Genomic DNA, 199,556 nt, shown 5'->3' with positions numbered 1-199,556 from the left:
ACCTTCGCCCACAGGTGGTTCACCATCCCCGCACGCTGCACCATCGCCCCCTTGGGACGACCCGTCGACCCCGACGTGAACATCACGTACGCCAGATCCAGACCCCCGCCGACGCAGGGGAGTTCGCCGGTGTGGGTGGTGTCGGCGGGGTCGGCGAGCGGCAGAGCGGTCAGGCCAGTGTGACCGGGGGAGTCGTACGCGCCGCCGGTGAGCAGGTGGCGGGCACCGCTGTCGGCGAGCAAGGACGCGTTGCGGGCCGCCGGGGCCGCCGGGTCCAACGGAAGATACGCCCCGCCGGCGGCGAGTACGCCGAGCACACCGGCCACGAACGACACCCCGGGATCGGCGAGCATCGCCGCCACCGAGCCGGGACGGAACCCGGCGGCGGTCAGCCGGGCGGCGACACCGGCGGCGCGGGTCAGCAGCTCCCGGTAGGTGACGCTGCCCGTGCCGTCGGTGGCGGCGACCGCGTCCGGGGTCCGGGCGGCCACCGCGCGCACCCGCTCGACCAGGCCCTCGTACCCGGCGCGCTCGGCCTCCGGGTCCCAGGTGCCCAGCAGGCCGACCGGCTCGCCGGGCGCGCGCAGGCCGATGCGGGCGAGGGGCTGGTCGGCGGGGAGCGCGGCGAGGTCGGCCAGGAACGCCTCGAACCGGGCCAGGTGGGCGGCGAGTTCGGTGTCGGTGTACAGCTCCGGGTTGCCGTCGAGGTGGATCTCCATCGTGCCGTCGACGGTGTTGAGGACGGTCACGATGAGGTCGTTGACGATGCCGGTGGACAGGTTGACGACGGTGCCCGGGCAGTCACCGAAGGCCAGTGCCGGGTCCTGGTTGAGGACGTTGATGAAGGGGCCGAAGACGCGCCGGTCGTCGGTGCGCAGGCCGATGTCGCGGCGGATGCGGTCCCCGCGGTACCGCTGGTGCTTCAGGGCGCCGGAGACCTCGGTCCAGGCCCGCCGCAGCAGCTGCGGGGCGGTCAGCTCGGGGCGGACGCGCACCGCGAGCGGCAGGTAGTTGGCGAGCATGCCGGGGATCTCGCGGGCGACCGCCCCGGTGCGGCCGGTGACCGGGAGGGTGAGCAGCGGCTCGGCGACTCCGGTGACCCGCTGGGTGTAGGCGGCCATGGCGCCGACCATGAGGACGGGCAGGGTGACCTTGCCGGTCCGGGCGAGGTCCCGCAGCGCCTCGGTGGCCCCGGGGCTGAGCGTGGTGGTGTGGCGCAGGGCGCTGCGGCCGGGGGCCGGGTCGCGGTCGGAGAGCGAGACCAGTTCGGGTGCCGGGCCGTCACCGGAGGCGGTGAGGCGGCCGGTCCAGTAGGCGCGGTCGCGGTCGACCTGCTTGGACTCCAGGTAGTGGCGTTCGCCGTCCAGCAGCTGGTGGAAGGCGGGGATGGCGTCGGCGTCCAGGGCCGCGTCGTCCTCGCCGGCGGCCAGCCGCGTGTAGAGGGCGGCGAGCTTCGGGTAGAGCAGGGCGCGGCTGAAGCCGTCGGCCAGGATGTGGTGCATGCACAGGTAGAGCAGGTGGTGCTCGGGGCCGAGGGTGAGCAGCGCGCCCCGGAACAGCGGGAAGTCGGTGATCCGGAGCGGGTCGGCGTGGTCGGCGCGCATCCATCGCCCGGCGGCGCCGAGCGGATCGGGGTCGTCGCTGAAGTCGAGGTGCCGCAGCGGGAGCTGGGCGAGCGGCCGGATGATCTGGCCCGGGGCGCCCGCCTCCTCCACGAACTGCACGCGCAGTCCCTCGGCCTCGTGCCCCAGGCGGTGCAGCGCCCGCTCCAGCAGCCCGGTGTCGAGCGGCCCGCGCAGGTCGATGTAGTCGGCCATGTTGTAGCCGAGCGGTCCGGTGGCGAACTGCTCGTCGAACCAGATCTCGGCCTGCGCCGCGGTGAGCGGGAGGACGGCGCCTCGGTTTGTCGTCATCGCTTTGCTCTCCGTCATTCTCGAAGTCAGCCCCGCCCGGCCCGTTCAGTCCGCGGAGGCGGCCGCGGCGGCCGGCGTCAGCTCGCCCGTGCCGTCCCGGCCGGCCCGGTCCACCGCCGGCCCGGTCAGCGGGTCGGGGCCGAAGGCGCCGCGCACCCACTCGTCGTGGTAGACGGTCTCCATGTAGCGGTCGCCCAGGTCGGGCGAGATGGTGACCGCGGTGATCTGCTCGCGGACCCCGCCCGCCCCGTCGCCGTAGTGCTCCTCCAGCCAGCGCAGGGCGCCGGTCACCGCGGTTCCGGTGGAGCCGCCGACCGGGAAGCCGTGCCGCATCAGCGTCCGGCAGGTCCGCACGGTGGCCGCCTCGGGCACGTGCACCACGGCGTCGACCAGGCTCTCGTCGAGCAGCGCCGGCCGCACGCTGGTGCCGAGGCCGGGGATGTGCCGGGTGCCGGCCGGTCCGCCGAAGGTGACGGAGCCGACGCTGTCGACGGCCACCACCCGCACCGAGGGCCGCCGTTCCCGGAACCAGCGGGCGCAGCCCATCAGCGTGCCGGTGGTGCCGGCGCCGACGAACAGCACGTTCAGGTCGGGGAACTGGCGGGCGATGGCGGGGGCCGTGGTGCGGTAGTGGGCCATCCAGTTGCCGGGGCTGAGGTACTGGTTCAGCCACACCCGGGAGTCGTCGGCGGCGAGCAGTGCCTTGACGTGGCGGATCCGCGCGCCGAGGAAACCCTCGCTCCCGTGCGGCTCGGTGACGACGTGGACCTCGGCGCCGAGGGACTCCATGGTGCGCCGGGTCACCGCGTTGCAGCGGGTGTCGGTCACGCACAGGAAGCGGTAGCCGCGGCTCGCCGCGAGCAGGGCGAGCGCGACGCCCATGTTGCCGGACGAGGACTCCACGAGGGTGGAACCCGGGCGGAGCCGGCCCGCGGCCTCCGCCTGGGCGACCATCTCGCGGGCGGCCTTGAGTTTGATGGATCCGGCGAAGTTGAATCCCTCGATCTTCAGGAACAGGCGGCGCCCGAACAGCGGCTGAAGATTCACGAAAAGGTCGCTGACATCGAATTCATGCGACGCGGTGATGACCGGCACTGGCACTCCTGGCCTTCGGCAGCGAATGGGCCTCGCCGGCAAGCCTGTCGACGTGCGCTGACCGTGGACTGACGGTTTGCTGACGGCTTCCGGCCATGTCGGCGCGATCGCGAGGTGTCAGCTGGCGGTCAGTTGTTCGTCAGCGTGGTCGTGAAATCGTCGTCCGGTTGGAATCGTGCGGGCCGGAAATGTTCCCGCGCCCACCCCGCTCTTCCGTGAGGAGCACGGCTTTGAACCGGCAATCCGCCATCAGTGAAGTCCTCCCGCTGTCGCCGCTGCAACAGGGGCTGCTGTTCCTCTCCGCGTACGACCGGGACACCACGGACGTGTACGCGCTGCAACTGGTGCTCGACCTCGCGGACGTGACCGACGCGGACGTGGAGGCGCTGCGGGGCGCGGCGGGCGCGCTGCTCGACCGGTACCCGAATCTGGCGGCGTGCTTCCGGCACCGCAGGAGCGGCGAGGCCGTGCAGGTGCTGCCCCGCTCGGTGGAGCTGCCGTGGTCGCAGCGGCGGCTGCCCGCCGCCGGGTTCGACCGGGAGACCGGCGAGGAGCGGCTGCGCCGCTTCGACCTGGCCCGGCCGCCGCTGCACCGCTTCCTGCTGCTGCGGGCGGACGACGGACGGGCCCGGCTGCTGTGGACGGTCCACCACATCCTGGTGGACGGCTGGTCGATGGCCACGCTCACCCGCGAACTCGCCGAGACCTTCGTACGGTTCCGGGACGGCGGCACGCTGCCGGAGCGGCCGGCGGCCCCGCCGTACCAGGCGTACCTCGCCTGGCTGGGCACGCAGGACAAGGAGGCGGCCCGGGAGGCGTGGCGCCGGGCCCTGGGCGGGGTGACGGAGCCGACGCGGCTGGTGCCGGGGGGCGGGGACACCGGGGGCGCCATGACCGCGGGGGCCGGCGGGAGTACCGGGCTGCCGCGGCGGGTCACCGTCGACGTGCCGCCCGGGGTCTCCTCCGCGCTGGCCGGCTTCGCCCGGTCCCGGGGGCTGACCGTCGGCGCGGTGGTGCAGGGCTGCTGGGCGCTGCTGCTGTCCCGGCTGACCGGGCAGGACACGGTGGTGTTCGGGACCGTCGCCTCCGGCAGGCCCGCGCAGTTGCCGGACGTCGAGCGGATGGTGGGCCTGTTCGCCAACACGCTGCCGGTCCGCGCCGACGTGACCGCCGGGCTGACCCCGGCGGAGCTGTTCGCGCGGGTGCAGCGGGCGCGGACGGAGCTGCTGGCGCACGAGCACCTGCCGCTGGCGGAGATCCAGCAGGGGACGGCGGTGCGCGGTGAGCTGTTCGACACGGTGCTGCTGTTCCAGAACTATCCGATGGGCGGGCCCGAGCCGGGGCCGGCCCCGGCGGGACCCCGGGTGACCGGAGTGGACATCCGCTCCGCCACCCACTACCCGCTGACCGTGACGGTGTTCCCCGGGGAGCCGTTCGAGCTGGCCGTCGACCATCTGCCGGCGCTCGTCCCGGAGGCCGGGGCGCGCCGCCTCGGGCGGTGTCTCGTCCGGCTGCTGGAGGAGACGGTGCGCCGGCCGGACGAGCCGTGCGGCCGGCTGGACCTGCTGGACGCCGGCGAGGCGGCCCGCGTCCTGACGGACCGCAACCGCACGGAGGAGCCGGTGCCGGGGCCGTGGCTGGCACCGCTGCTGGAGCGGTGGGCCGCGCGCACGCCCGACGCGCCGGCGCTGCGCTGCGGCACCGAGCGGCTGACGTACCGGGAGCTGCACGAGCGGGCGGACCGGCTGGCGGCGGCGCTGCGGGCGGCGGGCGCGGGTCCGGAGCGGCTCGTCGGGCTCGCCCTGGACCGGTCGGCCGACCTGGTGGTGGCGGCGCTGGCCGTGCTGAAGGCGGGCGCGGCCTACCTGCCGCTCGACCCGGACCACCCGGCGGAGCGCCTGCGCCTCATGCTGGCGGACGCCACGCCGGTGGTCACCCTCACCCACCACCGGATCCGCCCCTTGCTGGACACGATGGGGACGCCGCTCACGGGCCCGTTGTGGGTACTGGACGAGGGCCCGCTGCCGTACGCCCCGGAACCGTCGACAGCGCACCCGCCGACCACCGAGGCACCGCCCGCTGCCCCGCCGACCACCGAGGCACCGCCCGCTCCCCTGCCGAGCACCGCGCTGCCGCCGTCGGCCGCCACGGCACCGGCGACACCCCCTGCCTCCACCGAGGCACCGGCATCACCCCCTGCCTCCACCGAGGCACCGACGCCCCCTTCGTCGTCCACCGCACCGGCCGCGCCCCTTGCCTCCTCGGGCACTGCCGCCGCCCCCGCCGACCCCGTAGGCCCCGGCCCCGTCGACCCCGTCGGCCCCCTCAGCCCCGTCGAGCCCGCCGCCGTCCACCCCGTCGACCCCGCAGCCGACCACCCGGCCTACGTCATCCACACCTCCGGTTCGACCGGGCGGCCGAAGGGTGTCGTCGTTCCGCACGGCGCTCTCGTGAACCTCGTCGCGGACATGGGGCGGCGCTGTGCCGTGACCTCGGCGGACCGGTTCCTCGCGGTGACGACGTTCGGGTTCGACATCGCCAATCTGGAGCTGTTCGTGCCGCTCGCGGCGGGCGCCGAACTGGTCGTCGCCGACCGGGAGACGGTCCGCGACCCGGCCGCCCTGGCCACGCTGATCGGGGACTGCGGCGCCACGCTGCTCCAGGCCACGCCGAGCCTGTGGCAGGCCCTCGCGGGCTCTCACGCCCGGGCCCTCGCCGGCCTGCGGGCCCTCGTCGGCGGTGAGGCGCTGCCCGGACCCCTGGCCCGGTCGCTGGCCGCGCACTGCGCGTCCGTCACCAATGTGTACGGCCCGACGGAGACGACGATCTGGTCGACGGCGGCGCCCCTGCCCCCGGTGCCGTCCGGGCCGCCGCCCATCGGCCGCCCCATCGCCAACACCCGGGCCTACGTCCTGGACGCGGCACTGCGCCCGGTGCCCGACGGCTGCTTCGGCGAGCTGTACCTCGCCGGCGCCGGTCTCGCCCGTGGCTACCTGGGCCGGCCGGGCCTGACCGCCGAGCGGTTCACGGCCGATCCGTTCGGGCCGCCCGGCTCCCGCATGTACCGCACCGGTGACGTGGTGCGCTGGTCGCCGGACGGTACGGCCCTGGAGTACGGGGGCCGCACCGACCACCAGGTGAAGATCCGCGGGCACCGCATCGAACTCGGCGAGATCGAATCCGTGCTGGGCGCGCAGCCCGGCGTCGAGCGGGCGGTCGTCACCGCCCGCACCGACCAGAGCGGGGACACCCGTCTGGTCGCCCATGTCGTACCGGCAGGGACCGACCGCGACCGGCTGCGGGAGCGCGCGTCCGCGGTGTTGCCCACGCACATGGTCCCTGCCGTGTACGTCTTCCTGGACGAGCTGCCGCTGACGCCCAACGGCAAGGTCGACCGCAAGGCACTGCCCGCCCCGGCCGTGCGGCGGGCGGGCACGGGCCGGCCTCCGTCCGGAGCCCGCGAGGAACTGCTGTGCGCGGTCTTCGCCGAAGTGCTGGGTCTGGAGCGGGTGGGGGCCGACGACGACTTCTTCGCGCTCGGCGGCCACTCGCTGTCCGCGATCCGGGTCGCCAACCGGCTGCGGGCCGAACTGGGCACGGAGGTCCCGCTGCGCACGCTGTTCGACGCCCGCTCGGCCGAGGCGCTGGCGCGTGCCCTGGCCGGGGAGGCGGACGGAACTCCGCGGCCGGCCCGGCCCGCACTGCGCGCGGCGACGCTCCCGGAGGCGCCGCCCGTGCTGTCGTACGCGCAGGAGCGCCTGTGGTTCCTGGACCGGATGGGCGCGGGGGCCGGCTACAACATCCCGCTGGCGGTACGGCTGTCCGGTCCGCTCGACGCCGGGGCGCTGGGCGCGGCGGTGGCGGATGTGGTCGCCCGGCACGAGACGCTGCGCACGCTGTTCGTGGCGGCCGACACCGGGGCGGCGCCGCTGGTGCTCGCCCCGGAGGAGGCGGACGCCCGCCTTGAGGTCGTACCGGTCCCGGACGAGGACGCCCTGGCCTCCGCGCTGGCCGCCGAGGCGGCCGAGCCGTTCGACCTGGCCGCGCGGATCCCGGTGCGGGCACGCCTGTTCGCGCTCGGCGACGACACGCACGTCCTGACGCTGACGCTGCATCACATAGCGGCCGACGGCTGGTCGTTCGCCCCCCTCGCCCGTGATCTGACCACCGCCTACGCGGCCCGCCGGGCCGGCCGCGCCCCGGACTGGCGGCCGCTGCCCGTGCGGTACTCCGACCACGCCCGCTGGCAGCGCGCGCTGCTCGGCGCCAAGGACGACCCGGACAGCCTGCTCTGCGCCGAACTGGCCCACTGGACCCAGGCGTTGGCGGGCATGCCGCAGGAGCTGGAGCTGCCGGCCGACTTCCCCCGGCCGGCCCGGTCCTCACAGCGCGGCGCCGCCGTCACCCGTACGCTGCCCGCCGCCGCGCACGCCCGGCTCGCCGAGCTGGCCCAGGACGCCGGCGCCAGCCTGTTCATGGCGGTCCAGGCGGGTCTCGCGGCCCTCCTGACCCGGCTCGGCGCGGGCACCGACATCCCGCTGGGCAGCCCGGTCGCCGGGCGGACCGACGAGGCGGTGCGCGATCTGGTCGGCTGCTTCGTCAACACGCTGGTGCTGCGCACCGACACCTCCGGCGACCCGTCGTTCGCGGCGCTGCTGGAGCGGGTGCGGGAGACGGACCTGACCGCGTACGCGCACGCCGAGCTGCCGTTCGAGCACCTCGTCGACGAGCTGAAGCCGCAGCGGTCGCTGGCCCGGCTCCCGCTGGTGCAGGTGGTCCTCTCCGTCACCCCGGGCGACGACCCGCTGCCCGTGCTGCCGGAACTGACGGCCACCGTGGAGCCGGTGCCCTCCCGCACGGCCAAGTTCGACCTGGCCTTCGAGGTGACGGAGCGCCGTGACGCCGACGGCACTCCCGCCGGGCTCGACATCCGCCTGGAGTACAGCACGGACCTGTTCACCGGGGCCACGGCGGACCGCCTCGCCGGTGCCCTGGCCGTGCTCCTCGCCGACGCGGCCCGCACCCCGGGCGCGCCGATCGGCGCCCTCGCCCTGCTCACCCCGGAGGAGCGCCGCTCCCTGCTGACCGCGGGTCACGGGCCGTCCCGGCCCCGTCCGGAGGCGACGCTCCCGGCGCTGTTCGAGGAGCACGCGGCGGCGGCGCCGGACCGTGCGGCGCTGGCGGTGCCCGGCGGGGCGGAGGTGCCGTACGGGCGGCTGAACGCGGACGCCAACCGGCTCGCCCGGCTGCTGCTCGGCCGCGGGGCCGGCCCGGGTGCCGTGGTCGCGCTGGTCCTGCCCCGCTCCCCGCTCACCGTGACGGCGCTGCTGGCGGTGCTGAAGACCGGCGCGGCCTATCTGCCGGTCGACCCGGACTACCCGGCCGAGCGCATCGCGTACATGCTCGGTGACGCGGCCCCCACCGCCGTCCTCACCGTCCGGGAGTCCGCGGGCCGGGTGCCGGACGGCACGTCCCCGGTGGTGCTGGACGACCCGGCCACCGCGGACCTCGTCGCCGGTCTGTCCGGCGCCGACGTCACCGACGCCGAGCGGACGCGCCCGCTGTCGGCGCGGGACACCGCGTACGTCATCTACACCTCCGGGTCGACCGGCCGGCCCAAGGGGGTGGCGGTGCCGCACGCGGGCGCGGCCCACCTGGTCGCCCACCACCGGGAGGAGCTGGGGACCGGGCCGGACACCCGGGTGCTCCAGTTCGCCTCGTTCAGTTTCGACGCCACCGTGTGGGAGCTGGCCGCCTCGCTGTTCTCCGGCGGCACCCTGGTGCCGGCCACCACCGAGAGCCGGCTGTCCGCTCCGCTGCTCGCCGGCCTGCTCACCGAGCAGCGGATCACCCACGCGCTGCTGCCGCCGACCGTCGTCGGCCGTTTCCCGGAACCGGCCGCCCTGCCCGCGGACCTGTGCCTGATGGTCGGCGGGGAGGCCTGCCCGCCCGCCGTCGTGGAGCGCACCGCGGCCCGGGTGACCCTGCGCAACGCCTACGGCCCGACCGAGATCACGGTGGCCGCCACCCTCAGCGCCCCGCTCGCCCCGGGCGGCGGCCGGCCGCCGATCGGCCGGCCGCTGCCCAACGTGCGGGTGTACGTCCTGGACACGGCCCTCGCGCCGGTGCCGGACGGGATCACCGGCGAGCTGTACGTCGCGGGCGCGGGTCTGGCCCACGGCTACCTGGGCCGTGCGGGCACCACCGCGGAACGGTTCGTCGCCGACCCCTACGGGGCGCCCGGCACCCGCATGTACCGCACCGGGGACCTGGTGCGCCGGCGGGCGGACGGCGAGCTGGACTACGTCGGCCGCGCCGACCAGCAGATCAAGCTGCGCGGCTTCCGGATCGAGCCGGGCGAGATCGAGTCCGCGCTCACCCGGCACCCGGTGATCGCGCAGGCCGCCGTGGTGCTGACCCCGGGGGACGGCGGCGGACGGCTGACCGGGTACGTGGTGCCGGTACCGGGCGTGGCCGCCGTGGACGTGCCCGTGCTGACCGCGTACCTCGCCGAGTCGCTGCCCGCGCACATGGTGCCGACCGCGCTGGTGTCGCTGCCCGCGCTGCCGCTGACGCCGAACGGCAAGCTCGACGTCGGGGCCCTGCCCGCGCCCGGCGCCCCGGTGCCCGCCGTCACCGGGCGGGCCCCGCGCACCCCGGCCGAGCGGGCGCTCGCGGAGGTGTTCTGCGAGGTGCTGGGGCTGGACGAGGTCGACGCGGAGGGGGACTTCTTCGCGCTGGGCGGGGACAGTCTGCGGTCGGTGGAGGTGGTCGGCCGGGCGGCCAAGGCCGGGCTGACGCTCGCCCTGTCCGATGTCTTCGCGCACCGCACGGTGGCGGCCCTGGCGGCGGCCGCGACCCCGGCCGGGGCCCGGGAGGCGGCCGCCGTGCCGCTGCTGGAGATCCGGCCGCACGGCACGGCCGCGCCGCTGTTCTGTGTGCACGGCGGGGTCGGCTTCGGGCTGCCGTTCGTGGAGCTGGCCGCGCGTCTCGACCCGGACCGGCCGGTGTACGCGCTCCAGTCCGACGGTGTCGCGGCACCGCCGGGTGCCTGGGACCGGCCGGCGGATGTGCGGGCGCTGGCGGCGACGTATGTGGAACGGGTGCGGCGGGTACGGCCGCACGGGCCCTACCACCTGCTGGGCTGGTCGTTCGGCGGGCTCGTCGCGCACGAGATGGCCGTGCTGCTCCAGGCGGCGGGCGAGCGGGTGGCGTTCCTCGCGGCCCTCGACGCCTTCCCGGTGGCGCCGGGCGATCCGAACCCCACCGACGAGGAGATCCGGTCGGCCTTCCTCGCCCACCACGCGCGCGGCACGACGATCGCGGACCGGGACCTGGACCGGCTCATGACGGTGATGCGCCACCACACCGACATCGCGCGGGAGTTCACCCCGGGACGGTTCACCGGCCCGCTGACGCTGTTCGTGGCGACGCACGGGCAGCCCGCTCCGACCGGCGAACTGGCGGCGCGCTGGCGGCCGTACCTGGACGGCCCGCTCACCGTGCACGAGATCGACTGCGGGCACGAGGAGATGCTGGGCGGTACGGCGGTACGGCGGATCGGCGCGCTCACCGACAGCGCGTTGCGCGAGGTCTGAGCGCGGGCACGGGAAAGCGCCGGCGGCCCGGGGGCCGCCGGCGCTCCGTGCGTCCGTTCAGCCGGTCACAGCAGCGAGGGGTCCTGCATCAGGATCGCCTGGTACAGGGTGTGCAGCCGCTGGCTCGGCTTGAGGCCCAGTTCCTCGTCGAGCCACTTGCGGGTGCGGTGGAAGATGTCGACGGCCTCGGACTGGCGTCCGCACCGGTAGAGCGCGATCATCAACTGCTCGCTGAACCGCTCGCGTTCGGGATACTGCGCCAGGAGCTGCTTCAGCTCGGCAACGACGACCCCCGCCTCGCCGGCCTGCAGTTGCGCCTGGATCAGATCCTCCCGCGCGGTCTTGCGCTGTTCGTCCAGCCGCAGGGCCACGGCCCGGCAGCGCGGTCCGTCGCTCACGTCGAGCAGGGCGGGCCCGCGCCACATGGCGAGGGATTCCCGCAGCAGCCGGATGGACTCGTGCGGCTCCCGGGCGACCAGGGTGGCGCCCTGTTCGGCCAGCCGCAGGAAGCGGTAGGCGTCGAGGGCCTCCTCGGGCACGTCGAGCATGTAGCCGTTGTCGACGGTGCGGATCAGTCCCTCCTCCCCTTCCGGAAGGCCGAGCTCGGCCAACGACTTCCGCATGCGCCGCACATTCGCCTGCAAGGCGTTCCGTGTGTTCTTCAGCGGGGCCTCGCCCCAGAGTTCGTCGATCAGTTCATCGAAACCGACGACTTGACCAGGATTCAGCGCGAGCATGGTCAGCATCACGCGAATCTTCTTCGCCCGCACACCGATGGTTCTTTGACCATCCCCGATCAGCAGCGGACCCAATATGGAGATGTGTACCAAATTCCCGTCCCTACTCATAAAAACCGGTCACAAGCCCCCACCTCGCGACCCACGGGGCGGTCACGTAACCGTGGGTGGGCGCAATCAACGGCGCCCGACACAGGGAAAACGTCCGAGAGTCAGAACTGATCAATTATCAGTCATACCTGGCCGGTTTGGCACTGTACCTTCGTACATGAGCTGATGAGCCTGGGCTACGAGACCCACCTGAAGACGGGATTCCACTTTCAGCTTCGCCAGGATGCTCGCCACATGGGCCTTCACCGTGCGTTCCGTCACACGCAACCTGACCGCGATCGCGCGATTCGATAACCCTGCTCCGAGCAACGAGAAGACCTGCCTCTCGCGCTCCGAGAGCGACTCCACCTGGGCGAGCTGATACTGCCAACGAGTCGACGGCAGGCCGTCGTCACCGTGCATAAGGGCCACTCCCCGTGATCGCCCCGCTTCCCCCGTCAGCGTGCGCCGGAAACAGTCGGTCGGCTTGTTTCCGTCGAACGCGGGACCGAGTGTAGCGCCCTACCAACCGAAGTCGCAGACAAAGGACTTCACCGCCGGAATTCACCGGCGGGCCCGGCCCGGACCACGCGAAACGGCCGGGGAGACGGAGTCACCCGTCTCCCCGGCCGCCCCGGGCCGTGGCACTCACCGCCGAGCGCCCGGCCTCACGACACCGTGGCCCGCCCCGCCACCGTGGCCGGAACACGCACCGGCCGCGTCTCGTCCTGGTGGGCCAGCCGCGAGGGCCACCAGGTCTTCCAGCCGAGCAGCGTCACCACCGACGGCAGGACGACGATCCGGATGAGCGTGGCGTCCAGCAGCACCGCGCAGGCCATGCCCACGCCCATCTGCTTCATCTCGATGAAGTTCAGCGAGGCCAGCAGGGCGAACACGCAGACCATCACCACGGCCGCGCTCGTCACCACGCCGGCCGTGCGGGTGATGCCCTGCTCCACCGCCTCCCGGATGCCGAGCCCGCCGCGCGCCGCCTCCCTGATCCGGCTGATCACGAACACGTGGTAGTCCATCGACAGACCCAGCAGGATCACGAACAGCAGCAACGGCAGCCAGGCCACCACCCGTCCGGTCGACTCGAAGCCCAGCAGCCCCTCCGCCCAGGTCCGCTGGAAGATCAGCGCGAGCACCCCGAAGGAGGCCACGGCGGACAGCACGTTCAGCACCACGGTGATCGCGGCGAGCACCAGCGAGCGGAACGCCGCCGCCATCACCAGGAAGGTGAACACCAGCGCCACCAGCAGCACCCAGGGCATCTTGTCGACGACGTTCGCCCGGTAGTCCACGTCGTAGGCGACGTCGCTGCCGCCCACCGCGTACCGGGCGCCCTCGATCCGGCCGACCGTGGCCGGGGCGATGTCGTCGCGCAGCCGGAACAGGGACTCCTGCGCCTGCCGCGAACTGCTGTCGAAGCGCGTGCCGACGGCGATCGTCGCCACCCGCCCGTCCCGCGAGGTCCGCACCTCGGGGGCCGGGGTGTGCACGAACAGACCGTCGTGCCCGACGCGCTCGACCAGCGCGTCGATCCCCTCGGCCAGCTCCGCGCGGTGGCCCGCGGGCACCCGGACGGCGACCGTGTGCGTGTCCGCCTGGCTCGGGAAGGACCGCGTCAGCCGCTCGTTGGCCTGCATCGCGGGGATCGACCGGGGCAGGTCGTCGATGCCGGTAGCCTTCAGCCGCAGGTCCAGGGCGGGCACGGAGAGGGCGAGCAGCGCGCCGACGGAGAGGACCAGCGCCAGCGCCGGGTGGCGCAGGGCCGGCTTCAGCATCGCCGACCACAGCCGCGGCTTGACGCCGCCCTTCTGGGTGAGCCGCCACACCAGCGGCACCCGCGGCTTGTCCAGGTAGCGGCCGAACTTGGAGAGCATGGCCGGCAGCACGGTCAGCGAGGCGAGCATCGCGATGGCCACCACCAGGACCGCGCCCGTGGCCATCGACTCGAAGGCGATGTGCCCGGCGAGGTAGAGCGCGCCCATGGACGCCATCACCACCAGACCCGAGATCATCACCGAGTGCCCGGAGGTGGCGGCGGCGATCTCGATGGCGTCGACGTTGTCCGCCCCCAGCGCCCGCTCCTCGCGCTGCCGTTTGAGGTAGAAGAGCGAGTAGTCGACGCCGATGGCCATGCCCATCAGGACGATGATGTGGGTCACCGGACCGGGGTCGGGCACCAGCTGCGAGGCCACGCCCCACAGGCCGAGCCCGGCGAGCACCGAGGAGATGCCGAGCAGCACCGGGACGCTCGCGGCGACGATCGCCCCGAACACGAAGACCATCACGACCAGCGTCACCGGCAGGCTCAGCACGGTGGCCTTGCCCAGGTCCCGGTCGAGCATGTCGTTCAGGCCCGCCTTGATGGAGCCGGCGCCGACGAGTTCGACGCGTACGTCGGTGTGCGCGTCGCGGACCTTCGCCACCTTCTCCAGCAGCGGCCCGACCCGGTCGGCCGCGGTCTCCGGGTCGCCGGCCAGGGTCACGGGCACGAGCAGCGCCGACCCGTCCGGGGCGAGGACGGGCCGGCCGACGGCGGCGACGCCCTCGACGCCCTTCAGGGCGCTGACGGCCTCGCCCGAGGCGCGCTCGGCAGCGGCCCGGTCCAGGGTGCCCCGGTAGGGCGTGACCAGGATGTTCTCCACCGCGCGGCTCTCCAGACCGCCGCTGCGGGCCAGGGCCGCGGCCCGCCCGGACTGCCCGATGGCCAGATCCGAGTCGGTGGCGGACCGGGTGCCCGTCATCCCGCCGACCGCGAGGGCACCGAGCACGAACACCACCCAGAGCGTCATCGCCCACCACGGGTGGACGGCGCTCCACCGGGCGGTCCTGGTGATCAGGTTCCTGCCTGCCACGTCTGCTCTCCCCTCCTGGAAAGAAATACCCGGATCACGGGAAACGGGCCGGGGTTTCGGCACCGGCCGGTACATGGGCGCGCTCCTCGCGAACAGAAAACTAGTGAGGGCCCGGAGCGCGATCACGGGTACAAGTACTCCGATGTGGGGGGAGTTTCTTCTACTTGACACCCAACGTGTTCCACACGGAGCCGGATTGTTCCGGCGGGACGTGATACCACATCCGCAGGGACACGTAAAAGGGGCCGTCGCCGAGCAGGGCGACGGCCCCCGCGTACGCGCCGGTAAGCGGTACGTCCTGCACGCGCCAGGTCCCGGGAAGACCTCCCGTGGGATCGCGGACGGCGGCCTGCCCGGAGAACCGTCCCACGGGCAGCGCCATTCCCTGGGCGAGCCGTCCGCCGGCCGCTTTGACACACGCCTCTTTCCTCGTCCACAACCGGGTGAATGCGCTCCGGCCGTCGCGCGCCACCCAGGCGCTCTCCTCGGCCGGGAAGAACCGCTCGGCCAGCCGCGCCGGGTCCAGTCCGGCTCGCGGCCGTTCCACGTCGACGCCCACCGGCCGCGGGGCGAGGGCGAGCAGGGCCAGTTCACCGGAGTGGGACAGGCTGAAGTGCGGTCCGCCGCCCTGCGCGAGCCGCGGTTTCCCCCAGCGGCCCCGGGTGAGCCGCACCGATTCCGGGGCCCGGCCGAGCCGTTCCCCGAGGATGATCCGCGAGGCGGCGTGAGCGATGACGAAGCGCCGCCGCATTCCCGGTTCCGTGCCCCGCAGCGCGCGTTCCTTCTCGGCGTCGTCCAGGATGTCGTCGAGTTCCGGCGGATATCCTTCCGGATCCCGCCAGGAGTCCAGCGGAATACACCAGATCTCGACCTCGTCGGCATCGGACACGGTTGCCGGTGCCGGTGTGCCCCCGGCCGGTTCCGGGTTCGTCAGTTCCGGCATGGTCAGTTCCGGCCCACCTTTCCGGTGTGGAGCCCCTGGAACAGGTTGAGTTTCTGGATGTTCCGGGTGCCTTCCATGAACTCCACGCCCCGGGCGTCCCGGGCCCATTTGTCGAGCAGCGGATGGTCGATACGGGCACCGGGGCCGAAGAAGCCCAGGGCGCGCAGCGTCACCTCCTCGGCGACCTCGCAGGCCCTGGCCTTCGCCGCCGACGCCAGATGCCCGGCGGAGGGCCTGCGGTCCACCGCGAGGGCCGCCCGGTAGGTCAGCGACCGCGCCGCGTCGATCCGCCGGCCCAGCTCCTCGTACGCCTCCCGCTCCGGGCCGCGCAACGACAGCCGGTGCTCGCCGACGTAGTCGTGGGCGGCCCGCGCGATGCCCAGGGCGATGGCGGCGACGCTCGGCCGGAGCCGGTTGAAGACGTGCACGATGCTCCACATGCCGCGCCGGGTCGGCGGCAGATGCGTGCCCAGCACCCGCTCGGCCGGCACCCGTACCCCGTCGAGCCGGATCCGGGTGAGCTGGGCGCCGCGCAGCCCGACCGTGGGCAGCGGCTCGGCGTGGAAACCGGGGTCGGAGGTGTCGACCAGCACCGCCAGCACGCCCAGCCGCTCGGTGCCCGCGACCCGGGCGAAGACGGCGCCCAGGTCGGCGCGGGCGGCGTTGCCGACGTAGCGCTTCTCGCCGTCCAGGACGTACGAGCCGTCGCCCACCGGGGTGAGGGTGCTCGTCATCTCGCCGATGGCCGAGCCGCGTTCGGGCTCGGTCAGCGCGAAGCAGGTCCAGCGGGTCCGCTCGGCGAGCAGGCCGTGGACCCACGCGCGCTGCTCGGGGGAACCCAGCACACCGAGCAGCACCCCGCACATCGACGCACCCGGCGACGCCAGCATCATCCCGGCGTCGCCGCGGGCGAGTTCCTCGCTCACCAGCACCCGCTCCAGGGTGGCCAGTCCGTGCGCGGGCCCGCTCCCGGGGGCCGCGCTCTCCCGGTCCCAGTCGGCGGGCACCTGATGGCCGGCGAGGAACCGTACGGCGGGCAGGTCCAGGTGGCGGTGGATGGCGTCCGGGTCCCGGTCCAGCTCCAGGGCGCCCTGCCGGAGGTCGTCGGCCCAGCGGCTCACCTCCCGGTGTGCCGTGGCCAGCGAGGCGGGCAGGCTGATCACGCGTCCTCCCGTGCGGTGCCGGGTCCGGCCGTGCCGTAGGCGTCGGCGAGCAGTTCGGAGGCGTGGGCGGCCGCGCCCGGGCCCTCCGTGGTGAAGCCGTGGGCGCCCAGCAGCCGCAGCAGCGCGCGGTCGACACGGGTGATCTGCTCCTGGAGACCGGCGAGGTGCCGCTCGTCACCGGCGGGCCGCAGCGGGCCGAGGGGCCCGGTCCGGCCGGTGCTGAGGTCGTCGAGGACGCCCTCGATCTCCAGGTGTTCCAGCAGGACGTCGGCGAGCGTGCCCTTCACCATCTGCTGCATCAGCAGCGAGGTGCCCTCGCTCTGCCGGGCCGCCAGGTGGGCCAGGCAGGCGTCCCGCAGCCGCTCGGACATGCCGAGCCGCAGCCAGGCCAGGGCCCATCCCCACGCGGGCGGGGCGGGTTCGGAAGTCTCCCCGGGCGCCGGGCGCAGCACGGCGAGCCCCGGGAGCGGGCCGGCGTCCTCCACGCCCTCCGTGCCAGGGGCACCGGGTGCCTCCCGCGTGGCCGCCTCCTCCGCCGCGAACTCCTCCAGGAGTTCCTTCGGCAGCACCGCGTGGCCGCGCGGGCCCCGGGGCGGCGCCTTCGGGGACAGGGCGCGGACCAGCAGGGTCAGCGCGGGGACCAGGCCGTCCGTGCGAGCGCTCGTCCGGGCCTGCTCGCCGTGCTCCCGCACCTCGGGCGGAACCGTCATCGTCGTCTCACTCCCCCGTCGTCGTCCGCCCCGGCATCCCGAGGTCGAGCGTGCAGTGCGCCAGCACCGCGCGTTGCGGATCGTGCTCGGCCACGACCACCCGGGCCGGTCCGCCACCCGCGAGGCCGGCCAGCGCCGACCACACCGCCGTGGCCGGCTGCCCGGTACCGGCCCAGGTCGCCCAGGGCCACACCCCGGACACGGCGGTGCGCACCCCGGCGCCCGCCACCAGCGGCAGCTCCACGTCCCACGGCACCGCGGCCCCGGGCGCCGGCCAGGGCCGCTGCCCCGTGCCGTGCACCGGGTCCGCGCCGCCGCCCCACTCGAACAGCAGCGCCACCGCCACGTCCGCGCGGACGGCCGCGGGATGCTCCGCCGGCAGGGCGAACGGCTGGCTGCTCTGGTCGACGGCCAGCACCAGCAACCGCCGCGAGCCGAGGCGCCGGGCGTACTCCAGCGCCACCCGCAGCGCGCTGAAGGGTGCCAGCATGCCCTGGTCGGACACGCCGAACGTCAGCGGCTCGCCGGGCAGCAAGCCCTGCACACAGGACCCGACCAGCTCGGCGTGCTCGAAGTCGGGGGCGGCCGAGGCCACCACGGCCACCTCGGGTGCCTCCTCGGCGGGCAGCGGGCCCAGTGCGGTGAGCGCGCCCCGGGCCAGCTCCACGGAGGTGCGGCGGGGCGCGGCGGCGAACCCGGCGCGGTCGAACGGCACCCCGTGCGGGGCGCCGAGCTGCCGGAAGAACTCCTCCCGGTCGGCGGCCGGTACGTACGGCGTGCCGGGCCCGGCCGGCGCGTACCGGCCGGCCCGCAGCAGCCGGGGCACACCGCCCGCGGCGCCGGCCGCCGGGGCCGCGGGCCGTACCGGCGCGGTCGCGCGGAACATGCTCAGGCGCCCGCTTCCGCCGCCACGAAGTCGGCGAGCGAACCGACCGTCTCGAAGTGCGTCATCTCCAGTTCCTCGGCGTCGAACTGCGTGTCGAGGATCTCCTCGATGGTGATGAGCAGTTCGAGCGCGCTGCTGGAGTCCAGGCCCAGCTCGTCGAAGAGCCGGACGCCCTCCTCTGCGCCGGTGACGTCCTTGTTCAGCACCTCGGTCAGGCCCTGCCGGACGGCGTCCAGGTAGCGGCCGCGCTCGGTGAGGGTGTTCTCGGTCATGCCGTTCTCCTTCTGGTGGTGAGTTCAGTGGGCGCCGGGACCGGCGTCGTACAGCCGCTGGCGGGCGAGCATCGCCTCGCTGTCGTCGCGTTCCCGGATCAGATGGGCGGTCCCGTCCAGGACGAGGACCTCGGCCGGGTAGCCGTGGCTGAGGAAGTGCACCGGCGAGGCGGTCGGGCCGTAGGCGCCGGAGCGCTGCACGCCGACCAGGTCGCCGGCGCGCAGCGGCGGCATGGGCACCTTCTTGCCGATGACGTCGTTCGGGGTGCACAGCGGCCCGGTGATGTTCCACGGTTCGGTGGGCTGCTCGTCGAGGCGTTCCAGCGCGGCCATCGGGAAGTTGCGCTTGACGTACGAGCCGATGCCGACCGCCGCCATGTGGTGGTTGGTGCCGCCGTCGGTGACCGCGAAGTTCTCGCCCATCGAGGTCTTCGTGTAGCGGACCCGGGTGACGTAGGTGCCGGACGCGGCGACCAGGAACCGGCCCAGCTCCATGATCATGCGGGTGTCGGGGTGCCGGGTGCGGAAGGCCTCCACGACCGGGTTGAGCCGGGTGGTCAGCTCGGCGACGTCCAGGTCCTTCTCGTTGTCGAAGTAGGCGATGCCGAGGCCACCGCCGACGTCGACGGTCTGAAGAGGGAAGCCGATCCGCTCCGCGAGCCGCTCGGCGAGGTCGAGGATGCGCCGGGTGTTGTCGACGACGATGTCCTCGTTGAGGATGCGCGTGCCCAGGTACGCCTGGACGCCCATGAGGCGTACGGCGTCGTACCGGGCGGCGAGGCCGGGGCCGGCGGCGAGCAGCTGCTCCTCGTCCATGCCGAACTGGCGGGGTTTGCCGCCCATCGTCAGGCCCGAACCCTTCACGGAGAAGGCCGGGTTGACGCGCAGCATCACCCGCGCGGTGACGCCCCGCTCGCGGGCCGCCCGGTCGACGATCGCGAGTTCGTCCAGGTTCTCGCAGACGATGGCGTGGATGTCCGCGTCCAGGCAGGCGGCCAGCTCGGCGGCGCTCTTGCCGGGGCCGAGGAAGATGATGTCGTGCGGGTCCACCCCGGCGCGCCGGGCGGTGACCAGCTCGGTCAGCGAGGACACCTCGGCGCGGGCGCCGCTGCGGTGCAGCAGGGCGCACACGGAGATGTTGGGGTTGGCCTTCAGGGAGTAGAAGACCTCCAGGGCGGGGTGCAGGCGCGTCCGCAGGTCCCGGAAGCGGCCGGTGATCTCCTCACCGTCGTACACGTACAGCGGGGTGCCGAACTCCTCGGCGAGCCGGCTGACGCTCAGGCCCTGCACCTCGAAGGCGTCGCTCATGGTCAGCTCCGTTCCGTCAGGGCCGCGAGGCGGCGGGTGATGTCCGTGTCGAGGGCCTGGATCTCCGTGTCGGAGGAGGCGAGGAGCACGCCGTACAGCCGTCCCTCGAAGCCGTTCCCGCCGGCGTCGGCGGCCGCGGCGTTGACGGTGGCGTAGTTGTTGACGAACAGGCCGTGCGGGTGTGCGCCGGGCTCGGTGAGCAGCGTCGGTCCGAGCAGCTCGCGCAGCTCTTCGAAGGGCAGCGGGCGGTGCGGGCGCACGGTGAAGTGGCGGGCGACGGCGACGTCGCCGGGTCCGGCCAGGACCTCGTGCACCACGGCCTGGTAGGTGGACATGTTGTTCCGGGCGTTGATCTCCACCACGGGGTAGAGGCCCTCGTCCGGGTCGACCATCGCGTCGACGCCGACGACCCCGAAGTAGCCGTCCGCGGCGAGGCGTTCGCCCAGCCGGTGCGCGGTCTCGCGGATCTGCGCCACCTGCGGCCCGGTGAGCCGCGCGGGCATGCGGTGGCCCTTGTGGACCCCGCCCTCGGTGAGCAGTTCCTTGACGAAGTCGAAGCGCACACCGCCGTCGCGGTCCACGGTGAACTGGTAGTTGAGATCGGCCCGCTTGGCCACCCACTCCTCGATGACCAGCGCGGTGCGTACGGCGGTGCCGGCGGCCCGTGCGGTGCGCTCGGCCTGGGCGGCGGCCATGCGGTGCAGCCGGGCCAGCGTCCGCTCGTTGTCCACCACGACGATGCCCTTGCCGGACACCCCGAACGCGTCCTTGACCACGACCCGGTGCCCGGCGGCGAGCAGTTCGCCGGCCGCGGCGACCGCCGCCGCCAGCTCCTCCGGGGTCTCGCAGGCCCAGCCGCGCGCCTGCCGGATGCCCAGCTCGTCGGCGAGCCGGCGGCTGTAGACCTTGCTGTTGACGTGCTTGCAGCGGTCGGCGGGCGGGGCCGCGAGCCGCAACCCGGTCCGCTCGGCCAGCTCCTCCTCCACCGTGGAGATGCCGTGGGCGGTCAGCCGGGCGCCGTCGGCGGCGAGCGCGGTGAGGGTGCGCAGCAGGTCCGGGTCGGCGAGGGCGTCCTCGCTGACCGTGCGCCGGGGTTCCTGCCCGGCGACCACGTGCACGGTGGGCAGGGCGAGGCCGAGTCCCTCCAGGTAGGCGCGGTAACCGTCGTCCACGGCGGTCTTCAGCACCACGTGGTCGTCCTTGCCGCCGAGCAGCAGCGCGAACTCGTCCATGCGGTTGACGACGGCGCTGCCCGCGTGCGCGGCGACCCGGGGCAGGGCGGGCTCACCGAGGGCCCACTGGTTCTCCACCTCGAAGTTGCCGAAGAACACCAGCGGGGTGCCCGCGTCACCGGTGACGGCGCGCTTGAGCCGGCCGGTGAAACCGGGGGGCGGTGATTGCATGTCGACCTCTTGAATCTCTCGGGTGCGCGGCGGCCGGCGGGGCCGCGGGCGCACCGGGTTCGGCGCGGGCTCGCGGGCTCAGTGCTCGAAGACCATGGCGGCGAAGGTCGCGCCCAGGCCGACACTGGTCATCAGATAGCGGTCGCCGGGGCGCAGCCGGCCGACCTCGGTGGCTCTCTGCAGGTTGATGAAGGGATCGGCGCAGAAGCAGTGCCCGGTGTGCGGCACCAGGTCGAGGAAGACCCGCTCCAGGGGCAGCCCGAGGGTGCGGCACACGCCGATCCAGGACAGCCGGTTGACGTTGTGCGGCAGGACGAGGGCCAGCTCGTCGAGGGTGCAGCCGGCCTCCTCCAGGGCCGCCGCGATGACCTCGCACAGGCCGGGCCCGTACCGGTCCTGGAAGTCGGCGGCGGCCTCGGCGCCCATGATGAACTCGGTGCCGAACCGGCTGTGGGTGCGGGCGGCGTAGCCGAGCATCCGGTTGCGCCCGGTGCGGTCGGCGCTGACCAGCAGCGCGGCGGTGCCCTCGCCCATGACGGTGACGTCGGGGATGGACTGGTTGTGGCCGGTGCCGGCCTTCTCCCCGGTCAGGACGAGGGCGAGGGCGTCCGGGTCGGGGTCGGCGGCGAGCAGGGTGCCGGCCAGGTCGACGGCGAGCAGGCCGGAGGCGCAGGCGTGCTGGGAGACGACGAACGCGGTGGCGTGGCGCAGCCCCAGTTCGTCCTGGACCGGGCCGAGCGAGGTCAGCGGGTACGGCAGCGGGGCGGGCATGGTGCGGGCCTGGAGCACGTACCTGACCCGCTCCTCCTGCCCGCGCAGCTCCGCGAGCTTGGCCACGGCGCGCAGCAGCAGCCGCGTCTCGTCGGCCTCCGGGTCGCGGCACACGTCCGACAGCCCGTAGAAGCGCTGGTAGCGCCGCAACTGGACGTCCGTCAGCCCGAGTTCGCGGTGGAACCGGGCGATCGGGATGGTGTCGGGGAGGGCGCTGGAGACTGCCACGATCGACGTCATGCCCACCACCCTCGCGTCCACCGCTGACGATGGACTGAAACATTGCTGACCGTTGTCGCGGGCGGCCGGCCGGGGGCGCTTGCGGACGGGTGAGGTCCGGATACGGCCGAGTCCCGCCCGTCGGGGACGGGCGGGACTCGGCGGGGTCAGCGGGTGCGGCTCAGTGGAAGAAGTGGCGCGTCCCGGTGAAGTACATCGTGACGCCCGCCTTCTTGGCGGCCTCGACGACCTGCTCGTCGCGGATCGAACCGCCCGGCTGGACGATCGCCCGGACACCGGCGTCGATGAGGATCTGCGGGCCGTCCGGGAAGGGGAAGAAGGCGTCGGAGGCCGCGTAGGCACCCCGGGCCCGCTCCTCGCCGGCCCGCTCGACGGCCAGCTTGCAGGAGTCGACGCGGTTGACCTGGCCCATGCCGACGCCGACCGAGGCGCCGTCCTTGGCCAGCAGGATCGCGTTGGACTTCACCGCGCGGCACGCCTTCCACGCGAAGGCGAGCTGGGCCAGCTCGTCCGCGTCCAGGGCCTCACCCGAGGCCAGCGTCCAGTGGGCCGGGTCGTCGCCCTCGGCCTGGAGCCGGTCGGCGACCTGGAGCAGCGCGCCGCCGTCGATCGGCTTGACCTCGACCGGGTGGGCCGGGCCGTCGGGGCAGCGCAGCACGCGGATGTTCTTCTTCTTGGTGAGGGCTTCCAGCGCGCCCTCCTCGTAGTCCGGCGCCACGATGACCTCGGTGAAGATCTCCGCGACCTGCTCGGCCATCTCCTTGCTGACCGGCCGGTTCACGGCGATCACACCGCCGAACGCGGACAGCGGGTCACAGGCGTGCGCCTTGCGGTGCGCCTCGGCGACGTCCGCGCCGACGGCGATGCCGCACGGGTTGGCGTGCTTGATGATCGCGACACAGGGCTCGGCGTGGTCGTACGCGGCACGGCGGGCGGCGTCCGTGTCCGTGTAGTTGTTGTACGACATCTCCTTGCCGTGCAGCTGCTCGGCCGCCGCGAGCCCGCCCTCGCCGGAGGTGTAGAGGGCGGCGGGCTGGTGCGGGTTCTCGCCGTAGCGCAGGGTGTGCGCGCGCTCCAGGCTGGAGGCGATGAAGTCCGGGAACTGCGAGTCGTCCGCCGGGGCGTAGGAGGAGGCGAACCAGGAGGACACGGCGATGTCGTACTCGGCCGTGTGCCGGAAGGCCTCGGCGGCCAGCCGCTTGCGGGCGGCGAGGTCGAAGCCGCCGTCCTTCACCGCGGCGAGGACGTCGGCGTACCGCTCCGGGCTGGTGACCACGGCCACCGACGGGTGGTTCTTGGCGGCGGCGCGGACCATGGACGGGCCGCCGATGTCGATCTGCTCCACGCACTCGTCGTCCGAGGCGCCGGAGGCGACCGTCTCGCGGAACGGGTAGAGGTTCACGACGACCAGGTCGAACGGCTCCACGCCCAGCTCGGCGAGCTGCTCGCGGTGGCTGTCCAGCCGCAGGTCGGCGAGGATGCCGGCGTGCACCTTCGGGTGCAGGGTCTTCACCCGGCCGTCCAGGCACTCGGGGAAGCCGGTCAGCTCTTCGACCTTGGTCACGGGGACGCCGGCGGCGGCGATCCGCCCGGCCGTCGACCCGGTGGAGACCAGCTCCACACCGGCCTCGTGCAGCCCGCGGGCCAGCTCCTCCAGGCCGGTCTTGTCATAGACGCTGACGAGCGCGCGACGGATGGCCCGCTTGTTGCTCTCGGCGGTCACTGGATAACTACCTTTCGTCCCTCGATGCGATAGCCGTTGCGGGCGAGCCGCCCCACGACCTCGACGAGCAGCCTTCGCTCGACTTCCTTGATGCGCTCGTGCAGCGCGCTCTCGTCGTCCTCGTCCCGCACCTCGACCACGCCCTGGGCGATGATCGGGCCGGTGTCGACGCCGTCGTCGACGAAGTGGACGGTGCAGCCGGTGACCTTGGCGCCGTACGCGAGCGCGTCACGGACTCCGTGGGCCCCCGGAAAACTGGGCAGCAGGGCCGGGTGCGTGTTCACGAACCGGCCGCCGAACCGCGCGAGGAACTCCTTGCCGACGATCTTCATGAAGCCGGCGGAGACCACGAGGTCGGGCCGGTGGGCGGCCACCGCCTCGGCGAGGGCGGCGTCCCACTCGTCCCGGGAGCCGTGGTCCTTGACCCTGCACACGAAGGTGGGGATGCCGGCGCGCTCGGCGCGGGCCAGCCCCTCGACGCCGGTGCGGTCCGCGCCGACGGCCACGACCCGGGCGCCGTACGCCTCGGCGCCGACGGCGGCGATCTCGTCCAGCAGCGCCTGCAGATTGGTGCCGGAGCCGGAGACCAGCACGACGAGGCGCTTGACTGCCGGGCCGGCGGAGGTGGCGGCCACGATGGGGCCCTTTCTCGGGTTGCGATCCGTGTCGGCCGGTTTCGTACGGCCGGTTTGTACAGTCGTACGAATGCTTCGCGCCCCCGGATACGGGGAAGTCTACGAAGCGGCCGACCGTCAGCAACGATACCGGCACTCGGGAAGGGGCCCTCGGGACGGGTGGGCGGCCGGACGGTAGCGTTCGCACGGAGTCACGAAGGAGCAGCCTCGGGAACCGGGTCGTCGTGCGGTGCGTTCACGGGGTGGAAGCTCATCCGGACAGCCGTAGTCACCTAGGGGAAGACGCTCTTTTGATGCCCGATCGCAGCCTGCGACTCCTCACGTTCCCGCCGCGCCCTGCCCAGGGAGGCGAGCGTGGCGCCGCACTGCTGCGGGAGCGTCCGACCTCGCCGCCCGCGGAGTCGCCACGGGGTGGTTCCGGCCAAGGCGGCGCCGGGCAGGGAGGTTCCGGGCACGGTGGTCCCGGGTGGGGCGGCTCCGGACAGGACGGTTCCGGGCACGGTGGTCCTGGATGGGGCAGCTCGGGGCAGGGTGGTTCCGGGCACGGTGGCTCGGGGCCGGATGGTGGGCGGCAGGACGACAACCCGTTCGCGCCACCGCCGGAGGGTGCTCCGGACCAGCCGTGGCGGCCTCGTCATCACGGGAGTCCGTCCGGCACGGGGCACGGACATGGTCACGGCCAGGGCCCGGGCGGTCCGGGGTCCGGGCAGGGCGGTCATGGGCCGGGGCACGGGCCCGGTCCGGGGTACGGCCACGGACCGGGGCAGGGTCAGGGGCCCGGCGGGCAGCCCGGTGGCGGGCAGGGACCCGGTGGCCACTCTCCCTGGGGCAGTCAGTGGAGCGATCGGCAGCCCGGCCGCTCCCCCGACGGCTTCGGCCAACGCCCGGGCGGCGGCCCGCAGGGCCCCGGCGGACCGGGCGGCCCCGGCATGCGCTGGGACCCGACGGACCCGGCCCAGCGCCGCGCGCGGTACGCCCTGCTCTCCGGCATGTGGGCGGTCTTCTTCGCCCTGTTCAGCTGGCCCTACGTAGCCCTGCTGCTGGGCGCGCTCGCCCTGTACTGGGGCATCAGCGCCCTGCGCGCCAAGCCGCGCCGACCGTCCCCGGACGCCCCGGCGGCCCCTGGCGGCCCTGCTGCCCCGGCCGGCCGGCCGCAGACCACGGCGGCCGTCAGCGGCCTGGTCACAGCGGGCCTGGCGCTGGTCCTGGTGGCCTCCACCTTCACCGTCCAGCTCGTCTACCGGGACTACTACACCTGCGTCAACGACGCCCTCACCCACGAGGCCAAGCAGTCCTGCGACACCCTGCTGCCGCGTGAGCTGCGGGGCGTGCTGGGCACGTCGAACAGCTGAGGCCTCTCACTCGGACCAGCCCGCTCGGGGGCCGGGGCCCGGGCCGAGGTCGGGGTCGGTGTCGGTGTCGGGGCGGGACTCAGGGCGCCGGTCGGCGTCGTGCTCCGGCTGAGGCTCCGCCTGCGCCCCGGGGCGCGTCCCGGTGTGCTCCTTGGATGGCCGGGGTGCGGTGTCGGGGGCGGCGCCCTCGGGGCCGTTCCCGCCGGAGGTCTCCCGGGCGTTCTCCTGGGTTCCCGCCGCCTGCTTCAAGGCCGCCCAGCGGGAGGCGCGGGCGACGTCGTCGTGCCAGCCGGCGGTGAACGGCTCGGCGACCGGATCCGGAACCGGCGCGGGGACCGGAGCCGGGTACGAGGTCGGGAACGCGTCGTCGGCGGGGAGGACCTCGTACAGGTCCCCCTCCTCCGCCCCGGTCACACCGGCCACCGCGCCCGCCCGAGCGGCCGTACCCGCCCTGCCGTCCTTGCTCCGGGCCCACACCCTGAGCCTGCCCGCCGTGTCCCCGCTCCCGGTATCGCCGTCGGCCATGGCCGGCGCGCCCTCGCCGCGCCCCGCTTCACCGGCCGCCCCGCCCGGGTCCCGGCCCGTGGTCCCCGCCACCCCCGCGTCTTCCCCGGCCCCCGCCTCGACTCCCTCTCCCGTCCGCCTCGCCTTCCCCGCGACCGCCGGCGTCACCACCCCGGCACCGCCCTTCCCCGCGACCGCCGCCCCCCCGGCCGACGGCGTCGCCGCCCCCTTGCCGGCCTGTGCCGCCTTCAGCGCCGTGGCCCCCGGCCCCGAGCCCTCGGCCAGGGTGCCGTCGTGGCGCCGCAGCCAGGTGCGCAGCCGCCAGGCGCGGGCGATCAGGGCCACCGGCAGCGCGAACACCAGCGTCCAGACCCCGGCCGCGACCCCGGTCCGCCACCACGGCGGGCCGAAGCGGGACAGCGCGGCGACCCCCAGGGGGCCGCCCGCCAGCGCGGCGAGCAGGGCGAGGGCCACCGCGCAGACCAGTGCCGTCAGCAGCACCACCCCGGCGGTACGGCCGGCCGACCAGCGGGCCCGCGCCGGCCCCCCGGCCTCCGGCCGGCGCACGGCCGCCCGCGCCACGAACCACCCCGCCGTCATCCCGGCCACGGCCGGCACCACCCCCGCCACCCAGTTCTCCGGGGTACCGGCGCCCGGCTCCGGCACCGCGGCCAGCAGCGGGAACGGCGGCAGCAGCGGGGCCGGGTCGGAGGCGAGCGGGTGGACCAGGTGCCCGGCGCCGAGGAGGAAGCCGGGGCCGAGCGCGTACGAGGCGGCCCAGACGGCCGCGTTGGGGACCAGCGCGATCCCGAGCAGGAGTACGGCGAAACGTCCCGTCCAGCCCTGCGTCAACTGGAGGAAGGAGGCCCGCGCGGGCTCCCCGTGCCACACCAGTGACACCGCGACCAGCAGGGCGCCACCCCCGAACAGCACCGTCGTCGCGGCACCGGCGGCGCGTACGGCCGCGCTCAGCCGCGCCCACTCGTCCGTGCCGAACACCAGCCGCCGCACCGGTCCCGGCACCACCACCAGCGCGCTCAGCACCGGCTCGCGCGGACGGCCGTACGCCGACCACACCCCGGCACCGGCCGCGCCCGCCGCGACGAGCGGCAGACACACCGTCACCCCGATCCACTCCGTGCGCAGTTCACCCCGGGAGCAGTACAGCGCCGCGGCGACGCCGACACCCAGATAGCCCAGGACCACGCCCGTCCACGCCGTACGCGCCCGCACGGGTGGCGGGCCGTCCGGTTCGGCGGGCGCGTCGGTGGCGTCCCGCGCCGCCCGGTACAGCAGCCACAGCGGCAGTGCGAGCAGCAGCAGCGGGGTGACGCCGACGGGCATGGGCGCGCCGGAGAGCGTGTCGGTGCGGGTCAGTTCCACACCGTGCGCCAGCAGCCACAGGGCGGCGGCGATGTGCAGCGCGCCGTCCGGTCCGCTGTCCGGATAGGGCGAGCTGACCCACAGCATCATCACGAGCACGGCGAACGAGGCGAGGCCCAGTCCGGCCGCGACGGCACCGCCCAGCAGGCTCGCGCCGAGTCCGGGTGAGCGGTCGCGCATCCGGTTGGCCACGGGCGACATCGAGGAGCGGCGAACGGTCATCTGGATCACGCTCGCCATGCTCCCAACGACACGCGCTTTCCCGTCGTAACAGGCGAACCTCCGAAGTGTCGCTCAATATACGTTTATGTTCTTTTTCGTACAGAAGGGTGCATCGTGACGACACAGAGTCCCGAGCCGACGGCCCCTCAGAACCGTTCGCCCGAGGCGTGCCTGACGCCCGAACAGACACCCTCGCTGACTCCCGCTCAGGCCTTCGACGCGCTGTACGCCTTCTGCGCCCCCGCCCTCGTGCGCCAGACCTATCTGCTCACCGGGCGCCGGGAGCTGGCCCGCGAATCCGTGGAGCGGGCCTTCCAGACGGCCTGGCAGCGCTGGCCCGAGGTGGCCCGGGACCGCGACCCGGCCGGCTGGGTACGGGCGGTCGCGTACGACTGCGCGCTCTCCCCCTGGCACCGCTTCCGCCCCCGCTACCGCTCCCCGGAACCCCCGCCCGCCGACCCGGCCGACCAGGCCCTGCTGAACGCCCTGCTCAGGCTGCCGGCGTCGTACCGGCGCACGCTCGTGCTGTACGACGGTGTGGGCCTGGACCTGCCGGAGACGGCGGCGGAGACGGAGGCGAGCACACCGGCCGCCGCGAGCCGGCTGCTCCACGCCCGGGAGGCGGTGGCCGCGCTGCTGCCGGAACTGGCCGATCCGGAAACGCTGCACCGCCGCATGCTCGAACTGTCCTCCAGGGAGCGGCTGCGCGCGGAGAAGTCGACGACGGTACGGACCGGCAGCGAACGCCGCAACGTCTTCTGGACCCGGGCGGCCATCGCCTTCACCGTGACGATCATCGGCGCGACCACGCTCACGCTCCGCACCGCACCGACGCGCTACGAGGCCCCGGTCGCACCCGCGCAGGCGGTGCAGGGCGTTCCCCCGCCGGCCGGCCTGGGCCCGCTCTCCCGGCACGAGCAGGAACTGCGGACGAAGCTCCACCGGTCGGAGGCGAGCGGGCCGGAGAGGCTGGCTCCGGAGCCGAAGTGAGCGGTGACGCTCCAGGAAACGGCGGTAGGCCCGCCCCGGCGAGGGAACGGGCCTACCGACTGCGGAGAGGGGAGGTCAGGCGCTCAGGATCTCCCGGGCCAGCTTCGCCGTCTCGGTCGGGGTCTTGCCGACCTTGACGCCCGCGGCCTCCAGGGCCTCCTTCTTCGCCTGGGCGGTACCGGACGAGCCGGAGACGATGGCGCCGGCGTGGCCCATGGTCTTGCCCTCGGGCGCGGTGAAGCCCGCGACGTAACCGACGACCGGCTTGGTCACGTTCTCCTTGATGAACGCGGCCGCGCGCTCCTCGGCGTCGCCACCGATCTCACCGATCATCACGATCAGGTCGGTGTCGGGGTCGTCCTGGAACGCGGCCAGGGCGTCGATGTGCGTGGTGCCGATGATCGGGTCGCCACCGATGCCGACAGCGGTGGAGAAGCCGATGTCGCGCAGCTCGTACATCATCTGGTACGTCAGCGTGCCGGACTTCGACACCAGGCCGATGCGGCCCGGCTTGGTGATGTCGCCCGGGATGATGCCGACGTTCGACTGGCCCGGGGTGATGATGCCGGGGCAGTTCGGGCCGATGATCCGGGTCTTGTTGCCCTTCTTGCCGGCGTACGCCCAGAAGGCGGCCGTGTCGTGCACGGCGATGCCCTCGGTGATCACGACGGCCAGCGGGATCTCGGCGTCGATGGCCTCGACGACCGCGTCCTTGGTGAACTTCTCCGGCACGAAGATGACGGAGACGTTGGCGCCGGTCTTCTCGATGGCCTCCTTGACGGTGCCGAAGACGGGTACCTCGGTGCCGTCGAAGTCCACGGTCTGACCCGCCTTGCGCGGGTTCACGCCGCCCACGACGTTCGTGCCGTCCCCGAGCATGAGCTTGGTGTGCTTCATGCCGGTGGCGCCGGTCATGCCCTGGACGATGACCTTGCTGTCCTTGTTGAGCCAGATAGCCATGGTGGTTTGAGTCCTCGTCCTCGTGCTTACTTGGCGGCGGCCAGCTCGGCGGCCTTGTCGGCCGCGCCGTCCATGGTGTCGACGCGCTGCACCAGCGGGTGGTTGGCGTCCGTGAGGATCTTCCGGCCCAGCTCGGCGTTGTTGCCGTCGAGGCGGACGACGAGCGGCTTCTCGACCTTCTCCCCGCGGTCCTCCAGGAGCTTCAGGGCCTGCACGATGCCGTTGGCGACCTCGTCGCAGGCGGTGATGCCACCGAAGACGTTCACGAAGACGGACTTGACGTCCGGGTCGCCCAGGATGATCTCCAGGCCGTTCGCCATCACCTGGGCGGAGGCGCCGCCGCCGATGTCCAGGAAGTTGGCGGGCTTGACGCCACCGTGCTTCTCACCGGCGTACGCGACGACGTCCAGGGTGCTCATGACGAGACCGGCGCCGTTGCCGATGATGCCAACCTCGCCGTCGAGCTTGACGTAGTTGAGGTTCTTCTCCTTGGCGGCGGCCTCCAGCGGGTTGGCCGCGGCCTTGTCGTGGAGCGCCTCGTACTCGGGGTGACGGAACTCGGCGTTGTCGTCGAGCGACACCTTGCCGTCCAGCGCGATGACCTCACCGGAGGCGACCTTCGCGAGCGGGTTGACCTCGACGAGGAGGGCGTCCGACTTGATGAAGGTGTCCCACAGCTTGACGAGGACGTTCGCGACCTTGTCCGCGACCTCGGCCGGGAACTGGGCGGCCTCCACGATCTCGCGGGCCTTGGCCTCGTCCACACCGTCGATCGGGTCGATCGGGGTCTTGGCGACGGCCTCCGGGCGGGTGGCCGCCACCTCCTCGATCTCCATGCCGCCCTCGACGGAGGCGATGGAGAGGAAGGTGCGGTTCGCACGGTCGAGGAGGAAGGAGACGTAGTACTCCTCGACGATCTCCGGAGCGGTCTCGGCGATCATGACCTTGTGGACCGTGTGGCCCTTGATGTCCATGCCGAGAATGTCCGTCGCGCGGGCGACGGCCTCGTCCGGGGAGGCGGCCAGCTTGACGCCACCGGCCTTGCCGCGACCACCGACCTTCACCTGCGCCTTGACGACGGACTTGCCGCCCAGACGCTCGGTGATCTCGCGCGCCGCCTCAGGCGTGTCGATGACTTCACCGGCCAGCACCGGTACATCGTGCTTGGCGAAGAGGTCCCTCGCCTGGTACTCGAACAGGTCCACGCGCTTCCGTCCCTATCAGTGATCTCGCGGTTCGTTGGATGCGTGGGCGTGCCGCGAAGGGCAACGTGACGTCCGCTGTCACTAGGGAAGCGCACACGGTGTCCGAGCGCGCGGCATGTCCGTCTCGCAGGTTATCGCTGCTTGCGGGGGCCCTCTAAATCGCGGGTCACACCTGAGCGGTGATACCTGTCACATGATGCCGGTTTCCCTGGCACGGCGTGCCGCCTCCGCGTGCGGTACGGGCGTTGTGCGAGGCCTCACCGGGCTGGGGTTGACCCGGTGAGACCCCCCTGGCGGCCCCGGGTCGCCCCGGGGCCGGGGCGCTTGATCCCCACCCCAATGGGGACCACGCACCCCGTCCGCGGGGTTCCGCCCGGACGAGCCGACGGCTTTCGGCCACCCGGGCCGGCCACCCCGCGGAAGCTGTGCGCGGCACTGTGTGTGCTGTGCGCGCCACCCACTCCGGATACCGGGTGCCCCTTCCGGGCCGGTGTCACGCCGTCCGGTGTCACGCCGTCCGGTGTCACGCCGTCTCCGGTATCGGCAGGGGCCGTTTCTCCAGCGCGGCGGCCATCACCTCGGGGAACAGGTCGGGAGTGCAGGCGAAGGCCGGTGCGCCGAGCGCGGCCAGCGCCGCCGCGTGATCGCGGTCGTACGCGGGCGCCCCCTCGTCCGACAGCGCGAGCAGCGCCACGAACTGCGTCCCCGACGCCTTCATCGCCGCGACCCGCTTGAGCATCTCCTGGCGGATACCGCCCTCGAAGAGATCGCTGACCAGCACGACGACGGTCTCGGCCGGCCGGGTGATCTGCGCCTGGCAGTAGGCGAGCGCCCGGTTGATGTCCGTACCGCCGCCGAGCTGGGTGCCGAAGAGCACGTCGACCGGGTCATCGAGCTGGTCGGTCAGATCGACGACCGCCGTGTCGAAGACGACCAGCCGGGTGCTGAGGGACCGCATGGAGGCGAGGACCGCGCCGAACACCGACGCGTACACCACGGACGACGCCATCGACCCGGACTGGTCGATGCAGAGCACGACCTCCTTCTTCACCGACCGCGCGGCCCGCCCGTAGCCGATGAGCCGCTCCGGTACGACGGTGCGGTGCTCGGGCAGATAGTGCTTGAGGTTGGCCGCGACGGTGCGGTTCCAGTCGATGTCGTGGTGGCGCGGGCGGGTGACGCGGGCACTGCGGTCCAGGGCGCCGGTGAGGGTGGCCCGGGTGCGGGTGGCGAGCCGCTTCTCCAGGTCCTCCACCACCTTGCGCACGACCGCGCGGGCCGTCTCCCGGGTCGTCTCCGGCATCGCCTTGTGCAGCGAGAGCAACGTGCCGACCAGGTGCACGTCGGCCTCCACCGCCTCCAGCATCTCCGGCTCCAGCAGGAGGGACGCGAGGCCGAGGCGGTCGATGGCGTCGCGCTGCATGACCTGGACGACGGAGGACGGGAAGTAGCGGCGGATGTCCCCGAGCCAGCGCGCCACGGACGGCGCCGAGGCACCGAGCCCCGCCGACCGGTCCCGGCCCGACTGCGGCTTGTCACCCCTGCCGTAGAGCGCTGCCAGCGTGCCGTCCATCGCCGCGTCCCGCCCGGACAGCGCGTACCCGGTGCCGTCGGCCTGGTCCCCACCGAGCACAAGCCGCCACCGCCGCAGCCGCTCCCGCGCAGGGTCGACGCCCGCGGCCGACGCCGTCGACTCGCCCGTGCCGGCAGTCACGGCGGCCGTGACCGAGCTGTCCGCCGTGGCAGTGGCCGGGGCGGTGGCAGGGGCCGTGGCGGTTTCAGGAGCCTTGGCGGTGGCGGCCGAGCTGTCCGTCTTGGCCGTCCTGCATGTCCTGTTCGTCATGTGCCCACCCCCGTGAGGCAGTCGTCGTACGTGGAATCGGGTGGCGTCTCGTGTATCGCTTCGCGCGTCGCGCCCGGTGGAGGGGTGTGCGTGGCGCCGTGCGACGGGGTGTCCGTCGCCTCACGTGCCGCGCTCGCGCCATGCGGAGAGCTGTGCGCCGGGGCGGGCACCGCCGTGTCGAGGCGCGCGTCCAGGCCGAGCAGCAGCCGCAGTACCGGGAGGACGGCGTCGGCACGCCCGGTGTCCGGTTCGGCGGCGAAGCCGGGGATCGTGGCTCCCTGGACGGTGTCCCCGCCGGGCCGGCCTGCGGGGCCGCGCCGGACCAGTTCACCGAGGGTTCTGCGCACCCCCGGCTCGTACGCCGCGAAGGTGCGCCGCAGCAGCGGCAGTACGTCCGTGAAGGCGTCCGCCGGAACCCCGGTCAGCCAGGTGTCCAGCAGGGCGAGCAGCCGCTCGTCGTGCACGAGCAGCAGGCCACCCCCGCCACCGGCGAAGCCCTCCACCCAGGCGGCGGCAGCGGCGGGCGGCGTGCCCGGCGACAGCGCGAGCCCCATCAGCCGGGCCGCCTCCTCGGGTGCCAGTGCCCCGTCGTCCAGCAACAGCCGCACGGCCCGGCCCCGGATGACACCGGGCGCGGTGTCCCGCAGGGACAGCACCCGCAACACGGCCCGCCAACGCTCCCGCAGCCCTCCACCGCCGGCAACCGCACCGGCACCACGGCCGGCCGCCCCCGCAGCCGCACCGGCGCCGCCCCCGCCCACACCGGCGGACGCACCGGCGCCCCCGCCGGCCGCGCCCGCACCTCCCGCAGGGCCAGGGGCGCCATCACCATCCGTCCCCGCAGCCGCACCGGCGCCTCCTCCGCCACTCCCCGCACGGCCAGGGGCGCCATCACCATCCGTCCCCGCAGCCGCACCAGCGCCGCTCCCACTCCTACCGGCGGACACACCGGCGCCCTCACCTGCCGCCCCCGCGGCCACACCGGGCAGGCTCTCCGTCAGTAGTCCCACTGCCGTGTGCACGGCGTCCACATGGCCGCGCATTTCCTCGGCCGCGTCGGTGTCGAGTGCGACGCAGGCCGGGGGCAGGCCGACGAAGACGCGTTCGGCGAGGCCCGCAGCGACCTCGGCCAGCGCGCCGGTGTCGGTGCCGCGCACGTCGCCGTAGCGCAGCGAGCGGACCAGGGCGGGCAGGGCCTGGGCGAGGTGGCCGACGTCGGTGTCCAGGGCCGCCCGGTCGGCGAGCACCCGCATGACCACGGGCAGCGCGTCCGGCAGCCCGGCCAGCAGGCACTGTTCGGCCAGCGCGGTGACGTCGGCGAGTGCTTCCGCCCCCGTGGCGTCCGCCTCCGCCTTGGCCCGTGCCGCCGCGTGGACGGTCGTCCCCCACACGCCGGCCTCGGCGACCCGCACCGACAGCTCGGGCTCCCAGCGCAGCCGCCAGGTCTCCCGGAACGTGCCCGTGCTCCCCCGGGACCGGGCCGGCTCGCCCCAGCAGACGCCGAGCAGCCGCAGCCGGTGCAGCAGCCTGCTGCGGTCGGCGTCGGTGTCCCCGCGCAGGTCCAGCTCCAGCTCACGCTCCAGCGCCTCGGGTTTCAGCCGCAGCGACCGCTGCTGCCGGGCCAGGTCGCGCTGCAACGGCACCGCGGGCGCCGACTCCGGGACCTCGCCCAGGGCGTCCCCGACCACCAGCCGGTCGTGCACCAGCGCCAGCGGCACGTCCGAGCCGTCGCACAGCACCGCCCGCACCGCGTCGGTGGTCTCCCCCAGGCCGGGCAGCGGGCGGCCCCGCAGCGCGGCCAGGGTCTCCGCGAGCCGTACGGCCTCGATGACGTGCGCGGAGGACACGATCCGGTCCTCCTCGCGCAGCAGCCGGGCCACCTTGGTCAACCACCGCTCGACCGGCCGGTCGGGCGCGTGGAACAGATGCCCGTACCAGCCGGGCGAGTCGATGCCGGCGCCGTAGCCGCCGGACCGGGCCAGCCTGCGGTGCGTCCACGGCACCCAGGTCAGGTCGGTCCTGGTCCTGGGCAGCCCCTTGAGCAGCGCCCGGTCGGCGGTGACGGTGGTCCGCTCGCGCAGCGCGGGCACGTGCCAGGCCCCGCAGACCACAGCCACGGCGTCGCCGAACTCCTTGCGCGCGTCCCGGAGCCTGAGCCGCATGTGTGCCTCGCGGACGAGGTCCCGGGGTCGCCCGCCGGCGCCGTACCGCTCGCGCAGCGCTCCCATGGCCTCCGCCACCGCCGCGAACGGCGCGAAGGGGTCACGGGCGCCCGGCCCCCGGTGCTCGACGACGTCCTCCCACCAGCGCTCGGGATCGTCGTACCCGGCCGCCTCCGCGAGCACGGCGAGGGGGTCGACACGGATCTGGTCATCGTGACCGGAGCCGGGATCGGGTGCGGGCCCGGGCTCTCCTGTGTCGTCGCCGTCGTCGCCGTCGTCGCCGTTGTTGCCGTTGTTGCCGCCGTCGTGACCCGACTCGCCCGCTTCCTTCTGCCACGCCAGCGTGTGCGTGGCCGGCAGGTCGATGAAGCGGGCCGGTACGCCCTGTTCCAGGGCCCACCGGATGGCCACCCACTCGGGACTGAACTCCGCGAACGGCCAGAAGGCCGAGCGGCCGGGCTCGTCCACGGCGTGGGCGAGCAGGGCGACCGGAGGCCGCAGGCCCGGGTCGGCGGCCAGCGGGATCAACGCGTCGGCCTCGGGCGGTCCCTCGATCAGGACGACGGCCGGCCGGGCGGCGTTCAGCGCGGCCCGCACCGCGCGCGCGGAACCGGGCCCGTGGTGCCGGACTCCGAGCAGCAGCGGCCCGGAGGCGTACGCCGTGCTCCCGCCGGTCCCGGTCATGCGCTCACCTCCCGGCAGGCGCGGTAGAAGTCGGTCCAGCCCTCGCGCTCACGGACGACCGTCTCCAGGTACTCCTGCCAGACGACCCGGTCGGCCGCCGGGTCCCGGACGACGGCGCCCAGGATGCCGGCGGCGATGTCCCCGGGGCGCAGCACACCGTCGCCGAAGTGGGTGGCGAGCGCGAGGCCGTTCGTGACGACGGAGATCGCCTCCGCCGTGGACAGCGTGCCGCTGGGCGACTTCAGCTTGGTGCGGCCGTCGGCGGTGATGCCGTCGCGCAGCTCGCGGAAGACGGTGACGACCCGGCGGATCTCCTCGATGCCGTCGGGCGCGGCCGGCAGGTCGAGGGAGCGGCCGAGTTGCTCGACCCGGCGGGTGACGATGTCGACCTCGGCGTCGGCGCTCTCCGGCAGCGGCAGCACCACGGTGTTGAAGCGGCGGCGCAGGGCGCTGGAGAGGTCGTTGACCCCGCGGTCGCGGTCGTTGGCGGTGGCGATGAGGTTGAAGCCGCGGACCGCCTGGACCTCTTGGCCGAGCTCGGGGATGGGCAGGGTCTTCTCGGACAGGATCGTGATGAGCGTGTCCTGCACATCGGCCGGGATGCGGGTCAGCTCCTCCACCCGGGCCGTCATGCCCTCGGCCATGGCGCGCATGACGGGGCTGGGCACGAGCGCGTCGCGGCTCGGGCCGTGCGCGAGGAGCTGCGCGTAGTTCCAGCCGTACCGGATCGCCTCCTCCGGCGTGCCGGCCGTGCCCTGCACCAGCAGGGTCGAGTCACCGCTCACGGCGGCGGCCAGGTGTTCCGACACCCAGGTCTTGGCGGTGCCGGGCACACCGAGCAGGAGCAGGGCGCGGTCGGTGGCGAGCGTGGTGACAGCGACCTCGACGATGCGGCGCGGGCCCACGTACTTCGGTGTGATCACCGTGCCGTCCGGCAGGGTGCCGCCGAGCAGGTACGTCGCCACCGCCCACGGCGACAGCTTCCAGCGGGCCGGGCGCGGGCGGTCGTCCTGGGCGGCGAGCGCGGCGAGTTCGGCCGCGAAGGCGTGCTCGGCGTGCGGTCGCAGCGCCTGCGCGGTCTCGTCGCGGTCGGGTGCGGCGGTCGTCGGTTCCACGGACACAGACATGGCTGAGGCCCCCTCCAGCTCGGCCGGTTCGGATCTGGCATCCACCGTGCACCACGCCACTGACAATCGCTCTGACCAGCACAAACGTGCTCGCCGGACCGATTGTCAGTGGCGGGACCTACCGTCGGAGACATGACTGAGCAGGGGGTGCGCTGGACCGCGGACCAGGTGCTGGCACTGGCGCCTGACGCCGCGTCACGCAAGGCGGGCAGCAAACTCGCCGTGGCCGGGCCGTGGTCCGGGACGGGCAGCGGAGAGGGGACGGTGTGGGGGCTGTGCAAGGGCAGCGGCAGCAGGCCGTACCAGACGGTGGTGGACCTGGCCGACGCGGCCGGGCCGGCGTACAGGTGCAGTTGTCCGAGCCGTAAGTTCCCGTGCAAGCACGCGCTCGGGCTGCTTCTGCTGTGGGCGGGTGACGACGGCGCGGTGCCGGCCGCCGCGCAGCCGCCGGAGTGGGCCGGGCAGTGGCTCGCGGGCCGGCGCGGACGTGCCGAGACCCAGCGCAAGCAAGCCGAGGGGGGTCCGGCCGCCGGGCCCGCCGATCCGGAGGCGGCCCGGCGGCGGGCCGAACGCCGGGCCGAGCGGGTCACGGCGGGCGCGAGCGAACTGGAGCAGCGCCTGGCCGACCTGCTGCGCGGCGGTCTGGCCGCGGTCGAACACGCGGGGTACGGCCTGTGGGACGAGACGGCGGCCCGCATGGTCGACGCCCAGGCGCCAGGACTGGCCGCACGCGTCCGGGAACTGGGGGCGGTCCCGGCGTCCGGCGCGGGCTGGCCGGCGCGGCTGCTGGAGGAGTGCGCGCTGCTGCACCTGCTCGACCAGGGCTGGCTGCACCGCGACCGGCTGCCGGACGGCCTCGCGGCCACGGTCCGCTCCCGGCTCGGCCTGCCCGCCACGCCGGACGGCCCGCCGGTGCGCGACCGCTGGCTGGTCCTCGCCCAGTACGACAAGGTGGACCCGAAACTGACGACGCGCCGGATATGGCTGCACGGCGCCGAGTCCGGCGGTACCCGGCTGCTGCTGTCCTACGGAGCGGCGGGCCGGGCACCTGAGCTGTCCCTGCCGGTGGGCCTCGCCCTGGAGGCGGAGCTGACGGCGTATCCGGGCTCCGGCCGGTCCCGGGCCGCCCTGGGCGTGCGGTTCGCCCCGCCGGCCCCGGCCGCGTTCCGCCCACCCGGCGTGACGACGGCCGAGGCGGCGGCCCGGTACGGCGAGGCCCTGCGTGACGACCCGTGGCTGGACGCGGTCCCCGTGACCCTGGACCGGGTGACGCCCGTCCCGGACGGTGAGGGCTGGCAACTGGCCGACGCGGACACGGACACGGCCCTGCCGGTGACCCGGGCCGCCCGCTCCCGGCCCGGCCTGTGGCGACTGGTCGCCCTGTCCGGCGGCGCCCCCGTCACGGTCTTCGGCGAGTGCGGCCACCGCGGCTTCACCCCGCTCACGGCCTGGGCGGGGGGAGAGGGCGAGGCGGTGCCGCTGTGCTGAACCCTGCGGGCGAACGCGGAAGGGAAGAAGGCGGAAGGACAGCAGGAGGGGAAGGGAACGTGATGAACGGGGCACCGCCCAGCGACGGGACACGGGGTGACGGGGACGCGGCCGATCCGGGGCACTCCTGGGAGAAGCCGGCGAGCACCGCGGACGACTCAATCGACTCCTCCGCAGACCGCCCACAGGCCCCGGCGCCCTCCCAGCCGGCCCCGGCACCCTCCTGGGAGGACCTGGTCACCACCGCGCTCCTCGGTACCGACCGGCGTGCCCCGGCGCATGTCGTGCCGGGTCGCCCGGCCCCGGTGGCGCTGCTCGACGCGGCGGCCGTCGCGACCGTACGGCGGCGGGCCGGGTTGCGGCCCGCTCGGGCGGCGCGGCGGCCCGCTCCGGCACCCGTCGATCCACGCCCCTCCCTGCCCGCACCGGCGGCCCGCCGACTCACCACCCTGCTGGCCGACCGGTCCGGCGGCGCGGCCGGCGGCCGGCGGGGCAGCTCCCCGGACCTCATGGAGCTGCTCCCCCAGTGGCTCGCGGCGGCCAACGCGCACGGGTACGCGGCACCCCCGCAGCTGCTGCCCGCACTGCTGGACGCGGCCAGGGGCCGCACGGACCTGCGTCCGGCGGCGCTGGCCTTCGCCGGCCCGCGCGCGCTGTGGCTGGCCCGACTGAACCCGGACTGGCGGTTCGCCCTGCGCGCGGCCCCGGGGGGCGGCGCGGCGCTGCCCGATCCGGAGGACGCCGAGGCGGTGCACCGGTTGTGGGAGGAGGGGCTGTTCGCCGAGCGGGCGGCGCTGCTGGGGGCCCTGCGCGCCCGCACGCCCGCGCTGGGCCGTGAGTTGCTGGCGTCGACGTGGGCGACGGAGCGGGCGGAGGACCGGCTGATGTTCCTCGACTCCCTGCGCACGGGCCTGTCGGACGCGGACGAACCCTTCCTTGAGCGGGCGTTGGGCGACCGCAGCCGCAATGTCCGGGCGACTGCGGCGGAACTGCTGTCGGCGCTGCCGGACTCGGCGCTCGCCGCACGGATGGCCGTACGGGCCTCGGCGTGTGTGGCCCTGGACCGTACGGGGAGCGGGCCGGCGATCGCGGTGGAGGCGCCGCTCGAATGCGACGCGGCCATGGAGCGGGACGGGGTCGTGGCCGCACCGCCCGCGGGCCGGGGGGAACGGTCGTGGTGGCTGGGCCAGTTGGTGGAGGCCGCCCCGCTCGGCGCCTGGTCGCAGCGGCTCGGCGGGCGCACGCCCCAGGAGATCGTGGCGCTGCCGGTGGCGGACGGCTGGCAGGGTGAGCTGCACGCGGCCTGGTGCCGGGCGGCGGTACGGCAGCGGGACGCCGCCTGGTCGCGGGCGCTGCTCGGGTCGCCGTCGGCACCGGAGGCCGGCGGGCCGGGCGCGGTGTCCCTGGCGGAGCGGGCGAAGCTGCTGGCCGCGCTGGATCCGGCGGAACGGGCGGCGTGGGTCGCCGGGTTCATCGCCACGCACGGCCTGTCGGAGGCGTTCCAGTTGCTCGGGGTGTGTGCCGTCCCCTGGGCTCCCCCGCTGGGCCGGGCGGTCGTGGACGCCCTGAACATCGCTCGGGACGCGGGCAGTTACCCGTGGTCCTTCAGCGGGGTGATGGGGCTGGCGGAGCGCTGCCTGGACCCGGCGGAGGCCGTCCGGCTGGAGGCGCTGCTGGCGGTGCCCGACGAGCGGGAGGACGCCGCGCCCGGGGCCGGCGGGTACTGGGCGGAGGCGTTCCAGCGGCTGGTCACGACCCTGCGGCTGCGGGCGACGATGACCCGGGAACTGACCCAGCCCGCCCCGGCCACACCACCGCCGAGCCCACCCGCGCAACCGCCGGAACCTCCGGCACGGCCACGGGAGGCAGCCGCGTAACCCGCAAAGGAGCCACCCGGCCGCCGGGGGCAGGCGCGGAACGGCCGGGGGCACCACGTAACGTCCGAGGCCGGCCGCCGCCTACCGAGCATGAGCAGCCGCGGAACCGCCGGCAGCAATCGCGGAACGGCACCGCCGGCAGCAGTCGCGGAACCGCTCGACGAGGGGCAGTCGCGTAATGGCTCGGCGAGAGGCAGTCGCGTAACGGACCGATCGAGGGACGGTCGCGCAACGGCCCAGGTCAGCCACCTGCCGGGCGGAAACGGACCCCCACCGCCGGGGACAGACCAGCAGCCGTGGAAGCAGCCCCAAATCCCCCGGAAGCCGCCCCGCAACCCCCGGAAGCAACCCCGCACCCACACCCCCGGAAGCCGCCGCGCAACCGCCGGAGGCACTCGCTCAGCCCCCCGACGCCGCCGGCTGGCGGACGTTCTCGCGGACCCACTCCACGATCGACGCGGTGGTCGCCCCGGGGGTGAAGATCTCCGCCACGCCCTTCTGCTTCAGCGGCGGGATGTCCTCGTCCGGGATGATGCCGCCGCCGAAGACGAGGATGTCCTCGGCCTCCCGCTCCCGGAGCAGCTCGATGACCGCGGCGAACAGCGTGTTGTGGGCGCCGGAGAGGATGGACAGGCCGATCGCGTCGGCGTCCTCCTGGATGGCGGTGTCGACGATCTGTTCCGGCGTCTGGTGGAGCCCGGTGTAGATGACCTCCATACCGGCGTCGCGCAGGGCCCGCGCGATGACCTTGGCCCCACGATCGTGGCCGTCGAGCCCCGGCTTGGCGACCACCACGCGGATCGGACCGGCTGCCACACCCATCACTGCCTCCATCAAGCGACCACGGAAGCGATCGCTTCCGTCCGTATCGACAAGTACCGCACTTTTGGCGCGTTCCGCCACCGTCGCGAAGTGAACGAACGTTATCTCCAGCATCCCGCAAGCGGCAGTTTTACGGTGCGCTCCGAGGGGGAAATCACATGGTGGGACATGAGGGCACACGGGGGTCGAGCCGTCCCCCGGTGTGCCGACAGGAGGTGCCCATGAAGGTCACCGGGGTTTTGCCGCTCTCCTTCCTCCCGCTCTGCCGCCGTCTGTGGCCCGGCAGACTGGCCGGACTGTCCATGACGCTGCTGCGGGCGACGGCCCTGGAGGCGGCGATCCTGGCGGGCCACCTCCTGCTGTATCCGACCGGCCTGATCCAGGAGCGGCGCTCCGGCGTCCTGCCCGCCCCGGACGGCGCCGCCCGGCTGCCGGTCCGCCCCGCGTCGCCGGTCGTCCTGCTGCACGGCTTCATCGACAACCGATCGGTGTTCGTCCTGCTCCGCCGCACCCTCGCCCAGCACGGCAGGCACCGGGTGGAGTCACTCAACTACTCGCCGCTGACCTGCGACATTCGCATCGCGGCCGAGCTGCTCGGCCGGCACATCGAGGAGATCTGCGAGCGCACCGGCAGTGCCCGGGTCGACATCGTCGGGCACAGCCTCGGGGGCCTGATAGCGCGCTACTACACCCAGTGCCTGGGCGGTGACCTGCGGGTACGCACGCTGGTCACCCTCGGCACCCCGCACTCGGGGACCCGGGTGGCGCCACTGGCGGACGCGCACCCGATCGTGCGGCAGATGCGGCCCGGCTCCGCGGTCATCGAGGAACTGGCCCGGCCCGCCCCCGGCTGCCGGACCCGCTTCGTGAGCTTCTGGAGCGACCTGGACTCGCTGATGGACCCCTTGGAGTCGGCCCGACTGGAGCACCCGGACCTGGACGCGCAGAACGTCCGGGTGACCGGCATCGGCCATCTCGCCCTGCCCGTGCATCCCGCCGTAGCGGCCGGGATACGCGAGGCCCTGGACACCCCGCAATCCGAGGACCGGGCCGCCGGCGGCCTGACGGTGGCCTGACGGTGGCCTAGAGGCCCGGCCGCGACCGGAGCGCGGAGCCCGCGCACAGCGGACGCACCGCTCGGCGCACAGCCGACGCACCACCGACGCACAGCCCGCACCTCGCCACTCGACATCGAACACTCTTCGAACGCAAGGCCAAGGACAGGTCCTGGAGCCCCGAAACACGGCCGAATGCCCGTTTCCGGCCCACGCGAAACAGGCCGAAGATTGTCGCGCCCAGGTACCGCCGGGTACAGTCGCCGCACTGCTCTGGCAGCCCCTGTTGTCGAGGCGAAAGAGAAGTTGGTGAACGACCGTCACCCGTCGGGGACCATGACCACCCCGGCCGCGGCTTCCGACGCCTCCACCGCGCACTACGTGCCGTACGGGGCACAGGAAGCCCCCTACGACGACCTCACCACGTACGGCGGTTACGACGCCACCGGTTTTGCCGGTGGCTCCGGAAGCACCACGGCCTTCCACAGCGACCCGCTCTTCGGCAGCCTCCCGGGCAGCGAGCAGACCACCGGCGCGTACGACACCACGCACTGGCAGACCGGCACCACCCAGACCCCGGGCTACGACCCGTACGCGGCACAGAACTACGCCGCCTACGACTCCGGCGTCTACGACAGCACCGCCTGGACCGTCCCGGCGCAGGCCACCGGCAACGACGTCAGCGGCCAGTGGGACGCCACCGCCTGGTCGCAGCCCGACTCGTCCGGCGGCGCCGACCCCACCCAGCAGTGGGACTGGGGCACCCAGACCTTCGACACGGGCGCCTACGACGCCACGCAGTGGAACTCCGCGGGACAGAGCGTGCCGGCGCAGTCCCAGCCGGGTGGCGAACCGTTCGATCAGCAGGCCACCGCGACCTTCGAGGCGGTCGGCGACCAGCAGTCCGCGTTCGAGCAGGCGGGCGATCCGCAGGCGACCGCGGCCTTCGAGCAGGTGCCGTACGAGGACACCGACTTCGGTGAACAGCCCGCCGCCGAGGGCGAGTCGGACTCCACCGGCGAACTGCCCGCCGTGACCGGCCTGCTGGACGACCAGGAAGAGGTCGTCCCGGCGCCGACGACCCGCGCGGCCTCGCGCGGCGGGGCGCGCTCCCGCCGCCGCACGCCCGCCAAACGCTCCGCGCTGCTGACCATCGCCGTGCCGTCGGCCTGTGTGATGGGTGTGGCCGGGATCGCCGCCGCCTCGGTCGGCGCGCTGACCGACGACTCCAAGGACACCGCCACCACCGCCTCGGACGCGCAGCCGGTCAAGCCGTCCGTCGCCAACAGCAAGCTGGACAGCCAGCTCAAGACGCTCTCCGCGGGCGCCGACGACTTCGCCGACCGGGCGAGCCGTACCCAGGAGCGGATCGACCTCAAGGCGCAGCAGGAGCTGGAGAAGAAGAAGGCGGCCGCGGAGGCCGCGCTCAAGGAGCGGCTGCGGCCCAAGTTCGCGCTGCCGGTCACGCAGCACGGACTCAGCGCCTACTTCGGCCAGGCGGGCATCAACTGGATGTCGGTGCACACCGGCATCGACTTCCCGGTCTCCTACGGCACCACGGTGATGGCCGCCACCGACGGCACCGTCACCACCAAGTGGAACAGCGCCTACGGCAACATGATGATCGTGACGGCGAAGGACGGCACGGAGACCTGGTACTGCCACCTCTCCAGCTACAGCGTCGCCTCCGGTACGACTGTCAAGGCCGGCCAGCCGATCGGCCACTCCGGTAACTCCGGCAACTCCACCGGCCCCCACCTGCATTTCGAGGTACGGCCGGCGGGCGGGGCGGCCATAGACCCGCTGCCGTGGCTGCGCAGCCACGGGCTGAACCCCACGTAGACCCCGGGGCCCCGCACGTCAGCGGGGCCCTTTCGGTCCGCTACAGCTTCTCCACCGGCGCGTACCGCAGCAGCAGCCGCTTCGGCTTGGTGTCCCCGAAGTCGATCGTCGCCTCCGCGTTCGCGCCCGTCCCCTTCACGGCGACGACCGTGCCGAGCCCGAACTGGTCGTGGGTCACCCGGTCCCCGACGGCCAGCGCGACCACCGGCTTCTCCGCCGTGCGCCGCGTCGCGAACCCGGACGCGCCCGACGCCGAGGAGCGCGAACGGGTCGAGGACAGCGAGGCGGCGATCCCGGACGCCGGCCCGGAGGCCATGGGCGCCGCCGCCCCGGTCCGCTTCCACTCGACATGGGCGGGCGGGATCTCCTCCAGGAAGCGGGAGGGCGGGTTGTACGACGGCTGGCCCCAGGCGCTGCGCATCGCCGACCGCGTGAGGTACAGCCGCTCCCGCGCGCGCGTGATGCCGACGTACGCCAGGCGCCGCTCCTCCTCCAGCTCCTTGGTCTCGCCGAGGGCGCGCATGTGCGGGAAGACGCCGTCCTCCATCCCGGTCAGGAACACGACCGGGAACTCCAGGCCCTTGGCGGTGTGCAGGGTCATCAGTGTGATGACGCCGTCGCCGTCCTCCTCGTCCGGGATCTGGTCGGAGTCGGCGACCAGGGCGACCTGCTCCAGGAAGTCGGCCAGGGTCCCCTGCTCGCCCTCGCCCCGCTCCTGTTCGAACTCCAGGGCCACGGCCGCGAGTTCCTGGAGGTTCTCGATCCGGGTCTCGTCCTGCGGGTCGGTGGAGGCCTGCAGCTCGGCCAGGTAACCGGTGCGTTCGAGGACGGCCTCCAGCACGGTGGCCGGTCCGGCACCGGACTCGACGATCGTCCGCAGGTCCTCCATCAGCGTGTTGAACCGCTTGACCGCGTTGGTGGAGCGCGCGGCCATGCCGTACGCCTCGTCCACGCGCTTCAGGGCCTGCGGGAAACTGATCTTCTCGCGCTGGGCGAGGGCGTCGACCATGGCCTCAGCGCGCTCGCCGATGCCCCGCTTGGGCACGTTGAGGATGCGGCGCAGCGGCACCGAGTCCTCGGGGTTGGCGAGGACGCGCAGGTAGGCGAGGACGTCCCGGACCTCCTTGCGCTCGTAGAAGCGGACTCCGCCGACGACCTTGTAGGGCAGGCCGACGCGGATGAAGATCTCTTCGAAGACACGGGACTGGGCGTTGGTGCGGTAAAAGACGGCGACGTCTCCCGCGCGCGCGTGGCCCGCGTCGACCAGGCGGTCTATCTCCTCGGCGACGAACTGGGCCTCGTCGTGCTCGGTGTCGGCGACGTATCCGACGATCCGGGCGCCGTGACCGGCGTTGGTCCACAGGTTCTTCGGGCGGCGGGACTCGTTGCGCTCGATGACCGCGTTGGCGGCGGACAGGATGGTCTGCGTGGAGCGGTAGTTCTGCTCCAGCAGGATCGTCGTCGCGTTCGGGTAGTCCTCCTCGAACTGGAGGATGTTGCGGATCGTCGCACCCCGGAAGGCGTAGATCGACTGGTCCGCGTCGCCCACGACGCAGAGTTCGGCGGGCGGGACGTCGTACTCGCCGGGCGGGGTGTCCTCGTCGTGATCCCCGGTGCCGACGAGTTCCCGCACGAGCGCGTACTGGGCGTGGTTGGTGTCCTGGTACTCGTCCACCAGGACGTGCCGGAAGCGGCGGCGGTAGTGCTCGGCGACGTCCGGGAAGGCGCGCAGCAGGTTGACCGTCGTCATGATCAGGTCGTCGAAGTCCAGTGCGTTCGCCTCGCGCAGCCGCGACTGGTACAGGGCGTAGGCCTGCGCCAGGGTCTTCTCGAAGCCGTCGGCGGCCTGGGCGGCGAAGTCCTCCTCGTCGATCAGCTCGTTCTTCAGGTTGCTGATCTTCGCGCTGAAGGACTTCGGCGGGAAGCGCTTGGGGTCGAGCTCCAGGTCGCGGCAGACCAGGGCCATCAGGCGCTTGCTGTCGGCGGCGTCGTAGATCGAGAACGACGAGGTGAAGCCGAGCTTCTTGCTCTCGCGCCGGAGGATGCGCACACACGCGCTGTGGAAGGTCATCACCCACATCGCGTTCGCGCGCGGGCCGACGAGCTGCTCGACGCGCTCCTTCATCTCGCCCGCGGCCTTGTTGGTGAAGGTGATCGCGAGGATCTGGCCCGGGTGGACGTTCCGCTCGGCGAGCAGGTGGGCGATGCGGTGGGTCAGCACGCGGGTCTTGCCGGAGCCGGCACCGGCGACGATGAGCAGCGGGGAGCCCGCGTGCACGACCGCGGCGCGCTGGTTCTCGTTCAGCCCCTCCAGCAGCGCCGCCGCGTCCAGGACGGGGCGCGGGGCGCCGTCGCGGTAGTAGCCTCCCCCGCTCTCGGCTTCGCTCGAACGGGGGGACCCCCATCGGTCCGGTGGCACGTCGAACTTCCCGCCGAACAGATCGTCCGGAAGCGGCTCCGGAGCATGATCGTCCTCGGGCGGCGGCGGAGGTTCCTCCTCGTGCCCGCGAGGGCTCTGGAGGTCCGCCAGGAAGCTGTCGTCAAAGAGGCTGCTCATCGCTCTACGAGTCTAGGGCGCCCCACCGACAACCGGTCCCGGTCCCCGGAACATGGCGGCTCCGGACGTGAGTTGATCTTCGCGCCGGCCAGACGGACGGCCTGCTCACGCCTCGGAAGCACCTGGTCACACGGACGTGAACCTCTGCATACACCGGGAAAAGGTCACGGAAATGTATCGGACAAACCGCGCACCAACCTTCACAGAAGACACACGAGTTGGCTAGGTTTCCGTCAGGCCGTACGACCCCCCTCCGGCGAACGTCGCCGGGCCGCGCGGCCTCCGCCGAATCCGGCGCGCCCCGCACGGTGCCCGGAGCCGGGGACCCACCGATCCTGGGGTGAATCGGCCGACTCCCGCCCGGGACGACGCCGTAGGGCAACCCTTCCGAGCGCCCGCCCGAACCCTCCCTACGAGGGACGGCCTGGGTACCCCCACCGCTGACCCCGGTAGGCGGCAGTACGGAAGGAGTCGCCTCCCTTGGCGTCGCACCGCAAGCCGCGCCCCGGCGGACCCCAGGGAGCGGGCGCCCGCACCCCCGCTCTCGCCGCCCCCGCTCTCGCCACCGCCGCCCTCACCTCCGTGGCCGTGCTCTCCCAGACGGCCGAGGCCACCCCCTCGCCCGCCCCCGGCCGACCGAGCCAGGAGGAGATCGAACGCAAGATCGACGACTTCTACCGCCGAGCCGAATCGGCGGCGGAGGCGCCGGCGGCGGGAAGGGACGGGGGCCGGGGCGGCCGGGGCGGTCGGGGGGCCGGGCGAGGCGATCGGGGCGCCGGGGGAGGTCATCGGGGCGCTGCGCTGGTCGACGGCGGTGCCGACCGGGACGCTGCGCTGGTCGACCGGGGGGCCGGAGGTGCCGACCGGGGGGCCGGAGGTGCCGACCCGAGTGCCAGGCGGGCCTACCGCGAGGGGTGGCAAGCCGAATGGGCAGCTGGGCGAGCCGAACGGGAGGCCGGAAGCGGCGGCCCGGAAACCGGGCAGGCCGGACGAGGTGCCGGGTGGGCCGGACGGGGAGGCGTCGGTCGGGCTGCGCGGGCCGGGTGGTCCAAGGGGGCCGAGGGAGACGAGCGGGTCGAGTCGGCCGCGGTCTCACGACGACCCGCTGACAGCCTCCAGCGGCTCCGGGACGAGGTCGCCCGCCGCGCTCAGCACCGGGGCCTGACCGGACAGCGGGCCGCGATCCCGGCCCAGCGCGGCACGAACCCTGGCCAGCGCGGCGCGATCGGCGTCCGGGACGCGGCCATGATGTCGCCCGCCGGAGAGACCGCCATGGCCCGCCCCGCAGGGGATACGGCCGTTCCCGCGCCCGTCCAGGACACCGGTGCCGTCGCACCCGCTCCGGGCACGGTCGCGGCCCCGTCCCCCCTGGACACGGCCGCCGCCCTGCCCGCGCCGGACACCATCCCCGCTCCGCCCGCGGACCGTCAGGCGGAGGTGGTCGCGAGGGGTCCGAAGGCGGCCAAGGCGACCGTGCAGAAGAAACTCGCCCACGCGCGCGTGCTGCTGTCCCAGCGGACGGCGCAGACCACTGCCGCGCTTTCCATCGCCACGCCCTCCATCGCAACGGCTTCTACGGCTGCGCCTTCCACCGCCGTACCGTCCAGCACCGTGTCGCCCGGCACCGTGTCGCCCACCACCACGGCTTTCGCGACCGCACCTCCCACGACCGCGTCTTCCGCCGCCACGCCCGCCGGCGCCCCGGTCCCGGCCGCCGCCACACCGCCCGCCGGCACACCATCCGGCACCTACGCGACCAAGGCCAGGAAGGCCATCGCCTTCGCCCGGGCCCAGGTCGGGAAGCCTTGTGTGTGGGGCGCCGCAGGCCCGGGCTCCTACGACTGCGCGGGGCTCACCCAGGCCGCCTGGAAGTCCGCCGGGGTGACCCTCCCGCGCACCGCGCGCGAGCAGGCCGACGCCGGCACCCCGGTCGCACCGGCTGAAGCCGGCCCCGGCGACCTCGTCTTCTTCCACGACGACGCCGGCCACGTCGGACTCTGCACAGGTGACGGCATGATGATCCACGCGCCCAGGCCGGGTGCGTACGTCCGCGAGGAACCGGTCTCCGGCATCGGGGCGGCCGTGCACAGCGTGGTGCGGCCGGGCTGACCCCGAGCCGCCCCGAGGCTCAGGGCCTGAGGACGGCGATCAGGTCCACAGGACGGCGATGAAGATGTTGGCCGTGGTCAGCAGGCCGACCAGCCCGAAGAGGCCCTTGTCGATCCGCTCCTCGTCGCGCTTCACGTAGACCAGGCCGAGGATCACGATCAGCAGGGCGAGCTTCACACCGATCTTGATGTTGTTGACGTGGTGGTCGTCGGCCTGGTTGAGGCCGACCAGGGCCACGCCGGTGACCAGCATGGTCAGCGCGCCGTGCAGCATCCCGGGCACGAACCGGGCCGTGCCCTGGCCCATCGCCTTCATCTGGGTGAGGAAACCGCCGAGCAGCGCGGCGATGCCGATGATGTGCAGGCCGACGAAGAGATGGATGAGTACGTCCATGGAGCCGGAGCCTAACCAGCCCCTCTTGCCCCACCTTTCACCGGGCCCTCAGACCCACTCTCCACGGGGCCTCCCGACCCACCCTTCACCGAGCCCTCCGACTCATCCCCCACCAGGCCACCGGTCCATCTCCCGCTCCCTTCCACCAGGCCCGCCACCCATCGGTCACCGCCCCCTCAACCCACCTCCCGAGACCCAACGACCCTCCGTCACCACCCGCAGCGACCCTCCGTCACCCCGCCCGCCCACGAACCCGGCAGTCCGACAGCCCGGCCGACGTGATCTCGCATATATGCGCCCCATAGCACCTCACAACTCCCGCCAGCCCCCATTTCCGCTCTTCGATCAGCACGCTCCGTAAAGACGACGACTCCAGCCTGTCCGCACGGTCACATACGGTCACCTCCCGGTCCGTCCGAACCAGTTCCGGACACCGCGTTACCTACTCGTCACCGCCCGGCCTAGCGTCCTCCCCCAGGTGACCGGCTCCCCACCGCCGCCCGGACCAGGGGCGGCCGTCGGCCACCACCGCCGAGAAAGGCCCGGCGGCGGCCCGCTCCCCTGTGCGGGCCGCCGCGGGGCGTACCGACCGCTCGGTCGTGCGAGTCGTACGAAAGGACGTGACGGTCCAGGTGGCAGCGCACCGCAAGCGCCCGCAACGCCCGCTCAGCGGCCCTACGGCCCGGACGGCGGCCACTCTCGCCCTGGCGGGCGCGGCCACCGCGACCGCGTTCGACGGGACCGGGCACGCCGAACCACAGCTGACACCGGCGCAGGTGAAGGCCAAGGTGGAGACGCTGTACCGGGAGGCCGAGGCTGCCACCGAGAAGTACAACGCGGCGAAGGAGGAGGCGGACGCCGGCCAACGACGGCTGAGCACGCTCCAGGACCAGACCGCCCGCAAGCAGACGAGGCTCAACTCGGCCCGGGAGGAGCTGGGTTCGATCGCCGCGGCGCAGTACCGGGACGGTGGCATCGACCCTGCCTGGCAACTGGCCCTCTCCAGCGACCCCGACCGGTATCTGGACGGCGCCGCGTTCGCGGAGCGGGCCGGTGACCGGCAGGCCGCCGCTGTCTCCCGGGTGCGTCAACAGCTGTGGGAGATCGAGCGGTTGCGCGGCGCCGCGCGCGTCGAGGTGAGGTCGCTGCGGTCACGGCAGGCGGAGCTGCGCCGGCAGAAGAGGACGGTGACCGGCAAGCTGGACGAGGCCCGGCGGCTGCTGGCCCGGCTGACTCCGCCGCAGCGGGCCGAGGTCACCGGTGCCGGCGGCACGGGCACCCGCGTCTCCCGGTCGGCCGCCGACGCGCGGCAGCCGCTGGAGCGGCCCGGGTCCACCGCCGCCCCGACCGCCCGCGCGGCGGCGGCCGTCGCCTACGCCTACAGCAAGCTCGGCAGCCCCTATGTGTGGGGGGCCACCGGCCCGAACGCCTTCGACTGCTCGGGCCTGGTCCAGGCCGCCTACCGCTCGGCCGGCATCTCCCTGCCGCGCACCACCTACGCCCAGATCGGCGCGGGCCGGCGGGTCTCCCGCTCCGAACTCCAGCCGGGGGACCTGGTGTTCTTCTACTCCGGGATCAGTCACGTCGGCATCTACGTGGGCAACGGCCGGATGATCCACGCCCCCAACCCCTCGGCGCCGGTCCGTCTCGCCCCGATCGACCAGATGCCGTTCGCGGGGGCGACCAGGGTGGAATGAGGGTCGGCTCCGGGGCGGCCCCAGGGCGGGACCGCAGGGGTCAGACCAGTCGGCGTGCGGTCGCCCAGCGGGTCAGTTCGTGCCGGTTGGACAGCTGGAGCTTGCGCAGGACCGCCGAGACGTGGGACTCGACCGTCTTCACCGAGATGAAGAGCTGCTTGGCGATCTCCTTGTAGGCGTAGCCCCGGGCGATCAGGCGCAGCACCTCGCGTTCCCGCTGGGTGAGGCGGTCCAGGTCCTCGTCCACCGGCGGGGCGTCGGTGGAGGCGAAGGCGTCCAGGACGAAGCCGGCCAGCCGGGGCGAGAAGACGGCGTCGCCCTCCTGGACGCGGAAGATCGAGTCGACCAGGTCGGTGCCGGTGATGGTCTTGGTGACATAGCCGCGGGCGCCGCCGCGGATCACCCCGATCACGTCCTCCGCCGCGTCCGACACGGAGAGCGCGAGGAAGCGGACCGGCTGCTCGGCGTCTCCCATCAACGCGGCGCACCTGCGCAGCACTTCGACCCCGCCGCCGCCCGGCAGGTGGACGTCGAGCAGGACCACCTCGGGCCGGGTGGCGGTGATGACCGCGACGGCCTGGTCGACGTCCGCGGCCTCGCCGACCACCTCGACCCCGGTCTCGGCGGTCTGGCCGATCTCGGCCTGGACGCCGGTACGGAACATCCGGTGGTCGTCCACCAGCACCACCCGTACGTGCCGCCCGCCCGCGCCGCCGGTCCGGCCGGCCTCGGCCGGCTCCGCCGCTCCCGCCGTGCCGTTCGCCTCGGTCGCGTCGCTCATGACGTCTTCTCCGCCCTCTCCATCTCCAGCTCGACCTCGGTGCCGCCGCCCGGCACCGCCCGCAGCCGGGCCGTGCCGCCGTTGCGCTCCATGCGGCCGATGATCGATTCTCTGACACCCATCCGGTCGGCGGGTATCGCGTCGAGGTCGAAGCCGGGGCCGCGGTCCCGCACGGACACGAAGACCGTTCTTCCCTCGACTTCGGCGTAGACCTGCACGGCGCCGCCCTCGCCACCGTACTTGGCGGCGTTCACCATCGCCTCGCGCGCGGCCTGCATCTGCGCAGCGGTCCTCTCGTCGAGCGGGCAGTCTCCGACGATCACGACCTCGATGGGTACGCCGTGCTTGTCCTCCACCTCGGCGGCGTTGCGGCGCACCGCCTCGGCGACCGTGTCCGGTTCGTCGGCCTCGTCCTTGCCGGTGCCCTCCGGCTTGTACAGCCAGGTGCGCAGGTCGCGCTCCTGGGCGCGGGCGAGGCGGCGCACCTCGCCCGCGTTGTCGGCGTTGCGCTGGATCAGGGTGAGGGTGTGCAGCACCGAGTCGTGGACATGGGCGGCGACCTCGGCGCGTTCCTGGGCGCGGATGCGCATCAGGCGCTCCTCGGAGAGGTCCTGGGTCATGCGGACCAGGTAGGGGCCGGCGAGCAGGGTGATACCCACGAGGACGGCGAGCGCGGCCTGTAGGACGGCGCCGAGGTGGGCGGTCGAGCCCTGTAGGACGAAGATGGCGGAGACACCGGCCGTGACGAGCAGGACGCCGCCGGCCGCGCGGAGCAGGGTGAGGGTGCGGCGCCGGCGGCCGGCCTCGGCCCAGCGGGCCCGGCGGGCGTTGTCCGCCTGCCGCCAGACCAGGGCGACACCGGCGGCGACGAGCACGGCGGGCACCAGATACGCCTTGGTGGCGCTGCCGAGGTTCACGCTGCCCACGAAGACCACGGACACGATGACCATGAGGAGCAGCGCGACGATCTGTCCGCGGTCCGGCTTGCGGGCCACCAGTCTGCGGCGGCCGTCCGGCGAGGTCTCCGTGCCCACCAGCGACGGCTTCTGGTCGCCGACGCCGCCGATGCCGAGCGGCACGAAGAACCAGAACGCGGCGTACAGCAGCGCTCCGAGTCCGTCGGCCATGAACAGGCCGACGAAGACGAGCCGCACCCACACGACGGGCAGCCCGAGATGCCCGGCGAGGCCCCGCGCCACTCCGCCGAGCCAGCGTCCGTCGCTGCTGCGGTAGAGCTTGCGCGGCGGCCGCGGGTCGTCGAATGGCAGGCTTGCGGCTTCCGGCATGCCAACGATGGTCACACGAGCCGCGGGACGGAGCATCAGGGTCGGCCCCCGAGACGCCCCTGATCTTCCGTCGGGGGCGGTCCGGGTGGCCGGTTCGGCAGGCGTCGCGCGGTGGTCGGTGCCGGTCGAACGCTTCCCCGCCCCGTCTCAGGGCCGATTTCAGGGTTGGCCCAGGGTCGTCCCGACTGCCGTCGCGGCGGCCGGGCCGTCACCATGGACGCATGACGGATCACGAGCACGCCGCGACGGGTCCGGGACCCGGCCCCGGCCCGCGCCCGGCCCCGGGCACCGGGCCGACGGATGCCGCGCCCGCCGCGACGGACGAGACGGGAGCGGCCGGGCCCGGCCCCCACTCCCCCACGCACGAGCCGGAGCGGAAGGAGGGCACCGAGGTGCCCGACCGGTTCCGGCGCGACCGCCGGCACAAGGTGATCGCGGGCGTGTGCGCGGGACTCGGCCGGCAGACCGACATGGACCCCGTCATCTTCCGGATCACGCTGGCCGTGCTGTCCGCGACCGGCGGTCTGGGCCTCATCTTCTACGGCTTCGCCTGGCTCCTGGTTCCGTACGAGGACGAGGAGGAGAACGAGCTGCGCAAGCTCTTCACGGGCCGGGTGGACGGCCAGGCGCTGGCCGCCGTGCTGTTCGCCCTGGTCGGCTGCGGAATCTTCCTGACGATGCTGAGGAACGGCGGGGTGCTGGCGTTCGCCACGGTGCTCTCGCTGCTGCTCGCCGGCGCGGGGTACTGGTCGCGGCGCCGTGGCGCCCCCGATCCCGACCCCCTGGCCGCGCAGGCCGCGGCCGACGCCCCGCCGGAGGCCCAGGCGCCGCCGGTCGTCACCACCTACCCCTCCTGGTGGCGGGACCCGATCGTCAAGGACGGCACCCATGTCGGGGGCACCGGATATCTGTGGGGGCCCGGCGACGCCCGCGAGCGGGACCTGACCTCGGTCGTGGACGTCGGCGTACCCAACCCCTGGACGCATCCCGGGGCGATACGGACGCCGGCCGCCGTGCCCCCGAGACCGCGCGGCCCACGCTGGATCGGCGGCTGGGTGTTCCTGCTCGCCCTGCTGGCGGGCGGCCTGGGCACGGGGCTCGGCTGGGACACGCACCCGCTGGGCACCAGCCTGCAGACCGGACTGGCGTGCGCGCTCGCGGTGTTCGGGCTCGGCATCACGCTCAGCGCGTTCCTGGGCCGCACCGGGGCCGGCACGGTGTTCCTGGCGCTGGTCACGGCGGGGCTGCTCGCGGGGGCGGCGGCGCTGCCCCGGGACATCACCACCGACTGGCGGGAGACGTCGTGGAAGCCGGTCGCTGCGGCCCAGGTGCGGTCCGGGTACGACCTCGGCACCGGGCGGGGCACCTTGGACCTGACCGGGGTGCACCCGGCCAAGGGGCAGACGGTCGCGACGGACGCCCGGGTGGGCGCGGGACAGCTGAAGGTGATCGTGCCGGCGGACGCGGCGGTGCGGCTGAGCATCGATGTGGGGGTGGGCGACATCCGGCTGCCCGGGGACAGCGGAAAGGACGTGGACGTGCGGCCCGGCAGACACGAGGAGGTGACGCTGGCGCCTGCCAAGGGTGCCGGGAAGGGCGGCACGCTGGATCTGACGCTCGGCGTCGGAGTGGGACAGGTGGAGGTCAGCCGTGCTGCGTCATGAGTTCCAGCCCGGGAAGCTGGTCGCCGGGCTCTTCCTGACGGCCACCGGGGTGGCCTTCGCGGGAGACGCGGGCGGTCTGTGGGAGACACCGTGGTTCGCGGTCGTCCCGCTGGTCGTGGGCGGGCTCTGCCTGGCCGGCGCCGCGGCGGCGCTGGCCCGGGGGATACGCAGACGGGGCGGCGCCGAGGGCGGTCAGCGGTAGCCGCCGGTCATGCGGCGCCGGGCCCGCCAGACGGCGTCGACGGAGAGGTAGGGGGTGCCGGCCAGGATCAGGGGGAGCCAGGCCATCAGGTAGGCGAGGTCGTTGCCGTAGTAGTAGGGGGTGGTCGCCCAGCTCACCGTCAGCCAGAGGCTGAGGGAGATCAGCGCGCCGCCGAGTGCGGCCAGTCGGCCGAACAGTCCGAGCAGGACGCCGATGCCGACGGCCAGTTCACCGAGGGCCATGGCGTAGCCGAAGCCGACCGGGCTCTTCAAGGCGAGGTCGACCAGGGCCGGGATGGCGGCGGAGTCGCGGGCCGCGCGCATGGTGTCGCCGATGGAGCCGGTGCCGCCGGACTTCAGGAACGCGCTGTCGGTGAGCTTGTCCAGACCGGCGTAGACGAAGGTGACGCCCAGGAAGACGCGCAGTGGCAGCAGCGCGTAGTGGCCGGCGGTCTCCCGCCAGGTGCGGTGGCCGTCCAGCCGGGTGGTGTGCATGTCTGTCCGCATCCCGTGAGTCATCGCTGCCAGCCGCCTCTCGCCCGCCGAAGCACCCCTCACGTGACCATACGTATGACGAAGGGAGCCCGTTCAATCCTTTCCTGGACTATTTTCCGGATTTCGGGCGTCGACGTGAACGGCGGGGCCGGGCTTCGTACGGGTCTCCACCGGTCTCACGTGGCCTTGCGGGCGATGCGGTTCAGAGCGAGACCCAGGCGGCGGTCGGGCGGTCCGTCGGTCAGTCCGGTGAGCCCGATCTCCTCCGCCAGGCGTCGCAGGTGGACGTCGACCGCGGACTCCACGTGCTCGGCGAGTGCCGCCGCGGCCTGCGGCACCCGCTGCCGCGCCAGGAGCCCCGTCACGACGGCAGCCACGGCGGCCGGCCACCAGAAGCACCCGAGCACGGCATAGCAGGCAGCCCAGACGGAGCCCATGACGGCGGTGTCGAAGCGGGTCCGGACGGTGCGCAGCTCGGTCCGCACCTCCTCCGGCAGCACCATCCACAGCCGGGGCCAGCAGGCGGCGAGGTCGATGCCGTACTGGGTGTCCACGCGGACGACGGTGGCCGCGAGCCGGTCGCCGGTGTACGTGGGGCGCGTCGGCCGCGCGAGGGCGACGCGGTCACGGCGGACGGTCAACGCGTCGATCTCCTGGCGGACGCCCGCTGTCCGGCCGCGGGCCGGACGGGGGGCGCGCAGCCGGTCGATGTCCTTCTGGAGATCGTCCCAGTGCCGTGCACGGCGGGCGGTCAGCCGGCGGGCCGGCAGGCGGAGCGGGCCGGGCCAGTCTCCCGTCCAGATCCGTACGGCGCCGTCGCCGCACGTCCGTACCAGCGTGCCGACGGCCACGGCGGCGAGGATGAGGGCCGCCGCGGAGACGAGTTGTTCACTGGTGGGCCAGTGCCCCGCTGTCGTCGCCCAGTGGCCGACCCGCCGCCGGAGCAGGGACCAGTCGAGTGCGTGGGTGTGGCCGAGGACGGCGGCGGTGGCGGTGGCTCCCACGAACAGCAGGCCGGGGGCCGCCAGCGCGGTCAGCCACTTCTCGGCCAGCTTCTCGCCGAGTCCGTCGAGGACCGGGGCCACCGGTCATGCCTCCACGACGCGCAGCGGTCTGTCGTGCAGCCAGCAGCGCCCGCCGGCCGGGATGGTGCCGCTCGGCCGCCGGGGCTCGTTCAGACCGCACCAGCCTTCGGGGCAGCGGTAGACCTCACCGCCGGCACGGGGCACGGCACCGGGGAGGAGGGAGTCACCCGGTTCCCATCCGCGACCGCTCTCCGGGCCGGTCAGGACGTGCTCCGGCACGCCCAGGGCGGTGATCGCCTGCCGTACCGTGGCGGTGCCGTCGAGGACGGACCGCACGGCGGCGCGCAGTGCGGCTGCTTCCTGCTCCTCGGGCAGCCATTCGAGCGCCGCGCAGAAGTCGGCGCGGAGTCTGCGTTCGTCGTCCACCGGGCACCTCCTCACAGTCCGTGGTGAATGACCGAGCCCCAGAACAGCGGATCGCGGTAGCGGGGGTGTCCTCGCAGCACACCGATGGCCCGGTGCAGGGCGACGGCGGCGGGCGGGGGGCCGGGGGCGGCGAGGTGGCGGTACACCTCTCCGGCGAGCAGGGGGCCCATCCGGTCGTCGACGGTCCACAGGCTTCCGATCACCTGCCGGTAGCCGCAGAGCTGGAAGGCGGAGGCCACCGAGATGACCTCGTCAGCCAGTTCCTCGCCGGGTGCGGCGCTGTGGCAGGCGGAGAGGTAGGCGAACCGGGCGTCCGTCAGCCGCTCCCCCGCCAGATCGCGCAGGGTGAGTTCCCCGCCGTGCAGGAGCAGCCGGCTGCGCGCGGGGTCCCCGGGGTCCCGTACGCCGTGGCAGGCGAGGTGGGCGTGGGTGTGTCCGCGCAGCGCGGCCAGCACCGCCCGGGGGGTGGCCTCGGTGCCGCGCAGCACGTCCCGGCGGCCCGGCAGTCCGCCGAAGACGGCCAGTTCGTCGATGACGGCCAGTTCGTCGTCCAGGGCGGCCAGCGGGGGATGCGCGCCGCCGGCGTCCACGGCCACGGCCAGGAGGGAGCCGGGGTGCTCGCCGGTGGCCGGCAGGGAGCGGGCGTGCAGCAGGGCGCCCAGCGTCGGGGTGAAGGAGGAGACGACCCGGTCGTGGGTGTGGACGGGCCCGTCGGGGCCGTCCTCCAGCACGGCGGCGTGCAGCGGGAGGAGGGACAGCACCCCGGTCGGGCACCACCACAGCCGCGGCGGGGGCGTGCCGGGGTCCGCCGGTCCGGCCAGGCCGAGATGGGCGAGGACGGGACGCACGATGTGGGCCCCGAGCCAGCGCAGCGTGTCCTTCAGCTCCTTGTCCGCCCGCAGGCGCTCGCGGCCCGTGGCCTCGCGGAGCCGGGTCACGGCGGTGCGGAAGACGTCGGCGCGTCGGTCGATGTCGTCGTCGGTGACGTCGAGCGGCAGCATGTCCACGCGGCCGGGTCCGCCGGGCGGGTGGGTCAGGAGCAGCACGAAGCAGCCCCACGGGGACACGTTGATCACGGCCACGGGTCCGTCCGCCGCGGCCTCGCTCAACCGTTCCCAGCCGAGCGGCTGCTGGAAGTCCTCCCACTTCTCCAGGGTGCGGATGTCCCTGACCACCTGGTCGTACTCGGCCGCTGCCGCCTTGCGTTCCTCGGGGCCGCGCTGCGGCGCGACCAGCTCGGCACAGACCCGTTCGAAGCGGCGGGCGAGTTCGGGTGAGGCGGCGGCGAGGTCGTCGTGCCGGCCGCGCAGCCGCAGGGCCTGGGCCAGCAGGACACCGCGCCCCTGTTCCAGCCGGACGAGTGCTTCCTGGGGGCGCTCGGCCATGACGGAGGCGGTCGCGGCGACGGTGGCCAGCGGGGACACCTCGCGCAGCCGGGTCTCCTGCGACTCGCGGCCGAGCGCCGGACCGGTCAGCTTGGGCAGCAGCTCGGTCAGCGCCACGCGGAAGCCCTCGCGGGCGAGGTCCAGGGCGCCCAGCGTCACCGCGTGGACGCCCCAGCCGTAGGCGCAGCGCAGGCGGGTGCGGATGTCCTCGGCGGGCGCGAGGGCGGTGGCGCGGTACTGGTCGATGGCGTCGGCGATGTCCCGCTCCTCGCCGAGGAGCCTGCCCCGCTCCGCCAGCAGGTCCGCCAGCTCCATCCGCGCGAGCTGCCGCGTGGGGCCGGTGCCCGGGGAGCCGTCCGCGATCCGGCGCAGGATCGTCTCGGCCCGGCGCAGGTCCGCGGGCCTTCGAAGGTGTGTGCCGCGTCTGCGCAGCGCGACGGCCAGCTTGACCGCCATGACCGGGTGGTCGTGCTGGGCCGGCGGTGTGGCGGTCACGGCGAAGGTCAGGTGCTCGACGGCCTCGTCGAGGTCGGCCTCACGCTCGTACCGGTCGAACCGCGCGGTGAGGACGGCGGCCAGGTTGGTCAGCCGCTGGGGGTGGGCCGGGGACGCGGCCACGGCGGGGTCGCAGCCGTCCCGGACGGCGCTCATGGCCGCCTCCAGGTCGGCCGGCTCCAGGGTGTGGACGTACCGGTCGAGGTACGCGAGCCCCAGGAAGGAGGCGACCGACGCCCGGCTCTCGGGGTCCAGGGCCTCACCGGCGAGCGCGGTCCGCAGCTCGGTGACCGAGGCGTCGAGGTCCGTCAGTTCGCCCGTCGTCTCGAACCGCATCCGCAGCACCTGCCCCAGTTCGGCGCGGCGCAGGCTGCGGTCCGGTTCCCCGGTCGCGGACGTGGCCAGCATGCTGCGCAGCAGGTCGATGGCCGCGTCGAGGCGTTCCGGGCCGCCGTCCCGCATGTACGCGGTCACCTCGGCCGCGGGGCTGCCCTCGTCCGGCGTCTGCGGCGGTGCCTTGGCCAGCGCCGACGCGAAACCAGCCAGCATCGCGTCACGGTACTGGTCGTCGGCGGGCAGTTCGGCGAGGGCGAGGCGCATGAGGTCGATCCCGCGCGCTCGCGCGTCCTCCGGTCCGACGCCGAGGTCGGCCATCGCGAGGAGGGACAGGGCGAAGCCGTAGGCGATGTGCGGCCCGGACTCCCCGCCGCGGGCTTCTTCCGAGGCGTGCCCGAGGAGCGCCCCGGCGATCGTGACCGCTTCCGGGTCCTTCTCGGCGGTGCCGGCGGTGAGCAGCGCCCTGCCCACGGCGTGCACGGTCTCGTACGGCGGCACGTCCTCGGGTGGCCACTCGGCGAACCCGTCGCGCAGCGGCTGCGGTACGAAGGCCGGCCGCACCGCGTGCACGATCCGCAGGAGGAAGGTGTACGCGTGATGGTCCCAGCTCTCCCCTTCGGGCAGATGCTGCAGGCGTTCCAGGTAGTAGGTGCCCGCCAGGTACACGGCGTCGAGGACGTCCGGGTCCGCGACGGCGTGCGCCGGGGTGAGCCGGTCGCGGTGGTCGTAGACGTGCATCGCGATGTTGCGGTGGGTCTCCGACGACAGCACCTCTTCCGGCCGGACGAACGACCACAGCCTCATGGCGTCCGGTTCTGACATCGCCGCGTGCACGACAGCGCGTATTCGTGCGCTCAGTTCCCGCATCCCCGTACCCCCCACCGCGTCCGCGTCGTCGGCTGCGGTTGGCGGCAACTGTAACGAGGATCACGGCAGGAGTCGGGCAAAATCATGAAAACCCGTCTTGGGACGGGTCGTTCACTCCGTCACCCGTTCACTCCGTCACCTGGACGACGCACCGGTTGGTCGCCACCCCGGCCGCGGTCACCACCTGCACCTCCACCGCGCCGGGCTCCACCTCGGCCGGCACGGGCACGGTCAGCACGCTGTCGGTGGGGTTGCGGAAGCCGCCCGTGACCGGGACCAGGGGGACGTGGACGTCGACCGCGCCGATGCGGACGACCATCCGCGAGAGCCGGTCGGCGCTCTGGGCGCCGGGCGGGACGAAGCCGCTGCCGCGGATCTCGATGTCGTCGCCGGTGCGGATCGGGCCGTCGAGGTCGCCGGGTTCGCGGGCGCGGACCACCGAGAGGATCACCGGCCGGCCCCCCTCGGCGTACTTGCCGGCCAGGTAGGTCGCGGCCGAGATCAGCACGATCACGCCCAGGCCCCAGGGCAGGTCGGGCAGTTGGTCGGGGCGGCGGGCCAGTCGTACGGCGGCGAACAGCAGGGCGACGGCGCTGATGGCGACGTACTGGATGTCGGTGAAGGCGCCCCGGCCGGAGTCGTCGGTGAGCAGGTCGGCGGCGCGCGGACGGTGGGCGGGCACCTTCTGCAGCCGCTGGGCGAGGATGCGCAGGCCCACCACCCGGCGCACCAGGACGGCGACGCCGCACACCACGGCGAGGACGGTCACCACACCCGCGCCGCGTGCCAGGTCGAGGCCGGAGAGCAGCGCGTCGCGGCCGGCGTGGTCGGAGGCGGCGGCCAGACGGGCGGCGAGCAGCAGGACGGCGTACGCGACGAACAGGACCCAGCAGGCGGCGACGGTACGGGAGGTGGAGACGCGGTTGTCCTCGCCGATCACCGGTGCGAGCGCTCCGCCGCGCGCCCGGTGGAAGAAGCAGGCGGTGGTGAGCGCGGCGGCGACGACGAGTGCGGCGAGCAGGGCCGCGGTGCGGGCGCCGGTCCAGCCCGCACCGATCGCGGTGAGCGCCTCGGCCAGCAGCAGCGCGGTGACCGCTCCCCACACCGCGTAGACCGTCCGCAGCCACAGCCGGGCGAGCCGGGCCGCGCCCTCGGCCCGGCTCTGTTCGGCGACGGCCTCGGCCCGCTCGGTCAGTTCCTCGGAGACCCACTGGCGGGACGCGGAGGCCGAGTGGGCCACGGCCGCCGGCAGTCCCCGGCCGGCGGCGAACTCGTCGCGCCGGCGCAGGAACGCGGCGACGGCCCGCCGGTGTCCCTCGCGGGCGCCGTGCGGACAGTCCCCGCAGGTGCAGCCGCCCTCGTGGACGCCGTCGGCATCCGTGTGCCCCCTCGCCTCCTGCACCGCCACGCCCGACGCCCGCCTTCCCCGCGACCTGCCGATCCGGCCGCCGGCACCCTTGATCGGGTACGACGGCCGGGCAACTCCCCTGTGATGACAGCGAATTGTGCCCTACGCCGGGCCCTGCGGCGCGCCGGGGCCGGGTCACCGGGGGTGAAGCCGGTACCGCCGTGTTGACCCGGCGAACGGAGCAGCCACGAACCGCACCCCTCCGGCACGCCGGCTGAGCAGGACCGGTACCTCGGCTGACCAGGACCGGTACCTCGGGTAAGACCGGCACACCGGCCGAGCAACACCGGCACGCCGGCCGACCAACACCGGCACACCGGCTGAACAGGACCAGCACGTCAGCCGAGCAGATCCGGTTCGCTGCGGCTGATGTCCTGCCACAGGGGCTGGTAGTTGATCCAGGCCACGAGGTCGCCGCCGAGCTGTTCGCGGGTGGCGACGGCGAGCTTGTGGTCGATGAGCACCGGGCGGCCCGCGGCCTTGGCCAGCAGCTGCACCTGGCAGGACCGGTCCAGGGAGAGGAACCACCAGGCCGCCGCGTCCACCGAGTCGCCGACGGTGAGCAGCCCGTGGTTGCGCAGCACCAGGGCCTTGCGGGAGCCGAGCGCGGTGGCGATCCGGCGGCCCTCCTGGGCGTCCACGGTGACGCCGGTGTAGGCGTCGTACAGGGCGAGGTCCTCGTAGAAGGCGCAGCTCTCCTGGGTGATGGGGTCGATGAGGTCCCCGAGGGCGGCGAGGGCGCGGCCGTGCACGGAGTGGCAGTGGGCGACGGCGACGACGTCGGGGCGGGCGGCGTGCACCTGGGCGTGCACGGTGAACGCGGCCTGGTTGACGTGGTAGCGGCCCTCGACGACCTGCCCGTCCTGGTTGACGAGGACGAGGTCGCCGACGGTGACGTGCTTGAACGGCATCCCGAAGGGGTTGACCCAGAAGCAGTCGGTGAACTCCGGGTCCCGGGCCGTGATGTGTCCCGACACCCCGTCCTCGAAACCCGCCCGCCCGAAGATCCGCAGGGCGCCCGCGAGCCGCTCCTTGCGGTGCCGGCGTTCGTCCTCGGCCGAGTCGTGCATCGGCGGCATGGCGAACCGCAGCCGGTCGGTGGGCAGCGGCAGGGGCGGCGTGGGCCCTTGCATGGATCCTCCCGTACGGGGATGGGCGGTACGGGCCGGAAGGTACCGCCGACGGGCGCGAAAGGGCAGAGCCGTGCTGTGAAGATGCCGCGCATACCGGACAGGAGATGTCGGGATTGCCGGTGAGACTGGCGCGCATGAACTGGGCAGCCTTCAGCACCGCCGTACCCGATCTGGCCAAGACCGCCGAGGAGCGCTTCGGCGCCCACCGGCACCATGTCCTCGCGACCCTCCGCAAGGACGGCTCGCCCCGCACCTGTGGGATCGAGGTCCGTTTCCTGGGCGGGGAGCTGTGGCTCGGCATGATGCCGGGCTCGGTGAAGGCCCTCGACCTGCGCCGCGACCCGCGGTTCGCCCTCCAGGCCAACCCGGGCGCGGGGACGGACATGGGCGGCGGCGACGTCCGGATCGGCGGGCGGGCGTACGAGGTGGAGGACGGCGGGGCCAGGGCCGCGTACGTGAAAGAGGTGGAACCGCCGCAGCCGTTCCACCTCTTCCGCACCGAGCTGACGGAGGTCGTACGGACCTACGTCGAGGACGACACGTATCTGGTCACCCAGGTCTGGAAGCCCGGAGAGCCGGTGCGCGCTCTCAAGCGGACCTAGGGAGGACTACTCCCACTCGATGGTGCCCGGCGGCTTGCTCGTCACGTCGAGGACGACCCGGTTGACGTCACGGACCTCGTTGGTGATGCGGGTGGAGATCTTCGCCAGCACGTCGTACGGCAGACGCGACCAGTCGGCCGTCATCGCGTCCTCGGAGGAGACCGGGCGCAGGACGATCGGGTGGCCGTAGGTGCGGCCGTCGCCCTGGACGCCCACGCTGCGGACGTCGGCGAGCAGGACCACCGGGCACTGCCAGATGTCACGGTCCAGGCCGGCCGCGGTCAGCTCCTCGCGGGCGATGGCGTCGGCCTCGCGCAGCAGGTCGAGGCGCTCCTTGGTGACCTCGCCGACGATGCGGATGCCGAGGCCCGGTCCCGGGAAGGGCTGGCGCTGGACGATCTCCGCCGGCAGGCCCAGCTCCTGGCCGACCATGCGGACCTCGTCCTTGAACAGCTTGCGCAGCGGCTCGATCAGCTTGAACTCAAGGTCCTCGGGCAGGCCGCCGACGTTGTGGTGCGACTTGATGTTCGCGGTGCCGGTGCCGCCGCCGGACTCCACCACGTCCGGGTAGAGGGTGCCCTGGACCAGGAACTCCACGGCCGGGCCCTCGTCGGCGATGATCTCGGCCTGCGCCTGCTCGAAGACGCGGATGAACTCGCGGCCGATGATCTTCCGCTTCTCCTCGGGGTCGCTGACCCCGGCGAGCGCCTTGAGGAAGCGCTCCTCGGCGTCGACGACCTTCAGCTGGACGCCGGTGGCCGCGACGAAGTCCTTCTCGACCTGCTCGGTCTCGCCCTTGCGCATCAGGCCGTGGTCGACGTACACACAGGTCAGCTGGGAGCCGATGGCCTTCTGGACGAGGGCGGCGGCGACGGCGGAGTCCACACCGCCGGACAGGCCGCAGATCGCGCGCTTGTCGCCGACCAGCTCGCGGATGGCCTCGACCTGCTCCTCGATCACGTTGCCGGTGGTCCAGTTCGGCTCCAGGCCGGCACCGCGGTACAGGAAGTGCTCCAGCACCTGCTGGCCGTGCGTGGAGTGCATGACCTCGGGGTGGTACTGGACGCCGTAGAGCCTCTTGTCGTCGTTCTCGAACGCGGCGACCGGGACGACGTCCGTGGAGGCGGTGACCGCGAAGCCCTCGGGGGCGGCGGAGCAGGCGTCGCCGTGCGACATCCACACGTGCTGCTCGGCCGGGGTGCCCTCGAAGAGGGTGGAGGAGTTCTTGGCGACGTGCAGGTCCGTACGGCCGTACTCGCGGGCGCCGGTGTTGTCGACCGTGCCGCCGAGGGCCTGCGCCATGAGCTGGAAGCCGTAGCACATGCCGAAGACGGGGACGCCGGCCTCGAAGATCTCACGGTCGAGGGTGGGGGCGCCCTCCTCGTACACGGACGAGGGGCCGCCGGAGAGAATGATCGCCGCGGGGTTCTTGGCGAGCATCTCGGCGACCGGCATGGTGCTCGGCACGATCTCGCTGTAGACCCGCGCCTCGCGGACGCGTCGGGCGATGAGCTGGGCGTACTGCGCGCCGAAGTCGACGACCAGGACGGTGTCGGGGGTGGCGGCAGACTGGGTCGCTGATGACACGGGGTGCCTTCTGGTGGTCGGGCGGGGGTCTGTGCTTCCGATTCTAACGGGGTGGCCGGGGGAGCTCCGAGGGAAGCCGCCGTGGCATACTGGCCACATGCGCGAGCACTCGACCTTCGTCTTTACCTATGGCATCCGGCCCGCCGGCTGCCATGGTCGTGCTGCTTGAGCTGACGCCAAGCGACTTCCCAGGCGCCCCGGGCCGACAAGGCCCGGGGCGCCTGTCGTTTCTCCGGGCCGTGTCGTTCGGGGGCGCTCATCCCAGCGAGGAGCCCCGACATGACCACCACCGCACCGGACACCGCACAGGACGCCACGCCTGAGGCGATCATCGCCGATGCCCGTGACCGCATCGACGCGCTCGACGACCGGATCATCGGGCTCGTCCAGGAACGGATGGCCGTCTCCGCCGTCGTCCAGCAGACCCGTATCGCCTCCGGCGGACGGCGGGTGCACCTGTCCCGCGAGATGGAGATCCTCGGCCGCTACCGGGACGCGCTCGGCAAGCCGGGCACCGCCCTCGCCATGACCCTGCTGGAGCTGAGCCGGGGTCGTATCTGAGTTCGGTCCCGCTCTCACCCGTACGGCGCGTGACCGGCCCGCGCACCGCTTCGTTGAGGGGGTGTCCGTGCCAGCCAGGGGCGGGCCCGAAAGAACCACGCGTGGCTCGCTGGAGCGATGAGGCGTACGGGTCGTGCCGTGCGCCGTGGGACCTCGCTCCAGGAAGTGACCGGACGGCAGGGGACAGCAGCCCGGTCACCCAAGAGAACGGCCGGCTCCGGGGACGCCCGGGGCCGGCCGGCGGAACACCGACAACCGCAGACGGTCCACAGGGCACAGGAACCAGCGGCGCAACCCCCCGGCGCCGCTCCCTGGCACCGGCGCCGCCCTGACGCCGGTGCTGACTGGAAGAAGGGCCCCGCGGCCTCTCCGTCCCGCGGGGCCCTTCGTCATGCCCACACCTCATGATGTGACTCAGGTCACACACAAATCCCGGTTCTCCTGCGCAACCCTTCACGCTTTTCGCTGATCAAACCTGCCGGATCAAGAAAACGCTGAGAGGGACCTGCCTTCGGAGGGGGATGCAGGTCCCTCTTCGCCGTTCCGGTCACTTCTTCGGCGGTACCGCCGGCATCCCCAGGAACGGCAGCCGCAGCGCGCCGAACGCGTCTGCCGGGACCGCCGGGGACTGCGGTTCCACCGGCTTCAGCCGCTCGTACGCCGCTCCGGGCGCCGGCCGGTGGTCCTCCTCACCCTTGTTCGGCCAGAACGACATCGCCCGCTCGGCCTGCGCGGTGATCGTCAGCGAGGGGTTCACTCCCAGGTTCGCCGAGACCGCGGCGCCGTCCACGACCGAGATGCCGGGGTGGCCGTGGAGCCGGTGGTACGGGTCGATGACGCCCGTCTCCGGGGAGTCGCCGATGGGGCAGCCGCCGAGGAAGTGGGCGGTGAGCGGGGTGCCCATCAGCTCGCCCACGTTGCTGCCGGCGAAGCCGTTGATCTCGGCGGCGAGCGCGGAGGCGGCCTCGGTCGCGGCCCTGATCTGCTTCGGGTTCGGCGCGCCGTGCCCCTGCCGCGCGGTGAGCAGGCCCCTGCCGACGCCGCCGGGCTTCAGGTACGTGGTCAGCGAGTTGTCCAGGGACTGCATGACCAGGCCGATGATGGTCCGCTCCGACCAGCGCCGGTTGGACAGGGAGCGGGCGACCAGCAGCGGGTGCCGGGCCGCGTTCGCCAGCCAGGCCAGGACGCGCGAGGAGCCCTCGGCGTACGGCACCTGGAGGATGGACAGGCCGCCCATCGAGTTGGAGCCCTTGCCGTACCGCACCGGTTCGATGTGGGTGTTCTCGTCGGGGTGGATCGAGGACGTGATGGCGACGCCCTGCGTGAAGTCGGCCCGTGGAGCGCCGGTGGCCCTGCGGTAGCGGCGGTTGTCGGTCTGCGCGCCGACCAGGGCCTCCGAGTTGGTGCGGGTCAGGTCGCCGAGCCGGGCGGACAGGTACGGCAGCTGGCCGCCGGCCTTCATGCGGTGCAGCAGGGTCTGGGTGCCGTAGGTGCCGGCCGCGAGGACCACCTTGCGGGCGGTGAAGAGCCGGCCCTCGCCCTTCTTCTTCCGGTCCGTCGGCAGGGTCGCCACCGCGTAGCCGCCGCGCGAGTCGTCCGTGACGGACACGACCGTCGTCATGGGGTGCACGACCGCGCCCGCCTTCTCGGCGAGGTACAGGTAGTTCTCGTTGAGGGTGTTCTTCGCGCCGTGCCGGCAGCCGGTCATGCACTCGCCGCACTCGGTGCAGGCCTTACGGTCGGGGCCGGCCCCGCCGAAGTACGGGTCGTTCACCTGCTCCCCGGGCCGGGCCTTCGCCCTGCCGTCGGCGTCCTTGCCGTCGCCGAAGAACACGCCCACCGGGGCGAGGTGGAAGGTGTCGCCGACGCCCATCCGCTCGGCCGCCGCCTTGAGGTGGACGTCGGAGGGGGTCATGGTGGGGTTGAGCCGCACGCCGAGCATGCGCTGGGCCTGGTCGTAGTACGGCTTCAGCTCCTCCTGCCAGTCGGTGATGTGCCGCCACTGGGGGTCCTCGAAGAAGGGCTTCGGCGGCACGTAGAGGGTGTTGGCGTAGTTGAGGGAACCGCCGCCGACGCCCGCGCCGGCCAGCACCATCACATTGCCCAGCAGATGGATGCGCTGGATGCCGAACATGCCGAGCTTCGGGGCCCAGAGGTAGTTCTTCAGGTCCCAGGAGTTCCTGGGCAGCGTGGCGCGGGTGAAGCGGCGTCCGGCTTCCAGCACCCCGACCTTGTACCCCTTCTCGGTGAGCCGGAGGGCGGACACCGAGCCGCCGAAGCCGGAGCCGACGATCAGGACGTCGTAGTCGTAGGCGTCATGCGGCACGTGTACTCCTCGTTGAGTTGCGGCTGCGGGGTCGTCCGTGGCTGGTCGCGCGGTTCCCCGCGCCCCGGGTGGGTCAGCGGAAGCGGAATGCCTTCATCAGCTTCAGGCTCGTGCTCATGAAGCGGGCGTAGGACTCGTCGTCCATCCCCAGCGAGGGCGCCATCGGCAGCAGCCGCTGCTGGGCGACGGTCTGGGCCTCCGTGTACTTGAGGATGCCCTCGGAGCCGTGGCGGCGGCCCAGGCCGGAGTCCTTCATGCCGCCCATCGGGGACTGGACGCTGCCGTAGGCGGGGGCGTAGCCCTCGTTGACGTTGACCGTGCCGGTGCGCAGGCGGGCGGCGACGTCCCGGCCGCGGCGCGCGTCGGTCGTCCACACGGAGGCGTTCAGGCCGTACGGCGTGGCGTTGGCGCGTTCGACGGCCTCGTCGTCGCTCTTGAACCGGTAGACCGAGACGACCGGGCCGAAGGTCTCCTCCTCGCAGACGGCCATGGAGGTCTCGACACCGTCGAGGATGGTGGGTTCGAAGAAGTAGGGGCCGACGTCGGGGCGGGCCACCCCGCCGGCGATCACCTTCGCGCCCTTGGCGACGGCCTCCTCGACGTGCCGCCGCACGGTCTCCAGCTGGCGTTCGCCGACCAGCGAGCCCATGTCGGCGCCGTAGGCGAGGGAGTTGCCGAGCCGCATGGCCCTGGTGCGGGCGGCGAACCGCTCCAGGAAGGCGTCGGCGACCGACTCGTGGACGTAGAGCCGCTCGATGGAGATGCACAGCTGGCCGGCGGAGGAGAAGCAGGCGCGGACGGCTCCGGCGGCGGCCTTCTCGATGTCGGCGTCCTCCAGCACCAGCATGGCGTTCTTGCCGCCGAGTTCGAGGGAGACGCCGACCAGGCGGGAGGCGGCGCCGACGGCGACCTCGCGGCCGGTGCGGGTGGAGCCGGTGAAGGAGACGTAGTCGGCGTGCTTGACCAGCTCCGGGCCGACGACCGGGCCCTCGCCGAGGACCACCTGGAAGACGCCCTCCGGCAGCCCGGCCTCGATCAGCAGGTCACGGGCCCACAGCGCGGTGAGGCAGGTCTCCGTGTCCGGCTTCATCACGACGGCGTTGCCGGCGGCGAAGGCGGGCAGGGCGTCGCCGACGGACAGCTCCAGCGGGTAGTTCCAGGGGGCGATCTGGCCCACCACCCCGCGCGGGTGGCGCAGTTCGATGACCTTGGTCAGCGTCGGCATGGCGCCCGCGTGCCGCTTGGGCTTCAGGTACGCGGCGGCCCGGCGGCCGTAGTGGCGGGCCGCGACGGCGACGGCCTGCACCTCCTCGTGCGCGTGCAGGCGGGCCTTGCCGGTCTCCAGTTGGATCAGGTCGAGGACCTCGGCCTGCCGCTCCAGCACCAGGTCGTGGAAGCGGAGCAGGACGGCGGCCCGCTGCCGGACCGGGACCCTCGCCCACACGGCCTGGGCGGCGCGGGCCGCGTCGAAGGCCTCGGCGACGTCCTGCGGGGTGGACTCGGGCAGGTCGGCCAGTTTCTCGCCGGTGAACGGGGTGTGGTTGGCGGTGCGGCCTGAGCCGACGACGCCCTTCGTGAGCTGGGCCACCAACTCCGGGGTGACCACGTCGGCTGCGGTGCGGGCGCCCTCGGGCGCGGGCGCGAGCGGGTTGGTACCGGCGATGTCCGGGGCCTGCGTGTCCGTCATGACGCGCAGGGTATGCCGCGGCGGAGGCTTTGTGTACCCGTCGGTAACGCGGATTCACCGAGTGCTCACACACTGCCAGTGATCACTGGCAGTGAATGCGCTGATCAGGGCGTTGGGGCGGAGCACCGCACGATCAGTCGGCCTCTGTCCTTCTCGCGAGGAGGAGACCGAGGGCGGCGAGGGGGGTACGGCGGGTCGGGGGGTCGGGGGCCGGATCGGGGGTCGGGGCGGTGTCGCGGGTCGGGGCGGTGTCGCGGGTCGGGGCGGGGTCGGGGGCCGGTGCGGGGTCGGGGGCCGGTGCGGGGTCGGGGGCCGGTGCGGGGTCGGGGGCAAAGGCGGCGCCAGGGGCCTGGGCGGCTGCGCCAGGGGCCTGTGTGGCGCCGGGGGCGGGGGCGGCGGCCGGCGGGCCGGGTTCCCGCGCCGTTTCCGGTACGGCGGTGAGGCCCAGACAGTCGCGGAGTGCGGCCTCGACCTCCGCCGCGTCCGGCCGCGCCGCCGGCTCCTCGGCGTGCAGCCGGTCCAGCAGCGGGCCCAGCGCGCCGGGGTCCGTGTCACCCAGGGTGGCGCGGAGCAGGGCGCCCAGGGACCACAGGTCGGAGGCCGGGCCGGCGCCGGGCCCCGCCGCCCGCTCGGGCGCGACGAAGCCGGCGGGCGCCTCCTCCGCGTGCCCGTCGCCGATGCCGAAGTCGGTCAGGACGACCCGCCCGGTCCCGGACTCCAGCAGCACGTTGGCCGGTTTCAGGTCCCGGTGCACGATCCCGACGGCGTGCGCGGCACGCAGCGCGCCGAGCACGGCGAGCCCGATGCGCGCCGCCTCTTCGGCGGGGAGCGGGCCACGGCGCAGCACCTCGCGCAGGGACTCGCCGGCCACCAACTCCATGACGATCCAAGGGATGCCGTCCTCGGTGACGACGTCGTACACCGTCACGGCCGAGGGGTGCCGCACCCGGGTGGCGGCGCGGGCCTCGTGGTGGAGCCGGTGCGCGATGCGCCGGCTGTCCTCGTCGGCGGCCGGATCGCCGGGCAGCAGGGGCTCCTTGACGGCGACCAGCGCCTCCCCCTGTTCGTCCCGGGCGCGCCACACGGTTCCGGACGGCCCGGAGCCGAGGCGCCCGGCCAGCCGGTAACGACCGCCGATCAGGCGTGCGTCGGGCGGGTGTTCGCCGTCTTCGGTCATGTCACATCAGTACCGTGCGCACCACACCGTTGTCGAAGCGGGAGGTCGGAAGCGGGGCCGGGGAACGCCGACGGGCGGTCACGCGGCCCACCGGTGCAGGCTGAAGCCGTGCGCGGCCTCGCGCACCTCCACCGCCCCGGCCCCGCCGAAGTGCGCCGGCACCGCCAACGCCCGCTGCTCGGCAGCCCGTTGCAGTACCCGCTGCCGGGTGCGCGCCGCCTGCACCGGGTCGAGGCAGAAGCAGCTGCTGCACTCGGGCCGCGGGATCCGCACCGGGCTGTGCAGCAGGTCGCCGGCAGCCCGTACGCCCTCTCGCACGCCTTCAGCCGGGAGTTCGGGATCACACCGAGCGCGTACCGGGCGCTCAGGGCTTCCTGATCTCCAGGTGGGCGGCCGCCGCCTCGCGCCGGGCAGCGGGGCACCGCGAGGGCGAACCGGGAACACACCCGTGACCGAGTAGAAGGCACACACCCGTGACCGAGCACGAGTCACACACCCGTGGCCGAGAACGTGTCGACCGCCACGTCGAAGTACTCCCGCGCCTCCCGCACCTGACCGACCGGCGCCGACACCCACACGTCGTAGAGCCGGCCGTTCTCCTCCCAGCACAGGTCGTAGGTGTGGCGCGGGCCCTCCGCCGCGCTGAAGCCGTCCCAGGTGAACTCCCAGAGCGCGGCCGGGTGTCCGTGGTGCGTGGTCCGGATGACCCGGCCGTCGTGGTAGCCGGGGTTGGTGGAGGGGCCGTCGGCGGCGGAGCGGTTCATCGCCGCCTCGGGGCCGCCCGGCTGGGGCCCACCCACCCGGATGCCCAGGCGGAAGGTACCGCCCGGCGAGAGGTAGAAGACGCGTGGCCCCTCAGGGCTGCGGGTGAAGTCCTCCGGTACGGCGAGGGAGAAGCCGGCCGGGTCCCGGGCCGTGCGGTACCCGGAGGGGGCGGTGCGCGAACCGGCGTCGGGAGCGCGCGAGGGGGTGTGGGGCGGTGCCGGCCCGGTCCCGGTCGGCGACGGGGAGACGGCCGTACCTCCCGTGCCTCTCCCGGTCGGTGCCGGGGACACGTCCGTGCCGCCGGTGCCGGTCCTGGTCGACGGGCTCGTCGCGGTACCGCCCGGGGTGCCGCCGCCCCCGCCCCCCTCCCCGTTCCCGTGCAGCAGCAGCGCCGCGGCCGACACGCCGGCTCCGGCCAGCGCGGCGACGAGCAGGGCCGCGACCAGCAGGCCGCGCGGGGAGGGACGCGCCGGGGGCGGTTCGAGCGGCGGCCGGACCGGGCCGGCCGGCAGCGGTCCGCCGTGGGGGCCGTCCCACTGCGTCGGCGTGTGTGGTGCCGGGGACTTCGGCGTGAGGCTCCCGCCGATCCGGTGGATGAGCCCGCCGCCGTGCGCTCCCGCCGTGCCCGGGTCGCCCGGCGCGGGCGGCGTCCGGCCGGTCTCCAGATACGTCCACAGCATCCGCTCGGCATCCGCCGCGCCCAGCCGCCGGTCCGGGTCGCGCTCCAGCAGCCCCAGGACGACCGGCAGCAGCGGCTCGGCCTCGGCCGGCGGGCGGATGTCGTCGGAGACGACGGCGTGCAGGATGCCGCCGAGCGAGTCGCGCCGGAACGGCGACTCGCCGCTGAGCACCGTGCACAGCAGCGCGCCCAGCGACCACAGATCGGACTCCGGCCCGGTGCGCAGCCCGGACATCCGCTCCGGCGCGGTGTACTCGGGCGAGCCGACGAACGAGCCGGTCTCGGTGAGCGTGGTGGCGCCCTCGACCTGCGCGATGCCGAAGTCGGTGAGGACGACCCGGTCGGTACCCGACTCGATCAGCACGTTCGCGGGCTTGATGTCCCGGTGCAGCACCCCCGCCTCGTGCGCGGTGCGCACCGCGCTCAGCAGGGCGATGCCGATCCGCGCGGCCTCGAAGGCGTCGACCGGACCGTGCCGGTCGATCCGGTCGGCGAGCGAACCGCCGTCGATCAACTCCATGACCAGGTACGGCCGTTCGTCCTGCTCCACCACGTCGTGCACGACGATGATGTGCGGGTGCCGTAACTGGCAGACGGCGCGCGCCTCGCGGAGCGTACGGTCACGGCGGCGACGCGCGTCGTCGTCCGGGAGCGCGTCGTCGGGCAGGAGTTCCTTGACCGCCACCTGACGGCCCAGCACCTGGTCGCTCGCCCGCCACACGACGCCCATGCCGCCGCGCCCGATGCGTTCCTCCAGGCGGTAACGGCCCGCGATCAGCCGGAAGCCGGCTCCCTCGGTCCCCATGCGCCCATCATGCCGCACGGGACCCGCGCCCCCCGGGACACCGACCGGCCAAGACACACCGGTCAGCCTGCCATTTTCGGCCGACTCGGCGACCGCTGACGCCGGATCAGCCCCCGGCCGGCTGCTGCCAGCCGCGCAGCACCCAGGTGAACTGCTCGCTGGTCGTGGCCCAGTCCTCGGCCGGCGAGGACATGTAGAGGGCGTACTCGGTGCCCTGGCGCGAGAAGTACGTCTCCTCGACCGCGTGGCGCGGCCCGGGGACGTACGGCGGGTCCTTCTTCAGCGCGGTCCAGGTGTACTCCCACCGGGCACCCTTGCGGTCGCGGTAGATGTTCTCCTTCATCGTGACGCGCCGGTAGTCGACCAGCCGCTGGAGCTGCTGCTCCAGGTCCTGCTGGTGGGAGAGGGGGTCGGCGAAGTCCGGTGAGCCGTCGATGGCGATGCGGACGAAGTGCTTGCCGTTGTCGGGCGTGTAGTCGATCTGCTTGAGGTCGCCCTGGATGCCGTACACCTCGCGCTTCCAGCCCTTGGGCAGGGAGAGGCTGAAGCCCAGCGGGTCGTGGTACGTCCTCCAGCCGGCGGGGATCGTGCCGTCGGCGCCGGCCGTCTCGCTGTCGGCGGGCGCCGGGCTCACATCACCACTGGCTCCGGAGGTCCGCCCGCCCCAGTGCTGGATCGCCACCGCCCCGGCACCGCCGAGCACCGCGGCCAAGGCGACGACCAGCGCGAGGGTGCGCAGCCGCCGGCGGGGCCGGGCGGGCCCCGGCCCGCGGACCGTGAACGCGCCGACGGAACCCGGGTCGTGTCCGGGCGCGGGGGATCCGGGTTCGTACGGGGAGGTGGCGGGTCCGGAACCGTAAGGGCCCGTCGGGCCTCCGGAGCGGTAGCCCTGGCCGGAGGAGTTCGATCCGTAGCGCCGGCCGGAGGAGTTCGGCCCGTAACCCTCGCCGGGAGAGTTCGGCCCGTATCCCTCGCCCGACGTGCCGGAGCCGTAGCCGGTGGCCGACGTCCCGGAGCCGTAGCCGGTGGCCGACGCGCCCGGACCGTACCCGGGAGCCGACGTGCCGGAGCCGTAGCCGGTGGCCGACGTCCCGGAGCCGTAGCCTCCGCCCGTCGTGTCGCCGCCGTGGCCGGACCGGGGTGTGCCCGGGGCCGGGCCCTGGTGGCGGTCGGTGGCCGCGGGGAGGCCCGAGCCCTGCGTCGGGACGAACGCCTGGGCCGTGCGCGGTCGGCGGCCCTCCGCCGCCTCGGCGAGCATCTGCTCGGCCTCCTCCGCGCCCGGCCGCCGGGCCGGGTCCTTGCGCAGGAGCGCGGCGATGACCGGGGTGAGTGGACCGGCGTGGCGCGGCTCGTCCGCCTCCTCCTCGACGACCGCCTGCATGGTGCTCAGTGGGGAGGTCCGCCGGAACGGCGAGCGCCCCTCGACGGCCGTGTACAGCGTGGCGCCGAGCGCCCACAGGTCGGAGGCCGGGCCGGGGTCGTGGCCGCGCACCCGCTCCGGGGCCAGGTAGTCGACCGAGCCGACGACCTCTCCGGTGCGGGTGATGGTGGTGTCGCCCTCGATCTGGGCGATGCCGAAGTCGGTGAGCAGGACCCGGCCGTCCGCACCGAGGAGGACGTTGCCGGGCTTGACGTCCCGGTGCAGCACCCCGGCGGAGTGCGCGGCGCGCAGCGCCCGCAGCACCCACAGCCCGATCCGCGCGGTCTCCGCCGGCTCCACGCGGCCCCGCTCCTTGACCGTGTCGGCCAGCGAGGCGCCCTCGACCAGCTCCATCACGATCCACGGGCGGCCGTCGTGTTCCAGGACGTCGTGCACGGTGACGACGGCGGAGTGGTTGATGCGTGCGGCGGCCCGGGCCTCGGCCCGGGTCCGGGCGAGCAACACGCCCCGGTCGCTGTCGGAGACGTAGAGCGCGGCGGTCAACTCCTTGACGGCGACCTTCCGGTGCAGCACCTCGTCGTGGGCGCGCCACACCCGGCCCATGCCGCCGCTGCCGATGGAGTCGGCGAGCCGGTAGCGGCCCGCTATGAGCAGGCCCTGCATCTGATTCACGTTGCCCCGCAATGCTCTTGACAGGGTCAGACTAAGGACCGGCCTGCCCCCAGGGAACCAGCGGGGTCCCACGGAAACCGCACTGTGACGATGGTCATTTCCGCGCGAGACAGGGAACCGGACCGGCCCCGCCCGGCCCCGGACACACGCTGCTCAACCGGTGTAGCGATACGTCGCGGTAGCTTGCTCGTACAACCGCGTCACCTCGTCGCGCTCCGCCTCCGGACCCCGCACCTGGACGACGTGGTAACGGCCGTTCAGCAACAGCGCCATGTTCCGCACGAACAGGTCCCGGCCCTGCCCGTCGGTCCAGGTGAACTGCCCCTCGGCCATGGTCCGTCCGCCCACCTCGGTGGTCCGCAGCCCGGTGGCCGTCGCCCAGCTGGAGTCGCGGTACGGCTGGAGTTCGCGCTCCTTGTCCCGCTGATAGACCATCGGATCGCTGCCGTACGCGGACGTGCCGTCCCGTCCCGGTACGACGATCAGCTCGAAGTTCCCGTGTGCGTAGACCACCTGGCCGCTGCCGTTCTTCGGGGTGCGCGCCCAGCCCTTGGCGACGGCGACCTGGAAGCCGTCCGGGTCCTTGCGGAGGGTGAACCCGTCGGGGACGGCGGGGTCACCGCCCGTCTGTGTCTCGGTCGCGGGCGCGGAGGCGGAGGCGTCACCGCCCGGCGCGCTCTGCCCGGTGGAGGGCTGCGGGGTGTGCGAGGGCGCGGGGCCGGTCCGCCCGGCGCTTCCGGTACGGTCGCCGCCCGCCGTGCCGCTCTCGCCCTGTTTCGGCATGAAGAGCATCGCGTAGGCGATCGCGCCGGCCAGCAGGAGCAGAATCAGCAGGAGCAGGGTCCGGCCGAGGCTGCGCGGCGAACCCTCGCCGTCCCGGGCCCGCTTGTGCCGGCCGTGCGGATGGGCCGCGGGCAGTCCGGCGCGCCGCCGGCGCACCAGCTCGCCACGGCGCCGGACGATCGGCAGCCGGCTCGGGTCGGCGGGCGGCGTGGGGACGACACGGGTGCCCGCGTCGGGCTCGGGCGCGGACCGCACCAGCGACCGCAGCCAGCCGCTCAGCTCCTCGACGTCAGGCCGCTCGGTGGGGTCCTGGCGCAGCAACGACTCCACCACCGGCCGCAGCGGCCCGCACTCCTCGGCGAAGGCGGGCGGCTCGGCGCACACCAGCTGCACGAGCTCGGCCGTGGACTCCTCCGGGTACGGCGCGTGCCCCTGCACGGCCCGGAACAGCAGCGCGCCCAGCGCCCACAGATCGGTGGCCGGGCCGATCGGCGCCGCGAGCTGCCAGTTCTCGTGCACGGGCCCGGCCTGCTCCGGTGCCCAGCGCTCGGTCACCGGCCCCACCACGGTCATCCGCACCTGCCGCGCCCGCTCGGCGGCCAGCGCGGTCCCGGGCCCACGCCGCACGGCCCCGGGCCGATCCCAGCCACCGCCCGCCGACACCGAGAGACCGGCGCCGGAGGCGGCTACGGGGGCACCGGGTACGGGGCCGGTGCCGGATGCCGGGGCGGGTGCGAGTTCGGAGTACGGCGGGGTGGCGCCCGGGTGGCCGGCCCCGGACACCCCTCGCGCCTGTCGGCCCCGCTCACCACCCGGCGCCGGCGCACGCCCCGGGTCGTACCCCTGGCCGGGCGCCGGCGCCTGCCGCCCGGCCCCGTACCCCTGACCCGGCACGGACGCCTGCCCGGTGCCGGGGTCCGCCGCCGGCAGGCCCGGTCGTGGGGCCCCGCCGTCCAGGGTCGGGGGTGTGCCGCCGGAGCCGGGGCGCGGTGCGGCACCGTGCCAGGGGGCGCCGCGTACCCCGTAGGGGTCGGCTATCCGGCCGGGTGGCGCCGTGGTGCCGGTGCCCTCGCCGGAGGGGTACGAGGGTGCCGCGCCGGTGTCGTCGTCGGCGGGTGGCCGCGCGGCCGGCAGGGCGGCGCGTTCGCCCTGCTGGGCCTCGTGCACCCGGGCGGCGGCCCGGGCGCCCGCCCGGTACGCGGCGATGGCCCCGGCCCGGGCGGCCCGGATGTCGGCACCGCTCTCCAGAGCGGGCTGACCGACCGCGCCGGAAGCGCCGTTCGCCCCCGGCGCCGGGAACGCTCCGGCCGCCCGTGCCTGGATGGCGGCCCGCCGCGCTGCCTCGGGATCCATGTCCGCGGCCCGCCGCGCTGCCTCGGGGTCGACGTCCGCGGCCGGCCCTCCGCCCACCTCGCCCGTACGGCCCCCGGAACCGGCGGAGACCTCGCCGGCTCCCGTGCCGTGACCGACGGCCATGGTTCCGCCGCCGAGGGGGCCCGGCTCGGCGCCGAACCCCTCCCCCGTGTCGCCGTCCTGGCCCTCGGGAGCCGGCACCGGGTCGTATCCGCACAGCGCCTCCTCGGCCGCGCCGGCCGCGAGGCCCGTCAGCATCACGCGGCCGTCGTCGCAGACGAGGACCGTACGGACGGTGATGTTGCGGTGCACCCAGCCATGGGCGTGCAGCACCCGGAGCGCCATGAGCACGTCGGAGGCGACCTCGGCCGCCCGGTACGGCGTCAGCGGCCTCTCGGCGAGCAGGGCGGCCAGCGGACGCGCGTTCACCAGCTCGCTGACGATCCACAGGGACCCGCCCTCGGCGAACACGTCGAAGACCTGGTCCAGCCGGGGGTGGTCGGGGATGCCGGCCGCCGCCTGCGCGGCCTCGACGGCGCGCCGCACCGCCGGATCGGCGGGCTGCCGGGTGGCGGTCCTCGCCTCCGGTGCCCGGCGGGACGCACGCTCCCGTGCGGTGAACCCGGCGGGCAGCCCCTCCGCGTCGAGCACCTCGGCCTCGACGACCTCCGGCAACGGCACCTGCCGGACGAGGACTTCCTGACCGCTGTAGGTGTCGAAGGCGCGGGTCTCGGTGAGTTCGTACTCGTCGGACGGCGGCAGCGGCAGGCGGTAGCGGTCGGCGAGCACCCGACCCGCGTAGTCGTCCACTTTGCCTCCCCCGGCCGCCCGGTTGGTCACATCCGTTCGCCTCACGACCCGTTTCGCACACGCATGCGGCCGCGTACGGTCCCCGACCCTTCACGATACGTGCCGGAGGCAACCCGCATTGAGAGGATGACGGATTCTCACGAACGAAACCGGAGCACGGCGCCTACGACTTGGGTTCGAAGGACCTCGTCAACGTCTTCCAGGTGTCCTTGCGCAGTTCGCCGTGCCAGTCGGCGTCCTTGGCGGTGTACATCAGCGCGTAGCCGAGGTGGTCGTTCACCACGAAACCCCGGTCGATCGTGCGGTACTCGGTGCCGCCCTCGACGTACGTGAACTCCCAGTCGGCGGTGTTCCAGCCACGGTAGCCCACCTCCTCGATGCGGATCCGGTGGTACTGGGAGCGCACCATGTACCGCTCCTGGTTCTTCCAGTCCGCCACCGGGTCGTCCTTGGGCGTGCCGGTCCAGGCGACGAGCAGCTTCTGTCCGTCGGGTCCGGTGTAGCGGTCACCCGCGGCCCCGCTGGACCGGTACTTCCACCCCTTGGGCAGCCCGATCGAGTACCCCTGGCCACCCTTGCGGGTGGAGACCACCGGAGCGCTCCCGCCGTCCTTCGAGCCGGAGGAGCCGGACCCGTCGGCGGAGTCGGAGTCGGTGTCCGAGCCGGTGCCGGTGGACCGGCCCGCCCCGGCGTCCGTCGTCGGACCGGTGGTGGCGGAGGCCGAACTCGCCCCGTCCGTCCGGGTCCCGTCGTCGGTGCCGCCTCCCGTGCCCTTGTCCTGCTTGGCGGACGCGTCGGCACTGGGCGCGGCCTCGGCCCGGCCGCTCTTGTCGTCCTTGCCGTCGTCGCCGTTCAGGGCGAAGGCCAGCACGGTCCCGAGCACCGCGAGCACGACCACCACGGCGATGATCAGCAGCGTGCGCTTCGGCACCACATCGGTCAGCGGCGCCCTCGGCACCGGCCGCGTCGGCAGGTCCAGGTCCGGCGGCGGCACCACGGGCCAGCCGGAACCCTGCCTGTTCGCGCTGGAGTTCGGCACACCGGCGGCACCCGACGCCGGACCGCCCGGCCGTGCCGCGGGCACAGCCCCCGGCCCACCGGACACGCCGGGGCGCGCCCCGGGAACCACGCCTCCAGCGCCCCCGGCGCCCACCGCGCCGCCCGTCCCCGGCGCGGACGGCTCGCTCCCGCCCTTGGTCCGCGCGGTCGCCGCCGACGTGGCCGCCCCGGCCGCCTTGCGGACCGACCGCAGGGCGCCGCGCAGCTTCTCGCCGCCCTCCTCGCCCCGCTTGTCCCCGGGCCCACCGGACTGCGCCGGCAGCGGAACCACCTGCGTGGCGTCCAACGGCTTGGGCTCGGGCGCCTGGATCACGGCGTTGAGCATGGCCCGGGCCCCGGCGTCGTCCAGCCGCTTGGCCGGGTCCTTGGTCAGCAGGCCGTAGATGACGTCCCGCAGCGGTCCGGCGTTCTTCGGCTCCTCCAGGGACTCGGTCATCACCGCGGTGAGCGTGGCGATCGCCGAGCCCTTGTCGTAGGGCGGGGTGCCTTCGACCGCCGCGTACAGCAGGCCGCCGAGCGACCAGAGGTCGGCCGCCGGTCCGGGCTTGTGGCCACGGGCCCGCTCCGGGGAGATGTAGGAGGGGGCGCCGACGAGCATGCCGGTCGAGGTGATGGACGGGTCGCCCTCGACCTGCGCGATACCGAAGTCGGTGAGCACGACCCGGCCGTCCTCGGCGATGAGGACGTTGGACGGCTTCACGTCCCGGTGCAGGATGCCCTCCCGGTGCGCGGAGCGCAGCACGTCGAGGACGGCGAGCCCCACTTCGGCGGCGCGCTTCGGCTCCAGCACGCCGTCCTCGCGGATGACCTCGGCGAGGGACTTGCCCTCGACCAGCTCCATGACGATCCAGGGCCGGTCGTCCTCGTCGACCACGTCGAAGACCGTCACCGCGCTGTTGTTGCGGATCCGTGCGATCGCCTTGGCCTCGCGCAGGGTGCGCGTGATCAGGCGCCGCTTCTCCTCCTCGTCGATGTTCGACGGGAACCGCAGCTCCTTGACGGCGACCGTCCGGCCCAGGGTCTCGTCCTCGGCGCGCCAGACCGTGCCCATACCGCCACGGCCCAGCACGTCTCCCAGCCGGTACCGCCCCGCGAGGAGACGCCGCTCGTTCTTGTCCTGACGAGTCTCCTGACGAGATGTACCCGCCCGCTCCGCCTCCGACATGCGTCCCCTCATACAACCCGCCCTGACAGAGCCTCCATTGTCTCTCACCCGACAAGTGGCCGACGCCCAGGGTGCCCCTGGACCGGGCCCGCCCCCGCCACCCCGGAAGCCCGCCTGAAGCACGCATTCCGCCTACCGGGACGATGGGCCGTAAGAAGGGAGGAACCGGCAGGCCGACGCATCGGACAGTCCTGTCCATACCGATGCCCCTCGCGCTGCCGCTCGCCCCCTGGCATCGCCCGCGCCGACTCAAGCCATCCGTGACGCCGTGCCTCTGACTCCGCTTCAGGCCCTGCGCATCGCTCTCACCCTCCCCCCGGCCCGTCAGGGCCACCACTCCTGCTCCAGCACCCGCTAAAACGTCCTGCTCGGCCTGGTCGTCCGCCAGGTCGCCGGCAGCACCCGGTGTGGGGGCACGACGGCCGCACATCCGGGAGCCACGTGCGCGGCGCAGCCACCGCCGACGGCCGCCGTGTCCTCACCTTCCGGGTGAACACGGACGCGATCGCAGACCCGTGCCCCGAACCCGCGCTGCTCTCCGCCGAGTTCTCCCCTCGCATCCAGTAGAACGGCCGGGATTCGAGCGGAGATCCCGAAAACGGCCACTCGTTCGAGTGAACGCAGCCGCTGCTACAGCGGCACGATGTCCGGTGCACCCAGCCTCGCGGCGTCCGCCGTCTGGTCGTCCGGCTGGAGCTGGGACTCCCGCTCGGCCTCCACCCGCTTCTCGTAGTGCTCGACCTCGCGGGCGATCTGGTCCTCGTCCCAGCCGAGGACGGGCGCCATCAGTTCGGCCGCCTCGCGGGCGCTGCGGGTGCCGCGGTCGAAGGTCTCGATGGAGATGCGGGTGCGGCGCGTGAGGACGTCGTCCAGGTGCCGGGCGCCCTCGTGCGAGGCGGCGTACACCACCTCGGCGCGCAGGTAGTCGTCGGCGGCCTGGAGCGGCTCGCCGAGCGCGGGGTCGGCGGCGATGAGGTCCAGGACCTCCTCGGCCAGCGAGCCGTACCGGTTCAGCAGGTGCTCCACGCGGACCACGTGCAGCCCGGTGCGCGCGGCGATCCGCGCTCGCGCGTTCCACAGCGCCTGGTAGCCCTCCGCGCCGAGCAGCGGGGTCTCCTCCGTGACACAGTCGGCCACGCGCATGTCGAGCCCGTGCACGGCCTCGTCGACGGCGTCCTTGGCCATCACCCGGTACGTCGTGTACTTGCCGCCCGCCACGACCACCAGTCCCGGCACCGGGTGGGCGACCGTGTGCTCGCGGGACAGCTTGCTGGTGGCGTCGGACTCGCCGGCCAGCAGCGGGCGCAGTCCCGCGTACACCCCCTGCACGTCGTCGCGGCTGAGCGGCACGGCCAGCACCGAGTTGACGTGCTCCAGCAGGTAGTCGATGTCGGCGCTGGACGCGGCCGGGTGGGCCTTGTCCAGGTCCCAGTCGGTGTCGGTGGTGCCGATGATCCAGTGCCGGCCCCAGGGGATGACGAACAGGACGGATTTCTCGGTGCGCAGGATCAGGCCGGTCGTGGAGTGGACGCGGTCCTTGGGCACCACCAGGTGGATGCCCTTGGAGGCGCGCACGTGGAACCGGCCGCGCTCGCCGACCATGGCCTGCGTGTCGTCGGTCCACACACCGGTGGCGTTGACGACCTGCTGGGCGTGGATCTCGTACTCCCCGCCGGCCTCCACGTCCTGCACCCGGGCGCCGACGACCCGCTCCCCCTCGCGCAGGAACCCGGTCACGCGCGCGCGGTTGGCCACCTTCGCGCCGTAGGACGCGGCCGTGCGCACCAGGGTGGCGACGAAGCGGGCGTCGTCCATCTGGGCGTCGTAGTACTGCAGGGCACCGACCAGGGCGTCCTTCTTCAGGCAGGGGGCCACCCGCAGGGCGTGGCGGCGGGTGAGGTGGCGGTGCACGGGCAGGCCCCGGCCGTGCCCGCGGGCCATGGACATCGCGTCGTACAGCGCGACGCCGGAGCCCGCGTACAGCCGCTCCCAGCCCTTGTGCTGGAGCGGGTAGAGGAACGGGACCGGCTTGACCAGGTGCGGGGCGAGGCGCTCCAGCAGCAGTCCGCGCTCCTTGAGGGCCTCGCGGACCAGGGCGAAGTCGAGCATCTCCAGGTAGCGCAGGCCGCCGTGTATGAGCTTGCTGGACCGGCTGGAGGTGCCGGACGCCCAGTCCCGGGCCTCGACCAGGCCGGTGGACAGGCCGCGCGTGACGGCGTCCAGCGCGGTGCCGGCGCCCACCACTCCGCCGCCGACCACCAGTACGTCCAGCTCGCGCTCCGCCATCGCCGCCAGTGCCCCGGCGCGCTGCGCCGGCCCCAGAGTCGCTGTCCTCACCGCTGCCTCCCGCTGTCGCAGACTCGCTCGCGTCGGCCGCACCCGGTGGGCGAAGCCCGGTTCATCCCCTCCTCATGCCCAAATTCTGACCGGGCTGCCCGACTTCAGCCACCACGGGCCCCCGGCCTGTGGACAACTTGCGCACAACCCTTGGAAGACACACAAACACAATCACGCATAACGGTCATATATGTACCTAGTCTGACAGTGCACTCGCTCGTCTTCTCCACAGCGGTTGCGCACCTGTCCCGCTTCGGCTACTGGAAGGACGGCCCACGCCATGCCCGCAGACCTCGCCGTCATCGGACTCGGTCCCTACGGCCTGCCGCTCGCCCAGGCCGCCGTCGCCTCCGGTATCTCCACCGTCGGCTATGCCACCGGCCCCGAGGCCGGCTCACTCAGCCCGGCGGAGCTGCGCCGGATGCACTCCGCCGGGTTCCGCCCCGTCACCGACCCCGCCCAGCTCGGCCGGGTGCGCACCGCGGTGATCTGCGCGCCCACCCCGCGCGGCGCCGACGGCGGGCTCGACCTCGGTCAGGTCGAGGCGGCCGCCCGCACCCTGGCCGCGCGGCTCCGTCCGCACACCACGGTCATCCTGGAGTCGCCGGTGCTCCCGGGCACCACGGAGGAGTTCCTGCGCCCGCTGCTGGAGGAGGGCTCGGGGCTGCGCGCGGGCCGGGACTTCCACCTCGCCTATTCCCCCAGCCGGGTCGACCCCGGCAGCCGCGACCACACCCCCGCGAGCACCCCCAAGGTCATCGGCGGTCTCACCCCCGCCTGCACCGAGTCGGCCGCCGCGTTCTACGGCCGGCTCACCGACAAGGTCGTACGCGCGCGCGGGCTGCGCGAGGCGGAGACCGTGCAGTTGCTGGAGACCAACTACCGGCACGTCAACATCGCGCTCGTCAACGAGATGGCCGTCCTCTGCCACGAGCTGGGCGTCGACCTGTGGGACGTCATCCGGTGCGCGGAGACCAAGCCCTTCGGCTTCCAGGCGTTCCGGCCGGGTCCGGGCGTCGGCGGGCACGGGGTCGCACTGGACCTCACCGGGCACGCGACCCGCACCCTGCGCATGGTCGAGCTGGCCCAGCAGGTCAACAGCCGGATGCCCCGGTACGTCGTCCAGCGCGCGGCCACGCTCCTCAACGAACACGGCAAGTCCGCGCGCGGGGCCCGCGTGCTGCTCCTCGGCGTCACCTACAAGCCGGACCTCGCCGACCAGCAGGGCACCCCGGCCCAGGAGATCGCCGTACGGCTGATGGGACTGGGCGCGGCCGTGAGCTACCACGACCCGTACGTGCCCGAGTGGAGCGTCCTGGACCGGCCCGTGCCACGCGCGGACTCCCTGTACGAGGCGGCGGCCGACGCCGACCTCACGATCCTGCTCCAGCAGCACCGCACGTACGACTTGCAGGGGCTCTCGGTGAAGGCCCAGCTGCTGCTGGACACTCGCGGCGCCACACCCACGGGGGCGGCGCACCGGTTGTGAAGGGGGGCGCGCAAGAGCTGGGGGGCGTGGGAGTGACCGCTCGCTTGCCGTGACGAAAGGGCCGGTCATCCGCCAGGGATGACCGGCCCTTCAGGCGTCGTGGAGAGCGCTCCGGCGGCTACCGTCGGTGCTGGCTGTCCGCCACCGTCACCTCGACCCGCTGGAACTCCTTCAGCTCGCTGTAGCCGGTGGTGGCCATGGCGCGGCGCAGGGCGCCGAAGAAGTTCATCGAGCCGTCCGGGGTGTGGGACGGGCCGGTGAGGATCTCCTCGACCGTGCCGACCGTGCCGAGGTCGACCTTCTTGCCGCGGGGCAGCTCCTCGTTGACCGCCTCCATGCCCCAGTGGTGGCCCTTGCCGGGCGCGTCCGTGCCCCGGGCCAGCGGGGAGCCCATCATCACGGCGTCGGCGCCGCAGGCGATGGCCTTGGGCAGGTCGCCGGACCAGCCGACACCGCCGTCCGCGATCACGTGCACGTACCGGCCGCCGGACTCGTCCATGTAGTCCCGGCGGGCCGCGGCCACGTCGGCGACGGCCGTGGCCATCGGGACCTGGATGCCCAGAACGTTGCGCGTGGTGTGCGCGGCGCCGCCGCCGAAGCCGACGAGGACACCCGCGGCCCCGGTGCGCATCAGGTGCAGGGCCGCCGTGTACGTGGCGCAGCCGCCGACGATCACCGGGACGTCCAGCTCGTAGATGAACTGCTTCAGGTTCAGCGGCTCGTGCGAGGACGACACGTGCTCCGCCGAGACCGTCGTACCCCGGATGACGAAGATGTCCACGCCCGCGTCCACGACCGCCTTGGAGAACTGGGCGGTGCGCTGCGGGGAGAGCGCGGCGGCGGTGACCACGCCGGAGTCGCGCACCTCCTTGATGCGGGCGCCGATCAGCTCCTCCTTGACCGGTGCCGCATAGATCTCCTGGAGGCGGCGGGTCGCCTGCTCGGCGGGCAGCTCGGCGATCTCGTCCAGCAGCGGCTGCGGGTCCTCGTACCGCGTCCACAGGCCTTCCAGGTTGAGCACGCCGAGGCCGCCCAGCTCGCCGATGCGGATCGCGGTGGCCGGTGAGACCACGGAGTCCATGGGGGCGGCCAGGAACGGCAGCTCGAAGCGGTAGGCGTCGATCTGCCAGGCGATCGAGACCTCCTTCGGGTCCCGCGTACGGCGGCTGGGGACGACGGCGATGTCGTCGAAGGCGTACGCCCTGCGGCCGCGCTTGCCGCGCCCGATCTCGATCTCAGTCACGTTGGTGGCCTTTCCCTATGCGTTGCAGCGCCTTCCAGTATCGCCGACGGGTACGACAACGGCGGCCCCGGATGCTCCGGGACCGCCGTGGCGCGAGACTCACGCGCGCGTGCGCGTCACTTCCCGCGGCTGCCTGCGGCCGCTGCTTCCCCCGCGGCCGCTGCCGCCGCTACTTCCGGCCGCTGTAGTTCGGCGCCTCGACCGTCATCTGGATGTCGTGCGGGTGGGACTCCTTCAGACCCGCCGAGGTGATCCGCACGAACCGGCCGTTGGCCTGGAGCTCGGGCACGGTCTTGCCGCCGACGTAGAACATCGACTGGCGCAGACCGCCGACCAACTGGTGGACTACCGAGGAGAGCGGGCCGCGGTAGGGCACCTGGCCCTCGATGCCCTCGGGGATGAGCTGCTCGTCGGAGGCGACGCCCTCCTGGAAGTAGCGGTCCTTGGAGAAGGACTTGCGGTCGCCGCGGGTCTGCATGGCGCCCAGGGAGCCCATGCCGCGGTACGACTTGAACTGCTTGCCGTTGATGAACAGCAGCTCGCCCGGGGACTCCTCGCAGCCCGCGAGCAGCGAGCCGAGCATCACCGTGTCGGCGCCCGCGACCAGGGCCTTGGCGATGTCACCGGAGTACTGCAGACCACCGTCGCCGATGACCGGGACACCGGCCTCCTTCGCGGCGAGCGCGGCCTCGTAGATCGCGGTGACCTGCGGGACACCGACGCCGGCGACGACGCGGGTGGTGCAGATGGAGCCGGGGCCGACACCGACCTTGATGCCGTCGGCGCCCGCGTCGACCAGGGCCTGGGCGCCGTCGCGGGTGGCGACGTTGCCGCCGATGACGTCGACGCCGGAAGAGTTGGACTTGATCTTGGCGATCATGTCGCCGACCAGCCGGGAGTGGCCGTGCGCGGTGTCCACCACGATGAAGTCGACGCCCGCCTCGATCAGGGCCTGGGCGCGCTCGAAGGCGTCGCCGGCCACGCCGACCGCAGCGCCGACCAGCAGGCGGCCCTCGGCGTCCTTGGCCGCGTTCGGGTACTGCTCCGCCTTGACGAAGTCCTTGACGGTGATCAGGCCCTTGAGGACGCCCTCGTCGTCGACGAGCGGCAGCTTCTCGATCTTGTGCTTGCGCAGCAGCTCCATGGCCTCCGGGCCGGAGATGCCGACCTTGCCGGTGACCAGCGGCATCGGGGTCATGACCTCGTGCACGCGGCGGCTGCGGTCGCTCTCGAAGGCCATGTCACGGTTGGTGACGATGCCGAGGAGCTTCTTCTCGCCGTCGGTGACCGGGACGCCGCTGATGCGGAACTTGGCGCACAGCGCGTCGGCCTCGGCCAGCGTGGCGTCCGGGTGGATGGTGATGGGGTCGGTGACCATGCCGGACTCGGAGCGCTTCACCAGGTCGACCTGGTTGGCCTGGTCCTCGATGGAGAGGTTGCGGTGCAGGACGCCGACGCCGCCCTGGCGGGCCATCGCGATCGCCATGCGGGACTCGGTCACCTTGTCCATGGCGGCGGACAGCAGCGGGATGTTGACCCGCACGTTCTTGGAGACGTACGAGGCGGTGTCGATCTCGTCGGGTGCCATGTCCGACGGGCCCGGCAGCAGCAGCACGTCGTCGTAGGTCAGCCCGAGTGTCGCGAATTTACCGGGCACTCCGTCGACGTTGGCAGTCATGACACCTTCCCCAAATGGCCTTGATCGGTGCGGATGTCCATGCTAACGGGAAGCGTCGCTAGCAAATTCCACGGTACGGGGTCGCTTCAGGCTTCGTATGTTCGTACGGAAACGGCGGCGCACCTGTTCAGCGCGCGAGCTGCTCCAGGCTCCGCGCAGGGGGGTTCACTGTTCGGCGAGCGCCCTCAGGCGGCTCAGGGCCCGGTGCTGGGCCACGCGGACCGCACCGGGTGACATTCCCAACATCTGCCCCGTCTCCTCCGCGGTCAAGCCCACGGCGATCCGCAGCAGGAGCAGTTCGCGCTGGTTCTCGGGGAGGTTGGCCAGCAGCTTCTTCGCCCACTCTGCGTCGCTGCTGAGCAGGGCGCGCTCCTCGGGGCCGAGGGAGTCGTCGGGCCGCTCGGGCATCTCGTCGGACGGCACCGCGGTCGATCCCGGGTGGCGCATCGCCGCCCGCTGGAGGTCGGCGACCTTGTGGGAGGCGATGGCGAAGACGAACGCCTCGAAGGGGCGGCCGGTGTCGCGGTAGCGGGGCAGGGCGAGCAGGACCGCCACGCAGACCTCCTGGGCGAGGTCCTCCACGAAGTGGCGCGCGTCGCCGGGCAGCCGGGAGAGCCGGGTGCGGCAGTAGCGCAACGCCAGGGGGTGGACATGGGCGAGCAGATCGTGCGTGGCCTGCTCGTCCCCGTCGACGGCACGATGCACGAGCGCACCGATCGCCCCGTGGGCCGTGCCCGCCTCGTCGTCGCGCATCGGTCCATGGTGCCTTGCGGCCGTCCGGTCCGTCGCATCGTGCTCGTGGTTGTGCACCGAAGCGTTATGAGCAGGTGCGCCGGCACTCATTCCTTGCGCCCTCCCCTTCCGCTCGACCGACTCGTCCCCGAGAGACTCCACACCTCAAGGATGCGGCATCCCCGCCGAAACGAGCAGCGCGCGTCCGGCGGGCCGCCGTACGAACGCCCCTCGGGGCGTTGGCGGGGTGGTGCGCCGGAGTGGTAACGCGCCGCGTTCGGCACCGTTGTGCGCCGGGGTGGTCGCTGTCGACGCGTTCCACCGGACAGCGAACCCTCCCGCCGATTCCAAGACGGTTCGCCGCCGACCTGCACGACGCGCGCCACCGACTTCTACGACGGTTCGCCGCCGTCCCGCTGACGTGCACCGCCGACTTGTACGACGGTTCGCCGCCGACCCGCGTGACGTGCGCCGCCGACTTGTACGACAGTTCACCCACCGGTGCGGGACCCGGACGGCCGGGACAGCCGAGGCGACCAGGGCGGACCGGGACGACCGGAATCACCCGGACAGCCCCGTCCGCCGAACGGCACGACGGCAACGGCCCGACGGCGACGCATGGCAGTGACGGCCCGACAACAACCGCACAGCAGCCCGGCACGCCACCACCCGTACGACCCGAGCCCCGCACGACGTCCGCCCGCCCACCACCGGGCGGGCGCACGCCCCGGAGGCACGGAACCGGGGCACCGGAGGGGCACACCGGCCACCTCGACGAGCGCGGTCGGCCGGCCACCCACACGGTGCCCGGGGGCACGGACGGCACCGGAACGCCCCGGTGACGAGCGGCCCGCCCGGCTTCACTCTCGCTAGCGGACCAGTCCCCAGCGGAAGCCGAGGGCCACCGCGTGCGCGCGGTCCGAGGCGCCGAGCTTCTTGAACAGGCGCCGGGCGTGCGTCTTGACGGTGTCCTCGGAGAGGAACAGCTCCCGGCCGATCTCGGCGTTCGAGCGGCCGTGGCTCATGCCCTCCAGCACCTGGATCTCACGCGCGGTGAGCGTGGGCGCGGCGCCCATCTCGGCCGAGCGCAGCCGGCGCGGGGCGAGTCGCCAGGTGGGGTCGGCCAGCGCCTGGGTCACCGTGGCGCGCAGCTCCGCGCGCGAGGCGTCCTTGTGCAGGTATCCCCGCGCGCCGGCGGCGACCGCGAGGGCCACCCCGTCGAGGTCCTCGGCGACGGTGAGCATGATGATGCGCGCGCCCGGGTCGGCGGACAGCAGCCGGCGCACGGTCTCGACGCCGCCCAGACCGGGCATGCGCACATCCATCAGGATGAGGTCGGAGCGGTCGGCGCCCCAGCGGCGGAGGACTTCCTCGCCGTTGGCCGCCGTCGTCACGCGCTCGACACCGGGCACGGTCGCGACCGCGCGGCGGAGCGCTTCTCGGGCAAGCGGGGAGTCGTCGCAGACGAGGACGGATGTCATGACCGCCCTCCGCAGCTGATGCGCGTCACCTTGAGCCTCCAGGCTGGTACGGAATCGTCACCTGTGCGGTCGACCGTCTCGGACGCCTGCCCGAGCGCTTGTTTTCTCAACCGCATCCGCACTCTCAACGACGGTCACTCGAAAGAGTTACGGGCCCGCGTGCCGTCTTCGGCACTCTACGTGAGGGCGTCGACACGGTGCAGACATGCTCGACGGACCCACAACTTTTCATCACAACCTATGCCCCATTCGGCCCTTTTTCTTCCCGTTTCGCAGTGTCCGGGGCTAGATTCGCAATGAGTCATATTTTCATCTCCTTAGACCGGAGATGTACGGTCGTTGGCACCGTATCCGCCCAGAACGGCGACAAGGGGTCACGTAATGGCAGATTTCTCCCGCCTTCCCGGACCGAACGCGGACCTGTGGGACTGGCAGCTGCTGGCTGCCTGCCGCGGGGTGGACAGCTCGCTCTTCTTCCACCCGGAGGGCGAGCGCGGGGCGGCTCGGAGCGCTCGCGAGAACTCGGCCAAAGAGGTCTGCATGAGGTGCCCGGTCCGTGCGGAGTGCGCGGCACACGCGCTGGCGGTGCGCGAGCCGTACGGCGTCTGGGGCGGCCTGACCGAGGACGAGCGCGAGGAGTTGATGGGGCGGGCACGCAACCGCCTGGTGGCGGCCTCGACCACCAGCGGGGACACCGCTTCTGATCACTGAAGGAACGTTTCTGCAACACCCATAGGCAAAGCATCCACTTCCTTACCGGGCACGCACGCGCGTGCCCGTGGCCCGTCCGGGCGGCCCGCCGTCTCCCCAGGCGGTCCCCCATCTCCGAGCGACCCCCGCGTCTTGGGCTATCCCTGACCGCGGCCCGCCGCCCGCGCCGCCCGGGCCAGCTGCTCCAGCGTGGCCGACACCGCCGGCACCTGGGCCAGGTCGGGCAGCGTGAGGGCGACGATCTCCCGCCGTACCGCCGGTTCCAGCCGTACCGTGCGCACGCCCCGCGGCCGTACCGACTCCACGGCCAGCTGGGGCAGGACGGCGACGCCGAGGCCCGCGCCGACCAGGCCGACCACGGCCGGATAGTCGTCGGTGGCGAAGTCGATGCGCGGGGTGAATCCGGCCCCCTCGCACACCTCGACCAGCTGGCCGCGGCAGCGCGGGCAGCCCGCGATCCAGGGCTCGTGGGCCAGCTCGCCGATGGCGACGGTGTCCGCGCGCGCGAGCCGGTGCCGTTCGGGCACCAGGGCGACCAGGCGGTCCGTCAGCAGGGGGCGCGCGACCAGATCGTCCCAGTCCTCGGCGACCGCCGCTCCCTCGTAGCGGAAGGCCAGGGCCAGGTCGCAGTCGCCCTCGCGGAGCAGTTCCACCGACCTCGGCGGTTCGGCCTCCTCCAGGGAGACGCGGGTGCCGGGGTGAGCCGCGCGCAGCGCGGCCAGGGCGGTGGGCACCAGGGTGGAGCTGCCGCTGGGGAAGGAGACCAGCCGGACCCGGCCCGCGCGCAGGCCGGCGATGGCGGCGACCTCCTCCTCGGCCGCGGTGAGCCCGGCGAGGATGCCGGAGGCGTGCCGGACCAGGGCCTCGCCGGCCTGGGTGAGGCGCATCTCGCGCCCGGTGCGGACCAGCAGCGGGGTGCCGACCGAGGCTTCCAGGGCCTTCATCTGCTGGCTGACGGCGGGCTGGGTGCAGCCCAGCTCGCGCCCCGCCGCCGAGAAGGAACCGGTGGTGGCGACGGCGCGCAGGACGCGGAGATGACGGGCCTCGATCACCCCCCGAGCATAAGGGCTGCTTGGAGACGGAGGCGAATACTCGCTCGACGCTTTGAGGCCGGTCCCGTACCGTGCGGCCATGAAGCTTCTCTCGGTCAACATCGGCCGGCCGCGGCCGGTGCCGTACACGGATCAGGCGGACGGCGTGACGGGCATCGACAAGAAGCCGGCCGACGGGCCGGTGCGGGTGTCGGCGCCGGGCCCGAAGGGCGTCGGCGGGAGCGGCCTGGCCGGGGACGCGGTGTGCGACCTGCGGCACCACGGCGGGGACGACCAGGCGGTGTACGCGTTCGCGCGCGAGGACCTCGACGCGTGGGAGCGCGAGCTCGGCCGATCGTTGGCCAACGGCTGCTTCGGGGAGAACCTCACCACGGACGGACTGGACGTGTCCGGGGCGCTGATCGGCGAGCGCTGGCGGATCGGTCCGGCGGTGGTCCTGGAGGTGACCTCGGGCCGGATCCCGTGCCGCACGTTCCAGGGCCATCTGGGCGAACGCGGCTGGGTCAAGAGGTTCACACAGAAGGGCGCAACGGGTGCCTACCTCCGGGTGATCGAGCCGGGTGAGATACGGGCGGGCGATCCGATCGAGATCGTGCACCGGCCGGACCACGGGGTGACGGCGGCGCTGGAGTTCCGTGCGACCACCACGGAGCGGGAACTGCTGCCCCGGGTGCTCGCCGCGGGCCCGGCCCTGCACCCGGAGACCCTGGCCGCGGCCCGCAAGTACATCGCCGCCCGGCCCTGAAGGGCCGTCGCCGCCCAGCGGACGCGATCGCTCCGGGTCACTACCCTTGGGCCATGACAACGGCTCTGATTACGGGATCGACCGCGGGGATCGGTGCCGCGTTCGCGCGGCGGCTGGCGGCTGACGGGCATGACCTCGTCCTGGTCGCGCGGGACACCGGGCGGCTGCGCGAGCAGGCGACGGAACTGCACGACCGGCACGGCATCGAGGTGGAGGTGCTGACCGCCGACCTGGCGCAGGACAAGGGCATCGAGGCGGTGGCCGACCGGCTCGGCGACCGGAAGAACCCGGTCGACCTGCTGGTCAACAACGCCGGCTTCGGCAACAAGGGCCGCTATCTGGAAGTACCGATGGCGGACGAGCTGCGGATGCTCAAGGTGCACTGCGAGGCGGTGCTCCGGCTGACGTCGGCGGCGGCCGAGGCGATGCGCGAGCGCGGCCGGGGCGGGGTGGTGAACGTCGCCTCGGTGGCCGCGTTCGTCCCGCGCGGCACGTACGGCGCGTCCAAGGCGTGGGTCGTGCAGTTCACCCAGGGCGCGGCCAAGGACCTGGCCGGCAGCGGGGTCCGGCTGATGGCGCTGTGCCCGGGGTTCGTGCGCACCGAGTTCCACCAGCGGGCCGGGATGGGCACGGACAACATCCCGGGGTGGATGTGGCTGGACGCCGACAAGCTGGTCGCGGCGGCCCTGTCCGACCTCGCGCGCGGCAGGACGGTGTCCGTCCCCGACCCCCGGTACAAGGCGCTGATGGGCCTGGTGAAGGTGACGCCGCGCGGGCTGCTGGGCGGGATCAGCTCCCGGACCGGGCGCAAGTACGGGCCGCGGTAACGGGCGGGTGGCGCCGCCGTCCCGGTGGGAAAATGAGCGGGACGGTACCGGACCAGGGGGGCCGGAGGCGGCGCATGACCTTCGTACAGCTCATCGAGTGCAGGACGAGCCGGCTGGACGAGATGAACCGGCTCATGGACGACTGGGTCCAGCAGACCAAGGGGAAGCGGACGGCGACGCACGCGGTGGTCGGCACGGACCGCTCGGACGCGTCGCACGTGGTCGAAGTGGTGGAGTTCCCGTCGTACGAGGACGCGATGCGGAACTCGAACCTTCCGGAGACCGACCGGGTCTTCCGGGGGCTGGTCGCGCTGTGCGACGAGATGCCGACGTTCATCGACCTGGACGTCGTACGGGACGAGAGCCCCTCCGAGGGCATGGTGCGCGGGTTCTTCGAGGCGCTGTGCAGCGAGGGCGAGCTGCCGCCGCTCAACGACCTGCTGGACGAGGACATCCACAGCCATGATCCGATGAACCCGCAGGACACCATCGGGCTGGACAACGTCCGCGCCGAGTTCCGGATGTGGCGCGGCGCCTTCGACTTCGCGTTCACGGTCGAGGACGTCCTCACCCAGGGCGACCGGGCCTGCGCACGGTGGACCTGGTACGCCACCCACCAGGGCGATTTCCTGGGGATCGCGTCCACCGGCAGCCAGGTCACCATGACCGGGACGACGCTCTTCCGGTTCGGCGACGACGGCAAGATCGCCGAGCTGTGGTGGCAGCACGACCAGCTGGGGCTGATGCAGCAGCTGGGTGCGCTCGACGCGTTGGAGCAGTAGCCGCGTCCGAGTCGTGGACAGGGCGAAGGCCCGGCCCCCCTCACCGGGGTGCCGGGCCTTCGCTCAAGAGCGCTGGGCTCAGTGCGCGTGCCCGTGGCTGTGGCCGTGGCCCGCGGCCTCCGGCTCCTCTTCCTTCTTCTCGACGACCAGGGTCTCGGTCGTGAGCAGCAGGGAGGCGATGGAGGCGGCGTTCTCCAGGGCGGAGCGGGTGACCTTGACCGGGTCGATGACGCCGGCCTTGATCAGGTCGCCGTACTCGCCGGTGGCGGCGTTGTAGCCCTGCCCCTTGTCCAGGTCCTTGACCTTGGACACGATGACGTAGCCCTCCTGGCCGGCGTTCTCGCCGATCCAGCGCAGCGGCTCGACCACGGCGTTGCGGACCACTGAGACACCGGTGGCCTCGTCGCCGGACTTGTCGAGGTTGCCGTCCAGCACCTTGGAGGCGTGGACCAGGGCGGAGCCACCACCGGAGACGATGCCCTCCTCGACCGCGGCGCGGGTCGCGGAGATGGCGTCCTCCAGACGGTGCTTCTTCTCCTTCAGCTCCACCTCGGTGGCGGCGCCGACCTTGATCACGCACACGCCGCCGGCCAGCTTGGCGAGGCGCTCCTGGAGCTTCTCGCGGTCCCAGTCGGAGTCGGTGGTCTCGATCTCGGCCTTGATCTGGGCGACGCGGCCCTGCACGTCCTCGGACTTGCCGGCGCCGTCGACGATCGTGGTGTCGTCCTTGGTGACGGTGACGCGGCGGGCGGAGCCGAGCACGTCGGTGCCGACCTGGTCGAGCTTGAGGCCGACCTCCTCGGAGATGACGGTGGCGCCGGTGAGGACGGCCATGTCCTGGAGCATCGCCTTGCGGCGGTCGCCGAAGCCGGGGGCCTTCACCGCGACGGCGTTGAAGGTGCCGCGGATCTTGTTGACGACCAGGGTCGACAGGGCCTCGCCCTCGACGTCCTCGGCGATGATCAGCAGCGGCTTGGAGGAGCCGGCCTGGATGACCTTCTCCAGCAGCGGCAGCAGGTCGGCGATGGCGGAGATCTTGCCCTGGTTGATGAGGATGTAGGGGTCCTCCAGGACGGCCTCCATGCGCTCCTGGTCCGTCACGAAGTACGGCGACAGGTAGCCCTTGTCGAAGGCCATGCCCTCGGTGAAGTCCAGCTCCAGGCCGAAGGTGTTGGACTCCTCGACGGTGATGACACCGTCCTTGCCGACCTTGTCCATCGCCTCGGCGATCAGCTCGCCGACCTGCTGGTCCTGGGCGGACAGCGCGGCGACGGCGGCGATGTCGGACTTCTCGTCGATCGGGCGGGCCGAGGCGAGCAGGTCCTCGGAGACGGCCTTGACCGCGGCGTCGATGCCCTTCTTCAGGGCGGCCGGGGAGGCACCGGCGGCGACGTTCTTCAGGCCCTCGCGGACCAGCGCCTGGGCGAGGACCGTGGCGGTGGTGGTGCCGTCACCAGCGATGTCGTTGGTCTTGGTCGCCACCTCCTTCACCAGCTGCGCGCCGAGGTTCTCGTACGGGTCCTCGATCTCGACCTCGCGGGCGATCGTGACACCGTCGTTGGTGATGGTGGGCGCGCCGAACTTCTTGTCGATGACGACGTTGCGGCCGCGGGGGCCGATCGTCACCTTGACGGTGTCGGCAAGCTTGTTGACGCCGCGCTCAAGGGCGCGACGGGCGTCCTCGTCGAACTTCAGGATCTTCGCCATGACAGCGGGAGCCCTCTCGGAAATCTGTGGGTGAAAAGACGCTGCGCCCCGGGCGCCCGGCTTCTTATCGGTCGCGGGGGCCAGGGGCGCAGCTCAAAGCGGAGAGTCGCTTGAGGTGATTACTTCTCGATGATCGCGAGGACGTCGCGAGCCGAGAGGACGAGGTACTCGTCGCCGTTGTACTTCACCTCGGTGCCGCCGTACTTGCTGTAAAGGACGACGTCGCCGACCTTGACGTCGAGCGGCAGACGCTCGCCGTTCTCGAACCGGCCCGGGCCCACGGCGAGGACGGCGCCCTCCTGGGGCTTCTCCTTCGCGGTGTCCGGGATGACCAGGCCAGAGGCCGTGGTCTGCTCGGCGTCCAGCGGCTGGACCACGATGCGGTCCTCAAGCGGCTTGATGGCAACCTTGGAGCTGGCGGTCGTCACGATCCGACCTCCCCCTTCGGAGATCTCACGGGGTTAACTGTCTGAGGTGGCGACCAGGTCGATCCGTCGTCGCGGGTGCCGGACCTGCCCGTCGCGTTTGTCTGGCACTCTCCAGGGGGGAGTGCCAGAGCCGAGACTATGACCGCGATTAGCACTCGGTCAAGCGGAGTGCCAATTGCCCGCGGCGCGTCGCCCGGAATCGTGGCGTGCGGGCGGTCTTCACAGGTAGTCGTCGAGGCGCCCCACCGTCAGCCCCCGCCCCTGCACCTCCCTCAGCACCCGTACCGTGCGGGTGCGCAGGGCCGGCCCCCTCGACTCGTCGGGCCCCACCAGGACGATGTCGCCGGGGCACAGGTGGTGGGGGCCGTGGGCGTAGGCGAGGCCGGCCGGGGTCAGGGCGGCGCGCCACAGGACGAGCGCGGAGATGCCGCAGTCGGCCGCCGCGCGCAGGGTGGTGCGGTCGTAGGAGCCGTAGGGCGGGCGGAAGAGGCGGGGGCGGACGCCGAGGGCGGCGCGGAGGCGGTCCTGCTGGCCGCAGATCTCGGCACGCTGACCGGCGTACGGCAGTCCGGCCGGGGCCCGGTGGTCGACGGTGTGGTTCTGGATGCCGGCGCCGAGGGCGTGCAGGCGGGCGAAGTGGCGGTAGCCGGGGGCGGCGACGCTGTCGGTGAGGAACAGGGTGACCGGGAGCCTCAGTTCGCGGACCATGTCGACGAAGCGGGGGTCCCGCTCGGCGCCGTCGTCGTAGGTGAGGAAGACGACCGGGTCGCGGGTGGGGACCTGGTCGATCACGGGGGGCGGGGCACCGGCCCCCGTGCGCTCGGCGAGCGGGCGGGCCGGGTGCACCGGGGAGCGGGCGAGGGGCCGGGCCAGGCCCCAGGCGCGGTAGCGCTGGTCGGGGGCGGTGGTGTGCGGGCGTACCCCTTCGGCGGCCTTCTTGCCGAGGCGTTCGATGGGGTCGACGGACTGGGCGCAGCCCGTCAGGAGCAGGGCCGCGGTGAGGACCGCGGCCGGGCCCCGGGCCCGCGTCACAGGTAGTCCTCCAGGCGGGCCACGGCGTAGCCCTCGCGCGTGACCTTGTTCAGGAAGCGGCGCATGTCGTCCACCATCGTGCCGTCCCAGTCCTCCCGGCCGCGGAAGTGGGTGAGGACGATGTCGCCGCGGCGCAGCCGCTTGTCGTCCTCGCGGTACTCCCAGTGGTCGACGAAGACCTCCTCGTTCCAGATCGGCGCGTACTTGATGCCGCATTCCTTGGCGGCGACCAGGGTGTCCTGGTTGTAGTTGCCGTAGGGGGGACGGAAGACCGTGGGCGCCTTGCCGAACTGCTTCTTCATGACGGCCTGCATGCCGCAGATCTCGTCCTTCTGCTCCTCGTAGGACAGGCCCGGCAGGTAGGGGTGGTGCAGGGTGTGGTTGTTCAGGGTGTTGCCGTAGGACCGCATCTTGCGGAAGTAGGCGTAGTCGTCCTTCACCAGGTAGTCGCTGAGGAACGCGGTGTACGGGATCCTGAGCTCGCGCATCATGGCGAGGAACCGCGGGTCCTTCTCCGCGCCGTCGTCGATCGTCAGGAACACCACCTTGTCCCGGGTGGGGACGGTGGTGAAGACGGGGGGCAGGTCCCAGTCCTCCTGGTGGTCCACCTCGAATCCGTCGCGGGCGGTGATCCTCGGCTTCTTCGCGGGGGGCGGCGGAGGCGTGAGCGGGACCTGGTCCAGCCCCCAGCGCCGGGCGGCGGCGGCCAGCCGGGCGTGTTCGGCGGCCCGGCGCGCCGCCGGGTCCTGGGGCTGGGCGGGGCCGCCGTGGCCGGACGCGGTGCGCGCCGGCTCGGGCCCGGCGCATCCGGAGAGCAGGGTGGCGGCGGCCAGCGCGGCGGCTCCGCCCCCGAGGGCCAGCCGCCGGAAACGAGTCCGAATTTTGTCATTTTGTACTACTGCTCGCATGGTGCCGGATCCTCCCAGGCCCCGGCCCCCGACCCCGGACGACACCGCCGCCGGAGGCGCACCATCCACCGACTGGCCCACAATGACCCGGTGAACGACCTCGCTCTGCTCCTCACCCCCGAAGGCCGCGCCCTCCTCGACGAGGTCCGCGACACCGAGCCCGCGCGGGAGCTGGCCGTGGCCACCCGGCTGCGCCGCGACCACCCGGCCGAGCTGGTCTCGGCCGCGCTCGGCCAGGCCCGGCTGCGGCAGCGGGCGGTGGCGAAGTTCGGGGCCGAGGACGCCGGGCGCATGTTCTTCACACCCAACGGGGTCGAGCAGTCGACGCGGGCCTCCGTGGCCACGTACCGGGCGGGGCGGCTGAAGGAGCTGGGCGTGGCCTCCGTCGCCGACCTGTGCTGCGGGATCGGCGGGGACGCCATCGCGCTGGCGCGGGCCGGGATCCGGGTGCTGGCCGTGGACCGGGACCCGCTGACGGCGGCCGTGGCACGGGCGAACGCCGAGGCGCTGGGGCTGGCCGGCCTGATCGAGGTGCGCGAGGCCGACGTCACGGAGGTGGACACCGCCGGGTACGACGCGGTGTTCGTGGACCCGGCGCGCCGGGGTGGGCAGCCGAGAGGGGCCGCGCGAAGCGCGCCGGTGAGGGGTGGCGGCCGGGCCACGGGCGGGCGCGTCTTCGACCCGGAGGCGTACTCGCCGCCGCTGTCCTGGGCGGTCGGGGCGGCCCTCAAGGCGCCCCGCGCCGCACTGAAGATCGCCCCGGGCATCCCGCACGAGGTGGTCCCGGCCGCGGCCGAGGCCGAGTGGATCTCCGACGGCGGTGACGTGAAGGAGGCGGTGCTGTGGTTCGGGACCGGGGCGCCGGGCGCGGTGCGGGCGACGCTGCTGCCGGGCCCGCGCACGCTGGTCGGCCGCGGGCTGCCCGATCCCGGGGTGCGGCCGGTGGGGCGGTACCTGTACGAACCGGACGGCGCCGTCATCCGCGCGCACCTGGTCGCGGAGGTGGCCGAGGAGGTCGGCGGCGGGCTCCTGGACCCGACCATCGCGTACGTCACCGCCGACGAGGCCCGGTCCACGCCGTACGCCACCGGTTACGAGATCACCGACCGGCTCGCGTTCAACGTGAAGAAGCTCAAGGCCCTGCTGCGGGAGCGCGAGATCGGCACGCTGACCGTGAAGAAGCGCGGCTCGGCGGTCGAGCCGGAGGAGCTGCGCCGGAAGGTGAGACCGCAGGGGCCGAACGCGGCCACCGTCTTCCTCACCCGCGTCGCCGGGGCGCCGACGATGCTGATCGGCCACCCACTGCGCTGACGCTCAGCCGCACGCGCGCGCCCTGCGCAGCAACAGCTCCCGTTCCCTCGCGTTGTGGGTCAGGTCCGCCGCCCGGAGGAACTCCTCACGGGCCTCGGCGGTGCGGCCGAGGCGGGAGAGGAGGTCGCCGCGGACGCTGGGCAGCAGGTGGTAGCCGCGCAGCGCGGGCGCGTCGGCGAGGGCGTCCACCAGCCCCAAGCCCGCCGCCGGGCCGTCGGCCATCGACACGGCGACCGCGCGGTTCAGCTCGACCACCGGGGACGGGGCGCGGACGGCCAGCAGGCCGTACAGGGTGGCGATGGCGCGCCAGTCCGTCTCCTCGTACGTGTACGCGCGCGCGTGGCAGGCGGCGATGGCCGCCTGGAGGGTGTACGGGCCCGGGGGGCCGCTCGCGGTGGCCCCCGCGCGGTCGAGGGCACGGATGCCGCGCGCGATGAGCATGCGGTTCCAGCGGCGGCGGTCCTGGTCCTTCAACAGCACCGGTGTGCCGTCGGGGCCGGTGCGGGCGGTGGCGCGGGACGCCTGGAACTCCAGGAGCGCGGTCAGGCCGTGCACCTCGGGCTCCTTGGGCATCAGCGCGGACAGCACCCGGGCCAGCCGCAGCGCGTCCTCGCACAGGCCGGGGCGCAGCCAGTCGTCGCCGGCGGTGGCCGCGTACCCCTCGTTGAAGATCAGGTAGACGACGTCCAGCACGGAGCCGAGGCGGGCTTCGCGGTCGGGGCCGTACGGCACTTCGAAGGCGACGTTCCGCTTCGCCAGGGTGCGCTTGGCACGGACGATCCGCTGGGCGACCGTCGGCTCCGGGACCAGGTAGGCACGGGCGATCTCGGCCGTGGTGAGGCCGCCGAGCAGGCGCAGGGTGAGCGCGGTCCGGGCCTCCGGCGACAGCACCGGATGGCAGGCGGTGAAGACCAGCCGGAGCAGGTCGTCGTCGATGTCGTCCGGGTCGGCCGGTGCGTCGTACGACGGTGGGGCCGTCTCCAGGTCGCGGCCGATCTCGGCGAGCTTGCGGGCGTAGGTCTCGCGGCGCCGGACCAGGTCGACGGCCCGGTGCCGGGCGGTGGCCATGAGCCAGGCGCCGGGGTTGTCCGGAACCCCGTCCAGCGGCCACCGCTCCAGGGCGGCGACCAGGGCGTCCTGCGCCAGTTCCTCGGCGATGCCGACGTCCCGGACGATCCGGGCGACCCCGGCGATCACCCGGGGCGACTCCAGGCGGAAGACGGTCTCGATGGCGTGCGCCGTGGCGGGTTGTGTCTCCACAGCCCACCATGCAACACCCTGGACGGCGGCGGGCCAAACGGCTCAGCCCTCGGCGATCTCCCGCAGCTCGCAGGCGAGCCGCCACTCCGGGCCGTGGACCTTCAGGAAGCGCTGGGTCCACTCCAGCGCCTCGGCCCGGTCCTTGCACTGCATGAGCGCGTAGCCGCCGACGACCTCCTTGGACTCGGTGAACGGGCCGTCGGTCACGGAGGCCTTCTCGCCGTCCCAGTCCATCCGGACGGCCTCGGCGGACGGGGTGAGCCCGGCGGTGTCGAGCAGCACACCGGCCTTGGTCATCTCCTCGATCAGCTCGCCCATCCGCTGCATCAGCTCCGCGCTGGGGCCTCCGGCGGGGGCGGCGGACTCGTCGACGCGCACGAGCGACAGGTAGCGGGGCATGGTGACTCCTTCGGTCGTGGCGGCGGGTCCGTTTCCCGCCGCTCACCCCTTGCGTCGAACGGGAGACACCTGGATCGACAGGCCCGCGGAAAAAATTTCCGGGACTTCCACGGCTCAGCGCAGGGAGGCCCAGAGGTCCTTCGCCGCCGGCTCCTCGGCGACGACCCGGTTGGGGTCGGACGGTGCCGTGACGACCGGCATGGTCACCGTCCGCACCCGGTCGGCGGTCAGTCCCTTCAGGCTCCGGCCGAGGCTCACCAGCTCGTTCAGGGAGTTCAGGCCGGTGTCGGTGGTGAGGCTGGTGGTGACGGCGTCGGCGACCTGGTACAGCCGGGCCGGGTCGGAGAGCAGGCCGCCGCCGGACATCTCTGCCAGCAGGGCCTTGACCAGTGTCTGCTGGAGCCCTATGCGGCCCAGGTCGCTGCCGTCGCCTATGCCGTGCCGGGTGCGGGCGAGGGCGAGGGCCTGCTTGCCGTCGAGGTGGTGGGTGCCGGCCTTGAGGTGCAGGTGGCTCTTGTCGTCGTCGATGTCCTGGCCGGTGGTGACGTCGACCCCGCCGAGCGCGTCGACCAGCTTGGCGAAGCCGGAGAAGTCGACCTCCAGGTAGTGGTCCATGCGGACGCCGGTGAGGGTCTCGACGGTCTTCACCGCGCACACCGGGCCGCCCACCGCGTAGGCGCTGTTGAACATGGCGCCGTACGCCGGTGCCGTCCTGCCGCCGGAGGTGAGCGGGCAGGACGGGCGGGTGACGAGGGTGTCGCGCGGGATGCTGACGACGGTGGCCTTCGTCCGGCCCGCGTCGATGTGCACGACCATGGCGGTGTCGGACCGGGCTCCCCCGCTGTCGCCGCCGCCCAGCTCCTGGTTGTCCTTGCCGCTGCGCGAGTCCGAGCCGAGGACCAGGATGTTGAGGGAGCCGGTGGGCAGCGGGGAGGCGTCCGCCGGGGCGGTCGCGGACGGGGTGACCACGGCCCTGGCCGGACGGTCGTCGCCGAGTGCGCTGTCGATGTCGACGCTTCTGATGTTGTGGTCGAGATGCCAGTAGGCCCAGCCGGCCGCCGCCACACCCAGCACCAGGGTGCCCGTCAGAGCGAGGCCGACGATCTTCAGCGCTCTCGACCGCCGGCCCACCCGTCTGCCCGCGTCGCCTTGCTCCTCGTGTCGCGTCACAACAGGAACATAAGTCCGAATCATTAGGGGGCTGTTAGCAGAAGCCGCCCGAGTCGGTTTTCTTGGGAAATTCTCATCCCCGCGTCACCGAACCGCCGTCCGGCACCGGCCCGTTGGAGGAGACTCCGTCCGCACGGACGCTAAGCGGCCGGAGGCACGTCCGTGCTCGACCGCACCACCAGGCTCGTCGCCAGCTCCACCCGGGTCGCCGCCCGCTCCTCCCGCTCGCTCCCCAGCTCCAGCACCAGCCGGGCCGCGGCCTCGGCCATCTCGGTGAGCGGCTGCCGTACGGTCGTCAGCGGCGGACCCACCCAGCGCGCCACCGGCAGATCGTCGAAGCCGACCACGCTGAGGTCCTCCGGGACGCGCAGACCCAGCTCACGGGCGGCCTCGTACAGGCCGAGCGCCTGGAGGTCGTTGCCCGCGAAGACGGCGGTGGGCCGGTCCGGGCGGCGCAGCAGCTCCAGGCCCAGGCGGTAGCCCGCGTCGTGGTGGAAGTCACCGGCCACGACGAGGGAGGGGTCGACGGGCAGTCCGGCCGTCTCCAGGGCGGCCCGGTAGCCGTCGACCCGGGCCCGGCTGCACATCATCCGGGACGGGCCGCTGATCGCGCCGATCCGGGTGTGGCCGAGTTCCACCAGATGGCGGGTGGCGGCGAGACCGCCCTGCCAGTTGGTGGCGCCGATCGACGGAACGTCCGGGCCCGGGTCGCCGGCCGGGTCCATCACCACGAACGGGATGGAGCGGCTGGTCAGCAGCGCCCGCTGGGACTCGTCGAGCTCGGAGAGCACCAGCACCACACCGTGCGGGCGGCGGGCGGCCACCTGGTCGGCCCAGGTGCGGCCGGGGGTGAGCCGGCCGGCCGACTCGGACAGGACCACGCTCAGCCCGGCGTCCCGGGCGACGTTCTCCACGCCCCGGATGACCTCCATCGCCCAGGCGCTCTCCAGCTCGTGGAAGACCACGTCGATGAGGGGCGAGCGGGATGCCTCGGCACGGCGGCGCCGGTAGCCGTAGGCGCGCAGCAGCTCCTCGACGCGGGTGCGGGTGGCGGGGGAGACATCGGCCCGGCCGTTGAGGACCTTCGAAACAGTCGGAGCGGAGACTCCCGCCTCACGGGCGATCTCGGCGAGGGTCGCCGTCTGCGTTCCTGCGGGCTTCGAGGGCTTCATGCCCGCGATCGTATCCCCGGCGGACCGCTTGACGAAGCCCTCGGCAGGTCAGAGCTCTCCGGAACATTCGAATGATCGGGCGAAACATTCGAGCAGGTGACCCGTGAAACGCGAACACCCCGCCGCCGGTGACCCGGGGGCGGGGTGTCGAGTGGAGCGCCGGGCAGGCCTTGCACCTGCATCTCCCCGCAGGAAGCGGGGCGTCTTTCCTTGGACCACCAACGCACTGCGTCCGGACCGGTGTTCCGGCCGTTCGCTGTGTGATGATCATAGCGCAGTCGGGGCGGTTTCCCCAACTCAGCCCTCCGCCACCGCCTCGAACCGCCATCGGTGCACGGGCCGGGTGACCAAGTCCCGGTCGGGATCCGGCAGTTCGGGAAGCGGGGCGTCGTACGGCGCGTCCCACCACGTGACGACCAGCACCCGGTCCTGCGGCGCGCGGAAGGTCTCGCGGCGCAACGGCTCGCCGGCGAGGGGCTGTTCGCGCACCCAGGCCAGCAGGTCCGCGCCCCGGCCCTCGGTGGCCCGGGCCTCCCACATCAGGGCGACGGTCACGAGTAGAGGTTCTCCTTGCTGACCTCGTGCACATGGTCGTGGTCGTGGCCGGGCACGTGCGGGTCGGTCACCGGCAGGGAGGAGTCGGCCGACAGGTCCCAGGCGGACGCGGCCCGGTTGCGGGCGACCATCTCGGCGCCGAGCGCGGCCACCATGGCGCCGTTGTCCGTGCACAGCTTGGGACGCGGCACGCGCAGCCGGATACCGGCCGCCTCGCAGCGCTCCTGGGCGAGCGCGCGCAGCCGGGAGTTGGCCGCCACACCGCCGCCGATCATCAGGTGGTCCACGCCCTCGTCCTTGCAGGCGCGGACGGCCTTGCGGGTCAGCACGTCGACCACGGCCTCCTGGAAGGAGGCGGCCACATCGCGGACCGGGACCTCCTCGCCGGCCGCGCGCCGGGCCTCGATCCAGCGGGCCACGGCGGTCTTCAGGCCCGAGAAGGAGAAGTCGTACGCCGGGTCGCGCGGGCCGGTCAGGCCGCGCGGGAAGGCGATGGCCTCCGGGTCGCCCTCCTTGGCGTACCGGTCGATGACCGGGCCGCCGGGGAAGCCCAGGTTCAGCACGCGGGCGATCTTGTCGAAGGCCTCGCCGGCCGCGTCGTCGATGGTCGAACCCATCGGCCGGACGTCCGACGTGATGTCGGCCGACAGCAGCAGCGAGGAGTGGCCGCCGGAGACCAGCAGGGCCATCGTCGGCTCGGGCAGCGGGCCGTGCTCCAGCTGGTCCACGCAGATGTGGGAGGCGAGGTGGTTGACGCCGTACAGGGGCTTGCCGAGCGCGTAGGCGTACGCCTTGGCCGCCGAGACGCCGACGAGCAGGGCGCCCGCGAGACCGGGGCCCGCGGTGACCGCGATGCCGTCCAGGTCCCTGGCGCTGACCCCCGCCTCCTTCAGCGCGCGGTCGATGGTGGGGACCATCGCCTCCAGGTGCGCCCGGGACGCCACTTCCGGCACCACGCCGCCGAAGCGGGCGTGCTCGTCGACGCTGGAGGCGACGGCGTCCGCCAGCAGGGTGGTGCCGCGGACGATGCCGACGCCGGTCTCGTCGCAGGAGGTCTCGATGCCGAGGACGAGAGGTTCGTCAGTCATTGATATCGGTTCCTTGTACTGAGGCGGAGCCCGCGGCCGAGCCGCTGCCGGGTTCCGTGGTCAGGCGCATCACCAGGGCGTCCACATTGCCCGGCTGGTAGTAGCCGCGCCGGAAGCCGATGGGGGTGAAGCCGAAGCGCTCGTAGAGCTTCTGGGCGGGCAGGTTGTCCACCCGGCACTCAAGCATCACCTCGTGGCACTCGAACGCGGTCGCCGCGCGCAGCAGCTCGGTCAGCAGGCGGGCACCGAGGCCGGTGCCCTGGTGGTCGCGGGCCACGGCGATGGTCTGCACGTCGGCCAGGTCACCGGCGGCGGCCAGGCCCGCGTACCCGACGATCCGGCCGTCGGCGGACTCGGCGACGAGGTAGCAGCGGGTGGCCTCGGGCCCCCGGGAATGGGCCAGCTCGGACCAGAACATGCCCCGGGACCAGGCGTCCTCGGGGAACAGGTCCCGTTCGAGCCCCAGGACCGGGTCGATGTCCCACCAGCGCATCTCGCGCAGTCGGGGGGGTGCCGGCTGTGTCACTTGGGGGTGACCACCTTGTAGTTCTTGGGGACCTGGGCGTCCGGCCGGCGCAGGTACAGCGGCCGGGGGGCCGCGAGCTCCTCGCCCGCGGCCAGCTTCTCCGCCGCGAGCGAGGCGAGGGCGGCGGCGGACACGTGCTCGGGCTCGTGGGCGCGCGGGAACGTGTCCGGGTAGAGCAGCGCGCCGGCGCCGACCGCCGGAAGGCCCGCGACCCGCTCGGCGATGTCGGCCGGACGGTCGACGGCCGGGCCGGTCAGCCGGGTCCGGGAGTCGGCGTACGTGGCCCAGTAGACCTCCTTGCGCCGGGCGTCCGTCGCCACGACGAAGGGGCCCTTCTCGATGTCGGCGGCGTAGGCGAGGCCGTCCAGCGTGCACAGGCCGTGCACGGGGACGCCGAGCGCCAGGCCGAAGGTGTCGGCGGTCATGAGGCCGACGCGCAGGCCGGTGTAGGGGCCGGGCCCGGTGCCGACGACGATCCCGGTGACGGCCTCCAGCTTCAGTCCGGCCTCGGTGAGGACCCGGTCGACGGCCGGCAGCAGCAGCTCTCCGTGCCGGCGCGCGTCCACCTGGCTCGACGAGGCGATGACGTCGGTGCCGTCGTGCAGGGCGACGGTGACGGCGGGTGTTGCGGTATCCAGAGCGAGCAAGAGCACGCGAACAGCCTACGGCGCCCGCGCCGCCCGCAGGGTCGTCCGGGACGGACGGTCACCGACTGCTACGGTCTGTACGAAGTACGACATATACACCGGTTGACGGCACGAGGCAGAGGTGGCGCAGGTGGCAGGGACCAGCTCGGGGATCGTGGCCGTCCTCACCGCGGCGGCGCTGGGAACGGTCGGTTTCCTCGCCTACCGGGCCCAGGCGACCGTCCCGGCGGGCCTGGGCGCGGGGCCGGTGGCACACGCGACGCCCACCTCCAAGGCACCCCGGGACCGGCACCACCCGACCGCCCTGCCGAGCGGCTCCGGAACGGGTGAACGGGTCGTGTACTCGGTGGACGACGACCGGGTCTGGCTGGTCACCCCCCGGGAACGGGTGCAGCGCACCTTCCCGGTGCGGCCGGGCACGGTCGACCCGCCGGTCGGCACGTACTGGGTGACGTCCCGCTCCAGCACGGCCACCGGCACGGACAGCGTCCCCATCGAGCACGTGGTGCGGTTCACCAGCGTGGACGGGGTGGCCATCGGGTTCAGCGCGGCGGTGAACGGCGGCGCGGAGGGCTTGACGGCCGATTCCGGCGTGAAGACGGGCGGCATCCGGGAGACGCGGTCGGACGGGGACGCGATGTGGAACTTCGCGACGATCGGTGTGAAGGTCGTGGTGATCCGCTAGGGCGCCGGACGGGCCATGGCTAGGCGCCGTGCCGGGATGCGCCGTCGGGAGGCTGCGGGACCGTGGCGGCCGGGCGTGTCCACGCGGCGGTGCCCGCGTGCTCGCCCCGCGCCCCTTCGGGGTGTTCGAGCCGCGGTGGCCTGGAGACCGCGTCCGCCGCAGCGCAGGCCGCCAGCAGATCGCGCATGGACACCGGTTGCACTGTGGGCATGGACGCCTCCTGAGCCGCGGGGGCGGACGTACTTAGGCACGCCTAAGTACGGGCTGGATACCATGTCACCACGCCCGGGATGTCCTGCGCAATATCTTGCCGACGGCTTGTCGGAATGTGTCGGCGGCCTCAGCCTGACAGCGTCTCCAGGTCCGTCTCGGACCAGCGTTCGCCCAGGCCGGTGACGGTCACGTGCCGTACCTCGTCCGTGGTGTCGCCGACCGCGCGGTGGATGACCACCTGGAGGCGGTCCTCGGTCAGCTCCTCGACCTTGCCCTCGCCCCATTCAACGACGATCACCGAGTCGGGCAGCGAGACGTCGAGGTCCAGGTCCTCCATCTCGTCCAGGCCGCCGGAGAGCCGGTAGGCGTCGACGTGCACCAGGGGCGGGCCGTCACCGAGGGACGGGTGCACCCGGGCGATCACGAAGGTCGGCGAGGTGACCGCGCCGCGCACGCCCAGGCCCTCACCGAGCCCGCGGGTCAGCGTGGTCTTGCCCGCGCCCAGCTCGCCGGTGAGCATCACCAGGTCGCCCGCGCGCAGCAGCTTGGCCAGTCGGCGGCCCAGCTCCCGCATCTGCTCCGGGGAGGTGACGGTCAGCTGGGTCTCAGCGGGGTTGTGCGGTGCTGCTGGTGCTTCCATAGCCACTTACGGTAGCCCCTGCGGGCACCGCACCCGCGCGGGTGAGCAGGTCGGCGAGGCGGTCGGTGACCACTTCCGGGTGCTCCAGCATCACCAGGTGCCCCGCGTCCGGCACGAGCACCAGCTCGGCGTCGGGCAGCAGGTCGGCGATGGCCTCGCTGTGCTCGCTGGGCGTGACCAGGTCCTGGACGCCGGCCAGCACGAGCACCGGCATGTCGCGGAAGCAGACGAGCGCCCCGGTCTTGTCGTGGTCGGTGAAGGCCGGGTAGAACTCGGCGACCACGTCGATCGGCGTCGACTCGATCATCCGCTCGGCGAAGCGCTCCACGGCCGGGTCGACGTCCCGGCCCGCGAACGAGTACCGCTTGATGATCCCGGCGAACAGGTCGGCGGTGGCCCGGCGCCCCTTCTCCACCCACTCCGCCTGCTGCCCGAGCGCCTTCAGCACCCCGGGGAGGATCCGGCGGACGGCGTTGACGCCGGCCACCGGCAGCCCGAAGTTGACCTCGCCGAGCCGCCCGGACGACGTGCCGACGAAGGCGGTGGCGACGACCCGGTCCCGGATCAGCTCGGGGTACTCCGCGGCGAGGGCCATCATGGTCATGCCGCCCATCGAGTGACCGACCAGCACCACCGGCCCGTCCGGTGCGGCGGCGTCGAGCACGGCCTTCAGATCGCGGCCGAGCTGGTCGATGGTGACGGGCACCCGGTCCCGGGTCTGGGCCACGCCCCGCGCGGACCGCCCGTGACTGCGCTGGTCCCAGTACACGGTCCGGACGACCCCGCGCAGGGCCGCCCGCTGGAAGTGCCAGGAGTCCATGCTGAGGCAGTAGCCGTGGCAGAAGACGACGGTGACAGGGGCGGGGGCCTTGCGGCCGAAGAGCCGGCGCCGGCGCGGGGAGACGTTCGGGCCGGCGTCCGGCTCGGCCTCGTCGACCTCGTAGTACAGCTCGGTGCCGTCGTCGGCGTACGCCTTGCCGGGGGTGCCGCGCAGGGTGCCGTAGGGGCCCGCCGCGTCCAGGGCCAGCCGGGCCTTGCGGCGCATTCCGCGCCCCACCGTCATCCGTTCGATGGCGACACCGGCCGCCGCTCCCGCGGCGAGCACGCCTATCGCGGCACCGGCGAGGCCGGTCGCCCTGCGCCAGCTCCCGGCCGCCCCCGCGGCGGAGGCGGCGGCCGCCGAGGCGACGACTTCCGCCACGACCTCCGCGCTGCTCTCGCTCACGTACCGCTCCTCTTCGCCGTACTGCAGTTCGCCTGGGTGGGTGCCGTCGCGGAACGGGTTACCCGAGTTCTTGCACGTTCACGTGAATGCGCTCACATGGACGCGTTCACATCGACGTTCACATCGCCGCGTCTATGTGGACGCGCTCACATGGAACGCGTTCACGTGGCCGCGTCCACATAGACGCGGGGAACGCGCGTTCCGATGCGTGTGACGATCTCGTACGCGATCGTGCCGCAGGCCTGCGCCCAGTCCTCCGCCGTGGGCTCACCGCGGTCGCCGGGCCCGAACAGCACGGCCTCGCTGCCCACCGGGGGCTCGTCACCGCCCAGGTCCACCACGAACTGGTCCATGGCCACCCGCCCGGCGATCGTCCGCCACTTGCCGCCGACCAGCACCGGGCCGGTGCCCGAGGCGTGCCGCGGGATGCCGTCCGCGTAACCGACGGGCACCAGGCCGAGCGTGGTCTCGCCGGGGGTGACGTAGTGATGGCCGTAGCTGACGCCGTGTCCGGCCGGGGTGTGCTTGACCAGGGCCAGCGAGGCGCTGAGCGTCATCACCGGACGCAGCCCGAAGTCCGCCGGGGTGCCCAGCTCCGGGCTGGGCGAGACGCCGTACAGGGCGATGCCCGTGCGGACCAGGTCGAAGTGGGACTCGGGCAGGGTGAGGGTGGCCGGCGAGTTGGCGATGTGCCGCACCTCGGGCCGTACGCCCCGGTCCTCGGCGTACGCCAGCATCTCCCGGAACCGGGTGAGCTGGGCGGTGATGGACGGGTGCCCCGGCTCGTCGGCGCACGCGAAGTGCGACCACACTCCGGTGACGCGGACCAGTCCCTCGGCCTCCGCGCGCAGGGCGGCACCGACCAGCTCGGCCCAGTCGTCCCCCGGCTGGCAGCCGTTGCGGCCGAGTCCGGTGTCGGCCTTGAGCTGCACGCGCGCGGGCCGCCCCGCCGCCCGGGCGGCCTCGACGACCTCCCGCAGGGCCCACATGCCGCTCAACGAGACGTCGATGTCGGCCTCGATCGCCTGCCGCCAGGGCCCGCCCGGCACCCACAGCCAGCACAGGATGCGGCCGGGCAGCCCGGCCGCGCGCAGCGCGAGGGCCTCCTCGGCCGTGGCCGTGCCGAGCCAGCTCGCGCCCGCCGCGAGGGCGGCGCGGGCACACGGCACCGCGCCGTGGCCGTATCCGTCGGACTTGACGACGGCCATCACGGCGGCGCCCTCGGCCCGGGCGCGCAGGGCCCGCACATTGGCGCGCAGGGCGCCCAGATCGATCTCGGCGCGGGCGCGCAGGGCGGCGGTCGGCACAGCTGGTGTCTCACTCATGGCTCCCCCAGTCTCTCAGAGCCCCCCTCGGCGGGACGTGGGCCGGGTCCCCGCCGTTGCGCCTCCGGCCGTCAGCGGGGGGCGGTCCTCGGCGGAGCGTGGGCCGGGTGCCGCCGTTGCCCCTCCGGCCGTCAGCGGGGGGGTCCTCGGCGGGGCGTGGGCCGGGTGCGGCGGTTGGCCTCCGGCCGTCAGCGGGGCGGTCCTCGGCGGAGCGTGGGCCGGGTGCCGCCGTTGCCCCTCCGGCCGTCAGCGGGGTGCGGGTGCCTGGGGGCCGGTCGCGCAGTTCCCCGCGCCCCCAGGGAGTTGCACCGCGGCGCCCCGGGTGAGGACCCGGGGCCCGCCGTTGCCCCTCCGGCCGTCAGCGGGGTGCGGGTGCCTGGGGGCCGGTCGCGCAGTTCGCCGTGGCCCGGCCCCGGGGAGTTGCGCCGCCGTCGGTCGCGCCGTGCCGGTCAGCCTCGTACGTCTCTCCAGGCCTCCGGGATGTGTGAGGCGACGTCATGTGCGCCCGTGGGCGCGCCGTCCGCTGCGAAGCGGCCCGCCAGCCCGTGCAGGTACGCGGCCACGCTGCCGGCGTCCGCCGCCCGCAGCCCCGAGGCCAGCAAGGACCCCGCCAGCCCGGACAGCACGTCACCGCTCCCGGCGGTGGCCAGCCACGGCGTCCCGGTGGCGTTCACCCGCACCGGTCCGCCCGCGAAGTCGGCGACGAGTGTGGTCGACCCCTTCAGGAGCACGGTCGCCCGGTACACCGCCGCCAGCTCCCGCACCGCGGCCAGCCGGGCCGCCTCGACCTCCTCGCGCCGCACCCCCAGCAACGCGGCGGCCTCCCCCGCGTGCGGGGTCATCAGCGTCGGCGCCGTACGCCGCCGCACCGCGTCCCGGTCGGCCAGCCGCAGCCCGTCCGCGTCCAGCAGCACCGGCACGTCCGCCTCCAGCACCTCGGCGACGGCGGCCGCGTCGTCCCCGGCGCCGGGCCCGACCACCCAGGCCTGCACCCGCCCGGCCTTCGCGGGCCCGGCGTCGGAGACGAGGGTCTCCGGGAAGCGCGCGATGACCGCGTCCCCGGCCGGCCCGACGTACCGCACGGCCCCGGCCCCGCCCCGCAGCGCGCCCGACACCACCAGCACGGCCGCCCCGGGGTAGCGGGCCGACCCGGCGGCGATCCCGACCACCCCGCGCCGGTACTTGTCGCTCTCCCCCGTCGGCAGCGGCAACAGCCGGGCCACGTCGGCGTGTTGCAGAGCCTCCAGTACGGCGTCGGCGGACGGTGGTTCGAGACCGATGCCGACCAGCCGCACCACTCCCGCGTACTCCCGCGCGGGATCCACCAGCAGCCCCGGCTTGTACGCGCCGAAGGTGACGGTCAGGTCGGCCCGGAGCGCGGCCCCCCGCACCTCCCCGGTGTCCGCGTCGACGCCGCTGGGCAGGTCCACGGCCACGACGGCGGCCCGGGACCGCGCCACCACCCCGGTGAGCCGCTCGGCGTCCGGCCGCAGTCCGCCCTTGCCGCCGATCCCGACGATCCCGTCCACCACCAGGTCGGCCCGCAGGATCAGTTCGTCCAAGGAGGCGGCGGGGTCCGCGGCGGTGACCGTGCCGCCCGCCCGCCGCAGGGCCGCCAGCCCCCCGCCGTGGGCCCGGCCGGGCGTCAGCAGGACGGCCGTCACCCCGGCGCCGCGCCGGGCCAGCCGGGCCCCCGCGTAGAGGGCGTCCCCGCCGTTGTCCCCGCTGCCGACGAGCAGCACCACCCGGCTGCCGTACACCCGCCCGAGCAGGTCGGCGCAGGCGGCGGCCAGCCCGGCGGCGGCCCGCTGCATCAGCGCGCCCTCCGGCAACCGTGCCATCAACGCCCGCTCGGCGGCCCTTACCGTCTCCACGCTGTACGCAGTACGCATGGCACCGAGTCTGCCCCGTAACCCCCACCGCCCACACCCGGGCCCGGGACCGGTCAGCCCTCGGCGACCACCACGGCCGAGGCCACGCCCGCGTCATGACTGAGCGACACGTGCCAGGCCCGCACACCCAGCTCGGCGGCCCGCGCGGCCACGGTCCCCTTCACCCGCAGCCGTGGCTGCCCGGTGTCCTCCACGTACACCTCGGCATCGGTCCACTGCAGCCCCGACGGCGCGCCCAGCGCCTTCGCCAGCGCCTCCTTGGCGGCGAACCGGGCCGCGAGCGAGGCGATGCCGCGCCTGTCCCCGCTGGGCAGCAGCAGTTCCCGCTCCACGAACAACCGGTCGGCCAGGCCCGGCGTCCGCTCCAGGGACGCCCGGAACCGGTCGATCTCGGCGACGTCGATGCCCACCCCGATGATGCTCATGCCGAGCACCCTACGACCCCGGTGACAGGGCGGCGGCGCTGGCGACACGGCGACACCACGTCGGACCCCCGGCGCCGCACGACGGCCGGAAGGGGCGCTCTACGCTTCCGGCATGACGTCCTCGCGTGCCTATCTCTCCGACCTCTTCTCCCTGGACGGCCGTGTCGCCGTGGTGACCGGAGGCAGTTCCGGTATCGGGCGGGCCATCGCCGGGGCACTGGCCCGGGCCGGGGCGAGCGTGGTGATCGTGGCCCGGAGGAAGACAGAACTGGTCTCAACGGTGGACGAGTTGGTGGCGGACGGCTGCCGGGCCGCCTGGGTCAGCGGTGACCTGGGCACCCGCGACGGGGTGCGCGCGGCGGCCGAGGAGGCCGCGGCCGTCTTCGGTGAACCCGACATCCTCGTCAACTCCGCGGGGATCAACCTCCGTCCGCCGATGGACGAGTTGGGCGAGGACGTGTGGGACACCACCATGGCGGTGAACCTGGAGGCCCCGTTCCTGCTCGGACAGCGGTTCGGCCCCGGCATGGCCGAGCGGGGCTTCGGGCGGATCATCCACGTCACCTCCCAGCAGGCGCACCGCGCCTTCGTGCAGAGCGGCGCCTACGGCGTCTCGAAGGGGGGTCTGGAGTCCCTGGCCCGCTCCCAGGCCGAGGCGTGGTCGCCGCACGGCGTCACCTGCAACACCCTGGTGCCGGGCTTCGTGCTGACCCCGCTCAACAGGCGGCTCCAGTCCGACCCCGGGAAGGTGGCGGCGCTGGCCGCTCGGACGATGGTCGGCCGCAACGGTCTCGCCGAGGACTTCGCGGGCGCGGCCGTGTTCCTGGCCGGCCGCGCCTCCGCCTACATCACGGGCCAGTCGATCCACGTGGACGGCGGCTTCTCCGTCCACTGACGGAGCCGCGCCGGACGGGGCCCCGCTCGACGAGGCTCCGCCTCCTCACTCCACCGTGACCGACTTGGCCAGGTTGCGGGGCTGGTCCACCTCGTTGCCCCGGGCCGTGGCCAGCTCGCAGGCGAAGACCTGGAGCGGGACCGTGGCCACCAGCGGCTGCAGCAGGGTGGGCGTGGCCGGGATGCGGATGAGGTGGTCGGCGTAGGGGACGACCGCCTCGTCGCCCTCCTCCGCGATCACGATGGTCCGCGCGCCCCGCGCCCTGATCTCCTGGATGTTGGAGACGATCTTGTCGTGCAGGACGGACCGGCCGCGCGGGGACGGGACGACGACGACCACCGGCACGTCCTCCTCGATCAGCGCGATCGGGCCGTGCTTCAGCTCGCCGGCGGCGAAGCCCTCGGCGTGCATGTAGGCCAGTTCCTTCAGCTTGAGCGCGCCTTCGAGGGCCACCGGATAGCCCACGTGCCGGCCGAGGAACAGCACCGTGTCCTTGTCGGCCAGCGTCCGCGCCAGCGCCCGCACCGGCTCCATGGTCTCCAGGACCCGCTCGACCTCCTCGGAGATGCGGGACAGGTCCTTGATCACCGCCTGGATCTCGTCGCCCCACTTGGTGCCCCGCACCTGGCCCAGGTACAGCGCGACCAGGTAGCAGGCGACCAGCTGGGTCAGGAACGCCTTGGTGGAGGCGACGGCGACCTCCGGGCCCGCGTGCGTGTAGAGCACCGCGTCCGACTCGCGCGGGATCGTCGAGCCGTTGGTGTTGCAGATCGCCAGCACCTTCGAACCCTGCGCCCGGGCGTGCCGGAGGGCCATCAGGGTGTCCATGGTCTCGCCGGACTGGGAGATGGCGATCACCAGCGACCGCCCGTCCAGGATCGGGTCCCGGTAGCGGAACTCGCTGGCCAGCTCCACCTCGCACGGGATGCGCGTCCAGTGCTCGATGGCGTACTTGGCGATCAGGCCCGCGTGGAAGGCCGTACCGCACGCCACGATGACGACCTTGTCGATCTCGCGCAGCTCGGAGGGGGTGATCCGCACCTCGTCCAGGGTCAGTGAGCCGGACGGGTCGATGCGGCCGAGCAGGGTGTCGGCGACCGCCTTGGGCTGTTCGGCGATCTCCTTGAGCATGAAGTAGTCGTACCCGCCCTTCTCGGCCGCCGAGGCGTCCCAGTCCACGTGGTAGGAGCGGACCTCGGCCGGGCGGCCGTCGAAGCCCGTGACCGTGACGCCGTCGCGCCGCAGTTCCACCACCTGGTCCTGGCCCAGCTCGATCGCCGAGCGCGTGTGGGCGATGAACGCGGCGACGTCGGAGGCCAGGAACGCCTCACCCTCGCCGACGCCGACCACCAGCGGGGAGTTCCGGCGGGCGCCGACCACCACGTCCGGGTCGTCGGCGTGCACCGCGACCAGCGTGAACGCGCCCTCCAGCCGCCGGCACACCAGCCGCATCGCCTCGGCGAGGTCGGCGGTCGCCGAGAACTCCTCGGCCAGCAGATGGGCGACGACCTCGGTGTCCGTCTCGGAGTTCAGCTCATGGCCGCGCTCGGCCAGTTCGGCGCGCAGCACCGCGAAGTTCTCGATGATGCCGTTGTGGACCACCGCGACCCGGCCCGCGTTGTCCAGGTGGGGGTGCGCGTTGGCGTCCGTGGGGCCGCCGTGGGTGGCCCAGCGTGTGTGTCCGATGCCGGTCGTGCCGGCCGGCAGCGGCCGTTCGACCAGTTCCTTCTCCAGGTTGACCAGCTTCCCGGCCTTCTTCGCGGCGGCCAGCCCGCCGTCCGCCAGTACGGCGACACCGGCCGAGTCGTAACCCCGGTACTCCAGCCGCTTCAGCCCGGCCATCACGACATCGAGCGCCGACTGCGACCCTACGTATCCCACGATTCCGCACATGAACCGCAGCCTACGGGCCGTCCCCCCGTCAAAAGTGGTGCCGCGTGCCCGGATTCGGAAATCCTGGGTCCGTTCAGAGCACATCCGCAGCACATCCACACTCCCGCACAACCGTGCGAGCGGGTCGGAGGTCTACCGGACGAACGCAACAAGCGAACACCGGGAGACACACAGGTGAAGCGTAGACATCGCACCGTTCTGGCCACGGCCGTCGCCGCGACGCTGGCGGGGGGCCTGACCGTCGGGCTGACCGGACCCGCCTCCGCGACCGGTCCGAGCGCGACGGCCGCGAAGCAGGCCCTGACCGACTTCAACGGTGACGGGTACGGCGACTTCCCCGTCACCGCCCCGGCCGCCCGGCTGAACGGCAAGTGGCGGGTGGGCGCGGTCAGCGTCCTCTACGGCTCCGCCCGGGGCGTCTCCGCCGACCGGCGCACCACCATCACCCAGGACACCGCCTGGGTGCCGGGCGCGGCCGAGAACGGGGACCTGTTCGGCGCCGCGACCACCGCGGGCGACTTCGACCACGACGGCTACACCGACCTCGCCGTCGGCACCCCGCTGGAGGACGTGGGCCAGGACGTCAACGGCGGCCTGGTACAGATCATGTGGGGCTCCGCGAAGGGCCTCGCCTCGGCCACCACGATCCCCGACCCGGCCCCGGCCGCCCACGACCGCTTCGGCGCCTCGCTCGCCGCCGGCGACTTCGACGGCGACGGCCGCACCGACCTGGCCGTCGGCACCAACGGGTCCACCCTCTACACCTTCCGCAAGGGCATCTCCCGCGGCGGGAAGGCCGGCGCCCTCGCCACCCGCTCCCTGCCGCTGCGCTCCGCGCCGGAGGCCGGGATCACCAACCTCTCGGCCGGGGACGTCACCGGCGACGGCCGAGCGGACCTGGTGGTCAACGGCCTGAACCCCACCAAGGGCGCCGACGGCACGTACTACAACGTCAACTACTTCGTGCCGGGCACCGCCACCGGCCCCTCGACCAGCAGCGCCAAGAAGATGCCCGGCGGCGTCGCCGGCGCCATCGGCGACCTCGACGGCGACGGGCGCGGCGACATCGTCACCGGCGTCTACTGGGGCCGGACCACCGCCGACGGCCCCATCGGCGGCAAGGTCGTCGTCACCTACGGCTCCGCCTCCGGCCCCTCCAGCCGCACCCAGACCATCACCCAGGAGTCGGGCACCGTCCCCGGCGACTCCGAGAACTGGGACAAGTTCGGTCAGGCGGTCGCCCTCGGCGACGTCAACGGCGACGGCCTGCTCGACCTCGCCGTCGGCGCCCCGCAGGAGAACATGCGGCTGTGGGGGCACATGTACTACGGCATGGGCACCGTCACCGTGCTGTACGGCTCGAAGTCCGGCGTCGACACCAGCGCCGCGCCGCAGTACTTCTACCAGGGCAACCACGACGTCCCCGGCGAGCCGTACGGCAACTTCGGCACGGCCGTGCTGCTCACCGACCTCGACCACGACGGCGGCGCCGACCTGATCGCCGGCACCCCGTGGGCGGACAACGGCGACGGCACCGTCACCGTGCTGCCGTCGGGCCCCGCGGCGGACGGCGGCCGGCGCATCGGGACGACGGGCGCTCAGCTGCTCAAGCCCGCGCAGGTCGGGATGGAGATCCTCTGGGCCGTCCCGCAGTTCGGCAGCATCCTCCAGAACTCCCGCCAGGTGTCCCTGATCAACACCTGAGGCACCCGCCGAGACGGCCCGGGCGGGGTGGGGAGGGATCGCGTCAGACACGCCACCGGACGCGTGACATACCCCACCCCGCCATCCCGTTCAGACTCCGTTAACAATGGACTGTGATCTCACCGGTCTCCTCGATGCCCCGGAGCGCCCACCGGCACAGGCCGGAGGCGACTCCCTACGTCGATCTCACCCGTGCCGAGTGGAGCGCCCTGCGCGACAAGACGCCGCTGCCGCTCACCGCCGAGGAGGTGGAGAAGCTCCGTGGCCTCGGTGACGTCATCGACCTGGACGAGGTGCGGGACATCTACCTCCCGCTCTCCCGGCTCCTCAATCTCTACGTCGGCGCCACGGACGGCCTCCGGGGCGCGCTGAACACCTTCCTCGGGGAGAAGGGCTCCCAGGCCGGCACCCCGTTCGTCATAGGGGTCGCCGGCTCGGTCGCCGTGGGGAAGTCCACCGTCGCCCGCCTGCTCCAGGCCCTCCTCTCCCGCTGGCCCGAGCACCCGCGCGTGGAACTGGTCACGACGGACGGCTTCCTGCTGCCCACCCGGGAGTTGGAGGCCCGCGGCCTGATGTCGCGCAAGGGTTTCCCGGAGTCCTACGACCGCCGGGCCCTCACCCGCTTCGTCGCCGACATCAAGGCCGGCAAGGACGAGGTGTCCGCGCCGGTCTACTCGCACCTCATCTACGACATCGTGCCCGGCGAGAAGCTCACCGTCCGCCGCCCGGACATCCTGATCGTGGAGGGCCTCAACGTCCTCCAGCCCGCCCTGCCCGGCAAGGACGGCCGCACCCGGGTCGGTCTCGCCGACTACTTCGACTTCAGCGTGTACGTCGACGCGAGCGCCGACGACATCGAGAACTGGTACCTGAGCCGCTTCAAGAAGCTGCGCCAGACGGCGTTCCAGAACCCGAACTCGTACTTCCGCAAGTACACCCAGGTCTCCGAGGAGGAGGCCCTGGACTACGCCCGCACGCTCTGGCGGACCATCAACAAGCCCAACCTGGTCGAGAACATCGCCCCGACCCGGGGCCGGGCCGGCCTCATCCTCCGCAAGGGCCAGGACCACAAGGTCCAGCGCCTCAGACTCCGCAAGCTGTAGCGGAACCTGTTGGATGGGCGCATGTTGCATCTGCGCCTGATCACCCCCGCGGAGCGGACCGACGAGGTGGTCCGCCTGATCGAGACGACGGTCGGCACCACCCACCTCGTGGTCCTGCCCGGCGCCGCCCGTGACCCCGCCGGCGACGTCGTCCTGTGCGACGTGGCCCGCGAGGCGGGCGACGAACTCATCGCCGGGCTACGGCGCCTCGGTCTGGACGACACCGGCTCGATCGCCATGGAGACCATCGACCTCTCCCTGTCCCGGCGGGCCGACGAGGCCGAGGAGGAGGCGCCGGGAGAGGGCGCGGACGCGGTGCTGTGGGAGGGCCTGACCGAGGCCACCCACGAGGAGTCGACGCTGTCGGTCACCTACGCGGCCTTCATCACCCTGGCGACGATGATCGCGGCCTGTGGTGTCGTGCTGGACAACGCGATCCTGATCGTGGGCGCGATGGCGGTGGGCCCGGAGTTCGGCCCGCTGGCCGGCATCTGCACGGCTCTCGTGCGACGCCGGCCGCGCCTGGCATGGCGCTCGCTGACCGCCCTGCTGGTGGGCTTCGCGCTGGCGATGGCCCTGACCGCGGGGTTCAGTCTGCTGATGGACGCGGTCGGCCTGTTCAGCAAGGCGCGGCTGGAGGCCGATCGACCCAACACCGGCTTCATCTACGCGCCGGACTGGTTCTCGTTCGTCGTCGCCGTGCTCGCGGGGATCGCCGGCACGCTGTCGCTGACGTCCGCCAAGTCCGGCGCCCTGGTGGGCGTCGCCATCTCCGTGACGACCGTACCCGCGGCCGCCAACGCGGCCGTGGCCCTGATCTACGACGACACCCACCAGGCCGCGCGCTCCTCGGAACAGCTCCTGCTGAACCTCCTGGGCATCATCCTGGCGGGAACGTTCACGCTGCTGGCCCAGAAGTACTTCTGGAACCGGCACCGGCGACACCCATGGGGCCGCCGGCCCTAGGGTCTTTCGTTTGGATCAGGCCGGATCAGGGAGCGGGGTCTGGTGCCGTGCATCGCAAGGCGGAGGAGGCCGCCATGGCGGAGCCATGGCAACCGACGACAACGCGGCGAGGCGCGGCACCAGACCCCGCGAGCCCGGCATGATCCGAACGAGAGGCCCTAGCCGAGGGCGGACTTCACGGCGTCGGCCAGCCGCCCGGCGACAGAGCGGGCCTGCTCGATGTCGGCGGCCTCGACCATCACCCGCACCAGCGGCTCGGTGCCGGAAGGACGCAGCAACACCCGCCCGGTCTCCCCGAGTTCCCGCTCGGCCTCGGACACGGCGGCGGCGAGGTCGGCCGACGTACGCACCCGCGACTTGTCCACGTCGGGCACGTTGATCAGCACCTGCGGCAGCCGCTCCATGACGGAGGCCAGCTCCCGCAGCGTACGGCCGGTCTCCGCGACCCGGGCCGCCAGCAGCAGCCCGGTCAGCGTGCCGTCACCGGTGGTCGCGTGGTCGAGGACGATGACGTGCCCGGACTGCTCGCCGCCGAGGGCGTACCCGTGCTCCTTCATCTCCTCCAGCACGTACCGGTCGCCCACGGCCGTCTGCACGAGCCGGATGCCCGCGCGCTCCATGGCCAGCTTGAAGCCGAGGTTGGACATCACGGTCGCGACGACGGTGTCGGAGCGCAGTGCGGAACGCTCCCGCATCGCCAGCGCGAGCACGGCGAGGATCTGGTCGCCGTCGACCTCCTCACCGGTGTGGTCCACGGCCAGGCAGCGGTCGGCGTCGCCGTCGTGCGCGACGCCGAAGTCGGCGCCGTGCTCGACGACCGCGGCCTTGAGCTTGTCCAGGTGGGTCGAGCCGCAGCCGTCGTTGATGTTGAGGCCGTCCGGCTCGGCGCCGATCGTGACGACCTGGGCACCGGCCCGGGCGAACGCCTCCGGCGAGACCCCCGAGGCCGCGCCGTGCGCTTCGTCCAGGACGATCTTCAGCCCGTCGAGCCGGTTGGGCAGCACCGCGAGCAGGTGGGCGACGTACTGCTCGAAGCCCTCCTCGTACGACCGGATGCGCCCGACCCCGGCGCCCGTCGGCCGCTCCCACGGCTCGCCGTGCCGGTGGGCGTCGTAGACCGCCTCGATCCGGTCCTCCAGCTCGTCGGCGAGTTTGTGGCCGCCGCGCGCGAAGAACTTGATGCCGTTGTCCGGCATGGCGTTGTGGCTGGCGGAGAGCATCACGCCGAGGTCGGCGCCGAGCGCTCCGGTCAGGTGCGCCACCGCAGGGGTCGGCAGCACGCCGACCCGCAGGACGTCCACGCCCGCGCTGGCCAGGCCGGCGACCACCGCCGCCTCCAGGAACTCCCCGGACGCGCGCGGGTCCCGTCCGACCACCGCCGTCGGCTTGTGGCCCTCGAAGGTGCCCGCCTCGGCCAGCACGTGCGCCGCGGCGACGGAGAGGCCGAGCGCCATCTCGGCCGTCAGATCCGCGTTGGCGACACCGCGCACGCCGTCCGTGCCGAAGAGTCGTCCCACTTGTCCTCCTGAGGAAGCGTCCTTGCTGCCGGGAATGATGGCAGACGCCATGACATCCGATCACACAAGCCTTTGAGCGTCTTGTGTCGTTATACGCCCTTGGCGGGGATAAACGAACGCCCCGACGGCACAAGTGGCGTGCCGCCGGGGCGTTCGGAGTACGAGCAGGCAGCTGCTGATTAGCGCTTGCTGTACTGCGGGGCCTTGCGGGCCTTCTTCAGACCGGCCTTCTTGCGCTCGACCGCACGGTCGTCGCGCTTGAGGAAGCCGGCCTTCTTCAGCGGGCCGCGGTTGTTGTCGACGTCGGCCTCGTTCAGCGCACGGGCGACACCGAGACGGAGCGCACCGGCCTGACCGGAGACACCGCCACCCGCGATGCGGGCGATGACGTCGTAACGGCCCTCAAGCTCCAGGACCTTGAACGGCTCGTTGACTTCCTGCTGGTGCACCTTGTTGGGGAAGTAGTCCTCAAGGGTGCGACCGTTGATCTTCCACTTGCCGGTGCCCGGGACGATCCGGACGCGGGCGATGGCGTTCTTGCGGCGGCCCAGGCCGGCGGCCGGCTGCGGCTCGCCGAAGCGGGAGGCCAGGGACTCCGAGGTGTACTCGCCCTCGACGGGGACCTCGGACTCGGTGGTGTAGCTGTCGATGTCAAGCTCTTCGAGCGGCTGCTCGGCAGTGGTCTCGGCCACGATTCTCCTCAGATTCTCTTCAGTCTTAGGGGGTGGCCGGACTTACTGCGCGACCTGGGTGATCTCGAACGGCACCGGCTGCTGGGCAGCGTGCGGGTGCTGGTCACCCTTGTAGACCTTCAGCTTCGAGAGCATCTGACGGCCCAGCGTGTTCTTGGGGAGCATGCCCTTGACGGCCTTCTCGATGGCCTTCTCGGGGTTCTTGTCGAGCAGCTCGTCGTAGCGGACGGAGCGCAGACCACCCGGGTAACCGGAGTGGCGGTACGCCATCTTCTGGGTCCGCTTGTTGCCGGACAGGTGCACCTTGTCGGCGTTGATGATGATGACGAAGTCACCAGCGTCGACGTGCGGCGCGTAGATCGGCTTGTGCTTGCCCCGGAGGAGGGTCGCGGCAGTGGTGGCGAGACGGCCCAGGACAACGTCCTGAGCGTCGATGACGTGCCACTGGCGCGTCACATCGCCGGGCTTGGGGCTGTACGTACGCACGGTTCGTAGCCTTCGCTTCGAGTGAATGGTCCTAAACAAGGTCACCGAAACGATCACGACAGCCTTGACCCACGGCGGCGACGCAAACCGCGTGCGTGGGGTCGCTGGTCATCGGCCCGGTGGACCGGTGTAAGGGCCCGTCCCGTGAGAATGAGCAAGCCAATACACAACGAAGAAGTAGGTTACCGGGCAGCCCCCGGACGGGTCAAAACGAGGCAGGCCGTCAGAGGGACCCCGCACCACCGGCCCCCCGTCTAAGATGCGCCCCATGAGTTACGGGCAGGGGGGACCCCAGTCTCAGTGGGATCCCTGGAAACCGAATTCCCAGCAGCCGTGGAACAGCGGATCCGACGACGGGACGCCGGACTGGGCCGCGCTCGCCGAGGCATCGGAGACGCGGAACAAGCGCCGCAAGCTGCTGTTCATAGCCGGCGGCGCGCTCGCCACCGTCGCGATAGGCACCGCGGTCGCCATGGCCGTCGTCTCCGCGAACGGCGGTGACCCGCAGGCCGGTCCCAGCAACCTGCCCGCCAGCGGATCGCTGCCCGGCACGGGCACCGCGACGCCGTCCTTCGCGCCCACCAGCGCGCCGCCGCCGCTGGACCCCACGGACTTCATATCCAGCGCCAAGAAGGACACCGCCCCGCTGAGCCCGGACACCCTGTTCCCGGGCACCCAGCTGACCATGGGCGGCACGGTGTACAAGAAGGGCCCGACGGCCGACACCACGAGCTGTGCCACCGCCGCCGGCGGTACCCTCCCCAAGATCCTCACCGGCAACGGCTGCACCCGCCTGATGCGCGTGACCTACACGAACGGCGGCATCGCGGTCACCGTCGGCGTCGCCGTCTTCGACGACGCGGACAAGGCCGCCAAGGCCAAGGGCCAGACCGACGACCGGAGCATCGTGCGCTCGCTGTTCGGCAAGGGCGTCAAGCCCTTCTGCGACGGCGCGTTCTGCCGCTCGACCAGGAACGCCTACGGCCGCTACGCCTACTTCACGATCTCCGGCTTCACCAGCGGCAAGGACGTCACGACCAAGGACACCAAGGTGTTCGGTGCGGGCAACGACCTCGCCCAGTTCACCGCGAACCAGATCCACCGCCGCGGCCAGGTCCAGGCCTCGGCCGCCGCCCGGTAGCCGGGCGCGCGCCTACTGCCGCTTCAGCCGGAGCCGCAGCGGCACCACGGCCGACTCCAGCTGGGTGCGCAGGGTCATCTTGGAGGCACCCTCCGTGCGCTCGGCGAACCGGATCGGGATCTCCACGGCCGTGTGCCCGGCGCGTACGGCCTTGTACTTCAGCTCCACCTGGAAGCTGTAGCCCGCGCTGTCCAGGGACGACAGGTCCACGTCCCTGAGGGTCTGCGCCGACCACAGGTTGAAGCCGGCCGTGATGTCCTGGATCTCGGTGCCGAGGACGGCGCGCGCGTACCGGTTGGCGAAGCGGGACAGCAGCACCCGGTGCGCGCCCCACCGCTCGTCGAGCGAGCCGCCCTCGACGTACCGGCTGCCCACGACGAGACCGGCGCCGGTGGCGAGGGCCGCCTCCAGCATGCGGGGCACGGCCTCCACCGGGTGGCTGCCGTCGGCGTCCATCTGGACGACGTACGCGGCGCCCTCCGCGAGCGCGGCGGACATCCCGGCCGTGTACGCCCGTCCCAGCCCGTCCTTCGCGGTGCGGTGCAGCACGCTCATCCGGCGCCGCCCGCCGCTGTTGTACCGCGCCGCCAGCTCCTCGGCGATCCGCCCGGTGCCGTCCGGGCTGGAGTCGTCGACGATCTTCAGATGCAGGGCGTCCAGCGGCAGCCCGAGCACCGCCTCGGCCATCCCCGGCAGGTTCGCCGCCTCGTTGTACGTCGGCATCACCACGGTGACCGGCAGCTCGTCCTGTGCCATCACTGTCCCTCCCCTGCGGGCGCCGGAGTGCCCAGCGCCCGGAACCGCCAGCCCGCCGCGGCCCAGCGGTCCGCGTCGAGCACCCCTCGTCCGTCCACGATCCGGGGGCGGGCCACCAGCGCCGCGGCTCGCTCCGGGTCGATCTCCCGGAACCGCGGCCACTCGGTCAGGTGCAGCACCAGGTCGGCGCCGCGCAGCGCGTCCTCCACGGTCAGCGCGTACCCGAGCAGCGGGAACGCCTTGCGTGCGTTGTCCATCGCCTCGGGGTCGTGGACGGTGACGTCGGCGCCCTCCAGCCGCAGCCGGGCCGCCACGGCCAGCGCCGGCGAGTCCCGGATGTCGTCGGAGCCGGGCTTGAAGGCGGCACCGAGGACGGTGACCCGGGCGCCGAGCACGTCCGATCCGCACAGCTCGCGGGCCAGTTCCACCACCCGGTCCCGGCGCCGCATGTTGATCGCGTCCACCTCGCGCAGGAAGGTCAGCGGGACGCCCAGCTCGTCGGCGCGGTGCGCGAAGGCGCGGATGTCCTTCGGCAGGCAGCCGCCGCCGAAGCCGATCCCGGCGCGCAGGAACTCGGGGCCGATCCGGTCGTCGTGGCCCAGTGCCTCGGCGAGGGTGCGCACATCGCCGCCGGCCGCCTCGCAGACCTCGGCCATCGCGTTGATGAAGGAGATCTTGGTGGCGAGGAAGGCGTTGGCGGCCGTCTTGACCAGCTCGGCGGTCGGGAAATCGGCGATGACGAGCGGGGTGCCGGCGGCGAGGACCGGAGCGTACACGGCGCGCAGGATCGTCTCGGCGCGGGCACTGTCCACGCCGAAGACCAGCCGGTCCGGACGCAGCGTGTCCTCGACCGCGAAGCCCTCGCGCAGGAACTCCGGGTTCCAGGCGACCTCGGTGGCGTAGGTGCGCGCCAGCCGCTCCGCCGTGCCGACGGGCACGGTGGACTTGCCCACGACCAGCGCGTCCGGCGCCGCGTGCGCGGCCAGGGCGGCGAAGGCGGCGTCGACGTGGCTGAGGTCGGCGGCGCCGGAGTCCGCGCGCTGCGGGGTGCCGACGCACACGAAGTGCACCTCGCCGAAGGCCCCGGCCTCGGCGAAGGAGGTGGTGAAGCGCAGCCGGCCGCTCGCGGTGTGCTTCGCGATCAGCTCGGGCAGCCCGGGCTCGTGGAAGGGCACGCGGCCGGCGCTCAGCGCGGCGATCTTCTCCGGGTCGACGTCGACGCCGAGCACGTCGTGGCCGAGTTCCGCCATGCAGGCGGCGTGGGTGGCGCCGAGGTAGCCGGTGCCGATGACGGTGAGCCGCAAGAGAACGGCCTTTCTCGCTTCGGATGCTTCGGGTGCGTCAGGCGGTCTTGACCCAGATGCGGTAGTGGCCGGTGCCGCTGGAGTTACGGAAGGGCAGGTCGGCGAGGAGCCGGTAGTGCGGATTGCCCTTGACCGCGTCCGCGACGACGGCGTCCACCCGGGGGTTGGTGAGACCGTCCAGGACGATCAGGTCGAACTCGCCGTCGCGCAGCGCCGCGCGGTAGGCGGCGTCACCCTTGTGGTACGTGCCCTTCTTGTCCGTGTACTCCAGGGCGAAGACGCCCTGCCACTGCCGGTGGCTGGTCCTGTCGCGCAGGTAGTAGACGGGCACCTCGGGCGTCGAGGCGAGGTAGTGGCCCTTGCGGTCCACGTGGGAGTCGATGACCTGGATCATCTTCGAGGAGTCGGGCCAGACGCCGAAGCGCCAGTCCGCCTGCGAGATGCCGAGGCAGAGCGTCGCCGTCCACAGCATGATGCCGAGCTGGGGATAGCGGAAGTGCGCCCCGATCAGCCGGGTCACGCCGACACCGGCCATCGGCGCGGCGAACAGCAGGCCGAAGCCGACGTGCTTGAACAGCGAGACCACGGTCCCCAGGTGCACCTGGTAGGCGGGCGCGAGCAGCGCGGTGCCGCACAGCACCAGCCCCAGCAGGGCCCGCCAGCGCCAGCCGGGGTTGCCGAGCCGCTGGGCGACCGGCGACTCGTTCATCCGGCTGCGCCGCACGTAGGAGAGGGCACCCCCGACGGCGGTGAGGAACATCAGCCCGCCCCACTGGGCCGACCGCTGGAGCAGGAAGGCGGTGCTGTCGGAGCCGTGGGCGCGGTTGGTCGTGGTCTGCCGCACACCGGCGAGCAGGTCGGTGCTGTACATGCCGGCCGCCAGCAGGGCGCCGATGCCGAGCGCGAGGAGCAGCATCCGCAGGAAGGCCCTGCGGCCCTTGTGCGGCCAGCCGGTGAGCAGGGCGAGCACGACGATGGTCGGCAGGTACAGGGCGGCCGCGTACTTCACGCCGACGGCGAGGACGGCGACCGGCGCCGCGAGCAGTACGGCGGCCACGGGCGCCCGGTCGGTGCGGACGACGATCCAGGTGGCCAGGGCCAGCAGGAACACCGCGGCGGCGTCGTAGGTGGCGAAGTACCCCATGACGACGGTCGACTGCACCACGGCGAAGAGCGCCGCGCCGGCCAGCGCGGCCCGCTCGTTGAACAGCCGCCGGGTGAAGGAGTACAGCAGCGCGGTGGTGCCCAGCATGAAGGCCAGGCTCAGCACCCGGGCCCCGGTGAGCCCGAAGCGGCCGTCGACGGCGGCGGCGAGCACCGGGTACAGCTGCGGCGAGCCGGAGAAGTACGCCCCGTAGTCGATGGGCAGCGGGGTGCCGTGCAGCAGGTGCTGCAACTCCGCGTGGCCGGCGGCCAGGTACAGGGCCTCGTCCTGGAACGCCGTGTTGGACAGGCGTAGCGAGAGCACGGCCTGGACGGCCAGGACGAACAGCAGCACGGCCCGGCTCACCCAGGCGCGCCGCCGGCTGGCGGCCATGTCCCAGCCGACCTCGGGCGTCTCGGGAACGGTGTACCCGGGCTCGGCGGGCGCCGCCGGCTCGGCCACCGTGTGCAGGGCGTACGTCGGCTGGTCGTCCTGCTGCTGGTACGGATAGGTCCGGGGGTCGTAGTCGTACCCCTGGGGGACGTCGTGGCTCCGCGGGACGTCGTGGCTCTGCGGGACGTCGTAGCCCTGGGGTGTGCCGTGCTGCTGGGGGAAGTCGTGGCCCTGCGGCGGGCGCGGGACGTAGCCGTCGGAGTTGAACCAGCCGCCCTGCGGGTCGTCGTCCGCGTACGGGTCGTACGGCTGCGGGACGTAGTACTCGGGTCGTGAACTCATGACGGCTTCCGTACGTCGAAGCCGAACCGGTCGTCGGCGGCCAGGCGCTTGAACTCCTTCAGCGCCAGCGGGCTCGCCTCCAGCCGCCAGTCGGCGCGCTTCTTGTGGTTGAACCAGATGAAGCCGAGCATGTCGTCGTCCGCCGCGACGCCCGCGAACAGGTTGCGGATGTCGGCCCGCCGCCGTTCGCCGGGCATGGCGCCGGTCTCCAGCAGCAGGATCGGCTTCTTGGTGAAGGTGCGGACCCGGTCGCGGGTGGTCCCGAAGACGCTGTCGAAGGAGTTGTCCTGGCCGGCGGTGAAGTAGCCGATCAGTCCGACCCAGTCGACATAGGCGTCGCCCGGGTAGTACGGCTTGAGCTTCACGTCCGGGACCGGGTTGACGATGTTGGGCGACCAGGCCCAGATGACGTTGGTGGCGCCCGTGTCCACGAAGGTCTGGTGGATGTGCCGCCAGGCGGCCACGTACTGGGCCGGGGTCACGTCGTGCGTGCCCCACTTCTCCCAGTGGCCGTTGAACTCGTCCGCGAAGTCGATCACCACGGGGAGGTTCAGCTTGCGGACGGCGGCCGCGTACTTCTTGATGTACGGGTCCGACTTGCCCGCCGCGATGTCGGCGAGCGGGGTGTCGAAGGGCTCCCAGGACATCAGCGTCAGCGCGCCCTCGGCCCAGGCCTTGCGCACCCCGGTGGCGTCGAAGCCGTCACCCCAGCCGGCGTAGTACTCGACCAGGTTCGGCTGCTTGCCGGTCATCCGCGTGTACGCGTCGACGTTCTTCATGGAGTTCGGCGCGCCCGGCACCGCCGCGCCGAAGTACTTCTTCGCCGGCTTCAGCAGGGGGGTGACGTCGTAGGGGACGTCCTGGCCGGCGCTGACCGTGGCGTGCGGGGCGGCCGTGCCGCCGCCGGACGACGGCGAGTCGCCGGAGTCGCCGAGCAGCGAGCAGCCGCTCAGCGCGAGGACGCCGACGACGGCGCCGGCCAGCGCGGCGCGAACCGGACGGCCGCGGCCGGGACGGGCCGTACGGCCGCTGCGGGGTCGGGCCGTAAGGCCGCTGCGGAATCGTTTCGTCAGTCGCATCAGGCGGCCTCCGCCCCCGAGCGCGGCTGGACCAGGACCCGGCCCACGACCAGCGCGTAGAACAATCCGGACGACAGGATGAGGGCGAAGTCCGGCGCGTTCATGGTGAACGTCCGGTACACCGCGGCGGTGACCCAGATCAGCGCCGTGCCGCCGCTCCAGGCCCACATGCCGATCCAGAAGCGCCGCGTCTTGTTCTTCTTGGCGCCGGAGGAACCGGTCGGCTGCCAGCCCATCCGGTTCTTGCGCAGGATGTCCCAGATGGCGAAGACGTGCGCCCAGCCGTACATCATGCGGGCCGCCCACGCCTCCAGGCGGTACGGCGCCCGGTGCCACATCGGGAAGACGATCGTGGTGTAGAGGATGCTGGGCAGCACCAGGAGCAGGTGCTCCACCTTGAGCTTCTCCGGCATCATCAGCAGCAGCACGATCGGGATGACCGGCGCCGCGAAGGTGAACAGCGCGGTGTGGATGTAGTAGAAGAACCCGGACATGTAGCACAGCCGGCTGGAGAGCCGGATCTTCGCCTGCCAGAACTTGCGGCTGCCGAGCAGGCTCATCGAGCCCGAGCACCAGCGGTACTGCTGGTTGAAGAAGGCGCCCGCGGTGTCCGGGCACACCCCGGTGGACACCGCGACCGGGACGTACCTCAGGTCCCAGCCGAGCCCGCGCAGGTCGAAGCCGGTGTGCACGTCCTCGGAGTGCTCGATCAGGGTGGTGCCGCCGTTGGTCTCCAGGGCCGCCCGCCGGTAGATCGCGCAGGAACCGACGCAGATGGCGCCGTCACTGCCCTGCCGCGACACCTGCACGGACCGGTAGAACAGCTCCTGCACCGCGCCCGCGCCGCGCTCGATCCAGTTCTGCGAGTCGAGCACCCGGAAGTACTGCGGGGACTGGACGATGCCGATCCGCGGATCGGCGTCCATGTACGGCAGCAGTTCCTCCAGCAGATCGGCGCGCGGGGTGAAGTCCGCGTCCAGGATGAGGATGTACTCGCCGTCGGACTGGGCGAAGCCGAAGTGCAGGTTGCCCGCCTTCTTGAACCAGCCCCGGTTCTCCCGGGTGCCGTAGCGGAACCCGAAGTCCCGGGCCATCGCAGCCAGTTCCGGGCTCGCGCCGTCGTCCAGCACGAACGGCACACAGACCCCGGGATACCGGTCGGCCATCGCCCGCACGTGCCGCCAGGTGTTGTGCAGCACCTCGATGGGCTCACCGCACACCGGCAGGAACACGTCGACGGACGGGTGGACCTCGGGCCGCCAGTTCTGCACCAGCCGCCGGTGGTGGGCGATGTCGAAGTCCCGGGTGAAGCCGTTCACCCGCAGCGACACCAGGTAGTAGATCACCGTGAACACCAGCAGCGGGGTGTAGATCCACAGCACCGGCGTGGACTGGGCCAGCTTGAACTGGCTCACCACCAGACAGCAGAAGCTGACCAGCGAGCTGATGGTCAGGATCCACAGGTGCCGGTGCGCGTAGGAGTACTTCTCCCGGTCCGTCGGCGGCAGCGGCAGCAGTCCGAGCGCGGGGTTCCCGCCCCGCCCGGCCCGTCGCCGCCCACCACTCCGGCGCGCCGCGCGACGCCCCCCGGTCCGCACGGGACCCACTGAAGTCATGCCGTTGTCCAACCCCGGGCGTAACCGGCCGCCCGTCGACCCCCCAGCCAACCCCGGCCACCCCTGTCGAACATCTGGCCGGGACGCGCAACTGTATCCGAGAGGTATGGAACGCGTAAGAGTCGGTAAGAAGGATTACGTCCGGTAAGTCCAGACATGAGGCATAAGCTCAGCGAAATGCAACGTAACTAACAGGTTTCACAGCCCGGCACCCCGGGAAGCGACCGCTTGTTACGCGCCTCCTTGCTCCGGGCCGCCAGCAGCTCGTCGGCCGGATAGCCGACCTCCTCCAGCGTCAGCCCGTGCGGCCGTACGACATGCACGGCGGAGTCCCGAACCCGGGCCGCCAGCACCTTCCCCGGCCACTCCGGCCCCCGGTGCCCGTCCCCCACGAACAGCAGCGCGCCGATCAGCGACCGCACCATGTTGTGGCAGAAGGCGTCCGCGCGCACGGTGGCCGTGATGATCCCGTCATCCCCCCTGACCAGGCTCAGCTCCTGGAGGGTGCGGATCGTGGTCGCCCCTTCCCGCTTCTTGCAGTAGGCGGCGAAGTCATGCTCCCCGAGCAGCGACCGGGCGGCCTCGTTCATGGCGTCCACGTCGAGCGGCCAGTCGTGCCACAGCACATGGTTGCGCAGCAGCGGGTCCACACCGCCCGGATTGTCCGTCACCCGGTACGCGTACCGCCGCCAGACGGCCGAGAACCGCGCGTTGAAACCGCTCGGCGCCTGTCTGAGCGCCCACACCCGCACGTCCTTCGGCAGCCGGCCGGCGAGCCGCTTGAGCAGCTTCTCGTGATGCTCACGCCACACACCCTCGGGCAGGTCCACGTGCGCCACCTGCCCGCGCGCGTGCACCCCGGCGTCGGTCCGCCCGGCGACCGTCAGCTCATAGGTCTCCCGGGACCGGGTCACCGTCCGCAGGGCGTCCTCGATCTCCCCCTGCACGGTCCGCCTGCCACCGGCCTGCTTGGCCCAGCCGTGGAAGTCGGTGCCGTCGTAGGACAGGTCGAGACGGAGACGGACATGGCCGGGCTGTACTTCGTCACTCACGTACAGATCCTCTCAAGTACGCGAAAGCGGGCCCGCCCCGAAGGGCGAACCCGCTTCCCGCGTCAGGCAGAGCCTCAGGCGTCCTTGGACTCCTCGGCGGGAGCCTCGGCGGCCTCGGTCTCCTCGACCTTGGTCTCCTCGGCCTTGGCCTCCTCGGCCTCCTTGACCGCACGCTTGGTGGCGGCCTCGGCCTCGCCGGTCGCCTGCTGGGCGACCGTCAGCGCCTCGACCAGCTCGATGACGGCCATGGGCGCGTTGTCGCCACGGCGGTTACCGATCTTGGTGATGCGGGTGTAGCCACCGGGACGGTTCTCGTACCGCGGGCCGATCTCGGTGAAGAGCGTGTGGACGACGCTCTTGTCCGTGATGACCTGGAGCACCTGACGGCGGTTGTGAAGGTCGCCCTTCTTCGCCTTGGTGATCAGACGCTCGGCGTACGGACGCAGCCGGCGCGCCTTCGCCTCGGTGGTGGTGATACGGCCGTGCTCGAAGAGGCTCTTCGCCAGGTTCGCGAGGAGCAGCTTCTCGTGCGCGGCGCTGCCGCCCAGACGGGCACCCTTGGTGGGCTTCGGCATGTTCTTTCTCCTGTGTGTCTGCCCCGGCCGTGTCAGGTACCGGGGTCAGTATCCGAGCGAGCGGTTGCTCGTCGGAGATCCGGGGCGTCCCCGAAGGGGCGCCCCGGAAGGGGCGCGGGGCTGTAACAATATGCGGCTGACGCCGCGCGGGCGCGACCAGCCACAACCGGCCCGCAGAAGCAGTACGGCCTCCCCGCGGAGCTCTTAGTACTGCTCGGTCTCCACGAACCCGGCGTCCGCGTCGTCATCGGCACCGAACGCGTCCGCCGCGGCGGTCGGGTCGAATCCGGGCGGGCTGTCCTTCAGGGCCAGGCCCATGCCGGCCAGCTTCGCCTTGACCTCGTCGATGGACTTCGCACCGAAGTTGCGGATGTCCAGCAGGTCGGCCTCGGAGCGCGCGACCAGCTCACCCACGGAGTGGATGCCCTCACGCTTGAGGCAGTTGTACGACCGAACGGTGAGCTCCAGCTCCTCGATCGGCAGCGCCAGGTCGGCGGCGAGCGCGGCGTCCGTCGGGGACGGACCCATGTCGATGCCCTCGGCGTCGATGTTCAGCTCGCGCGCGAGGCCGAACAGCTCGACCAGCGTCTTGCCGGCGGAGGCCATGGCGTCACGCGGACGCATCGCCTGCTTGGTCTCGACGTCGACGATCAGCTTGTCGAAGTCGGTGCGCTGCTCGACACGCGTGGCCTCGACCTTGTACGTGACCTTCAGAACCGGCGAGTAGATCGAGTCGACCGGGATACGGCCGATCTCCTGACCCACCTGCTTGTTCTGCACGGCGGAGACGTAACCGCGGCCACGCTCGACCGTCAGCTCCATCTCCAGCTTGCCCTTGCCGTTGAGCGTGGCGAGGACCAGGTCGGGGTTGTGCACCTCGACACCGGCCGGGGGCGCGATGTCGGCGGCGGTGACCAGACCCGGGCCCTGCTTGCGCAGGTACATCACGACCGGCTCGTCGTGCTCCGAGGAGACGACCAGCTGCTTGATGTTGAGGATCAGGTCGGTGACGTCCTCCTTGACGCCCGGCACGGTGGTGAACTCGTGCAGCACGCCGTCGATCCGGATCGAGGTGACGGCGGCACCCGGGATCGAGGAGAGGAGGGTACGGCGGAGGGAGTTGCCGAGGGTGTAGCCGAAGCCCGGCTCCAGCGGCTCGATCACGAACCGGGAGCGGAACTCGTCGACGACCTCTTCGGTCAACGAGGGACGCTGAGCGATCAGCATGTGTGGATCAGATCCTTCTTTCGTGGACGCCCGCTATTTGACGTCCGACGGAAACCGCGCCCGGGAAAAGCGCGGGTACTGCAAGGGTACGGGCGGCACGACCCGAAAGAGCCGTGCCGCCCGCGACCAGCGACCTGGGAAGCGTCAGACGCGACGACGCTTCGGCGGACGGCAGCCGTTGTGCGGGGTCGGGGTGACGTCCTGGATGGAGCCGACCTCAAGGCCCGTGGCCTGCAGGGAGCGGATCGCGGTCTCACGACCGGAACCCGGGCCCTTGACGAACACGTCGACCTTGCGCATGCCGTGCTCCTGGGCGCGGCGGGCAGCCGACTCGGCGGCCATCTGCGCGGCGAACGGCGTGGACTTCCGGGAGCCCTTGAAGCCGACGTGGCCGGCGGAGGCCCAGGAGATCACGTTGCCGGACGGGTCCGTGATCGAGACGATCGTGTTGTTGAACGTGCTCTTGATGTGCGCGTGGCCGTGAGCGACGTTCTTCTTTTCCTTGCGGCGCACCTTCTTGGCAGCGCCCTGACGACCCTTGGGGGGCATCTACAAACTCCTAGAGGGAGGTGGTCGGTCCTACAGCGAAGACCGTGGACAGGTGTCCGCTGCGGACTACTTCTTGCCCGGCTTCTTCTTGCCGGCGATGGCGCGACGCGGGCCCTTGCGGGTGCGGGCGTTGGTGCTGGTGCGCTGACCGCGGACGGGCAGACCGCGACGGTGACGGAGACCCTGGTAGGTGCCGATCTCGACCTTGCGGCGGATGTCGGCCTGGATCTCGCGACGGAGGTCACCCTCGGTCTTGATGTTGTTGTCGACGTACTCGCGGATCGCGACCAGCTGCTCTTCGGTCAGGTCACGAACGCGGGTGTTCGGGTCGACGCCGGTCGCAGCCAGCGTCTCCTTCGAGAGGGTCCGGCCGATGCCGAACACGTAGGTGAGGGCGATCTCCACGCGCTTGTCGCGCGGGATGTCGACACCGGAAACGCGTGCCATTCAATGGCTCCTGGTGAATCTTCGGAGGTCTTCCACAGAACCGGCTCCCGGCCGCCGTACTAGGTACGAACCGGGTCCCCGGCCTCCGAACCGGGGGTGTCGAGCTGGTTGGCTCGGGCTCTGCGTATGAACATATTCAGCTCGCGTCGCGCGAAGACTCTGCGATAGAGGTGCAGAGGGTGATGGTCGTGCGTCAGCCCTGGCGCTGCTTGTGGCGCGGGTTCTCGCAGATGACCATGACCCGGCCGTGACGGCGGATCACCCTGCACTTGTCGCAGATCTTCTTGACGCTCGGCTTGACCTTCATGGGGTGAGGTTCTCCGGGTCAGTGCCATCGCACCGGGCGGGCCCGGGGCGCGGGCAAGATCTACTTGTACCGGTAGACGATCCGGCCACGCGTCAGGTCGTACGGAGACAGCTCCACCACGACCCGGTCGTCAGGGAGGATGCGGATGTAGTGCATACGCATCTTGCCGCTGATGTGTGCCAGGACCTGGTGGCCGTTCTGGAGCTCGACCTTGAACATGGCGTTCGGCAGAGACTCGACGACAGTGCCCTCGATCTCGATGGCACCTTGCTTCTTGGCCACGCTTCGCCCTTCGAATCGACTACCTTGATCGACTCTCAGGCGATCCCTGGGATTCCCCTGCGGGAGCATGCGGACATGCGGGTGCACGAGAGCCGACGAGTCAGTCTACGTCGGCGCACCCCGAAAGGCGAATCGAGGAAGTCTGCCCTACGGGGGAGATCGTTAAGCAAGCGGGTCCGGTGCCGCCGTGATGCCGTGCTCGGCGAGCTTGGCCCTGCCCCCGTCGGGGGCGGTGAGGACCAGCGGGCCCTGCTCCGTCAGGGCGACGGAGTGCTCCCAGTGGGAGGACCAGGTGCCGTCGGTGGTGATGACCGTCCAGTCGTCCGACAGGACCTCGGTGCGCGGGGTGCCCAGCGACACCATCGGCTCGATCGCGAGGCAGAAGCCCGGGACCAGCTTGGGGCCCTTGCCGCGCCGGCGGTCGACGTAGTTCAGCAGGTGCGGGTCCATGTGCATCTCGGTGCCGATGCCGTGGCCGCCGTAGTCCTCGATGATCCCGTACCGTCCGCCGCCCGGCTTGGGCTGGCGGCGGATGTACGTCTCGATCGCCCGGGAGATGTCGACCAGGCGGTTGCCCTGCTTCATGGCCGCGATACCGGCCCACATCGACTCCTCCGTCACCCGGGACAGCTCGATCAGCTCCGGGGCGTGACCGGAGCCCACGAACGCGGTGTAGGCCGCGTCGCCGTGCCAGCCGTCGACGATCGCGCCGCAGTCGATGGAGATGATGTCGCCGTCCTTGAGGACGACGTCGTCGGAGGGGATGCCGTGGACGACCACGTCGTTCACAGAGGTGCAGATGGTCGCGGGGAAGCCGCCGTAGCCCAGGAAGTTCGACTTGGCGCCGTGCTCGGCGAGCACCTTGCGGGCCACCTCGTCCAGGTCCCTGGTGGTGGCGCCCGGCACCGCGGCCTCGCGCGTCGCCGCGTGGATGGCGGCTACGACCAGGCCCGCCGCCCGCATCTTCGCGATCTGCTCGGGGGTCTTGATCTGCACCATGGGGGCCTGCGCTCTCCGTCACTCACATCGGCTGGGGATACCTGTACAACAGTACGGCCGCGGCGCCCTCGGGAGGGCACCGCGGCCGGAAGGACCGGGAGCTACTTCTCGGCCTTCTCGCGCTTGAGGGCCTCCAGCGCCCGCCGCGTGATCTCGTCCACCGGGCCCAGGGAGGAGATCGTCACGACCAGGCCCTGCGCCTTGTAGTAGTCGATGATCGGCTCGGTCTGCGTGTGGTAGACCTCCAGCCGCTTGCGGACGGTCTCCTCGGAGTCGTCGTCGCGCTGGTACAGCTCGCCGCCGCAGACGTCGCAGACACCCTCCTGCTTCGGCGGGCTGTACGTCACGTGGAAGACGTGGGAGGAGTCGTTCCGGCAGATGCGCCGGCCGGCGATGCGCTTGACGACCTCGTCCTCGGGTACCTCCAGGTCCAGCACGGCGTCCAGCGTGATGGCCTCGGTGCGCAGCAGCTCGTCCAGCGCCTCCGCCTGCGAGACGTTCCGCGGAAAGCCGTCCAGCAGGAAGCCGTTCTCCGCGTCCGGCTGCTCCATGCGGTCCTTGGCCATCGCGATCGTCACCTCGTCGGGAACGAGGTTGCCGGCGTCCATGTAGGACTTCGCGAGCTTGCCCAGCTCCGTCTGCCGACTGATGTTGGCCCGGAACAGGTCGCCCGTGGAGATGTGCGGGACGCCCAGCTTCTCTGCGAGCCGGACGGCCTGCGTTCCCTTACCGGCACCCGGCGGCCCGACGAGGACGATACGCATCAGCGGAGGAACCCTTCGTAATTGCGCTGCTGGAGCTGGCTCTCGATCTGCTTCACCGTCTCAAGGCCGACACCCACGATGATGAGGATGCTGGTCCCGCCGAAGGGGAAGTTCTGGCTTGCCCCGAAGCCCACCAACGCCATTGTCGGTACGAGAGCGATCAGACCCAGATACAGCGAACCCGGCCAGGTGATCCGGTTGAGCACGTAGCTCAGGTACTCAGCGGTCGGTCGGCCAGCCCGGATGCCCGGGATGAAGCCACCATACTTCTTCATGTTGTCGGCTACTTCTTCGGGGTTGAAGGAGATCGCCACGTAGAAGAACGCGAAGAAAACGATGAGCAAGAAGTACGAAACGATGTAAATCGGGTGGTCGCCCTTGGTGAGGTTCTGCTCGATCCAGGTCTTCCAGCCCGACTTGCCTCCCGCGAACTGCGCCACGAGCGCCGGGATGTAGAGCAGCGAGGAGGCGAAGATGACGGGAATCACACCCGCCTGGTTCACCTTGAGCGGGATGTACGTGGACGTGCCGCCGTAGGAACGGCGTCCGATCATGCGCTTCGCGTACTGCACCGGGATGCGGCGCTGGGCCTGCTCGACGAAGACGACGAGCGCGACCATGACCAGGCCCACCGCGATGACGGTGCCGAACTCGATCCAGCCGCCGGCCAGCGTGCCCTGCTTCTTGATGGCCCACAGCGCCGACGGGAAGGTGGCGGCGATCGAGATGAACATCAGGATCGACATGCCGTTGCCGATGCCGCGGTCGGTGACCAGCTCGCCGAGCCACATCACGACGGCCGTGCCCGCGGTCATGCAGATGACCATGGTGATCGTGGTGAAGATCGCCTGGTCCGGGACGATGCTCGTGGCGACCGAGCAGCCGCTGAAGAGGGCGCCGCTGCGGGCGGTGGCCACCAGGCCGGTGCCCTGGAGGATCGCGAGCGCCACGGTGAGGTAGCGGGTGTACTGCGTGATCTTCGCCGTACCGGCCTGGCCCTCCTTCTTCAGGGCTTCCAGGCGCGGGATGACCACGGTCAGCAGCTGAAGGATGATGCTGGCCGTGATGTACGGCATGATGCCGAGCGCGAAGACCGTGATCTGCAGCAGCGCACCACCACTGAACATGTTCACGAGGCCGAACAGGCCCTGGTTGCCCTGGGCCTCGTTCACACAGGTCTGGACTGCCTTGTAGTTCACGCCGGGGATCGGGATGTGGGTACCGACCCGGTAGACCACGATGATGCCCAGCGTGAAGAGCAGCTTCTTGCGCAGGTCGGGCGTCCTGAACGCCCGGGCGAACGCGGTGAGCACGGTGCCTCCTGCGACCCCCGCGCAACTGCGTCAAGGGTGACGGTCTGAGTTCGACGAATACGAAAAAGAACAGTGCAGGCCACCTTACCGGCGACACTGCCCCCCTAGGAACGACCGACCGGGGATACCTCATTGTGAGGTATCCCCGGTCGGGATCGTTTACGTCATCGAGGCGTCGTCCGAAGGACTCAGACGAGCTCGGTGACCGTGCCGCCGGCGGCGGTGATCTTCTCCTTGGCGGAGCCGGAGACGGCGTCGACCGTCACCTGCAGCGCCACGGAGACCTCGCCCTGGCCGAGGACCTTGACGAGGCTGTTCTTGCGAACGGCACCCTTGGCCACCAGACCCTCGACCGTGACCTCGCCACCCTCGGGGTAGAGCGCGGCCAGCTTGTCGAGGTTCACGACCTGGTACTCGGTCTTGAACGGGTTCTTGAAGCCCTTCAGCTTCGGGAGGCGCATGTGCAGCGGCATCTGGCCGCCCTCGAAGCGCTCCGGAACCTGGTAGCGGGCCTTGGTGCCCTTGGTACCACGACCGGCCGTCTTACCCTTCGACGCCTCACCACGACCGACACGGGTCTTGGCGGTCTTGGCGCCGGGGGCGGGACGGAGGTTGTGGATCTTCAGCGGGTTCTGCTCCGCCATGATCAGTCGACCTCCTCGACCGTCACGAGGTGGCGGACGGTGTGCACCATGCCGCGGAACTCGGGGCGGTCCTCCTTGACGACCACGGTGTTGATCCCCTTGAGACCAAGCGACCGCAGGGTGTCACGGTGGTTCTGCTTGCTGCCGATGTAGGACTTGACCTGCGTGATCTTGAGCTGCGCCATGATTACGCACCCGCCCCGGCACGCGCACGCAGCAGGGCCGCGGGAGCGACGTCCTCAAGCGGCAGACCACGGCGGGCCGCGATCTCCTCGGGACGCTGCAGACCCTTCAGGGCCTCCACGGTCGCGTGCACGATGTTGATGGCGTTGTCGGAGCCGAGCGACTTCGACAGCACGTCGTGGATACCGGCGCACTCCAGCACGGCACGCACCGGACCACCGGCGATAACACCGGTACCCGGGGACGCGGGCTTGAGCAGCACGACGCCGGCAGCCTTCTCACCCTGGATGGGGTGCGGGATGGTGCCCTGGATCCGGGGGACCTTGAAGAAGTGCTTCTTGGCCTCCTCAACGCCCTTGGCGATGGCGGCCGGCACCTCCTTGGCCTTGCCGTACCCGACACCCACGGTGCCGTCACCGTCGCCCACCACGACCAGCGCGGTGAAGCTGAAGCGACGACCACCCTTCACAACCTTGGCGACGCGGTTGATCGCGACGACGCGCTCGACGTACGCGGTCTTCTCGGCGGCAGCAGCGCCGCCGTCACGGCCCTTCCGGTCCCGCCGCTCGCCGCCACCGGCACCGCTTCCGCGGCGCTGGGGTCCAGCCATTGGATTACCTCTCTCTTTCCGCTAGCTACAAGCGGCTCAGAACTTGAGCCCGGCTTCGCGGGCGGCGTCCGCCAGGGCGGCGATGCGCCCGGCGTACTGGTTGCCACCACGGTCGAACACGACGGCCTCGACACCGGCGGCCTTGGCACGCTCGGCGACCAGGGCGCCGACCTGCTTGGCCTGCGCGGACTTGTCGGCCTCGCCGCCACGGATCGACGCGTCCAGGGTGGACGCCGACGCCAGGGTGTGGCCCTTCAGGTCGTCGATCACCTGCGCCACGATGTGGCGGTTGGAGCGGGTCACGACCAGACGGGGACGCTCCGCCGTACCGGAGATCCGCTTGCGGATCCGGATGTGACGGCGCTTGATCGCGGCGCGCTTGTAGGCGTCGCCCTTGAGGATCTTCTGCCCGTATGCCATGGCTTACTTACCCGCCTTTCCGACCTTGCGGCGGATGACTTCGCCCTCGTACTTGACGCCCTTGGCCTTGTACGGGTCGGGCTTGCGCAGCTTGCGGATGTTGGCCGCAACCTCGCCGACCTTCTGCTTGTCGATGCCCTCGACCGAGAAACGGGTCGGGGTCTCCACCTTGAAGGTGATGCCCTCGGGGGCCTCGACCAGGATCGGGTGGCTGTAACCGAGAGCGAACTCCAGGTTCGAACCCTTGGCGGTCACTCGGTAACCGACACCGCTGATTTCGAGCTTCTTCACGTAACCCTGGGTCACGCCGGTGATCATGTTCGCCACCAGCGTGCGGGAGAGGCCGTGCAGGGCCTTGCTCTGACGCTCGTCGTTCGGGCGGGTCACCTGGAGGGTGCCGTCCTCGCCCTTAGCGATGTCGATCGGCGCGGCAACGGTGTGGGTCAGCGAGCCCTTGGGGCCCTTGACCGAGACCGTCCGGCCGTCGATGGTGACGTCCACGCCGGCGGGAACCGCGATGGGGAGCTTGCCGATGCGCGACATAGCTGTTTCCTCCGTTCCCTTCTGCTACCAGACGTAGGCGAGGACTTCCCCACCCACGCCCTTCTTGCCGGCCTGCTTGTCGGTGAGGAGCCCGTGCGACGTGGAGATGATCGCCACGCCGAGGCCGCCGAGCACCTTCGGCAGGTTGGTGGACTTCGCGTACACCCGGAGACCGGGCTTGGAGATCCGCTTGATGCCCGCGATGGAGCGCTCACGGTTGGGGCCGAACTTCAGCTCCAGGACGAGGTTCTTGCCGACCTCGGCGTCCTCGACCTTCCAGCCCGTGATGAAGCCCTCCTGCTGGAGGATCTCCGCGATGTGCGACTTGATCTTGGAGTGCGGCATCGACACCGAGTCGTGGTACGCCGAGTTCGCGTTCCGCAGACGCGTCAGCATGTCTGCGATCGGATCAGTCATGGTCATGAATTGGCCTGTGGCCTTTCTCGCCGGGGTTTCCTATATGCGCCATCCCTCTCCCCGTACACGGACGGGACGGGTGCGGCGCGGGGACCTACGGCGTAGTAAGTCGTTCAGGGCGGCAGAGGCCCAACCCTCCTAGCCTAAGCCATGAGGGCAGGCGCCTCTGCCGTCCCGGTTGCTTACCGAGAGGTCCAGGAATCCCTAAAAGTCGGGATTACCAGGAGCTCTTGGTCACGCCCGGCAGCTCGCCACGGTGAGCCATCTCACGAAGGCACACGCGGCACAGGCCGAACTTGCGGTACACGGAGTGGGGACGGCCGCAGCGCTGGCAGCGGGTGTAGCCACGCACACCGAACTTGGGCTTGCGAGCAGCCTTCGCGATGAGAGCCTTCTTCGCCATCTCGCTCACGCCTCCTTGAACGGGAAGCCGAGGTGACGGAGAAGGGCACGGCCCTCTTCGTCGTTGGTCGCCGTGGTCACCACGGTGATGTCCATACCCCGGACGCGGTCGATCTTGTCCTGGTCGATCTCGTGGAACATGACCTGCTCCGTGAGACCGAAGGTGTAGTTGCCACGGCCGTCGAACTGCTTGGGGGACAGGCCGCGGAAGTCGCGGATGCGCGGCAGCGCGAGCGACAGGGTGCGGTCCAGGAACTCCCACATGCGGTCGCCACGGAGCGTGACGTGGGCACCGATCGGCTGACCCTCACGCAGCTTGAACTGCGCGATGGACTTGCGGGCCTTGGTGACGGCCGGCTTCTGACCGGTGATCGTGGTGAGGTCGCGGATGGCGCCCTCGATCAGCTTGGAGTCGCGGGCGGCGTCGCCCACACCCATGTTGACCACGATCTTGACGAGGCCCGGGACCTGCATGACGTTCTCGTACTTGAACTCGTCACGCAGCTTGCCCGCGATCTCCTCGCGGTACTTCTGCTTCAGACGCGGAGTGGTGGTGGTAGCCATCAGATGTCCTCACCCGTCCGCTTGGCAACGCGGATCTTGTTGCCCTCTTCGTCGAAGCGGTAGCCGACACGCGTGACGACCTTCTGACCGTCCTTCTCCACGACCAGCTGGACGTTGGACACGTGGATCGGGGCCTCGGTGGTCACGATGCCGCCGGCCTGGGAACCGCTGGCGGTCGGACCGGCCTTGGTGTGCTTCTTGACCCGGTTGACACCCTCGACCAGGACGCGCTCCTCGCGCGGGTAAGCGGCAATGACCTTGCCCTGCTTGCCCTTGTCCTTGCCGGTGATGACCTGGACCAGGTCGCCCTTCTTGATCTTCATGCTTACAGCACCTCCGGAGCCAGCGAGATGATCTTCATGAACTTCTTCTCGCGCAGCTCACGCCCGACCGGGCCGAAGATGCGGGTGCCGCGAGGGTCGCCGTCGTTCTTCAGAATGACGGCGGCGTTCTCGTCGAAGCGGATGTACGAGCCGTCCGGACGGCGGCGCTCCTTGACGGTGCGAACGATGACCGCCTTGACGACGTCACCCTTCTTCACGTTGCCACCGGGGATCGCGTCCTTGACGGTGGCGACGATGACGTCACCGATGCCCGCGTAGCGGCGACCGGAGCCACCGAGCACACGGATGCAAAGGATCTCCTTCGCACCAGTGTTGTCGGCGACACGCAGTCGCGACTCCTGCTGGATCACGTCTATCTCCTGTTTGTCTGCCGGTTCCCCGGGGGCCGCTCAGCGAGCGGCCCCCGGAGCCTGGCGGAACTGTCCTGCGAGGGGCGCCCCGCAGGAGAATTACTTGGCCTTTTCGAGGATCTCGACGACGCGCCAGCGCTTCGTCGCGGACAGCGGCCGGGTCTCCATGAGGAGGACGCGGTCGCCGACGCCCGCGGCGTTCTGCTCGTCGTGGGCCTTGAGCTTGTTCGTACGGCGGATGACCTTGCCGTACAGCGCGTGCTTCACACGGTCCTCGACGGCGACGACGACGGTCTTGTCCATCTTGTCGCTGACGACCAGACCCTCACGGGTCTTGCGGAAGCCTCGGGCTTCGGTGTTCTGCTCAGTCACGTTGCTCTCGCTCATCAGGCGCTCTCCACCGTCTCGATGCCCAGCTCGCGCTCACGCATCAGGGTGTAGATCCGCGCGATGTCCTTGCGGACGGCCTTCAGCCGACCGTGGTTCTCGAGCTGACCGGTCGCCGCCTGGAAGCGGAGGTTGAACAGCTCTTCCTTGGCCTCGCGGAGCTTCGCCAGAAGCTCCTCGTTGCCCAGCTCGCGCAGCTCGGACGCCTTGGTACCGGCCGACATCACGCTTCACCTGCCTCGCGCTTGACGATCCGGCACTTCATCGGCAGCTTGTGGGCCGCACGCGTCAGCGCCTCACGGGCGATCTTCTCGTTGGGGTACGACAGCTCGAACATCACACGTCCGGGCTTGACGTTGGCGATCCACCACTCCGGAGAACCCTTACCGGAACCCATGCGGGTCTCGGCCGGCTTCTTGGTGAGGGGACGGTCCGGGTAGATGTTGATCCAGACCTTGCCGCCACGCTTGATGTGGCGGGTCATCGCGATACGAGCCGCCTCGATCTGGCGGTTCGTCACGTAGGCCGGGGTCAGCGCCTGGATGCCGTACTCGCCGAACGCAACCTGCGTCCCACCCTTGGACATACCGTTGCGCTTCGGGTGGTGCTGCTTGCGGTGCTTGACCCTACGGGGGATCAGCATGACGGTCAGGCCTCCGTTCCGGTGCTCTCAGCCGGAGCGGCGGCGGGAGCCTCGGCCTTGGGGGCCTCGGCACCGGCAGCCTGCTGCGGCTTGCGACCGCGCCGCTCGCCACCGCGGCCACCACGGGCCGGGCGGTCGGCGCCACCGCGGGCCGGGCGGTTACCCGCACGGGCGGCAGCGTTCTCGGCGCGGACCTCGGCGATGTTCTTGACGTCGCCCTTGTAGATCCAGACCTTCACACCGATGCGGCCGAAGGTCGTCTTGGCCTCGAAGAAGCCGTAGTCCACGTTCGCGCGGAGCGTGTGCAGGGGCACACGGCCCTCGCGGTAGAACTCCGAGCGGGACATCTCGGCGCCGCCGAGGCGGCCACCGCACTGGATCTTGATGCCCTTGGCGCCGGCCTTCATGGCGGACTGCATGCTCTTGCGCATGGCCCGGCGGAAGGAGACGCGGGAGGAGAGCTGCTCGGCGACGGCCTGGGCCACCAGCTGAGCGTCCGTCTCCGGGTTCTTGACCTCAAGGATGTTCAGCTGGACCTGCTTGCCGGTCAGCTTCTCCAGGTCACCGCGGATGCGGTCGGCCTCGGCGCCGCGGCGGCCGATGACGATGCCCGGGCGAGCGGTGTGGATGTCCACACGCACGCGGTCACGGGTGCGCTCGATCTCGACCTTGGAGATGCCGGCGCGCTCCATGCCGGACGTCATCATCCGACGGATGGCGACGTCTTCCTTGACGTAGTCCTTGTACAGCTTGTCGGCGTACCAACGCGACTTGAAGTCGGTCGTGACACCGAGCCGGAACCCGTGCGGGTTTACCTTCTGGCCCATTACCGGGTTCCTTCCTTGCTGCTGACGACCACGGTGATGTGGCTGGTCCGCTTGCGGATCCGGTAGGCACGGCCCTGGGCACGCGGACGGAACCGCTTCAGGGTCGGGCCCTCGTCGACGTAGGCCTCGGAGATGAAGAGGCTGTCGACATCGGTGTGGTCGTAGTTGTGCGCGGCGTTGGCGATGGCGCTGTCGAGCACCTTGCCCACCGGCACCGAGGCGGCCTGCGGAGCGAATCGCAGGACGGCCTGGGCCTCCGTGGCGTCCATGCCACGGATGAGGTCCACCACGCGGCGGGCCTTCATGGGCGTGACGCGGATGTACCGCGCCTGGGCCCTGGCTTCCATGGTTGTCCCTTCAGTTACTTACGTGTCTGAATGCGATCCGCTGCTAGCGGCGCTTCGACTTCCGGTCTTCCTTGACGTGGCCCCGGAAGGTGCGCGTCGGCGAGAACTCGCCGAGCTTGTGGCCGACCATCGACTCGGTGACGAACACCGGGATGTGGGTCTTGCCGTTGTGCACCGCGATCGTGTGGCCGAGCATGGCCGGGACGATCATCGAGCGACGGGACCAGGTCTTGATGACGTTCTTGGTGCCGGCTTCGTTCTGCGTGTCCACCTTCTTCATCAGGTGGTCGTCGACGAAGGGCCCCTTCTTCAAGCTACGAGGCATCTCAACCCGTCCTTAGCGCTTCTTGTTCGTCTTGCGGCGGCGGACGATGTACTTGTTCGACGCCTTCTTGGGCGAACGAGTACGGCCTTCCTTCTTGCCCCACGGGGACACAGGGTGGCGACCACCGGAGGTCCGGCCCTCACCACCACCGTGCGGGTGGTCAACCGGGTTCATGACCACACCACGGACGGTCGGGCGAACGCCCAGCCACCGCTTGCGGCCCGCCTTGCCCCAGTTGATGTTGCTCTGCTCGGCGTTGCCGACCTCGCCGACGGTGGCGCGGCAGCGCACGTCGACCAGGCGGATCTCACCGGACGGCATGCGCAGGTGGGCGTAGGCGCCCTCCTTCGCGAGCAGCTGCACGGAGGCACCGGCGGAGCGGGCGAACTTGGCACCGCCACCGGGACGGAGCTCGATCGCGTGGATCGTGGTACCGACCGGGATGTTGCGGAGGGCCAGGTTGTTGCCCGGCTTGATGTCGGCCCCGGGACCGTTCTCCACGGTGTCGCCCTGCTGCAGGTTGCGCGGGGCGAGGATGTAGCGCTTCTCGCCGTCGGCGTAGTGCAGCAGCGCGATGCGCGCGGTGCGGTTGGGGTCGTACTCGATGTGCGCGACCTTCGCCGGCACGCCGTCCTTGTCGTGACGACGGAAGTCGATCACACGGTAGGCGCGCTTGTGTCCGCCACCCTGGTGGCGAACGGTCACACGACCGGCGTTGTTACGGCCGCCCTTGCTGTGCAGGGGACGGACCAGCGACTTCTCCGGCGTGGACCGCGTGACCTCGACGAAGTCGGCGACGCTGGCGCCACGACGGCCCGGCGTAGTCGGCTTGTACTTGCGGATTCCCATTTCTCAGTCCTCGTCCGATATCGGACGATCCGGACCGCCCTCAGGCGGTCGGACCGCCGAAGATGTCGATACGGTCGCCCTCGGCGAGGGTCACGATCGCGCGCTTGGTGCCCGCGCGCTGGCCGAAGCCGGTGCGGGTCCGCTTGCGCTTGCCCTGGCGGTTGATCGTGTTGACCCCGGTGACCTTGACGTCGAAGACCGCCTGGACGGCCTGCTTGATCTGGGTCTTGTTGGCGTTCGGGTCGACGATGAACGTGTACTTGTTCTCGTCGAGGAGCGCGTAGCTCTTCTCGGAGACGACCGGCTTCAGCAGGACGTCACGGGGGTCCGTGTACGACTTGCTCAGCGGGGTCTCGACGGTGTTCTTGCCCTCGGCGGCGTGACGGCGCGCCTTGGCGACGCGCGCGGCCTTGGCGGCCTTGGCGGCCTTCGAGGCGATAGCGGGGTGACGGATGGCCATCAGACCTCGCTCCCTTCGGTGTCGTTAGTCCGCTCCGCAGAGGGGGCGCCGGCGACGAAGGACTCGAAAGCGGCCTGGGTGAAGACCACGTCGTCCGAGACGAGAACGTCGTACGTGTTCAGCTGGCCCGGCTCCAGGATGTGGACCTGGGGCAGGTTGCGGGCGGACAGCCACGCGGCCTCGTCGGCGCGGTCGACGACCAGGAGCAGGTTCTTTCGCTCCGAGATCTTGCCGAACAGCGACTTGGCGGCCTTGGTGCTGGGGGTCTCGCCCTCGACCACGCCGGAGACGACGTGGATGCGGTTGTGACGCGCCCGGTCGGTGAGGGCACCGCGCAGGGCGGCGGCCTTCATCTTCTTCGGGGTGCGCTGCGAGTAGTCGCGCGGCACGGGACCGTGCACGACGCCACCACCGGCGAACTGCGGCGCGCGGGTCGAACCCTGGCGGGCGCGACCGGTGCCCTTCTGGCGGTACGGCTTCTTGCCGCCACCACGGACTTCACCGCGGGTCTTGGTCTTGTGCGTGCCCTGGCGGGCAGCGGCCAGCTGCGCGACGACGACCTGGTGGATCAGCGGAACGCTGACCTTGGCGTCGAAGATCTCCGCGGGGAGCTCGACGGAACCGGCCTTCTCGCCCGCCGGCGAAAGGATGTCAACAGTGCTCATCGGTTACCTCAGGCCCCCTTGGCCGCGGTGCGGACCAGGACGAGGCCGCCGTTCGGACCGGGAACCGCGCCCTTGATGAGCAGCAGACCCTTCTCCGCGTCAACGGCGTGGACGGTCAGGTTCTGGGTGGTGACCCGCTCGTTGCCCATGCGACCCGCCATGCGGAGGCCCTTGAACACACGGCCCGGGGTGGCGCAGCCACCGATGGAACCGGGGGAGCGGTGCTTGCGCTGGGTGCCGTGTCCGGCGCCGAGGCCACGGAAGTTGTGGCGCTTCATGACACCGGCGAAGCCCTTGCCCTTGCTCTTGCCGGTCACGTCGACCTTGACACCGGCCTCGAACACCGCAGCGGTGATCTCCTGGCCGAGCGTGTACTCGGAGGCGTCCGCGGTGCGGATCTCGACGAGGTGGCGACGGGGGGTGACGTCGGCCTTGGCGAAGTGGCCCTTGAGGGGCTTGTTCACCTTGCGCGGGTCGATCTCGCCGAAGGCGATCTGAACGGACTCGTAGCCGTCGACGTCATTCGTACGGACCTGGGTGACGACGTTGGGCCCAGCCTTGACGACGGTGACCGGAACAACACGGTTGTTCTCGTCCCACACCTGCGTCATGCCGAGCTTCTCGCCCAGGATGCCCTTGATCTGCTTAGCCATTCTCAGCCCACCAGCCTCAGAGCTTGATCTCGATGTCGACACCGGCCGGCAGGTCGAGTCGCATCAGAGAGTCAACGGTCTTGGGGGTCGGGTCGAGGATGTCGATCAGGCGCTTGTGCGTGCGCATCTCGAAGTGCTCGCGCGAGTCCTTGTACTTGTGCGGCGACTTGATGACGCAGTACACGTTCTTCTCAGTGGGCAGCGGCACCGGGCCCGCGACCGACGCACCGGTACGGGTCACCGTCTCGACGATCTTCTTCGCCGAGGAGTCGATGACCTCGTGGTCGTAGGCCTTGAGCCGGATGCGGATCTTCTGTCCCGCCATGGCTACTCAGTAGTCCTGTCTCTTCTCACGCTCTGGAACCCGGCGGTTCCTGCATCCCTCGTTCTCCGACCCACGCGGTCGGGCGTGTCGCGCTCCCGCTGACACGGATGTCCCTTGTCCGAACATCCCCGCGGGATTGACACGGCCCTTCCGGAACCGCGGACCGGGGACCTCGGGTCCACCGGGCGCCTGGCCGGTGCCGCGCCCACGCTTCCCGGAAGATTCCCGTACGTCCGCCCCAGTGCTGCCCGAGGGCAGTTAGGGCGACGAGTACTGTGGGACTCGCTTCCGGTCCTCCCGGCGGGAGGCGCGCAGCATCAACACTCGACCGAGCAACTCGGACAGTCTGCCATATGGGGCAGCGCCTCCGCCAATCGAGCCGAAGAGATTACCCCGAAGGTGACGTAGGTCAAACCGTAGGGTTGTGTGCGGCGTGATCACGGATCGGTGATCAGAGTCCGAACAGTTCCGCGCAGTCGAAGCGGAAGTCCTCCGTCATCCGGAGCCCGCCGTCACTCCCCCGGTCGACCGTCCAACGCCGCGAGACGGTCCTGACCTGCCCGCGGCACTGCTCCTTGGACGAAGCCGGCCTGGGCGTTCCGCCGACCCGGGATCCCAGGAGTCCGGCTCAGCTGTGTCCGGGCGGAGAGGGCGTGCCAGGCGGGATCCCGGACGCGCCACTCCGCCGCCGGCTCGGCGCCGTCGGCGGCGCCCTCGCGCACGGTGTACGGCACGGACTGCCGCTCTACGGGTGACCGTCCCCCACCCGCGCGCTCTCCAGCGGGCCCAGGTACAGCGCCGGCAGCCCGCCCGTGTCGATCAGCAGGCGCTGCACCACCACCGTCGGGTCCACCATCCAGAACCTCAGCCGGTGGACGCCCGGCTTCGTCACGGTGTGCGTGGTCGCCGTCGCGTTGATGTTGTCCGAGGTGTGCCGCGCCCACACCGTGTTCAGCGCGCCGTCGTCCGCGCCCGCCGTGATGTCCACGGTCCGGATCGGGCCGTCGTCCAGCGAGATGCCGTAGCGCAGGCCCGAGACGCCGGGGACGGCCGGGTTGCGGGGGGACAGGTGGGCCCAGACCGTCACCTCGCCGGGCGCGGACAGCAGCGTCACCTCGTACTCCAGGCGAGGTGAGCCGCCACCCGGGGTGCGGCTCGGGGACGTCACCGGCCACGGGGTCATGCCCGCACCGGTCCGTCCGATGCCGTCGATGCGGCGCCACTGCCCGACCGCCCGGTCGTAGTGCTCGGCGTCGATCGCCACGTAGCCGCCGGCCTCCACGAAGCCCCGCGGCCGCACGCCCGAGGGGCGCTGCGCCACACAGCGGACCGGGACCGACGCGCCCGCGCCGTGCACCGTCAGGGTCGCCTCCGCGGGCCCGGCCGGAGCGCGGTCCCAGTCCACCTCCACCTCCAGGCGTACCTGCTGGTCCACCCGGCCGCGCGGGCGGTCCACCCGCAGCCAGGGCGCCGAGACCGAGACCTCATAGGGGAAGGGCGTACGGCCCCGGTTGAAGATCTCCACGTACTGCTGGGGGCGGGTCTGGTACGGGCTGAACGGTGGCAGCGAAGCGGCCGAGGAGGCGCCTCCCGGCCACCACTCCCCCGCGTCTTCGGCCCCGTCCACGGACACGCCCAGCTCCGCACCCGAGGGCACCTCGATGCGCCTCACCGCGGGGAACAGCACATCCGGCAGCGCCACGTTGTCCTTCTCCGGCTGCTGCCAGCCCGCGTTGGGGCCGTAGCGGTCGACGTCCCCGTAGTCGATGTGGGGCTGGGTCTGGAAGCCCTGCCATTTGCCTTCGGTGACACGGGAGCTGAAGCGGTCGGCGAGGGCGATGTCCTGGCCGAGGGCGGCTTCCGCCTGTGCCGCGCGGTCGTTGGTCGCGGCCCGGCCCTGCGCCGCGTACAGCAGGTTCGTGAACTCCGCCTCCCGCAGCGCGTACAGGTTCGCGGTCGCCGTGACCGCGTAGCCGGCGAGTTCGAACCACGCGTCCCGCAACCGCTCCGGCAGTCTGCGCTCGACGCGTTCCGCGCGGTGGCCCAGCGCGCGCCACTCCTCGGTGACCCGTTCCAGTTCCCGGTGTGCGAAGTAGTACGGGCTCTGCCGGTCGTCGTACACGACCTGGTCACCGGAGAGGGTGATCCGGCGGTTCAGCAGCTCCGGCTTGCGGCGGGCCTGGAGCCGGCCGTAGGCCGCCAGCAGCGAGGCGATCTCCTTGGCCTGCGCCTCGCCGAAGTTCTGGCGGGCGTAGCGCTCCTCCCACGCGCCGAGGCGCTCCAGCGGCCAGGCCTCGGGGTTCCAGGCGTAGGAGAGGAAGAACTCCGTCGGCAGCTCGTTGCCCTTCAGGTCACCGACGTTGACCACCCACAGGCCGTGGTTGCCGTGGGCGTGCGCCTGGTGGAGCTGGTCCCAGACGTTCCTGAGGTTCGCGGTGTCGACCCACTTGTAGTTGCGGCCGGCGCCGACGTAGTCGAAGTGGTAGTACAGGCCGTACCCGCCGGTGCGGGGGCCGTCCGGGTGCTTGCGGATGTTGCCCCAGTTGTCGTCCGTGAGGACCACGGTGACGTCGTCCGGGGCGCGCAGGCCGCGGTCCCAGTAACGCTGGACCTCCTTGTAGAGGGTCCATACCTGGGGTGTCTCGGCCGCCGGCCTGCCGGTCACCTCCTCGATGATGCGGCGCTGGTCGGCGATGATCTCCCGCATCAGTTCGATGCCGTCGCCGTCGGGGAGACTCGTGTCGCCGTTGCCGCGCATGCCGAGGGTGACGACGCCCTCGAAGCCCTGGTCGACCATGCGCTGGACACCGGCGCGCCAGTACGCGCGGATCGCCTCCGGGTTGCGGCGGTACGACCATTCGCCCGTGCCCCCGTAAGGGTCGGTCCCGGAGCCGGCGTGCCGGTTCCACTCCTCGATGCCCCGCATCATCGGCGCCTCGTGGGACGTGCCCATGACGATGCCGTACTCGGCCGCCCGCCGGTGGTTGTCCGGGTCGTCCTCCGCGAACGCCCGGCCCCAGACCGCCGGCCAGAGGTAGTTGCCCTTCAGGCGCAGCAGGACCTCGAAGACCTTCGCGTAGAAGTCGGCGGTGAAGCCGCCGGGGTAGCCCGGTGCCTTCCCCGGGCCGAAGTACGCCGGTGCCCAGGTGCCGAGCGCCGGGTTCTCGTCGTTGATGAAGACGCCCCGGTACTTCACCGCCGGGGTCCCCTGGGTGAAGCGGCCGGCCTTCACCCAGACGGCGTCGCGCCGGGCCGGCGGTACGTCGTCCCACCAGTGCCAGGGCGAGACGCCGATGCCGTACGAGACGTCGTACGCCCCGAAGATCGTGCCCCGCGGGTCGCTGCCCGCGATGACGAAGGCCCGCTCCACACCGGGCATCGGGTGCTCCACGACCGTCTGGAGCGAGGTCTCCCATCGGCCCCGCACGCCCGTGACGTCGAGCTTGCCCGACCGGATCAGGCCGTCGATCAGCGGACTGCGGCCGATCGTGCCGAGCAGCACCGGGAAGCGGCCGATCGTCGTGCCCGGGCGGACGCCGGTCACCCGCGCGAGGTCGTCCCGCAGGTCCCCGGACACCCGCACGACCCCGGGATGGTCCTCCGCGCTCACCACCACGGGCGCGCCGACCAGGGAGAAGACCCCGCCCGTGAAGGAGATGTACGCCCCCGGGTCCGTCACCCGGAGCCCGTCCTCCGGGGCGGCGGACGCGGTCCCCTGGGTCCCCACGGGCATCGCGGCCAGCCCGGCGCCCAGGACCGTCCCGCCAAGCACCGTCCTACGGCTGACGTGCGCAGACGACATACCTCACCCCTCCAGCCCCTCCGGCATCTATTTGCTCATCGGCATGACAAATAGTGGGGGGAGGCAGGGGCGGGGGGAACGGGTCGTACGCGCCGAATAGTTTCGAAGCCGTCAGTACGCCGTGGCCGCGAGCAGGAAGCCGTCCTCCGGCACCAGATTGTTCGCGCTGAGCAGGTTGCCGTCCGTCGGCAGGCCGACCGACCTGCGCTGCGCCCCGATCCCCGGATCACGCACGGACACGGTCAGGGTGTAGGCCGGCTGCCCGGTGATGGTGTTCGAGGAGTCGATCGGCGGCTGGAGCTTCTCCACCACGTCCCTCGCGTCCTGCCCGGGGCACAGGGCCTCCAGCGGCAGGGACACCTCGGCGCTGTCACCGGTGCCCGGCTTCGTGGCGGAGTCCCAGGTGACGGGCAGGCCATGGGCCCCGCCGACCAGCCCCCGCGGGCCCTCGATCTCGACGGCGACGCCCTCGCCGCCCAGGGCCCGCGACAGATTCAGCGATCCCTCGGGGCCCGGCGCGAAGAGCAGGCCGATGGTGAAGCGGCCGGGGGCGCGGGGCGGCTTCTCGTAGCCGTAGGAGCCGAGGACGAGCCGCGGGCCGGGCACCGGGGCCGGGGACTTTGCCGCGGGGGGTGCGGACGCGGACGCGGGCAGCGGGAAGTAGTGGTAGCCCTTGGCCCCGCACCGGCCGCCGTCGGAGAAACCGCCTCCCGGCAGCGGGATCGTGCGGGCCGGGCCCGACGCCGCCGAGGCGCCCCAGGAGAACAGGCCCTGCTGCCAGGCCATGGCGATCACCACGGCCGCCACGGCCAGCCAGGGGACGACCGTCTGGAGCGCCGCGTGTATCAAGGTCCTCTTCCTCACCCGCAGAACCGTATGCGGTCCGGGATGGGACGGACGGCGAGCCCCTGGCGGACATGCGAAGAGGCCCTGGCGGGACATACGAAGCGACCCGGGCGGGACATACGAAGAGGCCCGTACGACCGGAGTCGTACGGGCCTCTCGCAGGTCGAGACCTTCGGGTCAGGCACTGACCCTCAAGCCATCAAGCCGCAAGCAAGCGGAACTTACTTGACGATCTTGGTGACCTGGCCGGCGCCCACGGTGCGGCCACCCTCACGGATGGCGAACTTCAGGCCCTCTTCCATGGCGACGGGCTGGATGAGCTCCACCTTCATCTCGGTGTTGTCACCCGGCATGACCATCTCGGTGCCCTCGGGGAGGGTCACCACGCCGGTCACGTCCGTCGTGCGGAAGTAGAACTGCGGACGGTAGTTGTTGAAGAACGGCGTGTGGCGGCCACCCTCGTCCTTGGAGAGGATGTAGGCCTGCGCCTCGAACTCGGTGTGCGGGGTGACCGAGCCCGGCTTGATGATGACCTGGCCGCGCTCGACGTCCTCGCGCTTGATGCCACGGAGGAGCAGACCGACGTTCTCACCGGCCTGACCCTCGTCGAGCAGCTTGCGGAACATCTCGATGCCGGTGACCGTGGTGGAGGTCTTCTCCGGCTTGATGCCGATGATGTCCACGTTCTCGTTGACCTTGAGGACACCACGCTCGATACGGCCGGTGACGACCGTACCGCGACCGGTGATGGTGAAGACGTCCTCGATCGGCATGAGGAACGGCTTGTCGACGTCGCGCTCCGGCTGCGGGATCGACTCGTCGACGGCCTTCATCAGGTTGAGGACGGAGTCCACCCACTCCTGCTCGCCCTCAAGGGCCTTGAGCGCGGAGACCTTGACGACCGGGACGTCGTCGCCGGGGAACTCGTACTCGGAGAGGAGCTCACGGACCTCAAGCTCGACGAGCTCCAGGATCTCCTCGTCGTCCACCATGTCGGCCTTGTTCAGGGCGACGACGATGTACGGAACGCCGACCTGGCGGGCCAGGAGCACGTGCTCCTTGGTCTGCGGCATCGGGCCGTCGGTGGCGGCGACCACGAGGATGGCGCCGTCCATCTGCGCCGCACCCGTGATCATGTTCTTGATGTAGTCCGCGTGACCCGGGCAGTCGACGTGGGCGTAGTGACGCGCCTCGGTCTGGTACTCGACGTGCGCGATGGAGATGGTGATACCGCGCTGACGCTCCTCAGGAGCCTTGTCGATGTTGTCGAACGGGGTGGCCTCGTTCAGGTCCGGGTACGCGTCGTGCAGCACCTTGGTAATGGCGGCCGTGAGGGTCGTCTTACCGTGGTCGATGTGACCGATGGTGCCGATGTTGACGTGCGGCTTAGTCCGCTCGAACTTCGCCTTCGCCACTGGGGTCCTCCTGTGGAGTGGTTCTGTACGCCTTACTTCATCGGCGCCAGGTGATCTTTGCTGTAAAGGCCCGGAACCCGGGGCAAACGCTCACGATTGCGGACGTTTGCCCCTGGAGGCTCCGGAGTCAAGCCTACGGCGTGTGAACGCGGTGCGTTACTCGCCCTTGGCCTTCGCGATGATCTCCTCGGCGACGTTCCGCGGAACCTCGGCGTAGGAGTCGAACTGCATCGAGTAGCTTGCGCGACCCGACGTCTTGCTGCGGAGGTCGCCGACGTAGCCGAACATCTCCGACAGGGGCACGAGGCCCTTCACGACGCGGGCACCAGCCCGCTCCTCCATGGCCTGGATCTGGCCACGGCGGGAGTTGATGTCGCCGATGACCTCACCCATGTAGTCCTCGGGCGTGGTGACCTCGACGGCCATCATCGGCTCAAGGAGCACGGGCTTGGCCTTGCGCGCGGCCTCCTTGAAGGCCTGCGAACCGGCGATCTTGAAGGCGAGCTCGGAGGAGTCGACCTCGTGGTAGGCACCGTCCAGCAGGATGACCCGGACACCGGTCATCTCGTAGCCGGCGAGGATGCCGAACTGCATGGCCTCCTGCGCACCGGCGTCCACCGAAGGGATGTACTCCTTCGGGATACGGCCACCGGTGACCTGGTTCACGAACTCGTAGGCCATGTCACCGCTCTCGATCGGCTCGATCGAGATGATGACGCGACCGAACTGGCCGGTGCCACCCGTCTGCTTCTTGTGGGTGTACTCGACCTTGTCGACCTTCTGGCGAATGGTCTCACGGTACGCGACCTGCGGCTTGCCGACGTTGGCCTCGACCTTGAACTCGCGCTTCATGCGGTCGACCAGCACTTCGAGGTGCAGCTCGCCCATACCGCCGATGACGGTCTGGCCGGTCTCCTCGTTGGTGTGCACCTGGAAGGAGGGGTCCTCCTCCGCGAGACGCTGGATGGCGACACCCAGCTTCTCCTGGTCACCCTTGGACTTGGGCTCGATCGCGACCTCGATCACCGGCGCCGGGAAGTCCATGGACTCCAGGATCACCGGGTTCTTCTCGTCGCACAGCGTCTCACCGGTGGTGGTCTGCTTCAGGCCCATGACGGCGACGATGTCGCCCGCGCCCACCGACTCGATCTCCTCACGCTTGTTGGCGTGCATGCGGTAGATCTTGCCGATGCGCTCCTTGCGGCCCTTGACGGAGTTCAGCACGGCGGTGCCGGACTCCAGGCGGCCGGAGTACACGCGGACGAAGGTGAGCTTGCCCAGGTGCGGGTCGCTCATGATCTTGAACGCCAGCGCGGACAGGGGCTCCTCGTCGGACGGCTTGCGCTTGATGACCGTCTCCGGGTCCTTGACGTCGTGGCCCTCGATGGCCTCGATGTCGACCGGGGACGGCAGGTAGCGCACGACCGCGTCGAGCAGGGGCTGGACGCCCTTGTTCTTGAACGCGGTGCCGCAGAACACCGGGGTGACGGTGGTGCCGGTGCCCTTGCCGGACGCGATGGTGATACGACGGATCGCGGCGTACAGCTGCTCCTCGGTGGGCTCCTCGCCCTCCAGGTACAGCTCCATGATCTCTTCGTCGTTCTCGGCGACGGCCTCGACCAGCTTGCCGCGCCACTCCTCGGCGGCCTCGGTGTGCGTGGCGGGGATGTCGACGGTGTCGTACATCTCGCCCTTGGTCGCCTCGGCCGACCAGACCAGGGCCTTCATCGTCACCAGGTCGACGACGCCCTTGAAGTCCGCCTCGGCACCGATCGGCAGCTGCATGACCAGCGGCTGCGCGCCCAGACGGTCGGAGATCATGTCGACACAGCGGTGGAACTCGGCACCGGTGCGGTCGAGCTTGTTGACGAAGCAGATACGCGGAACGCCGTAGCGGTCCGCCTGACGCCACACCGTCTCGGACTGGGGCTCAACGCCGGCGACGCCGTCGAACACCGTGACAGCACCGTCGAGCACGCGCAGGGAACGCTCCACCTCGACGGTGAAGTCGACGTGACCCGGCGTGTCGATGATGTTGATGGTGTGGTCGACGTCCTCCAGCGACCAGTGACAGGTGGTGGCAGCAGAGGTGATCGTGATGCCACGCTCCTGCTCCTGCTCCATCCAGTCCATGGTGGCAGCGCCGTCGTGGACCTCACCGATCTTGTAAGACACACCGGTGTAGAACAGGATCCGCTCGGTGGTGGTCGTCTTGCCCGCGTCGATGTGGGCCATGATCCCGATGTTTCGGACCCTGGCCAGGTCAAGTGAAGTGGTAGCCATAAGGCTTCAGTCTTCTCTCGGTCTCGATGTGGGTAGCGACTACCAGCGGTAGTGCGCGAAGGCCTTGTTGGACTCGGCCATCTTGTGGGTGTCCTCGCGCTTCTTCACGGCCGCACCGAGGCCGTTGGAGGCGTCGAGAAGCTCGTTGAGGAGACGCTCGGTCATGGTCTTCTCGCGACGGGCGCGGGAGTAACCGACCAGCCAGCGCAGCGCCAGGGTGTTGGCACGGCCGGGCTTGACCTCGACCGGGACCTGGTAGGTGGCGCCACCGACACGGCGGGACTTGACCTCAAGGGTCGGCTTGATGTTCTCAAGAGCGCGCTTGAGCGTGATGACCGGGTCGTTGCCGGTCTTCTCGCGCAGGCCCTCCATGGCGCCGTAGACGATGCGCTCGGCGGTGGAGCGCTTGCCGTTCAGCAGCACCTTGTTGATCAGGGAGGTCACCAGAGGAGAGCCGTAGACCGGGTCGATGATGACCGGGCGCTTCGGGGCGGGGCCCTTACGAGGCATTCTTACTTCTCCTTCTTGGCGCCGTAACGGCTGCGAGCCTGCTTGCGGTTCTTGACACCCTGGGTGTCGAGCGAGCCGCGGATGATCTTGTAGCGAACACCCGGCAGGTCCTTCACACGGCCGCCGCGCACGAGCACGATGGAGTGCTCCTGCAGGTTGTGTCCCTCACCCGGAATGTAAGCGGTGACCTCGATGCCGCTGGTCAGACGCACACGCGCGACCTTGCGGAGGGCCGAGTTCGGCTTCTTCGGGGTGGTCGTGAACACGCGCGTGCAGACGCCGCGACGCTGAGGGGAACCCTCAAGTGCGGGCGTCTTGTTCTTCTCGACCTTGTCCTGCCGGCCCTTGCGGACCAGCTGCTGGATCGTAGGCACTACTTCTCCGGTTTCTGTGTGCCGATGGGTACAGCTAACCTGGAACGTCGCCGACCCACGCGGTCGGGTGTGTCGAATCCGCCAGACTCCCGCCGCAAGGCGAGAAGGGCGCAGATTACGGTGGCCGGTCGCGGCTCGCCATGCGGTTTGCAGGCACGCACAGGAGCCAGGGCACACCCCAGGCACAAGGTCTGAGCGTACCTACCTCATTCGCTGCGGTCAAAACAAATGGGGTGGGCAGCGACACGCCAGCTCTTGACATAGCCGACATCCCCGAGCCGCAGGGCGGACTTCCAGGCGTCTCCCCTGGCGACGACATCGAGATCGTGTACGACGCTCCGCAGGCCGTTCGCGAGGAGCGGACCGCTGCCTGCCACCCCGTGATCGACGGTCGGCAGCCTGAGCAAGAGGACCGGCAGCCCGACCGCCGAGCGTCCGGGAATCCCGAACGCAAAGGGTCCTCGGAGCGCTGCCGGAGCAGCACCCCCAGAGCCACCAGGACGGCTGCGGAGAGCGCGAACCAGGGCCGCAGGCGGATCCATGCGGGGGGAGACGGTGTGAGCGCTCCAGACGAGCACCATGACCGCCACCGGGCCGGCCGGGCCGCGTGCGCTGCCGGCCCAGCCCCGGGGGCACGACCGATGCGGCCGCCCGGCCGAAGAAGACACGGGCCGACCCCACCAGATTTCCCCCAACACCATTCTCACGCCGGCTACTTGCCCTGCGTGGGACATCGGGCCCGAACACGCCGAAGGGCGGTCACCCGCAAGGTGACCGCCCCTCAGTTCAAGCTGCTCGCTTACTGGTTGTACGGACCGTAGTCGTAGTCCTCCAGCGGCACGGCCTGGCCGGAGCCCGTGCCGAACGGCGAGTAGTCGATGTCGTCGTAGCCGACGGCCGAGTACATCGCGGCCTTGGCCTCCTCGGTCGGCTCGACCCGGATGTTGCGGTAGCGGGACAGGCCCGTACCGGCCGGGATGAGCTTACCGATGATGACGTTCTCCTTGAGGCCGATGAGGCTGTCGGACTTGGCGTTGATCGCCGCGTCCGTCAGGACTCGGGTCGTCTCCTGGAAGGAGGCGGCCGACAGCCAGGATTCCGTCGCCAGCGAGGCCTTGGTGATACCCATCAGCTGCGGACGACCGGAGGCCGGGTGACCGCCCTCCTGGACCACACGACGGTTCTCCTGCTCGAAGCGGGAGCGCTCGACCAGCTCGCCGGGCAGCAGCTCGGCGTCGCCGGACTCGATGATCGTCACGCGGCGGAGCATCTGCCGGATGATGATCTCGATGTGCTTGTCGTGGATCGACACACCCTGCGAGTTGTACACCTTCTGGACCTCGCCGACCAGGTGGACCTGGACGGCACGCTGACCCAGGATGCGCAGCACGTCGTGCGGGTTGGTGGCACCCACGGTGAGCTGCTGGCCCACCTCGACGTGGTCGCCCTCGCGGACCAGGACCTTGGCACGCTTCGAGATCGGGTACGCCGTCTCGTCGCTGCCGTCGTCCGGGGTGACGACGATCTTCTTGGTCTTCTCGGTCTCCTCGATCCGCACGCGGCCGGAGGCCTCGGAGATCGGGGCGACACCCTTCGGGGTACGGGCCTCGAAGAGCTCGACGACACGCGGCAGACCCTGGGTGATGTCGTCACCGGCCACACCACCGGTGTGGAAGGTACGCATCGTCAGCTGGGTACCGGGCTCACCGATGGACTGGGCGGCGATGATGCCGACCGCCTCACCGATGTCGACCAGCTTGCCGGTGGCCAGCGAGCGGCCGTAGCACATCGCGCAGGTACCGACGGCGGACTCGCAGGTCAGGACCGAGCGGGTCTTGACCTCCTCGACGCCACGGCCGACGAGCTCCTCGATGAGGACGTCGCCCAGGTCGGTGCCGGCCGGGGCCAGCACCTGGCCGTCGACCACGATGTCCTCGGCGAGGCAGCGCGCGTACACGGACGTCTCGACGTCGTCCGCCTTGCGCAGCACGCCGTCGGCGCCGCGGTCGGCGATCCGCAGACGCAGGCCACGGTCGGTGCCGCAGTCCTCCTCGCGGATGATGACGTCCTGCGAGACGTCGACCAGACGACGGGTGAGGTAACCCGAGTCGGCGGTACGCAGAGCGGTGTCCGCCAGACCCTTACGGGCACCGTGCGTGGAGATGAAGTACTCCAGCACGGACAGACCCTCACGGAACGAGGCCTTGATGGGCCGCGGGATCGTCTCGTTCTTCGCGTTCGACACAAGACCACGCATACCGGCGATCTGACGCATCTGCATCATGTTGCCTCGTGCACCCGAGTTCACCATCATGAAGATCGGGTTGGTCTTCGGGAAGTTGTCGTTCATCGCCTCGGCGACCTCGTTGGTCGCCTTGGTCCAGATCGCGATGAGCTCCTGCGTGCGCTCGTCCTTGGTGATCAGACCGCGCTCGTACTGCTTCTGAACCTTCTCGTCCTGCGCCTCGTAACCCTTGACGATCTCCTTCTTCGCCTCGGGGACGACGACGTCGGAGATGGCCACGGTGACACCGGAACGGGTCGCCCAGTAGAAGCCGGCCGCCTTCAGGTTGTCGAGCGTCGCCGCCACGATGACCTTCGGGTAGCGCTCGGCGAGGTCGTTGACGATCTCGGAGAGCTGCTTCTTGCCGACCTCGTAGTCGACGAACGGGTAGTCCTCGGGCAGCAGCTCGTTGAAGAGCGCGCGGCCCAGCGTGGTGTTCAGCCGGAAGCTGTCACCCTGCTGCCACTCCGGCTCGCCCTCCTCGCGCGCCGGCGGGGTCCAGCCGCGCGGCGGGATGGTGCCCACCGGGAAGCGGATGTCCACGCGCGACTGCAGCGAGAGTTCGCCGGCGTCGAACGCCATGATCGCCTCGGCCACGGACGCGAACGAGCGGCCCTCGCCCTTGACGTCACGCATCTCGCCGTCGGTGGTGAGGAAGAACAGACCGAGGACCATGTCCTGGGTCGGCATCGTCACCGGACGGCCGTCGGCCGGCTTGAGGATGTTGTTCGAGGACAGCATCAGGATGCGGGCCTCGGCCTGCGCCTCCGCGGACAGCGGCAGGTGCACGGCCATCTGGTCACCGTCGAAGTCCGCGTTGAACGCGGTGCAGACGAGCGGGTGGATCTGGATGGCCTTGCCCTCGACCAGCTGCGGCTCGAAGGCCTGGATGCCGAGGCGGTGCAGGGTGGGCGCACGGTTCAGCAGCACCGGGTGCTCGGCGATGACCTCTTCGAGGACGTCGTACACGACGGTGCGGCCACGCTCCACCATGCGCTTGGCGCTCTTGATGTTCTGCGCGTGGTTCAGGTCGACCAGGCGCTTCATCACGAACGGCTTGAAGAGCTCCAGCGCCATGGCCTTGGGCAGACCGCACTGGTGCAGCTTCAGCTGCGGGCCGACGACGATGACGGAACGCGCCGAGTAGTCGACTCGCTTGCCGAGCAGGTTCTGACGGAAGCGACCCTGCTTGCCCTTGAGCATGTCGGACAGCGACTTCAGCGGACGGTTGCCGGGGCCCGTGACCGGGCGACCACGACGGCCGTTGTCGAAGAGCGCGTCGACGGCCTCCTGGAGCATGCGCTTCTCGTTGTTCACGATGATCTCGGGGGCACCGAGGTCGAGAAGGCGCTTCAGGCGGTTGTTGCGGTTGATGACACGGCGGTACAGGTCGTTCAGGTCGGAGGTCGCGAAGCGGCCACCGTCCAGCTGCACCATCGGACGCAGGTCCGGCGGGATGACCGGGACGCAGTCCAGGACCATGCCCTTGGGGCTGTTGGAGGTCTGCAGGAACGCGGAGACGACCTTCAGCCGCTTCAGGGCGCGGGTCTTCTTCTGGCCCTTGCCGGTGCGGATGATCTCGCGGAGCTTCTCGGCCTCTTCCTCCAGGTCGAAGGACTCCAGGCGCTTCTGCAGCGCGGCGGCGCCCATCGAGCCGTCGAAGTAGGTGCCGAAGCGGTCGCGCAGCTCGCGGTAGAGCAGCTCGTCGCCCTCCAGGTCCTGGACCTTGAGGTTCTTGAACCGGTTCCACACCTCGTCGAGGCGGTCGATCTCGCGCTGCGCGCGGTCGCGCAGCTGCTTCATCTCGCGCTCGGCACCCTCGCGCACCTTGCGGCGCACGTCGGCCTTGGCGCCCTCGGCCTCCAGCTCGGCCAGGTCGGACTCAAGCTTCTTGGCGCGGGCCTCCAGGTCGGCGTCCCGGCGGTTCTCGATCTGCTGACGCTCGACCGAGACGTGCGCCTCCAGGGAGGGCAGGTCGCGGGTACGGCGCTCCTCGTCGACGTACGTGATCATGTACGCGGCGAAGTAGATGACCTTCTCAAGGTCCTTCGGCGCCAGGTCCAGCAGGTAGCCGAGGCGCGAGGGGACACCCTTGAAGTACCAGATGTGCGTAACCGGGGCGGCCAGCTCGATGTGGCCCATCCGCTCACGGCGCACCTTGGCACGCGTGACCTCGACGCCACAGCGCTCGCAGATGATGCCCTTGAAGCGGACGCGCTTGTACTTGCCGCAGTAGCACTCCCAGTCCCGGGTCGGACCGAAGATCTTCTCGCAGAAGAGTCCGTCCTTCTCGGGCTTGAGGGTGCGGTAGTTGATGGTCTCGGGCTTCTTGACCTCGCCGTGGCTCCACTGACGGATGTCGTCAGCGGTGGCCAGGCCGATCCGGAGCTCGTCGAAGAAGTTGACGTCGAGCACTATGCGTCAATCCCTCTCAGGGTCGTTAAGTCTGTGGTCTGAAACGGGGGCCTGGGGGTCGGCGGGGCCCTTGTGGGTCAGGGCCCCGCCGGACTCCCGTCAGACCTCTTCGACGCTGCTCGGCTCGCGCCGGGACAGGTCGATACCGAGCTCCTCCGCAGCGCGGAAGACGTCCTCGTCGGTGTCGCGCATCTCGATGGACATACCGTCGCTGGACAGCACCTCCACGTTCAGGCAGAGCGACTGCATCTCCTTGATGAGCACCTTGAAGGACTCGGGGATGCCGGGCTCGGGGATGTTCTCGCCCTTGACGATGGCCTCGTAGACCTTCACGCGGCCGGTGACGTCGTCGGACTTGATGGTCAGCAGCTCCTGGAGGGCGTACGCGGCGCCGTAGGCCTCAAGGGCCCACACCTCCATCTCACCGAACCGCTGGCCACCGAACTGGGCCTTACCACCCAGCGGCTGCTGGGTGATCATCGAGTACGGACCGGTCGAGCGGGCGTGCAGCTTGTCGTCGACCAGGTGGTGCAGCTTCAGGATGTACATGTAGCCGACCGAGATCGGGTCCGGGAACGGCTCACCGCTACGGCCGTCGAACAGCCGCGCCTTACCGGTCGGGAGCACCATGCGCTCGCCGTCCCGGTTCGGGATGGTGTGCTGCAGCAGACCCGCCAGTTCGTCCTCGCGGGCACCGTCGAAGACCGGGGTCGCGACGTTGGTGCCGGGGGCGACCTGGTCGGCGCCGATGGCCTGCAGGCGCTGGGCCCACTCCTCCGCGAGGCCGGAGACGTCCCAGCCGCGGCTGGCGAGCCAGCCGAGGTGGATCTCCAGGACCTGTCCCGGGTTCATTCGGGACGGCACACCCAGCGGGTTGAGGATGATGTCGACCGGGGTGCCGTCCTCCAGGAACGGCATGTCCTCGATCGGCAGGATCTTGGAGATGACACCCTTGTTGCCGTGCCGGCCGGCGAGCTTGTCACCGTCGGTGATCTTGCGCTTCTGCGCGACGTAGACGCGCACCAGCTGGTTCACACCGGGGGGAAGCTCGTCGCCCTCCTCGCGGTCGAAGACGCGCACACCGATGACCTTGCCGGTCTCGCCGTGCGGCACCTTCAGCGAGGTGTCACGGACCTCACGGGCCTTCTCACCGAAGATCGCGCGCAGCAGGCGCTCCTCCGGCGTCAGCTCGGTCTCACCCTTCGGGGTGACCTTGCCGACGAGGATGTCACCCGCGATGACCTCGGCGCCGATGCGGATGATGCCGCGCTCGTCCAGGTCGGCGAGGACCTCCTCGGAGACGTTCGGGATGTCCCGGGTGATCTCCTCGGGGCCGAGCTTGGTGTCACGGGCGTCGACCTCGTGCTCCTCGATGTGGATCGAGGAGAGGACGTCGTCCTGCACGAGGCGCTGCGACAGGATGATCGCGTCCTCGTAGTTGTGACCCTCCCACGGCATGAACGCGACCAGCAGGTTCTTGCCGAGCGCCATCTCGCCGTTCTGGGTGGCCGGGCCGTCGGCGAGGACCTGGCCCTCGACGACACGGTCGCCCTCGTTGACGATGACCTTCTGGTTGACCGAGGTGCCCTGGTTGGAGCGGGCGAACTTGGCCAGGCGGTACGTGATGTACGTGCCGTCGTCGTTGGCGGTGGTGATGTAGTCCGCGGAGACCTCCTGGACCACACCGGCCTTCTCGGCCTTGACGACGTCGCCGGCGTCGACGGCGGAGCGGTACTCCATGCCGGTGCCGACGAGCGGGGCCTCCGACTTAATCAGCGGAACGGCCTGGCGCATCATGTTCGCGCCCATGAGGGCACGGTTGGCGTCGTCGTGCTCAAGGAAGGGGATCATGGCGGTCGCGACCGACACCATCTGGCGCGGCGAGACGTCCATGTAGTCCACGTCCTCGGGGCCGACGTAGTCGACCTCGCCGCCACGACGGCGGACGAGCACGCGGCTCTCCTCGAAACGGAGGTCGTCCGTCAGCGGCGCGTTGGCCTGCGCGATGACGAAGCGGTCCTCCTCGTCGGCGGTCAGGTAGTCGACCTCGTCGGTGACCTGGCCGTCGATGACCTTGCGGTACGGGGTCTCGACGAAGCCGAACGCGTTGACCCGGCCGTAGGAGGCGAGCGAGCCGATCAGACCGATGTTCGGGCCTTCCGGCGTCTCGATCGGGCACATACGGCCGTAGTGCGACGGGTGCACGTCACGGACCTCGAAGCCGGCCCGCTCACGGGAGAGACCACCCGGGCCAAGAGCCGACAGACGGCGCTTGTGGGTGAGACCCGACAGCGGGTTGTTCTGGTCCATGAACTGGGACAGCTGGCTGGTGCCGAAGAACTCCTTGATGGAGGCGACGACCGGCCGGATGTTGATCAGGGTCTGGGGCGTGATCGCCTCGACGTCCTGGGTCGTCATCCGCTCGCGGACGACACGCTCCATACGCGCCAGACCCGTGCGGACCTGGTTCTGGATGAGCTCGCCGACGCTGCGCAGACGACGGTTGCCGAAGTGGTCGATGTCGTCGGTCTCGACGACGACCGTCTCTCCGTTGTCACCGGTGGTCTCGGTCTCGCCGGCGTGCAGCTTCACCAGGTACTTGATCGTCGCGATGATGTCCTCGACGGTCAGGATGCCCGCGTCCAGCGGGGTGTCCGTACCCAGCTTCTTGTTGACCTTGTAACGGCCGACCTTGGCGAGGTCGTAGCGCTTGGGGTTGAAGTAGAGGTTCTCCAGCAGCGTCTGCGCGGCCTCACGCGTGGGGGGCTCGCCCGGGCGCAGCTTGCGGTAGATGTCGAGCAGCGCGTCGTCCTGGCCCTGGGTGTGGTCCTTCTCCAGGGTGGCGCGCATCGACTCGTAGTCGCCGAACTCCTCAAGGATCTGCTCGGTCGTCCAGCCGAGCGCCTTCAGCAGCACGGTGACCGACTGCTTGCGCTTGCGGTCGATGCGGACACCGACCATGTCGCGCTTGTCGATCTCCATCTCCAGCCAGGCACCCCGGGACGGGATGATCTTGGCGGAGAAGATGTCCTTGTCGGACGTCTTGTCGATGCTGGAGTCGAAGTAGACACCGGGGGAACGGACCAGCTGCGACACCACGACACGCTCGGTGCCGTTGATGACGAAAGTGCCCTTGTTCGTCATGAGCGGGAAGTCGCCCATGAAGACGGTCTGGGACTTGATCTCGCCGGTCTCGTTGTTGGTGAACTCGGCGGTGACGAAGAGCGGGGCGGCGTACGTGAAGTCGCGCTCCTTGCACTCGTCGATCGAGTTCTTGGGCGGCTCGAAGCGGTGGTCCCGGAACGTCAGGGACATCGACCCGGAGAAGTCCTCGATCGGGGAGATCTCCTCGAAGATCTCCTCCAGACCGGACTTGGTGGGGACGTCCTGACCGTTCTCAAGGGCCTCCTCGACCCGAGTCTGCCAGGCGGTGTTGCCGAGCAGCCAGTCAAAGCTCTCGGTCTGCAGCGCGAGCAGGTTCGGAACCTCGAGGGGCTCCTTGATCTTTGCAAAGGAGATGCGCAGCGGGGCGGTGCTGGCGCCGTTGTTCGTATTCGCGGTCGAGGCAGTGCGCGAGGCGGCCAAGAGGGGGTCCTTCCGAGGGCTCGGACTCACTACGCGCGTACCGGTCCCTCTCCCGTACACAGGGACGGAAACCCCAGGTCAGGGGGGCTTCGGTCGACTGTGCTCAAGTGAGGGCAGACCCCTGGTGACGGGCAGGGGACAGCTAACAGGCAGCGCAAAGGGTCAGTGTAGCCACTTGGCACACTGATGTCCAGTGCGGGTTTTCGAAGACCCTCGTTGTCCTCAACGCCCTCTTCAACGCCCTCTTCAACGCCCTCGGCATGCCTGCCCTCAACGCACGTTGATACTGCCCTCTTCGTCGTCGATCCATGCCTCGGATTCGGATCCTTGTGACGACGCGTCCTGAGAATTGCGCGCTGCGTGCGGTTCGTCAAGGGTTCCTTGCCGGAACCGGAGCTTCGGGAGACACGACGAAGATCACCTTACCCCTCACGAACAGAGGTGCAAGGCAGCCCAGGCCGGACCCCGGGGAACGCCGAAGGGCGACCACCCGGATGGATGATCGCCCTTCGGTGCGTTCGCGTTACAGCCCTAGGGGGCCGTTTCTGCGGTCGCGAAGGTCTTACTTGACCTCGACGGACGCGCCGGCGCCCTTGAGGGCCTCGGCGGCCTTGTCGGCCTGCTCCTTGTTGACCTTCTCAAGGACCGGCTTCGGGGTGCCGTCGACGAGGTCCTTGGCCTCCTTCAGACCCAGGGAGGTCAGCTCACGCACGACCTTGATGACCTGGATCTTCTTGTCGCCGGCGCCGGTGAGGATGACGTCGAACTCGTCCTTCTCCTCCTCGGCAGCGGCCTCGGCGCCACCGGCGGCACCGCCGGCAACGACGACCGGGGCAGCGGCGGCAGCGGTGACGTCGAACTTGTCCTCGAAGGCCTTCACGAACTCGGAGAGCTCGATGAGGGTCATCTCCTCGAACTGGGCAAGCAGCTCGTCCTGGGTGAGCTTCGCCATGATGGCGGTCCTTCCACTCAAATCGGCAGGTGCCGGATGTACTGGATAAGGCGGGCGTACGTCGGCCCGCTGCGACCCGCGCCGTTGGTGCGGGTCAGAAAGCGAGCCGAATTACTCGGCACCGCCCTGCTCGGCCTGCTTGGCGCGCAGCGCGTCCACGGTGCGGACGAGCTTCGACGGCAGCGCCTGGAAGACGGAGGCAGCCTGGGACTGCTTCGCCTTGAAGGCACCGGCCAGCTTGCTGAGCAGAACCTCGCGGGACTCAAGGTCCGCAAGCTTCTTGATCTCGTCGGCGGAGAGGGCCTTGCCCTCAAGGACACCGCCCTTGATGACGAGATTGGGGTTGTCCTTGGCGAAGTCACGCAGACCCTTCGCCGACTCCACCGGGTCACCGGTGACGAAGGCGACGGCCGTCGGGCCAGCGAAGAGCTGGTCCTCCAGCGTGATCCCGGCCTCCTTGGCCGCAATCTTGGTCAGCGTGTTCTTCACCACGGCGTACTGGGCGTTCTCACCGAGCGACCGGCGCAGCGTCTTGAGCTGCGCCACGGTGAGACCGCGGTACTCGGTCAGCACGGCGGCGTTGGAGCTGCGGAACTTGTCCGTCAGCTCCGCAACCGCGGCAGCCTTGTCGGGCCTCGCCATAGAGCCTCGGCCTCCTTCCGGGTGATTCGGACCGCGCGGACCCGAAGGAGGACTGGGGAAAACGAAACGCCCCGGCGCAGGCGCACGGGGCGGACTCGACCGGCCGTACACGCGCTCGGCGCGCACACTCCGGGAGTTCTTCCACTGTCACCTGCGCGGGTCGCCCACTTTTCAGCGGATCCTTCGGCCACCGCACCCTCGTTCGAGCGCGCGGCAACGACCAGCGGTCTTTGGCTTCTGGAAGAGAGTACGGGACGGGGGGCCCGTCGAGCAAATCGGCCGTTTACGACCGCTCCGGCCGGGGCACAACAGGCTCCGCAGGCCGGGCGGGCAAGTGGTGGCGGCAGGCCCTCCGAGGGACGCTGAGCGCGCCTGGGAGGGCTCTGAGGGCCGCCGGGTCAGGACGTGGCGCCGGTGCCGCCCGTCAGCGTGCCGCCGGACTTCAGCATGTCCGCGAAGTCCTTGGTGTCGCCGGCCGGGGGCGCCTCGGCGGTCACCTTCACGCCGTAGTCGGTGTAGTAGGACGTGTTGGTCATGGCGCCGTTGGCCGTGTCGGCCTTCTCGGTCTTCTTGACCAGCAGGTCCTGGTCGTTGATCCAGATGTCGACGGTGTCGGTGGTCACACCGGCCTGGCTGAGCTGCTTCTTCAGGGCCGACAGCTGCTCGGCGCTGAGGTTGCTGGTCCTGCCCGCGAGGTCGGCGACGTTCAGCGTGCCCGAGTAGTGGGTGGTGTGGACGCCGGAGACCGTCTCCTCGCCGACCTTCTTGACGTCGCCGGAGGCCAGCAGCATCTTCACGGACTGGTTCGGCGTGGCGTTCTGGATCTGGTCCTTCATGTACGAACCGGAGGCGCCGCCGAGCTTGGCGAGGTCTTCGTAGGAGTACTTGATCCAGTGCTTGCCGCCGCCCGCCTGCTGGGCGTAGGTGTCGCTCATGTGCGCGTAGTAGGCGTCCGGCAGGTACCGGGCCTCCATGGACTGTGTGCCGGCCTTCTTCATCAGCTCGGCCATCTGGCCGCCGGTGTAGGTGATGGTCAGATTGCCCTTGAGGCCGTCGCCCCAGGTGAGCGCACCGTTCGCGGTCATCGACATCAGGTCGCCGATGGACGTGGTGGAGCGCACCTTGGCGGAGTCGGCCTTGTCGGTGGACTTCTCGGCGGAGCGCAGGGCGGCGATGGGGCTGACGTGCGTCGCGGTCTTGCCGGCCGCCTTGTCACCGCCGTCCTTGCCGGAGTCGGAGGAGCCGCACGCGGCCACTCCGGTCAGCGCGGCCACCACCGCTGTGCAAAGGGCCGCCCGGCGCACGGTCGTGCTCATCATCTACTCCCACCCCTAATGCGTGTCCTGTGCCTGCACGGTATGCCAGGCCACTGACAGTCGTGCGAGAAGTCGCACAAAGAAAGGACGGGCCCGGAACCTCCAAGGTTCCAGGGCCCGCCCTTTTCTTTACGCGTACCTGACGCGGCTACCGGGCTGAGCTGTGGGCTCAGACGGCGGCCGGGTCCTCCTCGACGAGGAGGTTGCGGGTGCGGTTCGGGTCGACCGGGATGCCGGGGCCCATGGTGGTGCTGACCGCGGCCTTCTTGATGTAGCGACCCTTGGCGGCGGACGGCTTCAGACGGAGGATCTCCTCCAGCGCGGCGCCGTAGTTCTCCACCAGCTTGGCGTCGTCGAAGGACGCCTTGCCGATGATGAAGTGCAGGTTCGAGTGCTTGTCGACGCGGAACTCGATCTTGCCGCCCTTGATGTCGGTGACGGCCTTGGCGACGTCGGGGGTGACGGTGCCGGTCTTCGGGTTCGGCATCAGACCACGCGGGCCGAGGACGCGGCCGAGGCGGCCGACCTTGCCCATGAGGTCCGGGGTGGCGACGACGGCGTCGAAGTCCAGACGGCCCTTCGCCACCTCGTCGATCAGTTCGTCGGAGCCGACGATGTCGGCGCCGGCGGCCTCCGCGGCCGCAGCACGGTCACCGGTCGCGAAGACCAGGACCCGGGCGGTCTTGCCGGTGCCGTGCGGAAGGTTCACGGTGCCACGCACCATCTGGTCGGCCTTGCGCGGGTCGACACCCAGACGGAAGGCGACCTCGACGGTGGCGTCGAACTTGGTCGTGGAGGTCTCCTTGGCCAGACGGACGGCTTCGAGCGGGGCGTACAGCTTCTCCCGGTCGACCTTGGCGTCCGCAGCGCGGAGAGCCTTGCTGCGCTTGCTCACAACTTGCTCCTGTGTGTTCTGAAGGAGTCGTGGTCCCTGGGCCGAGCAGGCCCTGCCACGTGCGACCGGCCACGGCCGCATGACTGCTGGGGGGTTGGGGTCAGCCCTCGACCGTGACGCCCATGGAACGCGCGGTACCGGCGATGATCTTCGCGGCGGCGTCCAGGTCGTTCGCGTTCAGGTCGGCCATCTTGGTCTGGGCGATCTCGCGGACCTGCGCCTCGGTGATCTTGGCGACCTTGGTCTTGTGCGGCTCGCCGGAGCCCTTCTCGATGCCCGCGGCCTTGAGGATCATCTTCGCGGCCGGCGGCGTCTTGGTGATGAAGGTGAAGGAGCGGTCCTCGTAGACCGTGATCTCCACCGGGATGACCCAACCGCGCTGCGACTCGGTCGCGGCGTTGTAGGCCTTGCAGAACTCCATGATGTTGACGCCGTGCTGACCCAGCGCCGGGCCGACCGGCGGGGCCGGGTTGGCGGCGCCGGCCTGGATCTGGAGCTTGATGAGCCCCGTGACCTTCTTCTTCTTGGGAGGCATAGCTCTCCGGGTCCTTTCGGTTCGGGTCCTGCCCGCCTCCGGGGACCACCCGGATGCAGGCATACCGCACAACGATAACGGGTATAGATGCGCGGCCAAAAACCGTGCAGGTCAGGAGGGCTGAACCAGCCCGCCTGACCTGCACGGAAGCGGTACGTCCAGAAAAGAACTAGTTCTTCTGGATCTGGTCGAAGGAGAGCTCGACCGGCGTCTCGCGGCCGAAGATCTCCACCAGGCCCTTGACCTTCTTCGAGTCGGGGTTGATCTCGTTGATGGTCGCCTGCAGCGTGGCGAACGGGCCGTCGGTGACGGTGACCGAGTCGCCGACCTCGAAGTCCAGCACCTGGACCTCGACCTTGCGCTGCGGGGCGGGCTTGCCCTCGGCCTCGGCGGCCTCGCGGGCGGCCTTCTCCTCGGCCTCCGGGGCGAGCATCTTGACGATCTCGTCCAGGGTCAGCGGGTACGGGTCGTAGGCGTTGCCGACGAAGCCGGTGACGCCCGGGGTGTTGCGGACGACGCCCCAGGACTCGTTGGTCAGGTCCATGCGGACCAGCACGTAACCCGGCAGCTTGTTCTGCTTGATCGTCTTGCGGTCGCCGTTCTTGATCTGGACGACCTCTTCCTGCGGCACCTCGGCCTGGAAGATGTAGTCCTCGACGTTCAGCGAGACGGCGCGCTGCTCCAGGTTGGTCTTCACGCGGTTCTCGTAACCGGCGTAGGTGTGGATGACGTACCACTCGCCGGGCAGGGTGCGCAGTTCCTCGCGCAGGGCCTCGACCGGGTCCACCGGGGCGGCGGGCTCTTCCTCGGCGGCCTCCGCGACGGCGGCCTCCTCGTCGGCCTCGGCCTCTTCGTCCTCGTCCTCGGCGTGCAGGGCGGCCTCCTCGGCCGGCTCACCCGCCTCGGCCTCGGCAGCCTCGAACTCGTCCTGCTCGTCCGCGCCCTCGACGATGTCGAGCTCGTCGTCCACCGTCTCGGCAGCCAGCCCTCGGGGCTCGGTGGCGTCGTCGTTCAGGTTCGGGTCAGACACGATGGCTGCTTCTTCCTGGATACATAGGGGTGGAACATGCGAAAACGGGCGCCGGTACCACGGCGCCCTTCGCTCTTGGCTCAGCCGAAGACGTACTTGGCCGCGTGGTTGAGCCCATAGTCAATCACGGTCACCAGGGCGATCATGATGGCGACGAAGAAGATCACCACGGTGGTGTACGAGGTGAGCTGGTTGCGCGAGGGCCAGACGACCTTGCGGAGCTCCGCGATGATCTGCCGGTAGAAGGTGGCCAGTCGCTTGAGCGGGCCCTTCTTTGCGCGCTTGCCGCCCTTGCGAGCCCTCTTCTTGGACTCGGACACCTCGTCCTGGGCGTCAGGCGTGTCGATGGAGCCCACGGCGTCCGTCATAGTCCTCACCTGATCCCGGGTCGTGGCCGTGCCGCGCCCGGTTTCTGAGCCGCACGGCGGTGCATTGCAGTACGTACATGCGCACACATCCTGGCGGTGTGTGTAGCAGGGCCGGAGGGACTTGAACCCCCAACCGCCGGTTTTGGAGACCGGTGCTCTACCAATTGAGCTACGACCCTTTGTGTGTCCCCCAACGTACCGCATCCGGCCGGGTGCCCGGTGTGCACCGGCTCGGCGGCGGCTGCTGAAGGCCAACGAGGTGAGAGTGTACGTGTTCCGGGGCCCGGCGTCGAACAGAAAGCGCCCGTCCGGGGCCACGTGACCGAAGATCGGCCAGGCCGGGGCCCGGATTCGGACCCGTGTTCACGCCTCGACCCTTCCTGTTCAGTCTGTGAAACCCGTGTGCCGGGCTCATTTCCGGTCTGGAACGATGGGCCGCATGAGCGCTGCAACCCCTCCCACCGAGCGCCGGGTCTCCGCCCGAGTCGGCGCGATCTCCGAGTCCGCCACCCTCGCCGTGGACGCCAAGGCCAAGGCCCTGAAGGCCGCCGGGCGTCCGGTGATCGGCTTCGGCGCCGGTGAGCCCGACTTCCCGACCCCGGACTACATCGTCGAGGCGGCCGTCGAGGCCTGCAAGAACCCCAAGTACCACCGCTACACCCCGGCCGGCGGCCTCCCCGAGCTGAAGGCCGCCATCGCGGCGAAGACGCTGCGCGACTCCGGCTGGGAGCCCGACGTCTCGCAGATCCTGGTCACCAACGGTGGCAAGCAGGCCATCTACGAGGCGTTCGCCGCGATCCTCGACCCGGGCGACGAGGTCATCGTCCCCGCGCCGTACTGGACGACCTACCCCGAGTCGATCCGCCTGGCCGGCGGTGTCCCGGTCGAGGTCGTCGCCGACGAGACCACGGGCTACCGCGTCACGGTGGAGCAGCTGGAGGCGGCGCGCACGGAGAAGACGAAGGTCGTGCTCTTCGTCTCCCCGTCCAACCCGACCGGCGCGGTGTACTCCGAGGCCGAGACCGAGGCGATCGGCCGCTGGGCCGTCGAGCACGGCCTGTGGGTGCTCACCGACGAGATCTACGAGCACCTGGTCTACGGCGAGGCCGCCGCCGTGTCCCTGCCGGGGCTCTTCCCCGAGCTGCGCGACAAGTGCATCGTGGTCAACGGTGTGGCGAAGACGTACGCCATGACCGGCTGGCGCGTGGGCTGGGTCATCGGCCCGAAGGACGTGGTCAAGGCCGCGACGAACCTCCAGTCGCACGCCACCTCGAACGTCTCCAACGTCGCCCAGGTGGCCGCGCTGGCCGCCGTCTCCGGTGACCTCGACGCCGTGGCGAGGATGCGCGAGGCCTTCGACCGGCGCCGCAAGACCATCGTGCGGATGCTCAACGAGATCGACGGCGTGGTCTGCCCGGAGCCGGAGGGCGCCTTCTACGCCTACCCGTCGGTCAAGGCCCTGCTCGGCAAGGAGATCCGCGGCAAGCGCCCGCAGGACACCGTGGAGCTGGCCGCGCTGATCCTGGAGGAGGCCGAGGTCGCGGTCGTCCCGGGCGAGGCCTTCGGCACGCCGGGCTACCTGCGGCTGTCGTACGCGCTCGGTGACGAGGACCTCGTCGAGGGCGTGAGCCGCATCCAGAAGCTGCTGGCGGAGGCCAGGGACTGAGTCGTCCGTTCCTGAGCAGGGGCACCTCCGGATTCCCGGAGGTGCCCCTGTTCGTTTGTGCGAGCAAGACCACGTGAGGGGAAACGGCTACCGGGACGGCGGGGACATACGGCAGGATCTGGGAATGGAGCGTGTACGTGATCTCTCTGAGCTGCCGAAAGCCCATCTGCACCTGCACTTCACCGGCTCGATGCGACCGGGCACCGTCCTGGAACTGGCCGACAAGTACGGCGTCCGGCTGCCCGACGCGCTGACGGAGGCGCTGACCAGCGGGGAACCGCCGAAGCTGCGGGCCACGGACGAGCGGGGCTGGTTCCGTTTCCAGCGGCTGTACGACGCCGCGCGCTCCTGCCTGCGCGAGCCGGAGGACATCCAGCGCCTGGTCCGGGAGGCCGCCGAGGAGGATCTGCGGGACGGCTCGGGCTGGCTGGAGATCCAGGTGGACCCGACGTCGTACGCGCCCCGGCTGGGCGGTCTGATCCCGGCCCTGGAGATCATCCTGGACGCGGTGGACACGACCTCGCGGGAGACCGGGCTCGGCATGCGGGTGCTGGTGGCCGCGAACCGGATGAAGCACCCGCTGGACGCGCGCACACTGGCCCGGCTGGCGGTGCGCTACGCGGACCGGGGCGTGGTCGGCTTCGGGCTCTCCAACGACGAGCGACGGGGCATGGCACGGGACTTCGACCGGGCGTTCCACATCGCGCGGGAGGGCGGTCTGCTGTCGGCCCCGCACGGCGGGGAGCTGACCGGCCCGGCGTCGGTCCGGGACTGCCTGGACGACCTGGACGCCACGCGGATCGGGCACGGGGTGCGGGCGGCGGAGGACCCCCGGCTGCTGAAGCGGCTGGCCGACCGGGGCGTGACCTGCGAGGTGTGTCCGGCGTCGAACGTGGCGCTCGGCGTGTACGAGAAGCCGGAGGACGTGCCGTTGCGCACGCTCTTCGAGGCGGGCGTCCCGATGGCGCTGGGCGCCGACGACCCGCTGCTGTTCGGCTCGCGGCTGGCCGCCCAGTACGAGATCGCCCGCCACTCCCACGGCTTCACGGACGCCGAACTCGCGGAGCTGGCCCGGCAGTCGGTGCGCGGTTCGGCCGCCCCGGAGGAGGTCAAGACGCGGCTGCTGGCCGGCGTGGACGACTGGCTGGTGCGCCCGGCGGCCTGAAGTGGGCGTACGGCGGATGGGGCTTGAAGCAGACCATCACCTCGACGGGGTGCCCGCCGCCGGGCGGATCGGCCAGGGGCAAAAACGACCCCAGGTACGCCATGCGCCCTTCGCCGACCCGGTTCTGGTACGGTCCCCGGCCCGCCGCGTCCGCGAAACAGGTGGCCGTCTCGGCGAACGCCTCCCGGTGGCCGAAGAGGAAGAAGGTACGCGCGTGCGTGGCGTGCCGCAGGTCGCCCCGGGAGCCGGCCCGACCCCGGCGCCCGCTCCGGGCGGCGGCGTCCCGCGCGGTGCGGGCCTCGTCGGTGCGGGCGGTCAGGGGGGTGCCCTGGCGCAGTCGGCGGCGCAGGTCGGGCCACTGGCTGGGGCGCAGGCCGAGGCGTTCGTGGACGAGGACGAGGTCGACCAGCTCGCCGACGCCCTCGTCGGGCGGGACGCCGTCGCGCAGCGGCACGTGGACGATCGTGTGCGGGGAGCGGGCGGCGAAGGAGAACAGGCCGGCGAGCCGGTTCAGCCCGTCGTGGTCGCCGAGCAGCATGCCGACGGGGTCGGGGGCGCGCAGCGAGGTGTGGCGCAGGGTGTGCCGGGGCTGGACGATCCGGTACTCGTGCGGTCCGGTACGGGGCCGGAACTCGCGCAGCCTCAGCCGCATGGGGGATGCCTCATGTGCGGTGCCTCATGGCGTCAGGGTCGCGGGTCGCCCGGTGTGTCCGCAACGGAGATTCCGCCCACCAAGGTCCTCGCCAGCCGGGCGGCGAACTCCTCGACGGGCGGGCGTTCGCCGGTCTCGGTGGCGTCGTAGGCGAACGCGCGCTGGGCGCAGGCGCCGAGGAGGAGTGAGGCGGCGGCGTAGGTGTCGGCGTCGGCGCGGACCCGGCCGGCGGCCTGTTCGGCGCGGAGGTAGGCGTCGAGGCCCTCGATGGGCAGGTGCGGGCCGGAGCCGATGGCGCGCAGCGCCTCGTCGTGTCGGCGCTTGAGCTGGGTCTCCGCGTACAGGGAGGCGGCGATCGGGAAGCTCTGCTCGTAGAAGAGGGCGGCCTGGCGGGCGATCTCGGTGAGGTTCCAGGTGAGCGTGCCCCGGCCCGGTTCGGCGGCGAGGCCGCTGAGCAGCGGGGTGAGGCGGGGCAGGCGCTCGGTGAGGACCCGTACGAACAGCTCTTCCTTGCTGTCGAAGTACTTGTAGAGGGCCGCTTCGGAGCAGCCGGCCGCGCGGGCGATCTCCTTGGTGGTGGCGCGGGCGAGTCCGACCGTGAGCATCAGCTCGTGGGCCGCGTCGAGGATGCGGACACGCGCCGGCTTCGTCTCCATGGGGCTCCGATCGGGGCTTGACGGGCGGGTGAGTGTTTACCCACCCTAGAGGCGTCCACGTGGTGAGTGAATACTCACCCACCACGTCCGCGGGCGAGGGGAGTCGGACGTCACCATGAAGCTCACTGTCTTCGGCGCCACGGGAGGGATCGGCCGGGAGCTGGTCGGCCAGGCCCTGAGCGCCGGTCACGAGGTCACCGCGGTCGTACGGGACCCGGCCCGGCTCGCCGTCACCGGCGACCGCCTGGAGGTGGTCCGCAGCGGCCTGACCGGCCCTGAGGAGCTGCGGCCCGTCGTACGGGGCCGGGACGCCGTCCTGTCGGGTCTGGGCGCGCGCAGCCGCAAGGACGCCGGGGTGGCCACCCGGCTCACCCGTACGGTGCTGGGCGCCATGGAGGCGGAGGGTGTACGCCGGCTGCTGGTGGTGAGCGCCGCGCCGGTAGGCCCTGCCCCGGCGCACGACGGCCCCCTGGACCGGGCGGTGCGGCACCTGGTGTCGGCGATCCTCAAGGACGTCTACGCCGACCTGCGCGCGATGGAGGCCGAGCTGGCCCGCAGCGGCACGGACTGGACGTCCGTACGGCCGCCCCGGCTCCAGGACAAGCCGCTGACCGGCCGCTACCGCACCGTCGTCGGCGGCTTCCCGCCCCGGGGCCGCTTCATCGCGCGCGCGGACGTCGCGCACGCGATGCTGTCGATGATCGACGCGAAGGAGACCCTGAGGCAGGGCGTCGGGGTGGCTTACTGAGCGGCGCGCTCGCTCCCGAGGGCTCCCGGAACCGCTACCGGAGGCTGACGCCGACGGTCACCGGCTCGTTGACCAGGGTGATCCCGAACGCCTCGCGGACGCCGGCGACCACCTCGCGGGCCAGGGCGAGCAGGTCCTCCGTGGTGGCGCCGCCCCGGTTGGTGAGCGCGAGGGTGTGCTTGGTGGAGATGCGGGCGGGTCCGCTGCCGTAGCCCTTGGTGAAGCCCGCCTTGTCGATCAGCCAGGCCGCGGAGGTCTTCGTACGGCCCTCCCCCGCCGGGTAGGCGGGCGGCTCGGCGTCGTCGCCCAGCCGTTCGCGCACGCGCGCGTGGAACGCGGCGAACTGCTCGTCGGTGAGGATCGGGTTGGTGAAGAAGGAGCCGGCCGACCAGGTGTCGTGGTCCTCGGGGTCGAGGACCATGCCCTTGCCGGCGCGCAGCTTCAGCACGGTCTCCCGGGCGTCGGCCAGCGGCACCCGGTCCCCGGGCTCCACACCGAGGGCCCGGGCCGCCTCGGCGTACTTGACCGGCGCGGACAGCCCGCCGGCGTCCTCCAGTTCGAAGCGGACCCGGAGCACGACGTAGCGCTCGGGGTCGGCCTTGAAGCGGCTGTGGCGGTACGAGAAGGCGCACTCCTCGTTCGTCAGCGTGACGGTCTCGCCGGCCCGCCGGTCGTAGGCGATCACCTCGGTGATCGTCGAGGAGACCTCCTGGCCGTAGGCGCCCACGTTCTGGATCGGCGTGGCGCCCGCGGATCCGGGGATGCCGGCCAGGCACTCGATCCCGGCGAGGCCGGCCTCGACGGTGCGGGCGACGGCGTCGGTCCACACCTCGCCGGCCGCCAGCTCCAGGGTGGTGCCGCGCAGTTCGACCCCGCGCGTCGCGATGCGCAGCGCGGTGCCGTCGAAGCCCTTGTCGCCGATGACCAGGTTCGATCCGCCGCCGATGACCAGCAGCGGGGTACCGCTGTCGTCGGCCTCGCGGACGGCGTCGATCACCTCGGCGTCGGTGGCGGCGGTCACCAGCCGCGTCGCGGGACCACCCAGCCGGAAGGTGGTCAGCGGGGCAAGGGGGGCGTCGTGGAGTACCTGCACGGGCCCAAGACTACGAGACAGGCCCGCGGGGGCCGCGCCGGCGGGAGGGCTGGGAGTGCAGGACGCGCGCGTACCGGCCCCTCCCCCGCTTCGCCGCCGTGCGCACCCGCGTCCCGTGCCCGGAAAAGCACGTACGCGCGCGTGGACCTGCCTTGCGGGCCGTGGGTCCACGCGCGCGTACGGTGCCGTCCCGGCGGCGGCTACGTCAGTCGCCGTGTCGCTTCCTCCCAGCTCACCGGGAGTTCGTCGGTGGGTGTCCGCCAGGTGGCGAACCGGACGTCCCGCATCTGGGCCGCCAGGGCGCGGGACGCCGGCCGGTGGGCTCCAGAGCGGGCGAACTCCTTGAGCGCGGCCGCCGACTCCCAGGCGGACAGGGTCCAGAAGGTCCGCCGCAGGGGCTGGGCCCTGAGACCGGCCCCGTAGGCGCCGGGCGCGCGGCGGGCCTGACGCCGGACGGCCGGGGTGCGGACGAGGAAGCGGAGGGCGCCCCACAGGGTGCGGGTCTCGAAGCGCGGGGCGAAGACGTGCGCCTCGGCGCCGGCCGGTGGAGTGTTCGGCACGGTCCAGGGAAGCGTGGGCATCGCAGGCTCCTTGCGCGGGAGTGGCGGGTCAGCCGGCGGCGGTTTCGAGGACCGGTGCGGGGGCCTCCCCGGCCGCGAGTGCGGCGCTGCGGCGGGCGGGGATCACCAGTGCCGCGACCGCGGCGAGTGCGACCACCGCCGAGCCGGTGACCAGGGCCGGCCGCAGACCGTCCACGAAGCTCTGTGCGGACTCGTAACCGCCCTGCGCGGAGAAGATCGACGACATCACCGCGATGCCGAGCGCGCCGCCCACCTCGCGCAGCGCGTTGTTCGCTCCGGAGGCGATCCCCTGCTCCTGCGGGCGGACGCTGGCCATGACCAGGCTGGCGGCCGGCGCGAAGTACAGGGCCATGCCGACGCCGCTGATGATGAGGCCGGGCAGCTGGACGGCGTAGGAGGCGTCCGTGGTGACCACCCAGGCCATGTAGCCGAGACCGGCGGCCTGGAGGAACAGGCCCGCGGCGACGACCGGCCGGCCGCCGATCCGGTCGGACAGCAGCCCGGCGACGGGCGCGACGAGCATCGGCATGCCGGTCCACGGCAGCATCCTCAGCCCCGCCTCGGTGGGCGAGTAGCCGAGGACGCCCTGCATGTACTGGCTGAGCAGGAAGATCGAGCCGAACATGCCGACGAACATCAGCAGGCTGGCGGCGTTGATCCCGGAGAAGGCCCGGGAGCGGAACAGCCGCATGGGCAGCATCGGATGCGCCGCGCGGGAGCCGTAACCGACGAAGCCCGCCAGCAGCGCCCCGCCCGCGCCGAGCGCGGTCAGCACCACGGGGTCGGTCCAGCCGTCGGCGGGCCCGCGGACCAGGCCGTACACGATCCCGAAGAGCCCGCCGCTGGCGAGGAGCGTGCCGGGAACGTCGAGGCGGGCGCCGGTGCCGTGGGACTCGGTGAGGCGCAGCCGGGCGAGCGGCAGCGCGGCGAGGCCCAGCGGGACGTTCAGCCAGAAGATCCAGTGCCAGGAGACGTGCTCGGTGAGGCTGCCGCCGATCAGCGGTCCGGAGGCGACGGCGAGGCCGTTCACCGCGCCCCAGATGCCGTACACCGTGCCGCGCCTGGCCGCGGGCACGGCCGCCGTGAGCAGGGTCAGCGTGAGCGGCAGCATCACGGCCGCGCCGACGCCCTGGACCGCGCGGGCGGCGATCAGGGAGTCGATGCCGGGCGCCATGGCCGCGGCGGCGGAGGCGCCGGTGAAGACGGCGAGTCCGGCGATGAACATCCGCCGGCGTCCGAAGCGGTCGCCGAGCGCGGCGCCGAACATCAGCAGGACGGCGAAGGTGAGCGTGTACGCGCTCACGGTCCACTCCAGGTCGTCCAGCGCCCCGCCGAGGTCCTCGCGGATGGAGGGCAGGGCGGTGGTGACGACGAGGTTGTCCAGGGACGCCATGAATCCGGCGACGCTGGTGATGACGAGGGCCCATATCGCGCTCGCGCGCGACGGGGCGGTGACCGGTGGTGCTGTCTGCTGTGCCATCGCTCCCCCAGGGAACTTAGTTAGTTATTGCTGACTAACTTTCTTGGACATGCCTGTGCCCGCCCGGGCGACAGAGGCCAGGCCCCCTACACCTCCAGGCGGCCCGTGAGCCGGGCCGACGGGTAGAGCCCCTCCCACACCCGGTGCCCGGGCGGAAAACCCATGGCCACCAGGCAGTTGATGAGCATCCCGTGGGCGAGGAAGGAGGTCGTCTCGTCGACGTCCGCGCCGAGCGCCAGCCGTACGGTGTCCCACAGCCGCATCCAGCCGGCCCGCACGCCCTCACCGAACTCCCGGTCACCCTCCTGCTCCGCGGCGGCCACGGCGATGTACATCTGCATCTGCATCATCAGCCACTCGGGCCGCTCCGCGATGACCTTGGTGTACGCGTTCGCCATGGCGTGCAGGGCCTCCTCGCCCCGCAGCCCCTCCGAGGCCTCCTCGAAGGTCCGGATGGTGTCCTCCACGCAGCGTTCGGCCGCCGCCAGGAAGATCGCCTTCTTGCCCGGGAAGAGCCGGAAGAGGTACGGCTGCGAGACACCGACCCGCTTGGCGATGGCCTCCGTGGAGGTGCCGTGGTACCCGCCGCGCGCGAACTCGGCGGTCGCCGCGCGGATGACGCTCTCGCGTCGTTCCTCTGCGCTCATCCTTGGCATGCCAAGAAGTTAGTACTCAATCACTAACTTCGTCAAGGACGTCGATGAGGTGTGCCCTGGGACGGCATGCGCAGGGGCGCCCCCCCACGGGAGGACGCCCCTCACACGCACCGCTCGGGCCGTTGCCCGCACCTGCTCGGACCGTCAGGCGAGCCGTACGACCGCCCGGGACATGCCCAGCACCTTCTGGCCGGCGCTCATCGCCGTCAGGTCCACCCGTACCGTGTTGTCGTCCAGCTTGGCCGCGACCTTGCCGCTGACCTCGATCAGGGCGCCCTGGTCGTCGTTCGGGACGACGACGGGCTTGGTGAAGCGGACGCCGTACTCCACGACCGCACCCGGGTCGCCGGTCCAGTCGGTGACCACGCGGATCGCCTCGGCCATGGTGAACATGCCGTGCGCGATGACGTCCGGCAGGCCCACCTCCTTGGCGAACTTCTCGTTCCAGTGGATCGGGTTGAAGTCCCCGGAGGCGCCCGCGTAGCGCACGAGGGTGGCGCGGGTCACGGGGAAGGTCTGCGCCGGCAGCTCGGTGCCGACCTCGACCTCGTCGTAGGCGATCTTCGCCGTCATCGGGTCCTCACGCCTCCTCGGCCGCGCGGGCCACGAGCTTGGTCCAGGCGGTCACGACGCGCTCGCCGGCCTCGTCGTGCACCTCACCGCGGATGTCCAGGATGTCGTTGCCCGCGAGGGACTTGATCGCCTCGATCGTGGAGGTGACCGTGAGCCGGTCCCCGGCGCGCACCGGGCGCGCGTAGGCGAACTTCTGGTCGCCGTGCACCACGCGGCTGTAGTCCAGCCCCAGCTGCGGGTCCTCGACGACCTGGCCGGCCGCGCGGAACGTGATGGAGAACACGAAGGTCGGCGGGGCGATCACATCGGAGTAGCCGAACGCCTTGGCGGCCTCGGGGTCCGTGTACACCGGGTTGGTCTCGCCCACCGCCTCGGCGAACTCGCGGATCTTCTCCCGGCCCACCTCATAGGGCGCGGTGGGCGGATAGGTCCGTCCCACGAAGGACTGGTCGAGCGCCATGGCCCGGCACCTCCTGATGTCTGCTGTGCTGGCCCCAAATTAGCCGGAAACCTGCCGCGGAACGCGCACGGGGGCGGCGCGGCGGACGGGCACGACGGACTGGGTGCCGAACCGGGGAAACGCCGTGAGGCCGCCCCCTCGGAAGGGGACGGCCTCACGGACGAGCCTGATTATCGCGTTTCGCGGTGCGCGGTGTGCGCGTTGCAACGCGGGCAGTGCTTCTTCATCTCAAGACGGTCCGGGTTGTTACGCCGGTTCTTCTTGGTGATGTAGTTCCGCTCCTTGCACTCCACGCAGGCCAGCGTGATCTTCGGGCGGACGTCGGTGGCAGCCACGTGAGTGCTCCTAAGACGAACGGGTGGACTGGTTCAACGCAAGAAAGAGTAGCCGATCGAAGGACCGACCCCGCAATCGGCTACTGTCAGTAGCGGTGACCGGACTTGAACCGGTGACACAGCGATTATGAGCCGCTTGCTCTACCGACTGAGCTACACCGCTTTGATGCGATCGGGTCCCGCCTCGCGACGGGAACCTCTCACACCAGAGCCCCAATACGGAATCGAACCGTAGACCTTCTCCTTACCATGGAGACGCTCTGCCGACTGAGCTATTGGGGCGAGCGATGAAGACATTACACGGTCCGCCGCCGTTCACCCAAATCCGTATCCCGCCGCCCGCCGGAACCCTCCCCACAGCCCGCTCGGCAGCCCCTTGAGCCCCGGGAGGCAGCCCCTTCAGCCCATGGAGGTGCGGCGCGACCGCCGGTGACGCGCGCGTGCGGGTGTGCGGGCGTGTGTCGCGCGGGACCGCTGTGCACCCGCTGTGTGCCCGCCCGCGCGGGTGAGCGACCGGGACCCGCCGAGGCGTCGCCACCGACACACCTGCGCGCCCGCGCCGGCCAGCCCGCACACGCGCGCGTGGGCTACGTGTGTGCCGCCTGGGCGGACCACGCCGGTACGACTATTGCGCTCCTGCGCGTCCCACGCGGTTCGTCGCCCTAGGCTCGACTCACTCTGCGTGATCTTGGGGCGGTGGACGGCCCCGATTCCTCCACGCCGCCCCACCCGCCCCCCGGCCCCACCCTGGAGCGCGATGCCCGACAGCCAGCCGCAGCCGCAACCGCCGTCGAACTCGTCGGGGTCCTCCGGACCGTCCGACCAGGCCGCGCTCCTGCTCTGCGGGGCGCGGCTCACCGACGGCCGAACGGTGGACGTACGGCTGGGCGGCGGACGCATCGAGGCCGTGGGCACCGCCGGCAGTCTCGCGCCGGGCCCGGCCCGGACGAGCGCCGCGCGCGTGGAGACGAGCACCGCGCGCGTGGACCTGAGCGGCTACCTGCTCCTGCCGGCGCCGGCCGAACCGCACGCCCATGGCGACACCGCCCTGTCCGCCGAACGCCCCGGCCCCGCGTCGTACGCCCCCGAGGACGTCCAGCGCCGGGCCACGGAGGCGGCCCTGCTCCAGCTCGGGCACGGCGCGACGGCGGTACGCGCGCACGTGCGCGTGGGCGACGTCCAGGGGCTCGGCGCGCTGGGCGCGGTCCTCCAGGCGCGGCGGTCGTTGCGGGGGCTGGCGGAGCTGACGGCGGTGGCGATGCCACGGCTGCTGACCGGGGTGGCCGGGGCCGACGGGCTCGCGATGCTGCGGGACGCGGTGAAGATGGGCGCCGGTGTGGTGGGCGGCTGCCCGGACCTGGACCCCGATCCCACCGGCTATGTGGAGACGGTCCTGGAGGTGGCCTCCGAACACGGCTGCCCCGTGGACCTCCACACGGACGCCGCCGACCCGGCCCGGCTCTCCCGGCTCGCGGCCATGGCGGGGGGCCTGCGCCCCGGCGTGACGATCGGACCGTGCGCCGGTCTCGCGCGCCTGTCCACCGAGGCCGCCTCCCGCGTCGCCGACCAGCTCGCGGCGGCCGGGGTGACGGTCGTGTGCCTGCCCCAGGGCGGCTGCGGCGGCGCCGACCGGCGGGGCGCGGCGCCGGTACGGCTGCTGCGCGCGGCCGGGGTGCGGGTGGCGGCCGGCAGCGGTGCCCTGCGCGACGTGTCGAACCCCGTCGGCCGCGGCGACCCGCTGGAGGCCGCCTACCTCCTCGCCTCCGCCCACGGCCTGCGCCCCGAGGACGCCTACGACGCCGTGTGCGCCTCGGCACGCGCGGTGCTGGGCCTGCCGGAGGTCCGCGTCGAAGCGGGCTTCCCGGCCGAACTGCTGGCCGTACGCGGCGACCACCTCCCCGGCGCGCTGTCCCTGGCCTACAGCCGGATCGTCGTCCACCGCGGCCGAGTGGTGGCCCGCACGAGCGCGGTCCGCGAGTACTGCAACACAGCGGCGACAGCGGAACTGGGCCTGCCGCGCCAGGGGCGGGGGGAGCTGTCGTGAGCGGCCGGCGCGGGTGCGCGCTGGCGTTCGCGGGGGCCGGTGGAGGGAGCGGGCGCCCGGGACGCGAGCGCGTGTGCGGGGTGCTCAGGACGCGGCGGTCAACTCGTGCGGCGGATGCGGCTCTCCGGGCGTACGGTCGGTTGCATGCGCATTGTCATCGCTGGTGGTCATGGTCAGATCGCGCTGCGGCTGGAGCGTGTGCTCTCCGCGCGCGGGGACGAGGTCGCGGGCATCATCCGCAAACCCGAGCAGGGCGACGATCTGCGCGCGGCCGGTGCCGAACCGGTCCTGCTCGACCTTGAGTCCGCCTCGGTCGAGGAGGTCGCGGCGCACCTTCAGGGCGCGGACGCGGCGGTGTTCGCGGCCGGCGCGGGCCCGGGCAGCGGCGCGGCCCGCAAGGACACGGTGGACCGGGGCGCGGCGGTGCTGTTCGCGGACGCGGCCGTACGCGCGCGCGTGCGCCGCTTCGTGGTGGTGTCCTCGATGGGCGCGGATCCCGCGCACCAGGGGGACGACGTCTTCGACGTGTACCTGCGTGCCAAGGGCGAGGCCGACGCCTACGTCACCCGGCAGGAGGCGCTGGACTGGACGATCCTGCGCCCGGGCGCGCTGACGGACGACGCGGGCACCGGCCTGGTCCGGCTGGAGGCGCACACGGGGCGCGGCTCGATCCCCCGGGACGACGTGGCGGCCATCCTCGCGGAACTGGTGGACACGCCGGCGACGGCCGGTCTCACGCTGGAGCTGATCAGCGGTTCGACGCCGGTGTCGGTGGCGGTGAAGTCGGTGGCCGGGAACTGAGCCGGGCCTCGGGCCGTTGACCGGTCGAGACCGCCTCGCCCTCCCCGCACGCCCGCTGACGAGCCGTAGAAACCCCCGCCCGCGCGCTGCCGGTCCGTCAGGGCTCAGAACAGCGGCAGTTGCCCGGGAAATTCGGGCACGGCGTAACCGTCCAAGGACGGTTGCACCGCCCCGAGTTGCGCCGGCCGACGCGACCCGGCGCAGGAGACGAGTTCCCCGTTCTCCCGCGCCCCGGGCGGGTCGTGCCGTGCGAATCGGCCCGCGACGACGGCGATGTCGCGGTGGCACACGGGACAGGTTCTGCGTCGGGAGGACATGCCGTCAGTGTGCCCGAGCGGGCGGTGGACGCACTCTCCCGGTCGACGGCGGTGGCGTGCTCAGGTCCGGGTCTCCGCCTCCCACCGGTCGGGGCCCACTCCGCGCCAGTCGATCAGCGGTGAGTCGGCCACCTCCTCCGGTTCGATCTCCAGCCCCGCCCGGCGGAGGAACTCCACCAGGTCCCGCACGTTGTGCGCGAGGCCGAGGATCTCGCCGTCCACCCGTACCCGGCGACCGCCGGTCGGGGACGGCAGGTGCACGATGATGGGACGTTTCCCGGCCATGGCTCCAGCATCATCCGGACCGGCCGGGCCCGCACCCGGGCCGGTCATTCGAGAATCCCCAGCGCGGTGTCCGGTCGGCACAGCGGGCACGCGGGAACTCCTTCTTCGGTGAGGGCGCGCACCGCCTGCTGCCGGCCGACGCCTCTGGCCCGCCCGCCGCCGGCACCCGTACAGCCGCCGACGTGGACGTACACCGCGCTCCGGCCGTTGGGACCGCGCTCGATGACCCACTCCGCGGCGGACTTCCGGGCGCCGAGGCGGCGCCGCCGTTCGGCCTCCCGGCGTTCCTCGTCGGCGATCCACCGGTCCATCAGCGCAAGCTGCCTGGCGGCCTGGTGTTCGACGACGCGGCGGGCGAAGCGCAGCATGTCGAGACGCGTCAGCGGACGGTCCTCGTTCACACGTTCGATTCTAGTGAGGTACGGGGCCGGAGCGCGACCAGCGGGTACCCCCGTCCTGCCGACGACACCCGGAGACAACGACGAAGGCCCCGTGATCTGCTCTCGCAGATCACGGGGCCTCGCTCCCGTGTGGCGGCGCCAGGATTCGAACCTGGGAAGGCTGAGCCGGCAGATTTACAGTCTGCTCCCTTTGGCCGCTCGGGCACACCGCCGGGTAGTGCTGCCGTTTCGAACCCGCCTTCGGCGGTGTTCCCCGGCAACGACGTAAACAATACCCGATGCCCGGGGGTGCTCCGCCACCCGATTGATCTCCACCCGGCGCAGCGCGGGGTGGCTAGGCTGGTGCGGATGCGGCCCGGTACTCCACCGGGCCCGGCGGTCGCCGCCGCGCACGCCGGCACGCACCCGATACGCACCCCGATACAAGGAGCCACAGGACATGGCCGACTCCAGTTTCGACATCGTCTCGAAGGTCGAGCGGCAGGAGGTCGACAACGCCCTCAACCAGGCCGCCAAGGAGATCTCGCAGCGCTACGACTTCAAGGGCGTGGGGGCCGCGATCTCGTGGTCCGGTGACAAGATCCTCATGGAGGCGAACTCCGAGGACCGGGTGAAGGCTGTCCTCGACGTCTTCCAGTCGAAGCTCATCAAGCGCGGCATCTCGCTGAAGGCGCTGGAAGCGGGCGAGCCGCAGCTCTCCGGCAAGGAGTACAAGATCTTCGCGTCGATCCAGGAGGGCATCTCCCAGGAGAACGCGAAGAAGGTGGCGAAGATCATTCGCGACGAGGGCCCCAAGGGCGTGAAGGCCCAGGTCCAGGGCGACGAGCTGCGCGTCAGCTCCAAGAGCCGCGACGACCTCCAGACCGTCATCGCCCTCCTGAAGGGCAAGGACTTCGACTTCGCGCTGCAGTTCGTGAACTACCGGTAAGAAGCAGCAAGCAAGAGAGAAGGGTGGGCACCCCGCGCCACGCGGTGCGGATCCGTGCGGTGCGGTGCCCACCTTCGCGTCTGCCGCGCCTTGCGGGGGGCGGCGCCCCGACTGCTGCCGCCCCTTGACTGCTGCCGCGCCCCGGCTGCTGCCGGGCACTCAGTCGCGTGAGTTGCCGAACAGGATCCGGTAGACGATCAGCAGCACCAGCGAGCCGCCGACGGCCGCGGCCCAGGTGGCGCCGTCGTAGAAGTGCTTGCTGATGGGGTGGTCCAGCCAGCGGGCCGATATCCAGCCCCCGATGAACGCGCCCGCGATGCCGATGAGGGTCGTACCGATGAAGCCGCCGGGGTCGCGTCCCGGCAGCAGGACCTTGGCGATGGCTCCGGCCAGCAGTCCCAGGATGATCCAACCGATGATGCTCATGCCGTGAACCTGCCCTTCCGCGCTGTGTCCGCGCTGTCGGTTCCCTGGGAGTCCTCGCTCCCGGACCCGCGGCGCGTCGCGCGCGTGTTCGTGCCGTGTCGATGAGGAGGACGCCACGGATCCACCCGCCGGTTGCCGCGATCAGTAGGGTGCGGCGCATGACACGTACGGACGCCGGGCTGCGCCGGACTCTGGGCGTGCGGGACGCCGTGGTCGTCGGCCTCGGCTCGATGATCGGCGCCGGCGTCTTCGCCGCTCTGGGGCCGGCCGCGCGGGCGGCCGGGTCCGGGCTGCTGCCCGGCCTCGCTCTCGCCGCCGTGGTGGCCTACTGCAACGCCACGTCCTCGGCCCGGCTCGCCGCCCGCTACCCGGCCTCCGGCGGGACGTACGTGTACGGCAGGGAGCGGCTGGGCGGTTTCTGGGGATACCTGGCCGGCTGGGCGTTCGTGGTCGGCAAGACGGCCTCCTGCGCGGCCATGGCGCTCACCGTGGGTGCGTACGCGTGGCCGGGGCAGGCGCACGCGGTGGCGGTCGCGGCGGTGGTGGCCCTGACCGCCGTCAACTACGGCGGAATCCAGAAATCCGCGTGGCTGACGCGGGCGATCGTCGCCGTCGTCCTGGCCGTTCTCGCGGCCGTGGTCGTGGTGTGCCTGGCCTCCGGGCAGGCCGACGCGGGGCGGCTGGACGTCGGGCTGTCGACGGGTTCCGACGGGGTGCTCCAGGCGGCTGGACTGCTGTTCTTCGCGTTCGCGGGATACGCCCGGATCGCCACCCTCGGGGAGGAGGTGCGCGATCCGGCGCGCACGATCCCCAGGGCGATCCCGCTGGCCCTGGGAATCGTGCTGACGGTCTACGCGTGCGTGGCCGTCGCCGTGCTCGCCGTCCTCGGCGCGGGCCGGCTCGGTCAGGCGACGGCGCCGCTGGCCGACGCGGTCCGGGCGGCCGGGGTGCCCGGGCTCGTGCCCGTGGTGCGGACCGGAGCCGCGGTCGCCGCGCTGGGCTCCCTGCTCGCGCTCATCCTGGGTGTCTCGCGTACGACGCTCGCCATGGCCCGGGACGGGCACCTGCCGGGCGCGCTGGCGGCCGTGCACCCGCGCTTCCGGGTGCCCCACCGGGCGGAACTGGCCGTGGGCGTGGTGGTCGCCGTGCTGGCCGCGACGGTGGACGTGCGCGGCGCGATCGGCTTCTCGTCCTTCGGCGTGCTGGCCTACTACGGCGTCGCCAACGCCTCGGCCTGGACGCTGAGCGCGGCCCCGCGCTCGCGGATGGTGCCCGCGATGGGCCTGCTCGGCTGCGCCACGCTGGCGTTCGCGCTGCCCCCGGCCTCGGTGGCCGTCGGCGCGGGCGTCCTCGCGGTGGGCGGGGTGGCCTACGGCGTACGACGGTGGTGGGCGGGGCGGCACCCGGGGTGACGTACGCCGGTGTGCGCCCCATCGGCTCGGGGCGCCGCCAGGGGCCGCGCCGCCGGCGCCCGAGGACCGGCCGGAGCGCGCGCCGCCGCCCCCTTCGAGAGCGCTCCGTCAAGGGCCCTCGACAAGGGGCAGTCCACTTCCTCCTGGGCGCGTGATCCGCTGATACTTGCGGTAGCGGGCAAGCCGATCGAGCTGCCTGGAGAGGTACCGGTCATGAAGGTGTTCAACCTGCTGCTCAACATCCTGTGGCTCGTCTTCTGCGGGCTCTGGATGGCGATCGGTTACCTGGTCGCCGCGCTGATCTGCTTCGTCCTGATCGTCACCATCCCGTTCGGTATCGCGTCGCTGCGTATCGCGGGGTTCGTGCTCTGGCCGTTCGGCCGCACCACCGTGCAGCGGCCTGGCGCCGGGGCGCCGTCGTGCGTCGGCAATGTCGTCTGGCTCGTCTTCGCGGGCTGGTGGCTCGCGCTGGCCCACCTGATCACGAGCATCCCCCTGTTCCTGTCGATCATCGGAATTCCCTTCGGCTGGGCGAACCTGAAGCTCATTCCCATCTCGCTCATGCCGCTGGGACAGGAGGTCGTGCCCACGGACGAGGCATTCGGCGGACGCTGAACCCGGCCCCTCATTGCCTGGTTCTCCGTTACCGCGGCCAACTGGAATCAGCCCGAACAGTGTCCGACAATGGGTGCATGTGGTGGATTTGTTCGGCCCGCACGAGTTCACAGAGCACTGAGCGCCGCTTCACGGTGTTCGCGCTCGGTCTTCTTCTGACCAGCACTGCCGGGTTAGGCACGGCGGAAACCGCTTCGGCGGAAACCCCGGCGCCCGCCCCTACGTATTCCCACCAGTCGGACCGTGGTTGCGACGAGGTGTGGGGGGACGGCGGCTGTGACACCCAGGGCGATCACGGGTGAATGTCGTTCCAGTTGTCGACGAGGTTCACGGACGGCGGATGTGGAGGCTTCGGCACCTGAACGAGAAAAGGCACGTAGACTACTTCGCCGTGCCTGAACTCCGCCTTCCAGGAGTTCCGGTAGCACACGACATCGTTCGGGTTGCCCCGCGTCGCATAGCACCGAGTGGCCGTATTCGCTGGTGAGCCACTTGCTTCACCTGTCGCGACCCCCCATGCGCCCAGCGTCGTACAGCAGGTCGCCGCCACTGCAAGAAGGCCTCTGCGTAAGGCTGCTTTCTGCATTTTCATCACCGTGAGAGTTGCGAGCACAAGGAGCACCGCGAGGCGGGAACACGACAGTCCGGCGGCCAGGGAACTGACACCCGGCCGCCGAACCCTCAAGTTCAGCCGTTGTTGTTGTTATTGTTGTTGTTCCCGCCTCCGCCATTATTGTTGTTATTGTTGTTGTTTCCACCTCCGCCGTTGTTGTTGTTATTGTTGTTGTTGTTGTTCGCGCCTCCGCCGTTGTTGTTGTTGTTATTGTTGTTGTTCCCGCCCCGGCCGTTGTTGTTGTTATTGTTGTTGTTGTTCGCGCCTCCGCCGTTGTTGTTGTTATTGTTGTTGTTGTTCGCACCTCCGCCGTTGTTATTGTTGTTGTTATTGTTGTTGTTCCCGCCCCGGCCGTTGTTGTTATTATTATTATTGTTGTTGTGGTGGTGGTGGCCGCCTCGGCTGTTGTTGTTGTTATTGTTGTTGTTGTTCCCGCCGTTATCGCTCGGCGCCATCGCGTGGATTCCGGTGGGTGCCGGGGCGGCGAACGCGCTCGACGGCACCAGGGTGCCTCCCGCAGCCAGAGCTGCCGATGCGGCTATCAGGGCCGCGCGCTTGGCGTACTTCTTCGCCATGATGTTTCCCTTCCGCGGGCATGGACGTCACAGATCGCAGTCCATTTCGAGGGTGAAAGGCATCTGCCGATGGCAATGCCCTGTCAGACCGGTTCCCGGGAGTTTCAGGTGCTGCATGCACTGCCAGAGTCATTCGGGAGGCACAGGCAGGGCACCCGGGTCTGACACTCTCCGGTCAGCATGCCCAGCCGCGGTCGGCGGGCGCATCGGGTGAGCACCCCAAGTTCCGCCCGTGACACCCCACGTCGCACCCCGGCACGCCCCACATGCCGCCTCGGCAGCCCGCAGCAAGACCCCACCGGTCCGGGGGTCTTGATCGGTCTGGATCTTTTGCGCGGCTCCGGCCACGGGGGGAAACTGACTGGTGATGGACCTTCTAGAGCGAGAGGCCGTGCTCCAGGACCTCACCGGTCACCTGAAGGCAGCCGTGAGCGGCCCTGGACGTCTGGCGCTTGTCCGCGGCGAGGCCGGCGTCGGCAAGACCGCTGTCGTCCACCGTCTCGCCCAACTCGCCGATCCCCAGGTCCGGGTCGTGATCGGCGCCTGCGACCCGCTCGCCACACCCCGTCCCCTGGGCCCACTGCTGGACTTGGCTCCGCGCCTGGGCCGGGAAGCGCGCACCGCCCTGACGGGCACACTGACCGGCAGCAGCCGTTCCGACGAGGTCTACGACTGCCTGCTCGCCGACCTGAGCGCCTACCCCAGCCTGCTGGTCGTCGAGGACATCCACTGGGCCGATCAGGCCACGATGGACCTGCTGCGGTACCTGGCCCGACGCCTGCCGAACGTTCCGGCGCTGGTTCTGGCCACGTACCGCGACGACGAGATCGGCCGCACCCACGGTCTGACCGCCCTCCTCGGCACCCTGGCCGGCTACCCGTGGGTGTACCGCCACGATCTGGCCCCCTTGAGCCACGAGGCCGTCGCCCGACTGGCCACAGGACGCACCGTGGACACCGAGCAGCTGTACCGCCTCTCCGCCGGCAACCCCTTCATCGTCGCCGAGATCCTGGCAGCGCCCGCCGAACCCATCCCGGCCACGGTGCGTGAGGCCGTCGCCGGACGCCTGGCGGGCCTGTCGGGCGCGGCGCGCCGGGTGGTCGACGTCCTGGCCGTCCTGGGGGTCCGGGTTCCGCTGCCCCTGCTGGCCGGCATCCTGCCGACCCCGGAGGAGGCTCTCGACGAGGCCGCGGCCTGCGGAATAGTGCGCACCCACGGGCAGGTGACGGAGTTCCGCCATGAGCTGACCCGGCTGGCGGTGCTGGAGGCCGTGCCCGCCGCCTACCGTCTGCGGGTCCACCGGCAGGTGCTGGCGGCGATGCGGTCCGGCCCGGTGGCCGCGGAGGATCTGCCGTTGCTGGCGGATCATGCCGACGGCGCCGGGGACCCGGCCGCCGTGTTGGAGTACGCGCCCGCAGCGGCCGTCCGTGCCGCCGCGCTGGGCGCGCACCGGGAAGCCGCCGCCCAGTACGCCCGTGCCCTGCGGTACGCCGACCGCCTGCCGCCCGAGCAGCACATCTCTCTGCTGGAGGGCCATTCCCAGGCCTGTCTGCTGTCCAGCCAGCTCGACGAGGGGACAGCTTCGTGCCGTACGGCGGTGAGGCTGCGCCGTGCGCTCGGCGACCGGTTGCGTGAAGGCGATGACCTGCGCCGGCTGTCATGCTGGCTGTGGCCGGCCGGCCAGACCGCCGAGGCAAGGCGGACCGGCCTGGACGCGGTGCGGGTACTCGAAGAGCTGACCCCGGGCCGGGAGTTGGCGCGGGCCTACCTGAACCTCTGTCAGCTGGCCTGCTACGCGCATGAGGGCGTGGCGGTGGTCGCCGCCCACGCCGAGAAGGCGATCGCTCTGGTTGAGCGCTCCGGCGATGCGGGCGTGCTCGTCCAGGCGCGCTTCCATACCGCGGCGGCACGCCTGCTGAGCGACGGGCGCGGCTGGGAGGACTGCGAGCAGGCGGTGTCGGACGCGAGAGGGCGGGACCTCTCGCTGGACACGGGTTTCCTGACGCTCGTCATGTGCTGGCTGGCCGCGTTGCGGCGGGACGCCACCCGGTCGGCCGCGGCCGTGGGCCGGGCGGAGACCTACTGCCTCGATCGCGGCCTGCCGGCCTATCTGCTGTGCGCGAGGGCCTGGGGCAGTTGGGGGCTGCTCCACCGGGGCCTGTGGCCGCAGGCCGCCGATGTCTCGGAGAAGGTCCTGTCCCACCCCGGCTCGCCACCGGTCGCCCGGGCCATGGCGTTGACCGTGCTCGGCCTGGTACGGGCTCGCCAGGGCAGGCCCGAGGTGTGGCCGCTGCTGGACCAGGCGGCGAGCCTGGTCGATCCGGGCTGCCTGCTGGACACGGGCCTGGGGTGGGAGGCCCGGGTCGAGGCGGCCTGGCTGGCCGGTGATCAGGAGCAGGTCCAGGCCGATGGCCGGCGCGGTCTGGCCGCGCTGGCGGACCGTACCCATCCCTGGCTGTCCGGTCCGCTGGCCTGTTGGATCCGCCGTGCCGGTGGACAGCCGCCGCGGGTCCCGGCGGCCGGACCGTACGCGCTGGAACTGGCCGGCGACTGGGCCGGCGCCGCGGCCCGATGGGAGCGGCTCGGCTGTCCGTACGACGCCGCGCTGGCCCGTCTGTCCGGTGACGCGCCCGCGCTGCGTCAGGCCCTGTCCGCCTTCGAGGCCCTCGGCGCCCGGCCGGCCGTGGCCCGCACCCGCTCTGTGATGCGCGACCGGGGTGTCCGCCCGGTCCGGCGAGGCCCGCGGCCGGCCACCCGCGCCAATCCGTACCGGCTCACCAACCGGGAGATGGACGTCCTGAAACTGCTGGACGAGGGTCTTTCGGACGCCGAGATCGCCGCCCGCCTCTACATCAGCCCGAAGACCGCGGGGCACCACGTGGGCGCCGTACTGACGAAACTCGACGTCCACACCCGCCACGAAGCCGCCCGCAAGCTGCACCATCCCGAGCGCGGATAGGGCTGCGCGACGGATTCGTCAGCTCAACTGAATTTGCAGTTGATGTTCTGGCTGCCGGTGAAGGTGTTGTTCCCCTGTGCGGCCTGGCCCGTCGGGTAACAGATCTGCAGGAGTGGCGGAATGCCCAGAACGGAGAGAAGCCCCCCGCCGCCTTGCGCCTGGGGCCCAGCGAGAATGTTGTTGTTGTTGGTGTTGGTATTCGTGTTCCTATCCCCGTTGTTGTTGTTATTATTGTTGTTGTTCACCCCTCCGGCATTATTGTTATTATTGTTGTTGGTGTTGTTACGAGTCGTCGTGTTCGTCGTGCTCTGTGTGTCGGTGCCTCCCAGCGCTCCGCGGTAGGGGGCCTGGAGCAGTGACGTGACGCCCAGGCGTGGCAGGAGTCCCCCGTCGCCCTGAGCCTGTGCGCCGGCGGCGCTGAAGAGCACCACCGTGATCGCGGCGGTACTGATCGCGGCGAACCGCTTGGTGAGCTTCACTCGGCCAACCTTTCGTCGTCCCTGGTGCCGATCCTCAGAGCACAGGATGACGACGGCGGGCCTCGCACAATCCCCGGGCGCGCGGTAAAGCCCGCGTTTTCCCCCGGACAGCCTCAGGATTCCGCGCGGTTCACCAAGTCGGGAACAATGCCCACCGAAACGGCGAATACGGGTTTCACCGGTGGCCGCCCGCCATCTTTTCGAGCCGGGCGATGCGCTCCGCCATCGGCGGGTGCGTGGAGAACATCTTGGACAGTCCCTGACCCGGACGGAAGGGATTGGCGATCATCATGTGGCTCGCCGTCTCGATCCGGGGCTCGGGGGGCAGCGGCAGTTGCTGGGTGCCCGTCTCCAGCTTGCGCAGGGCTCCGGCCAGGGCGAGCGGGTCGCCGGTGAGCTGGGCTCCGGAGGCGTCCGCCTCGTACTCCCGGGAGCGGCTGACGGCCAGCTGGATCAGGGTGGCGGCGAGCGGGCCGAGGATCATGATCAGCAGCATGCCGAACAGGCCGGGGCCGTCGTCGTCGTCCGAGCGGCCGACCGGGATCAGCCAGGCGAAGTTGACCAGGAACATGATCACGGAGGCGAGGGCGCCGGCGACCGAGGAGATCAGGATGTCCCGGTTGTAGACATGGCTCAGTTCGTGCCCGATGACGCCGCGCAGCTCCCGCTCGTCCAGCAGGCGCAGGATGCCCTCGGTGCAGCACACGGCCGCGTTGCGCGGGTTGCGGCCCGTGGCGAAGGCGTTCGGGGCCTCCGTCGGCGAGATGTACAGCCGGGGCATGGGCTGGCGGGCCTGCGTGGACAGTTCCCGCACCATCCGGTACAGCGCCGGCGCCTCGAACTCGCTGACCGGGCGGGCACGCATCGCGCGCAGTGCCAGCTTGTCGCTGTTCCAGTACGCGTACGCATTCGTGCCCAGAGCGACCAGGACCGCGACGACGAGTCCCGCGCGGCCGAAGAAGCTACCGATGACGATGATGAGTGCGGACAGTCCCCCGAGGAGTACGGCGGTCCTGAGCCCGTTGTGCCGGCGGTGCACGGTGCGCCCTCCAAGTCGTGCAGCTGGGGAACACTCTGATCCAGTGGACCCTCCCGCTGATGACAACGCCAGGCGGCGGCCCCGAGTTCCCCGGTGCGTACGGCGGTGCGCGACGGCCGTACGGATGACGTGCGGGTTCGGCCACGCGCGCGTGCCGGCACGAGTGCCCCACACGCGCGTGGCGACTCCTCAGAACAGTCCGCCGGCCGCGAAGCGCAGGACCAGCTGGGGTGCTCCGGAGAGGGCGACGGCGAGGACTCCGGTGAGGGCGAGGGTGGCGGTGACGGGCGCCGGGACGCGGTGCCGGGCGGGTTCGCCCTCGGGGGCGCGGAACAGCAGGGCCGTCCACTGGAGGTAGTAGAAGAGGGCGATCACGACATTGACGGCCATGACGACGGCGAGCCAGCCGAGGCCCGCGTCGACGGCCGCCGAGAACACGGTGACCTTGGCGAACAGGCCGATGACACCCGGCGGCAGCCCGGCCAGGCACAGCAGGAAGAAGGCCAGCAGGAGCGCGCTGAGCGGATTGGTGGCGTACAGGCCCCGGTAGTCGCTGATCCGGTTCAGGGCGCGGCCGCGGCCCACCAGGGCGGCCACCGCGAAGGCGCCGAGGTTCACGGCGGCGTACATCAGGGCGTACGCGACCGTGGAGCCGATCGCCTTCTGGGCGTCCTTGGTGTACCCGGCGGCGGCGATCGGCACCAGCAGGTAGCCGGCCTGGCCGACGGAGGACCAGGCGAGCAGCCGTACGGCGCTGTACGCGCGCGTGGCCTGCTGGCGCAGGGCGGCGACGTTGCCGACGGTCATGGTGAGGGCGGCCAGGGCGGCGAGCGCGGGCCCCCAGACGTCGGCGTACGACGGGAACGCGACGACCGTGACGAGGATCAGACCGGAGAAGCCGACGGCCTTGCCGACGACGGACAGGTAGGCGGCGACGGGCAGGGGCGCGCCCACGTAGGTGTCCGGCACCCAGAAGTGGAAGGGCGCGGCGGCCGTCTTGAAGGCGAAACCGACGAGGGTCAGGACGACGCCGGTCTGGGCGAGTGTGTGCAGTTGTCCGTCGACGTGCGGGAGGCGCTGGGCGACCTGGGTGAGGTAGAGGGTGCCGGTGGAGGCGTAGACGAAGCTGATGCCCATCAGGCTGACCGCGGTGGCGGTGACCGAGGACAGGAAGAACTTCAGGGCGGCCTCGGAGGACCGCTTGTCGCCGTGCCGGATGCCGACGAGGGCGAAGGCCGGCAGGGAGGCGACCTCCAGGGCGACGATCAGGGTGGCCAGGTCCCGGGAGGCGGGCAGCAGGGCGGCGCCGGCCGCGGAGGACAGCAGCAGGAACCAGAACTCGCCCGCGGGGACGCGCCGTCGCTCGTCGTCCAGGTGGGTGACGGAGAGCAGGGCCGCCAGCAGGGCGCCGCCGAGGACCAGGAACTGGATGACGAGGGTGAAGTGGTCGGCGGTGTAGCTGCACGCGCGCGCGGGGCCGCTGAGGCAGAAGGTGCTGCGGTCGCCGTCCAGGAGGGGCAGGAGCAGCAGGGTCGCCGCGGCGAGGCCCGCGACCGAGATCCAGCCGAGTACGGCCTTGCGGGGCTCCGGCAGGAAGAGGTCGGCGACGAGGACGACGAGCGCCACGACGGCCGCGAGGGTGGGCGGGGCGATCGCGAGCCAGTCGACGGACTGGACCAGCGACTCGGCAAGCGGCTGGGCGCTCATCGGGTGCCTCCTGCGAGGAGCTGCTGCACGGCCGGGTCGGTCAGGCCGAGCAGGGCCTTCGGCCACAGTCCGGCGAGGACGGTGAGGGCGACGAGCGGGGTCCAGGCGGCGAACTCGTACCCGTGGACGTCGGCGAGCTTGGGCACCTCCCGCTCCGCGCCGCCCATGCAGACGCGGCGGACCACGATCAGCATGTACGCGGCGGTGAGCAGGGTGCCGAACGCGCCGATCGCCATGAAGGTGAGGAAGCCGGGACGGCTGAGGCCGGCGGCGGGCTGGAACGCCCCGAACAGGGCCAGCATCTCGCCCCAGAACCCGGCGAGTCCGGGCAGGCCGAGGGAGGCGACGGCGCCGAAGGCGAGCAGACCGCCCAGGCGCGGGGCCCGGCCGTACAGGGCGGCGCCGGTCTGCTCGGCGAGGGTGTCGAGGTCGGTGCTGCCGGTGCGGTCCTTCAGGGCGCCGACCAGGAAGAACAGCAGGCCGGTGATGAGACCGTGGGCGATGTTGGCGAACAGGGCGCCGTTCACGCCGGTCGGGGTCATGGTGGCGATGCCGAGCAGGACGAAGCCCATGTGGCCGACGGAGGAGTACGCGATGAGGCGCTTGAGGTCGCCCTTCGCACCCCGCTTGGCGAGGGCCAGGCAGGCCAGGGACCCGTAGAGGATCCCGACGACGGCGAACGCGGCGAGGTACGGCGCGAACGTGCGGAAACCGTCCGGCGCCACCGGCAGCAGGATACGGACGAAACCGTACGTACCCATCTTGAGCAGGACACCGGCCAGCAGGACCGAGCCGACGGTCGGCGCGGCGGTGTGGGCGTCGGGCAGCCAGCTGTGCAGCGGCCACATCGGCGCCTTCACCGCGAGCCCGATCCCGATCGCCAGAACCGCGGTGACCTGCACGGACGTGCTCAGCGACCGGCCGTTGTCAGTGGCGAGTGCCACCATGTCGAAGGTGCCCGCCTTGATTCCGATCAGGAGCAGGCCGAGCAGCATGACCACGGAGCCGAGCAGCGTGAACAGGATGAACTTCCACGCGGCCCGGGTCCGGCCCTCGCCGCCCCAGCGGGCGATGAGGAAGTACATCGGGATGAGCACCATCTCGAACGCGAGGAAGAACAGCAGCAGGTCGAGGACGGCGAAGGTCGCGAGGGTGCCGGCCTCCAGCAGGAGCAGCAGGGCGACGAACGCCTTCGGGGACGGGCCCGACGGCGGCTTGAAGTAGGAGTAGAGCGCGCAGAGGAAGGTCAGCAGCGCGGTCAGGACCAGAAGGGGGAGGGAGATGCCGTCGATGCCGAGGTGGATCCGCACGTCGAGTGCGGGGATCCAGCTGATGTCGGTGGTGGCCTGCGTCTTCGACGGGTGGTCGTGGTCGAAGCCGAGCGCGAGGACGATCGCGGCGATGAGGACCGCGCCGGTCACGGTCACGCCGTGCCGGAGCACCGCCTGCCCCGGCGACTTCCCCTTCAGTCCGGGCGGGGCCGGGAGGAGAGCGGTGACGGCGCCGAGGAGCGGGCCGACGACGACGAATGCCAGAAGGAACTGCATCACGGACTCGTTGATATCGATCACGCCTGCTCACACTCCCGTGGCGACGAGGAGGACGGCGACCGCCAGGACGACGGTGCCGGCGAGCAGCGCGCTCACATAGGTCTGCACGTTGCCGGTCTGCGCCCGCCGCACGGCGGCCCCGAGCAGTCGGGGCACGGCGGCGGCGCCGTGTACGTAGGTGTCGACGACCTCGCGGTCGAGGAACCGGACGAGACTCGCCCCGGCCTGGACCGGGCGGACGAACAGCGCCGTGTACACGGCGTCCAGGTGGAAGCCGGCGGCCGCGTGCCGGTGCAGCGGGCCGAGCAGCAGCCGTGCCGGGTCCGCGGGGTCGGGGGCGTAGGCGATGTCTCCGTAGGCCGGCTCATGGGTGGCGATGGCCTCGGCCTCGACCAGTCCGGCGTCCTCCTCGGGGTGGGCGGCGACCGCACCGAGCGGGACGCGGGCGGCGAGCGCGGCGGTGCGCTGCCAGGCGCCGTAGGTGAGCAGCCCGCCGACCAGGGCGAGACCCGTGCCCAGGACCGAGGTGAGCAGGGTGGGGGTCAGGCCCCGGCCGTCGAACCAGTGGGGCAGCGCGCGGTAGGCGAGCCCGCCCAGAGCGAGGGAGGGGATCGCCAGGACCCAGAGCACCACGGTCATCGTCAGCGGCTGGCGGCCGTGGTCGGGGGCCTCGGCACCCCGGCCGCGGAAGGCCAGCAGCCAGAGCCGGGTGGCGTACGCGGCCGTCAGTAGGGCGGTGACCAGGCCGGCGACGAGGACGATCCAGCCGGCGGCGCCGGGGGCCCGCTCGGTGTGGCCGGAGGTCACGTGCTCGGCGGCGCCGAGGACGGACTCCTTGGAGAAGAAGCCGCTGAAGGGCGGGATCGCGGCCAGCGCGAGCAGCGCCACGGTCATCGTCCAGTAGGCGTCCGGGATGCGGTCGCGCAGGCCGTGCACGCGGGACATGGCGGCCAGCGAGTTGGTGCCGGCGGCGTGGATGATCACGCCTGCCGCGAGGAACAGCAGCGCCTTGAAGGCGCCGTGCGTGAGGAGGTGGAAGACGGCGGCACCGCGGTCGCCGACGGCGAGGGCACCGGTCATGTAGCCGAGCTGGCCGATCGTCGAGTAGGCGAGGACGCGCTTGATGTCGTCCTGGGCGAGCGCGGCGAGAGCGGAGCCGGCCATGGTCACGGCGGCCATGACGGCGAGGACCACCATCGCGGCCCGGGAGGCCTCGAAGAGCGGGAGGAGACGGGCGGTGAAGTAGACACCGGCGGCGACCATCGTCGCGGCGTGGATCAGCGCCGAGACGGGTGTCGGGCCCGCCATCGCGTCCGGGAGCCAGGTGTGCAGCGGGAACTGCGCCGACTTGCCCGCGACACCGGCGAGCAGCAGCAGCGCGATCACCGTCGGATGGTCGATGCCGCCGCTCGCGACGGCATCGAGGACGCGGGTGATGCGGAACGACCCGGCGTCGGCGGCCAGCGCGAACAGACCGATGAGGAACGGCACGTCGCCGAGCTTGGTGACCAGGAAGGCCTTCAGGGAGGCGGCGCGGGCCTCGGGGGTCTCCCAGTAGTGGCCGACCAGGAAGTAGGAGCAGATGCCCATGACTTCCCAGCCGACCAGCAGCACGATCAGGTCGCCGGAGTAGACGACCAGGAGCATCGCGGAGGTGAACAGGGAGACGAGAGCGGCGTACGAGGGGTAGCGCGGGTCGTCCCGCAGGTAGCCGGTGGAGTAGATCTGCACGCAGGCCGCGACGAACGCGACCAGGACGGCGACGAGCGCGGCGAAGCCGTCGATGTGCAGGGCCAGCTCGATCGGCACCGATCCGGTGGGCGTCAGCTCGGTGTGGGCGTCGACGGCCGCGTCGCCGCCCTGCCGTACGGCGACCAGCGCGGCCAGCACCAGTGAGGCCAGCGGCGGCAGCACGGCGAGCGGGCGGACGAACCCCGGGGCGGTGCGGCCGAGGAGCAGACCGCCCGCGGCGCCCAGGAACGGCAGCAGGGGGACGAGGACGGCGAGGGTGGTCGTGGTCACGCGGTGGCCTCAGCCTTCTCGGCCGCGGAGGTGCCGGGCCCCTCGGTGCCGGGGCCCTCGGCGGTGTCGCGGAGCTTGTCGATGTCGGAGGTGCCCCGGTTGCGGTGGACGGCGAGCACGATCGCCAGGCCGATGCCGATCTCGGCGGCGGCGATGGCGATGGTGAACAGGGTCAGCGCCTGGCCGGAGTGCAGGGTCTCCTTCGCGGCGCGGCTGAGCCAGACGTCGAAGGCGACCAGGTTGAGGTTGACGGCGTTGAGCATCAGCTCGACCGACATCAGGACCAGGATCGCGTTGCGGCGGGCGAGGACGCCGTACAGGCCGGTGCAGAACAGGAGGGCGGAGAGTACGGCGGGGTAGGCGAGGTGCATCAGCGGACGCCTTCCTTCCCGGGGACCCCGGGGCCGGCGTCGGCCTTGGCCTTGCGGGACAACACGATGGCGCCGACCAGTGCGGCGAGGAGCAGCACGGACAGCGCCTCGAAGGGCAGTACCCAGTGCCGGAACAGGCTCGCGCCGGTGACCTCGGTGGTGCCGGCGGCCGGGCCGTCCAGGTCGATCCAGGTGGTCCGGAAGGCATCGACGACCACCCACACCAGGGCGACGGCGGCGGCGACCGCGACCGTGAGGGCGGCCCAGCGGTTGCCGGAGTCGGCGTCCGGGGAGCGGCCGATGGGGGCCCGGGTGAGCATCAGACCGAACAGGAGCAGGACGACGACCGAACCTACGTAGATCAGAACCTGTACCCAGGCGATGAACTCGGCCGTGAGCAGCAGGTACTCCACGGCGAGCCCGCCGAGGGCGACCACCAGCCACAGGGCGGCGTGCACCAGCTGCCGGGTGGTGACGGTGACCAGCGCGGCGCCGAAGGTGACCAGGCCGACGAGCAGGAACGCGATCTCGACGCCGGTCGGGGACAGGAAGCCCGGTGTTCCGGAAGCGGCCACCGTGGCCGCGGCGAGGGTCACGACTCCCCCTCTTGCTGCTCGGCCGGCTCTGCCTGGGCGGCGGCCAGCTTCTCGGCGGTCTTGCGGGCGGCGGCGATCTCCTTGGGCTCCTCCGCGCCGGGGTCCAGGGCGGGCGGGGCCGGCACGGTCCACATCCACTCGCGGAGCTTGTCCCGCTCGTGGGTGAGGTCGCGGATGTCGGTCTCGGCGTACTCGAACTCCGGGGACCAGAACAGGGCGTCGAAAGGACACACCTCGATGCAGATACCGCAGTACATGCACAGGGAGAAGTCGATCGCGAACCGGTCGAGGACGTTGCGGCTGCGCTCACGGCCGCCGGGGGCGGCGGGCGGGACCGTCTCCTTGTGGGAGTCGATGTAGATGCACCAGTCCGGGCACTCGCGGGCGCACAGCATGCAGACCGTGCAGTTCTCCTCGAACAGGCCGATCACGCCACGGGAGCGGGGCGGGAGTTCGGGCAGGACGTCCGGGTACTGCTCGGTGACGTGTTTCCTCGTCATCGTGCGGAGGGTGACGGCCAGGCCCTTGGCGAGGCCGGAGCCGGGAATGCGCGGACGGGAGGGTGGGGACGGCACAGCCATGGTTAGCTGATCACCACCTTGACGATGCCGGTGAGGGCGATCTGGGCGAGGGAGAGGGGGACGAGGAGGGTCCAGGAGAGCTTCTGGAGCTGGTCCTCACGCAGCCGCGGGTAGGTGACGCGGAGCCAGATGACCACGAAGGCGAGGATCGCGGTCTTCAGCAGGGTCCAGACCCAGCCGAGGCCGTCGTGGCCCCACGGTCCGTGCCAGCCGCCGAGGAAGAGGACGGTGGTCAGGCCGCACAGCACGACGATCCCGGCGTACTCGGCGAGGAGGAAGAGCGCGAACCGCAGTCCGGTGTACTCGGTGTACGCGCCGAAGATGATCTCCGAGTCGGCGACCGGCATGTCGAACGGCGGGCGTTGCAGCTCGGCGAGTCCGGCGACGAAGAAGACGATCGCGCCGACGACCTGCCACGGCAGCCACCACCAGTGGAAGGCATGCACGATGCCGGGCAGGGAGACGGTGCCCGCCGCCATCGCGACCGAGGCCGCCGCCAGCAGCATCGGGAGTTCGTAGGCGAGCAGCTGGGCGGCCGTACGCAGACCGCCGAGCAGGGAGAACTTGTTGGCGCTGGCCCAGCCGGCCATCAGCGAGCCGAGGACGCCGACGCCCATCACCGCGAGCACGAAGAACACACCGGCGTCCAGGACCTGGCCGACGGCGCCCTCGCTCGGGCCGATGGGGATGGCGAGGAGAACGAGGAGGTACGGCAGCAGGGCCACGGCGGGGGCGAGCTGGAAGACGCGGCGGTCGGCGCCCGCCGGGACCACGTCCTCCTTCTGCGCGAAC

At 71.7% G+C, this 199,556-nt stretch carries 176 protein-coding genes, 5 tRNA genes and 3 pseudogenes (1 of these 184 only partly in view); 36 read left to right on the top strand and 148 right to left on the bottom strand.

Annotated features, from left to right (window positions below; genetic code table 11):
- Positions 1-1,913 (bottom strand): condensation domain-containing protein (locus tag ACH4LD_RS25480; protein WP_398056434.1); only part of this gene is annotated, 1,913 nt, incomplete at its 3' end.
- A gap of 45 nt (positions 1,914-1,958) precedes the next feature.
- A complete protein-coding gene (sbnA, locus tag ACH4LD_RS25475) occupies positions 1,959-3,008 on the bottom strand; it encodes a 2,3-diaminopropionate biosynthesis protein SbnA (RefSeq protein WP_398056435.1) in 1,050 nt (349 codons plus the stop codon).
- A 230-nt stretch (positions 3,009-3,238) separates the two neighbouring features.
- On the opposite strand from sbnA, the gene ACH4LD_RS25470 reads away from it, so the two are divergent.
- A complete protein-coding gene (locus ACH4LD_RS25470) occupies positions 3,239-10,606 on the top strand; it encodes an amino acid adenylation domain-containing protein (RefSeq protein ID WP_398056436.1) in 7,368 nt (2,455 codons plus the stop codon).
- Between the two features lie 65 nt (positions 10,607-10,671).
- Here the strand turns inward: ACH4LD_RS25470 and ACH4LD_RS25465 are convergent, their stop codons facing one another.
- From ACH4LD_RS25465 to purN, 13 genes are all read right to left on the bottom strand, one after another.
- The gene (locus ACH4LD_RS25465) at positions 10,672-11,352 is read right to left on the bottom strand and encodes an AfsR/SARP family transcriptional regulator (protein ID WP_103817672.1); all 681 of its coding nucleotides are present in this window, start codon (positions 11,350-11,352) and stop codon (positions 10,672-10,674) included.
- 213 nt (positions 11,353-11,565) lie between these two features.
- Complete coding sequence (locus ACH4LD_RS25460) at positions 11,566-11,856, bottom strand: response regulator transcription factor (protein ID WP_103817671.1); 291 nt, start codon at positions 11,854-11,856, stop codon at positions 11,566-11,568.
- A gap of 245 nt (positions 11,857-12,101) precedes the next feature.
- Positions 12,102-14,297 carry an MMPL family transporter gene (locus ACH4LD_RS25455; RefSeq protein WP_398056437.1) on the bottom strand — a complete coding sequence of 732 codons (2,196 nt, stop codon included), beginning with the start codon at positions 14,295-14,297 and terminating at the stop codon, positions 12,102-12,104.
- 160 nt (positions 14,298-14,457) lie between these two features.
- Positions 14,458-15,240 carry a 4'-phosphopantetheinyl transferase family protein gene (locus ACH4LD_RS25450; RefSeq protein WP_398056438.1) on the bottom strand — a complete coding sequence of 261 codons (783 nt, stop codon included), beginning with the start codon at positions 15,238-15,240 and terminating at the stop codon, positions 14,458-14,460.
- Between the two features lie 2 nt (positions 15,241-15,242).
- A complete protein-coding gene (locus ACH4LD_RS25445) occupies positions 15,243-16,403 on the bottom strand; it encodes an acyl-CoA dehydrogenase family protein (RefSeq protein WP_398056439.1) in 1,161 nt (386 codons plus the stop codon).
- Positions 16,400-17,113: a hypothetical protein gene (locus tag ACH4LD_RS25440; protein ID WP_398056440.1), complete on the bottom strand. Its 714-nt coding sequence runs from the start codon at positions 17,111-17,113 to the stop codon at positions 16,400-16,402. Before ACH4LD_RS25440 ends, ACH4LD_RS25445 begins: the two co-directional genes overlap by 4 nt.
- Before the next feature lie 7 nt (positions 17,114-17,120).
- Positions 17,121-17,999: a hypothetical protein gene (locus ACH4LD_RS25435; protein ID WP_398056441.1), complete on the bottom strand. Its 879-nt coding sequence runs from the start codon at positions 17,997-17,999 to the stop codon at positions 17,121-17,123.
- Between the two features lie 2 nt (positions 18,000-18,001).
- Positions 18,002-18,271 (bottom strand): acyl carrier protein, encoded by a 270-nt coding sequence (locus ACH4LD_RS25430; protein WP_103817665.1) that lies wholly within the window; start codon positions 18,269-18,271, stop codon positions 18,002-18,004.
- 24 nt (positions 18,272-18,295) lie between these two features.
- Positions 18,296-19,579, bottom strand: a complete 1,284-nt coding sequence (locus tag ACH4LD_RS25425) for a type III PLP-dependent enzyme (protein WP_398056442.1) — start codon at positions 19,577-19,579, stop codon at positions 18,296-18,298.
- Positions 19,580-19,581: 2 nt separating this feature from the next.
- Positions 19,582-20,982, bottom strand: a complete 1,401-nt coding sequence (locus ACH4LD_RS25420) for an ATP-grasp domain-containing protein (protein WP_398056443.1) — start codon at positions 20,980-20,982, stop codon at positions 19,582-19,584.
- A gap of 78 nt (positions 20,983-21,060) precedes the next feature.
- Entirely contained in the window at positions 21,061-22,002 is a 942-nt protein-coding gene (locus ACH4LD_RS25415; RefSeq protein ID WP_398056603.1) for a 3-oxoacyl-[acyl-carrier-protein] synthase III C-terminal domain-containing protein, read from the bottom strand.
- Positions 22,003-22,153: 151 nt separating this feature from the next.
- On the bottom strand, positions 22,154-23,716 hold the full coding sequence (gene purH / locus ACH4LD_RS25410; protein WP_398056444.1) for a bifunctional phosphoribosylaminoimidazolecarboxamide formyltransferase/IMP cyclohydrolase: 1,563 nt from the start codon (positions 23,714-23,716) through the stop codon (positions 22,154-22,156).
- Complete coding sequence (gene purN, locus ACH4LD_RS25405) at positions 23,713-24,351, bottom strand: phosphoribosylglycinamide formyltransferase (protein ID WP_132786823.1); 639 nt, start codon at positions 24,349-24,351, stop codon at positions 23,713-23,715. Before purN ends, purH begins: the two co-directional genes overlap by 4 nt.
- 293 nt (positions 24,352-24,644) lie before the next feature.
- Here purN and ACH4LD_RS25400 point away from each other — a divergent pair, with 293 nt between their 5' ends.
- On the top strand, positions 24,645-25,703 hold the full coding sequence (locus tag ACH4LD_RS25400; RefSeq protein WP_398056445.1) for a hypothetical protein: 1,059 nt from the start codon (positions 24,645-24,647) through the stop codon (positions 25,701-25,703).
- Positions 25,704-25,709: 6 nt separating this feature from the next.
- On the opposite strand, the gene ACH4LD_RS25395 is transcribed toward ACH4LD_RS25400, so the two are convergent.
- Entirely contained in the window at positions 25,710-27,830 is a 2,121-nt protein-coding gene (locus ACH4LD_RS25395) for a DUF6350 family protein (protein ID WP_398056446.1), read from the bottom strand.
- A 96-nt stretch (positions 27,831-27,926) separates the two neighbouring features.
- Between ACH4LD_RS25395 and ACH4LD_RS25390 the strand changes: the two genes are divergently transcribed.
- The gene (locus tag ACH4LD_RS25390; RefSeq protein ID WP_398056447.1) at positions 27,927-28,802 is read left to right on the top strand and encodes a sigma factor-like helix-turn-helix DNA-binding protein; all 876 of its coding nucleotides are present in this window, start codon (positions 27,927-27,929) and stop codon (positions 28,800-28,802) included.
- A gap of 75 nt (positions 28,803-28,877) precedes the next feature.
- Here ACH4LD_RS25390 and sucD read toward each other — a convergent pair whose 3' ends face one another.
- The 5 genes from sucD to ACH4LD_RS25365 all read right to left on the bottom strand — a co-directional run bounded on the left by sucD (position 28,878) and on the right by ACH4LD_RS25365 (position 36,783).
- Positions 28,878-29,762, bottom strand: coding sequence for a succinate--CoA ligase subunit alpha (gene sucD / locus ACH4LD_RS25385; protein ID WP_103817658.1), 885 nt, complete (start codon positions 29,760-29,762; stop codon positions 28,878-28,880).
- A 26-nt stretch (positions 29,763-29,788) separates the two neighbouring features.
- Positions 29,789-30,967: an ADP-forming succinate--CoA ligase subunit beta gene (gene sucC / locus ACH4LD_RS25380; RefSeq protein WP_132786829.1), complete on the bottom strand. Its 1,179-nt coding sequence runs from the start codon at positions 30,965-30,967 to the stop codon at positions 29,789-29,791.
- A gap of 523 nt (positions 30,968-31,490) precedes the next feature.
- Positions 31,491-32,810: a VWA domain-containing protein gene (locus tag ACH4LD_RS25375; RefSeq protein WP_398056448.1), complete on the bottom strand. Its 1,320-nt coding sequence runs from the start codon at positions 32,808-32,810 to the stop codon at positions 31,491-31,493.
- Positions 32,807-35,656 (bottom strand): DUF5682 family protein, encoded by a 2,850-nt coding sequence (locus ACH4LD_RS25370; RefSeq protein ID WP_398056449.1) that lies wholly within the window; start codon positions 35,654-35,656, stop codon positions 32,807-32,809. The genes ACH4LD_RS25375 and ACH4LD_RS25370 overlap by 4 nt, the downstream gene beginning before the upstream one ends.
- Positions 35,653-36,783 (bottom strand): AAA family ATPase, encoded by a 1,131-nt coding sequence (locus ACH4LD_RS25365; RefSeq protein ID WP_398056450.1) that lies wholly within the window; start codon positions 36,781-36,783, stop codon positions 35,653-35,655. The genes ACH4LD_RS25370 and ACH4LD_RS25365 overlap by 4 nt, the downstream gene beginning before the upstream one ends.
- 132 nt (positions 36,784-36,915) lie before the next feature.
- Here ACH4LD_RS25365 and ACH4LD_RS25360 point away from each other — a divergent pair, with 132 nt between their 5' ends.
- Both ACH4LD_RS25360 and ACH4LD_RS25355 read left to right on the top strand, forming a co-directional pair.
- Positions 36,916-38,271: an SWIM zinc finger family protein gene (locus ACH4LD_RS25360; RefSeq protein WP_398056451.1), complete on the top strand. Its 1,356-nt coding sequence runs from the start codon at positions 36,916-36,918 to the stop codon at positions 38,269-38,271.
- Positions 38,272-38,333: 62 nt separating this feature from the next.
- Positions 38,334-40,148, top strand: a complete 1,815-nt coding sequence (locus tag ACH4LD_RS25355) for a DUF5691 domain-containing protein (RefSeq protein ID WP_398056452.1) — start codon at positions 38,334-38,336, stop codon at positions 40,146-40,148.
- A gap of 399 nt (positions 40,149-40,547) precedes the next feature.
- Here ACH4LD_RS25355 and ACH4LD_RS25350 read toward each other — a convergent pair whose 3' ends face one another.
- Positions 40,548-40,970: a cobalamin B12-binding domain-containing protein gene (locus tag ACH4LD_RS25350; RefSeq protein ID WP_398056453.1), complete on the bottom strand. Its 423-nt coding sequence runs from the start codon at positions 40,968-40,970 to the stop codon at positions 40,548-40,550.
- A gap of 221 nt (positions 40,971-41,191) precedes the next feature.
- On the opposite strand from ACH4LD_RS25350, the gene ACH4LD_RS25345 reads away from it, so the two are divergent.
- Positions 41,192-42,046, top strand: a complete 855-nt coding sequence (locus tag ACH4LD_RS25345) for an esterase/lipase family protein (protein ID WP_398056454.1) — start codon at positions 41,192-41,194, stop codon at positions 42,044-42,046.
- Positions 42,047-42,334: 288 nt separating this feature from the next.
- Positions 42,335-43,867, top strand: a complete 1,533-nt coding sequence (locus tag ACH4LD_RS25340) for a peptidoglycan DD-metalloendopeptidase family protein (RefSeq protein ID WP_398056455.1) — start codon at positions 42,335-42,337, stop codon at positions 43,865-43,867.
- Positions 43,868-43,907: 40 nt separating this feature from the next.
- Here the strand turns inward: ACH4LD_RS25340 and pcrA are convergent, their stop codons facing one another.
- Positions 43,908-46,424 (bottom strand): DNA helicase PcrA, encoded by a 2,517-nt coding sequence (gene pcrA, locus ACH4LD_RS25335; protein ID WP_398056456.1) that lies wholly within the window; start codon positions 46,422-46,424, stop codon positions 43,908-43,910.
- Positions 46,425-46,904: 480 nt separating this feature from the next.
- Here pcrA and ACH4LD_RS25330 point away from each other — a divergent pair.
- Both ACH4LD_RS25330 and ACH4LD_RS25325 read left to right on the top strand, forming a co-directional pair.
- A pseudogene (locus ACH4LD_RS25330) lies at positions 46,905-47,147 on the top strand (glycoside hydrolase); the annotation flags it as partial.
- A gap of 1,023 nt (positions 47,148-48,170) precedes the next feature.
- A pseudogene (locus tag ACH4LD_RS25325) lies at positions 48,171-48,533 on the top strand (C40 family peptidase); the annotation flags it as partial.
- A 39-nt stretch (positions 48,534-48,572) separates the two neighbouring features.
- Here the strand turns inward: ACH4LD_RS25325 and ACH4LD_RS25320 are convergent.
- Positions 48,573-48,926, bottom strand: coding sequence for a hypothetical protein (locus ACH4LD_RS25320; protein ID WP_014674457.1), 354 nt, complete (start codon positions 48,924-48,926; stop codon positions 48,573-48,575).
- A gap of 632 nt (positions 48,927-49,558) precedes the next feature.
- On the opposite strand from ACH4LD_RS25320, the gene ACH4LD_RS25315 reads away from it, so the two are divergent.
- The gene (locus ACH4LD_RS25315) at positions 49,559-50,623 is read left to right on the top strand and encodes an NlpC/P60 family protein (protein ID WP_398056604.1); all 1,065 of its coding nucleotides are present in this window, start codon (positions 49,559-49,561) and stop codon (positions 50,621-50,623) included.
- Between the two features lie 40 nt (positions 50,624-50,663).
- Here the strand turns inward: ACH4LD_RS25315 and ACH4LD_RS25310 are convergent, their stop codons facing one another.
- Positions 50,664-51,404, bottom strand: a complete 741-nt coding sequence (locus ACH4LD_RS25310; protein ID WP_132786849.1) for a response regulator transcription factor — start codon at positions 51,402-51,404, stop codon at positions 50,664-50,666.
- The gene (locus tag ACH4LD_RS25305; protein ID WP_398056457.1) at positions 51,401-52,690 is read right to left on the bottom strand and encodes a PspC domain-containing protein; all 1,290 of its coding nucleotides are present in this window, start codon (positions 52,688-52,690) and stop codon (positions 51,401-51,403) included. The genes ACH4LD_RS25310 and ACH4LD_RS25305 overlap by 4 nt, the downstream gene beginning before the upstream one ends.
- Positions 52,691-52,911: 221 nt before the next feature.
- On the opposite strand from ACH4LD_RS25305, the gene ACH4LD_RS25300 reads away from it, so the two are divergent.
- Together ACH4LD_RS25300 and ACH4LD_RS25295 are read left to right on the top strand one after the other, a co-directional pair.
- A complete protein-coding gene (locus ACH4LD_RS25300) occupies positions 52,912-54,354 on the top strand; it encodes a PspC domain-containing protein (RefSeq protein WP_398056458.1) in 1,443 nt (480 codons plus the stop codon).
- Positions 54,341-54,556, top strand: a complete 216-nt coding sequence (locus ACH4LD_RS25295; RefSeq protein ID WP_132786853.1) for a hypothetical protein — start codon at positions 54,341-54,343, stop codon at positions 54,554-54,556. Before ACH4LD_RS25300 ends, ACH4LD_RS25295 begins: the two co-directional genes overlap by 14 nt.
- On the opposite strand, the gene ACH4LD_RS25290 is transcribed toward ACH4LD_RS25295, so the two are convergent.
- From ACH4LD_RS25290 to ACH4LD_RS25265, 6 genes are all read right to left on the bottom strand, one after another.
- Positions 54,547-55,074 carry a DoxX family protein gene (locus ACH4LD_RS25290; protein ID WP_398056459.1) on the bottom strand — a complete coding sequence of 176 codons (528 nt, stop codon included), beginning with the start codon at positions 55,072-55,074 and terminating at the stop codon, positions 54,547-54,549. The two genes, ACH4LD_RS25295 and ACH4LD_RS25290, sit on opposite strands and share 10 nt — an antisense overlap.
- Positions 55,075-55,226: 152 nt before the next feature.
- Positions 55,227-56,135 carry a hypothetical protein gene (locus ACH4LD_RS25285; protein ID WP_398056460.1) on the bottom strand — a complete coding sequence of 303 codons (909 nt, stop codon included), beginning with the start codon at positions 56,133-56,135 and terminating at the stop codon, positions 55,227-55,229.
- Between the two features lie 3 nt (positions 56,136-56,138).
- Entirely contained in the window at positions 56,139-56,501 is a 363-nt protein-coding gene (locus ACH4LD_RS25280) for a hypothetical protein (protein ID WP_398056461.1), read from the bottom strand.
- 11 nt (positions 56,502-56,512) lie between these two features.
- On the bottom strand, positions 56,513-59,521 hold the full coding sequence (locus ACH4LD_RS25275; protein WP_398056462.1) for a CHAT domain-containing protein: 3,009 nt from the start codon (positions 59,519-59,521) through the stop codon (positions 56,513-56,515).
- A 190-nt stretch (positions 59,522-59,711) separates the two neighbouring features.
- Entirely contained in the window at positions 59,712-60,992 is a 1,281-nt protein-coding gene (locus tag ACH4LD_RS25270) for a hypothetical protein (RefSeq protein WP_398056463.1), read from the bottom strand.
- 338 nt (positions 60,993-61,330) lie between these two features.
- The gene (locus ACH4LD_RS25265; protein ID WP_132786865.1) at positions 61,331-62,125 is read right to left on the bottom strand and encodes a class II aldolase/adducin family protein; all 795 of its coding nucleotides are present in this window, start codon (positions 62,123-62,125) and stop codon (positions 61,331-61,333) included.
- A gap of 134 nt (positions 62,126-62,259) precedes the next feature.
- On the opposite strand from ACH4LD_RS25265, the gene ACH4LD_RS25260 reads away from it, so the two are divergent.
- Positions 62,260-62,727: a pyridoxamine 5'-phosphate oxidase family protein gene (locus ACH4LD_RS25260; RefSeq protein ID WP_398056464.1), complete on the top strand. Its 468-nt coding sequence runs from the start codon at positions 62,260-62,262 to the stop codon at positions 62,725-62,727.
- Between the two features lie 6 nt (positions 62,728-62,733).
- On the opposite strand, the gene guaA is transcribed toward ACH4LD_RS25260, so the two are convergent.
- A complete protein-coding gene (gene guaA, locus ACH4LD_RS25255; RefSeq protein ID WP_132786869.1) occupies positions 62,734-64,314 on the bottom strand; it encodes a glutamine-hydrolyzing GMP synthase in 1,581 nt (526 codons plus the stop codon).
- A 279-nt stretch (positions 64,315-64,593) separates the two neighbouring features.
- Between guaA and ACH4LD_RS25250 the strand changes: the two genes are divergently transcribed.
- A complete protein-coding gene (locus ACH4LD_RS25250; protein WP_132786871.1) occupies positions 64,594-64,875 on the top strand; it encodes a chorismate mutase in 282 nt (93 codons plus the stop codon).
- Between the two features lie 547 nt (positions 64,876-65,422).
- On the opposite strand, the gene ACH4LD_RS25245 is transcribed toward ACH4LD_RS25250, so the two are convergent.
- From ACH4LD_RS25245 to ACH4LD_RS25210, 8 genes are all read right to left on the bottom strand, one after another.
- Positions 65,423-67,201 carry a GMC oxidoreductase gene (locus ACH4LD_RS25245; protein ID WP_398056465.1) on the bottom strand — a complete coding sequence of 593 codons (1,779 nt, stop codon included), beginning with the start codon at positions 67,199-67,201 and terminating at the stop codon, positions 65,423-65,425.
- A 73-nt stretch (positions 67,202-67,274) separates the two neighbouring features.
- Complete coding sequence (locus ACH4LD_RS25240; protein WP_398056466.1) at positions 67,275-68,888, bottom strand: succinic semialdehyde dehydrogenase; 1,614 nt, start codon at positions 68,886-68,888, stop codon at positions 67,275-67,277.
- Positions 68,889-69,021: 133 nt separating this feature from the next.
- The gene (locus ACH4LD_RS25235; RefSeq protein ID WP_398106188.1) at positions 69,022-70,065 is read right to left on the bottom strand and encodes a serine/threonine-protein kinase; all 1,044 of its coding nucleotides are present in this window, start codon (positions 70,063-70,065) and stop codon (positions 69,022-69,024) included.
- Positions 70,066-70,143: 78 nt separating this feature from the next.
- Positions 70,144-70,383 carry a hypothetical protein gene (locus ACH4LD_RS25230; protein ID WP_398056468.1) on the bottom strand — a complete coding sequence of 80 codons (240 nt, stop codon included), beginning with the start codon at positions 70,381-70,383 and terminating at the stop codon, positions 70,144-70,146.
- Between the two features lie 170 nt (positions 70,384-70,553).
- On the bottom strand, positions 70,554-72,314 hold the full coding sequence (locus ACH4LD_RS25225) for a protein kinase (RefSeq protein ID WP_398056469.1): 1,761 nt from the start codon (positions 72,312-72,314) through the stop codon (positions 70,554-70,556).
- A gap of 106 nt (positions 72,315-72,420) precedes the next feature.
- Positions 72,421-74,358 (bottom strand): protein kinase, encoded by a 1,938-nt coding sequence (locus tag ACH4LD_RS25220; protein WP_398056470.1) that lies wholly within the window; start codon positions 74,356-74,358, stop codon positions 72,421-72,423.
- A 162-nt stretch (positions 74,359-74,520) separates the two neighbouring features.
- Entirely contained in the window at positions 74,521-77,313 is a 2,793-nt protein-coding gene (locus ACH4LD_RS25215) for a protein kinase (protein WP_398056471.1), read from the bottom strand.
- 163 nt (positions 77,314-77,476) lie between these two features.
- On the bottom strand, positions 77,477-79,537 hold the full coding sequence (locus ACH4LD_RS25210) for a protein kinase (protein ID WP_398056472.1): 2,061 nt from the start codon (positions 79,535-79,537) through the stop codon (positions 77,477-77,479).
- Positions 79,538-79,942: 405 nt separating this feature from the next.
- Here ACH4LD_RS25210 and ACH4LD_RS25205 point away from each other — a divergent pair.
- A pseudogene (locus ACH4LD_RS25205) lies at positions 79,943-80,104 on the top strand (serine hydrolase); the annotation flags it as partial.
- 63 nt (positions 80,105-80,167) lie between these two features.
- On the opposite strand, the gene ACH4LD_RS25200 reads toward ACH4LD_RS25205, so the two are convergent.
- The gene (locus tag ACH4LD_RS25200; RefSeq protein ID WP_103812833.1) at positions 80,168-81,874 is read right to left on the bottom strand and encodes a glycerol-3-phosphate dehydrogenase/oxidase; all 1,707 of its coding nucleotides are present in this window, start codon (positions 81,872-81,874) and stop codon (positions 80,168-80,170) included.
- 280 nt (positions 81,875-82,154) lie between these two features.
- Here ACH4LD_RS25200 and ACH4LD_RS25195 point away from each other — a divergent pair, with 280 nt between their 5' ends.
- Positions 82,155-83,363: a nucleotide sugar dehydrogenase gene (locus tag ACH4LD_RS25195; RefSeq protein WP_398056473.1), complete on the top strand. Its 1,209-nt coding sequence runs from the start codon at positions 82,155-82,157 to the stop codon at positions 83,361-83,363.
- A 118-nt stretch (positions 83,364-83,481) separates the two neighbouring features.
- On the opposite strand, the gene ACH4LD_RS25190 is transcribed toward ACH4LD_RS25195, so the two are convergent.
- The 4 genes from ACH4LD_RS25190 to ACH4LD_RS25175 form a co-directional block, all read right to left on the bottom strand.
- Complete coding sequence (locus ACH4LD_RS25190; RefSeq protein ID WP_398056474.1) at positions 83,482-84,606, bottom strand: GuaB3 family IMP dehydrogenase-related protein; 1,125 nt, start codon at positions 84,604-84,606, stop codon at positions 83,482-83,484.
- Positions 84,607-84,775: 169 nt separating this feature from the next.
- Positions 84,776-86,284, bottom strand: a complete 1,509-nt coding sequence (guaB, locus tag ACH4LD_RS25185; RefSeq protein WP_132786891.1) for an IMP dehydrogenase — start codon at positions 86,282-86,284, stop codon at positions 84,776-84,778.
- 165 nt (positions 86,285-86,449) lie between these two features.
- The gene (locus tag ACH4LD_RS25180) at positions 86,450-87,037 is read right to left on the bottom strand and encodes a sigma-70 family RNA polymerase sigma factor (RefSeq protein WP_030641278.1); all 588 of its coding nucleotides are present in this window, start codon (positions 87,035-87,037) and stop codon (positions 86,450-86,452) included.
- 848 nt (positions 87,038-87,885) lie between these two features.
- Positions 87,886-88,497, bottom strand: coding sequence for a response regulator transcription factor (locus ACH4LD_RS25175; protein WP_003948568.1), 612 nt, complete (start codon positions 88,495-88,497; stop codon positions 87,886-87,888).
- A 381-nt stretch (positions 88,498-88,878) separates the two neighbouring features.
- Between ACH4LD_RS25175 and ACH4LD_RS25170 the strand changes: the two genes are divergently transcribed.
- The gene (locus tag ACH4LD_RS25170; protein ID WP_030641276.1) at positions 88,879-89,208 is read left to right on the top strand and encodes a WhiB family transcriptional regulator; all 330 of its coding nucleotides are present in this window, start codon (positions 88,879-88,881) and stop codon (positions 89,206-89,208) included.
- A 137-nt stretch (positions 89,209-89,345) separates the two neighbouring features.
- On the opposite strand, the gene ACH4LD_RS25165 is transcribed toward ACH4LD_RS25170, so the two are convergent.
- The gene (locus ACH4LD_RS25165) at positions 89,346-90,260 is read right to left on the bottom strand and encodes a LysR family transcriptional regulator (RefSeq protein WP_398056475.1); all 915 of its coding nucleotides are present in this window, start codon (positions 90,258-90,260) and stop codon (positions 89,346-89,348) included.
- A gap of 79 nt (positions 90,261-90,339) precedes the next feature.
- Between ACH4LD_RS25165 and ACH4LD_RS25160 the strand changes: the two genes are divergently transcribed.
- The 3 genes from ACH4LD_RS25160 (at position 90,340) to ACH4LD_RS25150 (ending at position 92,614) form a co-directional block, all read left to right on the top strand.
- Positions 90,340-91,005, top strand: coding sequence for an MOSC domain-containing protein (locus ACH4LD_RS25160; RefSeq protein ID WP_398056476.1), 666 nt, complete (start codon positions 90,340-90,342; stop codon positions 91,003-91,005).
- A 53-nt stretch (positions 91,006-91,058) separates the two neighbouring features.
- Complete coding sequence (locus ACH4LD_RS25155) at positions 91,059-91,832, top strand: SDR family oxidoreductase (protein ID WP_103812828.1); 774 nt, start codon at positions 91,059-91,061, stop codon at positions 91,830-91,832.
- Between the two features lie 74 nt (positions 91,833-91,906).
- Positions 91,907-92,614, top strand: coding sequence for an ester cyclase (locus ACH4LD_RS25150; protein WP_398056477.1), 708 nt, complete (start codon positions 91,907-91,909; stop codon positions 92,612-92,614).
- A gap of 78 nt (positions 92,615-92,692) precedes the next feature.
- Here the strand turns inward: ACH4LD_RS25150 and groL are convergent, their stop codons facing one another.
- From groL to ACH4LD_RS25130, 4 genes are all read right to left on the bottom strand, one after another.
- Positions 92,693-94,321 carry a chaperonin GroEL gene (gene groL, locus ACH4LD_RS25145; RefSeq protein WP_103812826.1) on the bottom strand — a complete coding sequence of 543 codons (1,629 nt, stop codon included), beginning with the start codon at positions 94,319-94,321 and terminating at the stop codon, positions 92,693-92,695.
- Between the two features lie 119 nt (positions 94,322-94,440).
- The gene (gene groES, locus ACH4LD_RS25140) at positions 94,441-94,749 is read right to left on the bottom strand and encodes a co-chaperone GroES (protein ID WP_004955293.1); all 309 of its coding nucleotides are present in this window, start codon (positions 94,747-94,749) and stop codon (positions 94,441-94,443) included.
- A gap of 219 nt (positions 94,750-94,968) precedes the next feature.
- A complete protein-coding gene (locus ACH4LD_RS25135; protein ID WP_398056478.1) occupies positions 94,969-95,781 on the bottom strand; it encodes a polysaccharide deacetylase family protein in 813 nt (270 codons plus the stop codon).
- Positions 95,778-96,689: a polysaccharide deacetylase family protein gene (locus ACH4LD_RS25130; RefSeq protein ID WP_398056479.1), complete on the bottom strand. Its 912-nt coding sequence runs from the start codon at positions 96,687-96,689 to the stop codon at positions 95,778-95,780. The genes ACH4LD_RS25135 and ACH4LD_RS25130 overlap by 4 nt, the downstream gene beginning before the upstream one ends.
- 90 nt (positions 96,690-96,779) lie before the next feature.
- Between ACH4LD_RS25130 and ACH4LD_RS25125 the strand changes: the two genes are divergently transcribed.
- Positions 96,780-98,000, top strand: a complete 1,221-nt coding sequence (locus tag ACH4LD_RS25125; protein WP_398056480.1) for a methyltransferase domain-containing protein — start codon at positions 96,780-96,782, stop codon at positions 97,998-98,000.
- A gap of 3 nt (positions 98,001-98,003) precedes the next feature.
- Here ACH4LD_RS25125 and ACH4LD_RS25120 read toward each other — a convergent pair whose 3' ends face one another.
- The 9 genes from ACH4LD_RS25120 to tsaB all read right to left on the bottom strand — a co-directional run bounded on the left by ACH4LD_RS25120 (position 98,004) and on the right by tsaB (position 104,823).
- On the bottom strand, positions 98,004-99,260 hold the full coding sequence (locus ACH4LD_RS25120) for an RNA polymerase sigma factor (RefSeq protein WP_398056481.1): 1,257 nt from the start codon (positions 99,258-99,260) through the stop codon (positions 98,004-98,006).
- A 42-nt stretch (positions 99,261-99,302) separates the two neighbouring features.
- Positions 99,303-99,659, bottom strand: coding sequence for a YciI family protein (locus tag ACH4LD_RS25115; protein WP_132786909.1), 357 nt, complete (start codon positions 99,657-99,659; stop codon positions 99,303-99,305).
- 114 nt (positions 99,660-99,773) lie between these two features.
- Positions 99,774-100,853: an LCP family protein gene (locus tag ACH4LD_RS25110; protein WP_398106187.1), complete on the bottom strand. Its 1,080-nt coding sequence runs from the start codon at positions 100,851-100,853 to the stop codon at positions 99,774-99,776.
- Between the two features lie 116 nt (positions 100,854-100,969).
- Positions 100,970-102,001 carry a LacI family DNA-binding transcriptional regulator gene (locus ACH4LD_RS25105; protein ID WP_132786911.1) on the bottom strand — a complete coding sequence of 344 codons (1,032 nt, stop codon included), beginning with the start codon at positions 101,999-102,001 and terminating at the stop codon, positions 100,970-100,972.
- Between the two features lie 152 nt (positions 102,002-102,153).
- Positions 102,154-102,226: transfer RNA gene (locus ACH4LD_RS25100), tRNA-Gly, on the bottom strand.
- Positions 102,227-102,298: 72 nt separating this feature from the next.
- Complete coding sequence (locus ACH4LD_RS25095) at positions 102,299-102,556, bottom strand: hypothetical protein (protein ID WP_398056483.1); 258 nt, start codon at positions 102,554-102,556, stop codon at positions 102,299-102,301.
- Positions 102,553-103,644: a tRNA (adenosine(37)-N6)-threonylcarbamoyltransferase complex transferase subunit TsaD gene (tsaD, locus tag ACH4LD_RS25090; RefSeq protein ID WP_398056484.1), complete on the bottom strand. Its 1,092-nt coding sequence runs from the start codon at positions 103,642-103,644 to the stop codon at positions 102,553-102,555. Before tsaD ends, ACH4LD_RS25095 begins: the two co-directional genes overlap by 4 nt.
- Positions 103,637-104,137 (bottom strand): ribosomal protein S18-alanine N-acetyltransferase, encoded by a 501-nt coding sequence (gene rimI, locus ACH4LD_RS25085; protein WP_132787214.1) that lies wholly within the window; start codon positions 104,135-104,137, stop codon positions 103,637-103,639. The genes tsaD and rimI overlap by 8 nt, the downstream gene beginning before the upstream one ends.
- A gap of 29 nt (positions 104,138-104,166) precedes the next feature.
- On the bottom strand, positions 104,167-104,823 hold the full coding sequence (tsaB, locus tag ACH4LD_RS25080) for a tRNA (adenosine(37)-N6)-threonylcarbamoyltransferase complex dimerization subunit type 1 TsaB (RefSeq protein ID WP_132786917.1): 657 nt from the start codon (positions 104,821-104,823) through the stop codon (positions 104,167-104,169).
- A gap of 124 nt (positions 104,824-104,947) precedes the next feature.
- Here tsaB and ACH4LD_RS25075 point away from each other — a divergent pair, with 124 nt between their 5' ends.
- A complete protein-coding gene (locus ACH4LD_RS25075; RefSeq protein WP_398056485.1) occupies positions 104,948-105,502 on the top strand; it encodes a hypothetical protein in 555 nt (184 codons plus the stop codon).
- 19 nt (positions 105,503-105,521) lie between these two features.
- On the opposite strand, the gene ACH4LD_RS25070 is transcribed toward ACH4LD_RS25075, so the two are convergent.
- From ACH4LD_RS25070 to ACH4LD_RS25045, 6 genes are all read right to left on the bottom strand, one after another.
- The gene (locus ACH4LD_RS25070; RefSeq protein WP_398056486.1) at positions 105,522-105,713 is read right to left on the bottom strand and encodes a hypothetical protein; all 192 of its coding nucleotides are present in this window, start codon (positions 105,711-105,713) and stop codon (positions 105,522-105,524) included.
- A 129-nt stretch (positions 105,714-105,842) separates the two neighbouring features.
- Positions 105,843-106,355 (bottom strand): tRNA (adenosine(37)-N6)-threonylcarbamoyltransferase complex ATPase subunit type 1 TsaE, encoded by a 513-nt coding sequence (gene tsaE, locus ACH4LD_RS25065; RefSeq protein WP_398056487.1) that lies wholly within the window; start codon positions 106,353-106,355, stop codon positions 105,843-105,845.
- Complete coding sequence (locus tag ACH4LD_RS25060; protein ID WP_398056488.1) at positions 106,321-107,580, bottom strand: alpha/beta fold hydrolase; 1,260 nt, start codon at positions 107,578-107,580, stop codon at positions 106,321-106,323. The genes tsaE and ACH4LD_RS25060 overlap by 35 nt, the downstream gene beginning before the upstream one ends.
- A 161-nt stretch (positions 107,581-107,741) precedes the next feature.
- Positions 107,742-108,905: an alanine racemase gene (gene alr, locus ACH4LD_RS25055; protein ID WP_398056489.1), complete on the bottom strand. Its 1,164-nt coding sequence runs from the start codon at positions 108,903-108,905 to the stop codon at positions 107,742-107,744.
- Positions 108,906-109,354: 449 nt separating this feature from the next.
- Positions 109,355-110,797, bottom strand: a complete 1,443-nt coding sequence (locus tag ACH4LD_RS25050) for an NAD(P)H-hydrate dehydratase (protein ID WP_398056490.1) — start codon at positions 110,795-110,797, stop codon at positions 109,355-109,357.
- Positions 110,798-110,850: 53 nt separating this feature from the next.
- Entirely contained in the window at positions 110,851-111,222 is a 372-nt protein-coding gene (locus tag ACH4LD_RS25045; protein ID WP_041665442.1) for a holo-ACP synthase, read from the bottom strand.
- Between the two features lie 112 nt (positions 111,223-111,334).
- On the opposite strand from ACH4LD_RS25045, the gene ACH4LD_RS25040 reads away from it, so the two are divergent.
- Positions 111,335-112,117 carry an SDR family oxidoreductase gene (locus ACH4LD_RS25040; RefSeq protein ID WP_132786931.1) on the top strand — a complete coding sequence of 261 codons (783 nt, stop codon included), beginning with the start codon at positions 111,335-111,337 and terminating at the stop codon, positions 112,115-112,117.
- A 45-nt stretch (positions 112,118-112,162) separates the two neighbouring features.
- On the opposite strand, the gene glmS is transcribed toward ACH4LD_RS25040, so the two are convergent.
- The gene (gene glmS / locus ACH4LD_RS25035) at positions 112,163-114,010 is read right to left on the bottom strand and encodes a glutamine--fructose-6-phosphate transaminase (isomerizing) (RefSeq protein WP_398056491.1); all 1,848 of its coding nucleotides are present in this window, start codon (positions 114,008-114,010) and stop codon (positions 112,163-112,165) included.
- Positions 114,011-114,184: 174 nt separating this feature from the next.
- Between glmS and ACH4LD_RS25030 the strand changes: the two genes are divergently transcribed.
- The 3 genes from ACH4LD_RS25030 (at position 114,185) to ACH4LD_RS25020 (ending at position 117,783) form a co-directional block, all read left to right on the top strand.
- Entirely contained in the window at positions 114,185-115,714 is a 1,530-nt protein-coding gene (locus tag ACH4LD_RS25030) for an FG-GAP and VCBS repeat-containing protein (RefSeq protein WP_398056492.1), read from the top strand.
- A 134-nt stretch (positions 115,715-115,848) separates the two neighbouring features.
- Positions 115,849-116,817, top strand: coding sequence for a type I pantothenate kinase (gene coaA, locus ACH4LD_RS25025; RefSeq protein ID WP_398056605.1), 969 nt, complete (start codon positions 115,849-115,851; stop codon positions 116,815-116,817).
- A 21-nt stretch (positions 116,818-116,838) separates the two neighbouring features.
- A complete protein-coding gene (locus ACH4LD_RS25020) occupies positions 116,839-117,783 on the top strand; it encodes a DUF389 domain-containing protein (protein WP_398056493.1) in 945 nt (314 codons plus the stop codon).
- A 158-nt stretch (positions 117,784-117,941) separates the two neighbouring features.
- Here ACH4LD_RS25020 and glmM read toward each other — a convergent pair whose 3' ends face one another.
- From glmM to rplM, 3 genes are all read right to left on the bottom strand, one after another.
- Positions 117,942-119,300: a phosphoglucosamine mutase gene (glmM, locus tag ACH4LD_RS25015; protein ID WP_398056494.1), complete on the bottom strand. Its 1,359-nt coding sequence runs from the start codon at positions 119,298-119,300 to the stop codon at positions 117,942-117,944.
- A 179-nt stretch (positions 119,301-119,479) separates the two neighbouring features.
- Entirely contained in the window at positions 119,480-119,992 is a 513-nt protein-coding gene (gene rpsI / locus ACH4LD_RS25010; RefSeq protein ID WP_103812805.1) for a 30S ribosomal protein S9, read from the bottom strand.
- A gap of 42 nt (positions 119,993-120,034) precedes the next feature.
- The gene (rplM, locus tag ACH4LD_RS25005) at positions 120,035-120,478 is read right to left on the bottom strand and encodes a 50S ribosomal protein L13 (protein ID WP_030345455.1); all 444 of its coding nucleotides are present in this window, start codon (positions 120,476-120,478) and stop codon (positions 120,035-120,037) included.
- A 268-nt stretch (positions 120,479-120,746) separates the two neighbouring features.
- Between rplM and ACH4LD_RS25000 the strand changes: the two genes are divergently transcribed.
- The gene (locus ACH4LD_RS25000; protein WP_398056495.1) at positions 120,747-121,619 is read left to right on the top strand and encodes a hypothetical protein; all 873 of its coding nucleotides are present in this window, start codon (positions 120,747-120,749) and stop codon (positions 121,617-121,619) included.
- A gap of 12 nt (positions 121,620-121,631) precedes the next feature.
- Here ACH4LD_RS25000 and ACH4LD_RS24995 read toward each other — a convergent pair whose 3' ends face one another.
- The 52 genes from ACH4LD_RS24995 to ACH4LD_RS24740 all read right to left on the bottom strand — a co-directional run bounded on the left by ACH4LD_RS24995 (position 121,632) and on the right by ACH4LD_RS24740 (position 169,157).
- Positions 121,632-122,375 carry a polyprenol monophosphomannose synthase gene (locus ACH4LD_RS24995; RefSeq protein WP_398056496.1) on the bottom strand — a complete coding sequence of 248 codons (744 nt, stop codon included), beginning with the start codon at positions 122,373-122,375 and terminating at the stop codon, positions 121,632-121,634.
- On the bottom strand, positions 122,375-123,679 hold the full coding sequence (locus ACH4LD_RS24990) for a UDP-glucose dehydrogenase family protein (RefSeq protein WP_398056497.1): 1,305 nt from the start codon (positions 123,677-123,679) through the stop codon (positions 122,375-122,377). Before ACH4LD_RS24990 ends, ACH4LD_RS24995 begins: the two co-directional genes overlap by 1 nt.
- A 37-nt stretch (positions 123,680-123,716) precedes the next feature.
- Complete coding sequence (locus ACH4LD_RS24985) at positions 123,717-125,558, bottom strand: glycosyltransferase family 39 protein (protein ID WP_398056498.1); 1,842 nt, start codon at positions 125,556-125,558, stop codon at positions 123,717-123,719.
- On the bottom strand, positions 125,555-126,637 hold the full coding sequence (locus ACH4LD_RS24980) for a glycoside hydrolase family 26 protein (protein WP_398056499.1): 1,083 nt from the start codon (positions 126,635-126,637) through the stop codon (positions 125,555-125,557). The genes ACH4LD_RS24985 and ACH4LD_RS24980 overlap by 4 nt, the downstream gene beginning before the upstream one ends.
- The gene (locus ACH4LD_RS24975; RefSeq protein WP_398056606.1) at positions 126,637-128,055 is read right to left on the bottom strand and encodes a glycosyltransferase family 2 protein; all 1,419 of its coding nucleotides are present in this window, start codon (positions 128,053-128,055) and stop codon (positions 126,637-126,639) included. The genes ACH4LD_RS24980 and ACH4LD_RS24975 overlap by 1 nt, the downstream gene beginning before the upstream one ends.
- A gap of 386 nt (positions 128,056-128,441) precedes the next feature.
- Complete coding sequence (truA, locus tag ACH4LD_RS24970; RefSeq protein ID WP_398056500.1) at positions 128,442-129,305, bottom strand: tRNA pseudouridine(38-40) synthase TruA; 864 nt, start codon at positions 129,303-129,305, stop codon at positions 128,442-128,444.
- 74 nt (positions 129,306-129,379) lie between these two features.
- Positions 129,380-129,880, bottom strand: coding sequence for a 50S ribosomal protein L17 (rplQ, locus tag ACH4LD_RS24965; RefSeq protein ID WP_103812800.1), 501 nt, complete (start codon positions 129,878-129,880; stop codon positions 129,380-129,382).
- A gap of 204 nt (positions 129,881-130,084) precedes the next feature.
- Positions 130,085-131,107, bottom strand: a complete 1,023-nt coding sequence (locus tag ACH4LD_RS24960; RefSeq protein ID WP_003966937.1) for a DNA-directed RNA polymerase subunit alpha — start codon at positions 131,105-131,107, stop codon at positions 130,085-130,087.
- 144 nt (positions 131,108-131,251) lie between these two features.
- Positions 131,252-131,656 (bottom strand): 30S ribosomal protein S11, encoded by a 405-nt coding sequence (rpsK, locus tag ACH4LD_RS24955; RefSeq protein WP_003956432.1) that lies wholly within the window; start codon positions 131,654-131,656, stop codon positions 131,252-131,254.
- A gap of 66 nt (positions 131,657-131,722) precedes the next feature.
- A complete protein-coding gene (gene rpsM / locus ACH4LD_RS24950; protein ID WP_030641206.1) occupies positions 131,723-132,103 on the bottom strand; it encodes a 30S ribosomal protein S13 in 381 nt (126 codons plus the stop codon).
- Between the two features lie 193 nt (positions 132,104-132,296).
- Entirely contained in the window at positions 132,297-132,410 is a 114-nt protein-coding gene (rpmJ, locus tag ACH4LD_RS24945; protein ID WP_003998809.1) for a 50S ribosomal protein L36, read from the bottom strand.
- A gap of 60 nt (positions 132,411-132,470) precedes the next feature.
- Positions 132,471-132,692, bottom strand: a complete 222-nt coding sequence (gene infA, locus ACH4LD_RS24940; protein WP_003948620.1) for a translation initiation factor IF-1 — start codon at positions 132,690-132,692, stop codon at positions 132,471-132,473.
- Between the two features lie 162 nt (positions 132,693-132,854).
- Positions 132,855-133,691, bottom strand: coding sequence for a type I methionyl aminopeptidase (map, locus tag ACH4LD_RS24935; RefSeq protein ID WP_398056501.1), 837 nt, complete (start codon positions 133,689-133,691; stop codon positions 132,855-132,857).
- A 101-nt stretch (positions 133,692-133,792) separates the two neighbouring features.
- Positions 133,793-134,455, bottom strand: a complete 663-nt coding sequence (locus ACH4LD_RS24930; protein ID WP_103812798.1) for an adenylate kinase — start codon at positions 134,453-134,455, stop codon at positions 133,793-133,795.
- Positions 134,455-135,768 (bottom strand): preprotein translocase subunit SecY, encoded by a 1,314-nt coding sequence (secY, locus tag ACH4LD_RS24925; RefSeq protein ID WP_103812797.1) that lies wholly within the window; start codon positions 135,766-135,768, stop codon positions 134,455-134,457. The genes ACH4LD_RS24930 and secY overlap by 1 nt, the downstream gene beginning before the upstream one ends.
- Positions 135,769-135,956: 188 nt before the next feature.
- The gene (gene rplO / locus ACH4LD_RS24920; protein ID WP_030745257.1) at positions 135,957-136,412 is read right to left on the bottom strand and encodes a 50S ribosomal protein L15; all 456 of its coding nucleotides are present in this window, start codon (positions 136,410-136,412) and stop codon (positions 135,957-135,959) included.
- A gap of 2 nt (positions 136,413-136,414) precedes the next feature.
- Positions 136,415-136,597 (bottom strand): 50S ribosomal protein L30, encoded by a 183-nt coding sequence (gene rpmD, locus ACH4LD_RS24915; RefSeq protein WP_003998814.1) that lies wholly within the window; start codon positions 136,595-136,597, stop codon positions 136,415-136,417.
- 2 nt (positions 136,598-136,599) lie between these two features.
- Positions 136,600-137,205: a 30S ribosomal protein S5 gene (gene rpsE, locus ACH4LD_RS24910; RefSeq protein ID WP_019753099.1), complete on the bottom strand. Its 606-nt coding sequence runs from the start codon at positions 137,203-137,205 to the stop codon at positions 136,600-136,602.
- Positions 137,206-137,241: 36 nt separating this feature from the next.
- Positions 137,242-137,625: a 50S ribosomal protein L18 gene (rplR, locus tag ACH4LD_RS24905; RefSeq protein ID WP_014674380.1), complete on the bottom strand. Its 384-nt coding sequence runs from the start codon at positions 137,623-137,625 to the stop codon at positions 137,242-137,244.
- Between the two features lie 3 nt (positions 137,626-137,628).
- Positions 137,629-138,168, bottom strand: a complete 540-nt coding sequence (gene rplF / locus ACH4LD_RS24900) for a 50S ribosomal protein L6 (protein ID WP_014674379.1) — start codon at positions 138,166-138,168, stop codon at positions 137,629-137,631.
- Positions 138,169-138,192: 24 nt separating this feature from the next.
- Entirely contained in the window at positions 138,193-138,591 is a 399-nt protein-coding gene (rpsH, locus tag ACH4LD_RS24895; RefSeq protein WP_014674378.1) for a 30S ribosomal protein S8, read from the bottom strand.
- A 211-nt stretch (positions 138,592-138,802) separates the two neighbouring features.
- The gene (locus tag ACH4LD_RS24890; protein WP_003948630.1) at positions 138,803-138,988 is read right to left on the bottom strand and encodes a type Z 30S ribosomal protein S14; all 186 of its coding nucleotides are present in this window, start codon (positions 138,986-138,988) and stop codon (positions 138,803-138,805) included.
- A 5-nt stretch (positions 138,989-138,993) separates the two neighbouring features.
- Positions 138,994-139,551 (bottom strand): 50S ribosomal protein L5, encoded by a 558-nt coding sequence (gene rplE, locus ACH4LD_RS24885; protein WP_030345436.1) that lies wholly within the window; start codon positions 139,549-139,551, stop codon positions 138,994-138,996.
- On the bottom strand, positions 139,551-139,874 hold the full coding sequence (gene rplX, locus ACH4LD_RS24880; protein ID WP_014674376.1) for a 50S ribosomal protein L24: 324 nt from the start codon (positions 139,872-139,874) through the stop codon (positions 139,551-139,553). The genes rplE and rplX overlap by 1 nt, the downstream gene beginning before the upstream one ends.
- A 2-nt stretch (positions 139,875-139,876) precedes the next feature.
- A complete protein-coding gene (gene rplN, locus ACH4LD_RS24875; RefSeq protein ID WP_003998823.1) occupies positions 139,877-140,245 on the bottom strand; it encodes a 50S ribosomal protein L14 in 369 nt (122 codons plus the stop codon).
- 99 nt (positions 140,246-140,344) lie between these two features.
- Positions 140,345-140,632 (bottom strand): 30S ribosomal protein S17, encoded by a 288-nt coding sequence (gene rpsQ / locus ACH4LD_RS24870; RefSeq protein WP_030641193.1) that lies wholly within the window; start codon positions 140,630-140,632, stop codon positions 140,345-140,347.
- Positions 140,632-140,856, bottom strand: coding sequence for a 50S ribosomal protein L29 (gene rpmC, locus ACH4LD_RS24865; RefSeq protein WP_003974259.1), 225 nt, complete (start codon positions 140,854-140,856; stop codon positions 140,632-140,634). The genes rpsQ and rpmC overlap by 1 nt, the downstream gene beginning before the upstream one ends.
- Positions 140,856-141,275, bottom strand: a complete 420-nt coding sequence (gene rplP, locus ACH4LD_RS24860) for a 50S ribosomal protein L16 (protein WP_009190136.1) — start codon at positions 141,273-141,275, stop codon at positions 140,856-140,858. Before rplP ends, rpmC begins: the two co-directional genes overlap by 1 nt.
- A gap of 5 nt (positions 141,276-141,280) precedes the next feature.
- Positions 141,281-142,102 carry a 30S ribosomal protein S3 gene (gene rpsC / locus ACH4LD_RS24855; protein WP_014674374.1) on the bottom strand — a complete coding sequence of 274 codons (822 nt, stop codon included), beginning with the start codon at positions 142,100-142,102 and terminating at the stop codon, positions 141,281-141,283.
- A complete protein-coding gene (rplV, locus tag ACH4LD_RS24850; RefSeq protein ID WP_006130776.1) occupies positions 142,102-142,449 on the bottom strand; it encodes a 50S ribosomal protein L22 in 348 nt (115 codons plus the stop codon). The genes rpsC and rplV overlap by 1 nt, the downstream gene beginning before the upstream one ends.
- Positions 142,450-142,492: 43 nt before the next feature.
- Positions 142,493-142,774: a 30S ribosomal protein S19 gene (rpsS, locus tag ACH4LD_RS24845; RefSeq protein ID WP_030641188.1), complete on the bottom strand. Its 282-nt coding sequence runs from the start codon at positions 142,772-142,774 to the stop codon at positions 142,493-142,495.
- Positions 142,775-142,786: 12 nt separating this feature from the next.
- Positions 142,787-143,623: a 50S ribosomal protein L2 gene (gene rplB / locus ACH4LD_RS24840; RefSeq protein WP_030601203.1), complete on the bottom strand. Its 837-nt coding sequence runs from the start codon at positions 143,621-143,623 to the stop codon at positions 142,787-142,789.
- 40 nt (positions 143,624-143,663) lie between these two features.
- The gene (gene rplW, locus ACH4LD_RS24835; RefSeq protein WP_103812796.1) at positions 143,664-144,083 is read right to left on the bottom strand and encodes a 50S ribosomal protein L23; all 420 of its coding nucleotides are present in this window, start codon (positions 144,081-144,083) and stop codon (positions 143,664-143,666) included.
- Complete coding sequence (gene rplD, locus ACH4LD_RS24830; RefSeq protein ID WP_398056502.1) at positions 144,083-144,748, bottom strand: 50S ribosomal protein L4; 666 nt, start codon at positions 144,746-144,748, stop codon at positions 144,083-144,085. Before rplD ends, rplW begins: the two co-directional genes overlap by 1 nt.
- 8 nt (positions 144,749-144,756) lie before the next feature.
- Positions 144,757-145,401: a 50S ribosomal protein L3 gene (gene rplC, locus ACH4LD_RS24825; protein WP_059252066.1), complete on the bottom strand. Its 645-nt coding sequence runs from the start codon at positions 145,399-145,401 to the stop codon at positions 144,757-144,759.
- Positions 145,402-145,417: 16 nt separating this feature from the next.
- Positions 145,418-145,726, bottom strand: coding sequence for a 30S ribosomal protein S10 (rpsJ, locus tag ACH4LD_RS24820; protein ID WP_003948644.1), 309 nt, complete (start codon positions 145,724-145,726; stop codon positions 145,418-145,420).
- A 745-nt stretch (positions 145,727-146,471) separates the two neighbouring features.
- Positions 146,472-149,528: a glycosyl hydrolase 115 family protein gene (locus ACH4LD_RS24815; RefSeq protein ID WP_398056503.1), complete on the bottom strand. Its 3,057-nt coding sequence runs from the start codon at positions 149,526-149,528 to the stop codon at positions 146,472-146,474.
- Positions 149,529-149,639: 111 nt separating this feature from the next.
- Positions 149,640-150,392 carry a hypothetical protein gene (locus ACH4LD_RS24810; protein ID WP_398056504.1) on the bottom strand — a complete coding sequence of 251 codons (753 nt, stop codon included), beginning with the start codon at positions 150,390-150,392 and terminating at the stop codon, positions 149,640-149,642.
- Between the two features lie 203 nt (positions 150,393-150,595).
- Positions 150,596-151,789 (bottom strand): elongation factor Tu, encoded by a 1,194-nt coding sequence (gene tuf, locus ACH4LD_RS24805; protein WP_030778468.1) that lies wholly within the window; start codon positions 151,787-151,789, stop codon positions 150,596-150,598.
- 156 nt (positions 151,790-151,945) lie between these two features.
- The gene (gene fusA / locus ACH4LD_RS24800) at positions 151,946-154,072 is read right to left on the bottom strand and encodes an elongation factor G (RefSeq protein WP_132786959.1); all 2,127 of its coding nucleotides are present in this window, start codon (positions 154,070-154,072) and stop codon (positions 151,946-151,948) included.
- 39 nt (positions 154,073-154,111) lie between these two features.
- Positions 154,112-154,582 (bottom strand): 30S ribosomal protein S7, encoded by a 471-nt coding sequence (rpsG, locus tag ACH4LD_RS24795; RefSeq protein WP_003998848.1) that lies wholly within the window; start codon positions 154,580-154,582, stop codon positions 154,112-154,114.
- A gap of 2 nt (positions 154,583-154,584) precedes the next feature.
- The gene (gene rpsL, locus ACH4LD_RS24790) at positions 154,585-154,956 is read right to left on the bottom strand and encodes a 30S ribosomal protein S12 (protein WP_003948652.1); all 372 of its coding nucleotides are present in this window, start codon (positions 154,954-154,956) and stop codon (positions 154,585-154,587) included.
- Between the two features lie 799 nt (positions 154,957-155,755).
- Positions 155,756-159,655, bottom strand: a complete 3,900-nt coding sequence (locus ACH4LD_RS24785; RefSeq protein ID WP_132786961.1) for a DNA-directed RNA polymerase subunit beta' — start codon at positions 159,653-159,655, stop codon at positions 155,756-155,758.
- A 99-nt stretch (positions 159,656-159,754) separates the two neighbouring features.
- Entirely contained in the window at positions 159,755-163,240 is a 3,486-nt protein-coding gene (gene rpoB / locus ACH4LD_RS24780; RefSeq protein WP_132786963.1) for a DNA-directed RNA polymerase subunit beta, read from the bottom strand.
- Positions 163,241-163,802: 562 nt separating this feature from the next.
- Positions 163,803-164,192, bottom strand: coding sequence for a 50S ribosomal protein L7/L12 (rplL, locus tag ACH4LD_RS24775; protein ID WP_014674355.1), 390 nt, complete (start codon positions 164,190-164,192; stop codon positions 163,803-163,805).
- Positions 164,193-164,303: 111 nt separating this feature from the next.
- The gene (gene rplJ / locus ACH4LD_RS24770; protein ID WP_014674354.1) at positions 164,304-164,834 is read right to left on the bottom strand and encodes a 50S ribosomal protein L10; all 531 of its coding nucleotides are present in this window, start codon (positions 164,832-164,834) and stop codon (positions 164,304-164,306) included.
- A 398-nt stretch (positions 164,835-165,232) separates the two neighbouring features.
- A complete protein-coding gene (locus ACH4LD_RS24765; RefSeq protein WP_398056505.1) occupies positions 165,233-166,153 on the bottom strand; it encodes a hypothetical protein in 921 nt (306 codons plus the stop codon).
- Between the two features lie 166 nt (positions 166,154-166,319).
- Complete coding sequence (gene rplA / locus ACH4LD_RS24760) at positions 166,320-167,045, bottom strand: 50S ribosomal protein L1 (RefSeq protein ID WP_103812786.1); 726 nt, start codon at positions 167,043-167,045, stop codon at positions 166,320-166,322.
- 100 nt (positions 167,046-167,145) lie between these two features.
- Complete coding sequence (gene rplK / locus ACH4LD_RS24755; RefSeq protein ID WP_014674351.1) at positions 167,146-167,580, bottom strand: 50S ribosomal protein L11; 435 nt, start codon at positions 167,578-167,580, stop codon at positions 167,146-167,148.
- 169 nt (positions 167,581-167,749) lie between these two features.
- Positions 167,750-168,610 carry a transcription termination/antitermination protein NusG gene (gene nusG / locus ACH4LD_RS24750; protein WP_132786967.1) on the bottom strand — a complete coding sequence of 287 codons (861 nt, stop codon included), beginning with the start codon at positions 168,608-168,610 and terminating at the stop codon, positions 167,750-167,752.
- Between the two features lie 80 nt (positions 168,611-168,690).
- On the bottom strand, positions 168,691-168,978 hold the full coding sequence (secE, locus tag ACH4LD_RS24745; protein WP_014674349.1) for a preprotein translocase subunit SecE: 288 nt from the start codon (positions 168,976-168,978) through the stop codon (positions 168,691-168,693).
- Between the two features lie 106 nt (positions 168,979-169,084).
- Positions 169,085-169,157, bottom strand: a tRNA-Trp gene (locus ACH4LD_RS24740).
- Between the two features lie 260 nt (positions 169,158-169,417).
- Between ACH4LD_RS24740 and ACH4LD_RS24735 the strand changes: the two genes are divergently transcribed.
- Together ACH4LD_RS24735 and ACH4LD_RS24730 are read left to right on the top strand one after the other, a co-directional pair.
- Positions 169,418-170,644, top strand: a complete 1,227-nt coding sequence (locus ACH4LD_RS24735) for a pyridoxal phosphate-dependent aminotransferase (RefSeq protein WP_132786969.1) — start codon at positions 169,418-169,420, stop codon at positions 170,642-170,644.
- Positions 170,645-170,768: 124 nt separating this feature from the next.
- Positions 170,769-171,809 carry an adenosine deaminase gene (locus ACH4LD_RS24730; RefSeq protein WP_398056506.1) on the top strand — a complete coding sequence of 347 codons (1,041 nt, stop codon included), beginning with the start codon at positions 170,769-170,771 and terminating at the stop codon, positions 171,807-171,809.
- Here ACH4LD_RS24730 and ACH4LD_RS24725 read toward each other — a convergent pair.
- Both ACH4LD_RS24725 and ACH4LD_RS24720 read right to left on the bottom strand, forming a co-directional pair.
- Positions 171,754-172,461: a hypothetical protein gene (locus ACH4LD_RS24725; protein ID WP_398056507.1), complete on the bottom strand. Its 708-nt coding sequence runs from the start codon at positions 172,459-172,461 to the stop codon at positions 171,754-171,756. The two genes, ACH4LD_RS24730 and ACH4LD_RS24725, sit on opposite strands and share 56 nt — an antisense overlap.
- Before the next feature lie 32 nt (positions 172,462-172,493).
- Positions 172,494-173,117, bottom strand: coding sequence for a TetR/AcrR family transcriptional regulator (locus tag ACH4LD_RS24720; RefSeq protein ID WP_398056508.1), 624 nt, complete (start codon positions 173,115-173,117; stop codon positions 172,494-172,496).
- Positions 173,118-173,232: 115 nt separating this feature from the next.
- Here ACH4LD_RS24720 and ACH4LD_RS24715 point away from each other — a divergent pair, with 115 nt between their 5' ends.
- Complete coding sequence (locus ACH4LD_RS24715) at positions 173,233-173,865, top strand: NAD(P)-dependent oxidoreductase (RefSeq protein ID WP_398056509.1); 633 nt, start codon at positions 173,233-173,235, stop codon at positions 173,863-173,865.
- A 34-nt stretch (positions 173,866-173,899) separates the two neighbouring features.
- On the opposite strand, the gene ACH4LD_RS24710 is transcribed toward ACH4LD_RS24715, so the two are convergent.
- The 9 genes from ACH4LD_RS24710 to ACH4LD_RS24670 form a co-directional block, all read right to left on the bottom strand.
- Positions 173,900-174,958 (bottom strand): UDP-N-acetylmuramate dehydrogenase, encoded by a 1,059-nt coding sequence (locus ACH4LD_RS24710; RefSeq protein WP_398056510.1) that lies wholly within the window; start codon positions 174,956-174,958, stop codon positions 173,900-173,902.
- Between the two features lie 200 nt (positions 174,959-175,158).
- Positions 175,159-175,539, bottom strand: coding sequence for a DUF3291 domain-containing protein (locus ACH4LD_RS24705; protein ID WP_398056511.1), 381 nt, complete (start codon positions 175,537-175,539; stop codon positions 175,159-175,161).
- 28 nt (positions 175,540-175,567) lie between these two features.
- Positions 175,568-177,019 (bottom strand): MFS transporter, encoded by a 1,452-nt coding sequence (locus ACH4LD_RS24700; RefSeq protein WP_398056512.1) that lies wholly within the window; start codon positions 177,017-177,019, stop codon positions 175,568-175,570.
- An 86-nt stretch (positions 177,020-177,105) separates the two neighbouring features.
- On the bottom strand, positions 177,106-177,675 hold the full coding sequence (locus ACH4LD_RS24695; RefSeq protein ID WP_398056513.1) for a TetR/AcrR family transcriptional regulator: 570 nt from the start codon (positions 177,673-177,675) through the stop codon (positions 177,106-177,108).
- Positions 177,676-177,819: 144 nt separating this feature from the next.
- The gene (locus tag ACH4LD_RS24690) at positions 177,820-178,248 is read right to left on the bottom strand and encodes a MaoC family dehydratase (RefSeq protein WP_103812776.1); all 429 of its coding nucleotides are present in this window, start codon (positions 178,246-178,248) and stop codon (positions 177,820-177,822) included.
- A 7-nt stretch (positions 178,249-178,255) separates the two neighbouring features.
- Positions 178,256-178,708 (bottom strand): MaoC family dehydratase N-terminal domain-containing protein, encoded by a 453-nt coding sequence (locus ACH4LD_RS24685; RefSeq protein WP_103812775.1) that lies wholly within the window; start codon positions 178,706-178,708, stop codon positions 178,256-178,258.
- A gap of 170 nt (positions 178,709-178,878) precedes the next feature.
- Positions 178,879-179,043 carry a 50S ribosomal protein L33 gene (gene rpmG / locus ACH4LD_RS24680; protein WP_003948671.1) on the bottom strand — a complete coding sequence of 55 codons (165 nt, stop codon included), beginning with the start codon at positions 179,041-179,043 and terminating at the stop codon, positions 178,879-178,881.
- A 90-nt stretch (positions 179,044-179,133) separates the two neighbouring features.
- A tRNA-Met gene (locus ACH4LD_RS24675) sits at positions 179,134-179,206 on the bottom strand.
- Positions 179,207-179,252: 46 nt separating this feature from the next.
- Positions 179,253-179,325: transfer RNA gene (locus tag ACH4LD_RS24670), tRNA-Thr, on the bottom strand.
- Between the two features lie 475 nt (positions 179,326-179,800).
- Here ACH4LD_RS24670 and ACH4LD_RS24665 point away from each other — a divergent pair.
- Together ACH4LD_RS24665 and ACH4LD_RS24660 are read left to right on the top strand one after the other, a co-directional pair.
- Positions 179,801-181,087 (top strand): amidohydrolase family protein, encoded by a 1,287-nt coding sequence (locus ACH4LD_RS24665; protein ID WP_398056514.1) that lies wholly within the window; start codon positions 179,801-179,803, stop codon positions 181,085-181,087.
- A 144-nt stretch (positions 181,088-181,231) separates the two neighbouring features.
- On the top strand, positions 181,232-181,888 hold the full coding sequence (locus tag ACH4LD_RS24660; RefSeq protein ID WP_398056515.1) for an NAD(P)H-binding protein: 657 nt from the start codon (positions 181,232-181,234) through the stop codon (positions 181,886-181,888).
- A 104-nt stretch (positions 181,889-181,992) separates the two neighbouring features.
- On the opposite strand, the gene ACH4LD_RS24655 is transcribed toward ACH4LD_RS24660, so the two are convergent.
- The 4 genes from ACH4LD_RS24655 to ACH4LD_RS24640 form a co-directional block, all read right to left on the bottom strand.
- On the bottom strand, positions 181,993-182,205 hold the full coding sequence (locus tag ACH4LD_RS24655; RefSeq protein WP_132786986.1) for a hypothetical protein: 213 nt from the start codon (positions 182,203-182,205) through the stop codon (positions 181,993-181,995).
- Between the two features lie 60 nt (positions 182,206-182,265).
- Positions 182,266-182,490: a hypothetical protein gene (locus ACH4LD_RS24650; protein WP_030641125.1), complete on the bottom strand. Its 225-nt coding sequence runs from the start codon at positions 182,488-182,490 to the stop codon at positions 182,266-182,268.
- 44 nt (positions 182,491-182,534) lie between these two features.
- The gene (locus tag ACH4LD_RS24645) at positions 182,535-182,891 is read right to left on the bottom strand and encodes a DUF6233 domain-containing protein (protein ID WP_398056516.1); all 357 of its coding nucleotides are present in this window, start codon (positions 182,889-182,891) and stop codon (positions 182,535-182,537) included.
- 130 nt (positions 182,892-183,021) lie between these two features.
- Positions 183,022-183,103: transfer RNA gene (locus tag ACH4LD_RS24640), tRNA-Tyr, on the bottom strand.
- 227 nt (positions 183,104-183,330) lie between these two features.
- On the opposite strand from ACH4LD_RS24640, the gene ACH4LD_RS24635 reads away from it, so the two are divergent.
- A complete protein-coding gene (locus tag ACH4LD_RS24635) occupies positions 183,331-183,819 on the top strand; it encodes a YajQ family cyclic di-GMP-binding protein (protein ID WP_398056517.1) in 489 nt (162 codons plus the stop codon).
- A gap of 159 nt (positions 183,820-183,978) precedes the next feature.
- Here ACH4LD_RS24635 and ACH4LD_RS24630 read toward each other — a convergent pair whose 3' ends face one another.
- The gene (locus ACH4LD_RS24630) at positions 183,979-184,245 is read right to left on the bottom strand and encodes a GlsB/YeaQ/YmgE family stress response membrane protein (protein ID WP_014674331.1); all 267 of its coding nucleotides are present in this window, start codon (positions 184,243-184,245) and stop codon (positions 183,979-183,981) included.
- A 158-nt stretch (positions 184,246-184,403) separates the two neighbouring features.
- Between ACH4LD_RS24630 and ACH4LD_RS24625 the strand changes: the two genes are divergently transcribed.
- Both ACH4LD_RS24625 and ACH4LD_RS24620 read left to right on the top strand, forming a co-directional pair.
- Complete coding sequence (locus tag ACH4LD_RS24625; protein ID WP_398056518.1) at positions 184,404-185,657, top strand: APC family permease; 1,254 nt, start codon at positions 184,404-184,406, stop codon at positions 185,655-185,657.
- Between the two features lie 213 nt (positions 185,658-185,870).
- Positions 185,871-186,272 (top strand): YccF domain-containing protein, encoded by a 402-nt coding sequence (locus ACH4LD_RS24620; protein ID WP_103812768.1) that lies wholly within the window; start codon positions 185,871-185,873, stop codon positions 186,270-186,272.
- A 687-nt stretch (positions 186,273-186,959) separates the two neighbouring features.
- On the opposite strand, the gene ACH4LD_RS24615 is transcribed toward ACH4LD_RS24620, so the two are convergent.
- Positions 186,960-187,460: a hypothetical protein gene (locus tag ACH4LD_RS24615; protein ID WP_398056519.1), complete on the bottom strand. Its 501-nt coding sequence runs from the start codon at positions 187,458-187,460 to the stop codon at positions 186,960-186,962.
- 367 nt (positions 187,461-187,827) lie between these two features.
- Between ACH4LD_RS24615 and ACH4LD_RS24610 the strand changes: the two genes are divergently transcribed.
- Positions 187,828-190,419, top strand: a complete 2,592-nt coding sequence (locus ACH4LD_RS24610) for an ATP-binding protein (protein ID WP_398056520.1) — start codon at positions 187,828-187,830, stop codon at positions 190,417-190,419.
- Between the two features lie 23 nt (positions 190,420-190,442).
- Here the strand turns inward: ACH4LD_RS24610 and ACH4LD_RS24605 are convergent, their stop codons facing one another.
- The 9 genes from ACH4LD_RS24605 to ACH4LD_RS24565 all read right to left on the bottom strand — a co-directional run.
- Positions 190,443-190,898 (bottom strand): hypothetical protein, encoded by a 456-nt coding sequence (locus ACH4LD_RS24605; RefSeq protein ID WP_398056521.1) that lies wholly within the window; start codon positions 190,896-190,898, stop codon positions 190,443-190,445.
- Positions 190,899-191,073: 175 nt separating this feature from the next.
- Positions 191,074-191,937: a zinc metalloprotease HtpX gene (htpX, locus tag ACH4LD_RS24600; RefSeq protein ID WP_398056522.1), complete on the bottom strand. Its 864-nt coding sequence runs from the start codon at positions 191,935-191,937 to the stop codon at positions 191,074-191,076.
- A 189-nt stretch (positions 191,938-192,126) separates the two neighbouring features.
- Complete coding sequence (locus ACH4LD_RS24595) at positions 192,127-193,644, bottom strand: NADH-quinone oxidoreductase subunit N (protein ID WP_398056523.1); 1,518 nt, start codon at positions 193,642-193,644, stop codon at positions 192,127-192,129.
- The gene (locus tag ACH4LD_RS24590; RefSeq protein ID WP_398056524.1) at positions 193,641-195,215 is read right to left on the bottom strand and encodes an NADH-quinone oxidoreductase subunit M; all 1,575 of its coding nucleotides are present in this window, start codon (positions 195,213-195,215) and stop codon (positions 193,641-193,643) included. The genes ACH4LD_RS24595 and ACH4LD_RS24590 overlap by 4 nt, the downstream gene beginning before the upstream one ends.
- A gap of 6 nt (positions 195,216-195,221) precedes the next feature.
- Positions 195,222-197,216 carry an NADH-quinone oxidoreductase subunit L gene (locus ACH4LD_RS24585; protein WP_398056525.1) on the bottom strand — a complete coding sequence of 665 codons (1,995 nt, stop codon included), beginning with the start codon at positions 197,214-197,216 and terminating at the stop codon, positions 195,222-195,224.
- Positions 197,213-197,587 (bottom strand): NADH-quinone oxidoreductase subunit NuoK, encoded by a 375-nt coding sequence (gene nuoK, locus ACH4LD_RS24580; protein ID WP_132787006.1) that lies wholly within the window; start codon positions 197,585-197,587, stop codon positions 197,213-197,215. The genes ACH4LD_RS24585 and nuoK overlap by 4 nt, the downstream gene beginning before the upstream one ends.
- Positions 197,587-198,183 carry an NADH-quinone oxidoreductase subunit J gene (locus tag ACH4LD_RS24575; protein ID WP_398056526.1) on the bottom strand — a complete coding sequence of 199 codons (597 nt, stop codon included), beginning with the start codon at positions 198,181-198,183 and terminating at the stop codon, positions 197,587-197,589. Before ACH4LD_RS24575 ends, nuoK begins: the two co-directional genes overlap by 1 nt.
- Entirely contained in the window at positions 198,180-198,764 is a 585-nt protein-coding gene (locus ACH4LD_RS24570) for an NADH-quinone oxidoreductase subunit I (RefSeq protein WP_132787010.1), read from the bottom strand. The genes ACH4LD_RS24575 and ACH4LD_RS24570 overlap by 4 nt, the downstream gene beginning before the upstream one ends.
- Positions 198,765-198,766: 2 nt before the next feature.
- Positions 198,767-199,556 carry the 3' portion of an NADH-quinone oxidoreductase subunit H gene (locus ACH4LD_RS24565; protein ID WP_398056527.1) on the bottom strand. The gene runs 179 nt beyond the window's last position, so the window shows 790 of its 969 coding nt (coding positions 180-969); its start codon lies off the right edge, out of view; its stop codon occupies positions 198,767-198,769.

Source organism: Streptomyces sp. NPDC017676 (assembly GCF_044329325.1).
GTDB lineage: Bacteria > Actinomycetota > Actinomycetes > Streptomycetales > Streptomycetaceae > Streptomyces.
The sequence above is the reverse complement of the archived record's forward strand: the minus strand, read 5'-3'. Positions and strand labels throughout refer to the sequence as shown.

What these genes read in the sequence shown, in the direction of transcription:
- ACH4LD_RS25465 (WP_103817672.1), bottom strand. Translation starts at nt 11,352, where the DNA reads ATGCTGACCATGCTCGCGCTGAATCCTGGTCAAGTCGTCGGTTTCGAT.
- ACH4LD_RS25460 (WP_103817671.1), bottom strand. Translation starts at nt 11,856, where the DNA reads ATGCACGGTGACGACGGCCTGCCGTCGACTCGTTGGCAGTATCAGCTC.
- ACH4LD_RS25450 (WP_398056438.1), bottom strand. Translation starts at nt 15,240, where the DNA reads ATGCCGGAACTGACGAACCCGGAACCGGCCGGGGGCACACCGGCACCG.
- ACH4LD_RS25440 (WP_398056440.1), bottom strand. Translation starts at nt 17,113, where the DNA reads ATGACGGTTCCGCCCGAGGTGCGGGAGCACGGCGAGCAGGCCCGGACG.
- ACH4LD_RS25435 (WP_398056441.1), bottom strand. Translation starts at nt 17,999, where the DNA reads ATGTTCCGCGCGACCGCGCCGGTACGGCCCGCGGCCCCGGCGGCCGGC.
- ACH4LD_RS25430 (WP_103817665.1), bottom strand. Translation starts at nt 18,271, where the DNA reads ATGACCGAGAACACCCTCACCGAGCGCGGCCGCTACCTGGACGCCGTC.
- ACH4LD_RS25425 (WP_398056442.1), bottom strand. Translation starts at nt 19,579, where the DNA reads ATGAGCGACGCCTTCGAGGTGCAGGGCCTGAGCGTCAGCCGGCTCGCC.
- ACH4LD_RS25420 (WP_398056443.1), bottom strand. Translation starts at nt 20,982, where the DNA reads ATGCAATCACCGCCCCCCGGTTTCACCGGCCGGCTCAAGCGCGCCGTC.
- ACH4LD_RS25400 (WP_398056445.1), top strand. Translation starts at nt 24,645, where the DNA reads ATGCCCGATCGCAGCCTGCGACTCCTCACGTTCCCGCCGCGCCCTGCC.
- ACH4LD_RS25395 (WP_398056446.1), bottom strand. Translation starts at nt 27,830, where the DNA reads ATGGCGAGCGTGATCCAGATGACCGTTCGCCGCTCCTCGATGTCGCCC.
- sucD (WP_103817658.1), bottom strand. Translation starts at nt 29,762, where the DNA reads ATGGCTATCTGGCTCAACAAGGACAGCAAGGTCATCGTCCAGGGCATG.
- ACH4LD_RS25375 (WP_398056448.1), bottom strand. Translation starts at nt 32,810, where the DNA reads ATGACGAACAGGACATGCAGGACGGCCAAGACGGACAGCTCGGCCGCC.
- ACH4LD_RS25370 (WP_398056449.1), bottom strand. Translation starts at nt 35,656, where the DNA reads ATGACCGGGACCGGCGGGAGCACGGCGTACGCCTCCGGGCCGCTGCTG.
- ACH4LD_RS25365 (WP_398056450.1), bottom strand. Translation starts at nt 36,783, where the DNA reads ATGTCTGTGTCCGTGGAACCGACGACCGCCGCACCCGACCGCGACGAG.
- ACH4LD_RS25360 (WP_398056451.1), top strand. Translation starts at nt 36,916, where the DNA reads ATGACTGAGCAGGGGGTGCGCTGGACCGCGGACCAGGTGCTGGCACTG.
- ACH4LD_RS25355 (WP_398056452.1), top strand. Translation starts at nt 38,334, where the DNA reads ATGAACGGGGCACCGCCCAGCGACGGGACACGGGGTGACGGGGACGCG.
- ACH4LD_RS25350 (WP_398056453.1), bottom strand. Translation starts at nt 40,970, where the DNA reads ATGGGTGTGGCAGCCGGTCCGATCCGCGTGGTGGTCGCCAAGCCGGGG.
- ACH4LD_RS25345 (WP_398056454.1), top strand. Translation starts at nt 41,192, where the DNA reads ATGAAGGTCACCGGGGTTTTGCCGCTCTCCTTCCTCCCGCTCTGCCGC.
- pcrA (WP_398056456.1), bottom strand. Translation starts at nt 46,424, where the DNA reads ATGAGCAGCCTCTTTGACGACAGCTTCCTGGCGGACCTCCAGAGCCCT.
- ACH4LD_RS25320 (WP_014674457.1), bottom strand. Translation starts at nt 48,926, where the DNA reads ATGGACGTACTCATCCATCTCTTCGTCGGCCTGCACATCATCGGCATC.
- ACH4LD_RS25310 (WP_132786849.1), bottom strand. Translation starts at nt 51,404, where the DNA reads ATGAGCGACGCGACCGAGGCGAACGGCACGGCGGGAGCGGCGGAGCCG.
- ACH4LD_RS25305 (WP_398056457.1), bottom strand. Translation starts at nt 52,690, where the DNA reads ATGCCGGAAGCCGCAAGCCTGCCATTCGACGACCCGCGGCCGCCGCGC.
- ACH4LD_RS25300 (WP_398056458.1), top strand. Translation starts at nt 52,912, where the DNA reads ATGACGGATCACGAGCACGCCGCGACGGGTCCGGGACCCGGCCCCGGC.
- ACH4LD_RS25290 (WP_398056459.1), bottom strand. Translation starts at nt 55,074, where the DNA reads ATGACTCACGGGATGCGGACAGACATGCACACCACCCGGCTGGACGGC.
- ACH4LD_RS25275 (WP_398056462.1), bottom strand. Translation starts at nt 59,521, where the DNA reads ATGAGGCTGTGGTCGTTCGTCCGGCCGGAAGAGGTGCTGTCGTCGGAG.
- ACH4LD_RS25265 (WP_132786865.1), bottom strand. Translation starts at nt 62,125, where the DNA reads ATGCAAGGGCCCACGCCGCCCCTGCCGCTGCCCACCGACCGGCTGCGG.
- ACH4LD_RS25260 (WP_398056464.1), top strand. Translation starts at nt 62,260, where the DNA reads ATGAACTGGGCAGCCTTCAGCACCGCCGTACCCGATCTGGCCAAGACC.
- ACH4LD_RS25250 (WP_132786871.1), top strand. Translation starts at nt 64,594, where the DNA reads ATGACCACCACCGCACCGGACACCGCACAGGACGCCACGCCTGAGGCG.
- ACH4LD_RS25240 (WP_398056466.1), bottom strand. Translation starts at nt 68,888, where the DNA reads ATGACGGACACGCAGGCCCCGGACATCGCCGGTACCAACCCGCTCGCG.
- ACH4LD_RS25235 (WP_398106188.1), bottom strand. Translation starts at nt 70,065, where the DNA reads ATGACCGAAGACGGCGAACACCCGCCCGACGCACGCCTGATCGGCGGT.
- ACH4LD_RS25225 (WP_398056469.1), bottom strand. Translation starts at nt 72,314, where the DNA reads ATGGGGACCGAGGGAGCCGGCTTCCGGCTGATCGCGGGCCGTTACCGC.
- ACH4LD_RS25220 (WP_398056470.1), bottom strand. Translation starts at nt 74,358, where the DNA reads ATGCAGGGCCTGCTCATAGCGGGCCGCTACCGGCTCGCCGACTCCATC.
- ACH4LD_RS25210 (WP_398056472.1), bottom strand. Translation starts at nt 79,537, where the DNA reads ATGTCGGAGGCGGAGCGGGCGGGTACATCTCGTCAGGAGACTCGTCAG.
- ACH4LD_RS25195 (WP_398056473.1), top strand. Translation starts at nt 82,155, where the DNA reads ATGCCCGCAGACCTCGCCGTCATCGGACTCGGTCCCTACGGCCTGCCG.
- guaB (WP_132786891.1), bottom strand. Translation starts at nt 86,284, where the DNA reads ATGACTGCCAACGTCGACGGAGTGCCCGGTAAATTCGCGACACTCGGG.
- ACH4LD_RS25180 (WP_030641278.1), bottom strand. Translation starts at nt 87,037, where the DNA reads ATGCGCGACGACGAGGCGGGCACGGCCCACGGGGCGATCGGTGCGCTC.
- ACH4LD_RS25175 (WP_003948568.1), bottom strand. Translation starts at nt 88,497, where the DNA reads ATGACATCCGTCCTCGTCTGCGACGACTCCCCGCTTGCCCGAGAAGCG.
- ACH4LD_RS25170 (WP_030641276.1), top strand. Translation starts at nt 88,879, where the DNA reads ATGGCAGATTTCTCCCGCCTTCCCGGACCGAACGCGGACCTGTGGGAC.
- ACH4LD_RS25160 (WP_398056476.1), top strand. Translation starts at nt 90,340, where the DNA reads ATGAAGCTTCTCTCGGTCAACATCGGCCGGCCGCGGCCGGTGCCGTAC.
- ACH4LD_RS25155 (WP_103812828.1), top strand. Translation starts at nt 91,059, where the DNA reads ATGACAACGGCTCTGATTACGGGATCGACCGCGGGGATCGGTGCCGCG.
- ACH4LD_RS25150 (WP_398056477.1), top strand. Translation starts at nt 91,907, where the DNA reads ATGACCTTCGTACAGCTCATCGAGTGCAGGACGAGCCGGCTGGACGAG.
- groL (WP_103812826.1), bottom strand. Translation starts at nt 94,321, where the DNA reads ATGGCGAAGATCCTGAAGTTCGACGAGGACGCCCGTCGCGCCCTTGAG.
- ACH4LD_RS25130 (WP_398056479.1), bottom strand. Translation starts at nt 96,689, where the DNA reads ATGCGAGCAGTAGTACAAAATGACAAAATTCGGACTCGTTTCCGGCGG.
- ACH4LD_RS25115 (WP_132786909.1), bottom strand. Translation starts at nt 99,659, where the DNA reads ATGCCCCGCTACCTGTCGCTCGTGCGCGTCGACGAGTCCGCCGCCCCC.
- ACH4LD_RS25110 (WP_398106187.1), bottom strand. Translation starts at nt 100,853, where the DNA reads ATGATTCGGACTTATGTTCCTGTTGTGACGCGACACGAGGAGCAAGGC.
- ACH4LD_RS25105 (WP_132786911.1), bottom strand. Translation starts at nt 102,001, where the DNA reads ATGAAGCCCTCGAAGCCCGCAGGAACGCAGACGGCGACCCTCGCCGAG.
- tsaD (WP_398056484.1), bottom strand. Translation starts at nt 103,644, where the DNA reads ATGACTGACGAACCTCTCGTCCTCGGCATCGAGACCTCCTGCGACGAG.
- rimI (WP_132787214.1), bottom strand. Translation starts at nt 104,137, where the DNA reads ATGCGCTGGTGGGACATCGACCCGGTCCTGGGGCTCGAACGGGACCTG.
- ACH4LD_RS25070 (WP_398056486.1), bottom strand. Translation starts at nt 105,713, where the DNA reads ATGCCCACAGTGCAACCGGTGTCCATGCGCGATCTGCTGGCGGCCTGC.
- tsaE (WP_398056487.1), bottom strand. Translation starts at nt 106,355, where the DNA reads ATGGAAGCACCAGCAGCACCGCACAACCCCGCTGAGACCCAGCTGACC.
- alr (WP_398056489.1), bottom strand. Translation starts at nt 108,905, where the DNA reads ATGAGTGAGACACCAGCTGTGCCGACCGCCGCCCTGCGCGCCCGCGCC.
- ACH4LD_RS25050 (WP_398056490.1), bottom strand. Translation starts at nt 110,797, where the DNA reads ATGCGTACTGCGTACAGCGTGGAGACGGTAAGGGCCGCCGAGCGGGCG.
- ACH4LD_RS25045 (WP_041665442.1), bottom strand. Translation starts at nt 111,222, where the DNA reads ATGAGCATCATCGGGGTGGGCATCGACGTCGCCGAGATCGACCGGTTC.
- ACH4LD_RS25040 (WP_132786931.1), top strand. Translation starts at nt 111,335, where the DNA reads ATGACGTCCTCGCGTGCCTATCTCTCCGACCTCTTCTCCCTGGACGGC.
- glmS (WP_398056491.1), bottom strand. Translation starts at nt 114,010, where the DNA reads ATGTGCGGAATCGTGGGATACGTAGGGTCGCAGTCGGCGCTCGATGTC.
- coaA (WP_398056605.1), top strand. Translation starts at nt 115,849, where the DNA reads ATGCCCCGGAGCGCCCACCGGCACAGGCCGGAGGCGACTCCCTACGTC.
- ACH4LD_RS25020 (WP_398056493.1), top strand. Translation starts at nt 116,839, where the DNA reads ATGTTGCATCTGCGCCTGATCACCCCCGCGGAGCGGACCGACGAGGTG.
- ACH4LD_RS25000 (WP_398056495.1), top strand. Translation starts at nt 120,747, where the DNA reads ATGAGTTACGGGCAGGGGGGACCCCAGTCTCAGTGGGATCCCTGGAAA.
- ACH4LD_RS24995 (WP_398056496.1), bottom strand. Translation starts at nt 122,375, where the DNA reads ATGGCACAGGACGAGCTGCCGGTCACCGTGGTGATGCCGACGTACAAC.
- ACH4LD_RS24985 (WP_398056498.1), bottom strand. Translation starts at nt 125,558, where the DNA reads ATGAGTTCACGACCCGAGTACTACGTCCCGCAGCCGTACGACCCGTAC.
- ACH4LD_RS24980 (WP_398056499.1), bottom strand. Translation starts at nt 126,637, where the DNA reads ATGCGACTGACGAAACGATTCCGCAGCGGCCTTACGGCCCGACCCCGC.
- rplQ (WP_103812800.1), bottom strand. Translation starts at nt 129,880, where the DNA reads ATGCCGAAGCCCACCAAGGGTGCCCGTCTGGGCGGCAGCGCCGCGCAC.
- ACH4LD_RS24960 (WP_003966937.1), bottom strand. Translation starts at nt 131,107, where the DNA reads ATGCTGATCGCTCAGCGTCCCTCGTTGACCGAAGAGGTCGTCGACGAG.
- rpsK (WP_003956432.1), bottom strand. Translation starts at nt 131,656, where the DNA reads ATGCCCCCCAAGGGTCGTCAGGGCGCTGCCAAGAAGGTGCGCCGCAAG.
- rpsM (WP_030641206.1), bottom strand. Translation starts at nt 132,103, where the DNA reads ATGGCACGCGTTTCCGGTGTCGACATCCCGCGCGACAAGCGCGTGGAG.
- rpmJ (WP_003998809.1), bottom strand. Translation starts at nt 132,410, where the DNA reads ATGAAGGTCAAGCCGAGCGTCAAGAAGATCTGCGACAAGTGCAGGGTG.
- map (WP_398056501.1), bottom strand. Translation starts at nt 133,691, where the DNA reads ATGGTGCAGATCAAGACCCCCGAGCAGATCGCGAAGATGCGGGCGGCG.
- ACH4LD_RS24930 (WP_103812798.1), bottom strand. Translation starts at nt 134,455, where the DNA reads ATGCGTATCGTCCTCGTCGGGCCGCCGGGTGCCGGTAAGGGAACGCAG.
- rplO (WP_030745257.1), bottom strand. Translation starts at nt 136,412, where the DNA reads ATGGCGGAGCAGAACCCGCTGAAGATCCACAACCTCCGTCCCGCCCCC.
- rpmD (WP_003998814.1), bottom strand. Translation starts at nt 136,597, where the DNA reads ATGGCGCAGCTCAAGATCACGCAGGTCAAGTCCTACATCGGCAGCAAG.
- rpsE (WP_019753099.1), bottom strand. Translation starts at nt 137,205, where the DNA reads ATGGCTGGACCCCAGCGCCGCGGAAGCGGTGCCGGTGGCGGCGAGCGG.
- rplR (WP_014674380.1), bottom strand. Translation starts at nt 137,625, where the DNA reads ATGGCATACGGGCAGAAGATCCTCAAGGGCGACGCCTACAAGCGCGCC.
- rplF (WP_014674379.1), bottom strand. Translation starts at nt 138,168, where the DNA reads ATGTCGCGCATCGGCAAGCTCCCCATCGCGGTTCCCGCCGGCGTGGAC.
- rpsH (WP_014674378.1), bottom strand. Translation starts at nt 138,591, where the DNA reads ATGACCATGACTGATCCGATCGCAGACATGCTGACGCGTCTGCGGAAC.
- ACH4LD_RS24890 (WP_003948630.1), bottom strand. Translation starts at nt 138,988, where the DNA reads ATGGCGAAGAAGGCTCTCATCGCGAAGGCTGCTCGCAAGCCCAAGTTC.
- rplE (WP_030345436.1), bottom strand. Translation starts at nt 139,551, where the DNA reads ATGGCTACCACCACCACTCCGCGTCTGAAGCAGAAGTACCGCGAGGAG.
- rplX (WP_014674376.1), bottom strand. Translation starts at nt 139,874, where the DNA reads ATGAAGATCAAGAAGGGCGACCTGGTCCAGGTCATCACCGGCAAGGAC.
- rpsQ (WP_030641193.1), bottom strand. Translation starts at nt 140,632, where the DNA reads ATGAGCGAGAGCAACGTGACTGAGCAGAACACCGAAGCCCGAGGCTTC.
- rpmC (WP_003974259.1), bottom strand. Translation starts at nt 140,856, where the DNA reads ATGTCGGCCGGTACCAAGGCGTCCGAGCTGCGCGAGCTGGGCAACGAG.
- rplP (WP_009190136.1), bottom strand. Translation starts at nt 141,275, where the DNA reads ATGCTGATCCCCCGTAGGGTCAAGCACCGCAAGCAGCACCACCCGAAG.
- rpsC (WP_014674374.1), bottom strand. Translation starts at nt 142,102, where the DNA reads ATGGGCCAGAAGGTAAACCCGCACGGGTTCCGGCTCGGTGTCACGACC.
- rplV (WP_006130776.1), bottom strand. Translation starts at nt 142,449, where the DNA reads ATGGAAGCCAGGGCCCAGGCGCGGTACATCCGCGTCACGCCCATGAAG.
- rpsS (WP_030641188.1), bottom strand. Translation starts at nt 142,774, where the DNA reads ATGCCTCGTAGCTTGAAGAAGGGGCCCTTCGTCGACGACCACCTGATG.
- rplB (WP_030601203.1), bottom strand. Translation starts at nt 143,623, where the DNA reads ATGGGAATCCGCAAGTACAAGCCGACTACGCCGGGCCGTCGTGGCGCC.
- rplW (WP_103812796.1), bottom strand. Translation starts at nt 144,083, where the DNA reads ATGGCCATCCGTCACCCCGCTATCGCCTCGAAGGCCGCCAAGGCCGCC.
- rplD (WP_398056502.1), bottom strand. Translation starts at nt 144,748, where the DNA reads ATGAGCACTGTTGACATCCTTTCGCCGGCGGGCGAGAAGGCCGGTTCC.
- rplC (WP_059252066.1), bottom strand. Translation starts at nt 145,401, where the DNA reads ATGGCTAAGCAGATCAAGGGCATCCTGGGCGAGAAGCTCGGCATGACG.
- rpsJ (WP_003948644.1), bottom strand. Translation starts at nt 145,726, where the DNA reads ATGGCGGGACAGAAGATCCGCATCCGGCTCAAGGCCTACGACCACGAG.
- ACH4LD_RS24815 (WP_398056503.1), bottom strand. Translation starts at nt 149,528, where the DNA reads ATGTCGTCTGCGCACGTCAGCCGTAGGACGGTGCTTGGCGGGACGGTC.
- fusA (WP_132786959.1), bottom strand. Translation starts at nt 154,072, where the DNA reads ATGGCTACCACTTCACTTGACCTGGCCAGGGTCCGAAACATCGGGATC.
- rpsG (WP_003998848.1), bottom strand. Translation starts at nt 154,582, where the DNA reads ATGCCTCGTAAGGGCCCCGCCCCGAAGCGCCCGGTCATCATCGACCCG.
- rplL (WP_014674355.1), bottom strand. Translation starts at nt 164,192, where the DNA reads ATGGCGAAGCTCACCCAGGACGAGCTGCTTGCCCAGTTCGAGGAGATG.
- rplJ (WP_014674354.1), bottom strand. Translation starts at nt 164,834, where the DNA reads ATGGCGAGGCCCGACAAGGCTGCCGCGGTTGCGGAGCTGACGGACAAG.
- ACH4LD_RS24765 (WP_398056505.1), bottom strand. Translation starts at nt 166,153, where the DNA reads ATGATGAGCACGACCGTGCGCCGGGCGGCCCTTTGCACAGCGGTGGTG.
- rplK (WP_014674351.1), bottom strand. Translation starts at nt 167,580, where the DNA reads ATGCCTCCCAAGAAGAAGAAGGTCACGGGGCTCATCAAGCTCCAGATC.
- secE (WP_014674349.1), bottom strand. Translation starts at nt 168,978, where the DNA reads ATGACGGACGCCGTGGGCTCCATCGACACGCCTGACGCCCAGGACGAG.
- ACH4LD_RS24735 (WP_132786969.1), top strand. Translation starts at nt 169,418, where the DNA reads ATGAGCGCTGCAACCCCTCCCACCGAGCGCCGGGTCTCCGCCCGAGTC.
- ACH4LD_RS24730 (WP_398056506.1), top strand. Translation starts at nt 170,769, where the DNA reads ATGGAGCGTGTACGTGATCTCTCTGAGCTGCCGAAAGCCCATCTGCAC.
- ACH4LD_RS24725 (WP_398056507.1), bottom strand. Translation starts at nt 172,461, where the DNA reads ATGCGGCTGAGGCTGCGCGAGTTCCGGCCCCGTACCGGACCGCACGAG.
- ACH4LD_RS24720 (WP_398056508.1), bottom strand. Translation starts at nt 173,117, where the DNA reads ATGGAGACGAAGCCGGCGCGTGTCCGCATCCTCGACGCGGCCCACGAG.
- ACH4LD_RS24715 (WP_398056509.1), top strand. Translation starts at nt 173,233, where the DNA reads ATGAAGCTCACTGTCTTCGGCGCCACGGGAGGGATCGGCCGGGAGCTG.
- ACH4LD_RS24705 (WP_398056511.1), bottom strand. Translation starts at nt 175,539, where the DNA reads ATGCCCACGCTTCCCTGGACCGTGCCGAACACTCCACCGGCCGGCGCC.
- ACH4LD_RS24700 (WP_398056512.1), bottom strand. Translation starts at nt 177,019, where the DNA reads ATGGCACAGCAGACAGCACCACCGGTCACCGCCCCGTCGCGCGCGAGC.
- ACH4LD_RS24695 (WP_398056513.1), bottom strand. Translation starts at nt 177,675, where the DNA reads ATGCCAAGGATGAGCGCAGAGGAACGACGCGAGAGCGTCATCCGCGCG.
- ACH4LD_RS24690 (WP_103812776.1), bottom strand. Translation starts at nt 178,248, where the DNA reads ATGACGGCGAAGATCGCCTACGACGAGGTCGAGGTCGGCACCGAGCTG.
- ACH4LD_RS24685 (WP_103812775.1), bottom strand. Translation starts at nt 178,708, where the DNA reads ATGGCGCTCGACCAGTCCTTCGTGGGACGGACCTATCCGCCCACCGCG.
- ACH4LD_RS24665 (WP_398056514.1), top strand. Translation starts at nt 179,801, where the DNA reads ATGCCCGACAGCCAGCCGCAGCCGCAACCGCCGTCGAACTCGTCGGGG.
- ACH4LD_RS24660 (WP_398056515.1), top strand. Translation starts at nt 181,232, where the DNA reads ATGCGCATTGTCATCGCTGGTGGTCATGGTCAGATCGCGCTGCGGCTG.
- ACH4LD_RS24655 (WP_132786986.1), bottom strand. Translation starts at nt 182,205, where the DNA reads ATGTCCTCCCGACGCAGAACCTGTCCCGTGTGCCACCGCGACATCGCC.
- ACH4LD_RS24650 (WP_030641125.1), bottom strand. Translation starts at nt 182,490, where the DNA reads ATGGCCGGGAAACGTCCCATCATCGTGCACCTGCCGTCCCCGACCGGC.
- ACH4LD_RS24635 (WP_398056517.1), top strand. Translation starts at nt 183,331, where the DNA reads ATGGCCGACTCCAGTTTCGACATCGTCTCGAAGGTCGAGCGGCAGGAG.
- ACH4LD_RS24630 (WP_014674331.1), bottom strand. Translation starts at nt 184,245, where the DNA reads ATGAGCATCATCGGTTGGATCATCCTGGGACTGCTGGCCGGAGCCATC.
- ACH4LD_RS24625 (WP_398056518.1), top strand. Translation starts at nt 184,404, where the DNA reads ATGACACGTACGGACGCCGGGCTGCGCCGGACTCTGGGCGTGCGGGAC.
- ACH4LD_RS24620 (WP_103812768.1), top strand. Translation starts at nt 185,871, where the DNA reads ATGAAGGTGTTCAACCTGCTGCTCAACATCCTGTGGCTCGTCTTCTGC.
- ACH4LD_RS24615 (WP_398056519.1), bottom strand. Translation starts at nt 187,460, where the DNA reads ATGGCGAAGAAGTACGCCAAGCGCGCGGCCCTGATAGCCGCATCGGCA.
- ACH4LD_RS24610 (WP_398056520.1), top strand. Translation starts at nt 187,828, where the DNA reads ATGGACCTTCTAGAGCGAGAGGCCGTGCTCCAGGACCTCACCGGTCAC.
- ACH4LD_RS24595 (WP_398056523.1), bottom strand. Translation starts at nt 193,644, where the DNA reads ATGAGCGCCCAGCCGCTTGCCGAGTCGCTGGTCCAGTCCGTCGACTGG.
- nuoK (WP_132787006.1), bottom strand. Translation starts at nt 197,587, where the DNA reads ATGCACCTCGCCTACCCCGCCGTACTCTCCGCCCTCCTGTTCTGCACC.
- ACH4LD_RS24570 (WP_132787010.1), bottom strand. Translation starts at nt 198,764, where the DNA reads ATGGCTGTGCCGTCCCCACCCTCCCGTCCGCGCATTCCCGGCTCCGGC.